At 39.1% G+C, this 230,686-nt stretch carries 233 protein-coding genes, 3 tRNA genes and 3 rRNA genes (2 of these 239 cut by a window edge); 135 read left to right on the top strand and 104 right to left on the bottom strand.

Annotated elements, in window-relative coordinates:
* The 3 genes from mnmG to HW120_RS03745 form a co-directional block, all read right to left on the bottom strand.
* Nucleotides 1–616 carry the start of a tRNA uridine-5-carboxymethylaminomethyl(34) synthesis enzyme MnmG gene (gene mnmG, locus HW120_RS03755; protein ID WP_177730960.1) on the bottom strand. It extends 1,262 nt beyond the left edge of the window, so 616 of the gene's 1,878 nt are visible here — the first part of the coding sequence; it begins with the start codon at nucleotides 614–616; the stop codon falls past the left edge of the window.
* A gap of 112 nt (nucleotides 617–728) precedes the next feature.
* Entirely contained in the window at nucleotides 729–1,148 is a 420-nt protein-coding gene (gene ybeY, locus HW120_RS03750) for an rRNA maturation RNase YbeY (RefSeq protein ID WP_177730958.1), read from the bottom strand.
* Nucleotides 1,141–4,464: a DUF4175 family protein gene (locus HW120_RS03745; RefSeq protein WP_177730948.1), complete on the bottom strand. Its 3,324-nt coding sequence runs from the start codon at nucleotides 4,462–4,464 to the stop codon at nucleotides 1,141–1,143. Before HW120_RS03745 ends, ybeY begins: the two co-directional genes overlap by 8 nt.
* Before the next feature lie 878 nt (nucleotides 4,465–5,342).
* Here HW120_RS03745 and gltX point away from each other — a divergent pair.
* Both gltX and HW120_RS03735 read left to right on the top strand, forming a co-directional pair.
* Entirely contained in the window at nucleotides 5,343–6,854 is a 1,512-nt protein-coding gene (gene gltX, locus HW120_RS03740; protein ID WP_177730946.1) for a glutamate--tRNA ligase, read from the top strand.
* A gap of 83 nt (nucleotides 6,855–6,937) precedes the next feature.
* Nucleotides 6,938–7,900, top strand: a complete 963-nt coding sequence (locus HW120_RS03735) for an SPFH domain-containing protein (RefSeq protein WP_177730944.1) — start codon at nucleotides 6,938–6,940, stop codon at nucleotides 7,898–7,900.
* A 37-nt stretch (nucleotides 7,901–7,937) separates the two neighbouring features.
* Here the strand turns inward: HW120_RS03735 and HW120_RS03730 are convergent, their stop codons facing one another.
* The 5 genes from HW120_RS03730 to HW120_RS03710 all read right to left on the bottom strand — a co-directional run bounded on the left by HW120_RS03730 (nucleotide 7,938) and on the right by HW120_RS03710 (nucleotide 11,745).
* On the bottom strand, nucleotides 7,938–8,174 hold the full coding sequence (locus HW120_RS03730; RefSeq protein ID WP_177730942.1) for a DUF6327 family protein: 237 nt from the start codon (nucleotides 8,172–8,174) through the stop codon (nucleotides 7,938–7,940).
* A gap of 2 nt (nucleotides 8,175–8,176) precedes the next feature.
* On the bottom strand, nucleotides 8,177–8,527 hold the full coding sequence (locus HW120_RS03725) for a phage holin family protein (protein WP_177730940.1): 351 nt from the start codon (nucleotides 8,525–8,527) through the stop codon (nucleotides 8,177–8,179).
* Nucleotides 8,528–8,533: 6 nt separating this feature from the next.
* A complete protein-coding gene (locus tag HW120_RS03720; protein ID WP_177730938.1) occupies nucleotides 8,534–8,863 on the bottom strand; it encodes a YtxH domain-containing protein in 330 nt (109 codons plus the stop codon).
* A gap of 280 nt (nucleotides 8,864–9,143) precedes the next feature.
* Nucleotides 9,144–10,055, bottom strand: a complete 912-nt coding sequence (locus HW120_RS03715; RefSeq protein ID WP_177730936.1) for a sterol desaturase family protein — start codon at nucleotides 10,053–10,055, stop codon at nucleotides 9,144–9,146.
* A gap of 4 nt (nucleotides 10,056–10,059) precedes the next feature.
* On the bottom strand, nucleotides 10,060–11,745 hold the full coding sequence (locus tag HW120_RS03710) for a glutamine--tRNA ligase/YqeY domain fusion protein (RefSeq protein ID WP_177730934.1): 1,686 nt from the start codon (nucleotides 11,743–11,745) through the stop codon (nucleotides 10,060–10,062).
* 138 nt (nucleotides 11,746–11,883) lie between these two features.
* On the opposite strand from HW120_RS03710, the gene folB reads away from it, so the two are divergent.
* Together folB and HW120_RS03700 are read left to right on the top strand one after the other, a co-directional pair.
* Complete coding sequence (gene folB, locus HW120_RS03705) at nucleotides 11,884–12,243, top strand: dihydroneopterin aldolase (protein WP_177730932.1); 360 nt, start codon at nucleotides 11,884–11,886, stop codon at nucleotides 12,241–12,243.
* 102 nt (nucleotides 12,244–12,345) lie between these two features.
* A tRNA-Cys gene (locus tag HW120_RS03700) sits at nucleotides 12,346–12,416 on the top strand.
* Between the two features lie 66 nt (nucleotides 12,417–12,482).
* Here HW120_RS03700 and HW120_RS03695 read toward each other — a convergent pair.
* Together HW120_RS03695 and HW120_RS03690 are read right to left on the bottom strand one after the other, a co-directional pair.
* A complete protein-coding gene (locus HW120_RS03695) occupies nucleotides 12,483–13,169 on the bottom strand; it encodes a LysE family translocator (protein WP_177730930.1) in 687 nt (228 codons plus the stop codon).
* Between the two features lie 175 nt (nucleotides 13,170–13,344).
* Nucleotides 13,345–14,169 (bottom strand): T9SS type A sorting domain-containing protein, encoded by an 825-nt coding sequence (locus HW120_RS03690; RefSeq protein WP_177730928.1) that lies wholly within the window; start codon nucleotides 14,167–14,169, stop codon nucleotides 13,345–13,347.
* A gap of 181 nt (nucleotides 14,170–14,350) precedes the next feature.
* Between HW120_RS03690 and HW120_RS03685 the strand changes: the two genes are divergently transcribed.
* The gene (locus HW120_RS03685; RefSeq protein WP_177730926.1) at nucleotides 14,351–16,096 is read left to right on the top strand and encodes a transcriptional regulator; all 1,746 of its coding nucleotides are present in this window, start codon (nucleotides 14,351–14,353) and stop codon (nucleotides 16,094–16,096) included.
* 16 nt (nucleotides 16,097–16,112) lie between these two features.
* Here the strand turns inward: HW120_RS03685 and HW120_RS03680 are convergent, their stop codons facing one another.
* Entirely contained in the window at nucleotides 16,113–16,802 is a 690-nt protein-coding gene (locus HW120_RS03680; RefSeq protein ID WP_246297028.1) for a head GIN domain-containing protein, read from the bottom strand.
* A 22-nt stretch (nucleotides 16,803–16,824) separates the two neighbouring features.
* On the bottom strand, nucleotides 16,825–19,002 hold the full coding sequence (gene rnr / locus HW120_RS03675) for a ribonuclease R (RefSeq protein WP_177730924.1): 2,178 nt from the start codon (nucleotides 19,000–19,002) through the stop codon (nucleotides 16,825–16,827).
* 111 nt (nucleotides 19,003–19,113) lie between these two features.
* Here rnr and HW120_RS03670 point away from each other — a divergent pair, with 111 nt between their 5' ends.
* Nucleotides 19,114–19,353: a DUF2007 domain-containing protein gene (locus tag HW120_RS03670; protein WP_177730922.1), complete on the top strand. Its 240-nt coding sequence runs from the start codon at nucleotides 19,114–19,116 to the stop codon at nucleotides 19,351–19,353.
* A gap of 48 nt (nucleotides 19,354–19,401) precedes the next feature.
* Nucleotides 19,402–19,836 carry a ribose 5-phosphate isomerase B gene (gene rpiB / locus HW120_RS03665; protein ID WP_177730920.1) on the top strand — a complete coding sequence of 145 codons (435 nt, stop codon included), beginning with the start codon at nucleotides 19,402–19,404 and terminating at the stop codon, nucleotides 19,834–19,836.
* Nucleotides 19,837–19,884: 48 nt separating this feature from the next.
* Here rpiB and HW120_RS03660 read toward each other — a convergent pair whose 3' ends face one another.
* From HW120_RS03660 to HW120_RS03645, 4 genes are all read right to left on the bottom strand, one after another.
* Nucleotides 19,885–20,664, bottom strand: a complete 780-nt coding sequence (locus HW120_RS03660) for a polysaccharide deacetylase family protein (RefSeq protein WP_177730918.1) — start codon at nucleotides 20,662–20,664, stop codon at nucleotides 19,885–19,887.
* Entirely contained in the window at nucleotides 20,661–21,596 is a 936-nt protein-coding gene (locus HW120_RS03655) for a glycosyltransferase family 2 protein (protein ID WP_177730916.1), read from the bottom strand. The genes HW120_RS03660 and HW120_RS03655 overlap by 4 nt, the downstream gene beginning before the upstream one ends.
* Nucleotides 21,584–22,726: a glycosyltransferase family 87 protein gene (locus HW120_RS03650; RefSeq protein WP_246297027.1), complete on the bottom strand. Its 1,143-nt coding sequence runs from the start codon at nucleotides 22,724–22,726 to the stop codon at nucleotides 21,584–21,586. Before HW120_RS03650 ends, HW120_RS03655 begins: the two co-directional genes overlap by 13 nt.
* A 115-nt stretch (nucleotides 22,727–22,841) precedes the next feature.
* The gene (locus HW120_RS03645) at nucleotides 22,842–23,135 is read right to left on the bottom strand and encodes a DUF1294 domain-containing protein (protein ID WP_177730914.1); all 294 of its coding nucleotides are present in this window, start codon (nucleotides 23,133–23,135) and stop codon (nucleotides 22,842–22,844) included.
* Between the two features lie 100 nt (nucleotides 23,136–23,235).
* On the opposite strand from HW120_RS03645, the gene HW120_RS03640 reads away from it, so the two are divergent.
* Complete coding sequence (locus tag HW120_RS03640) at nucleotides 23,236–25,362, top strand: Tex family protein (RefSeq protein WP_177730912.1); 2,127 nt, start codon at nucleotides 23,236–23,238, stop codon at nucleotides 25,360–25,362.
* A gap of 130 nt (nucleotides 25,363–25,492) precedes the next feature.
* Here the strand turns inward: HW120_RS03640 and tatA are convergent, their stop codons facing one another.
* Nucleotides 25,493–25,669: a twin-arginine translocase TatA/TatE family subunit gene (gene tatA, locus HW120_RS03635; RefSeq protein WP_177730910.1), complete on the bottom strand. Its 177-nt coding sequence runs from the start codon at nucleotides 25,667–25,669 to the stop codon at nucleotides 25,493–25,495.
* A 280-nt stretch (nucleotides 25,670–25,949) separates the two neighbouring features.
* On the opposite strand from tatA, the gene HW120_RS03630 reads away from it, so the two are divergent.
* From HW120_RS03630 to HW120_RS03585, 10 genes are all read left to right on the top strand, one after another.
* Complete coding sequence (locus HW120_RS03630) at nucleotides 25,950–26,747, top strand: murein hydrolase activator EnvC family protein (RefSeq protein ID WP_317168413.1); 798 nt, start codon at nucleotides 25,950–25,952, stop codon at nucleotides 26,745–26,747.
* Between the two features lie 6 nt (nucleotides 26,748–26,753).
* The gene (locus HW120_RS03625) at nucleotides 26,754–27,110 is read left to right on the top strand and encodes an SdpI family protein (protein WP_177730906.1); all 357 of its coding nucleotides are present in this window, start codon (nucleotides 26,754–26,756) and stop codon (nucleotides 27,108–27,110) included.
* A gap of 6 nt (nucleotides 27,111–27,116) precedes the next feature.
* Nucleotides 27,117–28,604 carry a GH3 auxin-responsive promoter family protein gene (locus tag HW120_RS03620; RefSeq protein ID WP_177730904.1) on the top strand — a complete coding sequence of 496 codons (1,488 nt, stop codon included), beginning with the start codon at nucleotides 27,117–27,119 and terminating at the stop codon, nucleotides 28,602–28,604.
* Between the two features lie 135 nt (nucleotides 28,605–28,739).
* Nucleotides 28,740–30,428, top strand: coding sequence for a DUF6909 family protein (locus tag HW120_RS03615; protein ID WP_177730902.1), 1,689 nt, complete (start codon nucleotides 28,740–28,742; stop codon nucleotides 30,426–30,428).
* 13 nt (nucleotides 30,429–30,441) lie between these two features.
* Nucleotides 30,442–31,425: a hypothetical protein gene (locus HW120_RS03610; RefSeq protein ID WP_177730899.1), complete on the top strand. Its 984-nt coding sequence runs from the start codon at nucleotides 30,442–30,444 to the stop codon at nucleotides 31,423–31,425.
* A gap of 3 nt (nucleotides 31,426–31,428) precedes the next feature.
* Nucleotides 31,429–32,445, top strand: coding sequence for a dTDP-glucose 4,6-dehydratase (gene rfbB, locus HW120_RS03605; protein WP_177730897.1), 1,017 nt, complete (start codon nucleotides 31,429–31,431; stop codon nucleotides 32,443–32,445).
* A gap of 33 nt (nucleotides 32,446–32,478) precedes the next feature.
* Nucleotides 32,479–33,339, top strand: a complete 861-nt coding sequence (gene rfbA, locus HW120_RS03600) for a glucose-1-phosphate thymidylyltransferase RfbA (protein ID WP_177730895.1) — start codon at nucleotides 32,479–32,481, stop codon at nucleotides 33,337–33,339.
* A 5-nt stretch (nucleotides 33,340–33,344) separates the two neighbouring features.
* A complete protein-coding gene (gene rfbC / locus HW120_RS03595) occupies nucleotides 33,345–33,896 on the top strand; it encodes a dTDP-4-dehydrorhamnose 3,5-epimerase (RefSeq protein WP_177730893.1) in 552 nt (183 codons plus the stop codon).
* Nucleotides 33,890–34,732 carry a dTDP-4-dehydrorhamnose reductase gene (gene rfbD, locus HW120_RS03590; protein WP_177730891.1) on the top strand — a complete coding sequence of 281 codons (843 nt, stop codon included), beginning with the start codon at nucleotides 33,890–33,892 and terminating at the stop codon, nucleotides 34,730–34,732. Before rfbC ends, rfbD begins: the two co-directional genes overlap by 7 nt.
* Nucleotides 34,733–34,947: 215 nt before the next feature.
* A complete protein-coding gene (locus HW120_RS03585) occupies nucleotides 34,948–36,051 on the top strand; it encodes a glycosyltransferase family 4 protein (RefSeq protein WP_177730889.1) in 1,104 nt (367 codons plus the stop codon).
* On the opposite strand, the gene HW120_RS03580 is transcribed toward HW120_RS03585, so the two are convergent.
* The 11 genes from HW120_RS03580 to HW120_RS03530 all read right to left on the bottom strand — a co-directional run bounded on the left by HW120_RS03580 (nucleotide 36,024) and on the right by HW120_RS03530 (nucleotide 49,116).
* Nucleotides 36,024–37,247 (bottom strand): O-antigen ligase family protein, encoded by a 1,224-nt coding sequence (locus tag HW120_RS03580; RefSeq protein WP_177730887.1) that lies wholly within the window; start codon nucleotides 37,245–37,247, stop codon nucleotides 36,024–36,026. The genes HW120_RS03585 and HW120_RS03580 overlap by 28 nt on opposite strands.
* Nucleotides 37,231–38,565 (bottom strand): O-antigen polymerase, encoded by a 1,335-nt coding sequence (locus HW120_RS03575; RefSeq protein WP_246297026.1) that lies wholly within the window; start codon nucleotides 38,563–38,565, stop codon nucleotides 37,231–37,233. The genes HW120_RS03580 and HW120_RS03575 overlap by 17 nt, the downstream gene beginning before the upstream one ends.
* Nucleotides 38,566–38,684: 119 nt before the next feature.
* Nucleotides 38,685–39,221, bottom strand: coding sequence for a hypothetical protein (locus HW120_RS03570; protein ID WP_177730883.1), 537 nt, complete (start codon nucleotides 39,219–39,221; stop codon nucleotides 38,685–38,687).
* Between the two features lie 108 nt (nucleotides 39,222–39,329).
* Nucleotides 39,330–41,249 (bottom strand): ArnT family glycosyltransferase, encoded by a 1,920-nt coding sequence (locus HW120_RS03565; RefSeq protein ID WP_177730881.1) that lies wholly within the window; start codon nucleotides 41,247–41,249, stop codon nucleotides 39,330–39,332.
* An 8-nt stretch (nucleotides 41,250–41,257) separates the two neighbouring features.
* Entirely contained in the window at nucleotides 41,258–41,983 is a 726-nt protein-coding gene (locus HW120_RS03560; RefSeq protein ID WP_177730879.1) for a glycosyltransferase family 2 protein, read from the bottom strand.
* 33 nt (nucleotides 41,984–42,016) lie between these two features.
* On the bottom strand, nucleotides 42,017–42,754 hold the full coding sequence (locus HW120_RS03555) for an FkbM family methyltransferase (RefSeq protein ID WP_177730878.1): 738 nt from the start codon (nucleotides 42,752–42,754) through the stop codon (nucleotides 42,017–42,019).
* Between the two features lie 405 nt (nucleotides 42,755–43,159).
* Nucleotides 43,160–44,968, bottom strand: coding sequence for a hypothetical protein (locus HW120_RS03550; RefSeq protein WP_177730876.1), 1,809 nt, complete (start codon nucleotides 44,966–44,968; stop codon nucleotides 43,160–43,162).
* A gap of 4 nt (nucleotides 44,969–44,972) precedes the next feature.
* On the bottom strand, nucleotides 44,973–45,419 hold the full coding sequence (locus HW120_RS03545) for a T9SS type A sorting domain-containing protein (protein WP_177730874.1): 447 nt from the start codon (nucleotides 45,417–45,419) through the stop codon (nucleotides 44,973–44,975).
* A 58-nt stretch (nucleotides 45,420–45,477) separates the two neighbouring features.
* Nucleotides 45,478–46,812, bottom strand: a complete 1,335-nt coding sequence (locus HW120_RS03540; RefSeq protein WP_177730872.1) for a lipopolysaccharide biosynthesis protein — start codon at nucleotides 46,810–46,812, stop codon at nucleotides 45,478–45,480.
* A 58-nt stretch (nucleotides 46,813–46,870) separates the two neighbouring features.
* On the bottom strand, nucleotides 46,871–47,884 hold the full coding sequence (locus HW120_RS03535; protein ID WP_177730870.1) for an NAD-dependent epimerase/dehydratase family protein: 1,014 nt from the start codon (nucleotides 47,882–47,884) through the stop codon (nucleotides 46,871–46,873).
* 2 nt (nucleotides 47,885–47,886) lie between these two features.
* Nucleotides 47,887–49,116 carry a WcaI family glycosyltransferase gene (locus HW120_RS03530; RefSeq protein WP_218618739.1) on the bottom strand — a complete coding sequence of 410 codons (1,230 nt, stop codon included), beginning with the start codon at nucleotides 49,114–49,116 and terminating at the stop codon, nucleotides 47,887–47,889.
* A gap of 429 nt (nucleotides 49,117–49,545) precedes the next feature.
* Here HW120_RS03530 and HW120_RS03525 point away from each other — a divergent pair, with 429 nt between their 5' ends.
* Genes HW120_RS03525 through HW120_RS03515 form a run of 3 tightly spaced genes read left to right on the top strand, consistent with a single transcriptional unit; the run spans nucleotide 49,546 to nucleotide 52,645 of the window.
* Nucleotides 49,546–50,529 (top strand): UDP-glucuronic acid decarboxylase family protein, encoded by a 984-nt coding sequence (locus HW120_RS03525; RefSeq protein WP_177730868.1) that lies wholly within the window; start codon nucleotides 49,546–49,548, stop codon nucleotides 50,527–50,529.
* Nucleotides 50,529–51,875 carry an undecaprenyl-phosphate glucose phosphotransferase gene (locus HW120_RS03520; RefSeq protein WP_177730866.1) on the top strand — a complete coding sequence of 449 codons (1,347 nt, stop codon included), beginning with the start codon at nucleotides 50,529–50,531 and terminating at the stop codon, nucleotides 51,873–51,875. The genes HW120_RS03525 and HW120_RS03520 overlap by 1 nt, the downstream gene beginning before the upstream one ends.
* Entirely contained in the window at nucleotides 51,875–52,645 is a 771-nt protein-coding gene (locus HW120_RS03515) for a glycosyltransferase family 2 protein (RefSeq protein WP_177730864.1), read from the top strand. The genes HW120_RS03520 and HW120_RS03515 overlap by 1 nt, the downstream gene beginning before the upstream one ends.
* Here the strand turns inward: HW120_RS03515 and HW120_RS03510 are convergent.
* Nucleotides 52,637–53,947 (bottom strand): phenylacetate--CoA ligase family protein, encoded by a 1,311-nt coding sequence (locus HW120_RS03510; protein WP_177730862.1) that lies wholly within the window; start codon nucleotides 53,945–53,947, stop codon nucleotides 52,637–52,639. The genes HW120_RS03515 and HW120_RS03510 overlap by 9 nt on opposite strands.
* A gap of 133 nt (nucleotides 53,948–54,080) precedes the next feature.
* Between HW120_RS03510 and purD the strand changes: the two genes are divergently transcribed.
* The gene (purD, locus tag HW120_RS03505; RefSeq protein ID WP_177730860.1) at nucleotides 54,081–55,352 is read left to right on the top strand and encodes a phosphoribosylamine--glycine ligase; all 1,272 of its coding nucleotides are present in this window, start codon (nucleotides 54,081–54,083) and stop codon (nucleotides 55,350–55,352) included.
* 1 nt (nucleotide 55,353) lies between these two features.
* Here purD and HW120_RS03500 read toward each other — a convergent pair whose 3' ends face one another.
* Nucleotides 55,354–55,584 (bottom strand): DUF6341 family protein, encoded by a 231-nt coding sequence (locus tag HW120_RS03500; protein ID WP_177730858.1) that lies wholly within the window; start codon nucleotides 55,582–55,584, stop codon nucleotides 55,354–55,356.
* A 153-nt stretch (nucleotides 55,585–55,737) separates the two neighbouring features.
* Here HW120_RS03500 and HW120_RS03495 point away from each other — a divergent pair, with 153 nt between their 5' ends.
* Nucleotides 55,738–56,565, top strand: coding sequence for a DUF6427 family protein (locus tag HW120_RS03495; protein WP_394353034.1), 828 nt, complete (start codon nucleotides 55,738–55,740; stop codon nucleotides 56,563–56,565).
* On the opposite strand, the gene upp is transcribed toward HW120_RS03495, so the two are convergent.
* Nucleotides 56,560–57,213 (bottom strand): uracil phosphoribosyltransferase, encoded by a 654-nt coding sequence (gene upp / locus HW120_RS03490; protein WP_177730854.1) that lies wholly within the window; start codon nucleotides 57,211–57,213, stop codon nucleotides 56,560–56,562. The two genes, HW120_RS03495 and upp, sit on opposite strands and share 6 nt — an antisense overlap.
* Nucleotides 57,214–57,279: 66 nt before the next feature.
* Here upp and HW120_RS03485 point away from each other — a divergent pair, with 66 nt between their 5' ends.
* Both HW120_RS03485 and HW120_RS03480 read left to right on the top strand, forming a co-directional pair.
* On the top strand, nucleotides 57,280–57,885 hold the full coding sequence (locus HW120_RS03485) for a DUF4254 domain-containing protein (protein ID WP_177730852.1): 606 nt from the start codon (nucleotides 57,280–57,282) through the stop codon (nucleotides 57,883–57,885).
* Nucleotides 57,886–57,896: 11 nt separating this feature from the next.
* Nucleotides 57,897–58,931 (top strand): glycosyltransferase family 9 protein, encoded by a 1,035-nt coding sequence (locus tag HW120_RS03480; protein WP_177730850.1) that lies wholly within the window; start codon nucleotides 57,897–57,899, stop codon nucleotides 58,929–58,931.
* 55 nt (nucleotides 58,932–58,986) lie between these two features.
* Here the strand turns inward: HW120_RS03480 and HW120_RS03475 are convergent, their stop codons facing one another.
* Nucleotides 58,987–60,039, bottom strand: a complete 1,053-nt coding sequence (locus tag HW120_RS03475) for a ferredoxin--NADP reductase (RefSeq protein ID WP_177730848.1) — start codon at nucleotides 60,037–60,039, stop codon at nucleotides 58,987–58,989.
* Nucleotides 60,040–60,169: 130 nt separating this feature from the next.
* Here HW120_RS03475 and HW120_RS03470 point away from each other — a divergent pair, with 130 nt between their 5' ends.
* From HW120_RS03470 to rrf, 19 genes are all read left to right on the top strand, one after another.
* Nucleotides 60,170–60,505, top strand: coding sequence for a PadR family transcriptional regulator (locus tag HW120_RS03470; RefSeq protein ID WP_177730846.1), 336 nt, complete (start codon nucleotides 60,170–60,172; stop codon nucleotides 60,503–60,505).
* 16 nt (nucleotides 60,506–60,521) lie between these two features.
* Complete coding sequence (locus HW120_RS03465) at nucleotides 60,522–61,247, top strand: hypothetical protein (protein WP_177730844.1); 726 nt, start codon at nucleotides 60,522–60,524, stop codon at nucleotides 61,245–61,247.
* 55 nt (nucleotides 61,248–61,302) lie between these two features.
* Nucleotides 61,303–62,772, top strand: coding sequence for a DUF5687 family protein (locus tag HW120_RS03460; RefSeq protein WP_177730842.1), 1,470 nt, complete (start codon nucleotides 61,303–61,305; stop codon nucleotides 62,770–62,772).
* Between the two features lie 26 nt (nucleotides 62,773–62,798).
* Nucleotides 62,799–63,494, top strand: a complete 696-nt coding sequence (locus tag HW120_RS03455; protein WP_177730840.1) for an ABC transporter ATP-binding protein — start codon at nucleotides 62,799–62,801, stop codon at nucleotides 63,492–63,494.
* Nucleotides 63,495–63,644: 150 nt separating this feature from the next.
* On the top strand, nucleotides 63,645–66,305 hold the full coding sequence (gene porW, locus HW120_RS03450; protein ID WP_177730838.1) for a type IX secretion system periplasmic lipoprotein PorW/SprE: 2,661 nt from the start codon (nucleotides 63,645–63,647) through the stop codon (nucleotides 66,303–66,305).
* An 86-nt stretch (nucleotides 66,306–66,391) separates the two neighbouring features.
* Nucleotides 66,392–66,796, top strand: a complete 405-nt coding sequence (locus HW120_RS03445; RefSeq protein WP_177730836.1) for a bactofilin family protein — start codon at nucleotides 66,392–66,394, stop codon at nucleotides 66,794–66,796.
* Nucleotides 66,765–66,986 carry an AtpZ/AtpI family protein gene (locus HW120_RS03440; RefSeq protein ID WP_177730834.1) on the top strand — a complete coding sequence of 74 codons (222 nt, stop codon included), beginning with the start codon at nucleotides 66,765–66,767 and terminating at the stop codon, nucleotides 66,984–66,986. The genes HW120_RS03445 and HW120_RS03440 overlap by 32 nt, the downstream gene beginning before the upstream one ends.
* 10 nt (nucleotides 66,987–66,996) lie before the next feature.
* Nucleotides 66,997–67,392 (top strand): hypothetical protein, encoded by a 396-nt coding sequence (locus tag HW120_RS03435; RefSeq protein ID WP_177730832.1) that lies wholly within the window; start codon nucleotides 66,997–66,999, stop codon nucleotides 67,390–67,392.
* Between the two features lie 121 nt (nucleotides 67,393–67,513).
* A complete protein-coding gene (gene atpB, locus HW120_RS03430; protein WP_177730830.1) occupies nucleotides 67,514–68,704 on the top strand; it encodes a F0F1 ATP synthase subunit A in 1,191 nt (396 codons plus the stop codon).
* Between the two features lie 31 nt (nucleotides 68,705–68,735).
* Nucleotides 68,736–68,930 (top strand): ATP synthase F0 subunit C, encoded by a 195-nt coding sequence (gene atpE / locus HW120_RS03425; RefSeq protein ID WP_136404294.1) that lies wholly within the window; start codon nucleotides 68,736–68,738, stop codon nucleotides 68,928–68,930.
* 93 nt (nucleotides 68,931–69,023) lie between these two features.
* Nucleotides 69,024–69,524, top strand: coding sequence for a F0F1 ATP synthase subunit B (locus HW120_RS03420; protein ID WP_177730828.1), 501 nt, complete (start codon nucleotides 69,024–69,026; stop codon nucleotides 69,522–69,524).
* A 6-nt stretch (nucleotides 69,525–69,530) separates the two neighbouring features.
* Nucleotides 69,531–70,058, top strand: coding sequence for an ATP synthase F1 subunit delta (atpH, locus tag HW120_RS03415; RefSeq protein WP_177730827.1), 528 nt, complete (start codon nucleotides 69,531–69,533; stop codon nucleotides 70,056–70,058).
* A gap of 39 nt (nucleotides 70,059–70,097) precedes the next feature.
* Nucleotides 70,098–71,672 (top strand): F0F1 ATP synthase subunit alpha, encoded by a 1,575-nt coding sequence (atpA, locus tag HW120_RS03410; RefSeq protein WP_177730825.1) that lies wholly within the window; start codon nucleotides 70,098–70,100, stop codon nucleotides 71,670–71,672.
* 76 nt (nucleotides 71,673–71,748) lie between these two features.
* Complete coding sequence (atpG, locus tag HW120_RS03405) at nucleotides 71,749–72,606, top strand: ATP synthase F1 subunit gamma (RefSeq protein ID WP_177730823.1); 858 nt, start codon at nucleotides 71,749–71,751, stop codon at nucleotides 72,604–72,606.
* A 1,115-nt stretch (nucleotides 72,607–73,721) separates the two neighbouring features.
* Nucleotides 73,722–75,237: ribosomal RNA gene (locus HW120_RS03400) — 16S ribosomal RNA — on the top strand.
* Nucleotides 75,238–75,322: 85 nt separating this feature from the next.
* Nucleotides 75,323–75,396: transfer RNA gene (locus tag HW120_RS03395), tRNA-Ile, on the top strand.
* A gap of 79 nt (nucleotides 75,397–75,475) precedes the next feature.
* A tRNA-Ala gene (locus HW120_RS03390) sits at nucleotides 75,476–75,549 on the top strand.
* 115 nt (nucleotides 75,550–75,664) lie between these two features.
* Nucleotides 75,665–78,546: ribosomal RNA gene (locus HW120_RS03385) — 23S ribosomal RNA — on the top strand.
* A gap of 142 nt (nucleotides 78,547–78,688) precedes the next feature.
* Nucleotides 78,689–78,798 (top strand): 5S ribosomal RNA (gene rrf / locus HW120_RS03380).
* The 16S, 23S and 5S rRNA genes sit together here with 2 tRNA genes alongside, the layout of an rRNA operon.
* Nucleotides 78,799–79,196: 398 nt before the next feature.
* On the opposite strand, the gene HW120_RS03375 is transcribed toward rrf, so the two are convergent.
* Nucleotides 79,197–81,284 carry a prolyl oligopeptidase family serine peptidase gene (locus tag HW120_RS03375; protein WP_177730820.1) on the bottom strand — a complete coding sequence of 696 codons (2,088 nt, stop codon included), beginning with the start codon at nucleotides 81,282–81,284 and terminating at the stop codon, nucleotides 79,197–79,199.
* Between the two features lie 163 nt (nucleotides 81,285–81,447).
* Here HW120_RS03375 and HW120_RS03370 point away from each other — a divergent pair, with 163 nt between their 5' ends.
* From HW120_RS03370 to HW120_RS03345, 6 genes are all read left to right on the top strand, one after another.
* Complete coding sequence (locus HW120_RS03370) at nucleotides 81,448–82,908, top strand: lipopolysaccharide biosynthesis protein (protein WP_177730818.1); 1,461 nt, start codon at nucleotides 81,448–81,450, stop codon at nucleotides 82,906–82,908.
* A 69-nt stretch (nucleotides 82,909–82,977) separates the two neighbouring features.
* A complete protein-coding gene (gene dut / locus HW120_RS03365) occupies nucleotides 82,978–83,412 on the top strand; it encodes a dUTP diphosphatase (protein ID WP_177730815.1) in 435 nt (144 codons plus the stop codon).
* A gap of 90 nt (nucleotides 83,413–83,502) precedes the next feature.
* Entirely contained in the window at nucleotides 83,503–84,513 is a 1,011-nt protein-coding gene (locus HW120_RS03360; RefSeq protein WP_177730814.1) for a sugar phosphate nucleotidyltransferase, read from the top strand.
* A gap of 1 nt (nucleotide 84,514) precedes the next feature.
* Entirely contained in the window at nucleotides 84,515–85,867 is a 1,353-nt protein-coding gene (locus HW120_RS03355) for a tetratricopeptide repeat protein (protein ID WP_177730811.1), read from the top strand.
* The gene (locus HW120_RS03350) at nucleotides 85,867–86,631 is read left to right on the top strand and encodes a DUF4292 domain-containing protein (protein WP_177730809.1); all 765 of its coding nucleotides are present in this window, start codon (nucleotides 85,867–85,869) and stop codon (nucleotides 86,629–86,631) included. The genes HW120_RS03355 and HW120_RS03350 overlap by 1 nt, the downstream gene beginning before the upstream one ends.
* Nucleotides 86,632–86,651: 20 nt before the next feature.
* Nucleotides 86,652–87,941, top strand: coding sequence for a murein hydrolase activator EnvC family protein (locus HW120_RS03345; RefSeq protein WP_177730807.1), 1,290 nt, complete (start codon nucleotides 86,652–86,654; stop codon nucleotides 87,939–87,941).
* A 54-nt stretch (nucleotides 87,942–87,995) separates the two neighbouring features.
* On the opposite strand, the gene HW120_RS03340 is transcribed toward HW120_RS03345, so the two are convergent.
* On the bottom strand, nucleotides 87,996–88,511 hold the full coding sequence (locus tag HW120_RS03340) for an acyl-CoA thioesterase (RefSeq protein WP_177730805.1): 516 nt from the start codon (nucleotides 88,509–88,511) through the stop codon (nucleotides 87,996–87,998).
* 67 nt (nucleotides 88,512–88,578) lie between these two features.
* The gene (locus HW120_RS03335; RefSeq protein WP_177730802.1) at nucleotides 88,579–89,526 is read right to left on the bottom strand and encodes an HU domain-containing protein; all 948 of its coding nucleotides are present in this window, start codon (nucleotides 89,524–89,526) and stop codon (nucleotides 88,579–88,581) included.
* A 247-nt stretch (nucleotides 89,527–89,773) separates the two neighbouring features.
* On the opposite strand from HW120_RS03335, the gene dprA reads away from it, so the two are divergent.
* Nucleotides 89,774–90,877: a DNA-processing protein DprA gene (gene dprA / locus HW120_RS03330; RefSeq protein ID WP_177730800.1), complete on the top strand. Its 1,104-nt coding sequence runs from the start codon at nucleotides 89,774–89,776 to the stop codon at nucleotides 90,875–90,877.
* Between the two features lie 48 nt (nucleotides 90,878–90,925).
* Here dprA and trpS read toward each other — a convergent pair whose 3' ends face one another.
* Nucleotides 90,926–91,897, bottom strand: coding sequence for a tryptophan--tRNA ligase (gene trpS, locus HW120_RS03325; protein ID WP_177730798.1), 972 nt, complete (start codon nucleotides 91,895–91,897; stop codon nucleotides 90,926–90,928).
* A 129-nt stretch (nucleotides 91,898–92,026) separates the two neighbouring features.
* On the opposite strand from trpS, the gene HW120_RS03320 reads away from it, so the two are divergent.
* Nucleotides 92,027–92,785 carry a lysophospholipid acyltransferase family protein gene (locus tag HW120_RS03320; RefSeq protein ID WP_177730796.1) on the top strand — a complete coding sequence of 253 codons (759 nt, stop codon included), beginning with the start codon at nucleotides 92,027–92,029 and terminating at the stop codon, nucleotides 92,783–92,785.
* 55 nt (nucleotides 92,786–92,840) lie between these two features.
* Here HW120_RS03320 and HW120_RS03315 read toward each other — a convergent pair whose 3' ends face one another.
* The 4 genes from HW120_RS03315 to recA form a co-directional block, all read right to left on the bottom strand.
* Nucleotides 92,841–94,337: a hypothetical protein gene (locus tag HW120_RS03315; protein ID WP_177730794.1), complete on the bottom strand. Its 1,497-nt coding sequence runs from the start codon at nucleotides 94,335–94,337 to the stop codon at nucleotides 92,841–92,843.
* Entirely contained in the window at nucleotides 94,334–94,882 is a 549-nt protein-coding gene (locus tag HW120_RS03310; RefSeq protein WP_177730792.1) for an RNA polymerase sigma factor, read from the bottom strand. The genes HW120_RS03315 and HW120_RS03310 overlap by 4 nt, the downstream gene beginning before the upstream one ends.
* A gap of 12 nt (nucleotides 94,883–94,894) precedes the next feature.
* Complete coding sequence (locus HW120_RS03305; RefSeq protein ID WP_177730791.1) at nucleotides 94,895–95,305, bottom strand: hypothetical protein; 411 nt, start codon at nucleotides 95,303–95,305, stop codon at nucleotides 94,895–94,897.
* Nucleotides 95,306–95,403: 98 nt separating this feature from the next.
* A complete protein-coding gene (gene recA, locus HW120_RS03300; RefSeq protein ID WP_177730789.1) occupies nucleotides 95,404–96,408 on the bottom strand; it encodes a recombinase RecA in 1,005 nt (334 codons plus the stop codon).
* A gap of 259 nt (nucleotides 96,409–96,667) precedes the next feature.
* Between recA and trhO the strand changes: the two genes are divergently transcribed.
* The 8 genes from trhO to HW120_RS03260 all read left to right on the top strand — a co-directional run bounded on the left by trhO (nucleotide 96,668) and on the right by HW120_RS03260 (nucleotide 105,079).
* Nucleotides 96,668–98,026 carry an oxygen-dependent tRNA uridine(34) hydroxylase TrhO gene (trhO, locus tag HW120_RS03295; protein WP_177730787.1) on the top strand — a complete coding sequence of 453 codons (1,359 nt, stop codon included), beginning with the start codon at nucleotides 96,668–96,670 and terminating at the stop codon, nucleotides 98,024–98,026.
* Nucleotides 98,027–98,031: 5 nt separating this feature from the next.
* A complete protein-coding gene (locus HW120_RS03290; protein ID WP_177730785.1) occupies nucleotides 98,032–99,273 on the top strand; it encodes a peptidase U32 family protein in 1,242 nt (413 codons plus the stop codon).
* Entirely contained in the window at nucleotides 99,273–99,503 is a 231-nt protein-coding gene (locus tag HW120_RS03285; protein ID WP_177730783.1) for a ferredoxin, read from the top strand. Before HW120_RS03290 ends, HW120_RS03285 begins: the two co-directional genes overlap by 1 nt.
* A 192-nt stretch (nucleotides 99,504–99,695) precedes the next feature.
* Entirely contained in the window at nucleotides 99,696–100,865 is a 1,170-nt protein-coding gene (locus tag HW120_RS03280; RefSeq protein WP_177730782.1) for a PSP1 domain-containing protein, read from the top strand.
* Nucleotides 100,849–101,340: a gliding motility lipoprotein GldH gene (locus HW120_RS03275; protein ID WP_177730780.1), complete on the top strand. Its 492-nt coding sequence runs from the start codon at nucleotides 100,849–100,851 to the stop codon at nucleotides 101,338–101,340. Before HW120_RS03280 ends, HW120_RS03275 begins: the two co-directional genes overlap by 17 nt.
* An 11-nt stretch (nucleotides 101,341–101,351) precedes the next feature.
* On the top strand, nucleotides 101,352–103,652 hold the full coding sequence (locus HW120_RS03270) for a penicillin-binding protein 1A (protein ID WP_177730778.1): 2,301 nt from the start codon (nucleotides 101,352–101,354) through the stop codon (nucleotides 103,650–103,652).
* Nucleotides 103,653–103,715: 63 nt separating this feature from the next.
* Nucleotides 103,716–104,417, top strand: a complete 702-nt coding sequence (locus HW120_RS03265; protein WP_177730776.1) for a CoA transferase subunit A — start codon at nucleotides 103,716–103,718, stop codon at nucleotides 104,415–104,417.
* Between the two features lie 2 nt (nucleotides 104,418–104,419).
* Nucleotides 104,420–105,079, top strand: coding sequence for a CoA transferase subunit B (locus tag HW120_RS03260; protein ID WP_177730774.1), 660 nt, complete (start codon nucleotides 104,420–104,422; stop codon nucleotides 105,077–105,079).
* 47 nt (nucleotides 105,080–105,126) lie between these two features.
* On the opposite strand, the gene HW120_RS03255 is transcribed toward HW120_RS03260, so the two are convergent.
* The 7 genes from HW120_RS03255 to HW120_RS03225 form a co-directional block, all read right to left on the bottom strand.
* A complete protein-coding gene (locus HW120_RS03255; protein ID WP_177730772.1) occupies nucleotides 105,127–106,815 on the bottom strand; it encodes an ABC transporter ATP-binding protein in 1,689 nt (562 codons plus the stop codon).
* Nucleotides 106,816–106,829: 14 nt separating this feature from the next.
* Complete coding sequence (locus HW120_RS03250; RefSeq protein ID WP_177730770.1) at nucleotides 106,830–107,543, bottom strand: 3'-5' exonuclease; 714 nt, start codon at nucleotides 107,541–107,543, stop codon at nucleotides 106,830–106,832.
* Nucleotides 107,544–107,565: 22 nt separating this feature from the next.
* On the bottom strand, nucleotides 107,566–108,723 hold the full coding sequence (locus HW120_RS03245) for a serine hydrolase domain-containing protein (protein WP_177730768.1): 1,158 nt from the start codon (nucleotides 108,721–108,723) through the stop codon (nucleotides 107,566–107,568).
* Between the two features lie 72 nt (nucleotides 108,724–108,795).
* Nucleotides 108,796–109,272 (bottom strand): methylated-DNA--[protein]-cysteine S-methyltransferase, encoded by a 477-nt coding sequence (locus HW120_RS03240; RefSeq protein ID WP_177730766.1) that lies wholly within the window; start codon nucleotides 109,270–109,272, stop codon nucleotides 108,796–108,798.
* 85 nt (nucleotides 109,273–109,357) lie between these two features.
* The gene (locus HW120_RS03235; protein WP_177730765.1) at nucleotides 109,358–109,747 is read right to left on the bottom strand and encodes a c-type cytochrome; all 390 of its coding nucleotides are present in this window, start codon (nucleotides 109,745–109,747) and stop codon (nucleotides 109,358–109,360) included.
* A 4-nt stretch (nucleotides 109,748–109,751) separates the two neighbouring features.
* Nucleotides 109,752–110,726: a porphobilinogen synthase gene (gene hemB, locus HW120_RS03230; RefSeq protein WP_177730763.1), complete on the bottom strand. Its 975-nt coding sequence runs from the start codon at nucleotides 110,724–110,726 to the stop codon at nucleotides 109,752–109,754.
* Between the two features lie 127 nt (nucleotides 110,727–110,853).
* Nucleotides 110,854–111,018: a hypothetical protein gene (locus tag HW120_RS03225; protein WP_177730761.1), complete on the bottom strand. Its 165-nt coding sequence runs from the start codon at nucleotides 111,016–111,018 to the stop codon at nucleotides 110,854–110,856.
* A gap of 198 nt (nucleotides 111,019–111,216) precedes the next feature.
* On the opposite strand from HW120_RS03225, the gene HW120_RS03220 reads away from it, so the two are divergent.
* The 39 genes from HW120_RS03220 to HW120_RS17830 all read left to right on the top strand — a co-directional run bounded on the left by HW120_RS03220 (nucleotide 111,217) and on the right by HW120_RS17830 (nucleotide 122,106).
* Nucleotides 111,217–113,046 carry a helix-turn-helix domain-containing protein gene (locus tag HW120_RS03220; RefSeq protein ID WP_177730759.1) on the top strand — a complete coding sequence of 610 codons (1,830 nt, stop codon included), beginning with the start codon at nucleotides 111,217–111,219 and terminating at the stop codon, nucleotides 113,044–113,046.
* Nucleotides 113,047–113,682: 636 nt separating this feature from the next.
* The gene (locus tag HW120_RS03215; protein WP_177730757.1) at nucleotides 113,683–113,844 is read left to right on the top strand and encodes a hypothetical protein; all 162 of its coding nucleotides are present in this window, start codon (nucleotides 113,683–113,685) and stop codon (nucleotides 113,842–113,844) included.
* Nucleotides 113,845–113,928: 84 nt separating this feature from the next.
* Nucleotides 113,929–114,120: a class I lanthipeptide gene (locus HW120_RS03210; RefSeq protein ID WP_177730755.1), complete on the top strand. Its 192-nt coding sequence runs from the start codon at nucleotides 113,929–113,931 to the stop codon at nucleotides 114,118–114,120.
* 79 nt (nucleotides 114,121–114,199) lie between these two features.
* Complete coding sequence (locus tag HW120_RS03205) at nucleotides 114,200–114,394, top strand: hypothetical protein (RefSeq protein WP_177730753.1); 195 nt, start codon at nucleotides 114,200–114,202, stop codon at nucleotides 114,392–114,394.
* Nucleotides 114,395–114,548: 154 nt separating this feature from the next.
* On the top strand, nucleotides 114,549–114,704 hold the full coding sequence (locus HW120_RS03200) for a class I lanthipeptide (protein ID WP_177730750.1): 156 nt from the start codon (nucleotides 114,549–114,551) through the stop codon (nucleotides 114,702–114,704).
* Between the two features lie 12 nt (nucleotides 114,705–114,716).
* A complete protein-coding gene (locus HW120_RS03195) occupies nucleotides 114,717–114,875 on the top strand; it encodes a class I lanthipeptide (RefSeq protein ID WP_177730748.1) in 159 nt (52 codons plus the stop codon).
* 12 nt (nucleotides 114,876–114,887) lie between these two features.
* Complete coding sequence (locus tag HW120_RS03190; protein WP_177730746.1) at nucleotides 114,888–115,058, top strand: hypothetical protein; 171 nt, start codon at nucleotides 114,888–114,890, stop codon at nucleotides 115,056–115,058.
* A gap of 311 nt (nucleotides 115,059–115,369) precedes the next feature.
* Nucleotides 115,370–115,546: a class I lanthipeptide gene (locus HW120_RS03185; RefSeq protein ID WP_177730744.1), complete on the top strand. Its 177-nt coding sequence runs from the start codon at nucleotides 115,370–115,372 to the stop codon at nucleotides 115,544–115,546.
* Between the two features lie 22 nt (nucleotides 115,547–115,568).
* Nucleotides 115,569–115,745, top strand: coding sequence for a class I lanthipeptide (locus HW120_RS03180; protein WP_177730742.1), 177 nt, complete (start codon nucleotides 115,569–115,571; stop codon nucleotides 115,743–115,745).
* Between the two features lie 240 nt (nucleotides 115,746–115,985).
* Complete coding sequence (locus HW120_RS03175) at nucleotides 115,986–116,156, top strand: class I lanthipeptide (protein ID WP_177730740.1); 171 nt, start codon at nucleotides 115,986–115,988, stop codon at nucleotides 116,154–116,156.
* 187 nt (nucleotides 116,157–116,343) lie between these two features.
* A complete protein-coding gene (locus tag HW120_RS03170; RefSeq protein WP_177730738.1) occupies nucleotides 116,344–116,505 on the top strand; it encodes a hypothetical protein in 162 nt (53 codons plus the stop codon).
* Between the two features lie 193 nt (nucleotides 116,506–116,698).
* A complete protein-coding gene (locus HW120_RS03165; protein ID WP_177730736.1) occupies nucleotides 116,699–116,884 on the top strand; it encodes a hypothetical protein in 186 nt (61 codons plus the stop codon).
* A gap of 37 nt (nucleotides 116,885–116,921) precedes the next feature.
* The gene (locus HW120_RS03160; RefSeq protein ID WP_177730734.1) at nucleotides 116,922–117,098 is read left to right on the top strand and encodes a class I lanthipeptide; all 177 of its coding nucleotides are present in this window, start codon (nucleotides 116,922–116,924) and stop codon (nucleotides 117,096–117,098) included.
* A gap of 156 nt (nucleotides 117,099–117,254) precedes the next feature.
* Entirely contained in the window at nucleotides 117,255–117,416 is a 162-nt protein-coding gene (locus tag HW120_RS03155; protein WP_177730732.1) for a class I lanthipeptide, read from the top strand.
* Between the two features lie 34 nt (nucleotides 117,417–117,450).
* A complete protein-coding gene (locus HW120_RS03150) occupies nucleotides 117,451–117,627 on the top strand; it encodes a class I lanthipeptide (protein WP_177730730.1) in 177 nt (58 codons plus the stop codon).
* A 155-nt stretch (nucleotides 117,628–117,782) separates the two neighbouring features.
* On the top strand, nucleotides 117,783–117,935 hold the full coding sequence (locus tag HW120_RS03145; RefSeq protein ID WP_177730728.1) for a class I lanthipeptide: 153 nt from the start codon (nucleotides 117,783–117,785) through the stop codon (nucleotides 117,933–117,935).
* An 11-nt stretch (nucleotides 117,936–117,946) separates the two neighbouring features.
* On the top strand, nucleotides 117,947–118,105 hold the full coding sequence (locus tag HW120_RS03140; protein WP_177730727.1) for a class I lanthipeptide: 159 nt from the start codon (nucleotides 117,947–117,949) through the stop codon (nucleotides 118,103–118,105).
* 22 nt (nucleotides 118,106–118,127) lie between these two features.
* Complete coding sequence (locus tag HW120_RS03135; RefSeq protein WP_177730724.1) at nucleotides 118,128–118,280, top strand: class I lanthipeptide; 153 nt, start codon at nucleotides 118,128–118,130, stop codon at nucleotides 118,278–118,280.
* Between the two features lie 24 nt (nucleotides 118,281–118,304).
* Nucleotides 118,305–118,457, top strand: coding sequence for a class I lanthipeptide (locus tag HW120_RS03130; RefSeq protein ID WP_177730722.1), 153 nt, complete (start codon nucleotides 118,305–118,307; stop codon nucleotides 118,455–118,457).
* Between the two features lie 24 nt (nucleotides 118,458–118,481).
* Complete coding sequence (locus tag HW120_RS03125) at nucleotides 118,482–118,634, top strand: class I lanthipeptide (protein ID WP_177730722.1); 153 nt, start codon at nucleotides 118,482–118,484, stop codon at nucleotides 118,632–118,634.
* Nucleotides 118,635–118,660: 26 nt separating this feature from the next.
* The gene (locus HW120_RS03120) at nucleotides 118,661–118,816 is read left to right on the top strand and encodes a class IIb bacteriocin, lactobin A/cerein 7B family (RefSeq protein WP_177730720.1); all 156 of its coding nucleotides are present in this window, start codon (nucleotides 118,661–118,663) and stop codon (nucleotides 118,814–118,816) included.
* Between the two features lie 22 nt (nucleotides 118,817–118,838).
* Nucleotides 118,839–118,991, top strand: a complete 153-nt coding sequence (locus HW120_RS03115; RefSeq protein WP_177730718.1) for a class I lanthipeptide — start codon at nucleotides 118,839–118,841, stop codon at nucleotides 118,989–118,991.
* A 25-nt stretch (nucleotides 118,992–119,016) separates the two neighbouring features.
* Nucleotides 119,017–119,172, top strand: a complete 156-nt coding sequence (locus tag HW120_RS03110; protein ID WP_177730716.1) for a class IIb bacteriocin, lactobin A/cerein 7B family — start codon at nucleotides 119,017–119,019, stop codon at nucleotides 119,170–119,172.
* A gap of 17 nt (nucleotides 119,173–119,189) precedes the next feature.
* Complete coding sequence (locus HW120_RS03105) at nucleotides 119,190–119,348, top strand: class I lanthipeptide (RefSeq protein ID WP_177730714.1); 159 nt, start codon at nucleotides 119,190–119,192, stop codon at nucleotides 119,346–119,348.
* 27 nt (nucleotides 119,349–119,375) lie between these two features.
* Nucleotides 119,376–119,531 (top strand): class IIb bacteriocin, lactobin A/cerein 7B family, encoded by a 156-nt coding sequence (locus HW120_RS03100; RefSeq protein WP_177730712.1) that lies wholly within the window; start codon nucleotides 119,376–119,378, stop codon nucleotides 119,529–119,531.
* A 17-nt stretch (nucleotides 119,532–119,548) separates the two neighbouring features.
* Nucleotides 119,549–119,707, top strand: coding sequence for a class I lanthipeptide (locus HW120_RS03095; protein ID WP_177730697.1), 159 nt, complete (start codon nucleotides 119,549–119,551; stop codon nucleotides 119,705–119,707).
* A 26-nt stretch (nucleotides 119,708–119,733) separates the two neighbouring features.
* Complete coding sequence (locus tag HW120_RS03090) at nucleotides 119,734–119,889, top strand: class I lanthipeptide (protein WP_177730710.1); 156 nt, start codon at nucleotides 119,734–119,736, stop codon at nucleotides 119,887–119,889.
* A gap of 27 nt (nucleotides 119,890–119,916) precedes the next feature.
* Nucleotides 119,917–120,075, top strand: coding sequence for a class I lanthipeptide (locus HW120_RS03085; protein ID WP_177730706.1), 159 nt, complete (start codon nucleotides 119,917–119,919; stop codon nucleotides 120,073–120,075).
* A gap of 26 nt (nucleotides 120,076–120,101) precedes the next feature.
* Complete coding sequence (locus HW120_RS03080) at nucleotides 120,102–120,257, top strand: class I lanthipeptide (protein WP_177730708.1); 156 nt, start codon at nucleotides 120,102–120,104, stop codon at nucleotides 120,255–120,257.
* Between the two features lie 28 nt (nucleotides 120,258–120,285).
* Nucleotides 120,286–120,444: a class I lanthipeptide gene (locus HW120_RS03075; RefSeq protein WP_177730706.1), complete on the top strand. Its 159-nt coding sequence runs from the start codon at nucleotides 120,286–120,288 to the stop codon at nucleotides 120,442–120,444.
* A 28-nt stretch (nucleotides 120,445–120,472) separates the two neighbouring features.
* Nucleotides 120,473–120,631, top strand: coding sequence for a class I lanthipeptide (locus tag HW120_RS03070; protein ID WP_177730697.1), 159 nt, complete (start codon nucleotides 120,473–120,475; stop codon nucleotides 120,629–120,631).
* 27 nt (nucleotides 120,632–120,658) lie between these two features.
* Entirely contained in the window at nucleotides 120,659–120,817 is a 159-nt protein-coding gene (locus HW120_RS03065; RefSeq protein WP_177730704.1) for a class I lanthipeptide, read from the top strand.
* Between the two features lie 27 nt (nucleotides 120,818–120,844).
* Nucleotides 120,845–121,003, top strand: a complete 159-nt coding sequence (locus HW120_RS03060; RefSeq protein WP_177730702.1) for a class I lanthipeptide — start codon at nucleotides 120,845–120,847, stop codon at nucleotides 121,001–121,003.
* 28 nt (nucleotides 121,004–121,031) lie between these two features.
* On the top strand, nucleotides 121,032–121,190 hold the full coding sequence (locus HW120_RS03055) for a class I lanthipeptide (protein ID WP_177730702.1): 159 nt from the start codon (nucleotides 121,032–121,034) through the stop codon (nucleotides 121,188–121,190).
* A gap of 28 nt (nucleotides 121,191–121,218) precedes the next feature.
* Nucleotides 121,219–121,377, top strand: coding sequence for a class I lanthipeptide (locus HW120_RS03050; protein WP_177730700.1), 159 nt, complete (start codon nucleotides 121,219–121,221; stop codon nucleotides 121,375–121,377).
* A gap of 25 nt (nucleotides 121,378–121,402) precedes the next feature.
* Nucleotides 121,403–121,561: a class I lanthipeptide gene (locus HW120_RS03045; protein ID WP_177730697.1), complete on the top strand. Its 159-nt coding sequence runs from the start codon at nucleotides 121,403–121,405 to the stop codon at nucleotides 121,559–121,561.
* A 28-nt stretch (nucleotides 121,562–121,589) separates the two neighbouring features.
* On the top strand, nucleotides 121,590–121,748 hold the full coding sequence (locus HW120_RS03040; RefSeq protein WP_177730695.1) for a class I lanthipeptide: 159 nt from the start codon (nucleotides 121,590–121,592) through the stop codon (nucleotides 121,746–121,748).
* Nucleotides 121,749–121,775: 27 nt separating this feature from the next.
* A complete protein-coding gene (locus HW120_RS03035) occupies nucleotides 121,776–121,934 on the top strand; it encodes a class I lanthipeptide (RefSeq protein WP_177730695.1) in 159 nt (52 codons plus the stop codon).
* 25 nt (nucleotides 121,935–121,959) lie between these two features.
* Nucleotides 121,960–122,106, top strand: a complete 147-nt coding sequence (locus tag HW120_RS17830; protein ID WP_218618738.1) for a class I lanthipeptide — start codon at nucleotides 121,960–121,962, stop codon at nucleotides 122,104–122,106.
* A gap of 342 nt (nucleotides 122,107–122,448) precedes the next feature.
* On the opposite strand, the gene HW120_RS03030 is transcribed toward HW120_RS17830, so the two are convergent.
* The 12 genes from HW120_RS03030 to hemA all read right to left on the bottom strand — a co-directional run bounded on the left by HW120_RS03030 (nucleotide 122,449) and on the right by hemA (nucleotide 137,421).
* On the bottom strand, nucleotides 122,449–123,537 hold the full coding sequence (locus tag HW120_RS03030) for a quinone oxidoreductase family protein (RefSeq protein ID WP_177730693.1): 1,089 nt from the start codon (nucleotides 123,535–123,537) through the stop codon (nucleotides 122,449–122,451).
* Nucleotides 123,538–123,539: 2 nt separating this feature from the next.
* Nucleotides 123,540–126,719, bottom strand: coding sequence for a lantibiotic dehydratase (locus tag HW120_RS03025; protein ID WP_177730691.1), 3,180 nt, complete (start codon nucleotides 126,717–126,719; stop codon nucleotides 123,540–123,542).
* Between the two features lie 21 nt (nucleotides 126,720–126,740).
* Nucleotides 126,741–128,900 (bottom strand): peptidase domain-containing ABC transporter, encoded by a 2,160-nt coding sequence (locus HW120_RS03020; RefSeq protein ID WP_177730689.1) that lies wholly within the window; start codon nucleotides 128,898–128,900, stop codon nucleotides 126,741–126,743.
* Nucleotides 128,897–130,051, bottom strand: a complete 1,155-nt coding sequence (locus tag HW120_RS03015; protein ID WP_177730687.1) for an HlyD family secretion protein — start codon at nucleotides 130,049–130,051, stop codon at nucleotides 128,897–128,899. Before HW120_RS03015 ends, HW120_RS03020 begins: the two co-directional genes overlap by 4 nt.
* Before the next feature lie 326 nt (nucleotides 130,052–130,377).
* Nucleotides 130,378–131,427, bottom strand: a complete 1,050-nt coding sequence (locus HW120_RS03010) for a DUF4421 family protein (RefSeq protein WP_177730685.1) — start codon at nucleotides 131,425–131,427, stop codon at nucleotides 130,378–130,380.
* Nucleotides 131,428–131,496: 69 nt separating this feature from the next.
* The gene (hemF, locus tag HW120_RS03005) at nucleotides 131,497–132,402 is read right to left on the bottom strand and encodes an oxygen-dependent coproporphyrinogen oxidase (RefSeq protein WP_177730682.1); all 906 of its coding nucleotides are present in this window, start codon (nucleotides 132,400–132,402) and stop codon (nucleotides 131,497–131,499) included.
* 14 nt (nucleotides 132,403–132,416) lie between these two features.
* Nucleotides 132,417–132,971, bottom strand: a complete 555-nt coding sequence (locus HW120_RS03000; RefSeq protein WP_177730680.1) for a DUF3575 domain-containing protein — start codon at nucleotides 132,969–132,971, stop codon at nucleotides 132,417–132,419.
* An 8-nt stretch (nucleotides 132,972–132,979) separates the two neighbouring features.
* The gene (gene hemE / locus HW120_RS02995) at nucleotides 132,980–134,008 is read right to left on the bottom strand and encodes a uroporphyrinogen decarboxylase (RefSeq protein WP_177730678.1); all 1,029 of its coding nucleotides are present in this window, start codon (nucleotides 134,006–134,008) and stop codon (nucleotides 132,980–132,982) included.
* A gap of 55 nt (nucleotides 134,009–134,063) precedes the next feature.
* The gene (locus HW120_RS02990; RefSeq protein ID WP_177730676.1) at nucleotides 134,064–134,579 is read right to left on the bottom strand and encodes a GNAT family N-acetyltransferase; all 516 of its coding nucleotides are present in this window, start codon (nucleotides 134,577–134,579) and stop codon (nucleotides 134,064–134,066) included.
* 4 nt (nucleotides 134,580–134,583) lie between these two features.
* A complete protein-coding gene (locus HW120_RS02985; RefSeq protein ID WP_177730674.1) occupies nucleotides 134,584–135,252 on the bottom strand; it encodes a uroporphyrinogen-III synthase in 669 nt (222 codons plus the stop codon).
* Nucleotides 135,252–136,169, bottom strand: coding sequence for a hydroxymethylbilane synthase (gene hemC, locus HW120_RS02980; protein WP_177730672.1), 918 nt, complete (start codon nucleotides 136,167–136,169; stop codon nucleotides 135,252–135,254). The genes HW120_RS02985 and hemC overlap by 1 nt, the downstream gene beginning before the upstream one ends.
* Nucleotides 136,162–137,421, bottom strand: a complete 1,260-nt coding sequence (gene hemA, locus HW120_RS02975) for a glutamyl-tRNA reductase (RefSeq protein ID WP_177730670.1) — start codon at nucleotides 137,419–137,421, stop codon at nucleotides 136,162–136,164. The genes hemC and hemA overlap by 8 nt, the downstream gene beginning before the upstream one ends.
* A gap of 229 nt (nucleotides 137,422–137,650) precedes the next feature.
* Here hemA and HW120_RS02970 point away from each other — a divergent pair, with 229 nt between their 5' ends.
* The 5 genes from HW120_RS02970 to HW120_RS02950 all read left to right on the top strand — a co-directional run bounded on the left by HW120_RS02970 (nucleotide 137,651) and on the right by HW120_RS02950 (nucleotide 142,473).
* Nucleotides 137,651–138,523, top strand: coding sequence for an AraC family transcriptional regulator (locus HW120_RS02970; RefSeq protein ID WP_177730669.1), 873 nt, complete (start codon nucleotides 137,651–137,653; stop codon nucleotides 138,521–138,523).
* A gap of 93 nt (nucleotides 138,524–138,616) precedes the next feature.
* The gene (gene hemH, locus HW120_RS02965; protein ID WP_177730667.1) at nucleotides 138,617–139,633 is read left to right on the top strand and encodes a ferrochelatase; all 1,017 of its coding nucleotides are present in this window, start codon (nucleotides 138,617–138,619) and stop codon (nucleotides 139,631–139,633) included.
* A 10-nt stretch (nucleotides 139,634–139,643) separates the two neighbouring features.
* Entirely contained in the window at nucleotides 139,644–140,201 is a 558-nt protein-coding gene (locus tag HW120_RS02960; protein ID WP_177730664.1) for a CopD family protein, read from the top strand.
* Nucleotides 140,202–141,677, top strand: a complete 1,476-nt coding sequence (locus HW120_RS02955; RefSeq protein WP_394353033.1) for a sensor histidine kinase — start codon at nucleotides 140,202–140,204, stop codon at nucleotides 141,675–141,677.
* Nucleotides 141,678–141,690: 13 nt separating this feature from the next.
* Nucleotides 141,691–142,473: an enoyl-CoA hydratase/isomerase family protein gene (locus HW120_RS02950; protein ID WP_177730662.1), complete on the top strand. Its 783-nt coding sequence runs from the start codon at nucleotides 141,691–141,693 to the stop codon at nucleotides 142,471–142,473.
* 52 nt (nucleotides 142,474–142,525) lie between these two features.
* Here the strand turns inward: HW120_RS02950 and HW120_RS02945 are convergent, their stop codons facing one another.
* From HW120_RS02945 to yiaA, 3 genes are all read right to left on the bottom strand, one after another.
* Nucleotides 142,526–143,083, bottom strand: a complete 558-nt coding sequence (locus HW120_RS02945; protein ID WP_177730660.1) for a GDYXXLXY domain-containing protein — start codon at nucleotides 143,081–143,083, stop codon at nucleotides 142,526–142,528.
* A 6-nt stretch (nucleotides 143,084–143,089) separates the two neighbouring features.
* The gene (locus HW120_RS02940) at nucleotides 143,090–144,355 is read right to left on the bottom strand and encodes a DUF2157 domain-containing protein (protein ID WP_177730658.1); all 1,266 of its coding nucleotides are present in this window, start codon (nucleotides 144,353–144,355) and stop codon (nucleotides 143,090–143,092) included.
* A 73-nt stretch (nucleotides 144,356–144,428) separates the two neighbouring features.
* Nucleotides 144,429–144,896, bottom strand: coding sequence for an inner membrane protein YiaA (yiaA, locus tag HW120_RS02935; RefSeq protein ID WP_177730656.1), 468 nt, complete (start codon nucleotides 144,894–144,896; stop codon nucleotides 144,429–144,431).
* 102 nt (nucleotides 144,897–144,998) lie between these two features.
* Here yiaA and HW120_RS02930 point away from each other — a divergent pair, with 102 nt between their 5' ends.
* The gene (locus tag HW120_RS02930; protein ID WP_177730655.1) at nucleotides 144,999–146,510 is read left to right on the top strand and encodes a hypothetical protein; all 1,512 of its coding nucleotides are present in this window, start codon (nucleotides 144,999–145,001) and stop codon (nucleotides 146,508–146,510) included.
* A gap of 1 nt (nucleotide 146,511) precedes the next feature.
* Here the strand turns inward: HW120_RS02930 and HW120_RS02925 are convergent, their stop codons facing one another.
* The 7 genes from HW120_RS02925 to HW120_RS02895 all read right to left on the bottom strand — a co-directional run bounded on the left by HW120_RS02925 (nucleotide 146,512) and on the right by HW120_RS02895 (nucleotide 155,119).
* A complete protein-coding gene (locus HW120_RS02925) occupies nucleotides 146,512–147,156 on the bottom strand; it encodes an HD domain-containing protein (protein WP_177730653.1) in 645 nt (214 codons plus the stop codon).
* 52 nt (nucleotides 147,157–147,208) lie between these two features.
* Complete coding sequence (locus HW120_RS02920) at nucleotides 147,209–148,198, bottom strand: acyl-ACP desaturase (protein WP_177730651.1); 990 nt, start codon at nucleotides 148,196–148,198, stop codon at nucleotides 147,209–147,211.
* Nucleotides 148,199–148,202: 4 nt separating this feature from the next.
* The gene (locus HW120_RS02915) at nucleotides 148,203–148,937 is read right to left on the bottom strand and encodes a lysophospholipid acyltransferase family protein (protein WP_177730649.1); all 735 of its coding nucleotides are present in this window, start codon (nucleotides 148,935–148,937) and stop codon (nucleotides 148,203–148,205) included.
* 84 nt (nucleotides 148,938–149,021) lie between these two features.
* Nucleotides 149,022–149,432, bottom strand: coding sequence for a BrxA/BrxB family bacilliredoxin (locus HW120_RS02910; protein WP_177730647.1), 411 nt, complete (start codon nucleotides 149,430–149,432; stop codon nucleotides 149,022–149,024).
* Between the two features lie 222 nt (nucleotides 149,433–149,654).
* Nucleotides 149,655–152,030: a TonB-dependent receptor gene (locus HW120_RS02905; protein WP_177730645.1), complete on the bottom strand. Its 2,376-nt coding sequence runs from the start codon at nucleotides 152,028–152,030 to the stop codon at nucleotides 149,655–149,657.
* A 360-nt stretch (nucleotides 152,031–152,390) separates the two neighbouring features.
* Nucleotides 152,391–152,861 carry a thioredoxin family protein gene (locus HW120_RS02900; RefSeq protein WP_177730643.1) on the bottom strand — a complete coding sequence of 157 codons (471 nt, stop codon included), beginning with the start codon at nucleotides 152,859–152,861 and terminating at the stop codon, nucleotides 152,391–152,393.
* The gene (locus tag HW120_RS02895; protein ID WP_177730642.1) at nucleotides 152,861–155,119 is read right to left on the bottom strand and encodes a TonB-dependent receptor; all 2,259 of its coding nucleotides are present in this window, start codon (nucleotides 155,117–155,119) and stop codon (nucleotides 152,861–152,863) included. Before HW120_RS02895 ends, HW120_RS02900 begins: the two co-directional genes overlap by 1 nt.
* A gap of 100 nt (nucleotides 155,120–155,219) precedes the next feature.
* On the opposite strand from HW120_RS02895, the gene HW120_RS02890 reads away from it, so the two are divergent.
* Both HW120_RS02890 and HW120_RS02885 read left to right on the top strand, forming a co-directional pair.
* Nucleotides 155,220–155,876, top strand: a complete 657-nt coding sequence (locus HW120_RS02890; protein WP_177730640.1) for a metal-dependent transcriptional regulator — start codon at nucleotides 155,220–155,222, stop codon at nucleotides 155,874–155,876.
* A 1-nt stretch (nucleotide 155,877) separates the two neighbouring features.
* Nucleotides 155,878–157,764, top strand: coding sequence for an Nramp family divalent metal transporter (locus tag HW120_RS02885; protein ID WP_177730638.1), 1,887 nt, complete (start codon nucleotides 155,878–155,880; stop codon nucleotides 157,762–157,764).
* On the opposite strand, the gene HW120_RS02880 is transcribed toward HW120_RS02885, so the two are convergent.
* The 5 genes from HW120_RS02880 to HW120_RS02860 form a co-directional block, all read right to left on the bottom strand.
* A complete protein-coding gene (locus HW120_RS02880) occupies nucleotides 157,761–157,886 on the bottom strand; it encodes a FeoB-associated Cys-rich membrane protein (protein ID WP_177730636.1) in 126 nt (41 codons plus the stop codon). The two genes, HW120_RS02885 and HW120_RS02880, sit on opposite strands and share 4 nt — an antisense overlap.
* A gap of 1 nt (nucleotide 157,887) precedes the next feature.
* On the bottom strand, nucleotides 157,888–159,990 hold the full coding sequence (feoB, locus tag HW120_RS02875) for a ferrous iron transport protein B (protein WP_177730634.1): 2,103 nt from the start codon (nucleotides 159,988–159,990) through the stop codon (nucleotides 157,888–157,890).
* A gap of 11 nt (nucleotides 159,991–160,001) precedes the next feature.
* Nucleotides 160,002–160,229 carry a FeoA family protein gene (locus tag HW120_RS02870; RefSeq protein ID WP_177730633.1) on the bottom strand — a complete coding sequence of 76 codons (228 nt, stop codon included), beginning with the start codon at nucleotides 160,227–160,229 and terminating at the stop codon, nucleotides 160,002–160,004.
* Nucleotides 160,230–160,396: 167 nt separating this feature from the next.
* Nucleotides 160,397–160,912: a MepB family protein gene (locus HW120_RS02865; RefSeq protein ID WP_246297025.1), complete on the bottom strand. Its 516-nt coding sequence runs from the start codon at nucleotides 160,910–160,912 to the stop codon at nucleotides 160,397–160,399.
* A gap of 23 nt (nucleotides 160,913–160,935) precedes the next feature.
* On the bottom strand, nucleotides 160,936–161,607 hold the full coding sequence (locus tag HW120_RS02860; RefSeq protein WP_177730631.1) for an SCO family protein: 672 nt from the start codon (nucleotides 161,605–161,607) through the stop codon (nucleotides 160,936–160,938).
* A gap of 152 nt (nucleotides 161,608–161,759) precedes the next feature.
* Here HW120_RS02860 and HW120_RS02855 point away from each other — a divergent pair, with 152 nt between their 5' ends.
* Nucleotides 161,760–163,835 carry a M13 family metallopeptidase gene (locus HW120_RS02855; RefSeq protein ID WP_177730629.1) on the top strand — a complete coding sequence of 692 codons (2,076 nt, stop codon included), beginning with the start codon at nucleotides 161,760–161,762 and terminating at the stop codon, nucleotides 163,833–163,835.
* Between the two features lie 75 nt (nucleotides 163,836–163,910).
* On the opposite strand, the gene HW120_RS02850 is transcribed toward HW120_RS02855, so the two are convergent.
* The 9 genes from HW120_RS02850 to HW120_RS02810 all read right to left on the bottom strand — a co-directional run bounded on the left by HW120_RS02850 (nucleotide 163,911) and on the right by HW120_RS02810 (nucleotide 173,038).
* Nucleotides 163,911–166,640, bottom strand: coding sequence for a M12 family metallo-peptidase (locus HW120_RS02850; protein WP_177730627.1), 2,730 nt, complete (start codon nucleotides 166,638–166,640; stop codon nucleotides 163,911–163,913).
* A 470-nt stretch (nucleotides 166,641–167,110) separates the two neighbouring features.
* Entirely contained in the window at nucleotides 167,111–167,521 is a 411-nt protein-coding gene (locus HW120_RS02845; RefSeq protein ID WP_246297024.1) for a DUF6157 family protein, read from the bottom strand.
* 47 nt (nucleotides 167,522–167,568) lie between these two features.
* Nucleotides 167,569–167,961 (bottom strand): VOC family protein, encoded by a 393-nt coding sequence (locus HW120_RS02840; protein WP_177730623.1) that lies wholly within the window; start codon nucleotides 167,959–167,961, stop codon nucleotides 167,569–167,571.
* 18 nt (nucleotides 167,962–167,979) lie between these two features.
* On the bottom strand, nucleotides 167,980–169,062 hold the full coding sequence (locus HW120_RS02835) for a winged helix DNA-binding domain-containing protein (RefSeq protein ID WP_177730620.1): 1,083 nt from the start codon (nucleotides 169,060–169,062) through the stop codon (nucleotides 167,980–167,982).
* Between the two features lie 9 nt (nucleotides 169,063–169,071).
* Nucleotides 169,072–169,671, bottom strand: coding sequence for a hypothetical protein (locus tag HW120_RS02830; protein ID WP_177730618.1), 600 nt, complete (start codon nucleotides 169,669–169,671; stop codon nucleotides 169,072–169,074).
* 80 nt (nucleotides 169,672–169,751) lie between these two features.
* The gene (locus HW120_RS02825) at nucleotides 169,752–170,558 is read right to left on the bottom strand and encodes an SDR family oxidoreductase (protein WP_177730616.1); all 807 of its coding nucleotides are present in this window, start codon (nucleotides 170,556–170,558) and stop codon (nucleotides 169,752–169,754) included.
* A 6-nt stretch (nucleotides 170,559–170,564) separates the two neighbouring features.
* On the bottom strand, nucleotides 170,565–170,912 hold the full coding sequence (locus HW120_RS02820; RefSeq protein ID WP_177730614.1) for a hypothetical protein: 348 nt from the start codon (nucleotides 170,910–170,912) through the stop codon (nucleotides 170,565–170,567).
* Nucleotides 170,913–170,960: 48 nt separating this feature from the next.
* The gene (locus HW120_RS02815; RefSeq protein ID WP_177730612.1) at nucleotides 170,961–171,500 is read right to left on the bottom strand and encodes a YfiT family bacillithiol transferase; all 540 of its coding nucleotides are present in this window, start codon (nucleotides 171,498–171,500) and stop codon (nucleotides 170,961–170,963) included.
* A gap of 5 nt (nucleotides 171,501–171,505) precedes the next feature.
* Nucleotides 171,506–173,038, bottom strand: a complete 1,533-nt coding sequence (locus HW120_RS02810; RefSeq protein WP_177730610.1) for a bifunctional GNAT family N-acetyltransferase/carbon-nitrogen hydrolase family protein — start codon at nucleotides 173,036–173,038, stop codon at nucleotides 171,506–171,508.
* A gap of 251 nt (nucleotides 173,039–173,289) precedes the next feature.
* Here HW120_RS02810 and HW120_RS02805 point away from each other — a divergent pair, with 251 nt between their 5' ends.
* Complete coding sequence (locus HW120_RS02805) at nucleotides 173,290–175,056, top strand: T9SS type A sorting domain-containing protein (RefSeq protein ID WP_177730608.1); 1,767 nt, start codon at nucleotides 173,290–173,292, stop codon at nucleotides 175,054–175,056.
* Nucleotides 175,057–175,142: 86 nt separating this feature from the next.
* Nucleotides 175,143–175,478 carry a single-stranded DNA-binding protein gene (locus HW120_RS02800; protein WP_177730606.1) on the top strand — a complete coding sequence of 112 codons (336 nt, stop codon included), beginning with the start codon at nucleotides 175,143–175,145 and terminating at the stop codon, nucleotides 175,476–175,478.
* Nucleotides 175,479–175,531: 53 nt separating this feature from the next.
* On the opposite strand, the gene HW120_RS02795 is transcribed toward HW120_RS02800, so the two are convergent.
* From HW120_RS02795 to metG, 5 genes are read right to left on the bottom strand one after another with little or no spacing between them, the layout of a single operon-like run.
* Nucleotides 175,532–176,434, bottom strand: a complete 903-nt coding sequence (locus HW120_RS02795) for a histone deacetylase family protein (protein ID WP_177730604.1) — start codon at nucleotides 176,432–176,434, stop codon at nucleotides 175,532–175,534.
* Complete coding sequence (locus tag HW120_RS02790) at nucleotides 176,435–176,893, bottom strand: NUDIX hydrolase (RefSeq protein WP_177730602.1); 459 nt, start codon at nucleotides 176,891–176,893, stop codon at nucleotides 176,435–176,437.
* Nucleotides 176,894–176,895: 2 nt separating this feature from the next.
* On the bottom strand, nucleotides 176,896–177,522 hold the full coding sequence (locus tag HW120_RS02785) for a chloramphenicol acetyltransferase (protein WP_177730600.1): 627 nt from the start codon (nucleotides 177,520–177,522) through the stop codon (nucleotides 176,896–176,898).
* Entirely contained in the window at nucleotides 177,522–178,208 is a 687-nt protein-coding gene (locus HW120_RS02780; RefSeq protein WP_177730598.1) for an HAD family hydrolase, read from the bottom strand. The genes HW120_RS02785 and HW120_RS02780 overlap by 1 nt, the downstream gene beginning before the upstream one ends.
* Before the next feature lie 28 nt (nucleotides 178,209–178,236).
* Nucleotides 178,237–180,297 (bottom strand): methionine--tRNA ligase, encoded by a 2,061-nt coding sequence (metG, locus tag HW120_RS02775; RefSeq protein ID WP_177730595.1) that lies wholly within the window; start codon nucleotides 180,295–180,297, stop codon nucleotides 178,237–178,239.
* A gap of 264 nt (nucleotides 180,298–180,561) precedes the next feature.
* On the opposite strand from metG, the gene HW120_RS02770 reads away from it, so the two are divergent.
* The 6 genes from HW120_RS02770 to HW120_RS02745 all read left to right on the top strand — a co-directional run bounded on the left by HW120_RS02770 (nucleotide 180,562) and on the right by HW120_RS02745 (nucleotide 185,924).
* Complete coding sequence (locus HW120_RS02770; protein WP_177730585.1) at nucleotides 180,562–181,461, top strand: S66 peptidase family protein; 900 nt, start codon at nucleotides 180,562–180,564, stop codon at nucleotides 181,459–181,461.
* 11 nt (nucleotides 181,462–181,472) lie between these two features.
* Nucleotides 181,473–181,832, top strand: coding sequence for a YraN family protein (locus tag HW120_RS02765; RefSeq protein ID WP_177730583.1), 360 nt, complete (start codon nucleotides 181,473–181,475; stop codon nucleotides 181,830–181,832).
* Nucleotides 181,833–181,905: 73 nt separating this feature from the next.
* Nucleotides 181,906–182,565, top strand: coding sequence for an aspartate kinase (locus HW120_RS02760; RefSeq protein WP_177730581.1), 660 nt, complete (start codon nucleotides 181,906–181,908; stop codon nucleotides 182,563–182,565).
* A gap of 101 nt (nucleotides 182,566–182,666) precedes the next feature.
* On the top strand, nucleotides 182,667–184,859 hold the full coding sequence (locus tag HW120_RS02755; protein WP_177730579.1) for a M12 family metallo-peptidase: 2,193 nt from the start codon (nucleotides 182,667–182,669) through the stop codon (nucleotides 184,857–184,859).
* Between the two features lie 103 nt (nucleotides 184,860–184,962).
* Nucleotides 184,963–185,385, top strand: coding sequence for a hypothetical protein (locus tag HW120_RS02750; RefSeq protein ID WP_177730577.1), 423 nt, complete (start codon nucleotides 184,963–184,965; stop codon nucleotides 185,383–185,385).
* A gap of 77 nt (nucleotides 185,386–185,462) precedes the next feature.
* Nucleotides 185,463–185,924, top strand: coding sequence for a septal ring lytic transglycosylase RlpA family protein (locus tag HW120_RS02745; protein WP_177730575.1), 462 nt, complete (start codon nucleotides 185,463–185,465; stop codon nucleotides 185,922–185,924).
* Here the strand turns inward: HW120_RS02745 and HW120_RS02740 are convergent, their stop codons facing one another.
* Together HW120_RS02740 and HW120_RS02735 are read right to left on the bottom strand one after the other, a co-directional pair.
* Nucleotides 185,925–186,365, bottom strand: a complete 441-nt coding sequence (locus HW120_RS02740) for a YciI family protein (protein WP_177730573.1) — start codon at nucleotides 186,363–186,365, stop codon at nucleotides 185,925–185,927.
* Between the two features lie 10 nt (nucleotides 186,366–186,375).
* Nucleotides 186,376–186,849, bottom strand: a complete 474-nt coding sequence (locus tag HW120_RS02735) for a CYTH domain-containing protein (protein WP_177730571.1) — start codon at nucleotides 186,847–186,849, stop codon at nucleotides 186,376–186,378.
* A 94-nt stretch (nucleotides 186,850–186,943) separates the two neighbouring features.
* Here HW120_RS02735 and HW120_RS02730 point away from each other — a divergent pair, with 94 nt between their 5' ends.
* Entirely contained in the window at nucleotides 186,944–188,983 is a 2,040-nt protein-coding gene (locus HW120_RS02730) for a site-specific recombinase (RefSeq protein WP_177730569.1), read from the top strand.
* Here the strand turns inward: HW120_RS02730 and HW120_RS02725 are convergent.
* Entirely contained in the window at nucleotides 188,971–189,945 is a 975-nt protein-coding gene (locus tag HW120_RS02725; RefSeq protein ID WP_177730567.1) for a helix-turn-helix domain-containing protein, read from the bottom strand. The genes HW120_RS02730 and HW120_RS02725 overlap by 13 nt on opposite strands.
* A 331-nt stretch (nucleotides 189,946–190,276) precedes the next feature.
* Here HW120_RS02725 and HW120_RS02720 point away from each other — a divergent pair, with 331 nt between their 5' ends.
* Nucleotides 190,277–191,125, top strand: coding sequence for a hypothetical protein (locus tag HW120_RS02720; RefSeq protein ID WP_177730565.1), 849 nt, complete (start codon nucleotides 190,277–190,279; stop codon nucleotides 191,123–191,125).
* Between the two features lie 279 nt (nucleotides 191,126–191,404).
* Nucleotides 191,405–192,487: a DNA polymerase IV gene (gene dinB / locus HW120_RS02715; RefSeq protein WP_177730563.1), complete on the top strand. Its 1,083-nt coding sequence runs from the start codon at nucleotides 191,405–191,407 to the stop codon at nucleotides 192,485–192,487.
* A 65-nt stretch (nucleotides 192,488–192,552) separates the two neighbouring features.
* On the opposite strand, the gene pyk is transcribed toward dinB, so the two are convergent.
* The 5 genes from pyk to HW120_RS02690 all read right to left on the bottom strand — a co-directional run bounded on the left by pyk (nucleotide 192,553) and on the right by HW120_RS02690 (nucleotide 197,005).
* Nucleotides 192,553–193,983: a pyruvate kinase gene (pyk, locus tag HW120_RS02710; protein WP_177730554.1), complete on the bottom strand. Its 1,431-nt coding sequence runs from the start codon at nucleotides 193,981–193,983 to the stop codon at nucleotides 192,553–192,555.
* 5 nt (nucleotides 193,984–193,988) lie between these two features.
* Complete coding sequence (locus tag HW120_RS02705; RefSeq protein WP_177730552.1) at nucleotides 193,989–194,474, bottom strand: IPExxxVDY family protein; 486 nt, start codon at nucleotides 194,472–194,474, stop codon at nucleotides 193,989–193,991.
* A 94-nt stretch (nucleotides 194,475–194,568) separates the two neighbouring features.
* Nucleotides 194,569–195,309: a ribonuclease III gene (gene rnc, locus HW120_RS02700; RefSeq protein WP_177730550.1), complete on the bottom strand. Its 741-nt coding sequence runs from the start codon at nucleotides 195,307–195,309 to the stop codon at nucleotides 194,569–194,571.
* Nucleotides 195,310–195,316: 7 nt separating this feature from the next.
* Complete coding sequence (gene fabF / locus HW120_RS02695; protein WP_177730548.1) at nucleotides 195,317–196,570, bottom strand: beta-ketoacyl-ACP synthase II; 1,254 nt, start codon at nucleotides 196,568–196,570, stop codon at nucleotides 195,317–195,319.
* 198 nt (nucleotides 196,571–196,768) lie between these two features.
* Nucleotides 196,769–197,005 (bottom strand): acyl carrier protein, encoded by a 237-nt coding sequence (locus tag HW120_RS02690; protein ID WP_007137004.1) that lies wholly within the window; start codon nucleotides 197,003–197,005, stop codon nucleotides 196,769–196,771.
* A 176-nt stretch (nucleotides 197,006–197,181) separates the two neighbouring features.
* Between HW120_RS02690 and purN the strand changes: the two genes are divergently transcribed.
* From purN to HW120_RS02670, 4 genes are all read left to right on the top strand, one after another.
* Entirely contained in the window at nucleotides 197,182–197,745 is a 564-nt protein-coding gene (gene purN, locus HW120_RS02685) for a phosphoribosylglycinamide formyltransferase (RefSeq protein WP_177730546.1), read from the top strand.
* Between the two features lies 1 nt (nucleotide 197,746).
* Nucleotides 197,747–198,220 carry a ribonuclease HI gene (rnhA, locus tag HW120_RS02680; RefSeq protein ID WP_177730544.1) on the top strand — a complete coding sequence of 158 codons (474 nt, stop codon included), beginning with the start codon at nucleotides 197,747–197,749 and terminating at the stop codon, nucleotides 198,218–198,220.
* Between the two features lie 99 nt (nucleotides 198,221–198,319).
* Nucleotides 198,320–199,249 (top strand): PfkB family carbohydrate kinase, encoded by a 930-nt coding sequence (locus HW120_RS02675; RefSeq protein ID WP_177730542.1) that lies wholly within the window; start codon nucleotides 198,320–198,322, stop codon nucleotides 199,247–199,249.
* A 71-nt stretch (nucleotides 199,250–199,320) separates the two neighbouring features.
* A complete protein-coding gene (locus tag HW120_RS02670; RefSeq protein WP_177730539.1) occupies nucleotides 199,321–201,219 on the top strand; it encodes an amidophosphoribosyltransferase in 1,899 nt (632 codons plus the stop codon).
* 233 nt (nucleotides 201,220–201,452) lie between these two features.
* On the opposite strand, the gene HW120_RS02665 is transcribed toward HW120_RS02670, so the two are convergent.
* Nucleotides 201,453–202,061, bottom strand: a complete 609-nt coding sequence (locus tag HW120_RS02665) for a superoxide dismutase (protein WP_177730537.1) — start codon at nucleotides 202,059–202,061, stop codon at nucleotides 201,453–201,455.
* Nucleotides 202,062–202,180: 119 nt separating this feature from the next.
* Between HW120_RS02665 and HW120_RS02660 the strand changes: the two genes are divergently transcribed.
* The 4 genes from HW120_RS02660 to HW120_RS02645 all read left to right on the top strand — a co-directional run bounded on the left by HW120_RS02660 (nucleotide 202,181) and on the right by HW120_RS02645 (nucleotide 211,054).
* Nucleotides 202,181–205,333, top strand: coding sequence for a UvrD-helicase domain-containing protein (locus HW120_RS02660; RefSeq protein WP_177730535.1), 3,153 nt, complete (start codon nucleotides 202,181–202,183; stop codon nucleotides 205,331–205,333).
* A 35-nt stretch (nucleotides 205,334–205,368) separates the two neighbouring features.
* Nucleotides 205,369–206,565, top strand: coding sequence for a glycine C-acetyltransferase (gene kbl, locus HW120_RS02655; protein ID WP_177730533.1), 1,197 nt, complete (start codon nucleotides 205,369–205,371; stop codon nucleotides 206,563–206,565).
* A gap of 109 nt (nucleotides 206,566–206,674) precedes the next feature.
* Complete coding sequence (locus HW120_RS02650; RefSeq protein ID WP_177730531.1) at nucleotides 206,675–208,078, top strand: OmpA family protein; 1,404 nt, start codon at nucleotides 206,675–206,677, stop codon at nucleotides 208,076–208,078.
* Between the two features lie 213 nt (nucleotides 208,079–208,291).
* A complete protein-coding gene (locus tag HW120_RS02645; protein ID WP_177730529.1) occupies nucleotides 208,292–211,054 on the top strand; it encodes a PD-(D/E)XK nuclease family protein in 2,763 nt (920 codons plus the stop codon).
* 1 nt (nucleotide 211,055) lies between these two features.
* On the opposite strand, the gene HW120_RS02640 is transcribed toward HW120_RS02645, so the two are convergent.
* Nucleotides 211,056–211,838, bottom strand: coding sequence for an alpha/beta fold hydrolase (locus HW120_RS02640; protein WP_177730527.1), 783 nt, complete (start codon nucleotides 211,836–211,838; stop codon nucleotides 211,056–211,058).
* 107 nt (nucleotides 211,839–211,945) lie between these two features.
* Complete coding sequence (locus HW120_RS02635) at nucleotides 211,946–213,238, bottom strand: aminopeptidase P family protein (RefSeq protein WP_177730525.1); 1,293 nt, start codon at nucleotides 213,236–213,238, stop codon at nucleotides 211,946–211,948.
* Nucleotides 213,239–213,351: 113 nt separating this feature from the next.
* Here HW120_RS02635 and HW120_RS02630 point away from each other — a divergent pair, with 113 nt between their 5' ends.
* From HW120_RS02630 to HW120_RS02605, 6 genes are all read left to right on the top strand, one after another.
* On the top strand, nucleotides 213,352–214,206 hold the full coding sequence (locus HW120_RS02630) for a ChaN family lipoprotein (RefSeq protein WP_177730523.1): 855 nt from the start codon (nucleotides 213,352–213,354) through the stop codon (nucleotides 214,204–214,206).
* A gap of 54 nt (nucleotides 214,207–214,260) precedes the next feature.
* The gene (locus HW120_RS02625; RefSeq protein WP_177730521.1) at nucleotides 214,261–215,127 is read left to right on the top strand and encodes a hypothetical protein; all 867 of its coding nucleotides are present in this window, start codon (nucleotides 214,261–214,263) and stop codon (nucleotides 215,125–215,127) included.
* Between the two features lie 182 nt (nucleotides 215,128–215,309).
* A complete protein-coding gene (locus HW120_RS02620; RefSeq protein ID WP_177730519.1) occupies nucleotides 215,310–216,146 on the top strand; it encodes a succinate dehydrogenase cytochrome b subunit in 837 nt (278 codons plus the stop codon).
* A 20-nt stretch (nucleotides 216,147–216,166) separates the two neighbouring features.
* Nucleotides 216,167–218,167, top strand: a complete 2,001-nt coding sequence (locus tag HW120_RS02615; RefSeq protein ID WP_177730517.1) for a fumarate reductase/succinate dehydrogenase flavoprotein subunit — start codon at nucleotides 216,167–216,169, stop codon at nucleotides 218,165–218,167.
* Between the two features lie 58 nt (nucleotides 218,168–218,225).
* Nucleotides 218,226–218,969, top strand: coding sequence for a succinate dehydrogenase/fumarate reductase iron-sulfur subunit (locus HW120_RS02610; protein WP_177730514.1), 744 nt, complete (start codon nucleotides 218,226–218,228; stop codon nucleotides 218,967–218,969).
* Between the two features lie 177 nt (nucleotides 218,970–219,146).
* A complete protein-coding gene (locus HW120_RS02605) occupies nucleotides 219,147–219,914 on the top strand; it encodes an amidohydrolase (RefSeq protein ID WP_177730512.1) in 768 nt (255 codons plus the stop codon).
* Here the strand turns inward: HW120_RS02605 and HW120_RS02600 are convergent.
* Nucleotides 219,901–221,502, bottom strand: coding sequence for an Ig-like domain-containing protein (locus HW120_RS02600; RefSeq protein WP_177730510.1), 1,602 nt, complete (start codon nucleotides 221,500–221,502; stop codon nucleotides 219,901–219,903). The two genes, HW120_RS02605 and HW120_RS02600, sit on opposite strands and share 14 nt — an antisense overlap.
* Nucleotides 221,503–221,579: 77 nt before the next feature.
* The gene (locus tag HW120_RS02595; protein ID WP_177730508.1) at nucleotides 221,580–222,263 is read right to left on the bottom strand and encodes a ComF family protein; all 684 of its coding nucleotides are present in this window, start codon (nucleotides 222,261–222,263) and stop codon (nucleotides 221,580–221,582) included.
* Between the two features lie 62 nt (nucleotides 222,264–222,325).
* Between HW120_RS02595 and HW120_RS02590 the strand changes: the two genes are divergently transcribed.
* Together HW120_RS02590 and HW120_RS02585 are read left to right on the top strand one after the other, a co-directional pair.
* Nucleotides 222,326–223,132, top strand: a complete 807-nt coding sequence (locus HW120_RS02590) for a hypothetical protein (RefSeq protein ID WP_177730506.1) — start codon at nucleotides 222,326–222,328, stop codon at nucleotides 223,130–223,132.
* A gap of 60 nt (nucleotides 223,133–223,192) precedes the next feature.
* Entirely contained in the window at nucleotides 223,193–224,734 is a 1,542-nt protein-coding gene (locus tag HW120_RS02585; RefSeq protein ID WP_177730504.1) for a glycine--tRNA ligase, read from the top strand.
* A gap of 407 nt (nucleotides 224,735–225,141) precedes the next feature.
* On the opposite strand, the gene thiL is transcribed toward HW120_RS02585, so the two are convergent.
* The 3 genes from thiL to lepA all read right to left on the bottom strand — a co-directional run.
* Nucleotides 225,142–226,191, bottom strand: a complete 1,050-nt coding sequence (gene thiL / locus HW120_RS02580; protein WP_177730502.1) for a thiamine-phosphate kinase — start codon at nucleotides 226,189–226,191, stop codon at nucleotides 225,142–225,144.
* 79 nt (nucleotides 226,192–226,270) lie between these two features.
* On the bottom strand, nucleotides 226,271–230,323 hold the full coding sequence (locus HW120_RS02575) for a T9SS type B sorting domain-containing protein (RefSeq protein ID WP_177730500.1): 4,053 nt from the start codon (nucleotides 230,321–230,323) through the stop codon (nucleotides 226,271–226,273).
* A gap of 223 nt (nucleotides 230,324–230,546) precedes the next feature.
* A protein-coding gene (gene lepA / locus HW120_RS02570) for a translation elongation factor 4 (RefSeq protein ID WP_177730497.1) crosses the window boundary here: on the bottom strand, nucleotides 230,547–230,686 show its 3' portion. 1,657 nt of this gene lie beyond the right edge of the window; 140 of the gene's 1,797 nt are visible here — the last part of the coding sequence; the start codon falls outside the window, past its right edge; the stop codon is at nucleotides 230,547–230,549.

The following is a 230,686-nucleotide window of genomic DNA, read 5'->3' as shown; positions in this document are numbered from 1 at the left end:
CACGTGGTGGTGTTCCTGTTTTCATTCTCCCGGAAGTGAATCCCATTTTAACCAGATCTTCCGTGATACCGTAGGCAGCACTCTCGCCTGCTCTACCACCACCAAACTGTTTTTCCCCGATGTGGATCAATCCATTTAGAAATGTTCCATTCGTAAGCACAACCGTTTTCGATTTGATTTCGATTCCCAACGAAGTGCGCACACCTACTATCTTATCATTTTCAACGATCAAACCGGAAATCATTTCCTGGTAAAAATCAAGGTTTGGGGTTTGTTCCAGCATCAGGCGCCATTCTTCAGCAAAACGCATACGGTCTGACTGTACTCTTGGCGACCACATTGCCGGTCCTTTTGATTTGTTCAGCATCTTGAACTGGATGGCTGTTTTATCGGAAACAATTCCCGAATAACCACCCAATGCATCGATCTCACGAACGATCTGTCCTTTTGCAATTCCACCCATGGCAGGATTGCAGGACATTTGTGCAATGTTTTGCAAACTCATTGTAACCAGCAGGGTTTTGGAACCCATGTTAGCAGCAGCAGCAGCAGCTTCAGAGCCGGCATGGCCGGCACCTACTACAATGACATCATATGTATCTTGAAATAAACTCATTGTTCCACGTGAAACACTTTACTGTTTCTTTTAAAATTTTCTATATATTCCAAATGCAAAATTACGCAGAAGGATAAAATCTCTTTTATATTTTATCAAAGAATTAAGATGTTTAACGTTCCACGTGGAACATCGCAACTTTCTCATCTTCTTTTGCACGCATTAAAAGCTCGTCTTTTTCAGACTTATCTTTATAACCGCAGTAGTGAAGTATACCATGAATGATTACTCTTTTGATTTCTTCATCAAAAGAAACGTTGAAATCTAAGGCATTATCTTTAACTCTTTCAATAGAAACGAATATATCACCGTGTAATTCGTTTCCTACACTGTAATCAAAGCTAATGATGTCCGTAAGGGTATCATGATCCAGGTATTCTACATTGATTTTATGCAGGTAATCATCGTTACAAAAGATATAATTGATCTCTCCTTCATGTTTTCCTTCGGATGCAATGACATTAGAAATCCAATTTTCATATTGGGATTCGTTTTCTAATTCAAAGTCGGTTTCGTAATTAAAACTAATCATCTTTTCTAAAATAGGTTTGCACCTTTTGATTAAAATTTGGGCGCAAAGGTAAGCTTTGTCTATTTAAAATCTCTACACTATTCAAATATTCTTTCAGTGCCGCAGGTAATTGGTTATTAGTACTGTTGAATTCCTTTTTATTGGTTTGCGACTGTCTTTTGTTTTCTTCTCCCTGCTGCTGTATCGCATTGTCTAATTTTAAAAGCTCGTGTTTTAAATTCAGCATCTTTTGCAAGGTTTCATTTTTAAAGCCTTTGTTCAGCAATTGCTTTTCGATGTCTTTCATTTGACGCAAAGCATTCTGACCGTTGCCACCCATTCCTTCTTTCTCCAATGCTTTTTGTAAAGCTTCCCGCAAACGCTGCTGCTCTTTGTAAATTTCTAAAACCTGACCGGCATCTCCTTCTCCATCCTGCCCGTTTTCTCCATCATTTCCTTTTTGTCCGTCTTTGCCACTTTTACCATCTTTACCGCTTTTATCCGGTTTACCGTCACCAGCCTTTTCACCTTTTTTCATCCCCTCTTTCATTTTTTCGCTTAAGCCTTCCTGTTTTTTAATGATATCCGGTAACTGCATTCCTTCTCCTTTTCCTGGTTTTGGTTTTCCTTTACCACCGCCAGACATCTGCATTTGCATTTCCATCTGCATCTGGTTCATGATGTCACTTAAAAAATCGGCCAGTTTGTTAGAAGCTGTGATCGTGTATTGCTGATGCGACACTCCTTTTCCAATGTTGTTATCGGTAAAGCTTGTGAGGGATTTGTCAACATTGTAATGTACGTTGCCCACTTCATTCGTGATAAGATCGGTGATCTTCGGGTTCCGTAATGACAATGCAAACAAACTGTCATCAACATGTTTGAACTGTAATTTTAAATCCTGCTGTTTTTTTAACAGCTTATTAAAGCCTAAACTTCTGTCGCCGGATGATTTGAAATTCTTCATCAGATCTTCCTGAGAAAAAGAAAATGCCAGAAGGTTATCTAAAATTTGTCGCAGCATTTTAGCATCTTCTTCCATTTGTTCCATTTCGCCGGATTCCATGGAAGACTGCATTTTTTTCGCCATCTTCTGCATTTTCTGTGCAGCTGATTTTTGTTTCGGTTTTGCCTTGGACTGGTTTTGCTTTTGCAATTCATCTGAAGCATTTTTCATATCTTCCTTGATGTCTTTCTCTTCCTGCTTGTCGGAAGGAATATCCATCGGAGCTTTTAAATCTTCATTTTGTTTTTCCAGTTCTCTTAATTCTTCCTGTAATTTATCAAACTCAGAATTGATCTTATTCTGATCTTTCTGGTTGTTGTCTTTACTATCGGATAGTTTGTTTTGTTCCTCACTGAGTTTATCCAGTTTACCGGCCAGCTGTTCGGCTTTCTTTTCTACATAAAATCTTTTGGTCAGCTCAACCAGCTGCTCCAGATTTTTAGATTGATTTTTAGAGTTCTGCTTGAACTTATCTATTTTTTCAAACAGTTCTTCTTCTTTTAATTTGTTTGTTAAGTCTTCTAATTCTTTTAAAAGTTTTTCATTTTTTTCGAGCTCTTTTTCATTTTTCTCCAGACGTTTCATAAGCTCGTCCTTGAATTCATCTTTTTTCTCCGGATTAAATTGCTGCAGGTTATCTTCCAATTTCTTAGAAAATTCTTTCATCATTTCATCCTGCTGTTTCTGACGGTTAATAAAATCCTGTACTTTTTTCTGGTCTTTAAAATCAAGATTTGTTTTTTCCTTTCCTAATTTTTGCAGCTTGTCTAACTCCGATAATTGTTTATCCTGATTTTTAATGGATTTTTCAAGGCTGTTAATATTACTGTTTTGTTCCTGCAAAATCATATCTTCTTTTTCATCAGCCGTTAATTCTCTATGGGAAAATACCGAAGATTTTGAACTTTTGAAATTATGCAATGCATCGTTATCAAAAATTTCAAAGTAATAATCATAGTCAACACCAGGCTGAATATTCAATCCGTTCGGAAAGGTGTAAACAAACTGATCGAACGTTTCTTTTTTAACCGGGATTGTTCCACGATAAACCTGAGCCGGATTATTTTTAGGGTAATACACAACAAGCAGCTTCGTTAATCCGTAATCATCTGATACCTGACCTAAAACAACATTCTTTTTCAGTTTTAAAGTATCCGGTGCCGATTGTACGGATATAGTAGGAAACTGATCTTTGATAGTTGTAATCTGGTATTGCAACTTTTCATGGTTTTTTACCTTTTTGTTTGAAGTAAGTATCTGGTATTCTGTATTTTGATTAATTCTTTTCGATAAACTAAAGGTATTGTCTGTAACATTGAGTTCATTTGCTTCGTTTGCACTTTTCCAGGCTACCGAATTTGTAGCCAGCGCATTAACTTTCCAGGTAACCGTTGTTCCTTCCGGTACCACTGCATTACCGGTACCCTGTACTCTTTCGGCTTTTTTGCCAAGGTAGGCAGGAAACGTAAGAATCATTTCAAAATTAGCAATGGTCGGAACAGCAACTACATTTAATTCATAGGTTTTTGAAGTTACTTCGTTGGCTATCAGCCGGAAGTCGATATTCTTATTGGTTTTCTCAAAACGATATTGAAAAACTCCGGGTTTTACACTTTCCAGATAATAGCTTTCATTACCCAGGGCAATCATGGCATTCTCCGGAATTTTAGTACCAACAGTTTTTACCTGTAAGATAAAATCCTGTCCCTGCTCTGATGTCAGCGAATTGTTTACAATCTGAAATTCAAAAGGAGCCGGTGGCAGGTATTCTTTTTTGTAGTGCACTACCCTGTCCAGACTTTCGGTGATCAGTTTTGTATTTCCGGAAACCAGAAAGAAAAGTAAAAACAATAACGGGACTATTGCATACGGCAGGTATTTGATATTCTTTTTAAAATTAATGGCATTACTAAACGGAATGGGCTGCAGGGTATTTGCTTTTTGCTCAATGGATGCAGCCAATAATTCCGATTGTTCCGATTGACCGGACAGCTGCAGGAAATTAGTAAGCTTATCGTTTACTTCCGTAAAATGATTTCCAATAATGGCAGAAGCCTGGGAATAGTCAATTCCTTTTTGCAGTTTGAAAAGTTTAAACAACGGAAACAAAATGAAACGCAGTAAAAAGAAGATTTCAACAGTAATGAACAGCCAGAACAATATTGTTCTTCCCACTGGGGAAAGCCATAAAAAATGTTCCACGAGCAACGTGAACAAAAAGTAAAGCAGTCCTAATCCAATGAAAAGAATAATTCCTTTCAGTAACTCATTCGTATAAAACTTTTTAATAAAGTCTTCAAGCTTTTGAAATATCAAATTTTTCGTTTCCAAATTCCGTAAATTGTTTATAACCGATAAAATTACAATTTTAATTGAAACGAAAAGGAACTATTTCATTGCATCAAACAACAGTACAATTGTTCCTTTTCCAAGAATATGAAAAAAGATTATCAAAGGATAGTTTTCAACAAACATTAAAATAATAAAAAAAAGAAATTTAAAATTTTAAAAAATTATTGTTGTTATTATAGCTTGTTAATTGTGGCAATAACTTTATTTTTTTTAGGATGATTTTGGAGTTATACAATTTTATACCGCTTTATCAACAATGTTATTTGAGGTTAATTCTTTTAAAATGAAGTGTTTTTAAAACGTTATTAACAATCGTTGAAAAACCAGTTTACTTTAAAATTATTAATAAGTTTACTTGTTAATTTCTGTTAATAACTACTCACTAACTTTTAATAACTCCAAAGCAAATTTTTAAAAATAGATTTGGTAGTTTCATCCGGGTTTTGGATTAGTCTTTTTTTCGATACAACCAAAAATCTTTTATAATTTTCTATCTAAAGTTATAAACAATATATGTTAACTTATAATTAACTGAAAATCAATACAATGTAAAGTTGTATTAACATTGTTCAATTTTAATGTTAAAATGATTAAAACTTAACTGGTTTTCAGCATATTATGCTTGTAATAATTTAATTTCTGCTTTTAGAATACTACACTTAATTCAACAGGATTATCTACTTGTTAGCAATATTGTAATACAAAGGTATTTTTAATGGGAATGCCTGCGGAAAATACTTTTAAAATAGGATGAACAGAAAATGAACGATACTATAAACATTATTAATTGCTCAATTTTTTAAATAGTTGGGTATTCAAATTGGCATAATTGTATCTTTGCGTAAAATTTTTAAAAAATGTCAAAGCCAGTTCGTGTGCGATTTGCACCCAGTCCTACGGGACCTTTACATATAGGTGGTGTAAGAACCGCTTTATTTAATTATTTATTTGCTAAAAAACATGGCGGTACCTTTTATTTAAGAATAGAGGATACCGATCAGAATCGTTTTGTTCCGGGAGCGGAAGTTTATATTATGGAAGCACTGGAATGGTTGGGTATTGCTCCGGATGAAACTATCGGTAAAAATGAAAAGTTCGGACCTTATCGTCAAAGTGAACGTAAGGCCTTATATAAGGAATATGCAGATCAGTTATTAAATTCCGGATGGGCATATTATGCTTTTGATACAGCCGAAAGCCTGGATCATTTGAGAAAGACTGCAGAAGAAACCGGTAAAACATTTATATACAATCATACTGTTCGGGAGCAATTGGATAATTCGCTTACCAATGCTGCAGAAAAAGTTGCCGAGCGTATTGCTAACGGTGAAGAGTATGTGATTCGTTTTAAAACGCCTGTTGATGAAACCTTGCATTTAAACGATATCATTCGTGGTGACATCAAGTTTGAAACGAATTTATTAGACGATAAAGTATTGTTTAAAAGTGATGGTATGCCAACGTATCATTTAGCGAATATAGTAGATGACCATTTGATGGAGACTTCACATGTGATTCGCGGTGAAGAATGGCTGCCTTCTCTCCCACTGCATGAATTGTTATACAAAGCTTTTGGCTGGGAAGCACCTAAGTTTGCACATTTACCGCTGATATTAAAACCGGTTGGTAATGGTAAGCTTTCGAAACGTGATGGCGATAAGTTAGGATTCCCGGTATTTCCGTTGGATTGGACAAATCCTGTTTCGGGAGAGAAATCGTCCGGTTATAGAGAAAAAGGTTTTTTCCCTGGAGCGGTTATTAACTTTTTAGCTTTATTAGGCTGGAATGACGGAACCGATCAGGAGTTATTTTCTTTAGAGGAACTGATAGCGAAATTCGATTTGAACCGTGTTCATAAAGCCGGTGCTAAATTTGATCCGGAAAAGAATAAATGGTTCAACCATCATTATCTTGTAAAAGAAAACAATGCATCACTGGCAGAAAAGTTTGATATGATTTTAAAAGAAAAAGGCATTACTGTTGAAAAAGCGTATGTTGAAAAAGCAGTGGCTTTGGTAAAAGAACGCGCTACGTTTGTAACCGACTTATATGATTTGTCCGATTTCTTTTTTGCAGCACCAATCGCTTATGATGAAAAAGCAGCTAAAAACTGGAAAGAAGATACTGGAGCTATTATGCAGGAATTAATCTCTGTTATTGAAAACATTGGTGATTTTACTTCCGTTACTATAGAAACGATTGTAAAGGACTGGATAACGAAAAACGAGATAGGAATGGGCAAAGTGATGCAACCGTTCCGTTTGAGCCTTGTAGGGGCTTTAAAAGGACCACACTTGTTTGATATCGTGGAAATGATAGGTAAAGAAGAAACCGTACAGCGAATACAAAAAGCAATAAGTACGTTATAAATATGATGAAACCTCCAATTTATTGGAGGTTTTTTTCTATTATTTTGTATCTTAACCGAATTAACCTTTTAAACTACATTCTTATGTTTAGTTATGCCATTATTATTATAGTTGTATTTCTTTTTTTAGCCTCCTTCTTTACGGTTAAGCAACAATCGTCTGCAATTGTGGAGCGTTTCGGGAAATTCAATAGTATTCGCCATTCCGGATTACAATTAAAAATTCCGGTTATTGACAGGATTGCAGGAAAAGTGAATTTAAGAATCCAGCAATTGGATGTTATTATTGAAACGAAAACAAAAGATAACGTGTTCGTTAAAATGAAAGTTTCCGTTCAGTTTAAAGTAATTCAGGAAAAAGTGTATGATGCTTTCTATAAATTAGAATATCCGCATGATCAGATCACTTCTTATGTATTTGACGTGGTTCGTGCCGAAGTTCCTAAATTAAAATTAGATGATGTTTTTGAAAGAAAAGATGATATTGCTGTAGCTGTAAAACGCGAATTAAATGAAGCGATGACTACTTACGGTTATGATATTATCAATACACTAATCACGGATATTGATCCGGATATTCAGGTTAAAAATGCGATGAACAGAATTAATGCTGCCGATCGTGAAAAAACTGCTGCCGAATATGAAGCAGAAGCAAGCCGTATCCGTATTGTAGCCAAAGCTAAAGCAGAAGCGGAAAGCAAGCGTTTACAAGGTCAGGGTATTGCCGATCAGCGTAGAGAAATTGCACGCGGATTAGTAGAAAGTGTGGATGTGTTGAATAAAGTAGGTATTAATTCACAGGAAGCCTCTGCCTTAATTGTGGTAACACAGCATTATGATACGTTGCAGGCAATTGGTTCCGATACCAATTCGAACCTGATCTTATTACCGAATTCGCCTCAGGCCGGTAGTGACATGCTTAACAACATGGTAGCTTCATTTACAGCTTCAAACCAGGTTGGTGAAGCTATGAAAAATGTTCAGAAAAAGAAAAAGGATGACGGCGCAAGGCCAAATCACGATACTCCGATTCAGGAAGAAGAATAAAAAATATCAAAAGAAAAGAGGCTGTAAAGCCTCTTTTTTATTTGAATAACCTGTTGAATATAAAGCTAAGAATAAGATTTTGTATCGTTCCCGACCTGGTGAAAAAAGAACCTACAGAACCCATAAATCCGGATGTAAGAATTCTGGGAGTAAGATTGTCCCTGGTTTTTTCAACAGCATATACCAGCCGTTGATAGTCCAACTCTTTTTGGATTTTTAATATTTCCAGTTCACGATTGATTTCATCGTATGATGAATATTTCTTTTTTTCCATAATTAGTCATTGAAAAAGAATTCAGAGAATTTTTCAAGAATCGGGCCTTCCACAATTTTATCTTTGATATAATATACAACGATACATAAGATTAAATATAAAATTCCAACGATTAAAAAACCAAGGGCATAACTGCCCAACAGGTTTCCTAAAGCAAAAGCTCCGGCAATGGACAAGAAAAGTACCATCAACATCAAAAATATACTCAAAAGGAATATTTTAAGTATCATTGTTGTTGATTTCATGGCTACTTTAAAAAACCATAGTTTATAGTAAGCCACGTTGCTTTCCAATAATGCTTTGGCATTATCCTGAATCTGCTCGGTATTTTCTTTTAATTTTTCGAAAGCCATAGCCTACTATTTTGTTGCTTTAGCGTGCTGTTTTTTTAAATCTTCCAGTTTTCTTTCCAGTGTGGCAATTACATCTTCTGTTTTATTATCCACATTGGCTACTAAATGATCAAATTCAGATTCTAAATCAAATTTAGCTTTCGAGAATTTATTTTTAAGGTTATGGGTAGCTTCATTAAATTTGTCTTTCAGATGATCTGTTTCTCTGTCGAAACCATCTTTAATTTTTCTTCTTGTTTTAGAACCTTTATCCGGGGCGAATAGTATTCCTGCTCCAGCACCGATAGCTGCTCCAGCCAAAAGTGCCAATAATGTGTTTCCTGCGTTGTTTGACATAATCTCACTTTTTAAAAATTAATAATTATAAACTTACGAAAATAAAAACGGCTAATACGTTAAAAAGGCGTTAATAAATTCTTGTTTATTTCAAAAATTCAATTAGAGGCTTTATTTTGAATCATATTTTTAAAGATAAGAAAATATATTAAGGAAAAATAATAATTGATTTTAAGCTTTTATTTAAAGTCGGTTTTAATAGTTTTTAAATATTAAAATTATATTAATCATAGATAATTTATATAATAAAAAAAGACTCCGTTTTAGGAGTCTTTCATAGTTATTTTCTATTTGCCTTTTCTTCGGCTCTTAATTTTGCAGAAGTTTTAAAATCTCCGGTATGGGACCAACCCGGCGGATAAAAAATATATTTTAAGCGGTCGGTAAATTTGATTCCCGGTTGGGAAGCATCTTTCCAGATATCTTTCCATTCGTGGAAAACAATATTCAACGGACCTTTGTCTTTTATTTCGGAAGTTAAACCAAAACGAACTTCTTCATAGTTGGGATCTTCTTTTTCAAATGTTCCGAAAATCCTGTCCCAGATAATTAAGCCCATTCCCATATTTCTGTCCAGGTATCTTGCATTGGAAGCATGGTGTACACGGTGATGAGAAGGTGTTACCAATATCCATTCCAATATTCCCATGCTTTTCACGGTTTTCGTATGCACCCAGGTTCCATAGATCTGGATAATTGCATAAGCGGCCATAATGTGCCACGGATCAAAACCTAAAAAGGCTATGGGTGAAAAGAATAAATAACGGTATAACGGCTGTAAAACCGGGGATCGGAATCCTGTTGTAATGTTAAAATACCCTGAATTGTGGTGTGTTACGTGAACAGCCCAGAACATTCTTGAATGGTGGTCTACGTAATGGTGCACATAATAGGCAAAGTCCTGCAGCAGGAATACGCCAATCCAGTACCAGATACTGTTAAATTCCAAATCAAAAATGCGGTGCTGATAGAAAAAAAACATCACCCCTATCGCAAAGGCTTTCATGATAATGTCCAAACCGTAGTTCAAACAAGCCATGTAAATATTCGTTAAGGTATCTTTTGTTTCATAGAATTTCTTTTTGTGAGAACGACTATAAAACATTTCAAACAATATGATAATAATGTGTAAAGGTGCTGAGTACAAATAAACGTTAGCAACACCTTGTTCACCTAAAAACTGATCCAACATGATTTTATTCTTTACTTTCTAATTTTGCCCATGTATCCCGCAGGCCTACGGTTTTGTTAAATACTAACTTTTCAGCAGTACTTTCTTTATCGACACAGAAATATCCTAAGCGTTGGAATTGGAAACGATCCCCGTCAACAGCTGTTTTCAGGCTTGGTTCCAAATATCCGGTAATCACCTCTAATGAATTAGGGTTTAAAAATTCTTTAAAATCAATCTCTTTGTTTCCATCCGGGTTTTCATGTGAAAACAAACGGTCATAGATTCTTATTTCTGCCGGAATAGCATGTGAAACGGACACCCAGTGAATAGTACCTTTTACTTTTCTTTTGCTGGCTTCTGTACCGCTGCCACTTCTACTCTCTTCATCATAAGTAGCGTGAATTTCTGTTATATTTCCTTCAGCGTCTTTTACTACGCTTTCGCCTTTAATAATGTAAGCATTTTTCAGACGAACCTCTTTTCCAAGAGTAAGACGGAAGAATTTACTGTTTGCTTCTTCCAGAAAGTCTTCTCTTTCAATATATAATTCTTTAGAAAAAGGAACCGTTCTATAGGTCATAACTTCTTCTTCCGGATTATTTTCTGCTTCCAGCCATTCTTCTTTTCCTTCCGGATAATTGGTAATTACCAGTTTAACCGGATCTAAAACAGCCATGACACGCGGAGTTGTTTTGTTTAAATCTTCACGAACACAGAATTCCAGTAAGGAAACGTCAATCAGGTTGTCGCGTTTGGCAATACCAATGGTATCGGCAAAATTGCGGATAGCAGCCGGTGTATAACCGCGTCTTCTCATTCCTGAAATGGTTGACATTCTCGGATCGTCCCATCCGGTAACATGCCCGTCCTGAACCAATTGTAATAACTTACGTTTACTAACAACAGTATGGGAAAGGTTCCGGCGTGCAAACTCACGTTGTTTAGGACGTGTTAAATTAGTATCGATAATCTGGTCTAAAAACCAATCGTATAATTCTCTGTGAGGTAAAAATTCCAGTGTACAGAAAGAATGGGAAATCTGCTCCAGATAATCACTTTCGCCGTGTGCCCAGTCATACATTGGATAAATACACCATTTATCACCGGTTCTGTGGTGGTGTTTGTGTAAGATTCGGTACATGATAGGATCACGCATCAGCATATTGGTCGCGGTCATATCTATTTTGGCTCTCAAAATATGTGTTCCTTCTTCAAACTCACCATTTTTCATACGTTCGAATAAATCCAGATTTTCTTCAATGGAACGATTTCGGTAAGGACTGTCCACACCAGGTTGTGTAGGTGTTCCTTTTTGTTTCGCCATTTCTTCAGAAGTCTGACTGTCAACGTAAGCTTTTCCTTTTTTAATTAGGGCAACTGTCCAGTCATACAACTGCTGGAAATAATCGGAAGCATAGCATTCATGCGCCCATTCATATCCTAACCATTGTACGTCTCTTTTAATAGCATCTACATATTCCTGCTCTTCCTTAGCCGGATTGGTATCATCAAAACGCAGGTTTACAGGCGCCTGATAATCTAATCCAAGTCCAAAGTTTAAACAAATTGAACTGGCATGCCCAATGTGTAAATAACCATTAGGTTCTGGCGGGAAACGGAAACGTAATTTATCTTGAGATAAACCATTTTTTAAATCTTCCTCAATGATTTGTTCGATAAAATTTAATGATTTTTCTTTTGTTGACATAAAATAAAATTAGAAAGGCAAAGTTACCAAAAATGTTCATTATAAACTCATTTCTTTGAATGCTTATTCAACGAATACGTTCCAAAAAGTTGTACTTTTATCCATTGAAGGAATAACCAATAATTGAATACATTTAAAATGGGAATTATTAAGCTGAAAAACATCAGAACATTTTCTTTTCACGGTTGTTTGGTAGAAGAAAGTAAAATAGGTTCTGATTATAGTGTTGATTTAGAAATAAAAACAGATTTAAGAAAATCATCGGAAACAGATGAGTTGGAAGACACCGTTGATTATGTTCATTTAAACCGTATCGTTCGTGAAGAAATGGCTATCCGTTCGAAATTATTAGAACATGTTACGAAGCGTATTATTGTAAGAATTTTTAAAGAAATTCCTGCTGTTTCCAGAATAATTGTAGCCGTTTCCAAGCTAAATCCGCCTATTGGTGGCGATGTGGAAGCCGTAACGATACAAATGGAAGAATACAGAAGTTAAAATATTATTGATAACGAGCGAATTACAAAATATACCGAATAAATTATCAATTTAGGATTTGGAATTAAAAATATTTTAGTAAGTTTGCCCACCAATAACACTGGCATCGTGGCCGAGTGGCTAGGCAGCGGTCTGCAAAACCGTCTACAGCGGTTCGAATCCGCTCGATGCCTCAGAATTAAAAAAGCTGTCTTCTGACAGCTTTTTTTGTTTTTATATCGTTTGGATGTATAAAAGACTTACTTTTTTTCTTCTATTTTTTCTAAGGTATTTTTTACAAACTCTTTTTCTTTAGGAAACCATCCCTGAATCATTAAAACCATCCCGAAGACCATTAATAAAACACTGCTGAATTTTTTAACCCGGATAATGTTCGTTGGTGTTAATTTTTTGCGCAATTGTTTTGCCAGCATGATTTTACCGATATCGGTAATAAAATAAGAACCGATTACAGCACTAAAAAAAGTAAGCATTCTGCCGGCTTCCATGTCCAGTTTTGGCCCGAAAGTAATAATGATAGCCAGCCAAAAACCAAGTACGCCAATATTAATAAAGTTTAATAAAAAGCCTTTTAGAAAGAGGCTCAGGTAATCTTTTTTAATCAATTCAACCACTTCCTCATCTTCATCTATGGTTTTACTTTTTCTTCGCAGTTTAAAGAAAGTAATCATACCATAAGTAAACATCAGGATGCCCCCGAAAAGAAATAATGCCGGATCATCTTTGATACTCTGGATTAAGCGGACACTACTAAAATATGCAATAGCAATAAAAACAATGTCTCCCAGAATTACCCCCACATCAAAAGACATAGCGGCACGAAACCCTTTAGTGATACTGGTTTCCAGAAGAACAAAGAATACGGGTCCAATCATGAAACTTAAAAAGAATCCTAACGGAATACCGGTAAGAATATCATCAATCATTGAAAGGGTTTTAAGGTGAATTATAAAAAAAAACCTATTAAGAAATAGGTATCTTACAAAGATAGATGAAAAAATGATTTTTCTCTTTAGTTATGCTATTTTGATGCTATTTAACGCCAAAAAACCCACAATCCTGTAGGATCTGTGGGTTAAAAAGAGTCAACAAGTAATAAATCTAGTTCTTAACCACTTTTTGAGTGAATACTTTCCCTTCGGATTGAACGCTTAAAAAATATATTCCAGAAGAAAGATTCGAGCAATCTACGATAACGGATTTATCTGTAATGGCAGTTTTAACCGTTTTCGTTTGCCCTAATGCGTTTGAAATGGAAACCATGTCAATAGCAGCGTTATCATTAGTGATTGTTAACAAGTCTGAAACCGGATTCGGAAAAACGGAAAGAGTATTTTTATCAAAAGATTCAGTACTCAAAGCATTGGATATTGTTACATTAAAATCTAATGTTTCCCCATTGGCATATTGCTGGCAAATAGTTACCGGCAATGCAGGATTTGAAAAAAACACATCGTCATCTTCCACTACTCTTACTCTCAATCTTGTTGTACCGTTTTGTGCACTTGCCGGTACTGTAAAAGAAAATGTTTTACTGGTCACATTCATGTTCATATTAGGATCGTTTATCCGGTCATAATAACCAATACTTTCTCCTGTATCAAATGCATTGTTTTTGTTGTAATCAATCCAGGCATCAATATAATGCATAGTTGATCCGTTAAAGTTGATAGTAATGTTTGCCTGGGAATTTTTAGGCAGATCCTGTGCGGCAACAGTATTGTAAAATTGATAGTTTGGAGCTGCACTTTGGACATTTTTAGTAATTAATGTTGCGTTTTTCAAAACAACTGATGTTATAAAATAATCGGGTAAAGCAAAAGGCTCATTGGAATAATTAGAAGCACAATAAGGACTTGGACTTGCTGTTTGCGCAAAAGAAAAAGTAAAGGAAGTTAACAGTAATAATAAAGTAATTTTCTTCATTCAATATAGGTTTTTAGTTTTTTACAAATCTATTTTTGAAAAGATTATAATCACCATATTTGCGGTGGACAAAAAAGAGGACATCCCATTTTTAGGAGCCTGGGATAATTATAAAAAGATTTATTTCGCATTTTGATTTAATTCAAAAACAGGAATACTTTTTAAAAACAAAACATTATACGTGAAACATTTAAAAGCCATGGGGCTACTTCTTATGGTAGTATTCATTTCTTGTGAAAAGAAAAATAATAGCACCACGCAATTGGAAATAAATAAAAGAACGACCAGTACGGATGAAAACCGGTATTATGATTCTTTGTTTTCATGGTATAAAAAAAAGGATTATGCCCGGCTTGGAAAAGAAATAAAAGAACCCGCTGAGGAGTCTAAAGAAAAAACAGCTGTTCTTAATTTGTACAAAGGATATGTTTACCTGCATCAATCCAGATTTGACTCGGCACAAGTGTTTTTCAATAAAGCGTTACAGGGTTTAAATACAAAGCTATTACAAAGGGAAATGTATTATGGACTAAAGGGCGCCGCGGAATCCTTTTCAAAAATGGGAAAATTTGATGCTGCCATAAACCTTCAGTATAAAGCGCTTGATTTTTTAGAAAAAAGCGATTTAACCGATAAAAACAGACTGTATTACAGTACTATTGGTAATTTGGGAATCAATTTTTTTCTAAATCAGGATTATAATAAATCGGAATTATATGGCGACAAGGCTCTTGCTTATTTTGCAAAGGTAAAAGACAGTTTGAATCTTGCTTATTTTGAATCTGCTAAAGCGGTAATGTTATTTCAGGATGATAAATTTGAAGCATCTGTCCAACTGGCAAAACATTCGCTGGAATTAAGGAAAAAATTAAAGGATATATCCGGACAGGCTGAATCCAACAATAATATCGCAATTGCCTATATGGGTCTGAAAAATTGGGATCTGGCTTTGGAATATCTCTATACTTCAGAAAAACTCTTTCTTTCGGGAGGCAATAACAAGGAAGTACCTATTACGATAATGCATAATATCGCACATTGTTTAAAGGAAAAGAATAATATTGATGGCGCCCTAGCAAAATATGAGTTGGCTTATAAAATTGCACAATCTAAAAAAATGCAGAATGAATCCAGAATCTCATTACAACAGTTGTCCAAACTAGAAAGAATTAAAGGGAATTATAAAGAAGCTTTGGTGTACTATATGAAGTATAGCAAAACAAAGGATACGCTGTTTAATATTCAAAAAGAAAAAGCAATTCAGGATGTTTCGACCAAATATGAAACCAAACAAAAAGAAGAAAAGATAAAACTGCTTCAAAAAGACAAACAGCTTGCCCAAAACCAACGCTGGATGTATGTGGTTACGATTTTATTTTTAATTATAACGGGATCGATTGCTGTTGCTTATTTCGTTTTTAGAAGCCGTAAGAATCAAGAACTGTTCCTTGTGGATAAGAAGCTTCACGAATCGGAAATCGAACGGCTTAAAATAGAAATGGAACTAAAACGAAAAGCGCTGGATAATTTCACAGATAAACTGCTTACAAAATCGGAAATTATTAATGAATTGGAACAGAAACTGAATAGTTTTAATGTAGACCATGACGATGCAATCCATTCCAGAAATATCGGAGAATTAAGCAAAATGAAAATCTTAACAGAGGAAGACTGGTTTTTGTTCAAGGAATACTTTGACAAGGTTTACCCGGGATTTATACCGCATATCCGAAAAAAGCACAATAACTTAACTCCTGGTGAATTGCGGATGCTATTGCTGATCAAACTGAATTTAGATTCTTTTGAAGTAGCGTCCATTCTTGGTATATCGGCAGAGAGCGTTAAAAAAGGACGTTACCGCTTAAAAAAGAAATTAGAACTCATTGATGAAGATCTAAACGCTCATATACAGAGCCTGTCTTTTTAAGCGGTAACGCGGTTTATTATTTTTTGATGATATCAATGCTTCCTCCGGCAAAAGTTTTTTGATTTACTTTTTTAGGATTTCCGTAAACGGTGATATCCCCGCCTGCTCTGGTTTTGGCATCCACCAGATCCGTTGCAAAAACATCTGCTTCACCACCGGCGTTTACCGCAACAGTAGTTTGAGATGTTTCAAAAGTTTTAGCATTTACAATACCTCCGGAATTAATCACAATATCCTGATTTTGTGCCTTACCGCTCAATTTTACAACACCACCTGTTGTAGCACGAACACCGGCTTTTTTAACATCAAGGATCACCTTTATCTGTCCGCCTTTGTTGGCATTTACGGTAAAGTCAACACCTTTCAGGGTTGCTTCACTGGAAACATAAGCACCTTCACTGGCTTCAATGCTTTCAATATTTTTGAAATGTATAATAACGGTTATATCTTCACCTTTCAGGAATTTATCCAGTGGCATACGGATTTTCAAATCCCCGTTTTTGTTCACCACTTCCACTTTTTCGGCGCCTTCCCCTTTAATCTCAATTTTGCTTTCTGATGAAGGAACCAATTGCGCTGAAATTTTATCGAATACTTTTACGGTTGTAAAATCACCAACATTTTTATTTACCTGGGCAAAACCCAATTGCGCGACAATAAGCAATGCTACCAGCATGAAATTGTTTTTCAGATTTGTTTTTATCATAAGAATTACATTTTAAATTAGACTACTCTCTCTTTTTAATAAAATGAAAATCCAATTGTTTTTTAACCAGATCGGCATTTTTCACTTTAACGATAACTTCGTCTCCTAATTGTAAAATATTATGAGAAATTTCTCCAACTAAAGCATATTGCTTCTCATCGAAAGTGTAATAATCATCCCGAATTTCTCTGATGCGAACCATTCCTTCGCATTTATTCTCAATGATTTCTACATAAATTCCCCATTCTGTCACACCGGAAATAACACCCAAAAACTCTTCGTCTTTGTGATCCTGCATGTATTTTACCTGCATGTATTTGATGCTGTCACGCTCTGCGTTTGCCGCAAGGCCTTCCATGGATGAAGAATGAACACATTTTTCTTCATACACTTCTGCATCTGCCGAAGCTCCGCCATCGAGATAATGCTGTAGCAAACGATGTGCCATAACATCGGGATAACGACGAATTGGTGAGGTAAAATGGGAATAATAATCGAATGCCAAACCGTAATGGCCTATGTTTTCAGTAGAATAAACCGCTTTACTCATACTGCGGATAGCAAGTGTATCGACCAGGTTTTGTTCTTTTTTACCCTGAACATCCTCCAGTAAAGTATTCAGTGATTTTGAAATACTGTCCTTGGATTTAAAATTGATGGAATAACCGAATTTTGAAATCACCGTTTGCAGGTTGATTAATTTATCTTCATCCGGTTCATCGTGGATACGGTACACAAATGTTTTCTTTTGTTTTCCGATGAATTCCGCCACTTTTCTGTTGGCAAGCAACATGAACTCCTCAATCAGGTGATTAGCGTCTTTAGCGACCTTAAAATAAACGCCTGTTGGCTCTGCATTTTCATTTAAATGGAATTTCACTTCCACTTTATCAAATGAAATCGCACCGTTATTCAGTCTTTTGCGTCTTAGAATTTTTGCCAGTTCATCCAGTTTTAACGTGGCTTCCACTATAGGGCTATCTACTATATATTCATTTCCGGTTAAGGAAATTTCGGCAGGAATAACATTTCCTTTTGTTTCAATGATCTGTTGTGCCTCTTCATAGGCAAATCGCTGATCGGAATAGGTTACCGTTCTTCCGAACCACTGGTTTACTAATTCTGCTTTTTCATTCAGTTCAAAAACGGCCGAGAAAGTGTACTTTTCTTCATGCGGACGCAAAGAACAGGCAAAATTAGACAATACTTCCGGAAGCATTGGCACTACCCTGTCCACTAAATAAACCGATGTGGCTCTTTTATAGGCCTCTTCGTCCAGGATTGTTCCTTCCTGTACATAATGGGAAACGTCGGCTATGTGGATTCCGATTTCGTAATTGCCGTTCGGAAGTTTTTTAAACGATAAAGCATCGTCAAAATCTTTCGCATCTTTCGGGTCAATCGTGAACGTAAGCGTATCGCGCATGTCACGGCGTTTCAGGATTTCACTTTCCTGAATGGAAGTATCCAGTTTTTGTGCATAGACTTCCACTTCTACCGGGAAATCATACGGCAGGCCGTATTCGGCCAGAATAGCGTGAATTTCAGTATTGTGCTCACCCGGTTTTCCTAAAACTTTGGTAACCGTTCCAAAAGGACTATCGGCTTTTGCCGGCCAGTCTTCAATGTGCACCAATACCACATCGCCATCCTGTGCCTCTCCTATTTTGTCTTTTGGGATAAAAATATCCGTGTACATTTTCGGATTGGCGGTAGCTACAAATGCAAAGTTTTTCTGAATGTCAATAACACCCACAAAATCCGTTTTCTTTCTTTCTACAATTTCAACAACTTCTCCTTCCGGTCTTCTGCCCTTTCTTCTGTTGTAGATATATACTTTTACCTTGTCGCCGTCAAGCGCATGGTTTAAATTGTTGGTCGGGATAAAAACATCATCTTCTAATTCGGCAGCCACAAAATAGGCTGTTTTACGACTGGTCATATCAATGATTCCTTCGAAATAATCGGCTTTGGAGATCACGCGGTACTTTCCGCGATCTATTTCTTCAATCTTTTCTTTGGAGGCCAGGTATTTTAATTCTTTGATGATTTCGTTGCGACTTTGGGTGTCATTCAATTCTAAAACAGAAGCTATTTGTTTATAGTTGAATGTTTTATTAGGATCTTTGGACAGGATTTTAAAAATTTTACCAGAAAAATCTTTCCCTGTCTTTCCTAACTTTTTGTGTTTCTTACTCATGTTTCATTTCTAATATACTGCTAAAATTACAAATAAGTATTAACAATTATGTACAATGAATTAAGATTTATAGAAATAATAACTTTTGTATCTTTATAAAAAGTCTGAGAAATGAACGAATTTATAACGATTGCCGTTTTTGATTATCCGCACGAGATTACCGTGCTGAAACACTTATTGGACCAAAGCCGGATCCAGTACTTTTTTGAAAATGAGACAATGATGAATATCGTACCGATGTATTCTCAGGCTTTGGGAGGAATCAAACTGAAGGTGCATCCGAATGATCTGGAAACAGTTCGGGAAATCCTGAAAAAATTAAATGATGATACAAATTTAAAAATTGTTTAACAGGATTCTTTTCTAACTTTGCAGGGCATAACAACAAACAACAACACAATGAATATTTCAATTGGAAATGACCATGCCGGTCCGGATTATAAACAAGCTATTGTAAAACACTTAGAAGCAAAAGGACACATCGTTACCAACCACGGTACAGATACTTTTGACAGTGTTGATTATCCCGATTTCGGACATGCGGTAGCAACGGATGTTACAGCAGGAAAAGCTGTTTTTGGTATTGTAATCTGCGGCAGCGGAAACGGAATTGCCATTACAGCAAACAAACACCAGGGTATCAGAGCCGCGTTGTGTTGGACTAAGGAAATTGCGGTTTTGGCACGTCAGCACAATGATGCAAACATTATCAGCATCCCGGCGCGTTTTACATCGATACCACAGGCCGTAGAAATGGTGGAAGCGTTTTTAACGACGGATTTTGAAGGCGGCAGACATGCCAACCGGGTGAATAAAATCCCGTTTTGTCAATAATAAACAAGATTAGAAATTATAGAAAAAGCATCCCAAAAGGATGCTTTTTTATTTTTGAATCGTACGGATAAACTCCTGAAAAGTACCGAACGGCAACTGGTTTTTTTTCATTTTTGCAATAAAGCGATCCAGCCTCTCTTCCATTTTGACACCGGTATTTTTGCGCACATAACCCGGAAAACCAAAACGCTCAAAATCATCCAGGTCGGTAAACTCCCAGGGATGGAAATAAATGTTGAGGTATTGGTCTTTCTGATAGGTTTTCTTTGCCATCCAGCTGTACAAATTCAAGGGCAGGTTATGAAATGACAGCCAAAACAGCGGAAAACGTACCAGCGGACTAACAGAAGCCGGTATTTGTAAAACATTGTCCTGCATATAATAGGTTCTGGAAATATGCAGGTTGTTATACCTTCCCGGTAAAAAGGTCGGATTGATGGAACTGTTGTAAGTATATCCGGCTTTTGCCACTTCTTTTTCATCAACGGGCATCATTCTGGGCATTCTGAAACCGGTTACTTTCATGCCGGATAAAGCTTCCAGTTTTTCCCGGGATTCCCGTAAATGCGGCACTTTAAAATCGGAATGATAATAAGTATGGGAAGCCAGCTCATGCCCTGCTCTTTTGATTCTTTCGATAATTTCCGGCGCGTGAATGGCAAAAGTTGCCGTACTGAAAAAAGTGGCTCTGACCTCATGTTTCTCCAGTAAATCCAGGATTTTATGAGAGCCTTCTATTGATATTTGCATTTGATCTTCAAAAGAAATGTCCTTTGAATACTCAAAAGGCATATCGAACTCTTCAATATCAAAACTTAATAAAATCATGACTGGTCTTTTAAATTGGTAGAACGGATAATATAATTCGGCCGGTTCTTAGTCTGCATAAACATTTTGCCCACATAAATCCCGATAATTCCCAGCATGATGAGCTGTAAACCGCCAAAGAAAACGATGGTCATAATGGTGGAAGCCCATCCGGATACTTCAATATGGCTGTAAAAAGCATAAATCACGTAAGGAATGTATAACAGGGACAGCAGGGACATGCTCAGTCCTAAATAAACCGCGGTATACAGTGGTTTTATACTAAAAGACGTTACGCCGTGTAACGCCAGATGAATCATTTTTTTTACGGAATATTTACTGCTTCCGGCAAAACGTTCGGCCGGCGAATAGTGAATACCGTGCTGCTTAAAGCCCAGCCATTTGATCAGCCCTCTTAAAAAAGGTTCTGTTTCGTGGAAATTGCGGAATACATTGACCACTTTACGGTCCAGCAAACGGAAATCGGCCGTACCGGCTTCCAGTTCAATATCCGATAGGGAATTAACCAGCTTGTAAAAAAGATTGGAAGTACTGCGCTTGGCTTTCGAAAGGCGTTTGTCTTCTTCCCGGATGGTATAAACAATATCATAGCCTTCCTCCCATTTTACCAGCATATCCGGAATGATTTCCGGCGGATGCTGTGCATCGCAGTCCAGAGAAACCACACAGTCCCCATAGGCATTGTCCAAACCGGCTTTAACCGCTAACTGATGCCCGAAATTTTTTGAAAACTCTAAAAAATAAACATTATTATTTTCTTTAGACAAAGCCATAACCGTATTTATCGTTTCGTCTTTACTCCCGTCATCAATAAAAATAGCCTCCCAGTTATAGGGTAACGTATCAAAAACAACCTTGATTTTATCAAAGATGTGCCGGACATTTTCGGCTTCATTATAAGCCGGGATGATTATGGAAACTAATTTTCGCATACGGTAACGGATTTAGGTTTGAAATCTTTCGTTAGCATTTCATAAATAATAGTAAACCAGATTATTACACAGGGAAGTGCTTTCAAGGCATGATTTCTGATGAAAACACGGGCCACTTTCGGGAATAAATCGGTTGGTGAAAATGAAGTCAGCAGGATTGCAAAAACCAGTAATGCAATATCCCATTTGGTATGTTTTGACTTGCTCATAAACCAGATGGCAACACCTGTAAAAGCAATAATATACGTTGGCGATTCGGATCCGCTGCTAAAGATCACCGTAAAAATTAACGTGGATGCCAAAAGCAATAAACGGTATTCCAGAAAGCGGTATTGACTGATGCGAAGGTAAGTAGACCCGAATAACAAAACACCGCCCAGTAAAAACGGGGAATTCGGGATTGTAGGATCACCTAACGTTCTGCGTACCAGTCCCATGATTGAAATATCCTGATACGAATCCAGTGAAATATTGGAAGAATTTTTATAAACCAAAGTGTTGAACCATTCTACATAGGTATCGATTATGAACTTAGGGGAAGACAATACCATGGGCAGTACAAAAAGCAATACCGTCCAGAAAACCAGCCCCAGGATAAACGAGATCTTTTTCTTGGTAAAGAAGAAAAATGCCAGTCCCACAACGCCGTAAAGTTTTATAAACGCACAACTGATTATCGGGAAAGTCGCAATCAGGTTTTTATTTTTTAACGTAAAGGAAAAAGCAATCAAGATGGCTCCTGTAAGGAAAATATTAAACTGAAAGCTAAGCAAAGCGGTGATCAGCTCATTCGCACAGATAAGCGTAATTATTGCCTTGATTTTATTGGAAAGCGGCAGGCTGTAAATACCGAATGCAAAAACCAGTACACTGCATACATTCCAGAAAAACATTCCCAGATAGTCCGGTAAAAGGGCAAAAGGGGCAATAAAGATGGCAAATACAGGACCGTAGTGATTGCGATCCCAATATTCGGCAGGATAGTGGTCGTAAAGTGATTTGGATTCGATGAGGTGCCAGAACGTGTATTTGAAAATCGAATAGTTGTTGTAACTACCGTTCGTAAATTGTTTTACCGCAATTAATCCGGCTAAAATGACAAGGATTCCAAAAATATATTTTGGATTCAAAAGAAATGAAAACTTTGAAAAATTAAATTTTGTAGGATTCTGAGTCAAAATAGTTTGAATTTAGTAAGATGTTTGACAAATATATTGATTTTGAACGAATTCTGTCGACACTTTTCTACCGGTCAGAAACCTGATCCGGACTGGAAAAATACGGTAGCAGCAGGTATAAAATGATGACCTGGATAGCAAATACCACTGCAAATTTCCATAAAAAGGAACCTTTTGCAATTTTGTGACGAAACAGCAGTATTCCGGATAAGGCACCCATCGTACCGCCAAAAAAGGCGAGTAGTAAAAGCGTTCTTTCAGCAATTCTGCTTTTGCGATTAACAGCCAGCCATTTGTCTAATCCGAAAGTAAATAACGTTATACCGTTAATTACCAGAAGAAAACATAATAATGGGGACATTGTTATAAAATTTCTGCCAAAGATAGTATTTTAGCCTACTATATATTAGCTTTTCGCGCTAAGGTTAATAAAATTTTAAACACCCATTTTTATTTTAAGGATGAACACGATTGAATACATTCTGAAGCACGTTCAGACCGCTCCAAAAAATATAGAAAATACGCTGCAGCTTCTATCGGAAGATTGTACGATTCCTTTTATTGCCCGTTACCGGAAAGACCGTACCGGGAATCTGGATGAGGTAGTCATTGAACAGATTGCCAAACTGAATCTGACTTTTGAAGCCATCAGCAAACGAAAAGAAGCGATCATCAAGGCAATTCAGGAACAAAATGCCTTAACGCCGGAACTGGAACAGAAGATCAACAGCAGTTTCGATCTGAACGATCTGGAAGATTTATACCTGCCGTATAAAAAGAAAAGAAAGACAAAGGCCGATGTTGCCCGTGAAAACGGATTGGAGCCTTTGGCAAAAATTATAATGGCACAAAATGCCGACGATCTGGATTTTATCGCTTCAAAATACCTGAACGGTAATGTTGCCAGCGAAGAGGAAGCTTTGCAGGGTGCCAGAGATATCGTGGCAGAATGGATTAATGAAAATATCTACATCCGGAAAAACCTGAGACGATTGTTTCAACGCAAAGCGGTTGTGGAAACCAAAGTGGTAAAAGCCAAGCGGGAAGAAGAAGGAGCTAAGAAATTTGAGCAGTATTTTGAGTGGTCGGAATCCATTACCAAAGCACCATCACACCGTTTATTAGCCATGCTTCGGGCAGAAAATGAAGGCTATGTAAAAATGAAGGTGGCTGTAGAACCGGAGGAAGCTTTAGATTTTATTGAAGAAAATGTCATTAAGAATCCTAAAAAAGAAACAGCGGGACATCTTAAAAAAGCGATTTCGGATAGTTATAAAAGACTGTTAGAACCGGCCATTTCGAATGAAACCTTACAGGAAGCAAAAGCGAAAGCAGATGCGAGTTCCATCCAGGTTTTTGCCGGAAACCTGGTACAGCTTTTATTGGCACCGCCTTTAGGAGAAAAACGAATTCTGGCAATAGATCCGGGATTTAGAACCGGCTGTAAAGTGGTTTGTCTGGATGAAAAGGGCGATTTGCTGTACAACGAAACGATTTTCCCGCATGCGCCGCAGAACGAATCGGCTATGGCGATGAAAAAGATCCGTTCGATGGTGAACTCTTATAAAATTGATGCGATTTCCATTGGAAACGGAACGGCTTCGAGAGAAACCGAGTTTTTTATTAAAAAAATAGTCTTTGATAAACTGCTGCAGGTATTTGTGGTGAGCGAAGCCGGAGCTTCGATTTATTCCGCATCTAAAATTGCCCGTGATGAATTCCCGAATTACGATATTACCGTTAGAGGTGCCGTTTCTATTGGTCGTCGTTTGTCGGATCCGTTAGCAGAACTGGTTAAGATCGACCCGAAATCAATCGGAGTGGGGCAATACCAGCATGATGTAGACCAGTCGTTGCTGAAAAATGAACTGGACACGGTGGTTACCCGTTGTGTAAACTCTGTGGGAATCAATATCAACACGGCGAGTAAATCGTTGTTGAGCTATGTGTCGGGAATCGGGGAGAAGATGGCGGAGAATATTGTTGCCTATCGTTCCGAAAACGGAGCTTTTGAAAGCAGAAGCCAGTTAAAGAAAGTACCGCGACTGGGCGAAAAAGCCTTTCAGCAGGCGGCGGCTTTTATCCGCATCAGCAATGCTAAAAATCCGCTGGACAATTCGGCCGTGCATCCGGAAGCCTATAAGATCGTGGAAAAAATGGCGAAGGATCTTAAAATATCGGTTAACGAACTGATTGCAAACAAGGAGAAGATCGGGCAGATCCAGCTGGAAAATTATATTACAGAGGAGATTGGTTTGCTGAGTTTGAAAGATATCGTAAAAGAATTGGAAAAACCGGGACTGGATCCGCGAAAATCGGCTAAAGTATTCGAATTTGATGCGAATGTAAAATCAATTAAAGATATAAGAACCGGAATGGTATTGCCGGGAATTGTGAATAACATTACCAATTTTGGCTGTTTTGTAGACATCGGAATTAAAGAAAGCGGACTGGTTCATATTTCACAGCTCAAAGAAGGTTTTGTGAGCGATGTGAATGAAGTGGTCAAGCTGCACCAGCATGTACAGGTAAAAGTGACCGAAGTGGATGAAGACCGTAAAAGAATACAATTGAGTATGATACTATAAACAAAAAGAGGCTGTAAAAAACAAACAGCCTCTTTTTATATTTCAGGATTTCTAAGGAATAAAAATATAGAAATCCAAGTTTAAAAAGTCGTTTACTTTTACAGCCTCTAAAAAAAAGTATTACAAAAAATTACTCTTTAGTTTCTTCTTTCTTAGTATTGGAAGGTTGATCGTCTTTAGCAGCATTTTTAAATTCCTTAATACCGGAACCTAAACCTTTCATCAATTCAGGAATTTTTTTACCACCGAATAGAAGAACAATTACTACTACGATTAATATTATTTCTGTTGCACCAAGCTTTCCCATTGTTAATGTGTTTATTATTTCAAAAAGTTTATTTCATCAAAGAGAGAACAAAGTTAGGTATAAATACGATTTGACGAATAAATATTTAGAGCTTTTTAGTATTGACGGCTAAAATTTAGGATTTCTTTAACCTAATTGCTAAAAACCAATATACATTAAGGATTAAGAAAGCGAATATTAAATTATTATATTTGTGAATTAAACCAATAAAATGTCTGCAAAGAGACTAAAGAGACAGCTTTTAAAAAAGAAGTTATTCAATAAAAACCGGTTGGTTATATTGAACGAAGATACATTTGAAGAGATTTTTTCATTGAAATTAAACCTGATGAATGTTTTCGTCAGCCTGACCATTTCGACTATTTTTTTAATTACCGGAACCACCTTTATTATTGCTTTTACACCGCTTCGGGAATACATTCCGGGATACTCTTCAACCAAACTGAAAAGGGAAGCAACGCAGCTGGCAATGAAATCGGATTCGCTGGAAAGAGCCATCAGGCAAAACAACCTGTATGTAGAATCGATCAAGAAAGTGCTCACCGGCGATCTGGAATATGCAAAACTAAATAAGGATTCCATTAAGGTAGAACAGAAAGACAAAGTGGAAACGGTCGCTTTAAATCCGTCTAAAACCGATTTAAAGCTACGGGAACAGGTGGCTTTGGAAGACAAATACAATGTTTTTGAAAAGGCAAAACCAAGAGTGAACCTGGTATTACTACCGCCGGTAAAAGGACATATTGCCGAAAAATATAATGCAAAGAACAAACACTTTTTTGTGAGTATTGCGTTAACTAAGAATACACCGATAAAGTCGATTGCCAACGGAACCGTTGTTTTTGCCGACTGGACACCTACAAACGGGCAGGTAATTATTATCCGTCATAATGACGGGATTATTTCCGTTTACAAACGAGCGGCATCTTTGACAAAGTCGGAAGGAGATGTTGTAAAATCGGGCGAAGTGGTTGCGCTGGCCGGAATGACCGGAATTCATCCGGATGTGCAGCTTTATTTTGAGCTCTGGAAGGATGGCTACCCGATTGACCCGACGCAGTTTATTGATTTTGAATAGTATATTATGGAGTGGATTCGTGCGTTATTACAGTTGCCGTTACTGGCCGGAGGGATATTTATTATAACCGGTATGGTTTTGTATTTGTTTCCGCCCGGGAAGATTAACGGTTTATACGGTTACCGGACTGCTGCTTCCATGCAGTCGACAGAGCGCTGGAATTTTGCCCAGAAATATTCGGCTAAAGAAATCATCAAAAGCGGTTTCTTTTTAGTGCTGATTTCGATGATTAACCTGGTAATCAACGTAAAAAGTGAAATAGAATTTGTAGTCAGTATTGCCATCGTACTGGTCTTTGTTTTTATACCCATTTACAGAACCGAAAAAGCAATACGTAAAAAGTTTGCGACTAATTATAATTAAGATCCAATGTCGATAAAATCGATTGTTGCTAAAATATTAGCGAAAAACATATACAATAAAACACAGCAGTGGGCGAAAAACCCTGTTGCCACACAGGAAAAAGTTTTTTCTGAGTTAATTCAAAATGCCAGACAGACCCATTTTGGCAAAGACCATAATTTTTCGGCGATTACCACTATTGCAGATTTCCAGAAACAGGTTCCTGTACGGGATTATGAGGAGTTAAAACCGTATATTGACCGTATGGTAAAAGGGGAAGAAGATGTTTTGTGGAAAGGGAAACCGATTTATCTTGCCAAAACTTCCGGAACCACTTCCGGTGCCAAATACATTCCGCTTACGAAAGAATCCATGCCTTTTCACATAGAAGCTGCCCGGAATGCGATCTTGCATTATATTCATGAAACCGGGAATGCCAAATTTGTGGATGGCAAGATGATTTTTTTGCAGGGAAGTCCGATACTGGAAGAAAAAAACGGCATAAAACTGGGACGTCTTTCCGGAATTGTGGCGCATTATGTGCCGAAATACCTGCAACGAAACAGAATGCCGAGCTGGGAAACCAATTGTATTGAAGACTGGGAAACCAAAGTGAATGCCATAGTGGAAGAAACCTATGACGAAAACATGATGGTTATTTCCGGGATTCCTTCCTGGGTTCAAATGTATTTTGAAAAGCTGAAAGAGAAAGGGCAAAAACCGGTTGGTGAAATTTTCAAGAATTTTAATTTGTTTATTTACGGCGGTGTGAACTACGAACCCTATCGTGCCAAGTTTGAAGACCTGATCGGGAGAAGGGTAGACAGTATTGAACTGTTTCCGGCTTCGGAAGGGTTTTTTGCATACCAGGATACGCAAAAAGAGAAAGGAATGCTGCTGCTGCTGAACTCCGGAATTTTCTATGAGTTCATTAAAAGTGAGGATTTTTTCAAGGACAGTCCTAAAAGGTATACGATTGGAGAAGTGGAATTGGGCGTGAATTATGTCCTGATTATTTCTACCAATGCCGGGCTTTGGTCTTATAATATCGGCGATACGGTTCAGTTTACCAGTTTAGCGCCCTACCGTGTTATTGTTTCCGGAAGAATTAAACATTATATTTCGGCTTTTGGAGAGCATGTTATCGGAAAAGAAGTGGAAGCGGCTTTACAGGAGGCAATGGCAGCTACCGCTATTCGTATAAATGAGTTTACGGTTGCGCCGCAAATCACGCCAGAAGAAGGATTACCGTATCATGAATGGTTTATTGAATTTGAACAGGAACCGGAAAAACTGTCGGAATTTGAATTAAAGATCGATCAGGCGATGCGAAAGCAGAATGTGTATTATGACGATTTAATTTCCGGTAATGTATTGCGGACAGTGGTGGTAACACCGGTTGTTAAAAACGCGTTTCACGATTATATGAAATCGGAAGGAAAATTGGGCGGACAGAATAAATTGCCGAGATTGTCGAATGACCGGAAGATTGCCGATAAGCTAACGAAAAAATAATATAAATCGATTTGTTTAAGTGCTATTTTTAATTGCGGCAAACCGTATCGTTTCCCGGGAATTTGCTTTAAAGGAAACGTTGACAAACTAAAAAATAAAAATCCTACATTTGTAGGTTAGTAAATAGAAAGAAATATGAAAGAGATTAAAAACATTTCGCGTTCACGCGCACAGGAATCATCGGCAGCAATTGAACGTTTGTATATTACCATGCGTCATTTGTTCAATAGAGGATTCTATAAACCAATGGGGGTTTCAGGAGAAACATTACGGGAAGCATTATTGTCTTTGCGTCCTGAAATATATGGTTCCATAGCAGAAGAAAAAGTAGAGTTAAACGGATTACTGTATGTAATTGAACGTTTACCGATAGGAATAGAAGAATGCCGTTATATCAATCTGACCTCAGATGAAGGATATTCCAAATCGCATTTCCAGGCAATAGTTCCTCCGAAAAGAAAGAGAAACTGTTACCGTATTGACGATGAGCAGATGAATATCGAAATCACGAGAGGACGTTCGGATATCTATGATATTTTAACGCATCTTACCTTTATCTTTATCGAGTCGCATAAAATCAAGGACAGGGTTTTGATTGATGAGGACGGAAGATTGACCCGTGACTGGGAAAAGCTGGAACAGGTGATCCTGCAGAACAAAAAACTGACACTGGTGGAAAGAGAAAAAGCAATTTCCCACGTGTCCAATATTTTGGGAAGAACATTTGCTGAGGTTCTGGATATCTATGATGATTTTGCCACACAACAGGCACCGGAACGTTTCCTGCACATTATTTACTGGTTAGGAAAACTGGCCATAGAAGAAGTGGTTGACAATAACAAAAGAACAATTACGTTCAGCCCGATTTTAAGAGAGCGTTTAGGACATCACATACACGGTGAGATCTGGGCAAACAACATCAAGAAAGTTCTGCAAAAGAACAAATTGATTGACAGACCTATTCACGTTATCAGTGCGAATATGCACAGTGTGATGAATTCCCTTTTTGCAACTCATGTATTAAAAGCAAAATTCAAAGACCAATCGGACTTTGTTATTTATGAAGAGCTGAGTAAATCCGGAAATAGCGATGTTCGCTCGAAAGTAGAAGAATTTGCTACAAAACACGGAATGATTTCATTACCGGATACATCCGGAACCAATATTGACGTTCAGATTTTTGATACGGCAAAAATTGACTGGAATAAATCGGCATTTCCAAAAGCAACGGTAGAAGGAGAGCATCCGGTTATCATTGTAATGGATTATGCTTTCGGTGAGCAGGCTTATGAGACTATTGATGAGCTTTTAAAACCGTATAAAAACGATGAAGGAAAATTATTCCTGAATGTTGCATCGGTTTCGATTATGGGTAAAGCCGGAATTTTAGAAGGCGGAAAAGGAGACATTATGATTCCTTCGGCACACATCAATGAGGGAACAGGAGATAATTATCCATTCGATAATGAACTGTCTGCCGAAATGTTTGTAGGCAATGATATACCTGTTTTTGCAGGACCAATGATAACGGTTTTAGGAACGTCTTTACAGAATAAGGATTTACTGAAATTTTTCCATGAATCCACCTGGGGAGTAATCGGACTGGAAATGGAAGGGGCTTATTATCAAAAAGCAATTCAGTCGGCTTCCAAAATCAGAAAGAGCATTCCGTCTAACGTAAAAGTCCGTTATGCTTATTATGCATCGGATAACCCGTTAGAAACAGGAAGTACATTGGCTTCCGGAGGATTGGGAACAACAGGAGTGAAACCAACCTATTTAATTACAATTAAGATTTTAGAACAAATTTTCAATATCAAATAACCATTACTTTCTCATGAATAACAATCCTAACACCAATCCACAAGATCAGGACATCGATTTATCACAAATTTCAAAGAAAATAAACAATGCTTTTCAATCGTTTTTAGATTGGATTTTTGAAGGAATCTTATTTCTGAAAAGAAATATAATTATAATAGCGGTTTTGTTTGTTGTAGGAGCCGGATTAGGATATTATTTAGACAAGTCAGATAAAGTATATGACAACCAGATTATTGTCATTCCAAATTTTGAAAGTATTGATTACCTGTACTCGAAAGTTGAATTACTGAATGCAAAAATCAAAGAAGGAGATACGGAGTTCTTAGGAAAGTTAGGAATCAAAAATTCTAAAAAATTAGGAGAGATCGAAGTAGAGCCGGTTGTTGATATTTACCGATTCATTGAAAATAGCGAACAAAATTTTCAAATGATCAAATTGATGGCTGAAGATGGTGATATGAAAAAAATACTGGAAGACAATGTAACCAGTAAAAACTATAAATACCATTCAATATCTTTTGTAACCGTTGGAATGACGGACAGAAGTAAAACGATTGACCCGATTTTAAAATATCTTAACGACAGTGAATATTTTAGAATTGTTCAGAAAGAGCGCATTAACAATCTTAATCTTAAGATTAAAACAAATGAAGAAACAATCAACCAGATTAATGGTATTTTAAACCAATTGTCAGGAAGTATTGGCGGGCAACAAAAAAGTGATAAACTGGTTTATTACAATGAGAATACACAGTTGAACGAGGTGCTTAAAACAAAAGACCAGTTAATCAGAGAGATGGGCTACCTGAACATTGAGTTGCAAAACTATAATTCGATTGTAAAAGAGAGCAGTTCTGTTATGAATATCAGAAATACAAAACTGATAAACGGTAAATTAAAACTTGTTTTACCCGTTCTTTTTATCGGTTTATTCATGGCTTCAGGAATGTTTATTGCCTTTTATAAAAGACAAATGAAAAAAAGAAATTTAGCATAAATAATGAAGCATATTTTAATTACAGGTGGTGCAGGATTTATTGGTGCTAACTTCGTAACCTATTTTATTGAGAATAATCCGGATATCCATGTAGTTAACCTGGATTTGCTTACCTATGCAGGAGATCTATCCAATCTGAAAGAGGTTGAAAATCACAAACAGTACACCTTTGTTAAAGGGGATATTTGTGATAAAGAATTGATTGAGCAGCTTTTTGAAAAATATAATTTTTCCGGAGTAATCCATTTTGCTGCCGAATCGCATGTGGACAATTCCATTTCCGGTCCGGAAGCATTTATCAAGACCAATGTGTTGGGGACATTCCATCTTTTGGACAGTGCCCGGAAGCATTGGATGGTTGGACCTGGCCAGTATAAAGAAGGTTATGAATCGGCACGATTTCACCATATTTCAACAGATGAGGTATATGGCACTTTAGGAGCTACAGGCCTGTTTACAGAACAAACGCCTTATGCACCAAATAGCCCATATTCTGCGTCTAAAGCTTCTTCCGACATGATTGTAAGAAGTTATTTCCATACGTATGGTATGAATGTGGTAACCACAAACTGTTCGAACAATTACGGTCCGAAACAGCATAATGAAAAATTAATACCAACAATTATACGCAAAGCTATTTCCGGGGAAAACATTCCGATTTACGGAGATGGTAAAAACGTTAGAGACTGGTTATATGTAACCGATCATTGCAAAGGGATTGCGCTTGTTTTTAAAAACGGGAAAGCAGGAGAGACCTATAATATAGGCGGAAGAAATGAACGGGACAATTTATATATTGCCCATACGATTTGTGATATTTTAAACGAAGTATCTCCAAAAAAGGAAGGCAATTACCAGGACCAGATTGTTTTTGTTAAGGACAGACCGGGACACGATTTGCGATATGCTATTGATGCCGGTAAAATTGAAACCGGATTGGGATGGAAAGCAGATGAAAATTTTGAAACCGGAATCCGTAAAACGATTTCGTGGTATCTGGATAAAATGAAGAAGCAATAATAAAGATTCATTTTCGAATTACAGCAATTATACATGAAAGGAATAATTTTAGCCGGAGGTTCCGGAACCCGATTGCACCCACTGACATTAGCCGTTAGCAAACAGCTGATGCCTATTTATGATAAACCGATGATTTATTATCCGTTATCAACATTAATGTGGGCAGGAATTCGTGAAATATTAATTATTTCAACGCCGCATGATTTACCTTTATTCCGACAATTGCTGGGAGACGGAAGCCGTTTGGGCTGCCGTTTTGAATATGCTGAACAGGAACATCCGAATGGATTGGCTGAGGCATTTATTATTGGAAAAGATTTTATTAAAGAGGATAAAGTAGCGTTAATCCTGGGCGATAATATTTTCTACGGTACCGGATTGGCCGAATTACTGCAGGCGAATAACAACCCGGACGGCGGAATTATTTATGCCTATCATGTGCATGATCCGGAACGTTATGGCGTTGTGGATTTTGACAAAGACGGAAAGGTACTTTCCATTGAAGAAAAACCGATCTATCCGAAATCGAATTATGCGGTTCCGGGGATTTACTTCTATGATAACAATGTTGTTGCTATTGCACAGCGCATCAAACCAAGCCATAGGGGAGAACTTGAAATTACGGATGTCAATAAAGCATATCTGGAGCAGGGAAAACTGCAGGTGAGTATTTTGGACAGAGGTACCGCCTGGCTGGATACCGGTACGTTCCAATCGTTAATGCAGGCCGGGCAGTTTGTCCAGGTTATTGAAGAGCGTCAGGGACTGAAAATAGGGGCAATTGAAGAAGCGGCCTATAAAATGGGATTCATCAATGCCGAACAATTAAACGAACTGGCACAACCGTTATTAAAAAGCGGATACGGAACACACTTATTAGGATTATTACAATAAACAGCATGAATTTTATTCCTACAAAACTATCAGGATGTTTTATTCTTGAGCCTAAAGTTATTCATGACTCAAGAGGCTATTTCATGGAGAGTTTTAACGAAAAAACATTTCAGGACGGTGTTGAACAATCCGTAAAATTTGTTCAGGACAATCAGTCTTTTTCCTCTAAAGGAGTGCTGCGGGGATTGCATTATCAATCGGGCGAATACGCTCAGGCGAAACTGGTCCGCGTACTGCAGGGTGAAGTACTGGATGTAGCGGTTGACATTCGTCCGGAGTCGGAAACATACGGACAGTATGTAGCCGAAGTACTGTCTGCCGAAAATCAGCGACAGTTGTTTATTCCGCGCGGTTTTGCTCACGGATTTTTGGTGTTGAGTGAAACAGCGACCTTTTTCTATAAATGTGATAATTTTTACAATAAAGAATCAGAAGGTGGCATAATCTACAATGATGCCCAACTGAATATCAATTGGCAATTAAAACAGGAAGAGTTGCTGATCTCCGAGAAAGACACACAGTTGCCGGAACTCAATAATGCTAAGAAAGTATGGTAGTTTTAGTTACCGGAGCAGCAGGGCAGCTGGGTCAGTCCATCCAGGCTATTGCGAAAAACTACCCAGAAATAACATTTTTCTTTGCAACATCGACAGAGATCGATATTACGAATAAAGAAAATATTACCGACTTTTTTTTAAAAGTAAAACCGGATTATTGCATTAATGCTGCAGCATATACTGCTGTGGATAAGGCAGAAAGCGAACCGGAAAAAGCCTATTCCATAAATGTTACCGGCGCACAGTATCTGGCGGAAGTGTGTAAAGATTTTGATACGGTTTTACTGCATATTTCAACCGATTTTGTCTTTGACGGAAATAAAGATACCCCTTATACAGAAGAAGACCAGCCCAATCCTACGGGCGTTTATGGACAAACAAAATTAGAAGGTGAGCAGGTAATACAACAAATCGCAGAAAAATATTATATTATCAGAACCTCATGGGTATATTCGGAATTTGGGAATAACTTTATGAAAACCATGTTGCGACTGGCTTCAGAAAGAGATACGCTGAATGTTGTTAATGATCAAATAGGTACGCCAACGTATGCGGTGGATCTGGCAAAAGCGTTATTACAAATCATCACAAGTGCTAAAGAAAATTACGGGATTTATAATTTTAGCAATGAAGGAGTTTGCAGCTGGTTTGATTTTGCCAAAAAAATATTTGAGGTTAATGGTGTCACGATTGAACTAAATCCGATTCCGACATCGGCTTATCCAACACCGGCGAAAAGACCGAAGTATAGTGTTCTGGATAAAAGTAAAATTACTACGGTTTTTAAAATAGAAGCAAATTCCTGGGAAAAGGCACTGCTTACTGTTAAAATTTAATTTGAAAGCGCTTTTCAAAGTAATTCCATTTTTGTTTTTCTATATTCGTTAAAGATTTCTCATTACAATAATGCGGAACCGCAGTTACGATGCAAATTGCTTTCCATATTTTAAATGTAACCATTGCTTTTGGTATTAAGTGTTCTGAGATTGTAATAACAGTGAGGCTTGTCCCGTGACTTTTTATATAATTTAAATCAGCATCATCTTCAGATATGAATATTTATTTAGATAATATCATTTATTCCAATGTTACAAACGGAGGAGTGTCCAATTACTGGTTTGAACTTACAAAATACATTCAGAATCGCAATACCGACAACGTTTACTTTCTGGAGGACGATAAGGCCAGGGAGAATTTTCATAGAAAAATGCTGACCATAGATGAGGAACAGTTAATACATTTGAAAAGCAGCCTTTTGTCCAGAATCCGGCCGATAAACCATGAAATAAAGGAAGACAAGGCTATTTACCATTCCAGTTACTACAGAGCGTTAAAAAGCACAAAAGAAATTATTGAGATCACCACAATTCATGACTTTATACACAATTTCTATTCCCCGTTACATAAAAAAATTATTCACAACAAAATCAAGTACGATTCGATAAAGCGATCGCAGGGAATTATCTGTGTTTCTGAAAATACCTATAGTGATCTGAAGAAGTTTTGTCCGATAACAAAAAAGCAAAAAGCGGAAGTAATTTATATTGGCGTAAGTGATGATTATTTTCCAATCAGTGAGCTTTCGGCGGATGAAAATCAGTTTCTGAGCAATTACAAGATTTTGGGCAGGAAGTACATTCTTTTTGTCGGAAACCGGACAAACTACAAAAACTTCAACTATGTAGCCAATCTTTTAAAACTGGATAAAGAGCTGATATTGGTTACAATTGGCGGCGGAAACTTCACACCAAAGGAATTAAAATCATTGCAGACGGTAGATTTTAATCAGATTGTTCATATAAAATCGATTGAGAATAAATACCTGAATGTTTTATACAACGGTGCCCAGGCATTATTATATCCTTCCGAATATGAAGGTTTTGGGATTCCGGTTATTGAAGCCATGCGTTCCGGATGTCCGGTTATAGGATACAATCAGCCGGTTATCAGGGAAGTGGGCGGAACGGCGGCGATACTTTTTGATACCCTTAATGAAGCGAATTTTAAAAAGGCAATGGAAAACTTGGCCAATGATGATTTTAAAACAGCCTTACTGGAGAAAGGTTTTGAACAATCCAAAAAATACAGCTGGGAAAAATGCAGCAGGGAAACCCATGAATTCTATAGTCAGCTATATGATTCCTCTTTTTTATAAAAGAAGAAACATAACAGCAAAGCATATAATAAGGCTCCGTTTTCACGTTCAATAAGATTTTCACTTAAAAAATTAAGAAGAAAAAAGGCTAAAATACTGATACCCAGGAATGATCTTTTTGAAATATAAACTTTGATTATCTGATACAGGGATGCTAAATAAAGCAAAAAGCCAAAGATACCAACGGTAAGTATTATTCCAAAATACTGATTATGACTGTTATAGGATTTTGTATTGTCTTCAAAAGTAATCTTTTTAGCTGTATAGCACTCATCAAGGTGGCTCTGAACCCCGCCAATACCGTAACCCAAAAACGGTTTTTCTGCTATTTTTTCAACAGCACAGTGGTAAATGTTAATCCGGGCATTGGTAGATGATTTACCGGTATTGTTCAGATTTACCAATTCTTCAAAACGGTTTATATTTTTATACTTGGGAAGGTATTGTATGGATAAAGCGATAATTAGAGTTAAAACACCCAAGGCTACGACCGCTTTTTTTATCTTAAAATAAAAGAACATTAACAAGAGTAAAGAGAGCATCAGGTAAATTATCGGACCTTTTCGCATCAGGATAGCCATTATGACCCCAAAAAAGGCAAACACCATGATATATCCGATCTTGTTAAGGATGTTCTTTTCCTGTTTAATAGTATGAACAAGCATTAGCATGGCCACGCCAACATATAAGGAAAAATAGATCGGATGCATTGAAAAAGCTCCGAATCGGAGACTAACCAGATTGGAATAATGGACGATTGTTTCGGAAAAATTAAATTCCTGATTCCAGAAATAGCAGAAACTAACGATTATAAAAAGAACATTCGAAAAAATGAATAATAGAAAAAAACGTTTTTCTATCGTTGTTTTTAACCGGTAATCAGAGGCATCGAGCAGCCCGAAAATTACAGGAAATACCAACAACGAAGACATTGTTGATAATTTGGTAAAAGCACTTTTTAAATCGCCCGTATAGGCTATGCTGACAATAAAAATAAGGAAAAGCAGGCTAAGAAGACCAACTTTTTTAAAAGGAAATTTTTGTTCCGTACGATTTTTTATATAGTAAAAAATGGCTGATACACCTAATAAAATAATAGGGTAGGCTTTAAATTTATTCGGGATTAATAATATAATGCTGCAAAGCAGTAATGAAAGGTTGACAAGTTTTGAAAAAAGATTAGTTTTTTCTTTCATAATATTTTAATAAAGCAAACATTGATTTGGGAACAAATATTATCGCTAACCAGAAAGCAACGAGATAGGCTATTCCATTGGTTAAATCCCCTCTTAAGAAGTACATTAAATAAATTGCGGTATAAAAAGCAAAAATCACTTTCAGATAATCCTGGCTTCGTACCCATAAAACCATTCTTGAGAAAAAGTAAGCCAGTGCAATCGGGAAAAGTAGTATGCCGATTAGACCGAAATTGATATAACCTTCGGAGATATACGGGTTCGATAAATTATCGAAATTAAACTTATACTTGTCGATTAAATAATTACCAACTTTAAAGCCGGTTGTTTCCGGTTTCTCTTTCCAAATACTTCGGGGAACAAAAAAGAATACACTGCCCAATAACTGTTTCCCAACAACTACCTCTTTTTTGTCATGAAAGTCAATTGTGGCTAAAAAATTAGGGTAAGCATCATAATGCAACGAATTGAAAGCATCTGTTACATGAAGGTACTCGATATTTTTTATAATCGTATGTGGCTTGGTAATCATCTGACTCAGCGAATATCTGGAGTGTGTAATGATCGTTAGTAAAGGGAATAATAGAATCATTGATAAAAACATAAAACGAACGGTCTTAAAGTTGGTATCAATATATTTTTTGAAAAAGATAAAAATCAGGGTTATGTAAATAGGCCCAAGTGCATTTCTTTTTTCGGTTAACGGGTTTTTTAACATCAAGGTAATGCCAAGAAAGAAAACCAGATAAAATACGACAAAATAAAAATTAGTATTTTTTTGCTTATTATTCTGAAGGTAGAAGTAGGACAGAATTATTCCGAACATCGGAATAAAGAATAAAAACTTCTGGACAATCAGGTAGCTTGAAGTACTGGTTGCTTCAACTTCCTTATAGAATTCATTCTGATACTGAAAGATGATGGTCTCTAAATTGATGAGTACAATCAGTATTGTCAGTACAAATAACCCGGTAAGAATTACCGGTGAATTTTTATAGGAATTATAATAGTGATTATCGGGCAGGGAATCCGTTTTTTCATTAAACTTCAAATAACTGATAAAGAATATAATGTGAAAAACAAGAAGGTACAGATTGGCACGAATACAGATGTTTTCTTCAAACGGAAATTTCTGTATGAATTTTCCGCTTTCCATATAGCCGGATACAATACTGTCAATCTGGACTATTGGAGCAACAATAAAGAAGAGCAGGTTAAAAACCAGATAAACGCTTAAAAACGGAGAGAACCTTTTTTCAATATAGATATTGTAATAGGTAAAGATCCATAGTACAATAAAGTTTACAAAAAAGCTCAACTTTACTAAAATGGGGCTACTAAAGAAAAGAAATAAACCCGCAAAGATTAATGTGAAAAAAACTAAAAATGCTGATTTAGACCCCATTTATGATAAGTTTGGAAGAAAATTCAGAAATATTACTTTCTGAATTTTCTTAATTTTTTCTCCAATTCAATGTTTGCGATAAATACAGGACCTTTTTTCCCGTTTACAGGAATTAAGTTGTAAACAAAATTTTGGTCATCATATTTAAGTGATTCGTTAGGAGACCATTGGTTCATAAACTCGCCATTGTCACCATCAATATGGATGTCTTTATAATCTAAAGAGATATTTTTAATGGTAATGTTATCAACACTTTGATTTTCTCCTACATCCAGTCTTAATTTATAAGGAAGTGCTCCAACCGGGAAAGTAAAGACAATTTTTTGCATATCATTGCTGCCGTAAGTATATTTTGTCATCATGTATTCACCGGTAATTTCAACATTGGGAACAACAGTGTAAAATACTTTAAAGCGGTCATTAACAGGACTTTTAAATTCAACGGTTAATTCTACTTGCTTGCTTTTTGTTTCAGAAACGGCATTTTCACTTTCTTTTTTTGTTTCAGAACCACAAGAAACTAAAAATAAAGTTGTTAGCAGAAAAAAATACTTGATTAATGATTTCATAAAAGATGAATTTGGTTTAAGGTGAATCAAAGTTAAGGTTCAAATGTATAAAATATATTAATATTTGTAACTTGAAAATTGTATTTATTTAATCAGAAAAGTTACTTTTTATTGCAATTTATATAGCCATATGAAGGTGTTATCCATTGTTTGGTTGACATATTTTTTACCCTGATATTGAATATATTCCTTTTTGTCTTTATCGGATACAATAATGGTAATATTGTCGGTGTCCTGAATAATCTTATTCGTGATATTGGTTACATTAATAGCTCTAAGTTCTTTTTTTACATTATAGGAGTCGGCAAATAATGGATATTCCCAATCACTTAATATTAATCCCACTTTTTTAGGATTATTTTCTTTGAGTAATGTTGCTATTTGTTGATATTCCGGATATACCTGTAGCCGGTTACTAAAGTACTTTTTATACCTGGTATCATTGAGATTGATTGCTTTTGTAAAATCTTCACTACTGATGATTGGTCTTAAACTGTTATTTATAAAATAAAACCAAAAACTAAATAAGATAACAGGAGTATATAGAATTACAATCCATTTAAAATATTTGCAAACGTTTATAGCTAAAAAGATAAGACAGGTTGAAAGCAGGAAAATAGGTATGTGTAATCGGGTATGCCAAGGTTGCCATTTTAAATATCCGATAAATAGGGCTATTTGTAATATAATCACGAGTAGCAATAATAAGATGGAACGATTTTTTCTGAACCGGAAAAAACCGAATAATAAAATTATTGCTGAGGCAAGGGCTATCAGAAGTATATGTGCAGTATTGGAAACTAAATCCTCATGTGTTGAATCTTCAGCGCCATGATATGGCATTGAGAAATAATTGGTTAACGGACTGTCTATAAAGATTTCAAAATCATAATGAACATCCTTAATATATTGATCTGCTTCTTCGGTGATGGGATAACCACAATGAAGCCCCACGTTTTTTAGAAAATTTGAAAAAAAGAGGTATCGGTCCATCTCATCATTAGAATACATCTTCCCTTCCGCTTTATCTATGTTAAGTATATTGTGATCTATAGCATAGTTTCTTGTAAAATGACCTACATTAAGTACAATAACCAGTACCATACAGAGAACGCTCTTTGGCAGTAATGTTACATTTTTTGTTTTATAGAGCTTATGGAGAATAAAAACAGCAAAAACCAGTAAGATGGGAGCTAAAAAAACATAGGATGTACCCTTTGTAAGCATTGCCAAACCAACACTAAGACCTAAAAAAATAAAGTTTTTATAATTGCTATTGTGAAATGTTTTTAAACAATAAAACAAAGCAGTTATCACAAAAAAAGCACAAACGATATCATTTTTTGTTGTTGAGGCCTGTAATTCTACAGATGGTATTGTAACAGCAAAAAGCAATGCAAGAATTTTGTAAAATCGGCCTACATTATAATAACTTAAGATACTATAAATACTAAAAAGTGTGAGAACTAAAAACTGAAGTTGTACGCTATTGGAGAAAAGGTCATTTCCGGATAACAGGTTTAGATTCAGAATAAAATATTCTGCAAAAGGCGGTTGGTATAAATGCCTCAGAATATGAGTTGGGAAATGACTGATAGATTCGTTTCCAATCCAAAACATTATTCTGGACATGTGATACGTTAGCGAATCCCAATTGTTGGGCGGATAAATAATGCCTTGATAAAATATGAGAAGTGTACAGACACTGATTAGCAGCAAGACTAATTTTTCGTAAAAATATAATACTCTGAAAGCCTTTATGATAGAATTGCCTTTCTGTATCAGGATACGCCACGTTTCTTTTCTGTTTTTGAATAATAAACAAAATAGAAGAAGAGTAAGGATACCCCAGCCGATTTTTAAGGAAATTAAATTCAAAGATTTAAAATAGCTTAAAAATTCTGTAATGAATACGATAAAAGTAGAAAATAGAAGGGCAGTTTTTAAGATGGACTCTCTTATATTATCAACGGTATTATATCGAATCAGGATTAATAATAATAAACCACATGCGGCGTAAATGAGCATAGCTTAGATTATTTTATTTTTAGCAATCCATATTTTAAAATACAGTAAATGGCTCTAAATCCATCTTTCCATCCAATCTTTTTACCTTCTTCATAAGTTCTTCCATAATAGGAGATACCTACTTCATAAATTCGAATCTTTGGAATCCTGGAGATTTTAGCGGTAACTTCCGGTTCAAAGCCGAAACGTTTTTCTCGAAGTGAAATGGATTGAATCATCTGGGTGTTAAAAAGTTTATAACAGGTCTCCATGTCCGTAAGATTCAAATTCGTAAACATATTGGAGAGAAACGTTAAAAATTTATTTCCAATGGTATGCCAGAAAAATAGAACACGATGCGGGTTTCCACCCATAAAACGGGAACCGTAAACAACATCTGCAAAACCGGTTAATACGGGTTTAAGAAGTAAATTATATTCTTCCGGGTCGTATTCCAGGTCAGCATCCTGAATGATAAGATACTCACCACTGGCTTTCAGTATACCGGTATGTAATGCAGCACCTTTACCTTTATTTATTTCGTGTTTGAAATACTGAATATTCAGTGTGGGGTTGTGGCTAATATAGTTATGAATCGCTTCTTCTGTATTATCTTTCGAACAATCGTTAATGATGATAATTTCTTTTTCGATATTACCATCAAGTGCCACAGTTTTTAATTTGTCAAGAATAAGATGAATAGTATTGCCTTCATTATAGGCAGGAATAACAATAGAGAGTTTTTTTATTTTCACAAAGGGGGGGTATGTTGATTAAGACTGTTTTAATTATCTGTAAAAAAGACCATCTACTTCAAGCTGCATTCCTGTTTTTTTATCATAAAAACCATTTTCTATCGCAACAAGCTGAAAACCTTTATCATTAAGGCGTTTTTTGATTTCTTCAAAAGTCAGCGTCCCTTTATAAGACGGAATGAAAGACATTTCAATTTGAATCCCTTTTACAGATTTAAGTGATTCTTCTGCTCCCAGCAAAACCATTTCTTCATATCCCTGAGTATCGATTTTCAGGTAAATATTTTTATGGGCAAGTCCCAGTTCCTCAAAAACACTATCCAGTTTTTTAATCTGAATGACTTCTTTTTCAACGAAAGCTGCCTCCGGAGCGCTTTCGGTAAGCTGCGGAAGATTTTCTAAAAGGGAACTGCTAACAGAATTTTTGGAAATGTTGATGGTTGTTTCGCCATCCCGTTCCCCAATGGAGTAATTACAGGTCTTCCATTTGGAATCGCCTGAAGCATTTTTAGATAATTTATGAAAGGCTTCTTTCATCGGTTCAAAGGAAATAATCTCTCCTTTATAGCCTAAGTTTCGGATCTCTCCGCCAAATTGCCCGATATTGGCACCAATATCAAGAATAACATCAATCTGATGGTGCTTGATTAAAGCGATTCTTCTGGCTAATTCATCTGTTGGATATTTCGTTATTTCTAATCCTGTAGTAGAATTAAAAAAACGTTTCACTTTTAATAAGAAGCTTTTATTTTTATATATAAAGTTATTCATTTAAATCTGATTGTTAGTGGCATTTTTCATTCATAAGGGTTGTAAATCAAAACATTATATTTTGCATGCTCATGAAGAAAAACAGGAAATGCTCAAGACTCCTGCGGATAAAAGTAATAAAATACTTTTTAAGTATTTATGAGTGTCAAAAATAATCTAAAAAAGAACAAAAAATGTAATACAAGTTAAAAAAGGAAGATTTCAGTGAAAATTTTCACGAAATGATAAAAAGTAAAAAACAAACATTTATAATGCATTGATTTATAGGATTATATTGTTTTTTATGAAGCTTTTTAGAATAATCGGATGAGGGGTAATAAATAAAAACCATCCTTTCTTTATCAATAAAGAAAGGATGGTTTTTAAATATGACAGAAAAACAGATTTAGGAGATAATAGAAGTAATTATGGACAGCTTTGTACGCATGATTTGTCTATAAGAAAAGGAATCGTTTCGTTAGTGGTTTTATTGTATGGAGTGAAACCATTTGCCCTGCTTAAAGCGTGAAAATAGGGAGCCACAAAAGTCACTTTCCAGTCACCGGAATTAGGAGCGTAGCTGTTTATATTGTATCGGGGTAAGCGATCAGTAGGATTGTAACCGTTGTTTCCGGGTACAAAAATTGGATTCATAAAAGTAAGACCACTGCATTTTTGTTCAGCCGGACTGGTACTGGTGTCGAGTACCAAATCATCATAAGTACCGTTGGCAGCCATGCTATTGCCAGTAAAAACTTCACCGTTAAGGATGCTTTCTGCACATCGAATCATTTCCAGACCAGAACTTCCGTTAAATTCATAGCGATTGTTTGAGAAACGGTTAAGTGTACAATCCATAAGAAAGGCCCCTTTATCTCCGTTTTCAAAAATATTGCCGCTAATAACTGAGCCGTGAAGTCTGTTTCCTAAAAAAGCAACGGCTTTTCTATTATTGTTTCTAAGATAACCATAATAGGGAGACATTCCGATTTCGTTATTAAGGATCCAACAGTCAACGATACCTGTGTTTGATCCCTGATTCCCATAAGAAAGGTGAAGTGCACCGATATGACCATTGTCAACAGAGTTATCTGTACCATACGGAAGAGAAGGAGGAGGGCCGGCAGGAGGCATATACAATCCTTGCAGCATATTGTTTTCAATTCTGGATACAATTAAACTATTGCTTAATATACAATGTTGTTTACAATACACAATATTGTTATTGTACAAACGGTTTGCACTACCGTTAAACAAAACGGCCGCAATTAAGCTTTGTCCTGTTGCCACATTAGCCTCACCATCGATATTCAGATTTTCTAGGCAAGCATTTTTGGTATCGTTATCAAACTTAAAAATGTACTGGGCGCCCAAGGCTGGTCTTATAATAATTGGTGTCATATAACTTAAATCATGGCTAACACCTTGTTCGCCCGAAAAAGTAAAACCTGTCGGTACCTTAATATTCTTTAAGCGATAGATTCCTTTTGGAAAAACAATTTTTATGCCGTAAGTGTCCTTAAATGTATTGATTAATGTTTCAAGCTGTGAGCTATAATCGCTGGTGCCATCACCCAGAATACCAAACCATTTCACATTAATAGTGGTCCCTTCAATATTGCGCACCCATCGTCCGTTAGCAGGGTTGGTAATTGTAGGTTTAATAATCGTACCACCATTATCATTCGAAGAAGTATAACCACTGGCGCGCCAAATAAAGTGGCCACCACCACCGTAATTATCACTGGCATAGCCTCTTACATAAACGATATCGCCTTCGGTAGTGCCAATCGTACTGCGTAAGGTTCCTACTTTGTCGATAGTCATAATACCATTACTGACACTACCGCTGTGTAAGGCATAGGGAACACTTAAAAACTGACTCGTTCCGGAGGCGGTATAATTCGTTCCGCCGGTAGGGTCCAGTTCTACCTTTAAATATTTATTGCCACTTCCCCATGGAATAGTTGTGAAAGTACCGGAAAGCACGGTACCACCGCCAATATTCAGGTCATAAAGTCCCTGAGCATTGGTGGTTCGGGTATGTCTTTCACTATAAAGGACCGTTCCGGTTGCACTGAGATTCAGAATGCTGATTTTAATACCGATAGGGCTATTTATAATCGGAGTATTACTGGAGTTATAAGCAATAGATTGATAACTGATAAGTTGTGGTGCCTGAGAAAACACCGTGAATGATACTAATGATAGTAATATAAGTAGGATTTTTTTCATAAGTTTAGTTTTTTATAATTTTAAAAGATTCGGTACCTTCAATTTTCGGGATAACGGTATACGTTCCTTTAATCAATTGGGATAAGTCAACAACGGTTTCTTTGTATATGAATCGCTGTATTACCAATTGACCGGAATCATTATAAATTTCGATTTCAAAACGAAGCTCCAGCTCTTTGTTATACCGTATAAAAAGTTTATTGGCCACAGGGTTAGGGTAATAAGAAAAAGCGGGACCGTTAATAACAGCATCCGGGATAGGGATTGCGATGGTTATCGAATCATTTTCTTTTAACTGGGTTGTGTAGGTAAGCGGTATATTAATAACGCCCGTGATGTAGTTAAGAGAATTGTTAGAAAAAGAAGCCGAATTTATCCGATAATTGTTTGGCTGTGTATAACCGGATAAGCCCGAAACACAGAGTAAAAACAAAATGTAGGGTTTCTTCATATGTATTTGATTTGGTGGCATTTTAAAACAGCCACCAAATCAAATACATATGAAGAGGCTATTTAGGAATACTACGCACAATACTGTAGCATTCCAAAGGGATAAGAATGATCCAGAAAATTAAAATAAACAATGTGGATAGGGCAACACTATTTATCCCATATCCTAAAGATATTAAAAAATACGTTAAAGGAATTTTTAAAAAGAAACTTAATACTATAATAACGGTGTACCGGTTTAGTTTTCCGATACCGTTAAGGAAATTAGTATAAAAGGTCGTAAAAATCCGTATAGCTGTTATAAAGGCAATTAAAAGTATAAGATAGTCCGGAATCGGTAACGGCTCTTTAATCCATATAGAGATAATGAACGGACAGATAAGAGCCAGAAATGTAATAGAAAGTGTAATCCCTATAAAAAACAGATTAAAACGTTTAAAGCTCAACAATAAATTATGCCGTTTTTTTTCAATATAATCTTTTGCAAACATCGACCACATTGGCGATAATGCCGCAAATAAAATCATAACGGGAAGTTGGAAAATTTTATTTACCGTATCATAGGGAACCACGTCTTTAGGGCTGAAATTATTGGAAATAATATAGTTATCAACCGTAAAAAACAAAATAATACCCAATTGGATCACCATAAATTTTATACCGATCTTCAGCGTTTCACTGATAAAGTCCTTAGGCGGTTTCAGTTTTGTATTCAGATTTAACCCTTCCATTTTAAAGAAACGGATTGTGTAGCCTATATTTACCAGTAAACAGAAAAAACCATTTAAAAAGGAAACCAGTAAAAGTTTATGTTCCGGGCGAATATCCGGGAAGATTAACATGGCGATAAAAAACAGGAAAAGAAAACCAAACTGATTTACGGCAAGGGATTCTTCGGCATATTTGCCTTTCAGATAGGCTACATATAACGACTTATGGATACCGGCAATTAAGTTGCAGCAGAAGAAAAAAATATTAATTGTAAAAAGCAGCCATACAAACGATTGGGTATGAAAAGAAATATTTAAGGCTGTTTTTATATCAAAGAAAGAAATATAAGCCGTAGCGAGTATAAAAATGGATAAGGCTATATAAGCACTATATTTATAGGTGCTTTTAATATAGCCTTTTATCAATTCGATTTCGTTATTGTGAAGCAGGATCGGAATTTTGGTTTTCAGCGCACTCTGGATTCCGAAATCCATAAGTAAAACCCATTGAAAAACAGTAAATACTAAAACCCAGATTCCGTAATCTTCCTTTCCAAGGTATTTAATCAATAGCGGAATTGAAATAAACAGTGCCAATCCGGAACCGCCTTTATAAAAACCGCTCATCAAAAGATGATTGTTTTTTAGTTTTTGGAATAAAGCCAGAGGACTTTTAGTATTCATATCGCGATCATACTCATTTCAAACTGTCGTTGAAATTTTAAATTTGCTTCAGCAGAAATTATATTTTGTAACTGTTTTCATGAACCATCTGATTGATCCAGGTAAACGTTTTGACCATACCATCACGTAATGGTTCTGAAACTTCCCAGCCGATTTTTTCTTTATACAATCGGTTGTCGGAATTTCGGCCACGAACACCGGTAGGGCATTTGAAACCGTATTTATCAATAAATTCCTGTCCGTCAATATTTTTGATCGTAATATCTTTTCCGGAAATGTCGATTGCCATTTGTGCCAGCTGATTAATAGTAACCATCTCTTCCGAACCGATATTTACAGGTCCTAAAAAGTCGGATTCCATCAATCTTAAAACGGCTTCCACACATTCGTCAACATATAAGAAAGATCTTGTTTGCTGACCATCGCCCCAAACTTCAATCTGAGATCCGGCTTCCGATTCGGCAACTTTTCTGCACATGGCAGCAGGTGCTTTTTCTTTACCGTCTTTCCAGGTTCCCTGAGGACCGAATATATTGTGAAAACGTGCAACACGCACATCCAGTTTGTAATTTCTGTTGAATGCTAAAAATAATCTTTCGGAGAATAGTTTTTCCCAACCGTATTCCGAATCCGGATTGGCCGGATAAGCCGAAGATTCTTCACAGTTTGGATTGGAAGGATCCAGCTGGTTGTATTCCGGATACATACAGGCAGAAGAAGAATAGAAAACCTTTTTCACTTTTTTTACGACAGACTCTTTTGCCACATTTAAATTAATCATGGCAGAATTGTGCATCACATTGGCATCATTTTCTCCGGTAAAAATATAACCGGCACCACCCATATCGGCAGCTAGCTGGTATACTTCATCAACACCTTCGTCAATTACCTGTGCTACCAGAACAGGATCGGTTAAATCTCCTTTTATAAATTCGTTACAAATCTCTTCATGTGAAAAGTATTCGTGGTTTTTGATGTCACAGATACGAACAAAATTACCCTCATTTTTTAATCTTTTGGCTAAATGACCACCGATGAAACCACCACCACCTAAAACTATTATTTTTTTCATAATTATAAAGTATCAATTTTTTCAATGAAAGAATTCAAAATCATATTTTTTGAAAAATTTTCTATCATGTAAGCTCGTGCTTTTTTACCTATTTCCGTTTGTAAATTTTTATCTTCTTTTAAGGTCAGAATAGCATTCAGTATTAATTCCGGATCCTCATTGGTATAATACCCCCAGCCCTGCGATGAATTAATATGTCGGGCAACTTCCGAGCTCAGATCTCCGGTAATAACCGAAGGACGTGCGCTGCTCATCATTCCCAGTATTTTAGACGGCATCACCGAATCGATAACATCCGATTTTTGAAACAGTACGTGTAAATCGGCACTGCATAACAAATCGGATAAATCCTCATAAGGAATCGGCTCATAATATTTAATAAAACCAAGAAGCCCTTCCTGTTCCAGGCGGGCTAACAATTCTGTTTTATAAGCCCCTTCACCCACTAGGATGAATTCAATATCCGGATGTGCAATTAACTTTTTCGCTAAAGTAATATAAACTTCCCAGTTTTGTTTCTGACCGATATTTCCGGAATATAAAATCGTGAACTTATCTTTAGAAATATAGCTGTGATGTTTATAATTCTCCGGATTGATAAAATCAACATCCACCCAATCCGGGAAAAAAACAGGATTTGTTCTGGGTGCTTTCTGTTTAATCCGGTCTACCATTTTAAAACTGATCGAACTGATAATATCGGACTTTGTAAACAGGTAAGCTTCAATTTTGTATAAAATTGTTTTGAATACCCTGGTTACCACATTCTGTTTTAGTAATCCGGACTCATAGGCCGCATCAAATTCAAAATCTTTAATGGAGGTCCATAATTTTGCTTTTAATCGCCATTTTAAAAACAATCCCAGTACAACATTGGTTGTAAAAGGAATATTACAAAAAACCAAATCGGCTTTTCGCACCTTTTTCAGGTTAAATAAATTTCCGAAATTAAAAGATAATATGTGTAAGGTACGATAAAAAAAGTTTCTGTTCTCCGGAACAAAGAATTTGTATCGGTAAATGGTAACCCCATTAATAACCTCGGTATAATACCGGGGTTTGTCCTGGTAGTTCTCAGGAATTTTCCACATGGGATAATAAGGGAATCCTGTAATTACAGATACATTATAACCTTTAGTAACTAAAAATTCCGCTAATTGGGATGTATATAAACCTATTGCTGTATCTTCAGGGGCATAGTTTACGGTAATAAAGGTAATGTCTTTAATCATAAATTTTGATAATTTCCGTCCGGTTAATTTTTTCAATTAACGGGATAATCCAAATCGTCAGCATAATAATGTCATTGTGATTCCCTTTATTTAATATTTAAGAATCGTCACTATGCTGAAGATTAACAAATCACTAATCTTCCTTTGTTCAAAAGCAAAGAATATTTGAAATCCCGAACAACATCAGGTTGTAAAACTGATTGAAAAATCAATATGATTAACTGTTTTGTGTGTCCGTAATATTAATAAAATAGAATCATTCTACAGTATTAAGTACTGCAAATATAAATTTTAGAACGAAACAAACAGGGTTTTCTTGATAAGAAATAAAAATTGAGCAGGCAATTAGTGTTAATTCTTAAAGTTTGTTAATTTTTAATGGAATCAAAACACGGGATTTTTATATCTTGCAACCGTAAAAAGGCAACAATGAAAAGAATTTTAATTACAGGGGCTGCAGGATTTTTAGGGTCTCATTTGTGTGATAGATTTATAAAAGAAGGATATTATGTTATCGGAATGGATAATTTAATTACCGGAGACTTAAAAAATATAGAGCATTTATTTAAAGACCAAAACTTTGAGTTTTATCATCACGATATCACAAAGTTTGTGCATGTTCCGGGTCAGCTGGATTATATACTTCATTTTGCTTCACCGGCAAGTCCTATTGACTATTTAAAAATTCCGATTCAAACCCTTAAAGTAGGTTCTTTGGGAACCCACAATCTTTTAGGATTGGCCCGTGTTAAGAAAGCCAGGATTTTAATTGCATCCACCTCGGAAGTATATGGAGATCCTTTGGTGCACCCGCAAACGGAAGAATACTATGGAAATGTAAATACCATTGGTCCGCGAGGCGTTTATGATGAAGCAAAACGTTTTCAGGAATCCATAACGATGGCTTACCACACTTTTCACGGTGTAGAAACCAGAATCGTACGAATCTTTAATACCTACGGACCGAGAATGCGATTAAACGACGGACGTGTAATCCCGGCTTTTATCGGACAGGCATTGCGAGGGGAAGATCTTACTATTTTCGGCGATGGTTCGCAAACCCGTTCTTTCTGTTATGTAGACGATCAGGTAGAGGGGATTTTCAGACTATTGCATTCGGATTATGCTTTACCGGTTAATATCGGAAACCCGGATGAGATCACGATCAAAGACTTTGCCGAAGAAATTATCAAACTAACCGGTACCGAACAAAAGGTGGTTTACCATCCGCTACCTGTAAATGACCCATTACAGCGTCAGCCGGACATTACAAAGGCAAGAGAAATATTGGGCTGGGAGCCAAAAGTTTCCAGAGAAGAAGGAATGAAGATAACCTATGATTATTTCAGGTCTTTATCAACAGAAGAGTTATTAAAAGAAGAGCATAAAGATTTCTCAAAATATATATTTTAGTGCGTAGAAATACAGGCCGATATTCCGGATATATTAGACCGTTTTCCTATTTGTTAGACTTGATTATTATCAATGTATTAACGGTATTCCTGTTGCCGCAAACAATAGGATGTTTCTATAATATCTTTATCAGTATCGCTTGGATCATCGTCTCTTTTAATATCGGTTTTTATGAAGTTTACCGCTACACCAAAGCAATAGAGATTTTAGGAAAAATTTTAAAACAATACCTGTTGTTTTTGGTGCTTAGTTTTGCCTATATCGGATATTTTTCAAAATATACGGAACCATCGGCGACCATTAAATACACCACTATTTCCATCGCATTAATAGCCTTGTTCAAGCTGGCAGTTTTTTACTTCCTGAAACGATTCCGGGTTGTTTTCGGAGGAAACTTCAGAAGAGTTGTTATTGTCGGCCATGGTAAAAATGTAGTCCAGTTAAAAGACTTTTTCAACGACAATCCCGACTACGGCTATAAACTGGAAAAGGTGTTCAATGTAAGCAACAAGGAAGAAAACATTGAAGCGTGTCTTCAATTTGTATTGGATAAAAATGTAGATGAGATTTATTGCTCCTTGTCCGATTTAACAAATAAAGAAGTCAATCAATTCGTTGATTTCACCGATAATAATCTGAAGATCCTGAAATTTCTACCGGACAGTAAAGAAATACTGTCCCGAAATCTGGTTTTCGACTATTACGGATATATCCCTATTATTTCCATGCGGAATATTCCGCTGGACAAATCCTTTAACAAAATAGTAAAAAGGATCTTCGATATTTTCTTTTCCCTGTTAATCATCTTAGGATTGTTATCATGGCTCACGCCATTACTGGCAATTTTTATTAAAATGGAATCCAAGGGACCGATCTTTTTTAAACAAAAAAGAAACGGATTGAATTACAAGGAATTCAACTGCTATAAATTCCGTTCGATGCGTCCTAATGAAATAGCCGATCTGGAACAGGTATCCAAAAACGATCCGCGGATCACCCGTATAGGACGGTTTATCCGTAAAACAAGTATTGACGAATTACCGCAATTCTTCAACGTATTGCTGGGGGATATGTCGGTGGTGGGACCAAGACCACACATGGTGAGCCATACCGAAATGTATGCCAGAAGTGTTGACAAATTTATGGTAAGACACTTTATCAAGCCGGGAATTACCGGATTAGCACAAACGAACGGGTACCGGGGTGAAGTAGAAAACAACTACGACATCATCAACAGGGTAAAATACGATATCTTTTACCTTGAAAACTGGTCGTTGCTGCTGGATCTTAAAATCATATTCCTTACCGTTTACAACGCTGTTAAAGGCGACGAAAAAGCCTATTAATGCCGGCTTTGGTATCCATAATAACCCCTGCATTTAATTCCGCACGCTACATTAGCGAAACCATACTTTCGGTTCAGAATCAGACCTGTGAAAATTGGGAAATGATCATTGTTGATGACCATTCTTCGGATGAAACAACCCGGATTGTCACATCATTTGCAGCACAGGACAACCGTATTAAATTATGCTCCCTTACGGAAAATTCAGGTGCCGGGAAAGCCAGAAACCATGCGGTGGAAAAAGCAACCGGAAAATACATTGCTTTTCTGGATGCCGACGATGTATGGAAACCCGAAAAACTGGAAAAGCAGCTCGCCTTCATGGAAAGCAACAAACTGCCGTTTACCTTTTCTTTTTACGATTGCATTGATGAGCATGGTGCCTCTTTAAACAGGAGAATCAAAGCTCCGGTAAAACTATCTTACCGGCAACTGTTCTTCTGCAACTTTATTGGGAACCTTACCGGAATTTACGACACGGACTATTTCGGAAAAATTCCGATCCCATCCTTTCGGAAACGACAGGACTGGATGTTATGGCTAACGGTTTTAGCAAAAATAAAAACAGCATATCCGGTTCCGGAAAGTCTTGCCTGCTACAGGATCCGGAAAGATTCTATCTCTGCTTCAAAATGGAAACTGCTCAAACATAATTTCTATGTATATCGCGATTTTCATAAACTAAATGCAATCAAAGCGCTGGCATGTATGGCAGGATTCCTGTTTGTACAGTTGCTGATCAAACCGCGATATACCGAAAAACTACAGTAACGACTGGAACTGCTTTAGTTTTCCTCTGCTGGTTCTCTCTAATGAAGCCTTTTGATTAAAAATAAACAGCAGACCGGGTTCTAAATAAAGCGCGATTGCCTGTTCAATTTTTTGAATTTGTGAAGCGGTTAATACATGATCGCTCACATAGTCAATTTCAAAGGTATCCGTTTTGAGCTGCCGGATAATAAACTCTTTTACATTTCCGTCATCTTCAATAACGCTTTTGGTAACGTAATAAAAGGTAAGTCCCGGCGACTTTTTACCACTGGGTAAAACCGCAATATCGTTGGTTCTGCCAACCAGTGTTTTTAAAAGCGTTTTTTTAGGAGTACTCTTTTCATCCAGTATGCCAATGTCGCCAATATCATAACGGATAAAGGGGTGCGCTTTATTGTAAAGAGAAGTAATCACAATGCGGCCTTCCTGTCCGTTAGGAACCGGACGATTATCAGCATCCAGTATTTCAACATATAAAGTTTCTGTATTGACCTGCCATTCTCCTTCCGGATTCTGAAAAGCAATTAAATCCAGCTCCGAAGCACCGTATTCATTTACAATGGGAATGCCGAATTGCTTTTCCAGTAAAACCTTATCCTCTTCAAAAAGCATCTCCGAAGTAACCATACAGACTTTTAAAGTAGGGCAGATAGTTTTTAGAATGATATTCTTTGACTTTAAGAATTTGGCAAACAATACGATCGAACTGGTATAACCGTCGATATAATCGAATTTTTTAGTCTTGAAGTGAAACAGTATTTTTTTGAGAAAAGCATCCGATAAATCAAATATCGGAAAGCGGAAACGACAGCTCAGGTAATCTTTGATCCGCTCTTTCCGGTAACCGATGGGATCCAATGGAATCCCGTAAAAACGGGCCTGGTAGGAATGATTAAAATCAATGCCAAACCAGCCAAACCGGTAAAAATAGGAAGACCAGGTAATGGCGTGCGAAAATTTATCCTTGGCAAAAATAAACGGATCACCGCTGGAACCGGAAGTTTTGTTCACAAACGTGTTTTTTAAGGTATATCCTTCCGCAAGGCGCTGCTGCAAAGGCTGCTGTAACTCTTTTTTTGTCAGTACCGGCAAATCTTCCCAGTTTTCAAACACCTTTTTCCCGTAAAGCTGTTGGTAAAATGGATTGTGCTTAAGGTGAAAATCAACAATTTCCTTCTGTTTCGAAAAAATGAAACCGGCATACTCGTGTTCCGGAACGGCAAGCGTCCTGTCAAATTCCAAATTGGCTTCTTTCATAGGGAAGCCGCTGAATTTCAAAGATAAATCGAATAGTTTAAGCACAATGACCAATAATTTTACCAAAGTTAAAAAAACAAACAACGCTACTTAAAGGGAAAGAAACTTTTTACAGCGAAAATTATATTTTCCATTCAAAACGGAGTATTTTTGACCTTTCAAATAACAACACAACAAAATGACAATTTTATTATTAGGTTCAGGAGGAAGAGAACATGCTTTAGCCTGGAAAATGCTGCAAAGTAAAGACTGTTCCAAACTATTTGTTGCACCCGGAAATGCCGGAACAGCATCAATAGCGGTCAATGTAAACATCAATCCGAACGATTTTGAAGCGGTTAAGCAACTTGTTTTAGCGGAAAACATCGAAATGGTAGTGGTAGGTCCGGAAGATCCGTTGGTAAAAGGGATTTACGATTATTTCCAGAATGATGAAGCTTTACAGAGCATTCCGGTAATCGGACCGTCAAAAATCGGGGCACAGCTGGAAGGAAGTAAAGAATTTGCCAAAGAATTTTTGGTAAAACACAATATCCCGACAGCGGCATACGACAGTTTTACCAAAGAAACCGTAGAACAGGGCTGTGCCTTTTTAACAACATTAAAACCGCCGTATGTTTTAAAAGCAGATGGTTTGGCAGCCGGAAAAGGAGTTCTGATTATCCAGGATCTGGCAGAAGCTCAGGAAGAACTGCGCAACATGCTGGTTAATGAAAAATTTGGAAGTGCCAGTGCAAAAGTTGTTATCGAAGAATTTCTGGACGGTATCGAACTGAGCTGTTTTGTTTTAACAGACGGTAAAAACTATAAAGTACTGCCAACAGCAAAGGACTACAAACGAATCGGAGAAGGCGATACCGGATTGAATACCGGAGGAATGGGAGCGGTTTCGCCAGTACCTTTTGCAGACGCTGTTTTAATGGAAAAAATTGAAAGCCGGATTGTAAAACCAACGATTGACGGATTGCAGAAAGACGGTATTCCGTATAAAGGATTTGTTTTCATCGGTCTGATCAATGTAGCAAACGAACCGTATGTAATTGAATATAACGTGCGTATGGGTGATCCGGAAACAGAAGTGGTTATGCCAAGACTGCAATCGGATCTGGTACAGCTATTCAAAGCGGTAGCAACACAAACACTGGATCAGGTGGATTTGGAAATAGATTCCCGAAGTGCTACAACCATCATGGTCGTTTCAGGCGGCTATCCGGAAGACTATGAAAAAGGAAAAGTAATTTCCGGTTTGGAAAATGTGGAAGGTTCTATCGTTTTCCATGCAGGAACAGCTTTAAAAGATAACCAGGTTGTCACGAACGGCGGAAGAGTAATTGCCGTAACATCCTATGGAGACAGCTTCCAGGAAGCCATAAAAAAATCTTATCAAAATATAGCAAAACTAAATTTTGATAAGATGTATTTTAGAAAAGATATCGGTTTCGACCTGTAAATTATTTCAAGAACGAATGGGCTGTAGTATCCTGAGCATCCTCACCCTTATCTTTGTGACTTTTTAATTCTTTAACCCAGTAATAAGTAGCACCACAACAGATGATGATGAAAATCCAGTTTAAAAGATTTGCAGCCCACCAGTTTGTTAATTCCAATTGTCTCATCCAATCCATCGGAGCGAATAATATGTCTACGAATAAGTACTGTATTCCTTCAAAAAATGCTTTCATTTTTGTTTAAGTATTATATTTACAGTCACAAAAATATAAAATATCTACATGATAGCAAGTCTTTTTAATAAATCTAGACCGTTAAATTATGCTTTAATTAGTTTATTGCTAGTTTTATTTTACTTTTTATACCAAACTAAGGACCTGAGCTGGATGGAACACTATACAACAGTGGTTCAAAAAGTAGGTTCATTCTTACTGCTATTAGGGTCGTTATTTTTAGTAAGATTCATCAGTAAAAGAAACGGATTGACAAAAGATAACAGTTATACACCCTTTCTGTTTCTGCTTTTTCTGATCCTGTTTCCGTCGGTTTTGATAAACACCAATATCATAATTGCGAACTTTTTTATACTGTTGTCGCTTCGACGCTTAATTTCGTTGCAGTCGTTAATAACCCCGAAAGAAAAAATCTTTGATGCGTCGTTATGGATATTTGTGGCGACACTATTCCATTTCTGGAGTATACTTTTTTTGATTTTAGTATTTGTGTCCATTATTTTCCACGTTTCGAGAGATTATCGCAACTGGATCATTCCGTTTATTGCCCTGTTTACAGTGCTGATAATTTTTGTTTTTGCGGTAATAGTATGGGACAAGAACCTGTTGCTTTTAGTAATGGAGAAAGCCTATATCAGTTTTGATTTTACCTATTTTGAAAACGTATATCAGAACATTGCCCTGGCACTTTTTTCGTCGATAGCGGTACTGTTTTTTGCCACGCAATTGCTGGCACTTTCCAACCGTCCGCTGAATATGCAGTCGTCGTACAAGAAAATTCTTTTTTCCTTTTTATTAGGAGTCGGGATTTATGTATTGTCGTCAAGTAAAAACAACAGTTTTCTGGCTTTTACCTTTTTCCCGTTAGCGGTTATGGGAACCAATTTTATAGAAAATATCGATAACAAATGGACAAGAGAAGGCGTATTGTATTCCCTTGTAGCCATTAGTTTCTTTATCTTTTTTGCCCAGGTATTATAATTTGCTGCCGTAAGCCAGGTCACCGGCGTCACCTAATCCCGGAACAATATAATTTTTTTCGTTCAGGCCTTCGTCCAGAGCCGCTACCCAAAGGTGGCAGTTATCCGGCAGGTTATTTTCCAGATAGGCAATTCCTTCCGGAGTGGCAATAACTACGGCGATGTGAATTTCTTTAGGCGTTTCGGCAGTCATTAATTTATTGAAAACAGCAACCAGCGACTGTCCGGTGGCTAACATTGGATCAATCAGAATCAGGTTTTTATTTTCAAAAGAAGGAGCGGCCTGATACTCTACTAAAATATCAAAATAATCGTCGTTATTCGGGTGATGGCGCATTGCCGACACAAAGCCGTTTTCGGCATCATCAAAGAAATTCATAAACCCGGTATGCAATGCCAGACCGGCTCTCAGAATGGAACACAAAACAACATTGTCTTCTAAAGCAGTTGTTTTTTTGATGCCCAGCGGCGTTTGGATATTAACCTCTTTATAAGTTAGTATCTTGCTTAGCTCATAGGCCATGACTTCACCAATACGTTCTATATTTTTACGAAAACGCATGCTGTCTTTCTGGACATTTACATCGCGGATTTGAGATAAAAAATGATTGAGAATACTGTTGTTTTCGGAAATATAATGAATGCGCATTTAGTGTAAAATTTGTATTAGTAGGATAAAAGTATAAAAACTATATTTGTAAATAAAATTTAAACTATGTTTTCACAATTTGCCTTTTCTATTTTTGAGGAAAGTATCACCGATTATCATAAGTTTGATAATGTCGATCAACCCATAAATAACCCTTATCCAAAAGATAAAATTGAACATTTATTATATCTGAAAAACTGGATTGATACGGTTCAATGGCATTTTGAAGACATTATCCGTGACCCGCAGATTAATCCGGAAGCAGCCTTGATTTTAAAAAGAAGAATCGATGCGTCCAACCAGGAAAGAACGGATATGGTAGAATATATCGACAGCTATTTTCTTCAGAAGTTTGCAGCAGTAAATGTAAAACCAACGGCAAAAATCAACTCCGAAAGTCCGGCTTGGGCACTGGATCGTTTGTCGATACTGGCATTGAAAATTTACCACATGAATGAAGAAGCAAATCGTAAAGAAGCCAGCGAAGAACATAGAGCAAAATGCCAGGAAAAACTAAACGTTTTATTGGAACAGAAAAAAGATCTGACCACTGCTATTGATGATTTGTTAACCGACATTGAAAACGGTGATAAGTACATGAAGGTGTACAAACAAATGAAGATGTACAATGACGATGAGTTGAACCCGGTTTTGTACCAGAATAAAAAGTAGCCTTAAGGCACATGTCTAAAATTAAACACATTTTAGTAATAAGACTTTCAGCAATGGGCGATGTTGCCATGATCGCACCGGTGCTGCGGGCTTTTGTTTCCCAATATCCCGATGTGAAAGTCACGGTGGTATCGAGGCCGTTTTTTAAACCCTTTTTTGAAGATATTCCCGGCGTTGCGTTTTTTAATGTTGATCTGCAGGGAAGACACGAAGGACCTACCGGTCTGTTGCGGTTGTTCTATGACCTGACAAAACTAAAAGCCGATGCTGTAGCCGATCTGCACAATGCAATCCGCTCGAAAGTTATCCGTAAGTTATTTGCCTTAACCGGAAAAAGAGTAACGTTTATGGACAAGGGAAGAAAAGAGAAAGAGGAACTGACAAGAGCCGGAAACAAAATTTTCAAACCCCTGCTGTCTACTTTCGAACGACATGCTTTGGCGTTTAAAAAACTCGGTTTCCCGATTGATCTGCAACACCCTGTTTTTCCGACAAAAAAAGAACTCAGCGCCATGAGCCTTGAGGTTGCGGGAACAAAAAACGGAAAATGGATTGGAATTGCCCCTTTTGCACAATATGAAACAAAAATGTACCCGCTGGATTTAATACAGCAGGTAATTGATAAACTGGCGCAAAACAAAGACTATACGATCTTTCTTTTTGGCGGCGGACAGGATGAAGTGGATAGCCTGAACAAATTAAGCAAAGGACAGGAAAATATAATCGTGGTTGCCGGAAAACTGAAATTACCACAGGAAATGGAAGTAATCAGTAATCTCGATGTTATGGTCAGTATGGATTCCGGAAACGGTCATATTGCTGCAATGTTAGGAATAAAGGTAATTACCCTTTGGGGAGCAACCCATCCTTATGCCGGATTCCTGCCGTTTAACCAGCCGATGGAAAATTCACTGATTCCGGACAGAACCCGTTATCCGTTGCTGCCAACGTCTGTTTACGGAAATAAAACGGTAGAAGGATATGAAGACGTGATGCACACCATTTCGCCGGAAAGCGTGATCGCTAAAATTGAATCGGTATTATAACGAATAAGCATAAAAAAACGCCCTTAGTTCTAAGGGCGTTTTTTTATGCTTTATATTATACATCGTCGTAATCGATATAGATTTCACTGGATGTTGGATGTGCCTGACAGGTTAAAATTAATCCTGAGGCAATTTCTTTGTCGGTTAAGATGGAATTTTTTCGCATTTCGGCGCTGCCACTTGTTATTTTTGCCAGACAGCTGCTGCAAATACCACCCTGACAGGAATATGGGGCATCAACACCTTGTTTTAAAGCTGCTTCAAGAATGGTTTGCTTTTGAGCCATTTCGAAAGTAACCTCTTCATCGTCAACCAAAACCGTGATTTTAGTATGCCCGCCTAAAGTATTTTCAATTTTAGTTTCTGTAGAGGATGTTGTGAAAAGCTCAAACTTAATATCTTTTTCAGGAACATTCTGCTCTTTTAAAACACCGCTTACGGTCGCAATCATTTCTTCCGGACCACACAAATAATATTTAGCGAATGTTAGCGAAGCATGTTTGTTCTTGATTACAAAATTAACGGTAGAACGCTCAATTCTTCCAAAAATGGAATCTTCGGCTTTAGCCTGGCTGAATACATAGTGTACAAAGAAACGACCTACGTATTGCAGTTGTAAATCATGCAGTTTTTTATAAAAAATAGTATCCTCTGGCGATTTGTTTCCGTAAACCAGAACAAAAGTACTGTTTGGTTCTCCTTCTAAAACAGCCTGTATGATAGACATAACCGGTGTGATACCGCTTCCGGCAGCAAATGCAGCATAATTGCGCTGATTGTCCGGTTTGGGTTCAAAAGTAAATTTTCCTTCCGGAACGCCAACTTCAATACGATCACCTTCTTTTAATTTTTCATTTGCTATTCTCGAAAAGTAACCGTCCGAAACCGCTTTAATCGCTACACGCAATTCACCGCTGGTGGGAGAGGAACAGATGGAATAGGCTCTGCGGATCTCTTTTCCGTCCTGGGAATATTTTATATTAATGTATTGACCGGCGATAAATTGGTATTCAGATTTTAAATTTTCCGGAACATCAAAAGAAACAGAAACAGCCTGTGCGGTTTCTCTTCTGACTTCTTTTATTAATAAAGAATGAAATGTTGACATGTTTACAATTGTTTATGCTGCAAATGTACTAAACCTATAGCCTTTGATAAATCCCTTTTGCAAAAAAATAATACTCAGGACTCTTATGCATAAGAAAATTATGTATATTGGAGTCGGAAAAAATCAAGAAATGAAGAATTCACAATTATATAAAGGCAGCCTGAATACAATTATCATGCGGTTGCTGGAAGAAAACGGCAGGATGTATGGTTATGAAATTACGCAAAAAGTAAAGGAAATCACGAAAGGCGACCTGAATGTTACCGAAGGAGCGCTGTATCCGGCGCTGCACAAACTGGAAGCAGAAGGTTTTCTGGATGTGGAAATGGAAAAAGTAGACAACAGGCTCCGGAAATATTATAGGCTGACAGCAAGCGGAGAACAGGAAACCGTTAACCGCCTGGTAGAATTAGAAACATTTATTAAGAACATGCAGGTGCTGGTAAAGCCCAAATTTCAAATATAATCGAATAGTATAAAAGATGAATACAGGCAAAACGGCAGACCGAAGGGTAAATGAAACAGAAATAGAAAAACTATATGCTTTTACCGGTCAGCATTATGTGGCATATTATGACGTACAAACGGAGCTGGTAGACCATTTGGCAAATGCAATTGAAGCACAGTGGGCTATTAATCCGGAAATCTCTTTTGATGAAGCCTTAAAAATCGAGTTCCGGAAATTTGGGGTTTTCGGCTTTACAACAATTCTGGAGGAAAGACAGGCAGCATTAACCGGAAAGTACAACCGCAGGATTTTAGCAGAATTCAGATGCTTTTTCAGATTGCCCAAAATTATCCTTGTCATAGCAACCGTTTATGTGGTATTCCAGTTACTGAATCGCAGCCATTATCCTGATTACAGTATTTTGGGACTGTTTGTCATAACCTTTTTTATAGAAGGAATAGCCGCGTTTTTATGGCTGAAGAAAAATAAAAAACAGCAGAAAATAACCGGTAAAAAATGGCTGCTGGAAAGTATCATGAAGAATATTTATTTCTCATTTCCGCTGCTCTTTCTGAGCAATGGTTTTAATATTATATACCAGATAATGAATAAGATCGAAATGGGATTCCGGACCATTTTACTATTCTCGATACTGCTGGTGTTGCTATACCTTTTCCTATATATTCGTATGAAAATACTGCCTAAAATATTTCAGGAAGAAATGAATGAAATTGTTAAAAAGCATCAGATTATAAAATAATATGTAACAAAAGATATAAAGCCGCATCTAACCTTAATAAAACAGTATAAATTTCATGTTAAAACATTTTATCACTTTAGAGTGGAAATCATTCCTGCGATCCGCCTCATTCACATCGAATCTGGTGCTCAAGATTTTCATGATTTTAGCAGGGTTATATTTTATCGCATTGTTTTTAATATTAGGGGCTGCCCTGTATTATATCCTTGAGGAAAGCCAGATGAAACCGTTTCCGGTAGTCAATACCTTTATTATTTACTATTTGTTTGGGGATTTGATGATGCGTTTTTTCCTGCAAAAAACGCCGGTAATGAATATTAAACCATTGCTTTTTATCAATATCAGGAAAAACAGCATTGTCAATTATACGTTAGGAAAAACAGCGATTTCATTTTTTAATGTATTGCACCTGTTCTTTCTGGTTCCTTTTTCGGTAGTATTGTTCATCGAAGGTTTTGATCCTTTGGGAGTTAGCTGCTGGTTTTTGGGAATGATCCTGTTGATCCTGGCAAACAACTACTTAAACATACTCATTAATAAAAAGGACCTGCTGCTTTATATCATAATTGGCCTTATCGTTGTAATTGCAGGATCACAATATTATAACCTGTTTGATATCACTCAGTATACCCGAAGCTTTTTTATGGGATTGTACGAGATGAAATGGCTGGTAATCGTTCCGGTAATCCTTTGTGGTATTTTGTATGAAATTACCTTTCGATATTTTAAAAAGAATCTGTATTTGGATGCCGGATTAGAGCTGAAACACGAAATTGCCAGAACAGAAAACCTGACCTGGTTAAACCAATTCGGAACCTTGGGGACCTTTCTTAAAAACGATATCAAACTTCTGAAAAGAAACAAGCGTTCCAAAATGACCATTATCATGAGTGTGGTATTCCTGTTTTACGGGCTGCTGTTTTTCTCAAATGGGATTGAAAGCTATAGTGCACCACACTGGAAAATTTTTGCGGGAATTTTTGTTACCGGTGGCTTCTTGCTAAACTTCGGACAGTTTGTGCCAAGCTGGGACAGTGCTTATTATCCTTTAATGATGAGCCAGAATATCAAATATAGGGATTATCTGAATTCGAAGTGGTGGCTAATGGTGATTGCCACGGTAATTTCAACAGTACTGGCTTCTTTCTACCTGTATTTTGGCTGGGAAGTTTATGCTGCTATTCTTGTGGGAGCTATCTACAATTTAGGGGTAAATGCCCATGTTGTACTTTGGGCCGGTGCTTATGTTAAAACACCGATTGACCTGTCAACAAGTAAAAACGCATTTGGCGACAAACAGGCTTTTAATGTCAAAAGCTTACTGCTGGCACTGCCAAAAATTGCATTGCCGTTATTGTTATATGCCATCGGGCATTATACCTTGGGATCCACTTTTGGATTTATACTGGTTGCTTCGGCCGGTGTTATCGGTTTTGCTTTTAGAAACAAAGTGTTTGCAATTATTGAACGCGTTTATAAAACGGAGAAGTACAAAACCCTTGCAGCCTACAAACAGAAAAATTAAGCTATTAATTAAATAAAGTATAGATAATGATACACGTAACGAATCTATCAAAAACATATAACGGTACTACCGTATTGAACATTGAAAACCTTGAAATTAAAAAAGGAGAGAGCTTTGGATTAGTTGGAAATAACGGTGCCGGAAAAACAACATTCTTCAGCCTGTTGCTGGACTTGATCCAACCGTCAACAGGACACATCATAAACAACTCGGTTCAGGTGAACAACAGTGAAGCCTGGAAACCATTTACGGCAGCTTTTCTCGATGAAAGCTTCCTGATCGGGTACTTAACACCGGAAGAATATTTCTATTTTATCGGGGAATTACGCGGACAAAATAAAGCCGATGTGGATGCGCTTTTGGCAAAGCACGAAGATTTCTTTAACGGAGAAATTCTGAATAATAAAAAATACCTGCGGGACTTGTCTAAAGGAAACCAGAAAAAAGTGGGTATTATCGCCACATTAATCGGAAGCCCGGAAGTTATTATTCTGGACGAACCGTTTGCGAATCTGGATCCGACAACGCAGATCCGTCTGAAAAAAATAATCAAGGAACTGGCCGCTAATCCAAATGTAACGGTTTTAGTATCAAGCCACGACCTGCTCCACACGATCGAGGTGAGCGACCGTATCGTTGCTCTTGAAAAAGGAAGGGTGGTAAAAGATATACATACCACGGCAGAAACCCTTCAGGAGCTTGAAGAATTCTTTGCAGTATAACACTTTATCCCCCGGTTATTCGGGGGATTTCTTTTTCTTTTAACCCTTTTTTAAGGTCAAATTTTCCACATATCAAAAAGAAACGTATTTTTACCTCTCTTTATACTAAAAAAAGAAATTGGAAGTTAAAGAACTAAAAACGTTTTTATATTGAAAACCAAGATATTCAGATACGCTTTTGGCGTTGGACTTTTTCTTTTTCTGTGGGCCTGTTCCACAAAGAAAAACTCACTTGTAAGAAGAAATTATCATGCCGTTACTGCCGAATATAATATTTTATATAACGGCGGGGTCGCTTTCGATAAAGGAGTAGAAGAATTAAAAGGAACCTATAAAGATAATTTTTGGGAAGTGCTGCCCGTTGAACGTATGCAGGATATTGAAGCCGGAGTATTACCCGGACAGGCAAAAAATGCAAATTTTGACAGAGCAGAAACGAAGGCTATCAAAGCCATTCAGAAACACTCCATGTATATAGACGGAGGTGAGAAAAACCCTCAGATGGATGAAGCCCACTTACTGCTTGGAAAAGCCCGGTATTATGACAATCGGTTCATTCCGGCTTTGGAAGCATTCAACTATATCCTGTATAAATATTCCAATAGTGATAAAATATATGAAGCGAAAGTTTGGAGAGAAAAAACCAATATTCGTCTGGAAAATGAAGCGTTAGCGATCAAAAACCTGAAAAAACTACTGGAAGACAACAAACTGAAAGGACAGGTTCAGGCAGATGCCAATGCGATATTGGCACAGGCATATATGAATCTGGGTTCCATTGACAGTGCTGTGGTTAACCTGAAAACAGCCCGGAATTTAACAAAACACAACGAAGAAAAAGCAAGATACCATTTTATCTTAGGACAGTTGTATGGCGATTTGAATTATCCTGACAGCGCGTTTGCCTCTTTTCAGTCGGTTATTGACATGCGAAGAAAATCGCCGCGCCGTTATGTTATTCAGGCACATGCCAAACAGGCCGCGCAATTTGATTACAAAGCCGGAGACACGCTGGCATTCCTTGAAAAGTTTGGCAAACTGGCAGAAGATCGTGAAAACCGACCGTATCTGGATGTGATCAATCACCAGGTTGCGCTGTTTTATGACAAACAGGATAAAAAAGTACAGGCAAAAAAATTCTACAATAAATCCCTGCGTTCCATATCGCAGGACAATTACCTGATTGCTTCCAATTACCGCAATTTGGCAGAAATCTATTTTGACGATGCAAAATACCTTGTAGCCGGACAATACTATGACAGTACAATGTCAAAACTAAACCCGAAAACAAGAGAGTTTATTGCCATTAAGAAAAAAAGAGAAAACCTTAATGATGTTATCAAATATGAAGGAATTGCCAGGGTAAATGACAGTATCTTATATGTAACGGGATTAAATGCTAACGACCAGCGAAACTATTATGAGGCTTATATTGAAAAGCTGAAAATAGAAGATGCCAAAAGAGCGCTGGAAGCAGAGAAAGCAAAAAACATTGCCGAAAACGGCGGTGCTATCGACGGACAGTCGGCAAGTATGGCTAATCCGGATGTTTCCTCGAAAAGTGAGGCAATGCAAATGATGTCCAAACAGCTGCCGCCATCTGATGAAGACACACAAAAAAAGAACGGCATTGTTAAAAGTGCTGCAAATCTCGGATCGGGAACCAATACCTTTTATTTCTATAACCCGTCAACCGTTGCTTACGGAAGAAGTGAATTTAAGAAAAAATGGGGGAACAGAGCTTTAAAAGACAACTGGCGTTGGTCTACCCAGGAAAGTATTGATAAAGAAGACAATAAAGACAATCAGGATGTCGCCGTTGTAGATGAAAATCCGAAAACAAAAATGGAGGACGAACGTTATACTCCGGATTTCTATATCAAACAATTGCCTACAGAGCAAAAAGTACTGGACAGCCTGGCGAAAGAACGCAACTTTGCCTATTTCCAGCTGGGAACGATTTACAAAGAGAAATTTAAAGAATACAAACTGGCGGCTGCCAAATTGGAGAAACTGCTGGTCAATAAACCGGAAGAACGTTTGGTCCTGCCGGCAAAATACAACTTGTTCAAAATATACGAGATCATCGATCCGGCAAAAGCCGAAATTATGAAACAGCAAATTCTGGCCGAATATCCGGATAGCCGCTATGCCCAGATATTATTGAACAATGCGTCTGATGCTGCTATTGCAGGTAGTCCGACAGAAGTGTACAACAACCTGTTCAAACAATATGAAAAAGGACAGCTGCAGGAAGTATTGAGTCAGCTGGATCCGGTTATCGAGAACTTTAACGGCGATGAAATGGTTCCGAAATTTGAACTTTTAAAAGCAAACACGTTAGGACGACTAAAAGGACTGGAAGAATATAAAAAAGCCCTGAACTTTGTTGCGCTGAACTATCCGAATTCCGAAGAAGGAAAACAGGCGGAAGTGCTGGTTAAAACCGATATCCCAAAACTGGAACAACTGGAACTGGGTAAAGGAACTCCGATGAGCTGGAAACTGGTCTTTGAAATTCCGTATCCGAATGATGCCAAAACAAAAGTGCTGACAGACAAGCTGCAAAAATACATCACAGACCGAAGCAGTGATAAAATCACCTTATCGAACGATGTGTACACAGCCGATAAAAGCTTTGTTATTGTTCACGGTTTCTCCAGTAAAGAAGCCGCACTGTCAACAATAAGTGTGCTGAAAGACTTTAAAGGTTATAAAGTAACAGAAACACCATTTGTTGTTTCCAATGAAGATTATAAAGTAATCCAGATCAAAAAAAATCTGGAAGCCTATAAGGCCACGCTGAAATAAGTAAAATCACAATGCTCCTGCTAATGCGGGAGCATTGCGGCTATTATAAAACTATTCCCTAACTTTGTTCTGTAAAGAAATAAGTCATGTTTGATAAACCACAAAAATCCTATACCGATTTACTCGGGAAAACCAATAGAATTGTTGAAGGAACTACAATAAAAGGGGATATTATTTCTCAGGCCGATTTTAGACTTGACGGACATCTGATTGGAAATTTCACGTCAAAAGGCCGGTTGGTTATTGGCCCTGCCGGTAGTGTTACAGGAGATATTTCCTGTAAAACAGCCGATATTGAAGGTAAATTCAATGGAAAAATCGAAGTGACCGATATTCTGAATATTAAATCCAAGGCCTCCATTAAAGGGGAAGCTATAGTGGGGAAACTTGCTGTAGAACCCGGTGCCGATTTCAGTGCGTCCTGTGTGATGCGCAATGTGGTAAAAACAATCGCTAAAGATGAATCAGGATCAGGAGAAAAAATCGCGTAATAAGTGGCTGGCACTAATTAATATCCCGTTCCAGATGGGGATAATAATTTTTGCGTTTGCATATTTAGGCGGCTGGCTTGATGACAAATACCCGAATCCCAATGATTTATATATAAAAATCCTGACGTTGTTAGGTGTTTTTGTGGCGCTTTATAATGTGATAAGGCAGGTAAATCAATTAAATAAATAAATTAAAATTCATGAGCAGGAAAAAATATGATGTAATACTTCGTTTGTTTCAGATTATGCCCGCAGTGGCGCTTTTACACATTCTGATATTTCAATTCGGTATTCCTTCTCAAACGTATCAGGTATTTCATTATCCGGTGTATACCGTGTACCTGTTCTTCTTTATCCTCTCTTTGGTATTACTTTTCATTTTAATAAAAATAAACGAAACAAAACCCGAACAGTTAGGTTTTGTTTTTCTGGTTCTAATCAGTATTAAGTTTGCGTTAAGTTATATTTTTCTGTTACCGGTGCTTCAGGACAATACCGAGAGTGCTTATATGGAGAAAATTAATTTTTTTATGATTTTTATTGCTTTTTTAGCGGTAGAAGTGGTTTTAGCTTCACGATTATTAAATAAGAAATAATAAACGAAGTAAAAATTCATAAATACACTAAAAAAGAGGGGCAATAATCTTGGAATATTAATTAAAAATGTACCTTTGCACCAAATTTAAGGACCGTAAAAATTAAGATATTTAATAAGGTATGGTGATTTCAAAAAAACCTGTCAGATTTATTCTAGCAACTTTTGTAGGGCTGCTTTCTTCTGTTGCTATAGCTAACCCTGTAGTAGACACTACTCAAGTAAAAACTGAAGTGGCGCATGAGGCTCATGTAACTGCTGATGCAGCACACAATGAAGCTTCTCATGGAGACGAGCACGAAGCTCAGGATCCAAAAGACAAAGTAACAGCTTACATTGAACACCACTTGCAGGATTCGCATGATTTTGTTTTCTTTTCAGATGAAAAAGAAGGTAAACATTATGGTTTCTCTTTGCCGGTTATCTTAATTGATAACGGCTTGAAGGTATTCTCTTCTTCAAAATTACACCACGGGGAAACTGTGGCGGAAGTTGATGGTAACTATTATAAATTATACCATGGTAAAATCTACAAAACAGATGCTGCCGGTACAATTACTTATGATGAGCACCACCACCCGGCTAACGTAAAACCGTTAGATTTTTCAATCACTAAAAATGTTGTGTCAATGTTGGTAGTATCGGCGTTATTATTGCTGATGTTTACCGGTTTGGCAAAATCATACAAAAAAGGACCAATCCCTACAGGTTTCGGAAGAGTTTTAGAGCCGCTGATTCTTTTTATCAGAGACGAAATCGCTATTCCTAACATCGGAGAGAAAAAGTACAGAAAATACATGGGTTACCTGTTAACGGTATTCTTCTTTATCTGGTTGTTGAACCTTTTAGGAATGACACCTCTTGGAATTAACGTTACCGGAAATATTGCTGTAACTGTTTGTTTGGCTTTGTTTACCTACTTTATTACACAATTCAGTGCGAATAAAGATTACTGGGGACACATTTTCTGGATGCCGGGTGTTCCGGTTCCAATGAAAATTATCTTAATGCCAATTGAGATTTTAGGAACATTAACAAAACCATTTGCATTATTAATTCGTTTATTTGCAAATATTACTGCAGGTCACGTTGTAATCATGAGTTTGATTGCTATGATCTTCGTAGGAAAGAATATCTATGCCGATATGCCAATCTCTTTAGGTTTGACACTATTTATTTCGGTTATTGAAATTTTAGTAGCATTCTTACAAGCGTTTATCTTTACAATGTTATCATCATTGTTTATCGGTATGGCGGTTCAGGATCATCACCATGATGATCATGGACACGAAGAAGAAAATGTAATTATTTAATTTAGAAGTTTAATTTTTTTAATATATACTTATGGGAAGTCTTAATTTAATCGGAGCTGGTTTAGTAGTAATCGGAGCAGGTTTAGGTTTAGGTAAAATCGGTGGATCTGCTATGGACGCTATTGCTCGTCAGCCAGAAGCTGCTGGAAAAATTCAAACAGCGATGATTATTATCGCTGCTTTATTAGAAGGTTTAGCATTCGCTGCTTTAATCTTAGGAAAATAATAAAGGAAAAAAGTTTAACAATACCTGTAACGGTTGGTTGCAGGTGTTGTTTTATTAGTAAGAAAAAAATTAAATCATAATATATTCATTATAATGGAGAAATTAATTAACGATTTTTCATTCGGTTTATTCTTTTGGCAAGCACTTATCTTATTAGTGTTAATCCTGCTTTTAGTTAAATTTGCCTGGAAGCCAATTATGGATTCTATCACGGCTCGTGAGGAAGGTATTAAAAATGCAATCGCTTCAGCTGAAAATGCGAAGAAAGAAATGCAAAACCTTAAAGCTGATAACGAAAAATTATTAGCAGAAGCAAGAGCAGAAAGAGATACAATGATTAAAGAAGCTCGTGAAATTAAAGAAAAAATGATTGCTGATGCGAAAGCAGAAGCTCAGGTTCAAGGTGATAAAATGATTGAGCAGGCAAAAGCTACAATCAACAGTGAGAAAAATGCAGCGATGGTTGAATTGAAAAACCATGTGTCTACACTTTCATTGGAAATTGCTGAGAAATTATTAAAAGAAGAACTAGCTAACAAGGATACTCAAACCAAATTGGTTGAGAAAATGTTAGATGACGTAAAATTAAATTAATCGTTTATGGCAAGAGCTGCGATTAGATATGCAAAAGCAATTTTAGATATTGCTAATGCAAACGGTCATGCCGCAACAGTAAATGAGGATATGAAAACCATCATTACTGCTGTAAATGAAAGTAAAGAGCTGGAAGATTTTTTAGGGAACCCGGTTGTAAAGGGTGATGTAAAAAATGCAGCACTATCTGAAATATTTGCTTCTGTTCAGTCAGAAACGAAAGGGTTATTCCAATTGCTTTTAGAAAACAAAAGATTTGAAATTCTTGCAGAAATTGCAACGCAATACAACGCTTTGTTTGACGAAATGAACGGAATTGAAAAAGTAAAAGTTACAACAGCTTTTCCTATCACCCCGGAATTAGAAGCTAAAGTTTTAGCGAAGATCAAAGAATTTTCAAACAAATCCGTTACAATTGAAAACATTGTAGACCCGGAAATTATCGGAGGATTTGTTTTAAGAATAGGAGATAAGCAATACAATGCTTCCATAGCAACAAGATTGCGCGAATTAAAAAGAGAATTAAGTAATTAATATTTACCACACTGAAAGGTGTTTAAATTATAAATCAAGATGGCAGAAATTAAGCCTGCTGAAATTTCAGCAATATTAAAGAAACAATTATCTGGTTTTGAATCAGGAGCTACTTTGGAAGAAGTGGGAACAGTTCTTCAAGTGGGTGACGGTATCGCTCGTGTTTATGGTTTATCTAACGCACAATACGGTGAGTTAGTGCAATTTGAAAACGGGTTAGAGGCAATTGTATTAAACCTTGAAGAAGATAATGTAGGTGTGGTATTATTAGGTCCGTCTACTGGAATCAGAGAAGGGTCAACAGTTAAGAGAACACAACGTATCGCTTCATTGAAAGTTGGTGAAGAAATGGTAGGACGTGTGGTTAACACGCTAGGTTTCCCTATCGATGGAAAAGGACCTATCGGTGGAGATCTTTACGAAATGCCATTAGAAAGAAAAGCTCCTGGAGTTATCTTCCGTCAACCGGTAACAGAACCGTTACAAACAGGTATTAAATCGGTAGATGCCATGATCCCTGTTGGACGTGGACAACGTGAGCTTGTAATCGGTGACCGTCAAACTGGTAAAACAACAGTTTGTATCGATACAATCTTAAACCAAAAAGAATTTTACGATGCAGGTAAACCTGTATTCTGTATATATGTTGCAGTAGGACAAAAAGCTTCTACAGTTGCTGGAATCGCTAAAACATTAGAAGAAAAAGGAGCAATGGCTTATACAGTTATTGTTGCTGCTAATGCTTCCGATCCTGCTCCAATGCAGGTTTATGCTCCTTTCGCAGGTGCAGCAGTAGGGGAGTACTTCCGTGATACAGGTCGTCCGGCTTTAATTGTTTATGATGATTTATCTAAACAAGCGGTGGCTTACCGTGAGGTGTCTTTATTATTACGTCGTCCACCAGGACGTGAGGCGTATCCTGGAGACGTTTTCTACCTTCACTCAAGATTATTAGAGCGTGCTGCAAAAGTTATTGCTGATGATAGCATCGCTAAAAATATGAATGACTTACCGGAATCTTTACGTCCAATCGTTAAAGGTGGTGGTTCATTAACAGCTTTACCAATTATCGAAACACAAGCGGGTGACGTTTCTGCGTATATCCCTACAAACGTAATTTCGATTACAGATGGTCAGATCTTCCTGGAGTCTGATTTATTCAACTCTGGTGTACGTCCGGCGATTAACGTTGGTATATCTGTATCACGTGTTGGAGGTAACGCTCAGATCAAATCAATGAAAAAAGTATCGGGTACATTAAAATTAGACCAGGCACAATTCCGTGAATTAGAAGCTTTCGCGAAATTCGGATCTGATTTGGATGCGGTTACTTTAAACGTAATTGAAAAAGGTAGACGTAACGTTGAAATCTTGAAACAAGCAGTAAACGATCCGTATACTGTAGAAGATCAGGTTGCAATTATCTATGCCGGAACGAAAAACTTATTAAGAAACGTTCCTGTTAATAAAGTAAAAGAATTTGAAAAAGATTATTTAGAATTCTTAAAAGCGAAACATAAAGATACTCTTGATGCTTTAAAAGCGGGTAAATTCACAGACGAAATTACAGACGTTTTAGAAAAAGTAGCTAAAGAAGTTTCTGCAAAATATTAATAATTTGATAGTTTGAAAATTTGAAGATGGCTGACATCTTCAAATTTTTCAGATTATTTCATTTTCAAATCGACAAATGGCAAATTTAAAGGAAATACGTAATAGGATTACTTCTGTTTCATCAACGATGCAAATTACATCTGCGATGAAAATGGTGTCTGCAGCTAAGCTGAAAAAAGCACAAGATGCAATTACAGCAATGCGCCCTTATGCCGAAAAATTAACAGAGCTAATACAAAATTTAAGTGCGTCACTAGAAGGAGATGCTGCTGGAAAATTTGCGGATCAACGTGATGTAAATAAAGTATTGATTGTTGCAATTACTTCGAACAGAGGACTTTGTGGAGCTTTCAATGCGAACGTTCTTAAACAGGTTAGAACACTTACGGAAGCCTATGCAGGAAAACAGATTGATGTGATTACTGTTGGTAAAAAAGGAAATGACGTACTTAGAAAAACCAATAATGTTATCGACAACCAAAGTGCTATCTATGATAACCTGGCATTTGAAGGAGTTGCTGCTATTGCAGAAACATTAATGGAAAAATTCGTTGCCGGAGAGTATGACAAAATTGAATTGGTATACAACCAGTTTAAAAATGCTGCTACGCAAATCGTGATGACCGAACAATTTTTACCGTTAGCTTCAATCGAAGGAACTCAGGTGGCAACATCAGATTATATCTTTGAACCTTCTAAAGAAGAAATTGTGTTGACTTTAATTCCAAAGTCGTTAAAAACACAATTATACAAAGCGATCAGAGATTCATTCGCGGCAGAACATGGTGCCCGTATGACAGCAATGCATAAAGCAACGGATAATGCTACCGAATTAAGAAACCAGTTGAAACTTACTTATAACAAAGCACGTCAGGCTGCCATTACAAACGAGATCCTTGAAATCGTAGGTGGTGCTGAAGCTTTAAAAAGCTAAGTAAACTTTTAAAAGTATTTAATAATTGTTTATCGGTTATTAAACAACAATAAAATTCAAAAAAGCGACAAGAGTAATCTTGTCGCTTTTTTGTTTTTATAAAATTCCGGAAAAGAAAGCGTGCCGCCCCTTTTGTATCGTGTATAAAAAGGAGCAGGAAAAAATTCATTTAAAAACTTCAAGAAAAGGAATTTTACAGATTTATGGCAATAATAACCTGCCATATTATAATGGTAACAAAAATGCTATTGAATTTAGCTCACTCCGGATTGAAAATTCGCCGGATAAATTGGTAAAGGAACTAACGACTGCATTTTTTTGGATATTTTTTATAAAGGAAACAGGCCAATTATTCCTTATATATATAGGAGCAGAAAATCAGCGAAGCAGTTTTTTGATATTTAATGGAACCTGGTATTTAAAAAAACAGCTTATTTGAAAAGATTGAAGACCGGATTTTAGCAGTGAAATAGCGATCAGGTATCGGTTCTGGTAAAAAAAGACAATATTTTTCAGGAATAATTTTATGCTTTATAAATAGGAAATAGTTGGAAGAGCCTGTAAAATCAGTATTTGAGAGCAAAAATGGGAAAATCCCCTAAAAATAATTTGTTATATTAAGGATTAGTAATCAGTTTGTTAAGTAATTGTTTTGTAGAAAGGCAAAAAATAGTTTAGAAATAGTTTGGAGAAGAGTAAAAAGGTGCTACTTTTGCACCCGCAATCAAGGCGAAGTTCATTAGATATTGAGGTTGAATCGGAGTGAAAAAGGGATTAAAAAATTTTTCAAAAAAGATTTGGCTAAATGGAATAAAGGTTTTACCTTTGCAGCCCGCAAAAACGGGAAGTTCATTGAGAGATTGCGTAGGATTTTTGAGTTAAGAAGCTTTTGAGAAGCTTGAAAAAAAAACTAAAAAAAATCTTGCGAGATTAAAAAAGGATTTCTACTTTTGCATCCGCTAACTGAAAGGCTAGCGGCTCAGAGCTTAGGCTTTGAGGGGAATAAAAAAGAAGACACGTTCATAGACATATTGGATTGACAGCATATAAAGAGAGAGTAAGATTTTTCGAGTAGAAGAATAAGCTAGATAATTTATCGACAATATTAAAAATATACGATGAAGAGTTTGATCCTGGCTCAGGATGAACGCTAGCGGCAGGCCTAACACATGCAAGTCGAGGGGTAGAGGAAGCTTGCTTCCTTGAGACCGGCGCACGGGTGCGTAACGCGTATGCAATCTACCTTGTACAGAGGGATAGCCCAGAGAAATTTGGATTAATACCTCATAGTGTTATCGAATCGCATGGTTTGATAACTAAAGTTCCAACGGTACAAGATGAGCATGCGTCCCATTAGCTAGTTGGTGTGGTAACGGCATACCAAGGCAATGATGGGTAGGGGTCCTGAGAGGGAGATCCCCCACACTGGTACTGAGACACGGACCAGACTCCTACGGGAGGCAGCAGTGAGGAATATTGGACAATGGGCGCAAGCCTGATCCAGCCATGCCGCGTGCAGGATGACGGTCCTATGGATTGTAAACTGCTTTTATACAGGAAGAAACCCTACCACGTGTGGTAGATTGACGGTACTGTAGGAATAAGGATCGGCTAACTCCGTGCCAGCAGCCGCGGTAATACGGAGGATCCAAGCGTTATCCGGAATCATTGGGTTTAAAGGGTCCGTAGGCGGTTTAATAAGTCAGTGGTGAAAGCCCATCGCTTAACGATGGAACGGCCATTGATACTGTTAGACTTGAATTATTAGGAAGTAACTAGAATATGTAGTGTAGCGGTGAAATGCTTAGATATTACATGGAATACCAATTGCGAAGGCAGGTTACTACTAATATATTGACGCTGATGGACGAAAGCGTGGGGAGCGAACAGGATTAGATACCCTGGTAGTCCACGCCGTAAACGATGGATACTAGCTGTTGGGCGCAAGCTCAGTGGCTAAGCGAAAGTGATAAGTATCCCACCTGGGGAGTACGTTCGCAAGAATGAAACTCAAAGGAATTGACGGGGGCCCGCACAAGCGGTGGAGCATGTGGTTTAATTCGATGATACGCGAGGAACCTTACCAGGGCTTAAATGTAGAGTGACAGGACTGGAAACAGTTTTTTCTTCGGACACTTTACAAGGTGCTGCATGGTTGTCGTCAGCTCGTGCCGTGAGGTGTCAGGTTAAGTCCTATAACGAGCGCAACCCCTGTTGTTAGTTGCCAGCGAGTCATGTCGGGAACTCTAACGAGACTGCCGGTGCAAACCGTGAGGAAGGTGGGGATGACGTCAAATCATCACGGCCCTTACGTCCTGGGCTACACACGTGCTACAATGGCCGGTACAGAGAGCAGCCACTTAGCGATAAGGAGCGAATCTATAAAACCGGTCACAGTTCGGATCGGAGTCTGCAACTCGACTCCGTGAAGCTGGAATCGCTAGTAATCGGATATCAGCCATGATCCGGTGAATACGTTCCCGGGCCTTGTACACACCGCCCGTCAAGCCATGGAAGCTGGGGGTACCTGAAGTCGGTGACCGCAAGGAGCTGCCTAGGGTAAAACTGGTAACTGGGGCTAAGTCGTAACAAGGTAGCCGTACCGGAAGGTGCGGCTGGAACACCTCCTTTCTAGAGAATGATAAATATTTAGTTTATCGAAAGGGAAATATTACTCTCGCTGTTAGTTCAAATAATACACTTAAGAAAGAAACAGAGTCTCGTAGCTCAGCTGGTTAGAGTACTACACTGATAATGTAGGGGTCGGCAGTTCGAGTCTGCCCGGGACTACTATTTTAGACTTAAGAGAAGGAAATTCTGGAAGTTGGGATTCACAATTTAATTCTGAATTCGAAATTCGGGACAAATTGGGGGATTAGCTCAGCTGGCTAGAGCGCCTGCCTTGCACGCAGGAGGTCATCGGTTCGACTCCGATATTCTCCACGATTCCGAGAGGAAAAACCGTTCATTGACATATTGAGATAAGAAAATATTTAAAAAATAGAAAGCACAGTAATTTTGGGTTCTGCTAGCAATAGTAGAATTTAAGATAAAAGTACAATAAGCAAAATAAGGGCGTATGGGGGATGCCTAGGCTCTCAGAGGCGATGAAGGACGTGATAAGCTGCGAAAAGCTGCGGGGATTGGCACATACGAGGTGATCCGCAGATATCCGAATGGGGCAACCCACTATGTTGAAGACATAGTACACCGATAGGTGAGTGAACCCGCTGAACTGAAACATCTAAGTAGGCGGAGGAGAAGAAAACAAAAGTGATTCCGTAAGTAGTGGCGAGCGAACGCGGATTAGCCCAAACCAATGTTGTTACGGCAATATTGGGGTTGTAGGACCACGACATTTCTTGCGGATTGAATTAGAATAACCTGGAAAGGTTAACCAAAGAGGGTGATAGTCCCGTATAAGTAAGAGAAGATAAGGATAGTGGTATCCTGAGTAGGGCGGGGCACGTGAAACCCTGTCTGAATTTGGCGGGACCATCCGCTAAGGCTAAATACTCCTGAGAGACCGATAGTGAACCAGTACCGTGAGGGAAAGGTGAAAAGAACCGTGAATAACGGAGTGAAAAAGATCCTGAAACCATACGCTTACAAGCGGTCGGAGCCCTTTCGTGGGGTGACGGCGTGCCTTTTGCATAATGAGCCTACGAGTTACCGTTGCTGGCAAGGATAAGCACTTCAGGTGTGGATCCGTAGCGAAAGCGAGTCTGAATAGGGCGCCATAGTCAGTAGTGGTAGACGCGAAACCGTGTGATCTACCCATGGGCAGGATGAAGCTGTGGTAACACACAGTGGAGGTCCGAACCGGTTGACGTTGAAAAGTCTTCGGATGACCTGTGGGTAGGGGTGAAAGGCCAATCAAACTCGGAAATAGCTCGTACTCCCCGAAATGCATTTAGGTGCAGCGCTGGCTTAAGTTATATAGAGGTAGAGCTACTGATTGGATGCGGGGGCTTCACCGCCTACCAATTCCTGACAAACTCCGAATGCTATATAATGTTTACCAGCAGTGAGGGCATGGGTGCTAAGGTCCATGTCCGAGAGGGAAAGAACCCAGACCATCAGCTAAGGTCCCCAAATGTATGCTAAGTTGAAAAAACGAGGTTTGTCTGCCCAGACAGCTAGGATGTTGGCTTGGAAGCAGCCATTCATTTAAAGAGTGCGTAACAGCTCACTAGTCGAGCGGACGAGCATGGATAATAATCGGGCATAAGTATACTACCGAAGCTATGGATTTGCGATTTATTCGCAAGTGGTAGGGGAGCATTCTAACAGGGTTGAAGGTGATATGTGAGTATTGCTGGACTGGTTAGAAAAGAAAATGTAGGCATAAGTAACGATAATGCGGGCGAGAAACCCGCACACCGAAAGACTAAGGTTTCCTCAGCTATGCTAATCAGCTGAGGGTTAGTCGGGTCCTAAGGCGAACCCGAAAGGGACAGTCGATGGCCAACGGGTTAATATTCCCGTACTACTTATAATTGTGATGGAGTGACGGAGTGATGAAAGTACCGCGAACTGACGGAATAGTTCGTTAAAGCACTTAGCTATAGGCCCTGTAGGCAAATCCGCAGGGACTGGTGAAATGCGATAGTACTCGGAGTCTTCGGACAAAGAGATAGTGTACCTAAGGGCTTCCAAGAAAACCTTCTAAACTTAGATTATAAGTACCCGTACCGTAAACCGACACAGGTAGTCGAGGAGAGAATCCTAAGGTGCTCGAGAGATTCATGGCTAAGGAATTAGGCAAAATAGACCTGTAACTTCGGGAGAAAGGTCGCCAGCAGCAATGCTGGCCGCAGTGAAAAGGTCCAGGCGACTGTTTATCAAAAACACAGGGCTCTGCAAAATCGTAAGATGAAGTATAGGGCCTGACACCTGCCCGGTGCTGGAAGGTTAAGAGGAGATGTTATCTTCGGAGAAGCATTGAATTGAAGCCCCAGTAAACGGCGGCCGTAACTATAACGGTCCTAAGGTAGCGAAATTCCTTGTCGGGTAAGTTCCGACCTGCACGAATGGTGTAACGATCTGGACACTGTCTCAGCCATGAGCTCGGTGAAATTGTAGTATCGGTGAAGATGCCGATTACCCGCAGTGGGACGAAAAGACCCTGTGCACCTTTACTATAGCTTAGTATTGCCCTTGGATAAGTGATGTGTAGGATAGGTGGGAGACTATGAAGCGGCTTCGCTAGGAGTTGTGGAGTCATTGTTGAAATACCACCCTTTGCTTATCTGAGGCCTAACCCCGCGTTGCGGGGGACATTGCTTGGTGGGTAGTTTGACTGGGGTGGTCGCCTCCAAAAGAGTAACGGAGGCTTCTAAAGGTTCCCTCAGCACGCTTGGTAACCGTGCGTAGAGTGCAATGGCATAAGGGAGCTTGACTGAGAGACATACAGGTCGATCAGGTACGAAAGTAGAGCATAGTGATCCGGTGGTTCCGCATGGAAGGGCCATCGCTCAAAGGATAAAAGGTACGCCGGGGATAACAGGCTGATCTCCCCCAAGAGCTCATATCGACGGGGGGGTTTGGCACCTCGATGTCGGCTCGTCACATCCTGGGGCTGGAGAAGGTCCCAAGGGTTGGGCTGTTCGCCCATTAAAGTGGCACGCGAGCTGGGTTCAGAACGTCGTGAGACAGTTCGGTCTCTATCTACTGTGGGCGTTAGAAATTTGAGTGGATCTGACTCTAGTACGAGAGGACCGAGTTGGACAAACCTCTGGTGTATCTGTTGTTCCGCCAGGAGCACCGCAGAGTAGCTACGTTTGGAAGGGATAAGCGCTGAAAGCATATAAGCGCGAAACCCACCACAAGATGAGATTTCTTTTAAGGGTCGTGGAAGATGACCACGTTGATAGGCTATAGATGTAAAGGCAGTAATGTCATAGTCGAGTAGTACTAATAACCCGTAAGCTTATGTACGCGGTTCCCCCGCTTCGGTGGGGGAAGCAACTTTCTTTTAAGATTAAATAATTTTTATCTCAGTATGTTAAGATATTGTTCATTCGAATTTGGTTTAAAAAATCAAACTCAATGAAACCTTGCTCAAAGCAATGGTACCTATTAAGGTGGTTATTGCGGCGGGGCTCACCTCTTCCCATTCCGAACAGAGAAGTTAAGCCCGCCTGCGCAGATGGTACTGCAATCCTGTGGGAGAGTATGTCGCCGCCTTTCTTTTGAAAACCCTATCCATAACGGATAGGGTTTTTTGTTTTGAGGAAGTGAGAGAAAAGAAGTAAGAGAAAAGAAATAAGAGAAAAGAAATAAGAGAAAAGAAATAAGAGAAAAGAAGTAAGAAATAAGAAGTACAGTGAACCGGTTAAATGATCGGGAAATCGTCCTTTAATAAAAGATATTGTCTATAATAACGCACATAAAAAAGCCGGATCAATCTAATGATCCGGCTTTTTATCCTTAAAAAGGATGGCTTAATGGTTCGGTTTTGCTGTAAATAAGTGTTTAGTTTGCTTTATTAAAGCAGCTGCATTTCGATAATAAAAGAATATATATCCCGGATTTGGTGCTTTAAAGAAGCTAAAAAAAGGCGGTTATTAAAATAAGAACCGCCTTTTTTATTTATTCAAATGGTATAAAAGGAAACTGTATAGCGCTGATTTTTCTTCAATCCGGTCATCATAGTTAAAGTTTTTACCGGCATGACCAGCCTTTTTAAGTGTTTTAATATACACAGGATTCTTTTGAGCAGCTCTGTTTTGTAATAATGCAGCAAATTTATAAGATTGAAACGGCGGAACCCTGTCGTCATTTTCAGATGTAATGATCAGGGTTGTAGGATAGTTTATATTTTCTTTAATATTATGATAAGGAGAATATACCATCATTGCTTTGTAATCACTCGAAACATTAGGATCTCCATATTCATCTAAATGGTATTTGCCAACAGTGTATTTGTTAAATTCATTCATGTCAAAAACGCCAACATTAGGTATGGCCACTTTAAATAATTCAGGTCTTTTGGTCATGGCAACACCTACCAATAAACCGCCTTGGGATCCGCCGGTTATGGCCAGTCTGTTTGGTGAAGTATATTTGTTATTAATCAGGTATTCGGCAGCATCAATAAAATCATTAAACGTATTTATCTTTTTCTGCCCTTTACCATCGGTATGCCATTTTAGCCCTTTTTCCCCGCCACCTCTGATTTCAGCATAGGCAAATACACCACCCTTTTCAAGAAAATACAGCAAACTGGTATCATAGGATGAAGGAGATATTGTTCCGAAACCACCATAGGCTTTTAATAAGGTCGGATTATTTCCGTCAAGCGGAATGCCTTTTTTAGCAACAATGGTAATGGGGATATCAACATTATCCCTGCTTTTATAGGTGGTTGTGATAATTTCAAAATGATTTAGGGGAAAAAGAGTCGGCTTAGGGCGGTTACTGGCGCTATAAAATGGCTCTTCAGTTCCTGTTTCTACATTTAGCTTTATATTCTGATACGGCTGGATATACGAGTATAAACCATAATATAGTTCCTTGGTTTTAGGGTTAAAATCAGTAACATCAATCTCCATACCTTTAGGTGCGTCTGTTTTTCGGATGAATTTCCCGGTATAATCATAGATGATAAAATAATTTTTCCCGGTGGTTTTGTATCTGCAAACGATGTAATCATTATAAAAATATGATTTAACCAGAAGGTTATTGAAAATTTGCGGTACAACAACCGTTTCTTCGTTTCTGTTCGCTATGGGGAATGAGCGGATCTCTCCCCAGTTATATTTTTTTGAAGAAAAATAAATTCTGTCATTTACAGAGGATAGCAGTTTAAAATCGGTTGAATCGTTTTCAATAAATTTTTTTGGTTGAAAAACATCATAATTTAATTCTGCATAATAATAGTTTTTTAAAGTTTCATCCTTACTTGTTTCGATAATAAACAGTTTGTCTTTTGACGTAAAAAAGTCAAAATCACTTTCCGATTTTGAACTGTCAAAAACCAGATCGTCATTTTCTTGCAGGGTTCCGATTTTGTGGTAAAAAAGCTGGTAGGTAGAATCTTTTGCAAATTGCTCCTTATTGCTGTTCTTTTTATAAAAAATACCATTATCCTTATTCCAGGAAACATTGGAGAATTTTACATTTTTTATATCGTCCGTAAGGGCTGTCCTTTTATCCAAATCTACAAACCGGATTTCGTGCCGGTCACTGCCGTCAATATTTATTTTGTAGGCGAGAAGTTTAGAGCTTTTGGAAGGATAATAGTTTGTTATCGCAACATTTTTATCTTCGTAAATAGTATTTGGATTGACAAGTTCAACAGATTTTTCATTCAGATCTTTCCGATAAAAAAGATAACCGGATTTATGAGCTTCTTTTCTGTAGAGCGAGAAAAAATATTTCCCTTTTCTCTCCGGGATTTTATATGTTGTTTTGGTGTCGTATTCTTTGATAACAGCAGCAATAGAATCGGTGTTATTTAGTGTTTTGAAATGATCGGATACAATTTTATTCTGAGCATCGACCCAGTTAGTCACTTCATCAGACCGCATTTTCTCAAGCCAGCTGTAATTGTCGGTAAAAGTAATGCCGTGTTTCGAAATTGTTGTTGGGATTTTTTTGGTTACCGGTTGTTGCTGTGAATAGGTAAGGCAAGTCATTAAAGAACAAAAAAGTAGCTGTAATTTTTCTTTCATTTCAAATCAGATATAGGACAAATATACTTAAAAGCTGATTTTTCTGTGTAGAAATAAATTCGGATCATAAATTGATGCAAATAGTGTTAGCAATGCAAAACGCTGCGATAAATAAACGAAAAGAATTAACTATTTTTGTTCGTCATTAGTCAAAGCAAATATTTTGGGTTTATATAAAAATCTTTTCAAACAAACTTTTATTTATGGAGTGGCTACCGTGCTGCCAAGAATGCTTAGCTTTTTATTGGTTAGGCTTCACACGGATTTAATGCCAAAGAGCGATTACGGGAATGTAACCATCGTTTTATCATGGATGGTTTTCTTTAACGTTATCCTTTCCTATGGAATGGAAACTGCTTTTTTCCGGTTCTATAACAAAGAGGAAGATAAGAAAAGTGTGATCGAAACAACCACGATTTCATTATTCTGGACCTCCATGCTGTTCCTGGCTATGGCACTGTTATTTCGAAGTACGCTGGCCGAATGGGCCGATGTGGAAACACAATATGTAACCTATGCCGTATGGATATTGGTTCTGGATGCTCTGGTGGTAATACCGTTTTCGAAACTCCGGGCTTTTCAAAGACCTATAAAATATGCCGTTATAAAAATCTGCAACGTTACGATTAACGTTGGATTAAATATCTTTTTCCTGGTATTCCTTCCCAAAATCGCAAAAGCAGACCCGGATGGATTCATAAGCAGTTTTTATGTTCACGACTACCAGGTGGGCTATATCTTTATTGCCAACCTGATTGCCAGTCTGGCAACACTGTTAGTATTCCTTCCGGACTATTTCCGCCTAAAATGGCATTTCAATGTACCGTTATGGAAAAACATGATGAACTACGGACTGCCGATACTTTTTGCCGGTCTGGCGTTCGGGATCAATGAACATTTTGACAAGATCCTTTTAGGGAAATTGCTGCCGCAGAATATTGCGAAAGCAGAAGTAGGCGCTTATTCGGCCTGTTATAAACTGGGATTGTTTATGGTACTTTTCCGGACGGCTTATACGCTGGGAATCGAACCGTTCTTCTTTAATCATGCCGATAAAAAAGATGCACCGCAAACCTATGCCGTGGTTACCAAATATTTTGTGATTTTCGGATCGATGATCCTGTTGTGTGTAGTCGTTTTTGCCGATATCTTAAAAGTAATACTGGTACCGAACAGTACCTATTGGGAAGCCATGAAAGTGGTACCGCTCATCATTTTAGCAAACTTCTTCCTGGGAATCTATACCAGCCTTTCTGTTTGGTATAAATTAATTGACCGGACAAAAGTGGGTGCTTATATTTCCATTGTCGGAGCGGTGGTAACACTGGTCTTGAATTACCTGTTAATTCCGGTGTACAGCTACATGGGATCGGCCATTGCAACACTGGCAGCCTATGGCACCATGATGGCGATTTCGTATTTTATGGGAAACAAATATTATCCGATTCCTTACGATAAGAAAAGAATTATAGGATACTTATCGGTATCCACACTATTAGCAGGACTATCTTTTTATGTACCAAGTCTCCATAATTATATTTTTGGTGTACTGGCGATCTTAATTTTCGGATACTTTATTTATCGAAATGAAAAACAGACGATACTCCGACTGATAAAGAGATAAATTGCATATTTTTTTTTATTTTTAAACATCGTTTCAAATACAATCCTGATTCAGGAAAATTACTATATAATGACAATAAAAATTATCAACAAATCAGCACACGCATTACCGGAATATGAAACTAATGCCTCTGCAGGAATGGACTTAAGAGCCAATATTGAAGCACCAATCACGTTACAGCCTTTGGAAAGAGCTCTGGTAAAAACCGGACTTTTTATAGAATTACCCATAGGATTTGAAGCACAGGTACGACCAAGAAGCGGACTGGCATTTAAAAAAGGGGTGACGGTTTTGAACAGCCCGGGTACTGTTGATGCCGATTACAGAGGAGAAATAGGAGTCATTTTAGTAAATTTATCAAACGAACCATTTGTTGTTGAAAACGGAGAGCGCATTGCACAGCTGGTAATTGCCAGACATGAAAGAGCAGAATGGCAGGAAGTGGTTGAACTTTCGGAAACAGCCCGTGGCGAAGGAGGTTTCGGAAGTACAGGAGTAAAATAGACTATAATTTAAAAAAAGCCGTTACTAATTATAAAGTAAAACGAATGTGCACTTTCAAGACACATTCATTGTTTAAACATTAATCAATCAATGAGAATAATTGTCCCAATGGCAGGACGCGGATCACGTCTTCGCCCACATACTTTAACCGTACCGAAACCGTTAATTCCAATTGCAGGAAAACCTATTGTTCACCGTCTTGTAGAAGATATTGCCGGAGTAATCAATCAGGAAATTGAAGAAATAGCATTTATCATTCACAAAGATTTTGGCGATAAAGTACCGGGCGAATTAATTGCTATTGCAGAAAAGTTAGGTGCAAAAGGAACAATATATTATCAGCACGAACCTTTGGGAACCGCTCACGCAATTATGTGTGCTAAAGAAAGTATGTCGGGACCGGTTGTCGTGGCTTATGCCGATACGCTTTTCAGAGCCGATTTTACATTAGACACTACAGCAGACAGCGTTATCTGGGTAAAACAGGTAGAAGATCCGAGCGCTTTTGGAGTGGTACAACTGGATGGTAACAACCAGATTGTAGACTTCGTTGAAAAGCCGAAGGAATTTGTTTCCGATTTGGCCATCATTGGTATCTACTACTTTAAAAGCGGGGAAACATTAAGATCCGAATTACAGTTCCTGCTAGATAACAACATTGTAAAAGGAGGCGAATACCAGCTTACTGACGGATTGGAAAACATGAAGCTGAAAGGAATGAAATTTGTTCCCGGTAAAGTGGAAGAGTGGATGGACTGCGGAAATAAAAATGTAACGGTTGAAACAAACTCCCGTATGCTGAATTTTTTACATCAGGATGGCGTACACCTGGTTTCCGAAAAAGTGAAATTAGAAAATGCAACAATCATCCCGCCTTGTTTTATTGGTGATGATGTTGTGATATGCAATGCTACGGTAGGACCAAACGTTTCTTTGGGCAACGGAACACATGTTACGGACAGCACCATCAAAAACAGCCTGGTACAAACCCATGCACATATTAAAAACGCAGTCTTAGACAATGCCATGATTGGAAATCATGCGGCATTCGACGGGAAGTTTACTGCGATCAGTATAGGCGATTATTCCGTTTTAGAATAAAATGAATATAAAAAGACAGCTCATAGCGTTCACCTTATTAGGCTTTTTGGCTGTGCCGCTCCCTGCAGTGGCACAACAGGAGCCTGATGCTATTGCTTTGGAAAACGATGAATTTCAGAATAATTTCTATGAATCGTTAAAGCAAAAAGGGATTGAAAATTATGATAAGGCGATCGAATCGCTTTTTAAATGTCTGAAAAACCAGCCGGACAATCCGGTTATTCATCATGAATTAGGGAAAAATTACCTGTTCCAAAAAAACTATCCGGAAGCGGAAAAAGAATTTCAGAGAGCCATAACCTTAAATCCGAAAGAACGTTGGTATTGGAACGGATTGTATGATGTGTACTATGAAACAAAAGACTTTAACCGCTCCATACCGGTTGTTGAAAAATTAATTGAATTCGACAAAAAGTTCCAGGACGATCTGGTGTCGCTGTACATGTACACACAGCAATTTGACAAAGCATTGGCACTCATTAACGAAATGGATGTGACTACAGGACTAACCCCGACGCTGGAAATGTACAAGCTGCAAATTTTAAGCGATTCGAAATTCAAAAAACCGGAAAAGGAAACATTAGAACAGGCGATTAAGAAAAATCCGAATGACGAAAACAACTATATACAGCTGATCTATCTGTATTCGGAAAGCAACCAGGAAGAGAAGGCGCTGGAAGTGGCTAAAAAACTGGAAAAAGCAATCCCTACTTCCGATTGGGCGCAGGTGAGTCTTTTTAAATTTAACCTGAACAATAAAGAACCGCAGAAAGCTGCCGATGCAATGTTCCAGGTGCTGAAAAGCAAAAAAATCGATGCGAAGATCAAACACCGCGTGCTGAACGAATTCCTGATTTTTTCAAACAACACAAATTCGTATAAAAAAGAATTACAGCAGGCTGTCGATTATTTTACAGGGGATCCGAATGTGGATGTGCCTAAAGAAATCGGAATCTTTTTCCTTGAGAAAAAGAAAAACGAAGATGCCATTGTCTTCTTCGAGAAAAGTCTGGAAAACAAAAAGGATGATATCAGTACGATAGAATTGTTATTGCAGGCTTACTCAGAAAGTGAGCAGTATGATATAGTCAGTAAAAAAGCATTAAACTATCTGGATTTGTTTCCCACGCATGCAAAATTGTACTTTTTTGCAGGGATGGCGCAAAATCAGCTAAAAAATTATAAAAAAGCCATCGATTTATTACAGTCAGGAATGGATTTTGTAGTAGAAGATAGGGCTTTGGAGATCAATATGAACATTCAGCTTGGAGAAGCCTACCACGGTTTAGGCGATGAAAAGAAAAAAGAAGCATATTTTATCAAAGCCAATCAATTGCTAAAACAAAAAAAATAATGAAAAAAATAATAATCCTCTTCGGACTGGTACTTTTAGTTTCCTGTAAGTCAAAACAAATTGCAGTAGCAGAGCAGGGCGCTTCCGAAAAAATTGAAGCCTCAAAAATCATTCAGGGACATTACAGTAACAAGTTCAACTTTGAAACGGCAAATATCAGAACAAGCGTAAGCTATAAGGATGATAAAACATCCCTTTCGGTTAATGGCGATATCCGTATCAAAAAAGATGAGATTATTTTAGTCAGTGCCCGTATTCTTGGTTTTCCATTGGCGAAAGCCCTGATTACGCCAACGCGCGTGAGCTATTACAGTAAAGACGGCCGTTTTTTTGACGGCGATTATACCATGTTGAGCAGATGGCTGGGAACCGATCTGGATTTTAAAAAAGTACAGAACATTCTTTTAGGCCAGGCAATGGACGACCTGACGAAAACAAACTATAACGTTTCTATTGAAAACGAAAAATATAAGCTGAAAAGCAAAGCGAATGCTAACATCACCAAAGAATTTTTGTTTGAAGGGGCCAACTTTTTATTAAAAGATCAGGTCATTTCACAAAAAGATCCGATGCGCTCTCTGGAAGTCAGTTATCCGGCCTATAAAGCCTATGATAAGGCAACGCTGCCTTTAAACATGATTATTGAGGCTTTTCAGAAAGGAAATGTCAGAATCGAAGTCGATTATAATTCCATCAGCTTCGATGAAAAGCTAAGCTTCCCATACAATATTCCGGAAGGATACGAACAAATATTTATTGATTAATTTTGTCAAAAAAAAGAACAATGTACAAAAAGCTCTTTAGCCTATTTTTTATTTTCCTGTCAATTGCTTCCTGGTCGCAAACTGAAGACAAACAACGTCAGCTTGAAGAAAGAAAAGCACAGATTCAAAAAGAAATAAGAGAAGTACAGCAACTCCTTCAATCTGAAAAGAAGAAGGAGAAATCAGTATTGGTGCAAATTTCCCAGCAAACAACAAAAATCAAGCTGAGTGAAAAACTGATCAATACCACTCAAAAACAAACCCGATTGCTGACGGATGATATTTATCTGAAACAATTAGAGATAAACAAACTGGGAAGAGAGCTAACGGTTCTGAAAGAAGACTATGCCAAGATGATTGTAAAATCATATAAAAGCCGTTCGGAGCAAAGCCGTATTATGTTTGTACTTTCTTCCGAAAATTTCCTGCAGGCATACAAACGCGTTCAGTATATGAAGCAATATGCCAGCTTTAGAAAAATGCAGGGCGTTGAGATTAAAAACAAATCGCTTCAATTGCAGGATGCGACCACTGTTTTGGAATCGAAGAAAAAAGTAAAACAAAAACTTCTGGTAGAAAGTGAAAAAGAGAAGAAAGCACTGGAAGAAGACAAATCCGAACAGGAAAAATTAATGAAAGTTATCCAGAAGGATAAGAAGAAATTAGCCGGTGATATTAAGAAAAAACAAGAAGAGTCCAGAGCAATCGACAGACAGATTCAGCGTTTAATCCGTGAAGCCATTGCCGAAGCCAACAGAAAAGCAAGAGAAGCTGCTGCGGCTTTAGCCGCCAGAAATAAAGCGGCCGGTAAGAAAGTGGAAAAAGCAGAACCGGCAACAACTGCCGCCGCAGAATCCACAACAAAATTCTATCTGACTCCGGAAGGAAAAGCATTGGCAGATAATTTCAGAGCCAACAAAGGAAGATTGCCATGGCCGGTAGAAAAAGGATTTGTTTCCTTAGGTTTTGGCGACCAGCCGCACCCAATCCATAAAAGCCTGATTGTTCACAACAGTGGTGTGGAAATCAGTACAGAACCGGGAACCAATGCCAGAGCGGTATTTGGCGGGGAAGTATTACAGGTACAGGTTATTTCGGCAAACAACCGTGCCGTGTTTATCCAGCATGGTGATTATGTGACCGTTTACCTGAATTTAAGTAAAGTCTTTGTTGGAAAAGGCGATAAAGTATCGATTAAGCAAAGTATCGGAGAGATACACACCAATTCCTCCGGAAGAGCAGTATTGAAATTCCTGATTTCACAAAATACAACTACGCTGAACCCGCAGAGCTGGTTAGCCAATATGTAATTACAATAAAAAAGCCACTAAATTATTAGTGGCTTTTTTATTTTCGGTGAAACCTTATTCCTGCATGAATAAAGCTTTTAATTCTGTTGCTTCGTGCGGTTTCATTTTGCCGGCAAGTACCAGGCTCAACTGCTTTCTTCTCAACGCTGCTTCAAAACGTTTTTTCTCTTCTTCCGTTTGCGGAACAATAGCCGGAACTTCCACCGGGCGTCCGGTTTCGTCTACCGCTACAAAAGTATAAATAGCTTCGTTTGCTTTGTTTTTAATTCCGGATTCACGGTCTTCAATCCATACGTCAATAAAAATTTCCATAGACGTTTTAAACGTACGGGACACCTTCGATTCAACCGTTACAACACTTCCCAAAGGAATAGCACGGTTAAAAGCTACGTGATTAACAGAAGCCGTAACGCATACCCTTCTGGAATGTCTTCTGGCTGTGATACTGGCAGCACGATCCATACGCGCTAATAACTCACCACCAAAGAGATTGTTTAGCGGATTTGTCTCACCCGGTAAAACAAGGTCGGTTAATATAGTAATAGAATCTGAAGGGAATTTCTCTTGCATCTTTTTTTCTTGCAAAGATAGCAATAGAAGCATAAAAAAATCCCGAATTTTTCGGGATTTGATAATTTTAAAGCTCCTTGATAAGTACCCAGGCCTCTTTATTGTGATTTTTATGAATTTCTTTCAGTTTGGTTTGTGCTTCGGCATAAGAAGTGAAACTGCCGTATAAAACCGGATACAATCCAAAAGTGTTTCTTTCCAGACGAACCGGTTCAAAACCTAACGATTGCAGCTCTTTGAAAATGCGTTCTGCATTGGCTTCACTTCGAAAAGCACCGGCCATGATATGGTAAGGCTTAACGACTTTTGTTTTGGTTTCCTTAATGTTTAACGTTACAGGAGGTAAAGGGCTTTCAATAAAAAAAGTAGCCTGTTGGATTTTATCCTGTACTTTTTCCTGAACCGCTTTTGCCACTAAAACATTCTTGCTGGTGATCTGCTGGTCATAATAAGATTTGTAAGCCGCTCCGCCAACACCCAGTGATACCACAAAAATAGCGGCATATTTAAGGAAGGAATAATCTCTTTTTCTTTCCGGTGTGAAAACAATCGGAGCTTTTTCTTCCAGTGCTTCAACCTGTGCTTTTAAAACTTCTCTTTTTACTGCCGGAGAAACTATTGAACTCAAACCGAAAGAATCGGCAAGATAGTTCACCGAAGTAATCGGTTCAAAAACCCAGTTCCATTCGGAATTCACAGAAATTTCACCAATATTCAGCAATTGTAAAGACTCTTTTCGCTGTAATTTTTCAATCCACAGGTTTACCTCATGCTGAACCGCGATTACGGCATCATCATAGGAAATTTTTTCCTGCAAAGCGATATGATTAGCAAGCAGTCCATCATTATTCTTTAAATGCGGATTAAAAGACACCAACTTTTTAGGAGGATAGAACGTATTTGTACTTCCATTCAGTTGTGCCGATTGAATTGCGGTTAAAAATGCACCGAACCCAGGAACGGTAACGCATTGATAACGATATAACAAAGCCGAGATGTAGTTTTCTATCTTCATATCTACAAATTTAATTATTCAAGACCGAATCCCAAATTTTATCAACAAATGTTATTAACAATTCCGGTTATAGTTGTAAACATCTGAAATTGAATCTGTTACTTTTTTTAAGGGTTTGAACCTCTTTTAAAGTTTTGCAGGAACCTTGTTTCCGTAACCGGAGAAAGGAGGATGCTTTTTAGTAGCGAATAAGTTGATAATTAGCAGGTAATCCTGTATCTTTTAGCTATTATTTAAACTATACGCCATGAACGAATCGGATTTATTTTACACATTAGCGCTTTTAAAAGTTGAAGGAGTCGGGGATATACTCGCTAAAAAACTGTTGCAGCATTGCTGCACCGCCCGGGAAATATTTACTGCGAAAAAACAGGAACTTCTGGCGATAGACGGAATCGGGGAAATCGTTTTCCGGAAATTGCAGGACAAAAAGATATTTGAACTGGCCGAAACGGAAATGAAGTTTATTCAAAAGAATGCCATCCGGGTGATGTATTATCAGGAAGAAACATATCCGCAGCGCCTGCAGCATTGCGTGGACGGTCCGGTATTGTTGTTTCAGTCCGGAAAGATCAACTGGCAGCAATCCAAAATTATCAGTATCGTCGGGACACGGCAAATTTCGGGTTACGGAGTGGAATGTTGCCGGAAACTGATTACGGACTTAGCACCATTATGCCCGGTTATTGTGAGCGGGTTTGCCTATGGCACGGATATCACGGCACAATTATCGGCCATTGAGAACAATCTCCAGACAGTGGCTGTTTTAGGCCATGGATTAAATCAGGTCTACCCGAAAGCACACCAGAAATATACGGCTTCAGTACTGGAAAATGGCGGTTTTGTCACGGAGTTCTGGAGTTCTTCAAATCCGGATCGGGAAAATTTTGTGAGAAGAAACCGCATTGTCGCCGGAATATCGGAAGCGACCATTGTAATTGAAAGTGCAGAAAAAGGCGGTTCTATGATTACGGCTATGATGGCAAACGATTATAACAGGGATGTTTTTGCAATTCCCGGACGAACAACAGACCGCTACAGCTCCGGATGCAACAGGCTCATTAAAACACAGCGGGCAAATTTGCTGACATCGGCCGCCGATTTGATTTACCTGCTCAACTGGGAAGTAACCGCAAAACCCAAAACACCCGTACAAAAACAGCTTTTTGTAAACCTGGAACCGGACGAACATTTGATATACAACTTTTTACAGCAAAACGGAAAGACACTTTTAGACAGTATTGCGCTGGAATGCGGTATGCCGGTTTATAAACTTTCAGGAATGCTGATCACGATGGAATTAAAAGGTGTTATACGGCCGTTACCCGGAAAACTGTTTGAAGCGATTTGAAATAAGGCTTAAAATAGAAAGAGAGGTGAATCACACCTCTCTTTTATATTATTCGTATCCTAATTTTTCACGGACTCTTTTCAAAACACCATCGGCAATAGTCCCGGCTTTTGCAGCGCCTTTTTTTAATAAAGCATCTACTTCCGGTAAATTGTTCATATAGTAATGGTAACGTTCTCTTTCGGTTTTGAATTTTTCTGTGATTAATTCAAATAAGGCCTGTTTGGCATGGCCATAGCCATAATTTCCGCCTAAATAATTAGCGCGCATTGCTTCCGTTTGTTCCGGAGTAGCCAATAATTTATAGATAGCAAAAGCATTACAGGTATCCGGATTTTTAGGAGCCTCCAGCGGAGTGCTGTCCGTTTCAATACTCATAACCTGTTTGCGAAGTGCTTTATCGTCTAAAAAGATATTGATGAAATTATTGCGGGACTTGCTCATTTTTTCGCCATCAGTTCCCGGAATGATCATAATGTGTTCTTCAATTTTTGCTTCCGGCAATACAAACGTTTCTCCCATCTGGTGGTTAAAACGGGAGGCAACATCACGTGTAATTTCAAGGTGCTGCAGTTGGTCTTTTCCAACCGGTACAAATTCGGCGTCATACAATAGAATGTCGGCAGCCATCAGCATCGGATAAGTGAACAACCCGGCATTCACATCGTCTAAACGATCGGCTTTATCTTTGAAAGAATGGGCCAGTGTTAAACGCTGAAAAGGGAAAAAACAGCTCAAATACCAGGATAGCTCCGTTGTTTGCGGAACATCGGACTGACGGTAGAACGTAATTTTAGTAATATCTAAACCACAGGCAAGCCAGGTTGCTGCAACACTATAGGTGTTATCACGTAACGTTTTACCATCTTTTATTTGTGTAGCCGAATGTAAATCGGCAATAAAAAGAAAAGATTCGTTCTCGGGCTTGTTGGCCATTTCGATAGCCGGTAAAATAGCACCGAGCAAGTTTCCTAAGTGTGGCGTTCCTGTACTTTGAACACCGGTTAAGATTTTTGCCATTGTTTAAAATTATTTTTTGCAAAGGTAACGGTTTTGGTAAAAAGTTTTGGACGAATTCTTACTTTTGATAACTTGAAGAAGAAGGAGCCGTTTGAAGCGGAATATAAATGCGTACAACAACTTAAAAGAATGAAAATTTTAAAAATCCTTTTTTGGACACTTTGGCGAATCTGGTTTTATGTTTTGGTCACTGTGCCGATCATCGTTTTATTTCCGCTTTTGTTCCTTTCCATTTTATCGGAAAAAACATATCCCCAGTTTTTTGTTCTGGCAAGACTGTGGGCTAAAATTATTTTCTACGGAATGGGCTTCTATTATAAGGTAGAAAGAGAAGATGTACTGGAAAAAGGAAAAAGTTATATGCTGGTTGCCAATCATACTTCGATGATTGACATCATGCTGATGCTGATGCTGGTTAAAGACAATCCGTTTGTGTTTGTGGGTAAAAAAGAACTGGCAAAACTGCCGATATTCGGATTTTTCTACAAACGCACCTGTATATTGGTAGACAGAAGCAGTTCTAAAAGCCGTTTTGAAGTTTTTAAACGGGCACAAAAACGATTGGAGCAGGGGCTTAGTATTTGTATTTTTCCTGAAGGAGGTGTTCCGGATAATGAAAGCATACTGCTGGATGAGTTTAAAGACGGTGCTTTCAGACTGGCTATCGAACATCAGATCCCGATTGTTCCAATGTCGTTTGGAGATGTAAAGGAGCGTTTTTCTTTTACGTTTTTTAGCGGAAGTCCGGGGAAAATGAGAATAAAAATTCACAAACCGGTTGCTACAGTCGGAAAAACACAGGACAATAAAAAGGAAGTGAAGGATGAAGTGAGAACCATAATCCTGAACCAATTACTGGAATTTGATAAAAACAAAAAAGCACTCTAACCCAAAAGAGTGCTTTTTCAACTTAACTAAAATTCAAGCTAACTAACTAAAAAGCTTAAAATCTATAACTAACTCCGGTGTACAAACCAAAAAGATAGGGTTTGAAATTTCCGGCGTCACTACTGAACATGTTCAGTTGATATTTAAAGGTAGGTTCAAAATTGGCTTCAAAAGATTTCAGGAAGCGGTATTTAACACCTACACCTATGTTGCTGCTAAGATGTACATCATTTAAATTGTTTGCCTCTCCAATAGTCGTGTTTAACTCAGAAGACACCAGATCAATTTTATTCTGATTTAAAAATAGGGTACTGAAACCACCGATTAATTCGATACCGAATCGATTGTCGATCAGTTTGTATGATAATTCCATCGGAACTTCGATATAACCCATTTTCTGATTTAACGTTCCGGAATTCATTTTTTCTACAATTCCGCTGTTTGGATCTGTTGTCAGACCACCGTTTTTATTTTGTATCTGGATATTAGCGCCGCTGTTATTGCGGGATACATTTTGTAATCCGTTTGCATTAGCGCTTTCATAATACACAATATTATTCGTGTTGTATTCAAATGCCAGGCGGTTAATACCGGTGCGCAAGGTCAGTTTGTCGTTCAGTTCATAACGAAGTCCAAGACCGTAACTCATGGTGTTTTCATAATCTTTGGTATTCGATGCAAACTGGTTGTCTATAGGAGAACCGTTTGATGTGGAACGAAAGAATATTGGTGTAACCGTAGAGCTGATTGCCCATTTGGATTTTTTAACTTCTTTTTCTTTAATTTTTTTAGTCTCAGCCAGCAATTTCTCCTTTTGAACCTTGTCTAAAACATTTTCGGTTTCAGCAGCGATTTCTGTCTGGGTACTATCCTTTTCAGGGATAATGATATAGTTTGCAATATTGTTTTTCTTATGAAAATTAAAAGGTCTTGTTTTGCCGGAATTTTTAGAACTGCCGTCGTTGTCATTCTCTTTATCGGTCAGACGCTTGTCAAAATCCGTTGCATAAAAGCCATTCTTGTTGTTTCCTGCAATATAATTCCCGGATTGTTTTTTAGTGCGGTTTTTTCGGTTGGCAATAACGCGGTTACTGCTTCCTTTTTTCGCAGAATAATTATTGTTCTCTGTATGGGAACGGTTTACGATTGTATTCGTATTGTTTTTATTTACAATGCTGTTTTTTGCAGCATTTTCTTCAACTAAAGCCTCTTCTGCTGTTGTGTTGATTTGATGATCGCGGTCAATCAGGCTGTTTTGTTTATTTCCGGTTTCGGAACCGTTAGCATTCTTATTGCTTTCGTCCGAATTAACCACGGGGCTGTTTTGCGGCTTGCCGGGATTAGACAGGAAATAGGTTGCCGTTAAAAAACCTAAAAGGAAAACAGCAGCAATTCCGGAAAGTCTCAGCCAGAAAGGAGCAATAAACTTTCGTTTTTTCTTTTCCCCGTCCAGTTCGGCCTGAATATTTCCCCACATGTTTTTAGGAGGAACTGCTTCAAAGTCCTTAAACTTTTCCTGGAAAAGGCGATCTATGTTTTTTCTTTCACTCATTGTGTTGAGGATACTTTTCTGTTGTGTTGTTGTATTTCAATTTTTTCTTTTAAAATCATTCGGGCTCTTGCCAGATTTGATTTTGATGTTCCTATTGTAATGTTCAGCATTTCGGCGATTTCCTTATGCGAATAATCATCCATTACATACAGGTTGAACACCAGTCGGTACCGATCCGGTAATTCCTGGATAATGCTGATGAGATAATCGAGGGATACATCTTCATCGTCAAAATCCACCGTTGGATTGTTATCAATAATATTGTCATTCACTAATTCATAAACACCCTGATTGCGGTATTTCTGAAGAATATTATTAATCATCAATCGTTTCGCCCAACCTTCAAAAGAACCTCTAAATTGATATTGTTCAATTTTTTTAAACAGTAAAATAAAACCATCCTGTAAGTTGTCTTCTGCTTCGGCATAATTACGAGAATACTTCAAACAGACGGCAAAAAGCTTTGGAGATAATAGCTTGTAGAGCTGCTCCTGTGCTTTGCGGTCGTTGTTTTTACAATCGTATATGATTTGCTCGACACTCAAACGAATTATTTTTTATTCTTGTACATCTATCTCCCGGACTAAAAATTGATCTTCACCCTGGGCATTTTTTCCTTGCCAAAATCGTAAAACATGCGCTCCGGAAGTTTTGATAAATAATGGATAACTAACTTCAAACGGATTCTCATTTACAGCTTCGCAATTACTAAGGTGCTGGTATAGGGCATCTATCGCCATAGTAATTGTGTTGCCGTTTTTTTCATAATAAATACCATTAAATGAATGGCAGTTAGTAGGTCGTTTATATTTTAGATATATTACTGTTTGCACACCTGCTTTAAACGTGTCCGGTAACTGTACATCCTGTATAGGCAATAACTCAAAAGAGGTGTTTTCTATATCAGAATCGGAAGAACACGCATTCAAAAATGTAATAAAAAAAAACAGGGCAAATATTTTTTTCATTTCAGATTACTTTCAGTCGTTTTATAGTTAGATATACGAAAATAAAAAAGGTTGCGTCATAAAATAAAAAAACCCGAAAATTTTCGGGTTTTTTTATTTTATGATTCTTTTTGTTTGATCAGTTCTTTAATTTTTGCCTCTAATTCATCCATTAATTCCGGATTGTCTTTAATTAATGATTTAACGGCATCACGTCCCTGTCCTAATTTGGTATCGCCATAGCTAAACCAGGAACCGCTTTTTTTGATGATTTCAAAGTCTACGGCTAAATCCAGGATTTCACCCACTTTGGAAACACCTTCACCATACATAATGTCAAACTCGGCAGTACGGAAAGGCGGTGCTACTTTATTTTTAACAACCTTCACTTTTGTTCTGTTTCCGATAACGTTCTCACCGTCTTTAATCTGTGACGATTTACGGATGTCCAGACGAACGGAAGCATAGAACTTCAGAGCGTTACCACCGGTAGTTGTTTCCGGGTTACCAAACATAACCCCAATTTTTTCACGCAGCTGGTTGATGAAGAAAACGGTACAGTTGGTTTTGCTGATTGTAGCTGTTAATTTACGCAAAGCCTGTGACATTAAACGGGCATGTAATCCCATTTTAGAATCACCCATTTCTCCTTCAATCTCGCTTTTCGGCGTTAAAGCAGCAACAGAGTCAATAACTACAATATCAATAGCTCCGGAACGGATAAGGTTTTCGGCAATTTCCAAAGCCTGTTCCCCGTTATCCGGTTGTGAAATAATAAGATTGTCAATATCAATACCCAGTTTTTGAGCATAAAAACGATCAAAAGCATGCTCCGCATCAATAAAAGCAGCGATTCCGCCCGCTTTTTGAGCTTCTGCAATTGCATGCAGGGTTAAAGTGGTCTTACCAGACGATTCCGGTCCGTAAATTTCTATGATTCTGCCACGAGGATATCCGTTTACACCCAAAGCCAAGTCAACACCTAAAGATCCGGAAGGAATGGCTTCCACTTCTTCTACTGCGCTGTCTCCAAGTTTCATTACGGTTCCTTTTCCGTAGGTTTTATCTAATTTGTCCAGCGTTAATTGTAACGCCTTTAATTTCGCTTCTTTGTCTGCACTCATCTTTCTTTGTCTTAAAATTTGGCTCTTATTTTCTGTAAAAATAGCGCTTTTTTTTAAGTTTCAAATAACATCTTATCAACACTTGGAAATACTAATGGCAACACGGTGTTTTTCCTAATAAAACCGTGATACTGAAAACAAAACAGCATAAAAATATTGCAGCAGCCTGTTTTTGAATAGCAAATGATTTTTTATATCTTTGCACCCGAATTCTTCCATTTAGAGTTCCTAACATATTGCTCACTTAAACGTTTATAGCATGCAACTGTATAACACCTTAAGCGCAGAAGAAAGAGCCCAGCTGATTGATGAAGCGGGCAAGCAAAGACTTACTTTGTCTTTCTATGCGTATGCCAACATTGAAGATCCCAAAAAATTCAGAGACGATTTATTCTTAGCGTGGAACCCGTTAGAGGTTTTAGGCCGTATTTATGTAGCCCACGAAGGAATCAACGCACAATTGTCTGTTCCGGCAGATTTTTTCTACGCATTTAAAGACACTATCGAAGCCTATGACTTTATGAAAGGCATTCGTTTGAATGTTGCCGTAGAACACGATGATCACTCCTTTTTGAAGCTGACCGTTAAAGTGCGTCATAAAATTGTAGCCGATGGTTTGGACGATAATACCTTTGATGTTACCAATAAGGGAATTCACTTAAAAGCAAAAGAGTTTAATGATTTACTGGAAGATCCGAATACCATCGTGGTAGATTTCAGAAATCACTATGAAAGTGAAATCGGGCATTTTAAAGGAGCCGTTACACCCGATGTGGATACGTTTAGAGAATCACTACCTGTTATAGAGGAGCAGCTGTCGCAATATAAAGAAGAAAAAAACCTGTTGATGTATTGTACCGGAGGCATCCGTTGCGAAAAAGCAAGTGCCTTTTTCCGTCACAAAGGATTTAAAAACGTGTACCAGCTGGAAGGCGGGATTATCGAATATACCCGTCAGGTAAAAGCCGAAGGACTGGAAAGCAAATTCATTGGTAAAAACTTTGTTTTTGACCACCGTTTGGGAGAAAGAATCACCGACGATATCGTTTCACAATGTCACCAATGCGGTAAGCCTTGTGATAATCATACAAATTGCGCGAACGAAGGCTGTCATTTATTGTTTATTCAATGTGACGAATGTAAAAACGCAATGGAAAACTGCTGTTCTTCCGAATGTCAGGAAATTATACACATGACTTTAGCGGAGCAGGTAAAATTGCGTCGCGGGGTTAAAAACGGCAACAAAATATTTAAAAAAGGAAAATCGGAAGCACTGAAATTTAAAAATTCAGGACTTTTATCCGATCAGCCGTTAGCGGTTGCCGAAAAACCAAAAACCATCCGGCAACGAATAGCGGTTAAAAAAGTACTTATCGGTAAAGGAGAACATTATTATCCGAAAGCACAGGTAGGGCAGTTTCTGCTTGAAAACGATGTACTGAAAGTAGGGGATAAGATCATTATTTCCGGACCAACAACCGGAGAACAAAAGATCACCGTAACCGAAATGATGGTAAACGGAACAGTGTCCGATACGGCAGCAAAAGGAGATAAAGTAACGTTTAACCTGCCGTTCCGAATCCGCTTGTCTGATAAGTTGTTTAAAATCATAAACTAAGTAGTATGACAACATCTGGAAAGATTGAACTCATGGCTCCCGCCGGGAACTTTGAGTCGCTTCAGGCTGCTTTGGATAATGGTGCTGATTCGGTTTATTTCGGTGTAGAGCAATTGAACATGAGAGCCCGGGCTTCCATTAACTTTACAATGGACGACCTGCCTGAAATAGCAAAACGCTGTGAAGAAAAAAAAGTAAGAACCTATCTTACCCTGAATACAATTATTTACGACCATGACCTGTCGGTTATGAAAACCTTGCTAACCAAAGCAAAAGCGGCCAATATAACCGCGGTAATTGCCTCCGATCAGGCCGTGATTGCTTCCGCCAGAGCATTGGGAATAGAAGTGCACATCTCGACACAATTAAATGTGACCAATATTGAAACGGTAAAATTTTACAGCCTTTTTGCCGATACAATGGTTTTGTCAAGAGAACTGAGCCTGCGTCAGGTTAAAAAAATTACCGATCAAATCGTAAAAGAAGAGATAAAAGGACCTTCCGGGAATCTTGTTGAAATCGAGATATTCGGGCATGGTGCTTTGTGTATGGCAGTGTCCGGGAAATGCTACCTGAGCCTGCATTCGCACAACTCCTCGGCAAACAGAGGTGCCTGTAAGCAAAACTGCCGGAAAAAATATACGGTTATCGACCAGGAATCGGGATTTGAAATTGAAATCGATAACGAATACATGATGTCTCCAAAAGATTTGTGTACGATTGATTTTCTGGATCAGGTAATTGATTCCGGAATTCAGGTATTGAAAATTGAAGGAAGAGGCAGAGCGCCCGAATATGTGGCAACGGTAATCAAAACGTACCGCGAAGCGATAGATGCTTATTACGACCAGTCGTATTCGAAAGAAAAGGTTTCGGAATGGATGGAGGCGCTGAATACCGTTTACAACAGAGGCTTCTGGTCCGGCTATTATTTAGGACAAAAATTAGGAGAATGGAGTGATAACCCGGGATCCAATGCCACACAGAAAAAAGTATATATCGGTAAAGGAACGCGTTTTTATCAGAAAGCTGGCATCGGAGAATTCAAAATAGAAGCATACGATATTAAAAAAGGAGATACGATATTGATAACGGGACCAACAACAGGAGCGCAGGAAATGACCATTGAAGAAATGTTTGTCAATGAAGCTGCTTCCGAAAAAGCCACCCGCGGCGATAATTGCACGATTAAATTGCCATTCCGCATCCGTTTATCAGACAAACTGTATAAAATTGTTGAAGCATAATGGTTATTGTAACCTTACAGCGAAATAAATGCATCGGTTGTAATTACTGTGTGGAAATGGCTCCGGCACAATTTCAGATGTCTAAAAAAGACGGGAAAACCGTGCTGTTAAAGGCGGTCGACTCCAAAGGGTTCCATACCTTAAAATCGACGGACCATACCATAGCCGAGCATTGTGAACTGGCAGCAAAAGCCTGTCCGGTAAATATAATTTCGATAAAAGAAATCTGATTATACCGATTTAACATACTTAAAAAAAGCCTGTTGCGTTGTAATAAATGTAACAGGCTTTTAAATTTTTCACAATTTAAAAGTCAGGCACTTTTGACATTGTGAGATTGATTCTAAAAAATAGTATCTTTACACACAAAACATTTTACGAACAAGTAGTGACTGGGTCACGATCTATATATATTCAAACATATGGCATGTACAAACTGTTCCACCGGGAGTAAAGACGGAACTCCTAGGGGATGTAAAAATAATGGGACCTGCGGTACGGACAGTTGTAATAAACTGACTGTTTTTGACTGGCTGTCCAACATGAGCCTACCCGGAGGGCAGGAACCGTTCAACTGTGTTGAGGTTCGATTTAAAAACGGGAGAAAAGAATTTTACCGAAATGCGGAAAAACTAACGTTAAGCATTGGCGATATCGTCGCTACAGACGCTTCACCGGGACACGATGTCGGAATTGTAACCCTAACCGGGGAACTGGTTAAGATACAAATGAAGAAAAAAGGAGTTAATCCGGATGGCGAAGTAGGTAAAATTTATAGAAAAGCAACACAAAAAGATATTGATATCTGGATCGAGGCCCGGGATAAGGAAGAACCGATGAAGGTTCGTGCCCGTGAAATTGCTATTGAACTGAAACTGGAAATGAAAATTTCCGATATTGAATTTCAGGGAGACGGCTCGAAAGCGACCTTTTATTATACGGCAAATGACCGTGTTGACTTCAGGCAGCTGATCAAAGACTTTGCAAAAGAATTCAGTACCCGTATTGAAATGAAACAGGTTGGTTTCCGCCAGGAAGCAGCGCGTTTGGGCGGTGTGGGATCCTGCGGAAGGGAATTGTGCTGTTCTACCTGGTTAACCGATTTCAGAAGTGTAAATACTTCGGCAGCGCGTTACCAGCAGTTGTCACTGAATCCGCAGAAACTGGCAGGACAGTGCGGAAAACTGAAATGCTGTCTGAACTATGAACTGGATACCTATCTGGACGCCTTAAAAGACTTTCCGGAAATGGAAACCAGGCTTTATGCCGATAAAGGAGAAGCCATCTGCCAGAAACTGGATATCTTCAAAGGACTGATGTGGTTTGCTTATACGAATGATTTCGCGCATTGGCATGTTTTAAAAATAGAACAGGTAAAAGAAATTATAGCGATAAACAAACAAAAGAAAAAGGTGGCGGCAATTGAAGATTTTGCCATCGAAATCGCTCAGGAAGAAGTAGAGAAAAACTTCCAGAATGTGGTAGGACAAGACAGCTTAACCCGTTTTGACCAGCCTAAGAAAAAGAAAAGACCAGCTAAAAAACGTAAACCAAATAATTCTTCGAACGATAAAAATGCTCCAAAAAAATAATTTTTTAATTATAGGAATAGCACTTTCATTAGTACTTTTTTCTTGTGATAAGAAAAGGGTTTTTGATGAATATCAGGAAATAGACGGTTCATGGCATAAGAACCAGAAAGTGACTTTTTCTTTTGAACAGAACGATACCATTACGGATTATAGTATGTTTGTTAACATAAGAAATAACAACAGTTATCCGTTTAATAACTTATTCCTGATTGTGTCCATGTTGCAGCCCGATGGCGTTACTAAAGTGGATACCCTGGAATACCTGATGGCAAAAGAAGACGGATCCCTTTTGGGCGACGGATTTTCGGATGTAAAGGAAAGCAAACTCTGGTATAAGGAAAAAGCGAAATTTCCTAAAATCGGGAAATACACCATTGATATCCAACAGGCTGTCCGCGAAACGGGGAAAGTTAGCGGTATGGAGCAATTAGGCGGTATTTCGGAAGTTGGATTTAGAATTGAAAAAGCAGAATAAGTACTATAAAAATGGCACAAAACAATAAAAATCAAAAAGAAGACTTTTCACCTTATGTAAAGAAGTTCTGGAAATTCTTTTTATATGCATTCGGAGGGATTATCCTATTTTTCCTTTTTGCTTCCTGGGGTTTATTCGGGGCAATGCCGTCATTTGACGAGCTGGAAAATCCAAACTCCAATGTGGCAACAGAAATTATTTCATCTGATGGGGAAACCATTGGTAAATTTTACCTTGAAAACAGAACACCTATCAAATATGCCGATTTACCGGACCATTTGGTAAAAGCTTTAATTGCAACGGAAGACGAACGTTTTTACGAACATTCCGGAATTGATTCCAGAGGAACGCTTCGTGCCGTTTTAAGTCTGGGTAGTAACGGTGGAGCGAGTACGCTTACCCAACAGCTGGCAAAATTATTATTCCACGGAGAAGGATCGAAATTCCTTCCTTTCCGTATTGTTCAGAAAGCCAAAGAGTGGATCATTGCCACCAAACTGGAACGCCAGTATACCAAACAGGAAATCATTGCGATGTACCTGAACAAGGCCGATTTCGTAAATACGGCAGTAGGAATACGTTCGGCAGCAAAAGTATATTTTGGAAAAGAACCGAAAGACCTTACTGTTGATGAAGCAGCAATGTTTGTAGGAATGCTTAAAAATCCATCGCTTTTTAATCCGATCAAACGATTGGAAAAAGTGACGAACAGAAGAAATGTGGTGTTGAGCCAGATGGAAAAAAATGACTTCCTGACAAAAGAGAAAAAGGAATTCTACCAAAAACAACCAATCGTGTTGAAATTTACACCGGAAAGCCATGTGGAAGGAACGGCAACTTATTTTAGAGAGTACCTTCGTGATTTCATGAAAAAATGGGTAAAAGAAAATCCTAAAAAAGACGGTGGCGGAGAATATGATATTTACCGTGACGGATTAAAAATATATACAACTATCGATTCCCGTATGCAGGTATATGCAGAAGAAGCGGTAGACGAGCACTTGGCAAACTTACAGGAGGAATTCTTTATTCAGCAAAAGAAAAATGAAAATGCTCCTTTTGTCAATATTACACCGGTAGAAACAGAAAAAATCATTGAACGTTCAATGAAAAACTCGGAACGCTGGAGAATAATGACCGATAAAGGGATAGCCGAAAATCAGATTAAGAAATCCTTCGATATCAAAACGAAAATGTCTGTTTTTACCTGGAAAGGAGAAAAAGATACGATCATGACGCCAAGAGATTCCATTATCTATTACAAACACTTTTTACAAACAGGTGTTATGGCTATGGAACCGCAAACAGGTTATGTTAAAGCCTGGGTTGGCGGAATCAACTACAAACATTTCCAGTACGATCACGTAGCTCAGGGTGCAAGACAGGTAGGTTCGACATTCAAACCGTTTGTTTATGCCACGGCAATCGAACAGTTAAAAATGTCGCCTTGTGATTCTATTTACGATTCACCGTTTACAATGCCAAAAGGAAGATATGGTATTGATGCCGACTGGACACCAAAAAACTCCAGTGGTAACTACAGAGGTCTGGTAACTTTAAAGTCGGCTTTAGCGAATTCCATCAATACGGTTTCGGCGAAACTGATGGATAAAGTAGGACCGCATGCCGTGGTGGATCTGACCAAGAAACTGGGGGTAAGCTCTAATATTCCGGAAAGACCGGCCATCGCATTAGGAGCTGTTGAAATCACGGTTAGTGATATGGTGGCAGCCTACAGTACGTTTGCCAACCAGGGAGTGTATATGAAACCGCAGGTAATTACCAAAATTGAAGATAAAAACGGTGTGGTGCTTTACGAATCCATCCCGGAATCGAAAGATGTATTGAGTAAAGACGTTGCCTATACCATTATAAAATTACTGGAAGGGGTTACAGAATCCGGATCGGGAGCGCGTTTGCGTTATGGTTCCGGCGGACCTACTTACAAGCGTGTTACAGGACTTCCGTATGCCTTTAATAACCCTATAGCCGGTAAAACCGGAACCAGTCAGAACAATAGTGACGGATGGTTTATTGGTATGGTACCCAATTTAGCGATGGGTGTCTGGGTAGGAAACGAAGACCGTTCGGCACATTTTAAAAGTACACAGATGGGACAGGGGGCAACAATGGCCTTACCGATCTGGGGATTATTCATGAAAAAATGTTATGCAGATGATAAGCTTAACGTTTCCCAGAAACCTTTTGAACGACCGGCAAATCTCTCTATTAAAGTAGATTGCTGGACACCGAAAAAAGTAGTAGACAGCACCGCTGTGGAAGAACCAACAACCGAAGAATTTGATTTCTAAATACAAAACGCCTTTTTATAAAGGCGTTTTTTTTATATTTTTACAAAAATAAACAACCATAATATGATTAATAAAAGAGTAAGTAATGTGAAGGAAGCATTACACGATATAAAAGACGGACAGACTATTATGCTGGGCGGTTTCGGACTTTGCGGTATTCCTGAAAACAGTATCGCAGCGCTTGTAAAAATGGATGTGAAAGAACTTACCTGTATTTCCAACAATGCAGGAGTAGACGATTTTGGTCTGGGATTATTATTGCAAAAGCGCCAGATTAAAAAAATGATCTCTTCTTATGTAGGTGAAAATGCAGAATTCGAACGCCAGATGCTGAGCGGAGAATTGGAAGTAGAATTAACACCACAGGGAACATTAGCCGAAAAATGCCGTGCAGCACAGGCTGGAATACCGGCTTTCTTTACTCCGGCAGGTTATGGTACAGAAGTGGCAGAAGGAAAAGAAGTGCGTGAATTTAACGGAAAAATGCACATCATGGAAGAAGCCTACAAAGCAGATTTCGCGATTGTAAAAGCCTGGAAAGGTGACGAAGCCGGAAATTTGATTTTCAAAGGAACAGCAAGAAATTTTAATTCTTGTATGGCCGGAGCAGCAAAAATTACTATTGCTGAGGTGGAAGAACTGGTTCCGGCAGGTACTTTAGATCCGAATCAGATTCATATTCCCGGAATATTCGTAAAAAGAATTTTCCAGGGTGAACACTATGAAAAGAGAATTGAACAACGTACGGTAAGACAAAGAAATTAATCATGGCATTAGATAAAATAGGAATTGCAAAAAGAATTGCGCAGGAACTAAGAGACAGATATTTTGTGAATTTGGGAATTGGAATACCCACATTGGTAGCCAACTATATTCCGCAGGGAATCAGCGTGGAATTCCAGAGTGAGAACGGTGTATTGGGAATGGGACCGTTCCCTTTTGAAGGAGAAGAGGATGCGGATATTATCAATGCCGGAAAACAAACAATCACTACTTTGCCGGGTGCTTCCTTTTTTGATTCGGCTACCAGTTTTGGAATGATCAGAGGACAGCATGTTGATCTGACGATTTTAGGCGCTATGGAAGTTTCTGAAAACGGCGATATTGCCAACTGGAAAATTCCCGGGAAAATGGTAAAAGGAATGGGAGGCGCTATGGATTTGGTGGCTTCTGCAGAAAATATCATTGTTGCGATGATGCACGTAAACAAAGCGGGCGAATCGAAAATATTAAAACAATGCACGCTGCCGTTAACCGGTGTGGGCTGCGTTAAAAAAGTAGTAACGGAACTGGCGGTTATGGAAATTACGCCAAACGGATTTAAACTTCTGGAAAGAGCGCCGGGTGTTACTGTTGAAGAAATTGTAAAAGCAACGGAAGCCAATCTGATTATTGAAGGAGACATTCCGGAAATGAAGATTGACTAAACAGATGATAAATAAAAAAAGCAGCTCCCTCGAGCTGCTTTTTTTATTTAACTCCCTTTCGGGATTGCTGTAATAAGCTTTTTGGTATAGTCTTTTTGCGGATCTGCATATAAAATATCGGCATCAGCCATTTCTTCGATTTTTCCTTTGTTCATCACCAAAACCTGGTCGGACATATATTTAACAACTGCCAGATCGTGGGAAATAAAAATATAGGTAAAGCCAAAATTCTCTTTTAACTCGTTCAGTAAATTCAATACCTGTGCCTGTACCGAAATATCAAGTGCCGAAACCGATTCGTCACAAACGATTATTTTGGGTTGCAGTGCAATGGTACGCGCGATTCCGATACGCTGCCGTTGTCCGCCGGAAAATTCATGCGGGTAGCGGTTAAAATATTCTTCTCCCAGGCCAACCCGTTCCAGTATTTCGATTGTTTTTTGTTTGCGTTCGGTATCATTTTCATACAAACCGTGTACCTGCATCGGTTCCATGATGGCTTTTCCAACCGGAATTCTCGGATTCAGGGAAGAATACGGATCCTGAAAAATAATCTGTATCTCTTTTCGAAGGGAGCGGATTTCGGAAGTGGTCAGGTTGGTAATATCTTTTCCTTTGTATAGAATACGTCCGGCTGTTGCTTTGTCCAGCTGTAATATCGTATTTCCCAAAGTCGATTTTCCACAGCCGCTTTCTCCTACCAGTCCGAGCGTTTCGCCTTCATATATGGCAAAACTGACATTGTTGACCGCTTTAAACGCGGTTTTTTTGCCAAATAAACCGGCCGTTGAAAAGTACTCTTTTTCAACGTTTTGCACTTCTAATAATGGCGTTTGTGCGTATAGTTTTTTATGATTTTCGGCTCGCTCTTCCGGAGTAATGATCGTATTGTCAATGGTGTTATCCAGGAAATTCTGAATTGTTGGCAAACGTTTTACGCGGACTTCCAGTGACGGACGGGAAGCGATTAATGCCCCGGTATAATTGTGCTGCGGATTTTTAAAAATCTGATGGGCGGCGCCCTGTTCTACAATTTCGCCTTTGTACATCACCAAAACGCGGTTGGCAATTTCGGAAACCAAAGACAAATCATGGGAAATGAACAAAATGCTCATTTTGGTTTGCTGCTGTAATTCTTTCAGCAATAGAATAATTTCCTTCTGAACGGTAACATCCAGAGCGGTCGTGGGTTCATCGGCAATTAAAATCTTGGGTTTACAGGCAATAGCCATGGCTATCATGACCCGTTGTTTCTGTCCGCCCGAAATCTGATGCGGGTATTTGTCAAAAATAACTTCCGGATCGGGAAGTTTTACTTTTTCAAAAAGGGCAATGACTTCCTGTTTGATCTCTTTTTTCGAAAGTGAAGTGTGCTGCTGTAATATTTCGGCAACCTGATAACCACACTTTAAAGAAGGATTTAACGAACTCATCGGTTCCTGGAAAATCATGGCAACATCATTTCCCCTGAATTTTTGCAGTTCTTTTGGTGTCAGGTCGGCAATATTTTTCCCTTCAAAAAGGATTGCGCCTTCCGAAATTTTCGAAATCGCTTTCGGAAGCAGGCCCATAATAGCCAGAGAGGTCACCGATTTACCAGATCCGGATTCGCCTACAATTCCCAGGATCTCATTTTCATGCAGCTGAAAGGAACTGTTTTTAACGATAGGTGTCCAGTTTCCTTCTTTTTTGAAAGCAACTGTTACATGGTCTATTTGTAAAAGTGGGGTTTTCATTACTGCAAATGTAATTAAACGAAGATGATTTCTTCTTCAATTAGTAAATCTTCCCTTCGCAGGCGCAATAAAATCTGGGCTACGGCGATAACGTCTTTTTCGCAATACCGGATGATGCGGTCAATATCTTTTTCAACATAAAAAACATGGGCGACCTCACTTCCGTCAATATCGTCTTTAGGAGAGGGAATACCCAGTATGTTTGCCAGTAATTTTAAGGAAGTATAATGTTTGAAATCCCCGAATTTCCATAATTCCATAGTGTCCAGATGCGGAATTTCCCATGGCTTTTTGCCAAACAAATTCAGTTTTTGGGGAATGCTAAGCCCGTTGATAATCATTCGCCGGGCAATAAACGGAAAGTCAAACTCTTTGGCATTATGACCGCACAGGATGTGCTGCGGTTTGTTAAAATGGTTACTGAGCAGATTGCTGAAATCTTTCAGGATGGTTATTTCGTCTCCGAAAAAAGAGGTCACGCGAAAATGGCGTATGTCGCCCCGGAAAGTAAAATAACCGACAGAGATACAGATAATCTTTCCAAATTCGGCCCAGATACCGGCTCTGTCATAAAATTCTTCCGGCGTAAAGTCGTCTTTGCGCTGGTATTGTGTTTTGGAACTGAACAGTTCCTGTTTGGTTTCGTCTAAGGCTTTGAAATTTTCTGCTTCCGGTACGGTTTCGATGTCCAGAAAAAGAATATTTTCGAAATGGATTTTTTCTAACATGGCTTGTATGGGGTAAATCGTTTTATTTTCTTTTTTCAAGCATTTTATAGGCTTCTCCTACATACACATAGAAATCATTACTATGCGGATCCGTTTCGGTCTGTAATCCTTTTAAATGCCCTAAACGGACAATGATCAGGTTGTCTTCCGGAGCGACAATTACAAACTGGCCTAAGTGACCGCGCATATAATACATTTTTTTTCCAAGATAGGTATGCAGCCACCATCCGTAACCATATTCCGGAGCATCGGCAAAACGCGGTGTAATGGATTTCGCGACAAAGGTACTGTCCAGTATTTGTTTTCCGTTCCATTTTCCGTGTTGTTTGTACAGTTTCCCGAAACGGGCAAAATCACGGGCATTGCTGGCAATACAGCAGAAGGCTTTTTCAATACCGTCCGGTTCGTGATCCAGTTGCCATAAGGCATCGTTTTCGGCACCCATCGGCTGCCAGAAATTTTTGGAAACATAATCGGAAAGGTATTCGCCGGTTGCTTTTTCAATAACCATGGCCAGTAATTCGGTAGCACCGCTCAGATATACGAATTTTTTCCCCGGCTGTTCCGTTACTTTCAGTCCCAGGATTACTTTTTTCAAATCGCTGTCGAAATAGGCACGGGTCACAATCGAGAAAGGGCTGTAATAATGTTCGTCCCAGTTTAAGCCGGAGGCCATGGACGACAAATCGCCAACGGTGACGTCTTTGGCATATTTACCCTGCATTTCCGGAAAGAAATCGGATACTTTCTGGTCAAGGCTTTTTATTTTTCCATCCATAATGGCTTTTCCCAGGCTGGCCGAAACGATACTTTTAGCCATCGAAAAGGAATTGGATTTAGAATCTTTTCCGTAGCCGTCGAAATAGCTTTCATGCCAGATACTGTCGTTTTTAATGATCAGGTAGGCTACCGTTTGCAGTTCCTTGTGTGTTTTGGCAAGTTCCGGAGTGGCCGGGACAGCATTATAGTCTTTGGCAATAGCCCAGGGCTGTGCGGTTCCTTTTTTTATTTCTCTGTTTGGAAAATCTTTATAATCCTCTAAAAAGGCAGTGGTATATCCTTTAAAATAAATGGTTCTGACGGCGCGTAATAAATAATCAACATCAAAAATATACATGATGATAATAATACTTGCCAGAACGACAGTAAACCAGATCAGGAATTTTTTAAGGAATTTCATAAGTACAGCATTAACGACGTGTCTTACGAATTTAAGGAAATTATTGATAGTTTTTGAAATTCGGCCGGGATATTAAAAAAGAGTTTGCTGCTTGATGGGATTTTCATGATCCAGCAGCCATTTTTTGCGCCACAAACCGCCGGCATAACCGGTCAAGGAACCGTCGGAGCCGATAACCCGGTGACAGGGAACGACTATCCACAACGGATTTTTTCCGTTAGCCGCCGCCACGGCACGGATGGCTTTTACATCGCCCAATATTTTGGACAGTTCCAGATAGGACATTGTTTTTCCGAACGGAATGTCCAGCAGCGCTTTCCATACTTTCTGCTGAAATTCGGTACCAGCCGGATTTAGCTTAAACGTAAATTCCGTTCTTTTTCCCTCGAAATATTCTTCCAGTTGTACTGCAGCTTCCCGAAGGTGTACCGGATATTGGTCTGGTGCTGAAATATTTCCGTCATTGCCGGCGGTTATTGCCGAAATGCCGTTTTCATCACCGTCAATTTTTGTGATTCCAAGGGGTGTTTTTATAAAAATAGTGTCCATCGGATAAAGATACTTTTTTGATTTGTTTCCTGCAATTCAAAATGTTAGCTAAAAAAAAGCCATCGAAAGATGGCTTTTTTAAATTTTATTTGGAATGGCTTAATATATAAGCTTCTAAAGCTTTTAATTCTTCTTCCGGCAGGTTTTTGGTAATGGCAAAATTTGCTTTCATTAACTGGTATTGTGTAGGGTCTACAATCGGATCACCTTTTTCTTTCAGGAATTCGACTATGCTGGCACCTTCTTCTTTGTATATCCGGGCAATTTCTTTAATGCTTGGCCCGATTATTTTCTGATCCGGTTTGTGGCAGGAATAACACATGCCTTTACCGTCAAAGATTTCCTGGCCTAATTCCAGTTGTAACTGGGCTTCCGTTTTTTTAGTTTCGGGATATAGGGAAGGTTTTTTTTCTTCTTTTTTATTGCAGGAAGCAAGCAGTGCAATACTGCTGATGATCAATACTACTTTTTTCATACGGTTACTGCATTAGTTTTGCCGCTTCTTTTGCAAAATAGGTGGAGATAATACTGGCTCCGGCTCTTTTAATACAATACAGTTGTTCCATCATGATCTTATCGTGGTCTAACCAGCCTTTTTCTGCAGCGGCTTTAACCATGGCATATTCTCCGGAAACCTGATATACTGCTACGGGAACGTGTACGGTGTCTTTTATTTCCCTAACGATATCCAGATAGGCAATACCCGGTTTTACCATGACAATATCTGCTCCTTCTTCTACATCGTCCAAGGCTTCTTTTATGGCTTCAATACGGTTGGCATAATCCATCTGGTAGGTTTTCTTATCGCCAAATCCCGGAGCACTGTCTAAGGCATCGCGGAAAGGTCCGTAAAAAGAGGAGGCATATTTAGCACTGTAGCTCATGATTCCGACATCGTGGAAACCGCTTTGTTCCAACGCTTTCCGGATAGCAAGGATTCTTCCGTCCATCATATCGCTGGGAGCAACAAAATCGGCTCCGGCTTCGGCATGGCTCACACTCATCCGGGTAAGGGCGTCTACCGTTGCGTCGTTGATGATTTGTCCGTTTTCAACGATTCCGTCATGTCCGTAAATAGAATACGGATCCAGAGCCACATCCGGCATTACAATCATTCCCGGTACAGCGTCTTTAATCGCTTTAATGGTTTGCTGCATCAGGCCGTCTTTGTTCCAGGCTTCTTTTCCGGTATTGTCCTTTAACGAATCGCTGACCTTTACATAGATATTGACGGCTTTGATTCCCAAATCCCATAATTCTTTTACTTCTTTTACCGTTTGATCTAACGAACGACGGTATATGCCCGGCATGGAAGGAATTTCGATTTTTATGTCTTTTCCTTCTGCAACAAACATTGGAAACATGAAATCATTTGGACTTAGCGAAGTTTCTCGAACTAATGAGCGAATGGCATCATTTGTTCTCAGCCGTCTATTTCTGTGTAATGGAAACATAATAACTTGTTTTTAGTGTGTTGCAAATTTAGGTATTTAAAATGTCTTGGTAACAGGGATTATTTTCATTAAAATAAGTTTAACATATAGCCAAAAAAAAGAGCCTCAACGGAGGCTCTTTTTCTTGTTATGGTCTTGTGGGGTGCGTGGTAGGACACAGTAAGGAAAATATTCCGCTTCTGTCCGGATCCGTTATATCGTTACCTCCTTTTATCTTAGAACAATCTTTTTTTGAAAGTTCAATGATTGCTGTTTTTTTGAACGAAAGTAAATTGTTTTTTGTAGTTTTCATAATGTGTGGGTTTTTGTGGGTTTTTATTGATTACCCAAAACTAGGTCTAAATGCCTGACAATCAAAGGGTAGTAAGCCGAAATTTATAAAAAAACACACCGTTTTTCGACTTTGTAATTTGTTATAAATCAATGCGTTAACCGGGTATTGCCGTTAATAAAAAAACATTATTTTTGTATTATAAAAACCTGTTAAAATATGTTGTTATCCTCAGTAAAAAGAATTCTTTTTTGTTTAATTGTATTGTCTTTTCAAACGATTTCAGCATCAGATTTAAAAAATCAGTTAAAAGATTCTATCCAGAAGTACATTTATAATAACCCGGCACTTGCTAAAAAATACATCCACAGCTACCTTTCTTTAAGTGAAAAAAGAAAAGAAGAGGAGGAGGCGATTATTGCCTACAATTATCTGGGATATGTATGCATGACGCTATCAGAGACTGATAGCGCTTTTTATTTTTGTGATAAAGCAATTATAAAAGCCTATGGATTGAACAATCAGGGTCTGGTGTTGCGGGCAAAAATGAATAAGGCCAGTATGCTGTATCAGGCCTATAATTTTGAACAGTCTTTACTGCTTTATAATGAAGCATTGCAGTTAGCCAACAAATTAAAAGACAATTACAGCGTTCGAAGCATCAGTATCAGTATTGCGAATATTAAATATGAGATCGGGAAACACAGTGAGGCGCTGGCTGTTTTTAAAAAATATCATGCTGAGGAGTTGTCCAAACCGGAATTGGCTTTGCTGGAACTGAAAATCGCAAAGACTTATTTAAAAATGAATTTACCGGATTCGTCTTTAATTTATATCGATAAAGGGCTTAACTATTGTAAAAAGTTCAATGATAAAGAGCTGGAAGCCTATTTTTTAAATGTAAAAGGGCAGAGTTATATCAAGAAAAACGATTTTCCAAAAGCGGAATTGATTTTAAACGAAGCGTTAAACAAATCGGTAAAAATAAAAAGCAGCCGGATAGAAGCTTCTATTATGCTGAGTTTAGCCGGTTTGCTGACAGAACGAAAAGAGTTCAACAAATCGAATGTGATTTTAAAGCAGGGACTTTTAAAACAAAAGAAATCTGATTTTTCTCCTGAAGAGCTGGCAGATTATTACAAGCTGCTGGCGGAAAACTATAAGGCAGTGGACAGTATCAGTCAGTCCAATTTCTATTATCAGAAGTTTATTGATGAGAATACTAAAAAATCGGCTAAAAAAATCGGTACGCTGGAAGATCTGCACAAACTGGATATTGAAAAAATTGACAAGGAAAAAACCGATGAGGTAAAACAAAAGAATATTTTAATCATTGCCGTGGTGCTGTTAATCGCTTCTTTGGGCTTTTTCTACTATAGAAACAGGAGAAATGAAAGAATGAACCAGGAGAAATTTGATATTCTGATCGGGAAGATCAATGATTTTGAAGCCAAAAAGATATTAGAAGCCCAGGAAGAAAAAGTAACAACCAAGGAAGAGATCCTGGAAAGCCAGCTTATTCCGAATATAACCGTCAGTAAAGAAGAGGATATACTGGAACCGGAAGAAGAAGTGACAGCCGGATCGGTGGAATCGTTTGAAGAGGCACTGCAGGAAGAAGAAGATAGTGAATCGCATGATATTGTTCCTTCGGATGCTACCTTTATTATTAAAGACGAAAGAGTTAACGATATCCTTGAAAAGCTGGAGAAGCTGCAGGAAAAGAAGTATTTCCTGCGTCAGGACTGTACGTTACACAATGTAGCCAAGAAATTGAAGACCAATACGGCTTATCTTTCCAAGATTGTAAACAATGAATTGGGAAAAAGTTTCAGTACCTATATTAATGAACTGAGAATTAACTACGTTATTTTAGAGCTAAAGAACAATTCTAAGCTGCGTGCATACTCTGTAAATTCCATTGCAGACGAGATCGGATATAAAAGTTCGGACTCTTTTACGAAATATTTTAAGGCTGCAACAGGCATTACACCTTCGGTTTACATCAAAAAAATAGAAGAAATGAAGCATAAATCAGAAGCTGCATAAAAATAAAATATATTTTATAAAATACTGTAAATCAGTATTTTAAAACCTTTAAAGATGCCTGTTTTTTTATAAAAATAGGCATTCTTTGTTTGTGGGAGAAAAAAAATAGAATTTACTTTGTCCTGTTGATGAATGAGAAATGAGAGAATTTATTCTTAACGTTTTAAAAACATTAACAGATGGGTTTTTAGGTAGCGAAAGTATCTCTGATATGAGTAGCTACTAAAAAAACACAAAAAAATAAAACAGAGCGTGGAAGGCCCTGTTTTATAGAATGAATTACAAAACGAAATCCAACAAATTTAGGTTGGAGTATCTTTACAAAGATAATCTTTTATTTATCAAAGTCAAGCTTTGCATAAAAGATCCCTCCTTAAAAAGTACTACTCACTTCCTTTCGTTGGTAAATTTTACACCCTTAATTAAAAGGATAATCAGAACCGCTTGTTAGCATTTTAAACAGGCGATTTAATGAAATGATTTTATTCCGGCATTGTTGTACCCTCTGTTGTCAGATGTACCCGTCAGATCGACGTTATGCGAATAAAAGGATTGTTGTGTGCTGTTCATACGGTATAGAAGCATTTTTATTGCCTTTGGTGAGCAACAACATGAAAAAGTAAATAATAAAAAGCCATGAAAACGAAAAAAATTATTAATCCGTCACGATTTAAAAGAAACACGATTGTCGAGTTGAACGATGAGACAGAAAAAGAATCCGGATTTTACGCTTCTGTTAAGCGTTTTGTAAAAGCAATTGCCCGAATTTTTGTATCAAAGCAAAAAAAGCAGCAATAAGTTAAAGCAATCTGATTCCCGTGTGATTAGTTATTCAAAAGTATTTTGAACAAAGTATCTATTAACTAAATACAAACACAAATCATGAAAAAGCAAGAAACAAACAAGTTGTTTTTCTCTAAAAATTCATTAGTGGAATTGAACAGAGAGGAGTTAAAAGGAATTAAAGGCGGTACCGGTGTACTGGTTGGAAACACATTAAGCTGCACACTCTGCGTTAATTCCAGCAAAGGGCATTATATGGATGAAATGTACAGCATGGCAATGCCTGAGTAAGTAAAAAAAGCAGGATTACAACGCGTAATTCTTTAAAAACAAATGTTAACTATTTTATAATCACTAAATTTTTTAAATCATGAAAAAAGCAAACAAAGGAATGCTTCATTTTAAGAAGAATTCAATTATGGAATTAGATTTAGCTTCAATGAGAAGTGTAGTAGGAGGCGGAACCACAGTTATTGACGCTGGTGAGCAAACAACCATTATTTGTGGTGATTGTATCCCGTTACCGGGACCAATAAGAAATATTACGAAGTTACAACAGCTGTAAGGTTTCTATAGAAGGAAAAATCATTGCCATAATATTTATGAATACATGATTTTTCCTTTACAAAACCCTTTTCCGGTGAGCCTTTTCACGAAAATGCTTATTGGGGAGCGAATACCTTAAAAACAAAACTGTATTAATTCAAATCAATATCATTATGAAAACAACAACCAACAACAAGTTAGCTTTTGCTAAAAAAGCGGTAGCAGAATTAAACGACCGTCAATTAGAGAATATCCACGGAGGATCTATGGGAGCCATCATCGATTATATCGGGGATAAAATTAAAGATATGATCAAACCTCAGGTTTAAAAAATAACGGGTATGAAAACAACTAAAAACAGCGATAAACTGGCATTTGCCAAGAACGCAGTAGTGGAATTAAATGACCGTCAACTGGATAGTATTAACGGAGGATCCTGGAATAGCATTGTCAACTATATTGGCGATAAGCTAAAAGAAATGATGCAGCCACAGGTTTAAAAATCGAACAGTATGAAGACACAAAGTACAGGCAGCGGACTGGAGTTCACCAAGAGTGATGCCATCGAATTAAACAATCTGGAAACTTTACATGAAAATGGAAGAAATACAATTGTAGTTGAAACCTGTACGGGATGTGTCTGTATATCGGTCACCCGGATAGTACTCTTTGAAGGACTATAACAAACAGTTTCCAGTTTTCGTTTTGAGACAACGAAAGTATTCCCTCATATTTTAACGGACAAATAGGTGTAAGTAGCATGGTAATGCTGTACTGCAGGGGGATTACTATGGATTTTAATTAACAACAAAAAAAACAAAAATATTATGAAAACACAGCAAACAAACAAGTTAGTATTCCAATCAAATTCAGTAGTAGAATTAGATGTAGTGTCCATGGGACAGGTTATAGGCGGAGCCACCACATTTATCTGTGGAGACTGTGTGGTAATCACAAGCCGTATTGAGAATGTCATCGACTAAAAAGTAGGGTCATGAAAAGACAAACAGCGAATAAACTGGATTTCCACAAAAACACATTAGTGGAACTAAATGAAGGAACCATGTCGGCAATTGCCGGCGGAACATCGCTACTGTCTGTCATTGTGGTAACCGGGACATCCCTGATCGCGACGATTGGCCTCGACATGATTGAGCATACAGCGGAATAATAACAAACAAAACTTTTACATCATGAAAACACAAGAAACAAACAAACTGGCCTTTAAAAGAAATGCTATTGTAGAATTGGATATGACTGCAATGAGAAAGATTGCAGGAGGTGCCGATACCAATGACGGACCAACAACATTTATCTGTGGGGACTGTGTGGTGGTTACCCGTCAGCTTGGACACCTGAACCAGTTTTAGGAATAGCCGTATGCCAGAATAATGTAACAATGTGGCGGTAAGTGCAAACAGCCGAATAAATAGTGGCTGCAAGAGCAATGTTTGTAACCGGAACTGTTGTTTTGGAAATAAGAGGATAGATCCAAATAGGACGTTCGCCTTACCTCGCTGTTACACATTTACAATTTGAAAGGCAAGTAGCATAATGTGCTATACTGCAATGGGATTACTATGATTATTAATCAACTAAAAACGTATATCATGAAAAAACAGACAACAAATAAGCTGGAGTTCACCAAAAGTGCTTTAGTGGAATTAAACGATGGAAAAATGGCTGCTATTGCAGGAGGAACGTCAACAATATTCATTGGGACAACCTCGCTGATCAATTTAACCGTAGGACATCCGGATCAGGATATTACACTGTTATAAGACAACCGCATGAAAAAGCAAACGGTTAGCAAACCGGAGTTTACCAGGTAGTCACTGGTTGAGTTAAACGAGCAGAAAATGACAGCAATTGTCGGAGGAACCATAACGCCCAGTGGGACTTTTGTAATCACACTGACATTACAAACCATAACGGAAAGAGTAGATTCATAAAATAAAAAGCAGACAGATGAAAACACAAAGAACAACGAAACTGGAGTTTACCAAGCAATCATTGGTTGAGTTAAACGAACAGAAAATGGCTTCCATTATTGGAGGGACGGTAACAATAGTTGGGGGAACTTCCCTGGTTATGATGACAATGCTGACCATGGTCAACAAAGTAGAATAGTGTCAAATTTTTAAACAAATCGTATGAAAACATCAGAAACAAATAAACTGTCTTTCAAGAGACATGCAGTAGTAGAGCTAAGCAGAAATACGCTTGCATCCATTAATGGCGGGGGTAATTCAATACTGGACGGAATGCCGATATCGACCTGTTTATGTCCTATAATCACAAAAATCACGAAACAACTTCAATAATGAAAAAAGCAAACAAAGAAACGCTTCTTTTTAAAAAGAGCGTGATTACAGAACTGGACCTGATCTTTATGAATGAGATTGTAGGTGGCGGAGATACTAATAACGGACAGACAACACTGATCTGCGGAGATTGTGTATTGGTTCCCGGACCGATAAGAAACTTAACAAAGTTCCAGGCGAATTAAACAAAAAATAAAGCAACAACTATTAAACACCAAACACATGAAAACATCAAACAGTAATAAACTGGCTTTTGCTAAAAGCTCAGTAGCAGAATTGAATCAAATGGAAATGATGGGAATCAATGGAGGCTCCACAATACTTGGTGGTGAAACCTGTTCCGGATGCGTATGTATCCCTGTAAAAACAATTATCCAGAATCAATTTTTAGCGGCATAGTTCCGGCAGAACAAGCAATACTTTTCGTAGCCTTCCACCTGGTGAAGGAGTAAAACAACATTCGACATCACGTAAAACAGTATGTAATGAAAACAGCGTTTTTCACTTGCACCGGGATAGGTATGGCTTTTTTTAACCAATTAAAAATTTAAAAACATGAAAACACAGCAAATCAACAAATTGGCATTCACAAAGAATGCACTGGTAGCACTTAACAATGCACAATTGTCTGAAATTAATGGTGGTACAGCAACGGTATTTTTCCCGTCATCAATTATTGTAATCACGCTTTTGGACAAAGAACTGGCGAGTAATTAAAAAAATAAAGGAATAACTATTAAACACCAAACACATGAAAACATCAAACAGTAATAAACTGGCTTTTGCTAAAAGTTCAGTAGCAGAATTGAATCAAATGGAAATGATGGGAATCAATGGAGGATCCACAATACTTGGTGGTGAAACCTGCTCAGGATGCGTATGTATCTCTGTAAAAACGATTGTCCAGGATCAATTTTTAGCGGCATAGTTCCGGCAGAACAAGCAATACTTTTCGTAGCCTTCCGCCTGGTGAAGGAATAAAACAGCATTCGGCATCACGTAAAACAGTATGTAATGAAAACAGCGTTTTTCACTTGCACCGGGATAGGTATGGCTTTTTTTAACCAATAAAAAATTAAAAATATGAAAACAGTAAACACATTGAATCGGTTGGCATTCATTAAAAACTCATTAACAGAGCTGAATGTTGTTCAATTGAACGAAATCAACGGAGGAACTTCGACATTCTTACCATTATCAATTTTTACAAAGCTAATCATAGAAGCAAGTTCTTAAATCCAGGACACATGAAAACAGCAAACACCGGCAGCAAATTAGCCTTTGCTAAAAATGCCATAGTAGAATTAAACGACGATCAGTTGCAGGATGTAAACGGAGGCTCAATAATATCCGTATCCGTTACCGTAGCGGTAACCACAGCAATGATCGCATATTTAACAGCATAATTTAACCTTAAAACTAAAAAACATGAAAACAGTAAACACCAACAACAAGTTAGCTTTCGCTAAAAACTCCTTAGTAGAATTAAACGACGATCAGTTACAGGATGTCAACGGAGGATCCGTAGTTGCCCTATCAATAGCCGTTTCCGTAGCCGTGGTAACCTATTTAGCTTCTTAATTAATAACCTTAAAACTAAAAAACATGAAAACAGTAAACACCAACAGCAAGTTAGCTTTCGCTAAAAACTCCTTAGTAGAATTAAACGACGATCAGTTACAGGATGTCAACGGAGGATCGGTAGTTGCCCTATCAATAGCCGTTTCCGTAGCCGTAGTAACCTATTTAGCTTCTTAATTAATAATCTTAAAACTAAAAAACATGAAAACAGTAAACACCAACAGCAAGTTAGCATTCGCTAAAAATTCCTTAGTAGAATTAAATGACGATCAGTTACAGGATGTCAACGGAGGATCCGTAGTTGCCCTATCAATAGCCGTTTCCGTAGCCGTAGTAACCTATTTAGCTTCTTAAATCATAATCTTAAAACTAAAAAACACATGAAAACAGTAAACACCAACAACAAGTTAGCATTCGCTAAAAACTCTTTAGTAGAATTAAACGACAACCAGTTAAACGACGTAAACGGAGGAGGAACTCCGGTGATCATTGTATCGATCATTATTACAGTATTAATTCCAAGTGAGGCACATTAATTAATCTTAAAACGAAACACAGATGAAAACAGTAAACACCAACAGCAGGTTAGCTTTCGCTAAAAACTCCTTAGTAGAATTAAACGACGATCAGTTACAGGATGTCAACGGAGGATCCGTAGTTGCCCTATCAATAGCCGTTTCCGTAGCCGTAGTAACCTATTTAGCTTCTTAATTAATTAACCATAAAACTAAAAAACATGAAAACACAAAATGTAAACAAATTAGCCTTTGCTAAAAACTCCTTAGTGGAACTAAATGACAACCAGTTAAACGACGTAAACGGAGGAGGAACTCCGGTAATCATTGTATCGATCATTATTGTTACAGTATTAATTCCAAGTGACGCACATTAATCTTAAAACTAAAACAGATGAAAACAGTAAACACCAACAGCAGGTTAGCTTTCGCTAAACATTCATTAGTAGAACTAAACGACAACCAGTTAAACGACGTAAACGGAGGAAGTACACCTTTTTGTACCGGAGTGATCGTAGGCTTGACAATCGCTATGCTAATCGACCAAATCTAATCAAACCAACCAATTAAAACGAAAATTATGAAAACACAAAACGCAAACAAGTTAGCCTTTGCTAAAAACTCCTTAGTGGAACTAAATGACAACCAGTTAAACGACGTAAACGGAGGAGGAACTCCGGTAATCATTGTATCGATCATTATTGTTACAGTATTAATTCCAAGTGACGCACATTAATCTTAAAACTAAAACAGATGAAAACAGTAAACGCAAACAGCAAATTAGCTTTCGCTAAACATTCTTTAGTAGAACTAAACGACAACCAGTTAAACGACGTAAACGGAGGAAGCACACCTTTTTGTACCGGAGTAATCGTAGGCTTAACGATCGCTATGCTAATTGACCAAATCTAATCAAACAACCTTTAAAACTAAAAAACATGAAAACACCAAACGTAAACAAGTTAGCCTTTGCTAAAAACTCCTTAGTAGAATTAAACGATAATCAGTTAAACGATGTAAACGGAGGAAGTACACCTTTCTGTACCGGAGTAATCGTAGGCTTAACGATCGCCATGCTAATCGACCAAATCTAATCAAACTAACCAATAAAAACGAAAATTATGAAAACAGTAAACACCAACAGCAAATTAGCTTTCGCTAAAAACTCCTTAGTAGAATTAAACGATAATCAGTTAAACGACGTAAACGGAGGAAGTACGCCTTTTTGTACCGGAGTGATCGTAGGCTTGACAATCGCGATGCTAATCGACCAAATCTAATCAAACAACCTTTAAAACTAAAAAACATGAAAACACCAAACGTAAACAAGTTAGCCTTTGCTAAAAACTCCTTAGTGGAATTAAACGACAATCAGTTAAACGACGTAAACGGAGGAAGCACACCTTTTTGTACCGGAGTAATCGTAGGCTTAACAATCGCTATGCTAATCGACAAAATCTAATCAAACAACCTTTAAAACTAAAAAACACATGAAAACAGTAAATACCAACAGCAAATTAGCTTTCGCTAAAAACTCATTAGTAGAATTAAACGACAACCAGTTAAACGATGTAAACGGAGGAAGCACGCCTTTTTGTACCGGAGTAATCGTAGGCTTAACGATTGCTATGCTAATCGACCAAATCTAATCTAACAACCTTTAAAACTAAAAAACACATGAAAACAGTAAACGCAAACAGCAAGTTAGCTTTCGCTAAACATTCTTTAGTAGAATTAAACGACAACCAGTTAAACGATGTAAACGGAGGAAGCACGCCTTTTTGTACCGGAGTAATTGTAGGCTTAACGATCGCTATGCTAATCGACCAGATCTAATCAAACCAACCAATAAAAACAAAAATTATGAAAACAGTAAACGCAAACAGCAAACTAGCTTTCGCTAAAAACTCATTAGTAGAACTAAATGACAATCAGTTAAACGATGTAAACGGAGGAAGTACGCCTTTTTGTACCGGAGTAATCGTAGGCTTGACAATCGCTATGCTAATCGACCAAATCTAATCAAACTAACCAATTAAAACGAAAATTATGAAAACAGTAAATACCAACAGCAAATTAGCTTTCGCTAAACATTCATTAGTAGAACTAAACGACAACCAGTTAAACGACGTAAACGGAGGAAGCACACCTTTTTGTACCGGAGTAATCGTAGGCTTAACGATCGCTATGCTAATCGACCAAATCTAATCAAACAACTTTTAAAACTAAAAAACACATGAAAACAGTAAACACCAACAGCAAATTAGCTTTCGCTAAACATTCCTTAGTAGAACTAAACGACAACCAGTTAAACGATGTAAACGGAGGAAGCACGCCTTTTTGTACCGGAGTAATCGTAGGCTTGACAATCGCGATGCTAATCGACCAAATCTAATCAAACAACCTTTAAAACTAAAAAACACATGAAAACAGTAAATACCAACAGCAAATTAGCCTTCGCTAAACATTCATTAGTAGAATTAAACGACAATCAGTTAAACGATGTAAACGGAGGAAGCACACCTTTTTGTACCGGAGTGATCGTAGGCTTAACAATCGCTATGCTAATTGACAAAATCTAATCAAACCAACCAATAAAAAAAAATTATGAAAACAGTAAACGCAAACAGCAAATTAGCTTTCGCTAAACATTCTTTAGTAGAATTAAACGACAACCAGTTAAACGATGTAAACGGAGGAAGCACGCCTTTTTGTACCGGAGTAATCGTAGGCTTAACGATCGCTATGCTAATCGACCAAATCTAATCGACCAACCTTTAAAACTAAAAAACACATGAAAACAGTAAACGCAAACAGCAAGTTAGCTTTCGCTAAACATTCTTTAGTAGAATTAAACGACAATCAGTTAAACGATGTAAACGGAGGAAGCACGCCTTTTTGTACCGGAGTAATCGTAGGCTTGACAATCGCTATGCTAATCGACAAAATCTAATCAAACCAACCAATTAAAACAAAAATTATGAAAACAGTAAACGCAAACAGCAAATTAGCTTTCGCTAAACATTCTTTAGTAGAATTAAACGACAATCAGTTAAACGACGTAAACGGAGGAAGTACACCTTTCTGTACCGGAGTGATCGTAGGCTTAACAATCGCTATGCTAATTGACAAAATCTAATTAACAGCCATAAATCATTATAACCATGAAAAAAATAAACACAAACGGAACGTTATCCTTTGCTAAGAGTTCGTTAGTCGAACTAAATGATGGACAGTTATATGAAGTAAATGGTGGAACTACGGCGGTATGTTTAAGCATTACCCTAATAGTAGTATATAATATGGTTTAAGGTTATACACAGCCTGTAATAACAAAAAAGACTATCTAATTATTAGATAGTCTTTTTTGTTATTACGATATCCGGATACCAAATGATTCAGGACAAAATGCTTTATAACAATGGTAGCATCTGGCCGGGAGCAATACCAGGTATGACACAGCATGGGGCTATGCTGCTTTTCCTGTACGGACAAACAAGGCCGGGGGAAAGCATAAAGCTATAGTGTATAACAATAATCGGCGTAACCGTTTGGCAATAAAGAAAACAGGGAGGGTATATTGGCCGGTTAAGGCATAAAAAAACTCCATTAGCATTAACTAATGGAGCTGTGGATATTTTAGAGTGGTTTTTTTAAGTATACATAAAAGCGACTTTCCCAAATTTATCGCCCTCTACATTGTATGTTTTGTCTAAAAAATCCTGGATGGATTCTTCTTTGGTAAATGTCTGGTCAATAACTAAAGTATTGTCTGTAAAACCATTTACGCCGTTTTTAAGGTCTTCTCCGCTTCCCAGGCAGTTTCCGATAAGCTGTACGTTTCGGGTCATTAAATCGGCAATTAACAACGTAAGATTGATCTTTTCAACGGCTTTTATTTTTTCGGAAGACTGGTTGTATACGCCGCAGGTCAGGTAACGGGCATTTACATTCAGATGTGACGTAAGCGGCACTAAATAAGTATCGGAAAAAGCATCCAGTACAACATCAAAATACAGATTATCCGACAGCTGGTTTTCTTTAAAATTAAAGATCTCTTTTACAAAAGGAAAATGGTTTTTAACAGCGTCCGTATTTTTTCCGGAATAGGACAGGCCGTAAACATTACATTTCTTTTCTCTTAAAAGGCTTAAAAAGAAAAAAGAAGTATTGGAAGTAATGGAAGTAACCAAAACATTCTCGCCCTCTTTTATATTCGCTTTTCGAATCATGGACATTGCGGTTTGTACACCAATGCTCATGCTTCCGGCCTGTTCTGCAGGAATACCGTCCGGGATTTTCATCAGCTTTCCGGAATGATAGATCTCAAATTCCCTGCTGGAATGATTGGAAGGAATACCCGGCATCGAATTGTTTTCCAGGAAAGGATAAAAGTTGTTCCCGATAACTTTATCGCCCTTGGATAATGTGGTCACGTTTTTGCCGACTTTTTCCACGATACCGCAGAAATCGGAACCAATAGGATAATAGGTTTCCCGATCGGCTTCTTTTATTTTTCGCCACGCATTTTCAATAATACCCAAATCACGGTAATTCAGCGAGAAACTAATCTTTCTGACAAATACATAATTGGCAAAATTATCGGCGTTTTCATCAAATTCCGGCATGCTGGCGGTAACAAAGCCAAGAGGGATCTGATGACTGTCAATAGAAAACAGATGCCTTTTCCGGGCATCTGTTTTTTCATATAAAGAAGGACTTAATACTGCTAAAGCTCTCATAGTTATACGGTTTCAACTTGTTGGTTATCTTTATTTTTTGAGGATGAGGTATGCAATTGTTTGCTGTAATAGCGGTATAGGTAATCGTAAACCACCATTTCGTGTACACGTTGTTTGGCGATAAACACGCGGTTACAGATCATGTGTAAATAACTCAGGGCAACGGCACCAAAGGAAGTTGGCAGCTTCTGCTGTTGTGCAAGCGCCTGTAAATGTTGTGCGACAGCCTGATTTTTCTCCGAACGGTCTTTTAAAATATCCCAGATAGGCGCAAACATCTCATCGGTTAGCGACTCATCCATAAAAAGCTCAATGTCCCGTTCGTTTTTGGCAAACATTTCATTGATCTGCTTATTCAGCTCTCCGGATCCGGAACGGTTAAACTCGTTACCAAAACTGGTCTTGGCCACTTTTAACATTTCCACCCTGTCTTTTAAGCTGAAGCCCAAATCTTCCAGCAGGAAGTGCATCGATAGCAAACAGAATTTCCAACGGATTTTTTCGCCGGAATCGCCTTCGATCATATCGGAAAAACGCATGGAGCATTCACTGTCGAAATGGAAAAGACTTTCCGTTTCCTGAATGGCAAGCTGTCCGTAGCGTTGTAATTCTCTCAGATAAGTATCGGTTTGTGTTTTCCAGATGATGTTACTGTCTTCAAACGGTTTGATATGTGTTTTAATGATGTTGATACATTCTGTAAAATGCTGCTTGTCATGTAATAAAACCCTGAAACGCAGGTGATGTCCTAAAGCATCGTGATAGCGGATGAAAAACCATTTCTGAATCAGGTTCTTCTCTTCCAGTTCGGCAACAATAGGGTTTATTGCTCTGTTTAACAATTCTTCACCGGCTCTTTCACCGCAATAAAATTTGTAATACAACCATTCTTCACCAATGGAGAAAGAAGGGATTACAGCGTCAGAAAGCGAATCTTTAGTACCATCGCTCAAGGCTTTTTCTTTATATGAGGCCACAACTTCGGTATGCTTGTTGTTGTTGGTTTTCTTTTCTTCAGCATTTCGGTAGGCCGAAACAATAAACTCATTACAGTAGTTTTGAGTAACGGTATCTTCTTTAAACAAGAACTCTTTTAACTGGATGAATTTTTCACCTTTCAGCATTAAATAAAATACTTTACAGCTCAAATCGTTGGTGAAGTTCACAACAACCTCGTTATCGCCCTGAACAAAAGAAATGATATCCGGGATATTTCTTTCTGCCTGGAAAGCTTTAACCGTTGCAATCGCATTTTCCTCTTTTGCACCGGTAATGGCTTTAATGTCTTTTTCAGAGATATTCCAGGTTGCTCTCGACAATACCGTATCGTTATATGTTAATCTCGGCAGGAACTCGAAATCGTTTTGCAATTCGCCCCATGAAAAGCCCATTCCGGAAGTTTCCTGGTTTTGAAGATCACATAAAAAATGGTAAATCGGTAAAGCATTTGCACTGTAATTGTGCGCATTTCCTAATCTCGGAATGATTTCTTTCCCCAATCTTTTAGAGCGAAGAATGATTCTGTTGTTTTTTACCGAAATATATAAATCATCCACTAAAATCTGATGGCCCATATCCAGGGAAGAACCGCCTAAATAAGGAATTTCATAATCTCTCTGGAAGCCTCTGTACAGGATGTTTCCGGTTCTGGCCTGTGGTAAATGGATGATTTCCGCGATGATTTTATCCGCATGCAAGGCTTTTTCTCTTTCGGAAATTTCATTGCAAAGATCCATGATCTGGTTGTTCAAATGACCGAATCGCCCGATAAGGCCGTTTGCAGACGGACCGGACACATAGGATAAGGCAATTTTTTCTTCTGCATTTTCATGGAAAATATTGAAAAATACAGAGAAGCTGTCCGAGTATAGTTTTTCTTTTTCGTCAAACTGATTGATTTCCTCATCCGTTAGCGCGATACTGGTGGCATTGGTTTGTGTTGCCTGGATCAGCTTTTTAAATAAAAAGGCTCTTTCCGGACTTAAAACCACCTGGCGCTGGTTCGAATAATTCGGAACGATATTCAATTCATCCACTAAAGGTGTTTTGGCCCCGGATTGTTTCCCGTATCCGATTCCTACATCCGGATCCAGAACTTTAATTAACGGCTGCTCATATTCTTCATAACGCTCCGAGAATTTGCGTTTAAATTCTTTCAGGTTGCTTTTTTCACTTAATGGCTGTAGTTTGTTTAAGGCAGTAACACTGCTTCTTAGCTTTTTAAGGGTTTTGTTGCTCAAAGTTGCATTGGGCAGGTTTCGGTAACTGTCCACCTGGAAAAGCTTGGTTTCATCCACTTCGTCCAGCTCCTGATTTAGCAGGGTATAAATTTCCTGATATTTGGAAGGATCGTTAAAAACATCCGCATCCAGGCTACTGATCTTTTCTTTCAGGTTCAGGATAAGCTCTTTGATAACCTGGGCTTCGTGGAACGCAAAACGGTCTTCGTTGAATTTAGCGATCAGTTTTTCAAAATAATCCTGACCGGTTAACGTGAATTCCAATTCGCTTACTAAAAACTGGCTGTCAATAATTGTATTGATAAAGTCTTTGGCATCCTTTTCGTTGATCTCGTCAGAAATCAGGTGCTGTGCCATTTCGGCAATAGTGGCACCATTTTTAGCTTTTTCCAGTAAAAGCTCTAAATATTCATTGGCCACAACTTCCGATATTTTATGAAGACGGGCATTCTTTTTGAAATAGTATTCCACAAAACGGTATTTGTCAAAAACCGTATAGATGGAGTTATTCGGGAAGTATTTTAAAACTTCTCTGATGGCATTTTCTTTCGTGATAATCGGCATAAAACTACCCAGGAAATACATATCGTATTTTGTATAACGGCTGATGGAGGCTTCGTCAAAATTAATGACTGTTTCCGGTCCCATGTCAATAGCCGATACGCTGGCGAATAAACCGAAAGGCGTACATCTGTTTGACATTCTGGACGTATATTTATACAGCGATCCTTTTAAGCTTTTAAGCTCATCCTCCGTTTGGAATGCTTCTCCTTTTTCCCATAATTCCAGTGCCTTGTAGATATTCGGTGAACCGATAAACAAAGCTTCGCGATTCTTTTTATCTTTAAAGATCTCCTGGATTTCTTCCCATGTTATATCATCTTTTTTAGGCTCTAACGGCGTTCTAACGATTGCTTTATTGGCAAATGAGTAATTTTTCATAATATAATAGTTTTCGGGTTTTTAGTTTTGATTGTTTTGCCACATCTTGTAGTAGTAGCCTTTCTGATTTAATAATTCTTCATGAGTACCATTTTCGATAAGTTCACCTTTTTTAAACGCCATGATAATATCGGCATTTTTTATGGAATGTAACTTATGTGCAATGACAATAATTGTTTTTCCTTCACGGGAAAGATCATCAATTAATTTTTTGATTACCAGCTCGGACTCAGAGTCTAAAGCCGAAGTAGCCTCGTCTAAAATGATTACTTCCGGATCTTTGTATAAGGCTCTGGCAAACGCAATTCGCTGGCGTTCCCCACCGGATAAATTCGCTCCGAATTCGCCTAAATAGGTGTCAAAACCATTCGGTAAAGACTCAATAAAATCGTAAGCACCAACTTTTTTACTCACATCAATGATGCGTTCCATATCCGGATTTTGCTCTCCAATGGCAATGTTGGAAATAATAGAACCGTCAAACAACTCTACATTTTGCGGAACAGTAGTGATCAGCTTGTTTATACTGTCTTTGGTGATATATTTTAAGTCATAATTACCAACAGATATCTTACCGTCTGTAGGATAATAAATACTCTGGATCAACGAGGCAATGGTACTTTTACCGCTTCCGCTTTCTCCTACAATCGCCGTGAACTTCCCTTTCGGAATCTTAAGGTTCAATTCTTTGAAGGTGTTTCTTCCAATTTCGTAAGAGAAATCAACATTCTTAAATTCGATATCACCAAAATTGTTTTTGTTCAGGTTTACATTTGCATCGGTTTTCTCCGTATCCAGATCCATGATGCCAAACAAACGGTCGGCGGCAATCATTGCATTCTGAATGGCAACGTTGGTTCCGATCAGCTGGGAAGCCGGACCGGTAAAATAACCGATTACCGAATAGAAGGAGAACAATTCCCCCGGAGTGATCTGCCCGTCAATAGCATAATGTGTACCGGCCCAAAGCAGGATTACCGTAAATATTCGGGAAACGAATTCGGTAGAAACCCTGGAGAAAATGTTGTTGATCCCGGAAGCATAGATACTTTTCAATAAATCAATGAAGCGTAATTCGGTTTTGTTTTTCGAGAAATCTTCAAGAGATAAACGTTTAACGGTTCCGATGTTTTTAATGGATTCTACCAACTGCGATTCAAGCATCGCATTTTTTTCCATTACCTGGCGTTCCACTTTTTTATTCAGGTTGTTGACAATAAAATAGATAATGATATATACCGGAATAATTAAAGAAACAATCAACGCCAGCTTCCAGTAATAGGTATACATGAAAATGAACGAAAAGATCACGATCAGGATATTTACCGAAATACTTAAAGCCGTTTCATTGATCAATAATCGGATTTTTACCGCATCGCCGATTCTGGACATAATTTCCCCGATTCGCATCGTATCAAAGAACTTTTGCGGCATGGTAAACAAATGCTTGTAATACCCCAGGATTAACCGGGAATCGATTTGCTGACTTGTTTTGAGCAGGAAGAAATCTTTTAAGGCACCAAAGGCAAACTGTAAAACCAGACAGCCCAATACAATAACACTCATCAGGTTTAACAGGCTCTTGTTACCGCTAACCAATACAAAGTCGGTGATCTTTTCAACATAAATCGACATGGAGAAACCGAGCAGCGTATAGATCACGGCACCTATAAAGGCCTGGATCAGGATGTATTTGTGCGGTTTTAACAGGAACATGATTCTTTTCATGTTCGAAATCTTCTCATTTCTTTCTTTGAAGATATCTTCATCCGGAATCAAGATCAGAAAATACTCTGTTGAGATTTGTTTGAACTCTTCGTATGATTTTTTCTCAATTTTCCCGGAAGCAGGATCCATCACCTGGATGTATTTATCCGTTACTTTATAGATAACCACATAGTGCGGGAATTCATGCTCTTCATGCTTTACAATCACGTGCGCAATGGCAGGAAGCGGAATATCTTTAATGCTCTCAAAGGAAGCTTTTACGCCTTTTGCCAGAAACCCTAATTTAATGGCCGCTTCACGCAATCCCAGAAGAGTAGTTCCTTTTTGACTGGTACTGGCATATTGTCTTATTCTGGAGATTGGTAAACTCAGATTGTAATGTTCGGCAATTGAAGCCAGGCAAGTGGCACCGCAATCACTGAAGTCATGTTGTTTTATTGCTATTTTACTCATTTTTTGATACTGTTATAAGGGTTTAACCAATCTTCTATTTCGTCAAATAATAACTGGAACATACTTCTCTTTGTTAAGAAAAAGCGACTTGTTAGTGTCATTCCTTTTTTCAATCTGCCTTCCGAACCGTTTCTCAGGTAAAGGCTTTTCTTTGCGATCGAGCTTCTGATTTTGTAAACCGGAGTGTCGCCAATGAAAACAACATCTTTTCCGACATCAATGATCTTTCCGGTTGCAAAACCCCATTGGTTCGAGTTATAGGCATCAATCTGGTATTTTACATGTTCTCCCTCTTTTATAAATCCGATATCGGAAGGCGATACATACGTTTCCACAACAATATCCTTATCGGGAGAAATTTCAGCAATAACAGTTCCCGGAGAAACAATACTTCCTTTGTTGATTCCCTGTACATTTAACAGCTCACCGCTGATGGGAGCAATCAAAACATAGGTTTTCTCTTCTTCACGAAGCTGGTTGGAATTGGAGTTAATATTGTTAACCGACTGGTTGTAATCCGTTAGCTGTTTTTGCCAGCCCAATTCGGCCTGCTTGATGATGTTGACTCTGTCGTTTTTTAGTTTATTCAGTTCCAAAAGCGTTTTTTCATATTCTGCTTTGGCGATGATTTGCTTGTTGTAAAGACGGTCGGCACGGTCAAATTCGGCCTGAGAGGTTTTGATCACCACGTCAATATTAAAAAGCTCCTGCTCGTGTTTTAAATACTCCTTTTTATATTGCTCTGTTTTTAGCGAACCGTAATTTCTTTTCAGCAGGTTTTTTAAATCGGTAATATAATCCTGGTACTCGTTTGTCTGAACATTATTCAAACGGCCTTTCTCCTGGATGATCTTATGATCGATGATAAGAAGGGTGTCACCGGCATTTATTTTTCGGTTTTCTTCAAGGCTGGAAAAAAGAACTTTTCCATTTGCCGGAGCATAAAGAGATGCTTTTTTCTCCTGCGGGATAATCTGGCCTCTGCTGGTTGTATACAAATCAACATAAATAAAAGGCAGCGCAATGATCAATCCGAACAGGGAAATGAAAATAGCCCAAAAAATAACATTCGTTTTTTTACTGTGTTTTGCAATGTGATATTCTACAGTACTCTTTAGAATATCTTCTGGAAAAATGTTTTGGTCGTTCATGGCGATATTAAGTTTTAAGAGTTTGACTTAACTGACCTTTTCGCTTAAAAAATTCAGTATACATAATCGTGTGGGTTTTGATTCAAAACAACGAAGAATGTATAACGTGTACAACTTAAGTAACCCGAATTTTATAAAAAATGAGTGGTTTTTAAGGGTTTAATATATTGTAAATGAAGCGTTTGTGTTTTAAATGCTTTTGAAAAAGGCGGGAGCAGGCATTGCACAGAAAATAGCCTGAAATGACGTGAAAAATGAAAATTCTGCCATAGAGGAAGCGGCTAAAAAAGAAAGATTTTAGCGCAGAAAAGTGGTCTTTTGAAAAATTAAATGGGAAGTTTGTTCAATTGTTCTTCGATTTTTTCGAAGACTTTTTTGATGGGTTTGGATTCTTTAAAGCGGTAACCGATAAAAAAATCAAAGCCAATACGGGTATTAATGAACTCGGTATTTAAGTCATTTATATAATTGAAATTTCTGTAATTGGCTTTAATGCCGGAAAAGAAATTACTGTTGTTAAAGCCAAGGGCAAGATTGGCATCGATATTAAAATTAAGTCCCCGCGACTTTTGTTCCAGTTCCTGGTTGTTTTGGTTGTTTAAATAAAAATTGTTGGAATAGTTATATCCCAAACCGGGATGAAATCCTGCTGTTGCAAACCATTTTTTATCCAAAACCACATTGTACATATAACCGGCCTGAATGATAAGATCATAAGAGTAGATTTTATCAATAAACAGTTTGGTCGTATTTTCGGCATTGGTTTCTAACGTATTGTAGGCATAGTATAAACTCGGAATAAAAGTTCCCACGCTTTTCATCTGCCGTTCCGTTTGGGATTCATAAGCGCGGTACGAAAAGTTACGGTTGACAATAAAGAACGTCTTGCCGCCATAGGTGTTGACCTTCATTCGGGGGTAAGCCTCGATCAGCTCGTCATTATCAGGGGAAACGAGGTAGTAACCCTGTACATTCTTATAAATGATTTCCTGCCGCAACCGGTCGGAATAGAAAAACTTAAAGCCCAGGTCCAGGATCAGCGTATTGCCTTTAATGGAATTGTCATTATTGCCGGGGAAAAAACTGGGCGAAAACGACACGGTAATCCCTAAAAACTTATAATCAAATGAAAAACGGAGTTTGAAAATCTCGTTCGGAATAAATTTATTCTCCGATTTTTCTTTTACTTTACGAATATAGATATTGCTGATATCGGAGTCGATATTCAGCCTGCAAATCATTTTATTAGAGTAATCAACGCGATAAGTTGTATCATATTTTTGCTTAACTTCCTGATAGATAGAATCGTTTTGGGAAAAAGCAAAAGTTGATAGCAGTATTAAAATTCCGATGAAAAAAAACTTTTTCGGACTCATCGGTCGGGGACTGAGTTTTTTATAGTGAAAAATGGCATTAATTACTAAAGCGCTGCAAGTTACGAAAAACTAATTTAGCCAGTCAACAGGTTTTTCCAAAACAGTCAGTAACCTGGCTTCTTCACTTCCTTCTTCCGGATGATGGTCGTAAACCCATTGCACATGCGGCGGCAAACTCATTAAAATACTTTCGATTCTGCCGTTGGTTTTCAATCCGAATAAGGTGCCTTTGTCGTGAACCAGATTAAATTCTACATAACGGCCACGGCGTATTTCCTGCCAGGTTCTGTTTTCGGCAGTATATTCCAGGTCTTTTCGCTTTTCCACTATAGGCACATAGGCCGATATAAAACTATTACCTACTTCGGTTACAAAATCGTACCAGTTTTCCATAGACATGGATTCGGTTGCTTTGCAATGGTCAAAGAAAAGACCGCCGATACCTCTGGCTTCATTTCGGTGTGCGTTCCAGAAATAGGTGTCACACTGTTGTTTGTATTTTGGGTAGAACTCAGGATTGTGTTTGTCGCAGGCCGTTTTACAGGTCTGGTGAAAATGGATCGCATCTTCTTCAAACAAATAATAAGGCGTCAAGTCCTGTCCGCCACCAAACCATTGGTTGATAACGTTTCCGTCTTTATCATACATTTCAAAGTAGCGCCAGTTCGCATGCACTGTCGGAACCATAGGATTCTTAGGATGGATAACCAGACTTAATCCGCAGGCAAAAAAATCAACATCGCCTACATTAAAGTAAGCCTGCATTGCTTGTGGTAACGGACCATGAACGGCAGAAATATTAACACCACCTTTTTCAAATACATTTCCATTCTCGATTACGCGTGTTCTTCCGCCGCCGCCTTCCGGGCGTTCCCAGATATCCTGGTGAAAAACGGCTTTCCCGTCGGCTTTTTCAAGAGCTGCGGTTATGGTATCCTGAAGATTTTGTATGTAGGTGTAAAATTTCTCTTTCATTTTGTGTATAGGAATTAGAGCTTATAGACGAGCATCAAACCGCCTCTATAAGGAATTAATTCTCCGCTTTTATTGTATTTTTCGGCACCGTCAAGGCGCTCATGTGTTGTCATGGTATAGCCTTTGTAAAAACCTAAATGAGAACCGCCGCCCAGAAATAGCTCCAGGTTAAAACGGTCGCTTAATTTGTACTGGTAACCAACGGTCGCCCCGAACATTACACCAAGACCTTCCTGGTAATAATCGGTATGCCAGTACTCCCATTTCTGGATTTTATACATACTGCCGCCAATGTGGGCACCCACAAAAAAACCGTCATTGATCGCTTTGGTATAATAACGGACTTCCGGAAAAACCAGTACAAATTCCATAGGGCCACCCTTAACCGATTTCCAGAACGATGCCGTAACATCAAACTGAAAGGTCATTTTCGGACCTATTTTTGTTTCGATACCAAAATTAGGAATGGCCGCAAAGGCGGTCACTACATTTCCTTTGATGCTTGTTTGACTGTAAGCAAAGAAGCTTACAAACAGGAATACGAAACAGAGTCTGGTTTTAATGCCCATGGAGGGTTTTATTTTTGGTTATATTCTTTTACGGCTTCGATAAATGCTTTGGCATGATCGACAGGAATATTCGGTAAAATTCCATGCCCTAAATTTACAATATATTTGTCTTTTCCAAACTCATCGATCATTTCGTGTACCATCTTTTTGATCGTTGGAATAGGCGATAACAAACGGGAAGGATCAAAGTTTCCTTGTAACGTAATGTTGCCACCCGTTAAATAACGGGCATTTTTCGGAGAACAGGTCCAGTCTACTCCCAGGGCGGAAGCCTTACTTTTTGACATTTCATTCAGGGCAAACCAGCAACCTTTTCCAAAAACAATCACTTCCGTATGCGGTGCCAGGGCTTCTACAATCTGGTTGATATAGCGCCATGAAAATTCCTGATAATCTGCCGGAGATAACATTCCGCCCCAGCTGTCAAAAACCTGAACGGCATTTACACCGGTTTTTACTTTTTCAATTAAATAAGCAATAGTAGTATCGGTAATTTTCTGCAATAGGGCGTGAGCGGCTTCCGGCTGTGAAAAACAGAATCCTTTAGCAGTATCAAAGCTCTTAGAGCCTTTTCCTTCCACAGCATAGCAGAAAATAGTCCATGGTGAACCGGCAAAACCAATAAGCGGTACTTCGTCATTCAGCATTTCTTTGGTTAACGTAATGGCGTCCATTACATAACCTAAGCTTTCCTGGATATTCGGGATGAATACTTTTTCCACATCGGCAGCGGTACGAATAGGATTCGGAAGGATAGGACCTAAATTATCTTTTAGTTCCACATCAATTCCCATAGCTTGCGGAATAACCAGAATATCGGAAAATAAAATGGCAGCATCCGGTTTTACAATACGAATGGGTTGAACGGTTATTTCAGCAGCTAATTCCGGAGTTTTACAACGGGTGAAAAAATCATATTTGTCCCGTAAAGCTCTGAATTCCGGTAAATATCTCCCGGCCTGACGCATCATCCATACCGGTGGTCTTTCTACAGTTTCTCCTTTTAAGGCTCTTAAAAATAAATCGTTCTTTATCATATTGCTACGTTATTTTGCGGACTTGCTTTTGCGGTGCGAAAAGCAAAATTCCGTTTTATTTTTTTAATCTGAATATATTGACAATTTTGTCGTTGTAAATATTGGTGTCTTCCCATTCCATGCCAATAGCGGTAGCCACTTGTTCGGAAAGCATGTCGGAAGGACTTATTAACGCAATCAGGGAACCGGCTTTAAGGGTTTTGAAAGCATATTCCTTACATTTTAGTGCGGCTTCTTCGGCATATCCTTTATGCTGAAATTTGGGCAATAAGGAAAAAGCCAGCGCAATCTCTGTACTATTATTATAATCGAGAACCAATAAACCACATTGTCCTACAAATGCCTTGGTTTTCTTATCGGTTAAAACATGCATACCGCCCGATTTATTGTCATAGCGGGAAAACTGTTCTTCAAACCACTGTTTGCAGGCTTCTTCCGGTGATAAAGCGGCGTTCCAAAGCTCGCTGCTTTCCGGATCTTTGTAAAAAGCCAGCCAGGTATCAAAATCGGAAGGATTCAGTTTCCGAAAAAGCAAGCGTTCCGTTTCCAGATTTTCTAACAGATAGTCCATGGCGTTATTGCTTATAATGATTAATACATTGAATTATGGTGTTTTCAATTGTGGGCTGATTGGCAATGACAATGTTTTTGGTAATAGTATCAAGTGCTTCTGCAGTAGTGGTACCAATGCAAAAGCAGGTTTCGGCAGTAATGGTATGGTCCTTTAAATAGCTTTCCACACCGGACGGACTGAAAAAAAGGATTCCGTCTGCTTTACTGTTTACTTTATTAGGAGTCAGTATTGTATTGTAAACATTAACTTCTTTTAGCGGAATATTGGCTTCTTTTAAGGCATCCGGTAAAGTGTCTTTACGCAGGTTGCCGCTAAAAAAGGAATAACTGCCTTTGGGATAAACCAGGGTAATGATCTCCGCCAGATCGGAAGCATATCCGGTATAGGCAATTACTTTAAAACCGTTTTCTTCCAATAATGCTTTGGTTTTCAAACCAACGCAAAAAACATCTTTCTGTTTTAGCTCAGCTACTTTAGGGTGTTGTAACACACTGTGAACAGCATTCTGACTGGTGAAAATCAGGTATTCCTGAAGCTGGTTCAGATCAAAAGCAATGGTTTCTGTTTTGATGAAATCGGATTCCACAACCGTGAAACCGGCATTCAGTAAAAATTGCTTCTGATTGGGAAGTAGTTTTTTGGTGGAAAGTATACGTGTCGTATCCGGCATTATTGCTGTAATGTTTTTTTAATGGCAGCCATTAATTCGTTACCGCCATTGTTAAGTATTTCCTGAGCACTGTTTTTCCCAAGATCGTGGTATTCTTTTACAGGAACAGTCGTTTTAATGTCCCGTTTCTCTTTTCCGTCAAGGGAAAATAAAACCCCTTCAAAAGAAATGATATCGTTGGCTATCGTTGCCAATGCGCCGATAGGTGCGGTACAGCCGCCTTCCAGTTCCCGTAGAAACTGGCGTTCAATATGGGTACAGATTTCTGTTTCGCTATGATTTAATTTGGCTACGGCTTCTTGGCAGAAAGTATCATTTTCCATCGCCACAACCACCATGGCGCCCTGTGCAGGTGCAGGAACCATCCAGTCTAAATCGATATAGGTTTCGGGTTTTAAATTGATGCGTTCCAGTCCGGCAGCGGCAAAAACAGCTCCGTTCCAATTGTTGTCCTGGAGTTTTTGCATCCGGGTGTTCACGTTGCCGCGTAAATCGACAACTTCGTGTGACGGGTATTTGTGTAGCCATTGCGCTTTTCGGCGAAGGCTTCCGGTTGCAATGGTTCCGGTACCGTTAAGGAAATCCTGATTTCCTTTGTGTACCAATATATCTAAAGTGTTTGCTCTTTCTAAAACGGCTGCCTGTACAATGCCCTGAGGCAAAGCTGTCGGCACGTCTTTCATGGAGTGAACGGCAATGTCCACTTCCCCTTTAATCATGGCAATGTCCAGTGTTTTGGTGAAAATACCGGTAATGCCCAATTCATATAAAGGTTTGTCAAGAATAATATCGCCGGTCGATTTTACTGCGATGATTGCGGTTGTATATCCTAAATCGTTTAGTCTTTTTTCAACGGTGTGAGCCTGCCATAAAGCGAGTTCGCTGTCACGCGTTCCAATGCGTATTGTTTTATTCATCTTTTGCAGTTTCTATCTGAAAAATTTTCTCAATCCACTCGATACTTTCATCAACCATGGTATTGTTGTCTTTCAGGTGATTGGCAAAATGAGTAGTTATTTTTTGAATGATGCGGGTACTGATGATCTCAGCCTGCTCTTCATCAAAATTGTTTATTTTTTTACGTTGAAAATTCAGTTCACTTTCTTTAATCGTGTTGAGTTTTTCTTTTAACGCATGAATAGTTGGTGCAAATTTCCGGGCTTTTGTCCAGCTGATGTATTCTTCTTTGATCTCTTCAATGATCGCTTCGGCAGCCGGGATGTGTTTTTTTCTGTTTTCCAGTGTTTCATCCGTCATTTGCGAAAGATGATCCATGTGAACCAGACTGATACCTTCCAGCTCTTTTACATTTTCATTTACATTTTTAGGAATAGACAAATCTAAAATCAGCAAAGGCTTTTTAAGATTCAGGATTGCTTTGTCAATGGTTGGATTCTGAGCACCTGTGGCAACGACCAAAACATCGGCTTTTTGAATTTCAAGCTGCAAATCGGCATAATCCTTTACAATCAGGTTAAACTTGCCGGCAATTCTCTCTGCTTTATCTTTGGTCCGGTTAATCAGCGTAATGTGATCGTTTTTAGTGTGCTTTACTAAATTCTCGCAAGTGTTGCGGCCTATTTTCCCGGTTCCGAACAATAAGATATTCTTGTTGCTGATCTCGGGAACATTGTTCATAATATATTGTACCGCTGCAAAAGAAACGGAAGTAGCACCGGAACTGATCTCGGTTTCGTTTTTAATACGCTTGCTGGCCTGAATAACGGCATTTACCAAACGCTCTAAAAAATTATTAACTAGGTTCTGTGCTTTGGAATCAATAAAAGAATTTTTAATCTGACTGATAATTTCGAAATCACCTAAAATCTGGCTGTCCAATCCGGTTCCCACGCGAAACATGTGGTTGATCGCCTCGCTGTTTTTGTAAACATAAGCTACTTTTTGAAAATCTTCAATAGTACCCTGACTGTTTTCACAAAGTAACTTTATTAATTGGAAAGGATGCTGGGCAAAACCGTAAATTTCAGTTCTGTTACAGGTAGAAGTAACGATTAAGGTTTCCAGACCTTCGTTTTTTGCTTGTATCAATAAGTCATTTTTTGCCTGAGTGTCAAGGCTAAACTTTCCTCTTATCTCGGCATCCGCTTTCTTGTAACTCAATCCAACTGCATAAAATGTTGGATGCTTCGATATCGTATTATTTCCCATTCTTTACACTTTAATCTAAAGTTAAACAAAAGTATTACTATCTATACTATAAAAATAACGCTCAAAGGACTTTTTGTATCGCTCCAAGATATTTTAAACTAAAATATGTTTGTCAACATAAATTCTTTTAAATTTGCACTGAAATCAACACCTTACAATTTATTTATTTGGAATTATTCTAAATAAACAAAATAAAAGGCTTTGAAGATACTTACGAAAAAATACCGCTATGGGTTCTCAAGAAGAAATAAAAATTGAAGAAGATTTTTTTTTAATTCGTTTTCAGAATGATACGAATGACGTCGTTAAATTCGAACGTCATGTAGGTATGGGGCTTATTCAGTTTCATTTTGGATTGAAAGGAAAAGCAAAGTTTTTGTTTAATCAGGGAAACTATGCGCTGGATCTGGTAGAAGAAAAATCCTTACTGTTGTACAATCCCCAAAAAGAACTGCCGTTACATTTAACGATTGAACCCCATTCCTGGGTGGTTTCGGTGCTGATTTCCATTAAAAAATTTCATGCCTTGTTTTCTTCCGAAGCAGAATATATCCCGTTTCTGAGTGATGAAAACAGGGATAAAAAATATTATAAGGAAGAAAATATCAGCCCTTCGATGGCTATCGTATTGAATCAGGTTTTCAATTACAACTTAAACGCTTCCATTAAAAACCTGTATTATAAAGGAAAAGGATATGAACTGTTAAGCTTGTTTTTTAACCGTAGTGAAGACCCGGATGCCGAACAATGCCCGTTTTTAATAGACGAAGAAAATGTCTTGAAAATCCGGAAAGCAAAAGATATCGTACTTGCTAATATGGCAGAACCGCCCGGATTGCAGGAATTGGCCGATCAGGTGGGATTAAACCTGAAAAAGCTGAAAATGGGATTCAAGCAGATTTATGGCGATTCGGTATACAGTTTTCTGTTCGACTATAAAATGGAATATGCCCGGAAACTGCTGGACAGCGGTTCCTATAATGTAAATGAAGTAGGTCTGAAAATCGGCTACAGCACAGCAAGCCATTTTATTGCTGCTTTTAAAAAGAAATTCGGTACCACACCAAAAAAATATCTGATGTCTATTAATATAAACTCTTAAAGAGTATCTATTTTAGCTATTGAAGTATTCAAAAAAGAAATTAATATCAACCTGGAAACAAAAAGCAAGTAAATAAATTTGCGAAAAAAATTTATGAAAGGAGTATTGTTAGTAAACTTAGGTTCGCCCGAAAGTCCTGAACCAAAAGATGTAAAGCCATATTTGGATGAGTTCTTAATGGATAAATATGTTATTGATGTCCCTTTTTTATTAAGAGCCTTACTGGTGAGAGGGATTATCTTAAGAAAACGCCCGGAGCGTTCTGCCGAAGCCTATAAAAAAATATGGTGGGAAGAAGGATCTCCTTTAGTGGTAATTTCCAAAAGAGCCCATAAAAAAGTACAGGATAAAGTAGCTGTTCCGGTTGCTTTGGCAATGCGATACGGCAATCCGTCGATCCTGAAAGGATTACAGGAGTTGGCAGACAAAGGGGTTACGGAAGTCATGCTGTTCCCGCTTTATCCGCAGCATGCCATGGCTTCGACCACTACAATTCTGGTCCTGGCGGAAGAACTGCGTCAGAAACATTTCCCACAAATGACGTTTACCATAGTTCCGGCATTTTACAATAAAAAAGACTATATCCAGAACTTGGCCGATTCGATAAAGAAACATCTGGAAGGATTTGAATACGATCATTTGTTATTCTCCTATCACGGTATTCCGGAGCGCCATGTCCGTAAAACAGATGTAACCAAATCACACTGTAAAATAGACGGATCCTGCTGCAATACACCATCACCGGCACATGAATTCTGTTACCGGCACCAGTGTTATGAAACCACGCGTCAGGTAGTGGAACTTTTAAACCTGCCGAAAGAAAAATACAGCCAGACATTTCAGTCCCGTCTTGCAGGGGACAAATGGCTGGAGCCATATACCGATGTTGAAATCAACAAAATGCCGGAAAAAGGCATAAAAAACCTGGCAGTAGTTACGCCGGCATTCGTTTCCGACTGTCTGGAAACATTGGAAGAAATCGCCATGGAAGCCAACCACCAGTTTAAAGAACACGGCGGGGAAAACTTCTTAGCCATCCCGTGTTTGAATGACGATGATAACTGGATTGAAACGATGAGTAACTGGATTAAAGACTGGTCTAAAAACTAATACCTTCTAAATGGAAGAATATTATAATTATATAAAATCCCTGCATCTCATCTTTGTTATAACATGGTTTGCAGGGCTTTTTTATATTGTCCGCCTGTTTGTTTATCATGCGGAAGCAAAAGACAAACCTTCGCCGGAAAAAGAAATTCTGATCAAGCAATACCAGCTGATGTCCTACCGGTTGTGGTATATCATTACCTGGCCGTCGGCAATTTTAGCCAGTATCTTTGCCTTCTGGATGCTGTTTTTTACCACCCTGGGCAATGCATGGCTCAAAATGCCCTGGATGCATGTAAAACTGGGATTCGTTTTCCTGCTTTACCTGTATCATTTAAAATGCCATCAGATTTTTAAGCAATTACAGCGAAATGAAATCCGGCACACCTCCGCTTTTTTCAGAATATGGAACGAAGGAGCCACGATTATACTTTTTGCAGTGGTTTTTTTAGTAATTTTAAAAGATGCCCTGAATTGGATTTACGGCGTAATCGGAATTTTCTTATTTTCGATTCTGCTAATGTTAGGCTACAGGCTTTACAAACGAATCCGGGAAAGAAACCAGTCATAGATGTTTAAAGATTTTAAAATAACCCAATTATCGTTACAGGTCAGGATTTTTTTCTCCATGATTTTCCTTACGCTGATTGCGTCTGTTTTGATCGCTACGGTTTCCATTTACCAGTTCCGTAAAGAAGCCCGTATTTACCATCAGGACCGTCTGGAACGAAAAGAAGATGCCATTACGCAGCACATCAATTATATTCTTTCTACCACGACCTATCCGCTAACCACGGAAAATTTACCGCTTATCTTTAAAGACAAGATCCAGGAATTGGCCAATATTCATGCGCTGGAAATCAATATCCATGATTTGAAAGGAAACCTGCTGATTTCTTCCAAAGGGAATTTTTCAATTGACAGCCTGGCAAGACCCATTTCGCCGATTATCTTAAAAATTATACAGTCGTCTGCAAGCAAACGATTTGTCGACTTGCGCCAGATAGACGGACAGCGCTACCGCTCGTCCTATAGCTATTTAAAAGACACCAAATTCAAGCCGCTCGGGATCTTGAATCTTCCGTATGCCGAAGAAACCAGCTTTTATGAAAATGAAGTAAAAAACTTCCTGATCCGTTTCGGGCAGGTCTATTTTTTTATGTTGCTCACGTCTATCATGCTGGCTTATTTCCTGTCCAGTTATATTACCAAATCACTACAGGCCATCAGTGAACGAATCTACGATACCCGCTTTAATAAAAAGAACGAGAAGATTCCGCTGGAAGCATCCAGCAGCAAAGAGATCAATTCCCTGATTATCGCCTATAACGGAATGGTGGACAAACTGGAAGAAAGTGCCGAGAAGTTGGCGCAAAGCGAAAGAGAACAGGCCTGGCGGGAAATGGCAAAACAGGTGGCGCATGAAATCAAAAATCCGCTAACGCCGATGCGTTTGACCGTACAGAGCTTTCAGCGAAAATTTGACCCGAACGACCCGAATGTAAAACAAAAAGTAGAAGATTATTCCAAGACCCTGATTCAGCAGATTGATACGATGAGTTCGGTAGCCTCTGCTTTTTCCAATTTTGCATCAATGCCGGCACAGCAAAACGAAACGATAAACCTGGTTGCGATCGTACAGCTGGCTTTGGAAATCTTTAATGAATACTATATCTATTTTGAAGCGGATGAAGCGGAGATCATCACAAAAATAGACCGGACACAACTGATCCGGATCATCACCAACCTGGTTAAAAATGCCATTCAGGCAATACCGGAAAATGAGCCGGAACCTAAAATTGAAGTAAAAGTTTACAGGGAAAACAACAATGCTAAAATTATTGTTAAAGACAATGGGGTGGGGATCAGTATGGAAAATAAAAATCGTATTTTCGAACCGAAATTTACCACCAAAACCAGCGGTATGGGATTGGGATTGGGAATCATTAAAAATATTGTAGAAAATTATCACGGCACCATTACGTTTCAGAGCGAGAAAGGAAATGGAACAACATTTTTGGTGACGCTGCCTATAATCAACACATAAACATTACAACATCATGAACTACGAAAACATTTTAATTGAAAAAGAAAATGGGATAGCGGTTATTACCATTAACCGTCCTACCAAACTGAATGCCCTTAACAAAGCTACAATTGAAGAGCTGCACAAAGCTTTCAGAACAGAAAACGACGACAAATCGGTAAAAGTGATTATCATTACAGGAAGCGGGGAAAAAGCATTTGTAGCCGGAGCGGATATTTCAGAGTTTGCAAACTTTTCAATTAAAGAAGGAGGAAGACTGGCAGCACAGGGACAGGAAATGCTTTTCGATTTTGTTCAGAATTTAGAGACTCCGGTTATTGCAGCCGTTAACGGATTTGCTTTAGGCGGCGGATTGGAACTGGCTATGGCCGCACATTTCAGAGTAGCTTCAGAGAATGCCAAAATGGGATTGCCGGAAGTTTCCTTAGGAGTAATTCCGGGTTATGGCGGAACACAGCGTTTGCCGCAATTAATCGGAAAAGGACGTGCGATGGAAATGATCATGACCGCCGGAATGATTGATGCACAAACAGCATTAAACTACGGATTGGTAAACCATGTGGTAACGCAGGAAGAATTACTGGATTTTGTAAAAGGAATTGCCGGTAAGATCACCAAAAATTCGAGTGTTGCTATCGGAAAAGCGATCCAGTCTGTTAATGCCAATTATGAAGAAGGCGTAAACGGGTATCATACAGAGATCCGTTCTTTCGGAGAATGTTTCGGAACAGAAGATTTTAAAGAAGGAACAACAGCATTTCTTGAAAAAAGAAAAGCCGTATTTCCGGGAAAATAAAAAGGAAATACCAGAAAGCAAAAGTCCTTATCCAAATCGATAAGGACTTTTTTTATTTTTTAGAGACATAATCTTTTATCGGAATATCTTTAATGATCACATCCGATAAAACCGCCTGGCCGTCTTTTATATGTACCAGTGCATACGTGGGATAGGTAATCGTGTCGTTTTGCTGTTCCCGGTAAGCGACTTCCGCATCATAGGCCTTGCCTTCTTCCATATAATAGGTGTTGAACGGTAAATTAAAATAAACCTTTCCTCCAAAGGCATAGTTCACTTTGGCAACCACAAAGTCGTCTTTGGTATCGTTCCGTTTTACTTTGGAAACGCTTTTAATGGCCGCAAATCCCTTTTGATCCCGGGTCAGATACAGGTATATTTTATCGGAACCTTCCCAGATGCTGTCCGTCGAAGGAAATGAATTCAGGTTGTAATTCAGGGAAATATACTTGCCAACAAAAGGATTGTTAGGGTCAACGGGAGCCGTTTTGAATTTGTAGACCGTTCCGTTTTTAAGGATTTCCTGATTCTTAAAAATCATAGACGCCGGGACAATGATTTGTACCAAAGCCACCAGACCAAAAAGCAGTAATAAATGTTTGGTTTTCATAAGAGCCTATTTTTTGGTTTTCTGTAATAAGAGATAATTTGCCGAGAAAAAACCGGCACCTATGAGTATAAACAGCAGGCCTCTGATAATAAAAGACATATTGGTGTCGAAGAAGCGGCAGATAATCAGTGTGGTAATAATTAATAAACCGTAATTCAGGATGGTGAAATTGAATCGGGTTGCCCCTATTTTTACCATATAGGCGCCCATTAGCAGCACTAAAAGATTGGTCAGCACAATTCCTGCAATTGAGTGGGCCAGTCCTAAAAGGAAAATGCCGCTAAAAACCAGGAAAATAAGTTGGAATCCGTTGACCTCTTTATAAGATTTTTGTTGTTTTACGGTTAGCCAGAGTACGCCGGCAGCGGCACATTGCAGCATTACTAACAGTCCGAAATCCTTATAGTTAAAATCTTTTTCAAAATAATAATTTGTCCAAAACCATTTCGAACTCAAAACGATAGCCAGTATAGTCGTTCCGATGGTTCCGATCAGCAGGTAGCCGTTTTTAATAAAGCTGTGCGCTTTGAGAAAGGACAGTTTGCCGGTATTGTAAAACAAACCGAATAAAGTTATGTACATTAAAAAGCCCAGCTGGGAAGAACTGCTGAAAAAAGTTCCTAATGTTATCGTAAAACTGAATGGCAGGAGCCAATGAAATACAGCGGTGATATTTCCTCCGGCATGCTCTTTACACAGCTGATAATAATGCGGAAGGAACAAAAGGATAAAAACCAGATAAAACCACGGATACGATCCGTCACTATAGCCGGCCACCGCGCCGTAGTAGGTGGTGAAAACCAGATGCAGCAAGGCTAAAGCATTGGATTTTAAAAGATAAATCAGCGGCAGGCAAAGCAATGTCCAGGTGAAGAGATAGTTGCCCAAATCCCCCGGAATATGATAGATCTGGCTAATCAGCGCAATGGCGGTGCCGACTGAAAAGAAAAGAAAGGTTCCGGTTATTTCTTTCCAGACAGCACTTTTCTTTTGCAGGATCGCATAGCCGGTAAAAAACTGGCTGATCAGTAATGGCAAAAAGGCTAGGAATACTTTGACTCCTTTGGGAAAATTATCCCAGTTGTGCGCAAAAATCAGGATGATGCCTAAGCCAACCAGAATAGCACCCAGAACGCCAAAAATGGTCAAAAGGCTATTGGTTTTAGTATCCGGTCTGGATTGATAATAGTGTTCAATGGCTTGGGCGGTTTCGGGAGTGATAACCTGTTCCCGCACTAATTTCGGAAGCTCTTTCAGGATTTTGGAACTCATAACAGCTTGGATTTACTACTAAAATACGTTTTTAATCGGAATGTTATTGCTTTACAGGCCGGAATGAATACCATTAGTTTTCGCTTTCGGCTAATTTTAAATCACGGGTATTTTTCTGAACCGTAATTGCTGCGAACAAACTCAGTACAAATGCCATTCCAAAAAAGCCTTTTTCGCTTAATAGTAAATCGGCATTCCACAAACCGATGATTAAGAGGGTGATGGAAGCGATCATCGAAAACCAGCTGATGCCATAATAAATTTCGGTAACCGGGATGCCTTCCATTTTATCACGGACACTTTTCTGAACGGAGATAACCGAGAACAAACCGAAAAGCAGTATCGTAAAATAATATCCTTTTTCGTTCAATTGCATTGTAGCGTTAAAAAGTCCGATGCAGAATGAAACGATGCCGGTCAATAAAACGATCCACGAAGCGCCAACGAACGCATTACTGGGTTTTTGCAGCGAAGGTTTCGTTTCCTTGTTGTGTTGTTTTGTTGCGGTTTCCACTGTTGCTGATGTTTTGAAATTTTCCATAATTATTTTGTTTTTGATAAGGCAAAATTCAGGCAAAAAAGAAAATGTAAAAAATCAATATTTATAAAAAACTGACGATATAAATTCTATTTAATATCTTTAGTGTCTAAAAAAAGTAAAGCGATGAATGCGGTTTCCGGAATTATAAATATTCTTTCAAATACTGAAAAGGAAGAATTTATTGGCTATCTGAAAAAGAAAAACAAACGACATGATACTAAAAATATACAGCTTTTCAGTTTGTTAAAAACTGACGATATAAAAAAGGAAATAGTTGCAAAAGAAAACAAACAGGCGTTGTATGCATTGCGCAAACGGTTGTATCAGAACCTGATTGAATTTATTGGCAACAAGCGTTTTGAAAGCGATACTTCAGAAGAAAGGGTTATTGTTAGGCTTATTATTGTTTGCCGGGTATTTTTTGAGCACAAACAATATAAGGCGGCTTTTAAGACCTTGCGGATGGCAGAAGAAAAAGCGTTGCAGCTGGAGCGTTTTAACCTACTGAACGAGATCTATCATACGCATATTGAATATGCCCATCTGGATGAAAAAATAACCTTTCCGGAACTGACGGAAAAATACCGGATCAACCAGCAAAAGTTTTTGCAGGAAGAACAGCTCAATCTGGGATATGCCTTGCTGCGTCATGAGTTGGCTAAAATCAGGGAAGGAGCAGCGGGCTTCGATTTTCAGCAAACGATTTTAAAAACCATTGAGCAGTACAATATTTCACTCAAAGAAATACTGACGTTTAAATCGCTCTACCAGATTTTGTTCATTGCTAATGAATATGCGGCATTGCATAACAATTACCATCAGATTGAACGTTTTGTCGACAAGAGTTATCGTTTTATTTTAACCAAAAAGGAACTGGCAGACAAGCATCTTTTTTACCACATTCACATCCTGTATTTTATGGCAAATGTGCTTTTCAGGAACAAAAAGTTTGAAACATCCAAAGCCTATCTCGACAGAATGGAAACAGAAATGGGTAAGCAGGACAAGGCATACTACCAGCGATTTTACCTTCGGTTAATGCTGCTGCGGTGTCTTAATGAGAACTATTCCGGTAAAGCGGCTGTGGCCATATCGCTGGCAGAACTGGTGTTAAAGGAAACCCGGCATGCGGAAGTTTCGGAAATACTTGATCTGGAGTTAAGCCTGGCGGTGTTTTATTTTCAGCAGCACGATTTAAAAAAAGTACAGCAGCTGTTAAAAGGATTCGGGCATACGGATGCCTGGTATGAGAAAAAACAGGGTGTGGAATGGGCCATTAAAAAGAACCTGATCGAGATCCTGCTTCACATCGAACTGAAAAATATTGATTATGTGTTCTCCCGGTTGAGCAGTTTTAAAAGACGGTATAAAAAATACCTGACGGATGTAAAAGAAGAGCGCGTCCTGATTTTTCTGTCATTAGTAGAAAAATACCTGAACGCGCCCGAATATTTTGTTTCAGCAGCATTTAAAAAGCTGGTGGAGGAATCGTTTCAATGGAAGACCTACCAGGAAGAAGACCTTTTTGTTATGAGCTTCTATGCCTGGCTAAAGGCTAAGATTGAAAAAAGGAACATTTATGACGTTACGTTACAACTGGTCCAAACGGTTTAGCTTATTTTTCACCATCCCATTCCGCATAAAACTGGGAAAGGAAATTTTCCATATAATGATGGCGTTCTGTGGCAATTTTCTTTCCGGTTTCGGTATTCATGCGGTCTTTTAAAAGCAACAGTTTTTCATAGAAATGATTAATTGTAGGCGCTTCGGTTTTTTTGTATTCTTCTTTAGACATGTTGAGGTTCACCGGAATATTCGGATTGTGAAGGGCTCTGTTTTTAAAGCCGCCGTAGTTAAAAGCGCGGGCAATACCAATAGCGCCAATAGCATCCAGCCTGTCGGCATCCTGAACGATATCCAGTTCTCTGGAATGGAATTTCTTTTCGAAATTACCGCCTTTAAAAGAAATATTCTCAATGATCCCGATCACATGCTGTATGATGTCTTCAGGGGCATTCTCGCCTTCCAGGAAAGCTCTGGCTACTTTAGGGCCTACCGTTTCATCGCCATTGTGGAACTTGCTGTCGGCTACATCATGCAGTAAAGCACCCAGTTTAACAACGGTAAGGTCGCAGGTTTCGCCCTGTGCGATCAGTAAGGCATTTTTATATACCCGCTCGATATGAAACCAGTCGTGTCCGCCTTCGGCATCTTCCAGTTGTTTTTTTACAAAAAGAATAGTATTGTCAATTAAACTCATAAAGGAATAAAAGTTAAAAATCCTTTCGGTGAGGAAAGGATTTTAGATTACATTATTTTATTAAAGCCGGCTGAACCCATTTGAATACATGAGATTCCGGTGATACCACCATTCGCTCTGCTATTCGGGTCATTCTTCCCGGTAGTTTTGTCAGATAATCACGGGCTTTTTCAGCCTCATCGGTCAAGCCGGTAATTTTTTCCAGTTCCCATTTGTCAATCAGTTTCTGCAGGATATCAACATAATCCATAGCGGTATAAACACCGATACGTTGTGCCGATTCGGAGAATTGCTCGAAAGCAGTTCCGATACGCTCGCCCGATTCACGGATCAAATGCGCCGGCATGGTGATTTTTTGTTTCATCATGTATTGGAATGCCAGCATCATTTCGCTTGGATCAACCTTGAAAATACGGTTTACGAATTCACTGTAGGCATGGTGGTGACGCATTTCGTCTCCGGCAATCATTTTACAGATTTTCGATAATTTATGATCTCCGAATTTTTTAGCAATCTGCGCTACGCGATTGTGGGAAACATAGGTCGCCAATTCCTGAAAACTGGTAAAAACAAAGTTCTTATAAGGATCTCTGTCGGTTCCCGGATCAAAACCGTCTGTTATTAAATGCTGCGTGGTAATTTCTACTTCGCGCATGTTAACACGGCCGGATAAATACAGGTATTTGTTTAATAAGTCACCGTGGCGGTTCTCTTCTCCTGTCCAGTGGCGCAACCATTTTGACCATCCGTTGTCCGGATGCTGTGAAACGCCTTCCACATCCATTAACCACGATTCATAAGTGGGTAACGCTTCTTCGGTAATTGTATCGCCTACTAAAACTACCCAGAAATCATACGGTAATTCTTTTGCGATTTCTCTCAACTCTTTTACTTCTTCGAAGAAATTCTCTTCTTCCGAATTGGGCAGCATATCCGAAGGCTGCCATATCTTTTCAATCGGAATCAGATATTGCTCGACGAAATGATCGATGTTTTTTTCCAGAAATTGCATCACTTCCAGACGCACATTTTTTATTGACATAATCTTAATTTTTTATTCCCTGAACCACTGCATTTTCTGTCTTTTCCATTATCTCTTGGAAGGAATGGTCTTTCACGGCTATGGGTTCGTGAATGGTGAATTTTAATTTATTTCCTAATCCCATTGGAAAGGCTCCGAACCGGACCATTTTCCAGGAGTTGTTTATCGATATCGGAACAATATATGCCGATGGGGCATATTTGCATAGAATTTTTAATCCGTTTTCCGAGAACCGTTTCGGTACACCGGTTTTGCTTCTGGTTCCTTCCGGAAAAATAACCGCAGCGCGCTGGTGTTTTTGTATATAATCTGCCAGGCTTTTAATAGTCGGCAGGGCTTGTTTCGGGTCTTTTCTATCTATTAAAACGGAACCGCCGTGTCTTAAATTGTATGAAACACTGGGAATTCCTTTTCCTAATTCTTTTTTACTCACAAATTTGGGATGCGAACGGCGAAGATACCATATAATTCCTACGATATCATACATACTTTGGTGGTTGGCAACAAAAATAACCGGAACATTGGCCGGAATACGCTCTTTATGCTCAAACGTATAGGTGGTTCCCAGCAGATTTGTACACTTGACCAATAAAAAATTCAAATAATCCACACTCTTTTTATGTGCCTGATAACCAAAAAGATTAAGACAGATCCACTGTATAGGGTGGAAAATCACTAAGCACAATCCAAAAAACAGATAGTAAATAACGGATAATGGATATGAAATAATTTTTTGCATTACTGGAGTTATTTCGGGCAAAGATAATTCAATAAATAAAAAAACCACGCTTTAACGTGGTTTCTATTATTTTGTCTAACAAAATTAACAGTATTCGTTATAAGCGTCTTTCAGGTTTTCTGCGATTAATTCCGCAGGACGACCTTCAATATGATGGCGCTCTAACATGTGAACCAATTCTCCGTTTTTAAACAAAGCCATACTTGGCGATGATGGCGGGAATGGGAACATGTGCTGGCGTGCAGCATCAACAGCATCTTTATCAACACCTGCAAAAACCGTGATTAACTGATCTGGTTTTTTACCGTTGTCAAGGCTCATTTTTGCTCCCGGACGTGCATTTCTTGCCGCACAACCGCAAACCGAATTTACAACCACTAAAGTTGTTCCTTCTTTTGATAAAGCATTATCAACAGCTTCTGCACTATATAATTCCTGAAAACCAACGTCGGATAATTCGGCACGCATTGGTTTTACCATTTCTTCTGGATACATAACAATTTATTTGATAGTTAGACCACAAAGTTACAAAGTTTTACTATTTTTTAAATCGTTGGAATCATAAAGATTTGTTATTGTATAATAACGGTTTTCTTTTCTTCGCTGTAAACGGGATGGTTTTTCGCAACCGGCACAGTGTGCGCAAGGAAGAAAGGTGCTGGAATAAAATAAAGAAGGTCTTCATAAATGAAAACCTTCTTCTTGACGTATTGCATTTTAAAAACGATAGGTAAGCATACCTGAAAAGTTTCTCGGATCGGTTTGGTTAATGAATGAGGTTCGGTAAGCATTATAACCAATTTCATTAAAGACATTGTTGATGAACAAACGAACACCCCAATGCTGGTCGAATTTGTAGGCTGCCTGGATGTTTACATTCATATACGAATCAATGTCAAACGGTTTCTGGTTTGGAACAATTCCTTCGTGGGTTACAGCTCCGGCAGACCAGTCGTTCATAGGTCTTTTTCCGGTATAATAAGCTCCGGCACCTAAAGAGAATCCTTTTAAAGCACCTGTGAAAGTATAATTTGCCCAGGCATTAAAAGTGTGTTTCGGCGTGTTTAACGGCGAAGAATTATAAACATAAGCCGTGTGTTCTTTGTATTTGGCATCAATATACGAGTAACCGGTAATGACTTCCAGGTTTTCTAAAATTCTACCGGAAAGTTCTACCTCAATACCTTTACGTTCGTCATTTCCGCCTTTTTGATAGTAGCCTGTAGCTACCCAGTTCTCGTCATAAACCGGAAGGTTCATGTCTTTATTGTTGATTTTAAATAAAGTCAGGTTAAAACGCAGACGGTCGTTAATCCAGGTTGTTTTAAACCCGGTTTCGAACTGATCCCATCTTTCATTTCCTAATTCTTCTCCGCTATGGCTTAATAAAGCGGCACTTCTCGGATTGGAACTGTTCGTGTAGGACGCAAACAGGTTAATGTTGCTCATCGGCGTGAAGATAACACCTGCCAATGGATTCCAGGCATCGTTTCGCTGTGTTCCCACAGTATTCGATTTGGTAATTTCAACGCTGCTGTAACGCAATCCTACAAAAGTTTTTAACCATTTGTTCCAGGTAATCATGTCCTGAACCAATAAACCTAACGCTCTTGATTTGGTGTTTTCCGAACTTCCGAAAGCCAACGGACTGTTTGGAGTAGGGTATATATTCGGGATGTTTCCAAAAACATTTATCGTATCGATAACAACCGATTTGGAGTTTGTCGTTTCAGTATTGTTGCTGGAATAATCCATACCCGCCTGAAACGTGTGTTTTAGAAAACCGGTTTGGATGTCCTGACCAACAAGGTCTAACTGTAATACATCGTTTATGTCTTTTCGGGTGTTATTGCTTATCGAACGTTTGCGCTCGTTAAAGCTGGATGCCAGTTGCGACAGGCTGGCTCCGGTATCGTCTATATCCAGATCCGATTTGAAATAAGCGGCACGAAGCGAGAATTTATCGTTTAATTTTCGGTCCACACGAATAGTGTAGGTAGCATTTTTTGTGGCAACACGGTCGGATTTGAATCCCAGGAATTTATCGTGCGGCAGGTCATAAATGGCATTGATGTCATTACCGGCAAGATTTACCGTTCCCAAATCGGGTGTTCTGCTGTCGTCCAGGTAATCCATCTCTACCGTAACCGTTGTTTTATCATTGGCTTTCCATTGCAGGGAAGGATTGAAATACAAACGCTCGTTAGAGATCATGCTTCTGTAGCTGTCGCTTCTTTCGTAGGCACCGTTTACACGGAACGCAATTTTTTCGTTATCGTCAATCGGACCATACACGTCAAACGTCGGACGGAATAATCCCCAGCTTCCGCCACGAAGGGCTACTTCACCACCGGATTGAAATTTCGGGGTTTTGGTAACAATATTGATCACACCGCCCGGGCTTCCCAAATCGGTTGCAACACCCTGAGTGATGGCTGCTGTTCCTTTTAACACCTGAATATTGTCAATACCAATGGCATCCGTTAAAATCCCGACACCTCTGAAATCGGAATTAACACGTACCCCGTTTTTCAAAATCGGAATACCGCGGAATCCACGGGAAGACATACTTTCTCTTTTGTTTCCATAAGTAGCAAAGGTGTAAACACCCGGAACGTTTTTAGTTGCGTCCGAAATGGTTAGATTTCCCTGCTGCTCGATTAATTTTGAGGAAATAATTGAAATACTCTGTATCTGCTCACTTGGTTTTAACGGTAACCGCGTTAAAGCCTGTAGTTTTTCCGGCTGTTTGTTTCTTTTTCCGAATACTTCCACTTCATCCAGCAACTGTTCGTTTACTTTTAGTTTAAAGTTGACAATGGTATTCGGTTTGTCGATTGTTACCACAAGCAGTTCTGCTTTGTAGGTCATGCTGCTCACTTTAAGGTTGTATTTTCCATACGGTAAATCGGAAAAAACATAATTACCGGAAGCATCGGTAGTTGTGGTCAGATTATTTTCGATTAAAATAACACTGGCATGGGTAACCAGATTGTTGTTTTCGTCGGTGACTGTTCCTTTTAAGGATCCGTTTTGGGCTAATGTGGTAAGGCTGAAAAAGATACTTAGGAGTAGAAAAGATATAGACTTCATATTTATATTATTTAGACTTAATAAAAACAATACAAATTTAAAGGTTCCAAATCGGATAAAAAAAGATATCCGTTTAATATTTTTTTTATTTTTAAAACGTTGTAATATAGTATTTTATGTTTTTGTTAGGCGCTTTTTTTGAATGAATTTTCCGATGTTAAGAAGATGGTTTTTTGGCAATATTTTAACGTATATTTTTGCTGTATCGGGATAATTGTGAAGTATAATAACCGTTACTAAAAAAAAGGGTCGTAAAAGTTAATGAAAATTTAATTTCAGTTATTTTGAAGATGAAGAATAATTTTATCTGACATTTTGTGAAAAAACGTCAGATCGGGGCGTTCCGGCCGTTTTGGAAAATTATTTTTTAAGGCTTTTTTCGAGAATGGTTTTCAGCTCTTTAGCCTTTAAGAATTGATTGTGCTGAAACAGGATCCGGTAATCGGTATCGAGCAGACAAACGGCAGGAAAGGAAAGCTGTTTTTCCATATTCCCTAATTCGTAGGCTAATTCATGATGCCCGGTATTGTTTCCGGTGGGTTTGAAATGATAGACCTGATGGTAGAAGGAAATATCGGTTTTGCTTTCGGCATCAAAGGGTATATAGTAAAAGGACTCGTTTAGCAAGGCGATGATCTCCGGATTCTGAAACGTTGTTTTTTCCATCATTTTGCAGTATTTGCACCATGATGTATGGACAAAAACAAAATACGGTTTCGGATTTTGTTTCGCCAAACTTTCGGCTTCCTCAAAAGTATGCGTTTTCAATTGGGCAAAACCAGAAGGAATCACCCAAAAGAGAACGCATATATAGTAGAACTTTTTGCTCATTATTTTAAAGTATAGCGCACTCCTAAGAACCCTCTGATACCCTGATTCGGTCCGTAAACATAGCTCGGATCAAAAGTCAGGGCATAAGGATTGTCTGCTGTAGGGATAACGTTGCCGCTGTTGTCATATTGTACATTCTGGTCGAAAGGATCGTTTGCCCGGGCAATGATAAACGGATTCCCTTTGTTCGGAGTCCAGTTCAGCAGGTTTTTTACCCCGCCGTAAATTTCAAAGTTTTTGATTTTGTTATAGGTCAGCTGGATGTTTTGAATGCTCCAGGTCGGGGAAAACTCACTGCGGGGATCCAGTGGTCCCAATACAGGAAGACGCATCGGTCCGTAGAGGTTTCCGGTATAGTCAATGTCAAGATGTAATTTATTGATGCGGTAGGAAATAGCCCAGGTTCCGGAAAAACGCTCCGTCAGCATCTGGCGTGTAGTCACGCCGTTTTCGGTTTTGTTGACATCCATATAGGTTGCACCCAAAATCACTTTTAAACCGTTGTTAAAAACCATATCAATATTGGTACTGATCCCTTTTGTAATGGCATGGCCGTCTAAGTTTTTATAAATAATCTGGTTCGGATTGGTGTCATAATCCGGGATAATCGAATTGGTAAAATAAGTATACCAGGCACTGGCTTCCAGGCCGATGAAATTGCCGTTTTCGGTATATATTTTCTTCAGATAGTTCAGGTTGACATTATAAGAACGTTCCGGTTTCAGCTCTTCCTGAACGATTACTTCGCGGGAACCGGTTAATGCGGCGTGTTCTTCTGTAAACAGGTTAACGATTCTAAATCCGGTTCCGGCATTTAACCGGATAATATCCGTGTCGGAAGCTTTCCATTTATAAGCAAAGCGAGGCGTGAATATGGAACCGTGATTGCTGTTGTAATCATAACGCGCTCCCAGTAAAAGGCTGTGTTTGGAAGCCAGTCGGATCTCGTCCTGAACAAAAAGACTCGGAATCCAGGTTTCATCGGCTGTTTTTGTCGCCGGCGTATTGTCGTTGTAATACTGATAGCGTATGGCCGTACCAAACAACAAATCATGACTGCCGGCTTTTTTATCCCAGGTTAATTGCCCGAAACCAATGCGCTGCTGGGCCAGGTAAGGGATGTTTCCATATACGGAATTCTGGTCGTGATCGGTATAGGAGAAATTAAACAGCATCTTTTCGCTGACCGGCAATTCGTAAGCTCCTAATAATTCCCAGCGTTTGGTGTAGATGCTCTCGCCGTATACTTCACTGCCGCCACGGTATTTTTTCTCCCATTGCATTTCTCCTCCCCAGCGATCTTCATAAAAATAACGTCCGGCAACGGAAAATAATTTATTGCTTTTCCGGTTAAAGTTCCATTTCTGAAAAACGGAAATCCTGTCCTGCAGGGTAACATCGGTAAAATTATCATGATTGTTGTCAATCGGATTGCTGTAATTGAAATAGTTGATTCCGGTTAAAAGGGAAGCAGCTTTCCCTACATTCGCTTTAAAACCCAGATCGGCATTTACTTCACCCCAACTGGTTCCGAAAGCATCCGCAGATACAACCGGGGCATTTGTAGGGCTTTTGGTAATAATATTGATCAGTCCGCCAACGGCTTCACTGCCGTAAAGAGAAGAAGCAGGACCTTTAACCACTTCTACGCGTTCCAGTAAAGAATTCGGAATTCCGGACAAGCCGTAAACGGTCGACAAACCGCTCACGATAGGCATACCGTCAATTAAAACCAGCGTGTAAGGACCTTCCAGTCCGTTGATGTGAATATCACCGGTATTGCAGACATTGCAATTTAACTGCGGACGAACGCCGTTTACGTTTTGCAGTGCCTCAAAAATATTGGAAGTGGGATTCTTTTTAAAAAAAGTAGGCTTGTACACTTCAACGGGAACAGGGCTTTCGATTCTGTTCACCGCTTTCAGTGTACCGGTGACCACAACTTCATCCAGTGAATTGTTTTCTTTCAGATCAAAATTCAGTATAACGGTTGTCGTGTCACTAATCGTAATATTTTTTCGTTGTGCCTTAAATCCGGTAAAAGAAACCTGGATCTCATAATTCCCGCGGGCTACTTTTTCGAGCGTGTAATTCCCGTCTGCATCTGCCGATGCACCCTTTTTTAATTTGTCAATAACAACATTGGCATATTGTAACGGTATTCCGTCGGAAGTTACTTTCCCTTTAATTACGGTTTGAGCAGCAGCGAAATAACCGGAAAGTAAGCAAATGGCGAGCAATGGGATTAGATTTTTCACAATTTTATTTTAGATTATGTTTAAATTAATTTTTAGGCAAAGCTAAAAATATTTTTTGAATCAAAAAAAATTGTATTTTTGAATTCGTAAAATTTAACAAATGACGCATTCAGAAGAAAACTATCTAAAAGTAATCTATCACTTGTCTGTTGTATCGCCAAGAGGAGTAAATACAAATGCCATTGCCGGAATGATTGAAAGTAAAGCTTCATCGGTAACAGACATGGTAAAGAAACTGGCAGAGAAAGATTTGATCCTTTATCAGAAATACCAGGGGGTTACGCTGACAGAAAAAGGCGCTTTGGCGGCAAAAATGATTGTGCGCAAGCATCGTTTATGGGAAGTTTTCTTAGTGGAAAAGCTTGATTTTTCCTGGGATGAGGTTCATGATGTGGCAGAAGAACTGGAACATATCAAATCGGAAAAGCTGATTAATAAACTGGATGCCTATCTGGGATTTCCAACGGAAGATCCGCATGGCGACCCGATTCCGAATGCGAAAGGAGAAATTAAAAAAATAGACAAACAATTATTGTCCGATCTGGAAGTGCAGCAAAAAGGAATTTGTGTGGGTGTTAAGGACTCATCGGCCAATTTTTTGCAATACCTGGACAAACAGCAAATCGCGTTAGGATCAAAAATTGAAGTGCTCAGTAAAGAAACGTTCGATATGTCGCTGACGATAAAAGTGGAAGGAAAAGAAATGATTATCTCCAATAAGATTGCCAATAATCTTTTTGTAAAAATAGAGCATTAATATGGCAAAGAAAACCACCAATTCACTGGAAGAAGTTCATGAATCTGTTGCAATAGTCCAGAACACGACCGTCTGGAAAAAGATCCTTGCTTTTTTTGGTCCGGCTTACATGGTGAGCGTGGGCTATATGGATCCCGGAAACTGGGCGACGGATATTGCGGGAGGAAGTCAGTTTGGCTACCAGCTGATTTGGGTTTTGCTGATGTCCAATATCATGGCGCTGCTGTTGCAGAGCCTCAGTGCCCGTCTGGGCATTGTCCGCCAGCGGGATTTGGCGCAAGCCTCGCGAGACACCTATTCCCGTCCGGTGAATTTTGTGCTGTATTTTTTAGCCGAAATAGCCATTGCTGCCTGCGACCTGGCGGAAGTACTGGGAATGGCGATCGGGTTACAGCTGCTTTTTGACATTCCGCTGCTTTGGGGTGTGAGTATCACCATGCTGGATACTTTTTTATTGCTGTTCCTGCTCAATAAAGGCATCCGGAAAATGGAAGCGTTTATCATTGCCCTTATCGCCATAATAGGGATGTCGTTTTTAATAGAAATGTTTTTAGCCAAACCGGATGTGACCGAAATTGCCAAAGGACTGATTCCTTCCATTCCGGATAGCACTGCTTTATATATCGCAATAGGGATTATCGGGGCAACGGTAATGCCGCATAATTTATACCTGCATTCTTCTTTGGTACAGACCCGGAAGTTCGACCGTTCGCCAAAAGGGATTAAACAGGCAATACGCTACAATTTCTTTGACTCTTTAATTGCATTGAACCTGGCCTTTTTTGTAAATGCCGCGATATTGATTTTAGCGGCGGCAGCCTTTTATAAAAACGGCATGTTTGAAGTAGCGGAAATCCAGGACGCACACCGTTTGCTGGAGCCGTTGCTGGGAACACACTGGGCTTCGGTGCTATTTGCCTTAGCGCTCATTGCCGCCGGGCAAAGTTCCACAATTACCGGCACACTCGCCGGGCAGATCGTGATGGAAGGCTATCTGAATTTGAGGATACAGCCGTGGGTGCGCCGTATTATTACACGGTTAATCGCTATTATTCCGGCATTTGTGGCAATTGTTTATTTTGGAGAAGAAGCCACTGGAAAACTGCTGCTGCTGAGCCAGGTAGTCCTGAGTCTGCAATTGGGATTTGCGATTATTCCGCTGATACATTTTGTGAGTGATAATAAAAAAATGCAGGGTTTTGCAATCGGAAAATGGACAAAGATCTCTTCCTGGTTGGTGGCTTTGATTATTGTTGCCCTGAATGCAAAACTGGTTTTTGATGAAATTGTAACCTGGCTGCAGGAATCGGAACATCCGGTGTATATCTGGGCTTTTGTTGTTCCTTTTGCCGTAGGTGCGGCAGCCCTTTTAGTGTATATTATCATCAAACCGATAGTCGATAAAAAATGGTCAAATCCGAAATTAGTACCGCATATTAACGAGATTGTCGTAAGTGAGGCAGATGCACCCATGATCTATGCCAATATTGCCATTGCGCTGGATTTTTCCAAAACAGACCAGAAGAGTATTTCGAGGGCGTTACAACTGGGCGGCAAAGAAGCGCATTATACCATTATTCACGTGGTAGAAACGGTTGGAGCTATGATATACGGAGAAGAAATCCACGATTTCGAAACGTCAAGCGACCATTTGTATCTGGAAGCCTATAAGAAAACACTGGAAGCCAAAGGCTACAAAGTGGCAATCAAACTGGATTTTGGCAGTCCGAAAAAGAGTATTGCCAAAGTGGTCAATGAAAATAATTTTGACATACTGATTCTTGGAGCACACGGACACAACTGGTTTAAGGACCTGCTATTCGGAACCACAGTAGATGCCGTTCGTCACAGTATCACGATTCCTTTACTGATCGTTAAAGATCATTAACTGCAGCCGCAATCGGGTCCGCCGCAGTTCTTCTTTTTCTTTTTCCAAAGGTATTTCCGGATCAGGAAAAGTACGGCAGCTGCGAGGATAACATAAACGGCTATTTGCTGATAGTCTACCATATTAACTAAGTATTTGATAAGCAACCAGGGAAACAACATAGGCAAATCCGCTCATGAATACAAGCTGGATTGCCGGCCATTTCCAGGAGTTGGTTTCTTTTTTAGTAATGGCCAGCGTGGAAATACACTGCATGGCAAAAGCATAGAACAGCAGTAAAGAAACACCTGTGGCCAGGTTGAAGATTTTTACCCCGGTTACCGGATTTATTTCGGCATTCATACGGTTTTTAATGGTGGTTTCCTCTTCAGAATGACTTCCCACACTATATATTGTAGCCAGTGTTCCTACAAACACTTCACGGGCAGCAAAAGAGCTGACCACGGCAATCCCGATTTTCCAGTCGTAACCTAACGGACGGATAACCGGTTCAATGCTTTTTCCGATGATTCCGATATAGGAGTTTTCCAGTTTGAATGAAGCAACCAGATCTTCTTTTTCACCGCTGATGGTTTTCTGAGCTAATTCCTGTTCGATGATCTGTTCGGCATTTTTAAAGTTTTTATCCGGTCCGTGAGAACCTAAAAACCATAAAATAACAGACAACGCCAGAATGATTTTACCGGCTCCAAAAACGAAAGCTTTTGTTTTTTCGATAACATTCAACGCGACATTTTTAAATAAAGGAACTTTATAACCCGGCATTTCCACTACAAAATAGGATTTGCTTTTTACTTTTAAAATCTTGTTCAGGATATAAGCCGATAAGATAGCCATTCCGAAACCTAAAAGGTAAAGCGTCATTAGCGTCAATCCCTGCAGGTTGAATATTCCGAAAATATATTTGTGCGGAATAATCAGCGAGATTAAAATGGCATATACCGGTAAACGTGCGGAACAGGTGGTAAAAGGCGTAACCAATATCGTGATCAGTCGTTCTTTCCAGTTTTCAATATTCCGTGCCGCCATAATTGCCGGAATAGCACAGGCCGTTCCCGAAATTAAAGGCACCACGCTTTTTCCGCTCAAACCGAAACGGCGCATGATCTTGTCCATTAAGAATACCACACGGCTCATATAGCCGCTTTCTTCCAATAGGGAAATAAAGAGGAACAGGAAGGCGATCTGCGGAATGAAAATGATGATTCCGCCCAATCCCGGAATGATTCCCTGCGAAATCAGGTCGGTAAGTACGCCCGGCTGCATGTTTTCGGCTGCATAGGCACTTAAGGACGCAAAACTTTCGTCTATAAAATCCATCGGGATGCTGGACCAGCTGAAAATGGACTGGAATATCAGCATCAGGATTCCGAAGAAAATGATATAACCGAAAATCTTATGGGTTAATATTCTGTCCAGCTTACTGCGGATATCTCTGGCATTAGCCGTATCTACTTTGTAAGTCAGTTTAAGCGTATCGTTGATAAACTGGTATCGTTTGATGGTTTCTTTTTGCTGCAGTCGTTTTAATTCGGTATCCGATTTTACAAAAGATTTAATCGAAACTTCATTACGGTGCAGGCCGCCAAAATTAACGTCCTGTGTTATAACCAGCCATAGTTTGTACAAAAGCTGGTTCGGGAAAGCATTGCGCAGGCTGTTAAAATATTCCGGATCAATACTGGTGGCATTCAAACAAGGTTCGGTAGACAACTCTTTATAATTGATCAGTAAATTTTTCAGTGTTTCAATTCCTGTTTTTTTTCGGGAACTGACCAATGCAATTTTTGTTTTAAGTTCTTTTTCAAGAAGCGGGATATCAAGCGTAATTCCTTTGTATTCCATTCGGTCGGACATGTTGATCACGAGAATGGTTGGAATTTCCAGATCTTTGATCTGAGTGAACAGTAATAAATTACGTTTTAAGTTTTCCACTTCGCTAACCACTACGGCAACATCCGGAAAGTCTTTGTCGTTTTTGTTCATCAACAATTCGATAACGACATTTTCATCAAGTGAACTGGCATTTAAACTGTAAGTTCCGGGTAGGTCAAGGATATTCGCTTTAACGGTTGGGGACAGTTTGCTGATTCCTTGTTTTTTTTCTACCGTGATGCCGGGATAGTTCCCTACTTGTTGGTTTAAACCGGTAAGTTGATTAAAGACGGATGTTTTTCCGGTATTCGGGTTACCTATTAAGGCTACTTTTAACGTATTTGTACTCATGAATTTTTTCCTTATATAATCTCAACCTCAATTTGGCTGGCGGTTTCGATACGAATGGCCACGTGACTATCGTTTACATTAATGTATAACGGATCACCCAGCGGAGCAATTTGTAACAGCTCTACAGTATTGCCGGGTAGACAGCCCATTTCTAAAAGTTTTAGTGGAATTACATCAACATTAAAATCCTTGATCACGGCTTTTTGTCCTTTTTTTATTTGTGCTAGCGTGGTTTTCACCTTATTTAGATTGAATTAAAATAGATATGCAAAAATAAGCATTTAAAACTGATAAGCCATGATAAAACACACTTTCACATTTTTTTATGAAATGATTAGGATATCGATTTCAGTTGAAAAATTCTTACAAATGTTAAATACGGACGCATGCTGAGGTGTGTAATGATTTACGGCAGGAGCAGCGTTAACGCCCGGTTCCGGCTGCTGGTGCAGTTGGCGGAGCCTTCTAAAAAGTAGGGTAATTGCCAGGCCTGCGTTTGCTGTGCCTGTTTGCTGCCGGGTATATCCCAGGGCGGATAAACCCTGAAACCGCGTTTGCCTTCTTTTTGAGCAGTGGAAATAATACCGCGGGCGGCCAAAACAGCTTTCGGGAAAATAAACTGCCCCGATTGTTCGTCTTTTCGTGTGTTGATAATCACGAGATCAATCGTGTCCGTAACCGAAAAGGGCTCGATAGGACCTGCTTCGCTTCTTTTCCAGAGGGTTACAAACTGCCCGGTTTTTGCAGGGGTAATTTTTGCCTGCCGGTAGCAGACAAATTGTCCGTTCAGGCGGAAGGTAAGGGCGTCATATTTCGCACTTTCGGCTGCAGCCCGTAAATCGGAACATTCCAGACCGCATGGGTCATAAACAGATTCTTTGGCTGTTAAAAGGTCCTGAGGTATGGCGAAAATGGATTTCAAAATTATTCCGGTTGTATAAACGACTATTTTTCGTTTTGGGACAACCAGTTAATATCTTCCAGTAAGCGTTTTACATCTTCCATTTTGGTACCGTCATAAAAACCGCGGACACGGCGTTTGGCATCTACTAAAACAAAGTTTTCGGTATGCACCATATCGTATAATTCTTCCGGTTTTCCGGTTTTTACCGCTAAATAAGATTTTCGGGCAATATAATAGATGTCTTTTTTATCGCCGGTAACCAGGTTCCATTTGCTGTCAATTACTCCTTTGTCCAGCGCATATTTTTTCAAGACCGGTACGCTGTCAATATCCGGAGTTACCGAATGGGAAAGCAGCATCACTTTCGGGTTGTTCTTAATTTGATCCTGTAACCATACCATATTGGTTGTCATGATCGGGCAAATTGTCGGACAGGTGGTGAAGAAAAAGTCGGCTACATAAATTTTCCCCTCATAATCTTTTTGGGTAATGGTTTTTCCGTTCTGATTGGTAAAGGCAAAATCGGCAATAGTATGTTTATTGGCAATATGCTGAATCGTGGTATCCACCAATTCCGGGTTAACCATGGACGGGGTATAGATAGCAAGCTTTTTTTTAGGGGTAAGGGCGTTATAGAAAAGGGTTACGATAATGGCAGAAAGCACAAAAAGGACAATAAAAAACAGTCGGTATTTCTTGAAAAAAGATAGCATGATTTATTTTTTTGCAAAAGTAAAAAGAAGTTCGCTATTAGCGGGTTAAATATTCTCTAAATCGGGACGGATTCAATTTTAACAAATAAAAAAATCAATTCGGTTACTAATTGTTATTTTTGTTATCCGAACACCAATCAAAAAATAAGAATATGGAATTAAAAGTGAATAAGGGAGTTCTTCTTTGTGCTACGGCTTCGTTAGTACTGTTCTCCTGTAAAACAAATCAGACCGCCACGGCAGAAAAGACGGCTACACATCCGGGGATTAACCTTGGATTTATGGATAAGTCGGTTAAACCGGGGGATGATTTTTTCCGTTATGTAAACGGAACCTGGTATGACAAAACGGAAATTCCGAGTGATAAAACCCGTTGGGGAAGTTTTGACGAATTACGCCAGAATACCGATAAAGACGCTTTAGCCATTTTAAAAGAGGCTGCTGCAAATAAAAATCTGGATCCGAAATCGGATCAGGCAAAAGCTGTAAATGTGTACAGAACATTTATGGATACAATTTCCAGAAACAAACTGGGAATTACCCCAATCAAAGAACAGCTGGCAAAAATCAATGCGGTTAAGAATGCACAGGATGTAAATGCCCTGTTATTAGAAATGGAACCGCAGGGAGGTTTAGGTTTTTATGGTATGGGAATTGGTGCCGATGCTAAAAACAGTAACCGTAATGTGGTATATGTCGGATTGGGAAGCTTAGGATTGCCGGATCGTGACTATTATATTTCGGATGATGCCGATTCTAAAGAGAAAAGAGAGAAATATGTGGCACACGTGGCCCGTATGCTGCAATTTTTAGGAGAAGGACCAAGTCAGGCAAAAGAAGATGCGGTTAGAGTACTGGCATTGGAAACGGCTATGGCAAAACCAAGACTGGACAGAGTGGAGCGCCGCGACCGTAGAAAAACCTACAACCCGATGCGTGTAGCCGACCTGCAAAAACTGACGCCAACAGTAAACTGGAAAAACTATTTTGACGGTTTGGGTGTTAAAAATCTGGATTCTTTAGTGGTATCACAACCGCGCTATATGACCGCTCTGGAAGATATTTTTAAAGCAAACGATGCGGATAGCTGGAAAGCCTATTTGCGTTGGACGCTGATTAACAAATCAACCGGTGTGTTAACAACCGATATTGAAAATGCCAACTGGGATTTTTACAGCAAAACTTTACAGGGAGCTATCAAGCAGCGTCCGAGAGAAGAGCGTGCGTTACAGGTGGTAAACGGAACGGTGGGAGAAGCTTTAGGGAAATTATATGTAGAGAAAAAATTCCCGGCTGAAGCAAAAGCAAAAGCGAAAGCAATGATTGAAAATGTATTCCTTGCTTTTGAAAACCGTATCAATAAACTGCCTTGGATGACGCCTGCAACCAGACAGGGAGCTATCGAAAAATTAAGAAAATCGACGGTTAAGATCGGTTATCCGGACAAATGGAAAGACTATTCCAAATTAGAGATCAAGAGTATCGCCGATGGCGGATCGTACTATGACAACATGAAAAATGTTGCCAAATGGGGCTTTGATGAAAACATCGAAGACCTGAAAAAACCGGTAGATAAAACCCGTTGGGGAATGTCGCCGCAAACAGTAAATGCATATTTCAACCCGTCGTATAACGAAATCGTTTTCCCGGCGGCTATTTTACAACCGCCTTTCTATGATTATAAAGCAGACGAAGCGGTAAACTACGGTGGTATCGGAGCGGTTATCGGACATGAAATTTCACATGGTTTTGATGATTCCGGTGCCCGTTATAATGCAGACGGAAATTTAGTAAACTGGTGGACAGATGAAGATTTAAAACAATTTACCGGTTTAGGAGGTGCTTTAGCGGCACAATATAGTGCGCTGGAACCATTACCGGGAACGTTTGTAGACGGTAAATTTACATTAGGGGAAAACATTGGTGACCTTGGTGGTGTGAATGCTGCTTATGACGGTTTACAGTTGTATTTAAAGAAAAACGGTAATCCGGGCTTGATTGACGGTTATACACCGGAACAACGTTTCTTTATTTCCTGGGCGACTATCTGGCGTTCTAAAATGAGAGATGAAGCGATTAAAAATCAGGTAAAAACCGATCCGCATTCACCGGGAATGTACCGTGCTTATGTGCCGTTACAAAATGTTGAAGCTTTCTATCAGGCTTTCGATATCCAACCGGGTGATAAACTATATGTTAAACCGGAAGACAGAGTTAAAATCTGGTAATCAATACAAAAGCCTCCCAAACGGGAGGCTTTTTTTATGAAAGGCAGACAACTTTTTTGATGCCGGTTGCTGTTTTTATTTGCCTTTGTTTACAATGATCTTGGTTGTAAACACCGGCTGATTTTCGGAATGAATCTGTACAATATACAGTCCGCCCGCTAAATGCTGTAAGGATAAGGTATTGTTTGACCCGGTTAAAGGTTGCTGCAGGACGGTTTTTCCCATAATATCAATAAGGCTGATGTTTGCCTGCTTGATCTCGATATTGTTAAAATCAATATTCAGGACATCATGGGTTGGATTCGGATAGATCAGCATATTGTCGTTAACCGCAATTACCGTTGATTTTTCGATTTCCATTTCCGGACCGGCCTGTTTCATGTTCTGGTTAGGCAATTCCCCGCGGTACATTGAAGCCAGTGATGCTTCATACCATTCTTTATACCAGAACCACCATCCGGAACTTCTTTTAATATACTGGATGTTAAAGATCTGGTCAGGTGCTGTTGGTGCTGCCTTTACTAAAAACTGTCGGGAACGCTGGTTCAGATACCAGTCGTTATAATAGGAACTTCCGCCATTACTCCAGTTAAAGGACATACCGGGACCGCCATTGCTATAGTCATAACTGCCAATCCAGGTATTGCTGATGGCCAGGTATTCGCTGTAACCGTCGTTGTCCAGATTTCCGGTCATCATTTTGTAGCTGCTGTGTGCCGGCGTCACGTTAGTTGTTGTAAAGCTGGTACCCAATCCCTGTCCGCCGGTTAACGTCCAGGTGCTTCCGGTAAAGCGCATAATAGCAGAGAAATTACTGGAAGAATTGCTCACGAAAGCATAAAGTTCATCACGGGTAGTGGTGCGCATTTTTCCTTTCAGGTAGCGTTGTATCTGCGAGATCTGCAATCCGCCAATCCATCCGGAACCGTTATTGCTCCAGATCGTCTGCGGGGAATACCAACCGCCGCCGCTGGAATTGAACTTTACCAGATGTGCCCAGCCATTCGGGTTAACACACAATAGTTCGTCCTTACCGTCGCCGTCAAAATCGCCAATGGTAAAAGTGTCCTGTGGTCCCATATACCAATAGGCTATAGGAGTATTACCGCCGTTGTTGCTCCATCGCTCTTTCCACGACCAGCTGCCGGGCAGGTATTCTTTAATCTGAGCCCAGCTGCCATTATCGGTACGGGATAAAATTTCATCTTTGCCATCGCCGTCAAAATCACCGGCATAGTACCGGTCGCCGTAATTACGGTACCAGCATCCGAAGCTTCTGTTTCCGCCATTGCCCCAAAGGTGGTACCAATCGGTTCCCTGGTCGCAGGAGAAATCCATAATACCAACCCAGTTTCGATCCGGATTTGCAAAGAAAATTTCCTCATCGTTGTTTTCACCGTCAAAATTTCCGGCTAACATATAATCGCCTTCCTGCATGTACCAGGTAGCCACCCATTTCAGGTTGCGGTTGTTTGTCCATGATTTTACAATTTCACTGGAATTATTCACATTCGCATAATCATTCAGGCAATAGGCATGGCTGTTTATCGAGTTTAGAATAATATTTCGCGTATGCGGACTGAAATATAAAGGGGAATATGAGGATGTGTACATACACATGATCGGTACGTCGCTGCCGCTGCAGGAAGAAGAGCCGTAATGCTCGTCGTCATGAAGGGAACCGAAAATATGTCCCATTTCATGAGTGATGATACGAATTCTGGTCGGGTCTTTTCCAATGACACCGTAAGCGGAATATGTGGAACATAAAGAATTGGTAAAAGCAATACCTACCGTACCGCCATCTGGCCGTCTTCCGGTAAACAGTAAGGCTAAATCGCGATCCTTGTTTGTGTGGTTGGCATTCCAGTTGTCCCGGAATTTATAGAGTATGTCTGTGGCATTGTTGGTATTGTATAGCGAACCGTTCGTAGGTAAAAGGTTGACATGTTTTACGATGAACGAGATGTTGAAGTAGTGCGTATACACACATTCGGCCAAAAAGAGGCTGTTCAGGATGTTGGATGCCGAGTTGCTTCCGTTCTGGTCGCACCAGGGTTTATCGCCTTCTGCGGCTATTGTGACAAAGCGCGGCGTACAATCTTTAAAATAACCCTTTTGTACCACAGGAGGTTCCTGGATTAATTCCTGGATTTGCTGGCATCTTGAGTTTTGGGTGCTGATGATGTTTCCGAGATTAAAAACCAATAATGGGTTTTCGTCGGTAACAAAATCATCGCCGTTTAATTTGATAAAATCCTGCAGGGACGTGTAATACAATACCTGATTGCTTTCGGTATCCCATTTCAATCCTACCAGGTTGTCTTTAAAGATGGCCAGACGAACCAGTGTTCCGGGATTATTATCGGCGGTTCCTTTTAAAGTAGGGACATTATAGTTAAGATCGGTTTCGGCGGTACGCTGAAAAGTGATCTGATTTTCTCCTCCTTCATGGGTAATCCCTTCGGTATAATCCAACGCTCTCATGTCGTGGCGCTGAAGGGTAAATTTGGTGTTACCGGAATTGTCCTTTAGGATAAACTCTATCGCATAAGGATTTTTAAGCAGGTAATCGTTTAGTGCAGCATAGTTAAAATGGTAGGCAGCATAACCTTCAACTCTGGAGCTGAGGTAGTCCTGTACTTCTCCGCCTATCTGTGCCGGATGCAATTCATAAACGGGCAGCTGAGGCTGTTGGGGTTGGGTGTAGCTGGGCGGATCGTCCGGGCCGCTGGTTTCGGGAACCTGTGCCATTGCCGCCAGGGAGGTCAGCAATGCCGAAAATAAGAGTAAGCATTTTTTCATAATTAATTGTTTTTGGTGTTAAAGTTGTACGCAATGAAAATATCATTTGGTGTATGGAGTACCGTTGAAACAAAAAAGGTAATTATGAGGCTTGTATGAGATTAACAGCTTATATGTTAAAAATGGTATTTTTTATCAATAAAATAACAGTTGTAAAATTAAAAATGGTAAATTTTGTACCAAATATAATAAATAATAAACAGGGTGTTATATTTTATCTGAATAATTAATAAAAAAAAGTTTTTGTGAAATAAAGAGTGTTTTAAGGGTGGTTATTTGTAGAATACTGCCGTTTTATGCTGATAGGACGAACAAAAAACCGGCTTTGACCTTGATCAAAGCCGGTTTTTTTAGAGGTTCGAAATCCTGAAATCAGGAATGAATTATAACCGTAATGCCGGTTATAATATTTTGGAGCACTGCTCAAAAGCAGGAAACTATTTTTAATAAAGCAGATAAAATATAAGGGATTATTTTTTACCGGAACACATTGCTTTGGTATGGTGCAGACTATCGTCGGCAGCCAGTTTTTGATAGGCTTCGGTTTCTATTCCGTAAATAGCCATCTTTCCTTCTTCATTGCAATGAACGCCCCAACCGTATCTTTTGGGAAGCGGAGAGCAGCGAAAACAAGCCTGTCCTTTTGAAAAATAATGCTCTCTTTCCTGTTCTGAATCTTCTTTTTGAATATTGTTTTTAGCGGCATAAATGTTGAATAAAACGGTATCGGAAGTAAACCGGTACGGATTTTCAATAAGGGTTTCAAACTGGATAACCGCTATTGATTTGCCCGTTTTTTTTAAAGGCGGGATTTCGGCGGTTTTTGCCGGACAATCTGCTGCAACAGCAATAAAAGTATTGTAATAATTAGTCGATTTCATTGGCAATAAATTTAAGGTTGAACAAAAGCGACAGCTGACGGTGCCGATTAAGATGCCGGTTCTATCAAATCCCAGAGATTACCGTACAGATCGGCAAAAATGGCAACTTTACCCCAAGGCTCTTCCACGATACCTCTTATGATCGTTACCTTATTGTTGGTGAAATTTTCGAAATCGCGCGCGATATCATCTGTTTTTAAAAAGAAGGCAACTTTTCCTCCGGTCTGGTTGCCAACGCTTCTTTTTTCTTCCGGATTTTCGGCTTTCATCAAAACAAAAGCACTGCCAGCGGATCCTTTCGGAGCCAGCGTTACCCAGCGTCTTCCGTCTTCGCCATGAATGTTTTCCAAAAGGGAAAAGTTTAATTGTCCGGTATAGAAAGCGATGGTTTCTTCATAGTCGTTTACCATTAAGGTAATATGAGCAATATGCTGTTTCATAAAATAGATTCGTAGGGTTTAGGAATGGTAAATTGTTTCCGGGGCTTTGTCCAGAAAAGTACCCAGTTTCCCGATTTCATGTTCGATAATTTTTTTGAAATCGGCAGAAAAAGGTTCAAACGGATGAATATCGATTGTTACGGCATTCTTTTTTAAAGACCGTTTCCATATTCCGACAGCTTTTCCATTACTAACGATTACCGGGTGAAAAATACCGTTTCGGGTAATTGCTTTTTTGTGATGATCCATCGTCAGGGTTGCTGTCCGGTCCTTGTAGCTGATCAGAAATTCATCAAATGCCGGTAGCAGCTGAACGGAATTGTTTTCTTTTTCCGGAAAAACAAGAGCCGGGGAAAACCAGTAGGTTTCCGTACCGATCGTTTCTGAAATAAAATCGGATTGGACCAATTCCAGTGCTTTTTTGGTTTCGGTTAAAGACAGGCCGCACCACCAGTGGAAATCCAGAATTGTTGCCGGACCATGGCTGGTAAAATATTTTCGGGCCAGTTTTGCCAGAGCTTCTTCCCGGGGCAGGATGTTTTTTTGAGGAACCCATTCCGGAAGAAATGCATAGGTGGATTTTTTATTTTTTGTTTTTCCGCTGCCAAGGATACCGCTCAATTCGGCATGCATCAGTATGTAAGACGAACGGCTGTCATTGGTGGCGATGTTATGCTTTTCCAGTTCAGAAACCAGTTCTTCCCGGGTCAGATGATTGTGATCTCTTAAGGCCTTTTCCATAACGGAATAACACCTGGAAAGGACGGTTTGATCAAGTTCCAGTTCTTTCAAACCGCTGGTCATAGACGACTTTATCCGGTTTGCCGAAAGTTCAAGGATCCAGTAAATATCGGACGCCGCAACGGTATGCCAGGTCGGGCGCATTACATGCGTACGGATAATTTCGCCATTATCCATGGCTGCTTCAACAAGCGATTCGGTAGCATTTGCATGCCGGATTCCCAATGCCCATTTTGACATCGCATAGTCCTGTGCCTGAAGTGCTCCCATATAGGTGGCGATTTCGGAAATACTACCGGCTTTGTTCCGGATTAAAAGCTGATTGGCCAGGCGGATGTTGGCAATGTCCGTTAAGGTCATACACGTATCTTATTTATACAAAATGATAAACCAGTCGGCATGTTGTGGCTGAAAAACACCTAATCCCGGCGTGTAGAGCATAAAGCCGACTTTTGCATTTTCGGCAGTGAACTGATGGACAATTTCCAGGTTGCTGACCGCATTCCAGATGGTTTCATAGTTGAAACTGGTATAACCTTCCGATGCAATAATATCGGCTGTTGGAGTAAAATACTGGGCAGTGGCAAAATCGGCAGCGCTATTTGTTGGTAAAACAGGATACGTTTCCGGTGCGCTATAATCGGGTGTTGCTATTTCTGAAGAAGTTCCCATCCAGGTAACAGGCCCGTTAAAGATAACTTCACCGGTTGGCGTGAATGCTAATTTATAATTACCAAAATCACTTGGCGGAAGATAGGTTTCCGTTAGCGGAATTGTTGGAGTCATTGGAACACCTTCAAAATGGAATAGTTTTCCGCCTTTAAACTGGTTCGTTTCAAAATCCACCCGTAACATCAACAGTTCACGGGATGCATTGGGTGTTTCCTGTATTGGCGCATAATCGTCAAAATCTTTTGTACAGGATACAATTAAAAAGAGTAAAGGAAGATAAAGCAATAGTTTTTTCATAATACTGGGTAGCGTAAGATTTTTGTGTGTTGGTTCTGATATTCCGGTTTTGTAAAGTATAAAGTTAGAATTAATTATGATTAAAAATCCAAAACTTTAAAAGTATACTGCAAAACGGTGGTGAGTTTATCGGTATTGATTCGCTTTCCAACGGAAGGTTTCTGATGGTTGAATTTCGGAACTGCCAGGGCTAATGCCGCTGCTTTTTGCGTATAATAGGCTTCCCGGCCTGGATGTACCGGTGCCACGGCATTAAAAGTGGTGCCCCATTGACGCTGTTCGATTATTGTTAAAATGATTCCGATGCAGTCCGTTTGATGAATAAAATTAATCGGACTTTCCGGATTTCCGATATTTTCCCTGCCGGCTAAAAATTTAACGGGATGCCTGTCGCTGCCGATCAATCCTCCAAAGCGGAGAACCGTTGTCTGGAAATGACTGTTTTGCTGTAAAAGCCGTTCTGCTTCCAGAAGCTGCCTGCCGCTTTCGGTATCCGGCTGCGGAATGGTGGCTTCGGAAACTTCCGAATTATCATCGGCATATACGGAAGTAGAACTGATAAACAGGACCTGCTTTACTGTTGCCGTTTCGATATGAGGAATAAGATTCCGGATTTTTGCGGTGAAATTTTCCGGATTATCCCCTCTCAATTTTGGCGGGATATCAATAATCAGTATTTCAGGACCGTTAAGAAAAGCGGTTATGTCGCCCTTTGTTGCTTCTTCATGCAGACTGACTAAAAAAGGATGAATCCGGTTTTCGGCTAAAAGGGAAAGCTTGTTTTCGGATGTTGTAGAGCCGTTAACAGGGTAATGCTGATTGATTAATGCTTTCGCTAACGGAAGGCCGAGCCATCCGCATCCTAAAATTGCTATTGGTGTTGTCATACTGAATCAGAGGTCTTTTTTTACCAATACAAAGTAATCGTTTTCTAAAGCCATATAACCCTGATTGTATAAAAAATAATAGGTATTTCCTGTTTTAGTGTTTAAAATGCCGGTAAAAAATTCAAAATCAAATCCTTTGCTTAAAAGTTTGGTTCGGGTGGTTTTTGATTTTCCGTCGGTATTTAAAGCCGCCAAAATCCGGTAATTCCTGCGCAGTTTGTTGTTAATATTGCGCATCAGGTTGGTAACATCTTTATTCTTTTTGTTATTGTAGGCATTGCGGCATCCGTCACTGCAGAATTTTTTGTCTTCCCGGCCTACAATTCTCTCTTCACATTCAAGGCATTTTTTCATGATAACTGATTTTGGTTGGCGTATACGGTTTTTAAGAGTGCAGGTATTTTATTCGAAATTTCCTTTATGATGCAGGGCTTGTTTAATGTGTGCCAGGTGATGTCTGGAATGCCAGTCGTAAATCCCGATCGCTTCTTTCAGCGAATAAAGGCGCTGGTGCTGCGGATGGAAATACAACAAAGCCAGATCTTCTTCGGTTAAGGTATCCAACAGATAAACCCAGCGGTTGTGTACGCCGGTTATAATCTGCAAGGAAGCACTGATGTCGTCATCCTGCCCGTCTGCAGTAAGAGCCCATTTGTGTTCTTCATAAGGACGGATTTCCGGTACGTTTTCGGTTAGGGTTAATTTAAAGCGGATAAAGCTGTTCATGTGGCTGTCGGCAAGGTGATGGATAACCTGTTTGATGCTCCAGCCATCGGGTCTGTAAATCCAGTTCCGTTCGGTAACGCTGAGGTCTTTTACCAAGGCGTTTAGTTCCTGTGGAAGCGATTGGATTGTTGTTTTCCACGATTGGATGTGCTGCCGGTCTATTTCTGTCGGGACAATAAATTTTCCGACAGGATATCTTAATTGTTCTAATTCCATAAACCTTAGTTTGTTTTTAGTCTTTTAATCTGGTATAAATCTTTTCTACGGTCTTTCATGGTTCGGACACTTCCGTGTTCGTGCAGTTCTTTCAGCAAATCGACATCCACATCCACAATCAGCGTCATTTCGGTATTGGGTGTGGCTTCTGCTTTGATCCCGTTAGTCGGAAAAGCAAAGTCGGAAGGGGTAAATACAGCTGCCTGTGCAAACTGAATGTCCATATTGTTTACTTTCGGCAGGTTGCCTACGCAACCGGCAATAGCCACATAGCATTCGTTTTCAATAGCCCGTGCCTGCGCACAGTTCCGTACCCGGGTATAACCGTTTTGGGTATCGGTAAGAAACGGGACAAACAGGATATCCATCCCTTCATCGGCCAGCAGTCGGGACAATTCCGGGAATTCCACATCATAGCAGATCATGATGCCTATTTTACCGCAATCGGTATCAAAGGTCTTGATCTGGGAACCGCCTTTCATTCCCCAGTAAAACACTTCGTTTGGTGTGATGTGTATCTTGGAATACATTTCGGACGTTCCGTCTCTTTTGCAAAGGAAACCAACATTGTACAGGTTTCCGTTTTCTAACAGCGGCATGCTTCCGGTAATGATGTTGATGTTGTAGGAAATGGCAAATTCCTGGAATTTTTTACGGATCGGTTCGCTGTAACGGGCGAGTTCCCGAATGGCATCGGCTTCCGAAAGATGGTTGTAGTCGGCCATTAGCGGAGCGATGAAAAGTTCCGGAAACATCGCGAAATCGCTGGCATAACCGGAAACCGCATCAATAAAAAATTCGGCTTGTTCAAATAAAGCTTCCAGGTTGTTTAACGGACGCATCTGCCATTGAATCAATCCTAGCCGGATCACACTTTTACGGGTGTTGATAAGCTGCTGGTTTTTTTCATAATAGATGTTGTTCCATTCCAGTAACACGGCATATTCCTGTGAGCTGACATCGCCTTCCAGGTAATTTTTCATCACCTTGATCACGTGGAAATCATTGCTGAGCTGAAAAGATAAAACCGGGTCGTGCAGTTCTTTTACCCTTACCTTTTCGATATATTGTTTTGGGGTCAATGCTTTGGAATGTTCGGCATATTTGGGAATACGGCCGGCAAAAATAATGGACTGTAAATTCAGCTGTTCGCAGATCTCTTTACGGGCATCGTATAGTCTTCTGCCCAACCGGAGTCCGCGGTAATCGGGATGGATAAACACATCAATACCATAAAGAACATCGCCAAAGGGATCGTGAGTGGAAAAAGTATAGTTTCCGGTGATTTTTTCATAGGTATGATTGGCACTGGCTTTCCGGTAATCCATAATTAAGGATAAGGCAGAGCCCACAACCTTGCCGTCTGCCAGTATGACCAGCTGACCGTCGGGAAATATCTCCAGCAAACGTTCTATCTGGTGTTCTTCCCAGTAAGCTTCTTCGAGCTCACTATAGGCTTCCATCATGGAATTCCGGAGTTCTTTATAGTCTTCAATCTTTAAATTTCGTAATTCGACTTTATTGATTGCCTTTTGCATGGGGTTTGTTTTTTCAGAAAGTTACAAAAAATACCAACTGCTTACAAACGCTTACAATTATTTATAATCGAAAGTAAACGGTTAAATGTCGGATAAAGATCCGGCTGCAGTGCAATTTTGCAGTATAACCTTTTGCGGTTCTTTTGAAGTTTGGATTCGAAAACTAATTGGTTTGCGTATAATTCTAATTTACCTTGTATTATTTATTGTAATTTTATTATTTTAGGCAAAATAATGATAAAAACACAGATATGAGATTAAAATTACTTTTTGCAATGGTTTGCATTAGTGCTCTTGACATGTACGGTCAGGCACTGAATCAGAGTGAATGGCTTTGGAATATCAAGGTCGAAAACACATCGATAATTGACAGTAAACCGTTGAGTTTTGTTGATAAAGACAACAACTATTTTATGGTGGGTAGCTTTAATGGCGCTACCACTTCTATACAGGGAACCACTTTGCAAAACACGAGTTTGCCGGCTGGTACTGCTACTGTTGGTGATGCATTTATTGCAAAATTTGATGAAAACGGAACATTCCTGAATGTAAAGCATTTCGGGGGATCCCGCCTTGAGATCATTACGTCTGTTGATTATGATGGTGATGCCCATTATTATATTGCCGGTGTTTTTAACGGAACCATGGATTTAGGCAGTGGTACCGTTTTAGAAAATCTGGATCCGTATGCAACAAAAACCTTTATTGCAAAATATACATTATCGGGAACATTGGTCTGGTCCAAAGTATTTGATCAGTATGTAGGAAACGGTTATGTAAAGTATAAAAACGATAAATTGTATTTTGCCGCAAATTATGGCTATGATCAGTTGTCTTTTGATGGGGTAACCTTACCGGTAGCTAATTATTCGCCAACAATAGCAGGCATGGATAAAAACCTGGTAGCGAGATTTGATGCGAGTAACGGAGCGCTTCAATGGGTTTCTTCCTCCCGTTATACAGGACCATACACCAGTATTTCGGCCGACAGGATAGGAGCGCAGATCAGAACAATGACTGTTGATAATAACGGGAATGTTTATATTGCCGGAGAGTTCTTTTCCAGATCGGTAACTTTTGGCAGTATCACCTTAAACAGAACAAGCAGTTCAAATTCCAATTTGTTTTTTGTACGATATGACAATACCGGAGCGGTAGCCTGGGCAAAAACTGCTGCTACAAGCGGCGGTGCCGATTCCAAGGTGGAGGATCTTGCTGTAGATGCTGCCAATGATGTTTATTTGGCTGGAAGGGTGTATAATTCTTCCGCAAATTTTGATGGTACTATTTTGCAATTCCCTGGTAATTACGGTGGTTTTCTGGTAAAATATAATACTGCCGGAAGTTTGGTTTGGGCCCGAAGAGCAGGGATATCCTCCGATCAGGCTCCAACTACAGGACTGAGCCTTTCAAGGTTATCAAAATTACATATCGATGCCCAGGATAATGTATATGTGGGCGGAAGCTTCTATAAATATTTGAATCTGGCTCCGAACTTTGTTTACAATCTTAGCAATCAGTTCTATCTTTTGCTGGCAAAATACAGTAAACAGGGAGTGGTACAATCCTGTGAAATTTATCCTTGTGAGTCAAATGGCGTGCGCGATCTGAAAGTACTGAATTCGACGGCTGATAATTTTTCTGTTGTTTCCGACCTGTCTATAGATTTTCAGTTAAACAACCTCCCGATAGCTGCCGAGCAGAAAAACCGACTTTATATTGCGAAAAGAGATGTGGTTACAGCAGGTAGCGAGGATTTTGATAAAACCGCTTTTTCGGTATATCCCAACCCGGCGACGGAATCCCTGTTTGTAAAAGGTATTGAAACATTGGACGACCAGATGCAATTCTCCATATTTGATTTTAACGGCAGAAAAATCAGCAAAACGGAAAAACAAACAGTAATGGAAAAAGGAATAGACGTTTCAAAATTAGCCGGAGGAGTTTATTTCCTGCGTATAGAGGATGCTAAAGGAAATGTAAAACAGCATTCAAAATTCATCAAAAATAACCAATAATAACTGCCCGCTTCTTTATAAGTGGTGCAGCAGTGTTAATGCAAAAAAGAGATCAGATTTAAGTCGAACCATTAATTTTATAAGCCATGAATGCATTAAGAAACAAAGTACAGTTAATCGGTAATGTAGGGAGTGATCCCGAAATTAGAAACTTAGGCGAAGGAAAAAAACTGGCAAAATTAGCCATTGCCACGAATGAAGTTTATTATAACGACAAAGGGGATAAGATCACCGATACCCAGTGGCATACCGTGGTAGCCTGGGGGAAAGCGGCAGAAATTATCGAGAAATTTGTTGAAAAAGGAAAGGAAATTGCCGTTGAAGGAAAGCTGGTTCATAAAGTCTGGGAAGACAAAGAAGGTAACAAACGCTATACTACGGAAGTCGTTGCCAATGAACTGCTGCTTTTAGGAGGCAGGTAACTTACCAACACAAAAGCTTGTCTTCGGATAAGCTTTTGTTTTTTTTGAATAGTTTATGAGTAAAGATTGGCAGCAACCCTGTAGGTATTGGCATGCGCCTCGATGATGGTCTTAATGTCGGGAGAATAGCCTCCACCCATACTGCATTGTACCGGAATACCGTGTGTCCGGCATAGTTGCAAGACCAATTCATCCCGTCTTTTGCAGGCAGCTACAGAGCAGCCCAGCTTGCCTAGCTTGTCTGATGCTAAAATATCAACACCGCTGAGGTAGAAAATAAAATCCGGTTTTTGTTCGTGGATCAATTGCGGTAAGGTCCGGGTAAGAATGGCTAAATAAGCCTCGTCATCCGTGTGGTCCGGAAGGGCAATGTCCAGATCGGAAATTTCTTTTTTAAACGGATAATTGGATTTTCCATGCATGGAAAAAGTAAAAACAGCATTGTCGTTCTGAAAGATCTCGGCAGTTCCGTTTCCCTGATGTACATCCAGGTCGACAATAAGGATTTTTTCAGCCAGTTTTTTACGAATCAGGTACCGGGCACCGATAGCCTGGTCGTTTAACAAACAAAAGGCTTCCCCTCTGTCAGAATACGCATGATGTGTGCCGCCGGCAATATTGAAGGCAATACCGGTCTGTAAGGCTTTTTCGGCGCCTAAAATGGTTCCCTGTGCCAAACGCAATTCTCTTTCAACCAATTCGGCAGTTAACGGAAAACCGATTTTGCGGACAGCTCTCGGATCCAGCGTTAGTGCGGTTAAGGCATCAACATATTCCTTTTTATGTACGGCGGTAATGTGCTCCATGTCGGGTAAACCGGGTTCAAAAAAAGCGGCTGCCGTTACCGTTCCTTCATGGAGTAACTGTTGCGGCAATAACTCATATTTGAGCATTGGAAAGCGGTGTCCTTCAGGAAGCGGATGCCTGTAAATGGGATGGAAAGCAATGGGAAACATCTATAGCGGATTAAGCTCGTCTGTAAGGCTTAACAGTACAAGGTTTTCATCATATTTAGCACTATAGGCAAAGTTTTTACCCTCGAAAATTTTCTGGTATATATGCGCGTCTGTTTCCGGAGTTTTTAGGGTGCCTAAATTGTCTTTAGGAATCCATTCCAGAATTCCTTCATTGGAAACCGGAGCAGGCTGATACGGAATATCGGCAACGTAAACAAAGCTGATCCAGTTATAATCTACCGGAGAAACTTCAAACAGGGTTCCCATAAAGGTGATGGTACTTAATTGTATTCCGGTTTCTTCAAATGTTTCCCTGATGGCGGTTTCATGCGGAATCTCATAAGGTTCCAGTTTTCCGCCCACGGGAGTATAATGATCCTTAAAAGGTTCTTTAAATCTTTTGAGCAGGAGCAATTCGTCATTGTGTTTCAGAATAACAAAAACAGCTATCTTTTTCATCTTTATTCGTTTAATAATTGCTGCAATTTTTCAAGGAATAAGCCAACGTGATAACCGTCTGCCAGCCCGTGGTGAACGTGAACGGAAATGGCCATTTCCATTACACCGTTTGTGGTGGTCATTTTGCCATAGGATATTTTCGGACAGCTATCGGCTAAAGTAAAACTCCTGGCATGGGATAATGAGGTGAAATTGACCCATGGCACAGAGGAGAAATGAATTAGATTGTCGCTGTTGAATTCCCGGGTAAAAAGACCGGAAGTATTGCGAACGCGTTCGATTTCGTTTTGTGCTATGACGGCAAAAGTATTAATGTCTTCGTGGTACTCAATATAAGAGAAACCAAAACTGCTGTCCTCTCTGAAAATCGTAGAAGAAGCATCGATGCGGTCGTAAACAACCACATGGTCACCGTCTATCCGGTAGCGAAAAGCTTCGACAGCATTTACCGCTGCCAGTGTTTTGTGTAAATAATAGGTAAAGAAAGAAATACCCAGGTTTTTTGCCGTGCTGTAGGCTTTGGTACAGTCAACCGTTGCGGTAAGTCCGAAAAAAGGCTCTTCAAATTTTCTAAAAAACTCAAAGTGCTCTTTTCGGTTCCAGTTAGCGATATCCAATTGTTTCTTCACTATAATAGTATCGGCAGTATATCCGTTAATTTTTCGATTGTTCTGAAATTCGGATGTTCTATTTTGTGATCAATCCGTTCGTGTGCCCAGGTGGTATGAAAAGGAACGTGAACGGCATGGCCGCCAATTCCTAAAACCGGCAGTACATCAGATTTCAGGGAATTTCCGATCATAAAGAATTCTTCCGGTTTCAAATCCAGACGGGTTACCAGTTTCTGGTAATCGATTTCCTGTTTATCCGACATAACTTCAATATGGTGGAAATAATGCCCGAGGCCGGAATCGTGAAGCTTTCGGTGCTGGTCTTTTAAATCACCTTTGGTTGCTACTACCAAACGGTATTTTCCTTTTAAAGATTCCAGCGTTTCTTCAACGCCGTCCAGTAATTCAATCGGTTTTTCTAAAAGTTCTTTTCCCAGTTGGATTATTCTTTCAATAATGGCAACGTTAATCGTATTGTTCGATATTTTTAGAGCCGCTTCAATCATGGAAAGGATATATCCTTTAATGCCATAACCGTATAACGGCAGGTTTTCAATTTCGATTTTAAATAATTCCTGCGATAAGCCCTGGTGTGACAAATAATCCTGCATTAACTCGCAGAATTTTTTTTCGGTCTCTTCAAAATAAGGTTCGTTTACCCAAAGTGTATCATCGGCATCAAAGGCAATAACTTTTAAAGACATAAGGAATGGCGTTTAAAAAGGTTAATAATTAGTTGATCGTTTCGCCGTTCTTAACGCCTTCTGCATCCGGATTGACAAAAACCAGTTTTCCTTCGGCATTTTCAGTCATTAAAATCATCCCTTCACTTTCTACACTTCTTAAAGCTCTTGGCGCTAAATTAGCCAGAACGGTAACTTGTTTTCCAATAACTTCTTCCGGTGTAAAATGTTCTGCAATGCCGGAAACAATAGTACGAACGTCTATTCCGGTATCTACTTTAAGTACTAAAAGCTTGTTGGCTTTCGGCATTTTTTCGGCGGCAACGATTGTCCCGACTCTAAGGTCAAGTTTTGCGAAATCGTCGAAAGTAGCGACTTCTTTTTGAGGCGTAACGATTTTATTTTCGGCTTTATTGGCCACTTTGGTCGCTTCCAGCTTGTCTATTTGTTTCTGAATTTCTTCGTCTTCAATTTTAGCGAATAATAATGCTGCCTGTCCGATCTGATGTCCGGCAGGAAGTAAGTCGGATGTAGTACTGATGTCATTCCAACCGAAAGTATTGTCAATATTCAGGATACCTTTTAATTTTGGTGCTGTAAACGGAAGGAAAGGTTCTGCCAGAACACTTAATGCTGCGGCAATCTGCAGGGCAACATACATTTGTGTCTGTACTCTTTCCGGGTTTTCTTTTACAATTTTCCAGGGTTCTTCATCGGCTAAATATTTATTACCCAAACGGGCTACATTCATCAATTCGCCTAAAGCTTCTCTGAAACGGTAACGTTCTATTGAACTTGCAATAACCGCCGGATAGGCTTTCAGTTCTGTTAAAACAGCTTCGTCTACGGCTGTTAAGGCATTTGGCTGCGGGATGATTCCCTCATAATATTTGTTGCTCAGAACTACCACACGGTTGATGAAGTTTCCGAAAATAGCAACCAGTTCGTTGTTGTTTCTCGCCTGGAAATCTTTCCAGGTAAAATCGTTATCTTTTGTTTCCGGAGCGTTAGCGGTTAGTGCATAACGCAATACATCCTGTTTTTCCGGGAAGTCTGTTAAATATTCATGTAACCAGACCGCCCAGTTTTTGGAGGTGGAAAGTTTGTTTCCTTCTAAATTTAAAAATTCGTTTGCCGGAACATTATCCGGTAAAATATAGCTTCCTTCTGCTTTTAGCATCGCCGGGAAGATCACACAATGGAATACAATATTATCTTTTCCGATAAAATGTACCAGTTTTGTATCCTGGTCTTTCCAGTACGGTTCCCAGTCTTTTCCTTCACGGGCAGCCCATTCTTTTGTAGAAGAGATATAACCGATAGGCGCATCAAACCATACATATAATACTTTGCCTTCGGCACCTTCAACAGGAACCGGGATTCCCCAATCCAGGTCACGGGTTACGGCACGCGGTTTTAAACCATCGTCCAGCCATGATTTTACCTGTCCGAAAACATTTGGTTTCCAGTCGTTTTTATGTCCGGTCAGGATCCATTCGCGTAAAAAAGCATCGTATTGATCCAAAGGCAGGAACCAGTGTTTTGTGGACTTTAAAACCGGTTTAGTTCCGGTAATCGTCGATTTCGGATTGATTAAATCGGTTGCATTTAAAGATGTTCCGCATTTTTCACATTGGTCACCGTATGCTTCTTCATTGCCGCATTTTGGGCAGGTTCCGATAACAAAACGGTCGGCAAGGAACTGCTGTGCCTTTTCGTCAAATAACTGCTCGGTAACTTCTTCGATGAACTTCCCGTCCTGATACAGCTTTTTGAAAAATTCCGAAGCGGTATCGTGATGGATCTGTGCAGAGGTTCTGGAATAATTGTCAAAAGAAATACCAAAATCTTCAAACGATTTTTTAATAATTCCGTTGTATTTATCGATAACTTCCTGCGGTGTAATGCCTTCTTTCTTTGCTTTCATAGAAATAGCCACACCGTGTTCGTCGCTTCCGCAAATGAAAGCAACATCTTTACCCTGCTGGCGTAAATAGCGGGCATAAATGTCGGATGGGACATAAACTCCGGCTAAATGGCCAATGTGTATCGGACCGTTAGTATAAGGTAAAGCGGCAGTGATCGTATATCTTTTTGGATTTTGTATCATAAAAACGTAAAATTAGATTTTGATAGTATTTTCAAAATGAAATGCAAAAATAGTTTATTAGACACTAATTAGTATGTTTTTTTCGCTCAAATTGCATAAAAACCTTTGTAAAAGGAATGAAAACATTGCCATAAAAAATAGTAAATTTGTTAGAAACGATTTCAAATGAAAATTATCAAACTATTCTCAAAAGCGGTATTTTTGAAGTCCTTTTTGATTTTAATATTATTAAATACAACGACTGATATATACTCGCAGAAAAGAATGAAAATACCATCCTATCTTAAAAAAGGCGACACGGTTGCCATTGTTTGTACCGCAAGAAAGTTTTTCCCGGAAGAGGCACAGCCTGCCATTGATTTGTTAAAGTCCTGGGGACTTGAAGTAAAATTAGGCAGAACCATCGGACTTGACAGCTGCCAGTTGGGCGGAACGGATAAGGAACGGATCCTGGATTTTCAGGAAATGATGGACGACGACGATGTTAAGGCAATCTGGTGTGCCAGAGGCGGATATGGAACAGTGCGTATTGTAGACAGCCTGGATTTTACCAAATTTAAAAAACACCCGAAATGGGTTATCGGATTTAGCGATGTAACGGTTTTGCATAGCCATATTCACAATATGAAAGTGGCAACACTACACGGTATCATGCCGTTTACAGTTCCCAGAACAGAAGAAATTTCGAAGGAAACGCTTCGGAAAGCACTTTTTGGAGAAAAACTAAAATATGAAGTACCGGCAAAGGGATATGAAATTGAAGGCAAGGCTAGCGGACAGTTAGTGGGAGGTAACCTCTCTATTCTGTACAGTTTGTTAGGTTCGAAGTCGTCTATTGATACCAAAGACAAGATCTTGTTTATTGAAGATCTGGACGAATACCTGTATCATGTGGACAGAATGATGTATAATCTGAAGCGGAACGGCTATTTTGAAGGATTGAAAGGACTGGTTGTGGGCGGCATGACCGATATGCATGATAATGAGATACCGTTCGGACAAAATGAGGTTGGAATTATTTTAGCCATTGCCAAAGAGTACAAAATTCCGGTTTGTTTTTATTTTCCGGCAGGCCATGTGAAGGATAACAGGGCACTTATTTTGGGAAGTAGCGTAGATCTGGAAGTTACGAAAGATAAAATTACGCTGGAGTTCAAACCGTAATTGTTTTTAAGATGGCATCGCATAATGATTTGGGAAAACAGGGAGAAGAGATGGCGGTTGCCTTTTTAAAGCAAAAAGGGTATGAAATAGTGGAACAAAACTGGAAGTTTCAAAAGGCAGAAATAGATATAATTGCGAAAAAAGATGCAATTTTAGTAGTAGTTGAAGTTAAGACCCGTTCTAAATTAGATTTCGGTCTTCCTCAGGAATTTGTAAAATCGAGAAAAATTCAGCTTTTACTGAAAGCGGTTAACGAATATGTAATCCTAGAGGATATCGAATGTGACGTCCGTTTTGATATTATTGCTATCCATAAAGAGGAGGGTTGTTTTAATATTGAACATTATGAGGATGCTTTTTATTATTTCTAATTTATTTTTGTTAAAGTTTTAACAGATTGTTTTTTTTGTAATTTTACAAGATTTTTAAAAACCCACTATATTTATGAAAACTATTTCCTCTGTAGTTGAACATTACATTAAAACAAAGCCATTTTTGCTCAATGGTTTGTCGCAAGGCATTATTAATTTAACTTCACTGGCACGGGTAATGATGCCGGAACTAGAGCAAGAATTAGGTAAAAACATTAAACAGGGTGCTGTAGTAATGGCCCTTAAAAGACTTTCCGAAGAGCTCGGATTTCGAATGAACCATAAATTAGATAAGGTTCTGAAGAATCTCGGAGAAATTACCGTTCGCTCTTCACTGACGGATTATAATTTCGCAATTACACCAAAGGTGCTGAGCTGTCAATCAGACCTTATTGCTGAAATTAATAACTATACCGATATCTTTTATACCTCTTCAAGAGGAGTTAACGAAACCAATATTATTGTAAGTGATTCGCTTAATCATCTGGTAGAAAAACATTTCGCAGAAGAGAAGTGGGCACATAAAACAGAAAATCTGGCTTCGATTACCGTTAAACTTCCAAAAGACAATCTTTCTGTTCCCGGATTGTTCTACTATGTTTTCCAGCGTTTGGCCTGGGAAGGAGTAAACATCTGTGAAGTAGTTTCAACAAATTACGAGTTTACTATAATCGTGAGCGACGATCAGGTTGATATTGCCTTTAAAGCAATAAAAGACCTTAAGAGTATGTAGTTAAAAGGTTAAAATCATACGGTTATACCGTTAGTATTGATTAGTAGTTGATTATTTTTTTATATTTGGACTGACTAAAAATACTAACTAGACTAGCTAAAATGAAAAAAATTACCCTTTTTCTGACCCTAATGGTAGGGTTAACTGTCTTTTCTCAGAATAAAGTCGCCCAGAAAGTGGGTGAATTGCAGTCGAGAAAGGCAGACTTCAAGAAATTTTCGGTATTAGCAGCGTCACAAAAACCGCAGGGTAAAGAAATTGCCCGGGTGGTAAGTGATGCTTCTTTTGCAGAGATTAAGACGGAAGCGGTTAATGAAATTGTATCCCAGAAAAACGGAACAATTGAATTGGAAATACCTTATCACGATGAAATCATAACGCTTCAGCTTTATAAAGTGGATTTATTAGCTGAAGGGTTTCATATTGATACGGATAAGAAGAAAAATATTGCCTACCAGCCGGGTGTTTATTATCGCGGAATCATTAAAGGAGATGACAAATCGTTAGTGTCCTTTAACTTTTTCAGGAATGAATTGAACGGAATTGTTTCCAGTGCAAAACTGAGTAATCTAACCATCGGTAAACTGGATAAAAAGAACAACCAGAAAGATTACATTATCTATGAAGATCAGAAATTAAAAATTGCCAACGATGCAGAATGTGCTACTGATGATAAAGTAGGGGAATTCAAAAATGAACCTGCTACATCATTGAACCCAACTAGTACAAAATGTGTGACGGTTTATTTTGAAATGGATTACAACCTGTATCAGTCCAACGGAAGTAATACAACAACAACTTCAAACTGGATGACCTCAGTTTTTAATAATGTACAGACATTATATAATAACGATGGTATTACAACAGCGTTGAAATCGGTTTATATCTGGACAACACAGGATCCTTATGAAGGAGTAGGAACCAGTTCAGGGGATTATCTTGGTAAATTTAATGCTGTAAGACCGGTATTTGATGGCGATGTAGGACAGCTTGTAGGTATTGATCCGGGAGGATTAGGCGGTGTAGCAGTAACCATTGGCGGAATATGTACAGCTAACAATTACAGTTATTCTGATGTGAACTTCAGCTACAGTACAGTGCCTACTTATTCCTGGACCGTTCAGGTGGTAACACACGAATTGGGTCACTTGCTTGGATCAAGACATACGCATGCCTGTGTGTGGAATGGCAATAACACGGCGATTGATAACTGTGCACCAAGTGCATTGGGATCTACAGCAGAAGGATACAGCTGTATGACAAACCCTCCAACAATCCCTTCTTCTTCCGTTAAAGGAACCATTATGAGCTACTGCCATTTGGTGAATGGAGTAGGAATAAGCTTTACAAACGGATTTGGTCCGCAGCCAACAGCGGCCATTTTAAATCACGTAAACTCCAGAGCCTGTTTAAGTACAGACTGTATCAATACCTGTATCAATACGGTTACCGGAATAGAATCGACTATGGGAGCTGGCAATACATCAGCCATCATCACATGGACAGATTCCGGAACGGCTACCTCATGGGAAATTGTGGTATTCCCGTTTTCAGGAACGCCGGGAACGTGGACTACGGTTACTACCAATTCGTTTGATGCTCAGGGCTTAAGTCCGAATACCTATTATAAAGTTAGAATCAGACCGGTTTGTACTGCCGGAGCAACCTCATTATCCCGTGATTATATATTGTTAACAGGTGCAGATTACTGTAACAATATTCAGTTAACAGATACCGGAGGTGTATTTGGACAATATGCTAACAACCAGACTTTTGTTAGATCGTTAGTGCCGAATCTGGCTAATAATAAAGTGAAAATCACTTTTACAAGCTTCAGACTGGAAGACGGTTATGACTTCCTGTATGTTTATAACGGTTCTACTACTGCAGCACCATTGGTGGGCGGTGCAGGATTAACCGGAACAACAATTCCTGCACCAATTGAATCGACAGCTGCAGACGGAGCATTAACACTTAAATTCGTTTCCGATCCGGGTGTAACCGATTCCGGCTGGGTAGCAACAACATCTTGTGTACCGTCATTGGGATTAGATGAAGCAACCTATCTGGATTTCTCTTACTATCCGAATCCGGCAAACGGTTTGGTAACTATAGTTTCCAAAGATGCGATAACCGCTTTAGAGGTGTTTAACGTACAGGGACAATTATTGTACTCGAACAAGCTGAATGATATGACTACAAAAGTTGACATGTCAAATTATGCAACAGGTACTTATTTCTTTAAAATGACTATCAATAATCAGACAGTGAATTTTAAAATTGTGAAATTTTAATTAAAATAAAATCACCAATGTTTAAAAACCGTTTACACTCACAGGTAAACGGTTTTTTTAATTTTCAAATCCTTATCTTTGTTTGTAAAACAAAAACAAAACTATGTACGAAATTATTCAAAAGGCCCATTCCGGTTTGGCTTACCTGGCTTTATTGGCATTATTTATTGCAGTGATTAATGCTTTTATGGGGATTAATTCTAAAAGAAATTTTGAACCAAAAGACCGAAGAATCTCATTATTCGGATTAATTTTTTCCCACATCCAATTACTTTTTGGTTTTATTCTTTACTTCGTTTCCCCGTTAGGTAAAGAAGCATTTGGACAAATGAGTAACAGTGCCCTTCGATTAACATCCTTGGAACATCCGCTAATCAATATTATTGCGATTGCTTTAATCACTGTAGGATGGTCAAAACATAAAAGAGAAGAAAGCGAAAATGGAAAATTCAAAAAAATCGCCGTTTTTTATGCAATAGGATTACTTCTTATATTAAGCAGAATACCATGGAGTCTATGGTTTTAATAATTGAAAGCCCGTAAGGGCTTTTTTTATCAATGGCATGTTTCTTGCTGACTTAAGTATCTTTAAAATTGAATAGAATGAAAAAAATAATTGTATATATAGTATTCGTTTCGCTTTCTGTTTTGCTAATTAGCAGTGTTACCGGTAAGGTTTTTGCCGTACAGGCTGACCCTAAAACAAAAGCAAATGATACCATTAAAAAAGATTCAATCGCTATTCAGGGCGGACTTAAACTTAAGGGTTTCAAGAAAAATGTTCACGCATCCTATTATGCCGATCGGTTTAATGGCAGACGAACAGCCAGCGGTAAAAAATTTGACAATTCAAAATATACGGCAGCACACCGGAACTTACCGTTCGGATCTAAAATTAAAGTGACAAATGTTGCCAATAAAAAAGCGGTTATCGTTGAGGTAATCGACAGAGGACCATTTACCAGAGGACGTGAAATCGATTTGTCCAAAAAAGCGTTTATGGAAATCACTCATGGTAAAGGAAGAGGATTTGTCAATGTAAATATTGAAATAATCCAGGATTAATTACTTCAGCTTGCTTCCTTTAGCAGCCCACCATCCGATGGTTTCCACTTCCAGCCGGCCGGCTTTTACCGCCGGATCCAGTTTGGCAAGACTGTCAGCCTCTTTTAAAGTAGCGGTGTTAAAAATGACAATACCGGAAATATTGTCGTGTTTGTCAATAGGACCGGCAAGGCTTATTTTACCGGTTTCATGCAGCCAGGAAAGATGGGCCATGTGATTTTTCTGGATCACTTCCGTTTCTTCTTTCGGCTGATTTCTGTTTTTCCCCTTTTTTAATAAAACCAGGAAATACTTCTGCATGGTGTAGGTAGTATCACCGTCTTTATAACGAAACGTCTCCGGGGCAATTCCGGAAACCACTGCTTTCTTTTCCGTTTGGTTTTTTGGAGTACCGCATGAAAAAAGAAAGAATAATGCCGATAAGGAGGTAAAATATTTCATAAACAAGGGGTTAAAGTGACCAGCTTTGATACGGATGATGACTTAAAAAAGCATTGTAATACCTTTTGTCACCCGTGACTTCTTTGCCAATCCAGTCCGGTTTTTCGAAATGCTCCGATTCCGAATCCAGTTCAATCTCGGCAATAATCAATCCTTCGTTTTCTCCGGAAAACACATCCACTTCATAAACGTGATTACCCTGCGGTATCTCGTAACGGATTTTATCGATAACACCCTTTTCACATAAAAGAAGAAGGTTTTCGGCTTCTGCCAGTGGAATCTCCGTTTCCCATTCAAACCGGGTCGTTCCCGACGCATTGCCTTTGCCCTTGATCGTGATATAACCCTTTTTGCCTTTGATCCGTACCCTTACCGTTCTTTCCGGATTAGAATTCAGATAACCCTGAACAATCCTGTTTTCGGTATGTGCAGCGGCTTTAAAAGCATCGGATGTAACTAAAAACTTTCGTTCTATTTCCTGCATTTTTAGAGAAATTAACCTAATTTAGGAGCAAGTTAAGAAAATAATACCGCTCAAATTGTAATTTTGCGGGAGAATAATTGCCAAAAACAACAGTATGAATTTAAGACATAAACTACAATCAGCCTTGACCATTGAAGCGTTATTTAACAAACACTTTGAAAATCAACAATATGTCTCTGAAGATAATCTGCATTTTTTGGTGGATTTAGTTCATCTTTTCCGACCGAAAAAACCAAAAAAAGAAACCGTTGTTTCCATTGCGAAATTACTGCTCTACCTGCAGGAGAATCCCGAAAAAAGAGCCTTACTGATAACCTATCTGACGCATGTTTTTAAAGAAAGAAAATTCAGCCGGATGCTTTCGGATGCAGCGATACTACAGGATTCCGATTTTGTTTTTGAAGTAAAAAAACGATTGTTAGCCAAGGTTTTACCCTATCAGCCGCAAAAAGACACACTGCAATACATCTTGAATCAGGTGTTTTACCTGAACTCGGATGCTGTCTGGATTAACAAAGTCCCGATAGAAGAGCTGTACCAGCTTTATGATTTATTGTCTTTTAACGATATGTATGTTTCGGCTAAAGAAAAATCACCACTATCCGAAATGTTGCAGGTAATGAGCATTATCCCGCAGCGTATGAGCGGTAGAGCGATGGAGAATGATGTGATCAAGATGGTGCCGGAATACAGCCAGTTTGAAAGTCCGTTTACCGCTTTTGAAAAAGAATTGCTGCTGATAATAGAACGGGTAAGAACCGATGAAGCGCATTCCATTACATCCGATGATCATTTTTACAAGCAATTGCTGATCTTACACAAGCAATGTGAAGAATATGTCGACAAGGCATTTAGCAACAGCTCCAAATACGGAATATCGATAAAAGTTAACCAGAGTTTGCTGCGAATCCGCCAGCAGCTGTACCGGATGAAAATCCTGATTCCGTTATTGGTGGTCAATAAAGAAGAAGACAAAAGAAACAATACCATTCAGTTAGCATTAAAACTCATCAAGTTTAATTGCTATAAAAATAATGTTGGCCAGTTGTTCAACGAAAGTACACAGCTGCTTTCGTATGAAATCACGCAGCATACGGCCAAAACCGGCGAGCATTATATTACGGAAAGTGCCGGCGAATATTTTGGCATGCTGAAGGCGGCGCTTGGCGGCGGCTTTATTGTTGGGGTGCTTTGCGTGATCAAACTATTGTTTTCGAAGATTGAAACCAGTGCTTTCGGGCATGCCTTTTTATACAGTTTGAACTATTCACTGGGTTTTATCGCCATTTACCTTTGCGGATTTACGCTGGCAACCAAACAGCCGGCAATGACGGCAGCAACCATTATCCAGTCGTTAGAAAAAGGAATGAAGAAACAGTCCAGAAACGAAGACAAGCACAGCTCGTTTGCCCGGCTTTTTGCCCGTTTATTCCGTTCGCAGTTTATCGCTTTTGTGGGTAACGTAGTCATGGCTTTCCCCGTTTCGTTATTGGGAATATGGCTTATCGACCTTGTTTTCGATTACAATATTGCAGCGACAAAATGGCCTAAACTGTTGGGGGATTTAAACCCCATATATTCTGCGGCCATCTTCCACGCTTCGATAGCCGGTGTGTTTTTATTCCTTTCCGGGATTATTTCGGGAAGTATTTCCAATCGAAACAAACACAATCAGGTGTATTATAGAATCCAGGAGCACCCGTTGTTAAAACTGAGCCTGGGTGTGGAAAAAACAAAAAAAATAGCCACCTGGTTTGAAAATAACTGGGCGGGAATTGTTTCAAACGGATGGTTTGGCGTCTTTTTGGGAAGTACCGCTTCAATAGGAATCTTTTTAGGACTAAACCTGGATATCCGCCACATTACTTTTGCCAGCGGAAACTTTGCCTTAGGACTATACGGAACCGATTTTAAAGTGGATTTCTGGATGATTTTCTGGAGCATCCTCGGAATCGGAATAATTGGTTTTATGAACTTTATTGTGAGCTTTGCGCTGTCGTTAGGACTTGCATTCCGTTCCCGGAATATTCCAATCTCGGAATTCCGGTTGCTGAATAAAGCCATCTGGGCACATTTTAAAAAACATCCGGGTGCCTTTTTCTTCCCGCTAAAGGAAAGAAATCACGAAGAATAATCGTTATTCAGCTGCCGGATCATATCGGAAGGCGTAATCTTTTCAAGCTGCTTAAACACACGGTTAAAAGTAGATTGATTCGAGAATCCTGCTTCGGTATAAATAGACATCAGCGTTACTTTTTCCAGATCGTTTTCGACCAATAGTTTTTTTACACAATTAACCCTGTACCGGTTGAGATAGCTGTTAAAATTGGGATAACCATTATGGCGTATTGCTTTTGAGATATAGCTGTTGTTTACACCCAATGCTGCCGACAGTTTGGAGATGTTGAAAGTAACATCCTTATAAAACTGCTGGTCTTGCATGGCACTTTCAATCTTTTCAAACAGTTCATCTGCAAACGGCGGATCTTTTTCGGCAACGTTGCCCGTTCGGGTTTCCGTATTCGGCACATTTTCAATTTGATGGTAAATCTCTTCCCGCCGTATTTTATCCTTGTAATAGATGAGAAGGGCAATCACAGCTACATTAGAGATAACAAGAAAAGTATCCGTCAGCTTTACATCTTCCCGGCTGTGTTCTTTAAAGTCAAAATCAAAATTTACGGAAATCAAATAGCCTGCAGCAATATTTAAAAGAACAAACAGACTGTAGAGAATAACATATTTTCTGGAGAAAAACACATAAGCGGCTAATGGAATTGGCATAAGCCATACAAAACTTGCTACAGAGTTGTGCCAGAAAGCGAGCATGATGTAAAAATTGTAAAAGGAAGCAATGATCATATACGAGTGAACCAGTATGTTAACAGAGTACCGTTTGCCAATAATGAAATAAGAATATAGCAGGAAAAAAAGCCCGCCATAGAGATACCAGGACATTGTTTTGTCTACAATGAAAAAGGTAAAAATGCCGGCAAATATAAAAAGCACAATGGCCATTAAAATGATATAGGAACGAACCAGTGCTTTTTTATATTTTTCGATCTTCTGAAGTTTTGTAAGGCCTGAGGATGTCATTACTGTTCTATTATTACCGGGTTATTACTTCAACTATTTTTCAATCAGTCATATTCGGTAAATGACTGTATTAAGGCGTTGACTAGAAGTGCTTTATAGAGTATAAGCCGTTTTCCGGTTTTCATTGATAGGACCTGAAAATGATTTGTCTGGCGGGATAACTTTGCACTTCAATAAAGCGGGATAACTCTTTGTACTATTAAAGCGGGGTAACTTTATTTTGGGGTAAAGTGTTTATTAGTGTAAAGATAAAGAAGACAGGGTAAAAATAAAATGATTTCCAGGTCGTATCCCGCTTTTTTAATAAAATATTTAAAAAGCACGTAAAAAGATGAAGGAAGTTAAGTTATTGGGATGCAGTTTGATTTTAAGTTTTTTTTCTATTGGAATTTTTGCACAGGTAGGCATCAATACAGCGGCTCCGAAAGCCACTCTGGATGTTGTGGGAAAACCGGATGCCGCAACATCGGCCGATGGCGTAATTGCTCCGAGAATGACCGGTGATCAGCTAAAAGCCAAAGATGCGGTCTATCTTGCTGAGCAGACCGGAGCACTGGTATATGTAACGGAAGCGGTAAACACACCATCGGTAAAAACGGCGAGAGTAGATAAACCGGGATATTATCTCTTTAACGGGGTAACCTGGAAATTTGCTTTTGGCGGAAATGATGAGGACATTGCCATCGGCGAATTGGTCTATTATCACGGTAGTATTCCGGCAAGTACGGCCGGCGCGAATATCCTGGCAAGCACCTATCTTGCTGACCTTCCCGTATTGGGCGGTGTGCTGAGGCTGGATGCCCAGTTTAACGCCAATTCCTCGGGAACAGGTGCCGCAACTACATTTAATCCCCGTTTGTACAACGTGAGTACCGGCAATATTAAAATTTGGGTTTCGGAAGTGTCTACCCATACCGGAGATTCCGATAATGGAAACATAAAATTAGTGCCGGGTGATTACCGGCAGTTTGACGATGGCGTTTACCTAACCCAGACCCATAATGAAACGGTAACTTTTGATATTACAATGCAGGAGCCGGAACCACGATGGTACAGGGTATATTATGCCATTCGCGTAGACAATAAATCCTATACAGGAAGCAGTAATGCGACCACTACAGATACAAATACGGCAGACAATACCCGGGAATTGTTTTTATCGGTACAGAAGCTGTATTGATTTCCGGAACTATTTAAAAAAAATCCATTTCTACAAACATAAAACAGAACCTATGTGATTTGAGAGGCTTAACGGCCTCTTTTTTTATTTGCGGATTTTGTTCTTTCGCGGCTGTAGCAAACAACCTGAGGGCGAAAAACGGAAGCCTCTTTTTCGCATCATTATCGCTTCATATCAGGGTTGATAATAAATTTCCTGTTAAACCGGAAGTGTCTGAAAGTATCGCCGTTTTTTTTAGGAATGCTTATTTTTTTATGGAATATACAATAAATTTACTCCATGGAATCGACTCCCTATTTCCGCAAAATTATCCATGTCGATATGGATGCTTTTTATGCTTCTGTTGAGCAAATGGACAACCCTATGCTTAAAGGGAAACCCGTTGCTGTTGGTGGTAGTGAAGTGCGGGGAGTGGTTTCGGCAGCGAGTTATGAAGCCCGGAAATTTGGTGTTCGGAGTGCAATGAGCGGCTATCTTGCCAAGAAAAATTGCCCGGAACTCATTTTTGTCCGGCCCCGTTTTGACCGTTATAAAGAGATCTCTAAAAAAATCCGTGCTATTTTTCATGATTATACGGATCTGGTGGAACCGCTTTCGCTGGATGAAGCCTATCTGGATGTTACCGAGAATAAAAAAGGAAACCCCAGTGCGACATTAATTGCCAAAGAAATCCGGAAACGGATTTTTGATGAAGTGGGCCTGACCGCTTCGGCTGGAATTTCCATTAATAAATTTGTGGCAAAAGTAGCCAGCGACATTAATAAACCAAACGGACAAAAAACCATCAACCCGGAAGAAGTGGAGCAATTTCTGGAAGAACTGGATATTAAAAAATTCTACGGAATTGGTAAGGTCACGGCGGAAAAAATGTATCAGAGCGGAATCTTTACCGGCAAGGATTTAAAAGCAAAATCGGTTGAATATTTAGAAGAACATTTTGGAAAAAGCGGCGTGCATTATTACAGCATTGTCAGGGGTATTCACAACAGTTCGGTAAAACCCAACCGGACGTTGAAATCAGTTGGCGCCGAAAGAACCTTTAACATCAATCTCTCTTCGGAAATCTTTATGGAAGAGAAGCTGGAAAACATTGCAAAAGAACTGGATAAGCGAATGAAGCCTCAAAAAATAGCCGGCAAAACCGTTACGCTTAAAATCAAATATTCCGATTTTACGTTGCAGACAAGAAGCAAGACGCTGCCGTATTTTATTTCGGATAAAAGCCTGATTTTTGAAACAGCCAAAGAATTGCTCTACCAGGAAAAAATGAAAGATTCGGTGCGTTTGCTCGGAATTTCTTTAGGAAACCTGAATACGGAAATAAAGAAAGCCGTTGTAGTACAGTTAAAATTTGATTTCTAAGTATAATCCGGAAACCGGTATCAAACAAAAAAGCTACCCGTTTGGATAGCTTTTTTAGTAGTATATTAGTTGATCTGCGAGATTCGTAAGGTATTAACCATCCCTTTGTCAATCACCGGCATGGCGGCAAGATTGATAAGCATGTCGCCTTCTTCGACAAATCCTTTTTCTTTCGAAATTTTATTGATATCCTCTACGGTATCGTCAGTGCTGACCAATTTATCGTATAGGAATGTATGTACCCCCCAAAGCAGGCTCAATTGTGTTACAATTCGTTTGTTTGAAGTAAATACCAGAATATGGGAATGAGGTCTCCATGCCGAAATCTGGAAAGCCGTATAACCGCTATTTGTTAAAGTTGAAATGGCTTTGGCATCAATATCATTAGCCATTAAAGCGGCGTGGTAACAAATCGATTTTGTAATGTAGCGTTTGGTTCTTACCAATGGCGGATTTTGAGGTACTTTAATTAAAGGAGAGTTTTCAACGCTCTCAATAATCTGTGTCATTTTCTCAATTACCTGAACCGGGTAACTACCCACAGACGTTTCTCCGGAAAGCATTACGGCATCGGCACCATCCATTACGGAGTTTGCCACGTCGTTTACTTCTGCACGGGTAGGTGTTAGGCTGGTGATCATTGTTTCCATCATTTGTGTGGCAATGATTACCGGTATACGAGCTGTTTTAGCTCGGTGTACCAGTTTTTTCTGGATCAGCGGTACTTCCTGAGCCGGCATTTCCACACCCAGGTCACCACGGGCAACCATTAAACCATCGGCAAAAGCAACGATTTTATCAATGTTTTCAACAGCTTCCGGTTTTTCAATTTTAGCAATAATCGGAATTTTATGGTCGGAATTTGCAGCGATCAGATCCTGTAAATCTTCCAGGTCTTTCGGTGTTCTAACGAATGAAAGCGCAATCCAGTCCACATTGTTTTTAATGGCAAAAAGCGCATCACGGATATCTTTTTCGGTTAAAGCCGGAAGTGATACTTTGGTATTCGGAAGGTTTACCCCTTTTTTAGATTTTAAAGGACCACCCTGAATCACAACCGCTTTTACTTCGGTGTTTTTATCGGTTTCCAGAACTTCGAAAATAAGCTTTCCGTCGTCCAGAAGGATGCGTTCTCCGGGATTCACATCTCTCGGGAACTCTTTATAGTTCATGTATACTTTTTGGGCAGTACCTAAAATGTCTTCGGCAGTGGTGAAAGTGATTTCATCGCCTTTGCTGACTACGACATCTTCTTTCATAACGCCTACGCGCAGTTTTGGTCCCTGTAAATCGGCCAGTATGGATGTTGCATAGCCAAATTCTTCGTTTAGCCCTCTAATAATGTCAATACGTTCTTTAACATCGGTATAATCTGCATGAGAAAAATTAATTCTAAACACATTTACTCCTGCATCGATCATATCTTTAATGATCTCTCTTGTACTGCATGCAGGACCAAGTGTTGCTACAATTTTTGTCTTTTTTCTTGTCGGCATTTGTATTAGAAAATTAAATTATTTTTTGATTTTAGTTTGTTCTGATCGATTTTGTAGGCCATGGTGATCTGTTTAATCGTTAGTAATTGGTCGATTAAACTGTCCAGGTCAAAAAAATCGTCGGTATTTTCGATTTTTATAATGTAATCCACTTTTTTTAATTCCGGAAGCAGGAAGATGTTGGTAGTAATATCAAATTCTGTTTCCTCAAAAAGGGTTGTTGCTTTCGTTTGGCGGGTTATTATTTTGGTCTTGTTCGGAATTAAATTCCAGAACAATTCATTAGCTTCGTCATCAAAAATAAAGCGGGTAAAATGACTTTTTCCCTCCTCGATCTGGATGCCGATGTCTTTACTGCTTTTTTCGAAGGTAACCGGTAATTTCTGATTGATAAAATAGGCTAATCGATAATCTTCCAAGGTAGCATGAATTGCAATCAATTCATAATCTTCGGAAATGAAATCGTCAATCAGTAGTTTGTGAATAGCCATATTTTCTTAAAAAATCAAATGTAAAGATAGTACATTAAAGATTTAAAAAACAGCAAAGCCGTGTTGTTAACGATAATTTAGCAAAGGCAGGTTGTTACTTTTTGTTCATCTTTTCCTGAAAAGCAAAATAGGCTCTTTGTGAGGCTTTCTCTTCTGCTTTTTTCTTAGACGTTGCTCTTGCTCTTGCAACGATCTTGTTGTCAATCTTTAATTTAACGCCAAAATATTTAATGCCTTCGTTTCCGTTGTCTTCAAAAACATCATAATGGAATGACAGCTTTTCTTTCTGGCACCATTCAATGACAAGACTTTTATAGCTGATTACTTTTCCTTCCAGTTTCGGGATATCGACATAAGGAGTGATTACCTTTTTATGGATAAATTTCTCACAATAGGTAAACCCTCTGTCCAGGTAAATGGCGCCGATTAAGGCTTCGAATAAATTTCCGTGTATATTCTCACCAAAATGCTGGGTAGACACTTTGCTTTCCACGTGTTTGATCAGGTTCAGGTCCTTGCCCAATTCGTTAAGGTGTTCCCGGCTCACGATTTTGGAGCGCATCTTGGTCAGATAGCCTTCATCGCCGGTGGGAACCATATTGAAAAGGTGGGCTGCAATAACAGAGCCCAGCATGGCATCGCCTAAAAACTCCAAACGTTCGTAGTTAAGCGGGTTTCCATCCTCGTCCGTTTTGTTCATCGAACGGTGGGTGAAAGCCTTGCGGTAATGGTTTAAATTTGCGGGTTTGAATCCTAATATTTTTTGGATTTCATCAAAAAAAATCCCGTCTTCATTAGAGCGGGAATTTGAAAATATTTTTTTGATAATACTCATTAGAATACTATAGCTCTATTTTTTTAACTAATACGCAAGCATTGTGTCCGCCAAAACCAAAGGTATTACTCATCACAACTTTCATGTCTCTTTTCTGAGCCTGATTGAAGGTGAAGTTTAATTTGTTATCGATGTTTTCATCATCGGTAAAATGGTTGATCGTTGGAGGAACAATTCCGTGTACGATAGAAAGAATAGAAGCAATTGCTTCAATGGCTCCGGCAGCACCCAGTAAGTGTCCGGTCATTGATTTTGTTGAATTCAGGTTTAACGTATAAGCGTGTTCGCCAAATACGTGCTGAATAGCTTTGCTTTCGGCAATATCGCCTAATGGTGTAGAAGTTCCGTGCATGTTCACACCGTCTACATCCGTTGGTTGTAAACCGGCATCTCTCAAACAGTTCAACATTACATTTTTAGCACCAAATCCTTCCGGATGCGGAGCTGTAATGTGGTGTGCATCTGCTGACATTCCGCCACCGCCAATTTCGCAATAGATTCTGGCACCACGAGCCACAGCGTGTTCGTATTCTTCCAGAATTAAAGCACCGGCTCCTTCTCCTAGTACAAAACCTTCACGGTCTTTGTCCATAGGGCGGGAAGCTGTTTTGGGATCGTTGTTTCTTGTAGAAAGGGCATGCATCGCATTAAAACCACCCATACCTGCAATGGTAACTGCTGCTTCAGAACCACCCGTAACCATAACATCAGCATGGCCTAAACGGATATAGTTAAAAGCATCAATTAATGCATTTGTAGAGGAAGCACAAGCCGAAACTGTAGTGAAGTTCGGACCTCTGAATCCGTATTTTATTGAAATGTGACCTCCGGCGATATCCGCAATCATTTTTGGTATAAAGAACGGATTGAACTTAGGAATACCACTTCCTTTTGCAAAATCCATAACTTCCTGCTGGAAAGTTTCCAAACCGCCAATACCGGATCCCCAGATAACACCAACTCTGTCTTTATCTAATTTGTCAAAATTGAAATTAGCATCGTTAACCGCCTCTTCAGATGAAACCATTGCATATTGCGCATAACGGTCCATTTTACGAGCCTCTTTACGATCTATGAAATTTTCAACATTAAAACCTTTTAGCTCACAAGCAAATTGTGTTTTGAAGTTGGTTGCATCAAAATAAGTAATTGGAGCCGCTCCGCTTACACCATTAATAAGACCATTCCAGTATTCTTGAATATTGTTACCAATAGGAGTAAGTGCACCTAATCCCGTTACTACAACTCGTCTTAATTTCATACGTTCAATTTTATAGTTTCAATTTAAACAAAAATACCCATGTTGTTTTCTTTTATGAATCAAAGGAAACATGGGTAATTTGATATATATTTTAATAGATTGTTTCCAATCAGTAGTATTTCTCTTAACCAAATACCTGTTGAAAAATAATAACACCCATGTATTCAGGAAAATGAACACATGGGATGCATGAGGTTATTATTTCTTAGCTTCTTCTATGTAAGAGATAGCTTGGCCAACAGTAGCAATGTTTTCAGCTTGGTCATCTGGAATTTGAATATCGAATTCTTTTTCGAACTCCATAATAAGCTCAACAGTGTCTAATGAATCAGCTCCTAAATCGTTAGTGAAGCTTGCTTCCGTTACAACTTCGTTTTCGTCAACACCTAATTTGTCTACGATAATCGCTTTTACTCTTGATGCAATGTCTGACATAATCTTTAATTTTAAAATTTAATTTGTTGGCAAAAATAAAAAACTTTATTTTAATACAACATTTTAGTTAATAAATGTGGCTACGAAAATAAAAAATTAATTTTACAAAGGCCTCTAAAAACTGTTTAATATCATTTATTATTCTTTTTTTTGCGGAATAAAAAAACACGGGATCGATGAGAAAGATTGTGATATTTGCTTCTGGTTCGGGCTCTAACGCCGAAAAAATTATTTTACACTTCAGGGATAATAGCCAAATACAGGTGGCGGCAGTTTTTTCGAATAATGCCACTGCAAAAGTTTTGGAAAAATCGGAAAAATTGGGTGTTTCGACCGTAATTTTTGACAAAAACGAGCTTTTTGACGGAACTGTTCTGGAAAAAATCGACACAATTCGGCCGGATCTGATCGTTTTGGCAGGATTTCTTTGGAAGTTTCCGGACAGTATTATTGCGCATTATCCCGATAAAATCATCAATATTCATCCGGCATTATTACCGAAATATGGCGGTAAAGGAATGTATGGCATGCATGTTCACCGTGCCGTTCTGGAAAATAAAGAAGCGGAAACGGGGATTACAATACATTATGTAAACGAACATTATGACGAAGGCGGTATTGTATTTCAGGCACGGACAGCTGTTGCAGATTGTCTGACGCCCGAAGAAATTGCGCATAAAGTGCAGCTTCTGGAACACGACCATTTCCCGGTGGTGATTGAAAACCTGTTAAAAGAATAACGTGAGTCACGAAGTACATATATATACAGACGGTGCTGCCAAAGGCAATCCCGGTCCCGGCGGTTACGGTGTAATCCTGCAATGGGTGGGCAAACCGTATAAAAAAGAATTCTTTGAAGGTTTCCGTCTCACGACCAATAACAGGATGGAATTGCTGGCGGTAATCGTAGGACTTGAAAAGCTCAAAATACAGGGCACAAAAGTGCTGGTTATCTCCGATTCCAGATATGTGATTGATTCCGTAGTGAAAGGCTGGGTTTTCGGCTGGGAAAAGAAAAACTTTGACGGGAAGAAAAATCCGGATCTCTGGATGCGGTTTTTAAAGATTTACCGCAAACACCAGGTGGACTTCAAATGGGTAAAAGGACACAATAACCACCCTCAGAATGAACGATGTGACGAGCTGGCCGTAATGGCTTCACAGCTGGAAAAGCTTTCTGTGGATACCTTTTATGAAAGAGAGCAGCATAATTAGGGAATGTTGTTGTAAACTTTACAATTACTTTGTGATGCTGAATCGTTGCAACTCTGAAACTTATGAAGTATATTTGCACCCTAATTTTCAACTCGTTTTATGAATAAATTATTAATTGTAGGAACTGTTGCTTTTGATGCAATTGAAACACCGTTTGGAAAGACTGATAAAATTTTAGGTGGTGCTGCTACATATATTGGACTTTCGGCTTCTTTTTTTAATTTAAAGTCGGCTATAGTTTCTGTAGTTGGTGAAGATTTTCCACAAGAATATTTAGACTCACTTAAAAATAGAAATATTGATATCTCTGGACTTGAAGTTGTAAAAGGAGGAAAGACCTTCTTTTGGAGCGGACGTTATCACAACGATTTAAATTCAAGAGATACCTTAGATACACAATTGAATGTATTGGCAGATTTCCAGCCAAAAGTACCGGCAGATTTTAAAGATGCCGATGTAGTAATGTTAGGAAACTTGCATCCTATTGTACAAAGCAGTGTTTTGGATCAAATGGAATCACGTCCTAAATTAGTAGTATTGGATACCATGAACTTCTGGATGGATTGCGCTTTACCGGAATTACTGGATGTCATTAAAAGAGTAGATGTAATTACAATTAATGATGAAGAAGCACGCCAGTTATCCGGAGAATACTCTTTGGTGAAAGCGGCTGCTAAAATTCAGGAAATGGGACCTAAGTTTGTGGTAATCAAAAAAGGAGAGCACGGAGCATTATTGTTCCACAATAAAGAAGTTTTCTTTGCACCGGCTTTACCATTGGAAGAGGTTTTCGATCCAACAGGAGCCGGAGATACTTTTGCAGGAGGTTTTTCAGGATATATCGCGCAGAGCGAAAATGTTTCTTTTGAAAACCTTAAAAACGCCATTGTTTACGGATCCAATTTAGCATCGTTCTGTGTTGAAGAATTCGGAACGCAGCGAATGGAACGTTTGCAAAAACCGGAAGTACTGTCCCGCTTGAAACAATTTAAAGCATTAACGCAATTTGAAATTGCATTACAAGAATAACGGATACATCCGAAGCCTCGAAACGGGGCTTTTTTTATTAATATACAAAAACACACAACAACACAACAACTATGAGTGACGCAATAAAACATGAGTGTGGCATTGCCCTTTTGAGATTAAAAAAACCATTGGAATTCTATAAAGAAAAATATGGTTCTGCTTTTTACGGGATACAGAAAATGTACCTGCTAATGGAAAAGCAGCACAACAGAGGGCAGGATGGAGCAGGTTTGGCAAGTATTAAATTAGATGTGGAACCGGGAGAGCGCTATATCAGCAGAATCAGATCCAATCAGGCGCAACCGATTCAGGACATTTTTGCACAAGTCAATCAAAGGATTAATGAAGAATTAGCGTTACATCCGGAGTATAACGACAATGTAGAACTACAGAAAAAAGAAATCCCTTATATCGGTGAACTGTTTTTAGGACACGTTCGTTACGGGACTTTTGGAAAAAACAGCATTGAAAGTGTACATCCGTTTTTACGTCAGAACAACTGGATGCACCGCAACCTGATTGTTGCCGGAAACTTTAATATGACGAATGTTAAAGAACTTTTCGACGATTTGGTACGATTAGGGCAGCATCCGAAAGAAATGGCTGATACCGTTACGGTAATGGAAAAAATCGGACATTTTCTGGATGATGAAATTACAGACCTGTATCAGGAATGTAAAAACGAAGGACTAAGCAAAAGAGATGCTTCTCCGGTAATTGCCGAAAGGCTGGATATTGCCCGTATTTTAAGACGTGCTTCCAAAAACTGGGATGGCGGATATGCAATGGCAGGACTTTTAGGTCATGGTGATGCATTCGTAACAAGAGATCCGGCAGGAATCCGTCCGGCATTTTATTACCAGGATGATGAAATCGTGGTGGTAGCATCCGAAAGACCGGTTATTCAGACCGTTTTTAATGTTCCGTTTGAAGCCATTCAGGAAATTACTCCGGGACATGCCATTATCGTAAAAAAAGACGGCCGCGTACTGGACAAACAAATCAGAGAGGCATTACCTTTAAAAGCCTGTTCTTTTGAAAGAATCTATTTTTCAAGAGGAAGCGATGCCGAAATTTACCAGGAACGTAAAGATTTGGGTAAACTGATCATGCCGGCTGTTTTAGAGGCTATTGATAATGATACGGACAATACGGTATTCTCATATATTCCCAATACTGCAGAAACCTCCTTTTACGGAATGGTGGAAGCGGCTCAGGATTTCTTAAACCAGCGTAAAATATCCGATATCTTAGCGAATAAAGAAGTTTTAACGGCTGAGAAGTTACAGGATATCCTTTCTGTAAAACTGAGAACCGAAAAAGTGGCGATTAAAGATGCGAAGCTGCGTACGTTTATTACAGAAGACAGCAGCCGTGATGATCTGGTAGCACACGTTTATGATGTGACCTACGGGGTTATTAAACCGACCGACAATCTGGTTATCATTGATGACAGTATTGTTCGCGGTACAACTTTAAAGAAAAGTATCATCAAAATGATGGACAGGCTGCATCCTAAAAAGATAGTGATTGTTTCTTCGGCGCCGCAGATCCGTTATCCGGATTGTTACGGTATCGATATGGCAAAACTGGAAGGACTGGTTGCTTTTCAGGCCGCTTTGGAATTGCTGAAAGAGCGTAACCTGTACCATATAGTGGAAGAAGTCTATCAAAAATCGAAAGCACAGGAAAATTTACCGGATAGTGAAGTGGTTAACTATGTAAAAGAAATGTATGCTCCTTTTACAGATCAGGAAATTTCCGATAAAATTGCTGCAATGCTGACTACTTCCTGTGTGGGAGCAGAGGTAAAAATCATCTTCCAGACCGTTGAAAATTTACACAAAGCATGTCCTAAAAATTTAGGAGATTGGTACTTTACAGGCGACTATCCGACAAATGGTGGTAATCGTGTTGTGAACCGGGCTTTTATGAATTTTTATGAAGGTAAGGATGCCCGTGCTTATTAAAGAGTTAAAAACGCGCTTTTTATCGAATTTATTAGTAGATAATCTGATTTATTTGATGACGGAAAGCGTTGACAATACATTTGTATCACCATAGCATTAGTAGGTTAAGTTTATGGTAGATTTGGGGCAAAAAGGGTGGAATTCTATTCCACCTTTTTCATTTTATAAAAAGGCATAAAAAAACCCGAAAGAATCAGGGATGATTCTTTCGGTTTTTTTTGTAAAAGATATCTTTATTTCGCAGCTGCAAAACGTTTTGCTACTTCAGCCCAGTTAATTACATTAAAGAAAGCTTCAATATAATCTGGTCTTCTGTTTTGATAGTTCAGGTAGTAAGCATGTTCCCATACGTCCATTCCTAAAATAGGCGTACCGCCGCATCCGATTCCCGGCATTAACGGGTTGTCCTGGTTAGGCGTTCCGCAAACATCCAGTTTTCCGCCTTTCTGAACACAAAGCCAGGCCCATCCGGAACCGAATTGTGTTGCTCCAGCTTTTGAAAACTGTGCTTTAAATTCTTCAAAAGAACCAAAAGCCGCTGTGATCGCCTCAGCTAATTCTCCTGTTGGTTGTCCGCCGCCGTTTGGTGACATTACTTCCCAGAATAAATTGTGATTGTAAAAACCACCACCATTATTACGTACAGCAGCTTTGGATAAATCCAGATTGTGAAGAATTTCTTCAATAGATTTTCCTTCCAGGTCTGTTCCTGCAATAGCAGCGTTCAGATTTGTAGTGTATGCATTGTGATGTTTGGAATGGTGTATTTCCATTGTACGGGCATCAATATGAGGCTCTAAGGCGTCATAAGTATATGGGAGTTGTGGTAATTCGAAAGCCATAGTATGATTTTTTATAGATTAGTATTATTTTTATTCAAATTTATAAATTAAACTTTGGAATAAAAAATAGTAATTCTCTATTCCGTTATTGGTAATTTCAATATAAACTTTTCTTAACTGTGAATAAAACTGCATTCTCCATATATGATGCTTCGGCAGGTTCCGGAAAAACCTATACGCTTGTAAAAGAGTATTTAAAGATACTGTTGCAATCGGATACCAACGATGCCTATAAAAAAATCCTGGCCATTACTTTTACCAATAAAGCGGTTGAGGAAATGAAAACCAGGATTGTTTCCAGCTTGTCGGAGTTTTCAAAAGAAGCGCCAAATGACAAAGCAATGGACCTGATGCAGGATATTGCTGCCGAAATACGGCTCAGTCTGGTTACGATTAAAGATAAATCGAAAGCTATTATTAAAAATATCATTCACAATTATGCCTCGTTTGATATTTCGACCATTGATAAATTCACCCATAAGGTTATTCGTGCGTTTGCACATGATCTGAATCTTCCGGTCACGTTTGACGTTTCTCTGGAAACCGATTCGTTATTGCAGGAAGCGGTTGATGCTATAGTCGCCAAAGCCGGGGAAGACCATGAACTGACCAATATCCTGGTAGACTTTTCAGTTGATAAAACGGATAATGATAAAAGCTGGGACGTTACCGGGGAATTACTGGATGTGGGCAGGCTGCTGATGAATGAAAACAACCGGAATGAGATCGTTAATTTCCAGGATAAAACAATTGAGGAATTCCAGGTCATCAAACAGCAGTTAACAGCTGCTATTGCAAAACTGGAAGCCGATTGTGTGGCGAAAGCCGATGAGGCAATGGCGTTGATTGAAAGCAAAGGCATCGATTTAAAATCGTTTTCCCGCGGAACTTTTCCGAATCATTTGGGATACATTCAGAAAGGAGAACTGAAAAGCAGCCATAAAAAATTCCGGGAAGCCGAAGATATAGCCGTTAATAAAACGGCAAAAGACAAAGAAATTATAGAAAGCATATCCGGAACGTTAATAACGTTGCTGGAGGAAGTCTATAAAAACTATGAAAAGAAAAGTTTTTATGAGGCCTTTCTAAAAAATATTACACCCTTATCGCTGCTGAACTCCATTAGTAAAGAACTGGAGCGGATTCAGAAAGAACAGAATATCCTGTCTATTTCCGAGTTCAATGCGATTATTTATAAAGAAATTCAGAACCAGCCGGCTCCTTTTATCTATGAGCGTCTGGGGGAACGGTACAAACATTTTTTTATAGACGAATTTCAGGATACTTCCGAAATGCAGTGGCACAACCTGATTCCGTTAATCGATAATGCGCTGTCGAGCGAAGATCTGAGCGGAACAAGAGGCTCGCTGATGATCGTGGGCGATCCGAAACAATCCATTTACAGATGGCGGGGCGGTAAAGCAGAGCAGTTTATTGCTTTGAGCAAATGCCGGAACCCTTTTTCAAATCCGGACAAGCAATTGGTGCGTCTGGAGAAAAATTTCCGGAGCTATTCGGAAGTCATCGAATTCAACAACGCCTTTTTTGCCATGCTGTCTGATGAGTTTTCCAATGCGGATTATCAGGATCTGTACAGGAACCACAGCCATCAGCAGGTAAATGCTAAAACCGGCGGCTATGTGAATATTTCGTTTATTCCGGATGTAGTGGAGGCCGACGAAAACAACGAGGAAGAAGCGGATGGAAAAGAGCAGTTGTACCTGAAAGCGACATTGCAGACCATTAAAGAAGTAGTGGCTAAAGGTTTTGCCTATAAAGATATCGTGTTGCTTACCCGTAAGCGCTCTTCGGGTGTGGCGCTGGCAAATTTTCTAACCGAAAATTCGGTTAAGATACTCTCGTCGGAAACCCTGTTAATTGAAAATGCCACAGAGGTGCGTTTGATCCTGAATGTACTGCGATACCTGAAAAACAATAACGATAAAGAAGCGAAAGCTGCCTTTTTGTATTTCGTTGCGCAATACAGGCAAACGCAGCTGCCGGTTCACGATTGTATCGAAAAAGGTATGCAGCAGGAAACGGAAGAAGGATTGGAACAATGGCTGCACGAACTGGGGATTATCATCTCGTTTAAAGACTGCCGTAAAAAATCCCTGTATGAAGCGGTGGAAATTATTGTGGCCGTTTTTATAAAAGAAAAAAGTACGATTTCCTACGTACAGTATTTCCTGGATCTGGTATTGGAAAGAGATGTGAGAACACAATCCGGAATTGCCGACTTTTTGGAATACTGGGATAAAAACGGATCGAAATTCAGTATTCCGTCACCGGAAGGTAATGATGCTGTCCGGATCATGACGATCCACAAATCGAAAGGACTTGAATTTCCGGTGGTTATTTTCCCGTTTGCGGAAGAAGACTATGCGCGCGCGCCGCGAAGTAAAATGTGGCTGGAAATGGATGAAGCCGATTTTGCTATTTCGAAAGCATTGGTGGATGTCAGGAAAGAAGTGTCGGAATATGGCGAAAAAGCCGCTTTGGTCTATGAAGAAAAAAGCCAGCAGGATTTACTGGACAATATCAACGTTTTGTATGTGGCACTTACGAGGGCGGAAGAACAGCTGTATATTATCTCCGGTAAAAATGTGAGCAGTAAAGGCGAGCTGAAAAACAATATGTCCTCCTATTTTATTAAATATCTGGATTATAAAGGCGTATATCAGGAGGAAAAAAGAATCTTCGAATTTGGAACACCGGAACGAAAATCTGTAGCCAGACCGCAGGGAGAGCAACAGCAGCTGATTACGGTAGTTCAGGAGAAATTAGATCCTAAGGCCGTGAAAATCGCCCAAAGAGAAGCTTTGATGTGGGGAACGGCTCAGGAAAGAGCTATTGAATTTGGAAATGTACTCCATGAGATCCTGTCTTTTGTAAAAACCGGCAACGATATCCCGCTGGCGATAATCAAGGCGCAGGAAAGCGGACTGATAACGCATACGCAAAAGGAAGAAGTAGAAAAAACCCTGTGGGAAATTGTGGAGCATCCCGAACTGCAATTGTTTTTTGAAGAAGGCAATGTGGTTTACAAAGAACAGAGTATTATTAAAAAAGGGAACAGAACCATTAAACCGGACAGAGTGGTTTTAAAAGAACGGAAAGCCTATTTGCTGGATTATAAAACCGGGATGCATCAGGCGAAGTATGAAAAACAGCTGGAAGAGTACAAAATGGCATTGGAAGAGATGGGATTTGAAGTGATGAAAAAGACCCTGGTGTATATAGGGGAAACTTTAAATGTGATACATTTGTAACCGAATAAATAGCATAACCGAATAAACAGCATATCATGTACGGAAAAATCAAAGATTATTTGCAAAACGAATTAAATACAATTCAGGAAAACGGATTGTTTAAAAAAGAAAGAATCATTACTTCTCCGCAGGGAGCCGAAATTAAAATTGCTTCCGGCGAAACCGTTTTAAATTTTTGTGCCAATAACTACTTAGGCTTGTCTTCTCATCCGGAAGTGGTTCAGGCAGCGAAAGATGCTTTGGATACACACGGTTTCGGAATGTCGTCTGTACGTTTTATCTGCGGAACTCAGGATATTCATAAAACATTAGAACAAAAAATAGCCAACTTTTACGGAACGGAAGATACGATCCTTTATGCAGCAGCTTTTGATGCTAACGGAGGTGTTTTTGAACCGTTATTGGGTGAGGAGGATGCAATTATTTCCGATAGCTTAAACCACGCGTCTATTATTGACGGAGTGCGTTTGTGTAAAGCGGCACGTTACCGTTATGAAAACAATAATATGGCCGATTTGGAGCAGCAGCTTATCAAGGCAAATGAAGAAGGAAGACGCTTCAAACTGATCGTTACCGATGGGGTCTTTTCAATGGACGGACTGGTAGCGCCTTTGGATAAAATCTGTGATCTGGCAGACAAATATGATGCAATGGTTATGGTAGACGAGTGCCATGCGGCAGGATTTATCGGAGCAACCGGAAAAGGAACATTGGAAGCTAAAAACGTTATGGGTCGTGTGGATATCATCACCGGAACATTAGGAAAAGCTTTGGGTGGAGCAATGGGAGGTTATACCACCGCTAAAAAAGAAATTATCGAAATTTTAAGACAGCGTTCCCGTCCGTATTTGTTTTCAAACTCTTTGGCGCCTTCAATTGTGGGAGCTTCAATAAAAGTGTTTGAATTGTTGGAAAAAGACACTGCTTTAAGAGATAAACTGGAGTGGAATACCAATTATTTTAAAACCGGAATGAAAGAAGCCGGATTTGATATTATTGACGGCGATTCGGCAATTGTACCGGTAATGCTGTATGATGCGAAACTTTCTCAGGTAATGGCAGATGAATTGCTGAAAAAAGGAATCTATGTAATCGGATTCTTCTTCCCGGTGGTTCCTAAGGATAAAGCAAGAATAAGAGTACAACTGTCTGCGGCTCATTCAAAAGAGCATCTGGATAAGGCAATAAATGCATTTAAAGAGGTTGGAAAAGCATTGGGAGTAATTCAATAAGAAGTTTTTAGTAAGAAAAAGCGAATTTTTTAACAAATTGCTTTGTAGTTAATATTTTACATCTTACTTTTGCTGTAATTATAACGTATTGTAATTAAATAAAAAAAGTATGAGACATCTAAACAAATTATTCGTAGCAGCATTGATGTTTGCGGGTCTTAGTTCGCAGGCTCAGGATAGCAATAACCCTTGGGCTATTACTATTGGTGCGAACGCTGTAGACACAAGATTCAGTGCCAGCAAGAAATTAGAAGAACAATTTTCACAGTATTTTAACGTAAGAGATAATTGGAATATTATCCCTTCTGTTTCTTTCGTTAATGTTTCTAGACACGTAGGAGATAACTTCTCTTTCGGAGTGACTGGATCGGTAAATAAAATTACAAGATTCGTAGAGCCAAGAGTTACGATTCCTGGAGATTACACTGTTGTAAATCCTGGTGATCTTTCTTACTACGGTATCGATGGGGTTATCAACTATAGCTTCATGAATTTAATCGGATCTAAAGTTATTGATCCTTCTGCTCACATTGGTGGAGGTTATACTTTCTTTGGAGATGCTAGTACAGGAACTGTAAACGGAGGTTTAGGTTTAACTTTCTGGTTCTCTGAAAACGTAGGTTTATCTTTCCGTTCAACTTACAAGCATTCATTTGATGAGACAAGAAATCCTTCTGTTGATGTTCCTTCTCATATGCAGCATTTCGCTGGTATTACTTTCAAATTTGGAGGTAAAGATACAGACGGAGACGGAATCTATGATAAAGATGACGCTTGTCCAGATGTAGCTGGTTTAAAAGAATTCCAAGGTTGTCCTGATACAGACGGTGACGGTATTCCAGATAAAGATGATGCTTGTCCGGATGTAGCTGGTCTTAAAGAATTCCAGGGATGTCCTGATACAGACGGTGATGGTATCGCTGATAAAGATGATGCTTGTCCTGAAGTAGCTGGTTTAAAACAATTCAACGGATGTCCTGATACAGACGGTGACGGTGTGCCAGATAACTTAGACAAATGTCCTTCTGTAAAAGGTCCTAAAGAAAATGCAGGTTGTCCTTGGCCAGATAGAGATGGTGACGGTGTAGCTGATAAAGATGATAAATGTCCAGACGTTAAAGGAACTGTTGCTAACAACGGATGTCCTGAAGTTTCTGACGAGACTATCAAAAAATTAAATGCTTACGCTAAAACAATCTTATTCAACTCTGGTAAAGCTACTTTCCAAAAACAAACTTTCCCAGTATTACAGTCAATCACTGCAATCTTGAAAGAATATCCTCATGCTAGATTCAGCATTGAAGGTCACACGGATAGCGATGGTAAAGATGCATTCAACCAAAAATTATCTGAAGAAAGAGCTAAAGCTGTTAAAGATTATTTAATCGAAAACGGAATCGATTTCGAAAGATTATCTTCAATCGGATATGGTGAATCTAAACCAATCGATACTAACAAAACAGCTAAAGGTAAAGCTAACAACAGACGTGTTGAGGTTAAATTAATCAAATAATTTAATTCACATACCTAAATAAATGAAACGTCCCGATTTATCGGGACGTTTTTTTTTATTCATAATTGTGGCTGATTGCTTTTTTTGAAGGTCAATTTTCCTAACTTTATGGAGGCATAATTTTTATTCTGCATGGAAATAAAATCAGCCATAACCAGTTTGGCTTTCAATACAGTTAAAAATTTCCAAGGCAGTTATCTGCAAAAAAAATAAATGGTGAATTATTCCTTTTTAGATAAATTAAGCAGCGAAATCGTATCGCAATACCAGGAAAACCTGTCCGGGATTACAATTGTTTTACCCAACAAAAGGGCGAAAATATTTTTAATAGAAGCGCTGAAAAAACAATTGAACGGAACGGTATTCGCTCCCGAAATCATCAGTATCGAAGACTTTATTCAAAATGTTGCCGGCATTCGCACCTGCGATAGTATTGAATTGCTGTTTGAATTCTATGATGTTTATCTGGAATTAACGCCCAAAGAGAAACAACAGCCTTTTGAGCTTTTTGCTAACTGGGCAAAAACATTGCTGCAGGATTTTAATGAAATTGACCGCTACCTGCTAAAACCAGGCCATGTGTTTTCCTATCTGAAAGATATTGAAGACATCAAGCACTGGTCGTTAGACCTGGAACAAAGAACCACGCTGATTGAAAACTATCTGGAATTCTGGAATTTATTACCCTCCTATTATCAGGGATTATACGAACACCTACTTCGGAAAGGAATAGGCTATCAGGGACTGATCTACCGGGAAGCTGTTGAAAACCTGAACCATTTCTCGGAAGCCATAGGTGATAAAAAACTGCTGTTTGCAGGCTTTAATGCGCTGAATCAGGCAGAAGAAAAGATAATGCAGCAACTGCTGTTTAACGAACAGGCAAAAGTGTATTGGGACATCGATGAGGTTTTCCTGAACGATACCTTTCACGATGCCGGACTATTTGTCAGAAGGTTTAAAAAAGAGTGGAAACAATATACTACGCAGCCGTTTGAATGGATCGTAAACGAATTCAGCCAGGAAAAAAACATCCGGATTATCGGAACGCCGAAAACCGTAGGCCAGGCAAAAATTGCCGGAAAACTGATTGAAGAAGTGCAGCTCAAAACAGAAAGTCTGGACAAGGTCGCGCTTGTTTTAGGGGAAGAAAACCTGCTCATTCCGGTGCTGTATGCGCTGCCCAATACGATTGAAAGCCTGAATATTACAATGGGTTACAGCAGTAAAAATAACCCGGCTCAGATATTGATACACAAATTGTTCAAACTTCACACAAACGCCATACAGCGGGATGAAAAGAATTATGTGTTCTACTATAAAGAAATACTGGATATCCTGACGCATCCGTTAGTCGAACCGTATGCGAAGGCTTCCTATGCTGTTCAGATTGTGAATAAAAACAATATTACGTTCCTGACGCAAAAAAAACTGCTCGAAATCAACAATTATCCTACCGGATTATTCTCTTTATTATTCGAGAAATGGAGTGATGATGTCATTAGTGTGCTGAACAGGCTTTCGGAAATTATCCTTACAATCAAGTCCTTCCTGAGTAATGATAATGAAGAAGATAAAATATCCAAAGCCTTCCTGTATTCGGTTTTCAAAGTAATTAACAAGCTTATTAATTATTATGAGGCACATCCAAAAATTGATAACCTGAATACGCTTTTCACGGTTTACAAGCAGATTATCGACCTGGCGGAAGTTTCATTTGAAGGAGAGCCGCTAACCGGATTGCAGATAATGGGTGTTTTGGAAAGTCGTGTGCTGGATTTCGAAACGGTAATCATTACCTCGATGAATGAAGGTAAATTTCCGGCCGGAAAAACCACGAATTCATTCATCCCTTATGATGTTAAAAGAGAATTGGGATTGCCTACCTATAAGGAAAAAGATGCTATTTACAGCTATCACTTTTACCACTTATTGCTAAGGGCTAAAAATATTTACCTGCTGTACAATACCGAAAGTGAAGGATTGGATGCCGGGGAACGCAGCCGTTTTATTACGCAGCTGGAAATTGAAAAAAGACCGAAGCATGTCCTGACACATCAAATTTACAATGCTTTTTTACCGGATAAAGCCTACGAGCCGGTCGTGATCCCGAAATCTGACGGAGTACTGGCGCGTTTAAAGGAAATCGCTACAGTAAAAGGATTTTCGCCATCCGGACTGACCACCTATATGCGGAATCCGATTCAGTTTTATAACCAGCGAATACTGCGGATATCCGAAGTGGAAGAAGTTGAGGAAAACATTGCTCTGAATACTCTGGGAACCATTATCCATGGTGTGCTGGAAGAACTGTATCGTCCATATCTGGGGAAATTTTTGACATTACCTGATGTGGACCAGATGTTTGGTGCATCAAATGCGGAAGTTGAAAAACAATTCCGGATGATTTATAAGGAAGGAGAGATTGCCAAAGGTAAAAACCTGCTCGCTTTTGAAGTGGCGAAACGGAACGTACACAACTTCCTCAGAGAGGAGAAAAAACAATTGGAAAACAATGATGCGGTTAAGATCTTAGGTCTGGAAATCCCGTTGGAAAGAGTGCTGGAAGACAGCCGGTTGCCGTTTCCGGTCAAAATTGCCGGTAATGTGGATCGGATTGAACAGCGCAACGGAAAAATAAGGATAGTGGATTATAAAACCGGAAGAGTCGAAAAGAACAGTGTGCTCTTAAAAGACTGGACTGGTTTAACCGCGGACATAAAAAATGATAAGATCATACAGCTGCTCTGCTATGCTTTTATGTATGAACAGCACTGTAACGGTATGGAACTGGAAGTGGGGATTATATCCTTTAAAAATATGCGGAACGGCTTTATGCCTTTTGGATTTAAAGAGGAAAAAGAATTCAATATGATGATAACGGCGGAGACGCTGGCCAGTTTCCGGACGGAAATTATTATCCTGATCAATGAAATCCTGAACGCCGGAATTCCTTTTGAAGAGCGGATACAATAAGTTAGATGTTCTTAAAGAAATCCGATAAGATCCCTTTCAGCTCATATTTGTTTTCAATGTGGCTCATGTGGCCGTCGTTGAACGTGACGAGTTTTACAGCGGTACCTTCAAGCTGTTCAAGGCTGTCGTTATAGTTTAGTACCGGATCTTTTTTGCCCAGAATAAGCATAATGGGATACGGCGCAAAGTGTAAAATAACTTCCCGGTCATTGCGGGCTTTCATACCTTCCAAAGCGGCAATAATGCCCTGTAAGGGTGTTTTTAAAGCTTCCAGTTTTACCTTCTCAATGGTTTCGGTCAGTCTTTCGCGATTGTCTTCACTGAATAAATTGGCAATCGACATTCTGATAAAATTCGAATAGCTTTGCTTTACGGCAATAATGGCACGATCCCGGTTGCGCTTGCGCTCGTCGCTGTCGGCTCTGGAAGTAGAGTTAAGCAGCACCATTCCTTTAACATTGTCCGGATACAATTCGGCGAAAGCCAGAGCAACATAACCACCCATAGAATGTCCGGTAAAAACCGCTTTCCGGATACGAAGCTCACTCAAAACGGCATGAACGGCATCGGCCATATCTTCCATACTGTGAATGTAGCCGATAGATTCCGATTGTCCGTGACCCAGTAAATCGATCGTGATAACGCGGTATTTTTTAGAAAAAGCTTTGGTGTAAAAATCCCACATACCGGAATTCTCTAAAAAACCATGCAGAAAAACCAAGGCGGTTCCTTTTCCGGTTTCGGAATAAGCAATTTTAGTATTTTTAAAAAGAATGTGTTTCAACGGTGGGGATTTATCGTGTTGCAAAAGTAAACCTATTCGGCAAACTGAAAAAATAAAACGGTTTACAACTTTAGTCATAAACCGTTTTTATATAAAATAAGCGTTTTTTAGCGATTCATTAAGCTTTCGATTTCGTCAGCCTCAATAGGAATATTGCGCATCAGGTTGAAAGGCTCTCCGCTTGCCTGGATAACCACATCGTCTTCAATACGGATTCCGAATCCTTCAGCAGGAATGTAAATTCCCGGTTCGATCGTGAAAACCATATTTGCCTGCATCGGCTCATACAGCAAACCGTAATCGTGCGTGTCCAATCCCATGTGGTGGGAAGTACCGTGCATGAAGTATTTTTTATAAGCCGGCCAGTCCGGATTTTCGTTCTGAACGTCAGCTTTGTCCAGTAATCCTAAACCTAGCAATTCGGAAGTCATTATTTTTCCTACTTCAACATGGTATTGTTTCCAGAAATTACCCGGTACCAGCATTTTACCGGCTTCGTTTTTTACGCGCAATACCGCATCGTAAACTTCTCTTTGTCTTTTGGTGAATTTCCCGGAAACCGGAATGGTTCGGGTCATATCGCTCGAATAGTTGGCATACTCGGCACCAACATCCAATAATAATAAATCACCGGCATTACACTGCTGGTTGTTCTCGATATAGTGCAATACATTTGCGTTGTTACCGGAAGCAATAATAGGAGTATAGGCAAAACCTTTGGAACGGTTTCTCAGGAACTCGTGTGCAAATTCGGCTTCTACTTCATATTCCATAACGCCCGGTTTTACAAACGATAAAATACGACGGAAACCTTTTTCGGTAATATTACAGGCCTGTTGGATTAAATCCAGTTCTTCGCTTTCTTTTACCGAACGCAAACGCTGTAAAATCGGATTGCTTTTTTCTACTTTATGCGCAGGATAGTTTTCTTTCCACCATTTTACAAAACGGGCTTCACGTGTTTCGGTTTCCACCTTGGCACGGTAATGCTCATTCGTGTTGATATACATCGTATCGGCATAAGTCATCAGTTCATACAATACCTTTTCGAAATCCTGTAACCAGTGTACGGTTTTAACACCGGAAACCTCAAATGCGCGTTCTTTGGTTAGTTTTTCACCTTCCCATATCGCAATGTGTTCATTGGTTTCTCTTAAGAATAACATTTCCTTTTGAGATTCATAAGGAGCATCGGGGAAAATAACCAGGATGCTTTCTTCCTGATCTACGCCGGACAGATAGAAAATGTCACGGTGCTGTGCAAATGGCAACGTACTGTCTGCACTAACAGGATAAATATCATTGGAGTTAAAAACAGCGATACTGTTTGGCTTCATTGCCGCAGCGAATTTTTTGCGGTTTTTAATGAATAAGTCCCGGTCTATTTGATGGTATTTCATAACGAAATAATTTTTAAGTATATATGAACCCAAATTTAAAAACTTTAGAAACAAATGCTGTTAATACGACTATAAAATTTTGAAGAATTCATAATTATGGGTAATTTTCTGCCATGAAAAAAACAATATCACTTCTTGTAACACTATTTTTAGTGACAATTTTGCAGGCTCAGCATAAAATGCCATACCAGTTATTTGATAAAAACGGTAAAAAAACAAATTATGAAAAATTAGTAAAGGCCTGTGAAAAAAAAGAAGTAGTGTTGTTTGGAGAGTTTCATGACAACTCTGTGGTGCACTGGCTGCAATTGGAATTAACAAAAGACCTGGCTGCAAAAAGAAAACTGGTTTTGGGAGCCGAAATGATCGAAGCCGATAATCAGCCGCAATTAAATCAGTATCTGAGTGGCGCGATAGACCAGAAAGCTTTCGATACTTTGGCGCGATTGTGGAAAAATCATAAAACAGATTACAAACCATTAGTGGATTTTGCCAAAGCAACCAAAACAGAATTTATTGCCACGAATATCCCGAGACGATATGCCAGTCTGGTATTTAAAAAAGGCTTTGAAGCACTGGAAACCCTTACTGATGAAGAGAAAACCTGGATAGCACCGCTTCCGGTTCCGTATGATGCCAAACTGCCGGGCTATGTTAAAATAGTAGAAATGATGGGCGGCCATGGCGGTGAAACCCTTCCGAAAGCGCAGGCAATCAAAGATGCGACCATGGGATATTTTATTGTGAAAAATAAAAAAGACAATACGGTATTTGTGCATTATAACGGAAGTTATCACAGTGATTACCATGAAGGAATCTATTGGTATCTGAAACAATATCAGCCTGAAATTAAAATTATTACCATTGCAACGGTAAGCCAGGAAAATATTTTGAAATTAGAGGAAGAACACCACAATAAAGCGGACTATATTATCGTTGTAGATGAAGATGTCACGAAGACATATTGATTTAACAAAATCTTGGCAAGATTTTTGTTTATTATATTTTGTTAAACGAAGGTTATGAATTTTAGAAACATTCTATACATATTATTAATTGCCATCACATTATTTGCATGTGATGACAATGACGATGTGAGGAATTCAGAGCCGCAGTTGATTGTTAAATTTAAATTTGACAACAACCAGATCCGTTTAAACAATACCGGTCAGCCGGCACCAATTGCCAGTGGCAATGCGGCACAATCCCCTTCTTTTAATGCAATCAGTTCTCATTATCTGGAGCTGGCACCAAATGCCAATACTGCTTTAGGAATGGGTACCGTTTTATACCATGCGCCTGAAACAATGGCAGGTGGTGAAAATGCGATAGATTTTAGTCAGTCGAAAATTGTGGGTGAAAATGAAGTTTTCCTTTCCATACCGTTGAGTCAGGTGGCTACCGGAAGCTACGAATGGGTAAGGGTTTCGTTGTCGTACCAGAATTATGACATCAATATTTTAAATCAGGGAACGGACTATACCGGAACGCTGGCTAGTTTTGTCGGATTTAAAACCTATTTAACGACACATCACATCGGGAACAGCAGTTTCCCGGTAAACGGTAACAGAGAGCAGGGATACTGGGCTTTAAATGTTAACGGAATGCCTTTTTCCGGACAGGCTCCGGAAGGTGCCACAACGGTTCCGAACCCGCTTTTTGCAACCTCTCCGATACCTCCTAAATCCTGTGTGGTAACCGGTAAATTTGCCAATGCATTTGTGATTACCGGAAACGAAACAAAAAATGTTGAAGTTACCCTGTCGCTTTCTGTAAACAACAGTTTTGAGTGGAAAGAGGTTAATTTTGATGGGAAATATGAGCCTTCAGCAGGTGAAAATGTTGTTGATATGGGGCTTAGAGGATTAATACCTTCTTATCTGAAATAATATTTCCGGAATAGCTACTCTTCTATTTTTAAAGTATATACCAAATTCAGGTAGTGCATTTTTCGCAAGACATTGCATTTCTCACTTTAAATTCATTATAAATAAGGGTTAAAGGGTTGCGGTTAATTTGAAATAGCGTTACTTTTGTTTGATTTTTTTAAAAACTATTACAATCAAACACTATGGCAAAATCTGCACTTTTAAAGTCATCTATCGGGAAAAAATACTGGATGGCTCTTACGGGTTTATTTTTATGCTTGTTTTTGGTGGGTCACTTAGCAGGTAACCTACAGTTATTATTCGGAACACAATTGCAATTCAACGAATATGCATTGTTTATGACTACCAATCCAGCTGTAAAAATTCTATCTTATTTAACGTACATTTCGATTTTATTCCACGCGATCGATGGTATTCTTCTGACAATCCAAAACAAGAAAGCAAGGCCTGTTGGGTATGCTAAAAACAACGCTGCTGCAAACAGCGCGTGGGCTTCAAGAAACATGGCGGTTTTAGGAACCTTAATCCTGATTTTTATCGCTACTCACATGGTGAATTTTTGGGCAAAAATGCATTTCTCAAATATGCCTTTGCAAAAAATTACAGTAGAAGCACAGCCAGGAAACTCTCAGGAATTTTACCTTACTTCCGGTTGGGGACAGGATAAATTTATCCCGGTACAAAGTGTGGACGGTGAAAATATTGTTGTTGAAGGACGTGATTTTTACTACGTTAAACCGGCGAAAATTAAATTTGCAGAAGGATATAAAGATTTACATACAATTACAATTGCGTTCTTTAAAGATCCGAAACTGGGATTGGCATTTACCATTTTCTACGTGTTTTCAATGGCTGTTTTAGCATTCCACTTACTACACGGATTTAATAGTGCTTTCCAGTCGTTAGGAGCTAATAATCCTAAATATTCTCCGGCGATTCGAATTTTCGGAAAAGGATTTGCAATTATTGTACCGCTTTTATTTGCTATTATTCCTTTATATATTCACTTTGTTAAATAATCCTATAATAGATAAAGATTATGGCATTAGATTCTAAAATACCTCAAGGTCCTATTTCAACGAAATGGACAGACTATAAAGATCACATCAACCTGGTTAACCCGGCGAACAAACGTAACATCGATGTAATCATCGTTGGAACAGGTTTGGCTGGAGGTTCGGCTGCCGCTACTTTGGCAGAATTAGGTTATAACGTAAAAGCTTTTTGTTTTCAGGATTCTCCACGTCGTGCGCACTCGATTGCAGCACAGGGAGGTATCAATGCAGCAAAAAACTACCAGGGTGATGGTGACTCCACTTTCCGTTTGTTTTACGATACGGTTAAAGGAGGCGATTACCGCGCCCGTGAAGCTAACGTTCACCGTTTAGCAGAAGTATCGGCTAATATTATTGACCAATGTGTGGCTCAGGGTGTGCCTTTGGCACGTGAGTACGGAGGTTTATTAGATAACCGTTCTTTCGGTGGAACATTGGTTTCCAGAACATTCTATGCAAAAGGACAAACAGGACAACAGTTGTTATTAGGCGCTTATTCTGCAATGAACCGTCAAATCGGACGTGGAAAAATCCAGATGTACAACCGTCATGAAATGTTAGACCTTGTTATCGTTGATGGAAAAGCAAGAGGAATCATTGCCCGTGACCTGGTTACCGGAGCAATCGAAAGACATTCAGCTCACGCTGTTGTTATCGCTTCAGGAGGTTACGGAAACGTATTCTTCCTTTCTACCAATGCTATGGGAAGTAACGTAACCGCTGCATGGAAAATACACAAAAAAGGAGCTTACTTCGCTAATCCTTGTTATACGCAAATTCACCCAACTTGTATTCCGGTATCAGGAGACCACCAGTCTAAATTAACCCTGATGTCTGAATCATTAAGAAATGACGGTAGAATCTGGGTTCCTAAAAACATGGATGATGCTATTGCTATTCGTGAAGGCCGTTTGAAACCAACACAAATCGCAGAAGAAAACAGAGATTATTATTTGGAAAGACGTTATCCATCTTTTGGTAACCTGGTACCGCGTGACGTAGCTTCACGTGCAGCAAAAGAAAGATGTGATGCGGGATATGGTGTTAACAAAACTGGAGAAGCCGTTTATTTGGATTTTGCTTCTGCAATTCAGCGTTATGGAAAAGAGCAGGCAAAAATCAAACACCTGGATCAGAATGACGCGGCTTTAGTGAAAAAATTAGGAACAGAAGTAGTTGCTAACAAATATGGTAACCTGTTCCAGATGTATGAGAAAATCGTTGACGATAATCCATACGAAACACCAATGATGATTTATCCGGCAGTTCACTACACAATGGGTGGAATCTGGGTAGATTATAACTTAATGACCACAATTGAAGGTTGTTATTCTATTGGTGAAGCAAACTTCTCCGATCACGGTGCGAACCGTTTGGGAGCTTCTGCTTTGATGCAGGGTCTTGCTGACGGATACTTCGTATTACCGTACACTATTGGTGATTATTTATCAAAAGATATCCGTACAGGTAAAATCTCAACAGATTTACCGGAATTTGCGGAAGCGGAGAAAAACGTTAGAGACTTGATTGAAAAATTCAGTAACAATAACGGTACACATTCTGTTGACCATTTCCATAGAAAATTAGGAAAAGTAATGTGGGATAAAGTAGGTATGGCGCGTAATGCCCAGGGACTTACGGAAGCTATGGATGAGATTAAAGCCATCCGTGAGGAATTCTACAGAGACGTTCGTGTTCCCGGAGATATTAACGGATTTAACCAGGAATTGGAAAAAGCATTGCGTGTTGCCGATTTCTTGGAATTAGGAGAGTTATTCGCTAAAGATGCTTTACACAGAAATGAATCTTGTGGAGGTCACTTTAGAGAAGAATATCAAACAGAAGAAGGAGAAGCACAACGTGATGACGTTAACTTTGCATACGTAGCCGCTTGGGAATACAAAGGAAACCCGAGAGAAGCCGTATTACACAAAGAAGAGCTGAAATTCGAAAATGTGAAACTGGTTCAAAGAAGTTACAAATAATTTTAATGTGTTAAGGCAAATTAGAATACCTTGCACTTAATACTTAATACAAAAAGTTATGAATTTAACGTTAAAAATATGGCGTCAGAAAAACGCTCAAGATAAAGGACAATTAGTTGATTATAAAATCAGCGATGTGTCGCCTGATATGTCTTTCTTGGAAATGTTAGACGTATTGAATGACGGATTAGTAGAAAAAGGAGACGAACCGGTAGCTTTCGATCACGATTGTCGTGAGGGAATCTGCGGAATGTGTTCTTTGTATATTAACGGTGAAGCTCACGGACCAGACAGAGGAGTAACGACTTGTCAGTTACACATGCGTATGTTTAAAGATGGCGATACTATTTATATTGAACCATTCCGTGCGAAAGCTTTCCCGGTAATTAAAGATTTAGTTGTAGACAGAAGTGCTTTCGACAGAATTCAGCACGCAGGAGGATTTATTTCGGTAAATACTTCCGGAAATACACAGGATGCTAACGCAATTCCAATTCCTAAACATGATGCAGACAGAGCTTTCGATGCGGCTACCTGTATCGGTTGTGGTGCTTGTGTGGCTACTTGTAAAAACTCTTCGGCTATGTTGTTTGTTTCGGCTAAAGTATCGCAATTTGCTTTATTGCCTCAGGGTAAAGTGGAAGCAGCAGAGCGTGTACTGAACATGGTAGAGCAAATGGACCACGAAGGTTTTGGTAACTGTACCAATACCGGTGCTTGTGAGGTAGAATGTCCAAAAGGAATTTCTCTTGAGAATATTGCCCGTATGAACAGAGAATATCTTAAAGCAAGTATCAAATAGTTTTATAAAAATCACGATAAAAACGCATTCGGCCACAAGCTGAATGCGTTTTTTGTTTTTAGCAATAAAACCTGCAGTATTTTTGTGGGATGAAACCCTTTTGTTTACAATATCTTTTCTATTTTTATTGAAGAAATACATTTCGAATCCATAAACCGTAAAAACGAAGCACAGGAAATGAAAATTAGCATTATTCAGGCCCCTCTTTTCTGGGAAAACCCGGAAGTAAACAGAAATTATTTTGCTGCAAAAATTCAGAATATTCCCGAAGATTCGCTGCTGGTTGTATTGCCGGAAATGTTCAGCTCCGGTTTTACGATGAATCCCGATGAAGTAGCCGAATCCATGGATGGTGTAACGGTAACGTGGATGAAACACACGGCCGTTGAAAAAAACTGTGCCATAACAGGCAGTCTGGTCATCCGCGAAAATGATAATTTCTATAACCGCCTGCTTTTTGTTTTTCCTAACGGTGATGTGGAATACTACGATAAACGACACCTGTTTTCCCTGGCTGGCGAAAACAAGGTTTATACTTCCGGCGGAACCGAAAGACTGATTGTGAATTATCTGGGATGGAGAATCTGTCCGTTAATTTGCTACGACCTGCGTTTTCCGGTTTTTTCCCGTAACAATGACGATTATGATTTGCTGATCTATGTAGCGAACTGGCCTCAGGTTAGAATTTTAGCCTGGGATACATTATTGAAAGCAAGAGCCATAGAAAATATGTCCTATGTGATAGGGGTGAACCGGATTGGTGACGATGTGAATCATAACTTTTATTCCGGACATTCGCAGGTACTGGACTATCTGGGTAATGCTTTGGTGGAACCGGTGGAAAAAGAAGTGGTGTTCTCCGTTCAGCTGGACAAAGAATTAATGCTGGCGAACAGAAATAAACTGGGCTTCCTGAGAGACAGGGATAAGTTTAATCTAATTTAAAAACCTGATCCACATCCCAGTTTGCGCGAACGTCGACATCATTAATAAAATAAATAACCTCTTCCGGTTGTAACTTTTCCAGGTAATTACCGGTGTCCCATTTGCGGTTCTTATTGTCGTCGTAAATCAGGCGCAGCGTGTATAAATTCGGTTCGAGCGTGTTGAAGTCCAGAACCGTTTCTTTTTCGCTGTACGCGGTTGCAATCACTTTGGCATTTTTATCAAGAATTTCCAGAATTACAGGAAAACGTTTTACGTTTTCAAGCTGTACCCGTAAATTACCATACTCCGTAATGCTTTTTGTGGCTAATGAATATTTAAGGGTATCGTTGGCCTTTTCGTAAAAATCGGTTAAAGCGCCCGGAAATAAGGTCAGGGAATATTTCTGATTGGGTTCTTTTTTAAAGTCGAATTCCAGCGCATTATCAAAATCGTTATATTTTGTTTTAAAGGGAACCGCTACGGAATCTTTATTGATCAGCTTCATTTTAGCCTCGTCAATTTTGGTTAAAGGCATCGAAGGCAATACTGTAAAAAGATCTCTCAGGCCGATGGAACCCTTTGGTTTGGCATCAAAAGACAAGGAATCTTTAACTTTCTGCTCCTTGATTTTCGTTTTAAACTCTTTTGAATAATTGCCGTTACTAACCAGGATCTGCAGGGAATCGGGCGTGATTTTAGGCAGCCAGATGTGTAGGGAATCTTTGGCCGGGAATTTGGTAATTATGGTATTCAGCGTTTCGCCGCCCCGTTTCACAATCACTTTGGTGTTTTTCGGATCTTTCCCTTCGTAACCTAAAATCAGTTTGTTGGGAGTTTCCTGTGTAGGCTTTTCTGCTTTAAACGGAAGCTCTTCCTTGAATAAACTCAGGCTGAAAAGGGTATCGTTAGGAATCGTAATCGGATCCTTAAAAAAAGCGATTTTATCGGTTTTCGGATCAAACTTATAGTCGTTATTAACGTCTTTTATGGCAACAACATGGTATTTGCCCTCTTTTAAATTTTCCAGGGTAAACACTTTTAAACTGTCCAGCGTATTGGTAACATAACGCGGCTGCTGTTTAAAAACGGTGGAATCGGTAAATTTTTCGGCTTCATACAGCATTACCGATACAAAATTATCGGCCTTTCGGGAATAGGCATCTTTGATGACACCGCCCACTTTTAAAGAATCAATATACGGACCGGTTGAAAACACATATTTAAACTGGGAATACGGATTGAACTCATTGTTGTCCGTTATACTCTGTCCGAAATTAAAACTGTAAGTAGTGTTGGGTTGTAAAGTATCTTTGATTTTAATGGTGATGTATTTGCTGGCATAGCCCATCGGAACGATATCCGGAGCCTTCTTCATTGGAGGCGAAATAATCAGTTGTTTATTGATGTCTTTTACCTTAATATATTCATCGAAATTGATCTTGATGAAATTCCCGTTAAAATTAGTACTGAAATTCTCAGGATTACTATAGGTGATTGTAGGAGGAATGGTGTCTTTCGGACCACCCGAAACCATACCTCTTTTGGCACAACCGGTTAATAAAAGAGAAAAGACAATAATAAAGAAAGCAATACGGTTCTTCAACATGTTACCAATGATTTTACAGCACAAAATAACAATTATATTCAGTGGAATGAAAATGTTTTTAGAAAATCTTTGTAAAATTAAGAGTGTGTATAACCAATGGCAAGGATGCTCAGGCTGGCATTGGGAATTTTCAGCAGCATTTTGCCGCAGGCTTCCAGTGTGGCACCGCTGGTAATAACATCGTCGATCAGTAAAAAATGTTTGCCGTGGTCTTTTTCGGTAAAATGAACCTCGAATAATTCGGTGCCAATCTCGGTCCGGCTGAAAATAGTCTTCTTTGTCTGGGTTTTGGAATAATATTTACGGAGCAGGATGGTTTCGTTGTACGGAATTTCAAAACCGGCCGCCAGCGCTTTCCCGAATGTGGTGAGCTGGTTGTAACCGCGTTCCTGTAACCGTTTTTTGTGAAGCGGAACCGGGATGATCTCGGTAACGGTTTTGAGAATGGTAAGGTCTTTAATTTCTGAAAAATACCAATTGCCGAGCAATTCGCCTATTTCCTGCCGGCCTTTGTATTTGAGATGATGAATGAGCTGCTGTACAATACCTTCTTTATGGTAATAAAAAAAGGAGGAAGCATATTCCAGAGGCAGTCTTCCGTAGAACTTTTTAAGGGTTTCATTTTCCGGTATCAGATGATGATTCGTAATCGGGATCTCATGCCGGCATTTGATGCAAATTGCCCCTTCATTTTGTAACAAAATGCTGTTACAGCCGCTACATAATCTCGGAAAGAGTAAGTTTATCAAGTTTTTTATCATTTCATCGATTATTTTTTTAGTATTACAACAGGCGGAATACTTTTATTGATTAATAAATAGAAATGACAAGTAATAATTCTTCAATTTTAGGTCAGGTGAGTGTCGGTGTGCTCGTTATCGGAGTACTCACCCTGTCTTTTAATTTATATCGGTTATCTAGTGAAAACAAATCACTTAAAGATAAGATATCTTTAGAGAATTCCATACATAAAAATGAACTTTCGGAAATTTTAAAACGATATGATTCTGTTAGCAATGTTCTGGGGACAAATACGAAAAGAAGTTCCCTGCTTTTTAAAACAGTCATACATCCCGAAGGAGCCGTAAAACAACCCCAAGCTGTTACGGCAGATTTGAAAAAGACGGAAAAGGTAAAACAGAAGATTGCCAGCACGAAAACGAAAGAAAGAAAAAAAACGGCGAAAGCAGCCAGTAACGAGTTAAGCAGCCTGGAAAATGATGATGCCGGTCTGAAATCGAAACAACTCAAAGCGATGAATGTAAGCGTTAGAGGTGTTAAAATTATCTACAGCGATTTTTTGGAAACCAACCGGTCCAATAAAATAGACCAGATCAGGATTTGCTACACTTTAGCATATAACGAAAACATCGGCCGCGGCAATCAGGAAATTTTCTATCAGATTGTAAACCCGGAACATACCGTGTTGAGCAACGGCCTTCATCCTAATGAAAAATACAACAGCGATCTGGACTGTACCGCCAGAGGGATCGTGTTTTATGATAATAAAGCGACCGACGTTTGCGCCTTTGTTGACGTCGATAAAAAAAAACTGATTAAAGGCGATTATGAAGTTAACATAATCCATCAGGACCGAATAATCGGAACGGCTAATTTCCAATTTCGATAATACTTCAAAAAGTTAAAATTTCCCCTATTTTTTACAATCTCTTTTTCCTATTTTTGCATTATGGCAAAACAAGAAGACTTATTTAAGAATGTAGTTTCGCATGCAAAAGAATACGGATTTATTTTCCCTTCTAGCGAAATTTATGATGGTTTGAGCGCAGTATACGATTATGCTCAAAACGGTGTAGAATTAAAGAAAAATATACGTGAATACTGGTGGAAATCCATGGTTCAGATGCACGAAAACATTGTAGGTATTGATGCTGCTATTTTTATGCATCCTACTACATGGAAAGCTTCCGGCCACGTGGATGCGTTTAACGATCCGCTAATTGACAATAAAGATTCAAAAAGAAGATATCGTGCGGATGTTTTAATTGAGGATTATGCCGAAAAATTAAACCAGAAAGCACAAAAAGAAATTGATAAAGCAAAAGACCGTTTTGGCGATGCTTTTGATGAAGCACAGTTTGTAGCGACCAATGCCCGTGTTATTGAATACCGAAGCAGACAGCGCGAAATTCTGGAAAGAATGGCACGTTCCCTGGAAACGGAAAATCTTGCCGATGTTAAGGCTTTGATTGAAGAGCTGGAAATTGCCTGCCCGGAATCAGGATCCAGAAACTGGACCGAAGTACGCCAGTTTAACCTGATGTTCGGAACAAAATTAGGCGCTTCTGCCGATTCTGCTATGGACCTGTACCTGCGTCCGGAAACGGCACAGGGTATCTTTGTAAACTTCCTGAACGTACAGAAAACAGGACGTATGAAGATTCCTTTTGGAATTGCACAAACCGGAAAAGCGTTCCGTAACGAAATCGTTGCCCGTCAGTTTATCTTCCGTATGCGGGAGTTCGAACAAATGGAAATGCAGTTTTTTGTTCGTCCGGGGGAAGAAATGAAATATTACGAATACTGGAAAGAAACAAGATTAAAATGGCACCTTTCATTAGGATTAGGAAAAGAAAACTATCGTTTCCACGACCATGAAAAATTAGCCCATTATGCTAATGCTGCTGCCGATATCGAATTTAACTTCCCATTCGGATTTAAAGAACTGGAAGGAATTCACTCCAGAACCGATTTCGATTTAAAAGCACACGAACAGCATTCCGGTAAGAAATTACAATATTTCGATAACGAAACAAACTCCAGCTATGTCCCGTATGTAGTGGAAACCTCTGTTGGACTGGACAGAATGTTCTTGTCAGTTTTCTCGAAATCATTGCAGGAAGAAGTATTGGAAGACGGCTCAACCCGTACGGTTTTAAGACTGCCTTCCGTTTTAGCGCCAACAAAGGCTGCGATACTGCCATTAATTAAAAGAGATGGTCTGCCGGAAGTTGCCAGAAAAATTATAGAAGATCTAAAATGGGATTTCAATGTTGCCTATGATGAGAAAGATGCCGTAGGGCGTCGTTACCGTCGTCAGGATGCATTAGGAACACCGTTCTGTGTTACGGTCGATCATCAGACATTAGAAGATGAAACAGTAACGATTCGTCACAGAGATACCATGCAGCAGGATCGTGTGAAAATTTCAGAATTGAGAGGAATTATCAATGAAGAAGTTTCTATGCGTAACTGGCTGATGAAAATGTAAATTATAAAAAAGGCTTTCTCTTTTCGGGAAAGCCTTTTTACTATACCGTAATCCGGTTTATAAATGGTACGGTTTTTTGAGATGCTGAAGCCCTTTCAGAACGATTTTAAGCCCTTTTAAACCCTTTGAAAGTGTTAAAAACAAAGAAAAACTCAAAAAAAAACGAAACCGTAAAAAATACTTGAAAAAACCGTAAAATCTGTGTTGTCGAAAGAAGTACTTTTACAGTGTCATTAAATACTTAATTAAGTTAGTTTATACAGTATAAGGTAAAAATAGTGGATTACCTTCTTTAGCCCAGCCTGTAAAAGGTCTTGCTTCAGCCCAGCCAAATAGAGGATTTGGTTTAGCTCATTAAAAATCAAGCGTTAGTAATGTACTAACGCTTTTTTTTTGGAATTATTTTATTACTCAGCATTTAAAGCGTTCCAGCCTCTTGCCTTCAAAGGAATTTTAGTGTTTGCTCTTGTAATTAAATGGATGCCTTCGCTTTCCGGTGTCATATGACCGATTACCGTAAAATTAGGGTTTCCTTTAATCTTGTCGAAATCGTCCATCTTGATCGTGAAAAGCAATTCATAATCTTCACCGCCGTTAATGGCAATCGTCGTGCTGTCTACATTAAACTCTTCACAGGTATTGATCAATTGCGGATCAAGCGGCAATTTGTCTTCATATAGGTTACAGCCAGTTCCGGAATTCTTACACAGGTGGATAATCTCGGATGACAAGCCGTCAGAAATATCAATCATAGCCGTAGGTTTTAGATCCAAAGCCTGTAATAGCTCTTTAACGTCTTTACGGGCTTCCGGTTTTAACTGGCGTTCTATTAAATAGGTATAATTGTCAAGATCCGGCTGGTTGTTCGGGTTCACCTGGAATACCTGCTTTTCGCGTTCCAGTACCTGCAATCCCATATAGGCCGCACCAACATCGCCGGTAACCACCAATAAATCATTATCGTTAGCGCCGGTTCTGTACACCAGTTCCTCTTCAGTCGCTTCTCCAATAGCCGTAATGCTGATTAATAAACCTTTTTGAGAAGAAGTCGTGTCGCCGCCAATAACATCCACATCGTAAATTTTGGCAGCCAGTGCAATTCCATCATAAAGTTCTTCCAGTGCTTCCAGCGGAAAACGGTTTGAAACGGCAATCGAAACTGTTATCTGGGTCGGTTTGGCATTCATCGCGCAGATGTCGGAAAGATTCACCACCACAGCTTTATAACCCAAATGCTTTAACGGCATGTAAGCCAGATCGAAATGAACACCTTCTACTAATAAATCGGTAGAAATAACGGCTTTTTTATCTTTAAAATCCAGAACGGCAGCGTCATCACCAATTCCTTTCAGGGTAGAAGGCTGGCTGATCTGGATGTTTTTGGTTAAATGATCTATTAATCCAAATTCCCCCAGTTGGGACAAACTTGTTCTTTGAGGCGTTTTATCTTCTATCATTTGAATAAATTATAAGAGTGCAAAGTTAAATAAAAAAAACGCACAGGATAAGAATGTTAAAAGGACTGAAAAACGGCGCTTATCGTTTCAGTGAAAAGTGGGCTTTGAATTCTTTTTGATCTCCGTTATCTTTAAAAAGAACCTTAAACCAATAGTCGGTTGAAGGTAGCGGATAACCGTTAAGAGTTCCGTTCCATCCGCTTCCGTTAGGGCTGATTTCTTTTAAGAATTTTCCGTAACGGTCAAAAATATAGATCCGGGCATCTTTCTGATTGCGCAAATCCGGGATGTTCCAGGTGTCGTTATAACCGTCACCGTTCGGAGTGAAATATTTAGGATATTTCAGGATATAGGTTTTTAAGCGGATAAGGCCGCAATTAGTCTTGGTATCAATAATGCTGACCCAGTGTTCTCCTCCCGATACATTGTTGAAAACATTCGACGTTTGTTCGCCACCGTCGTCAAGCTGAAAAACGTAATTCCCGTAACCTCCGGTAACGTTTACGGTAATCGTGCTGGAATCGGCAAAAGGCTCGCTGATGGACAGCGTGGCTATGGCAACACTGGATTGATCGACAATAACGGTTTCCGGACTGTAATTGCAGTCATTACCCGATTCCGGGGTTAGTTTTATAGTGCTGACGGTATAGGTACCGGTTTGTGTGGCGGTATAATCGGGTCCGGTATGCACGACCTGGTTGTTTAAGGACCATTCCACCGTGAACAGCGAAGGGCTTAATCCGGTGTTTATGGTATAAGGCGTGATGACGGCCTGTGTTACCGGATCGACACAGATGGTGCCGTCTGCAAGAGCTAAATCCAGTAAAGGATGAATGGTAATTTGAAACGGTTTTTCATCAAAACAGTTACTGTTATCCGCGGCGGCGGCATAAACATACATGGTCTGCGAACCGGAAATAACGTCACCGGCATTGTAAGCAGTACCCGTTCCTCCGGAAGCACTAAAATAATTTCCAAGCGGTATCGCCGGCAGGGTATAGCTTCCGCAGCGCTCTACATCGTTAAATATAGGTAAAACAGGAGTTACGGAAACGGTAACCAGAAAATCATCTTCATCGGTACAGGTAAACCGGTTTCCGGAAACGGCATACACATAAATAGTCTGGGTAGTGGTTAAAACTGTTCCGGCAGGAAGTAGGCTGCCCTGTCCGTTAGGCTGTGTATAATAATTTCCGATGGTTAAATTGGGCAGGGTGTAACTGTCGCAGGCGCGGATATCGTCAAACGTGCCGACATCAATGCCCAGAGCATGTACGGTAAACATCGTTTCGTTAGTACATTGCGGGAAATCACTCCAGTTGTTAAAGATATAAATGGTCTGGGTGGTCGTAATATCGGTTCCGGCGTTTAATTGGGTTCCGGTTCCTCCGGTTCCGGTATAATAATTACCGTTGGTTAACTGCGGCAGGGTAAAAGAAGTACAGGTATATACGTCTGTAAAACTATCTATTGGCGGTAAGGGTCTTATGGTAACAGTAAAAGGATGCTCGTTCGTACAGCCATTGCTGGAAGACGCATAAATATAAAGGGTCTGCGTACTTGTAATAACAGCACCGGCATTTAATGGTGTTCCGGTTCCTCCGGTTCCGGTAAAATAAGCGCCGTTGTTTAATGGCGGAAGCAGGTACTGGGCACATTCCAACCGGTCAGCCGGAGTGTCCACTACCGGTTTTTGCAGTATCGTTAGCTGGTAGTTCAGATTGTCCGTACAATTGGGTGTGGTGGTGGTATTGGCATAATAGTAAACCGTCTGTGACGTGGTGATGCTTGTTCCGGCCGGAATAACGGTACCGTTGCCTCCCGGCTGGGTATAATAATTGCCAATCGGAATGGCCGGCAGTATAAACTCTCCGCAGGCGGTTATTGGCTGGAAAACAGCAGTGTCAATAATATTGATGCGAAAAGGATGCTGGTTAGGACAGGTTCCGTTAAACGCATATACATATAACGTCTGGCTGGCGGTAATGGTGGCTCCGGCGCTTAACTGGGTTCCGGTTCCTCCGGTTCCGGTATAATAATTACCATTCGTGAGCGCCGGCAATACATAGGAGTTGCAGGTTACCACATCGGCCGGAGTATCTACCGGTGGTAACGGGAAAATGGTAATGTTGTAGGTTTTTTCCTGGCAGGGAACACCATTAACAAGCGCATAAAAATAAATGGTCTGATTGGTTGTCAATACGGTTCCCGGTGGTAGCAGTGTTCCGGTTCCAGCCGGTCCGGTGTAGAAATTCCCTGCCGGCGCACTTCGGATGATATATTGTCCGCAACCGGTATCCGGAAAACTCAACTGATCGATTAACGTTACCATAAAAGAATTCTGATCCGTACAGCCTAAAGGGCCTATCGGGCCGTTAAAAATAAAATAGGTACCCTGTTGTGTAATCACGTCACCCGGATTGAGTGGAACGCCCGTGCCGTTCGGACCGGAAAAATAATGCCCGTTTACCAAAGGCGGCAGCGTATAGCTGCTGCATTCAATTACGTTGGGATGGGTATCTACCGGAGGAAGCGGTTCGATAACCACATCAAAGCTAACCAGAGCATAACATCCCGGATTGTTACTATCGGACATTCTGACCCAGATGGTCATTGGCGATTGCCCGGCAGTCATCGTGAAAGCACCCGGATTGCTTATCGCAGCAGTATTGTTTTGAGCATTGCTCTGTGAAGTGAAATACTGTATGCTGAAAGCGTTGGCATTCTGTCCGTTTAAAATTATGGGAGTCTGAACCGTTAAGTTAATGCTTAAATTTCCGGAACGGGTGCTGCATCTGGACAGATTGGGTGGTTGTGTAGCGGTAATCATGGCATTGACCAGCAGGTTAAAGGAAATAAGATTGTTGCAAATTGTATTGTTGCTCAGTCTTCTCACTTTAATGTATATGGTTTGGTTGCCGGCACTGGAATAAGCTGCCAGATCCGATTGCGGAATGGGATTGTTCGCATTGGCATCGGCTAAAGAAGCATAATACAGCAATTCAAAGCTGGCGTTATTCAGGCCTAAAGCAGCCGCATTGTTTTGTGTCAGGTTAAATACAAAAGTACTCTGTCCGTTGTTGCAGACTCTCAGGTCATTTGGCATCGTGATAGCCAGATCGGTAATCACAATGTCGTCGGTTATCTGGCAGCTGCCATTGCCGGTTGTGGCAATCACGCCATAGGTTCCGGCCTGGGTAACGGTTAATGTGGCTGCGGTTGCTCCGGGAATTATCGAGCCGTTAAAAGTCCAGACATGATTGAACTGCGGTCCTAATCCCGATTGCAACAGTATGGTTTCTCCCTGGCAGATCGTGGTGTCCGGTCCTAAATCGGTATTGGTTACAAAACTTTTCCCGGCGATAAATACAGCCGAATCAAAATTAGCATCGTTATAATCGCCTATGGCAAGTTTAATACGGTAGGCCCTGTTGGGCGTTACGGCAGAAGCAGCGGTCAGCAGGACGGTTTCTCCGCGCATGTTAATGGCAGAATTGGCAACATCGGTAACATTATAACGGCCGAATAGATTCGGATTCGATGACGTACAGCCGGAATTGTAGAGATTGTCGCGTATGGTTTTTACCGAAATCGGAATGGTTGTATTCGGTACGACCGCCAGGTTAGTGGTCACACCGGTGGTCAGATCGGTAAGCAAAAACGCGAAAATATCACTAAACCCGCATTGGTACTGACCGTATTCGTTGGATGCAAAAAGAAAATCAAAACTAAAACTGCTGGATAAGGGCGTGAAATCAAATTGTATATACGCCACATCGTTTATAGATGACGGCTGTCCGCTGGCATTGCTGATGTTTTGTAAATCCGGATCACCGGCTGCGGTGAGCACACTGCTTTCGTTTAATCCGGTATATTGCCCTTCCGTATATTTCGCGATACCGTTACGAATAATGATACCGCTTTGAATCGGGAAATTCGGATTGGTGCTCGTAAACTGCCCGATACCGCGATGGGAAGAATATTGAAAGTTGGTTTCGTTAAAACAGGAATTCTGTAAAAGGGAGTTGCTGATCAGCTGCGGAACGCTCTGTGAAGTCGTGTCAATAGTGATCCCTTGTGCATATAAAGAGAGATTAAAGAGAAATATTAAAATGGGGATAAATTTTCTCATAACTAAAATGATTTTTAGCCATGTAAAGTTAACGAAAAAACGCTTTTCGATATTGTGAAAATGCAATTAAATTGTAGTTATGATTAATTAAAAAGCTGTTTAAAGTTAAAATATTGTAAATATTGTTTTAAAATTAAATTTACTTTAAACTTTCAGTATAATTGATTTGGAGGAGGGTTACAGCAGCATAAAAAAAAGACCTGATTATATCAGGTCTTCTATGTTAATCATTCAGCTTTAATACAGCCATAAATGCTTCCTGCGGGATTTCTACGTTACCCACCTGACGCATACGTTTTTTACCTTTTTTCTGTTTTTCAAGTAGCTTACGCTTACGGGAAATATCACCACCATAACATTTTG

The organism is Flavobacterium inviolabile, from assembly GCF_013389455.1.
GTDB lineage: Bacteria > Bacteroidota > Bacteroidia > Flavobacteriales > Flavobacteriaceae > Flavobacterium > Flavobacterium inviolabile.
The sequence above is the reverse complement of the archived record's forward strand: the minus strand, read 5'-3'. Positions and strand labels throughout refer to the sequence as shown.

Excerpts from the sequence above, each read along its gene's own strand:
- HW120_RS03040 (WP_177730695.1), top strand. The coding sequence starts at position 121,590 with ATGAAAACAGTAAACGCAAACAGCAAGTTAGCTTTCGCTAAACATTCT.
- upp (WP_177730854.1), bottom strand. The coding sequence starts at position 57,213 with ATGCGCATTCATTATATTTCCGAAAACAACAGTATTCTCAATCATTTT.
- HW120_RS03115 (WP_177730718.1), top strand. The coding sequence starts at position 118,839 with ATGAAAACAGTAAACACCAACAGCAGGTTAGCTTTCGCTAAAAACTCC.
- HW120_RS02610 (WP_177730514.1), top strand. The coding sequence starts at position 218,226 with ATGAATTTAACGTTAAAAATATGGCGTCAGAAAAACGCTCAAGATAAA.
- recA (WP_177730789.1), bottom strand. The coding sequence starts at position 96,408 with ATGAGTGCAGACAAAGAAGCGAAATTAAAGGCGTTACAATTAACGCTG.
- HW120_RS03025 (WP_177730691.1), bottom strand. The coding sequence starts at position 126,719 with ATGAAAAATTACTCATTTGCCAATAAAGCAATCGTTAGAACGCCGTTA.
- HW120_RS02885 (WP_177730638.1), top strand. The coding sequence starts at position 155,878 with ATGGCAAAGAAAACCACCAATTCACTGGAAGAAGTTCATGAATCTGTT.
- HW120_RS02635 (WP_177730525.1), bottom strand. The coding sequence starts at position 213,238 with ATGAAATACCATCAAATAGACCGGGACTTATTCATTAAAAACCGCAAA.
- HW120_RS03130 (WP_177730722.1), top strand. The coding sequence starts at position 118,305 with ATGAAAACAGTAAACACCAACAGCAAGTTAGCTTTCGCTAAAAACTCC.
- HW120_RS03455 (WP_177730840.1), top strand. The coding sequence starts at position 62,799 with ATGATACACGTAACGAATCTATCAAAAACATATAACGGTACTACCGTA.
- HW120_RS02690 (WP_007137004.1), bottom strand. The coding sequence starts at position 197,005 with ATGTCAGACATTGCATCAAGAGTAAAAGCGATTATCGTAGACAAATTA.
- HW120_RS02915 (WP_177730649.1), bottom strand. The coding sequence starts at position 148,937 with ATGCAAAAAATTATTTCATATCCATTATCCGTTATTTACTATCTGTTT.
- HW120_RS03270 (WP_177730778.1), top strand. The coding sequence starts at position 101,352 with ATGGCACAAAACAATAAAAATCAAAAAGAAGACTTTTCACCTTATGTA.
- HW120_RS03170 (WP_177730738.1), top strand. The coding sequence starts at position 116,344 with ATGAAAACACAAAGAACAACGAAACTGGAGTTTACCAAGCAATCATTG.
- HW120_RS03460 (WP_177730842.1), top strand. The coding sequence starts at position 61,303 with ATGTTAAAACATTTTATCACTTTAGAGTGGAAATCATTCCTGCGATCC.
- pyk (WP_177730554.1), bottom strand. The coding sequence starts at position 193,983 with ATGCCGACAAGAAAAAAGACAAAAATTGTAGCAACACTTGGTCCTGCA.
- HW120_RS03565 (WP_177730881.1), bottom strand. The coding sequence starts at position 41,249 with ATGCTCATTTACGCCGCATGTGGTTTATTATTATTAATCCTGATTCGA.
- HW120_RS03125 (WP_177730722.1), top strand. The coding sequence starts at position 118,482 with ATGAAAACAGTAAACACCAACAGCAAGTTAGCATTCGCTAAAAATTCC.
- HW120_RS02575 (WP_177730500.1), bottom strand. The coding sequence starts at position 230,323 with ATGAGAAAATTTATCCCCATTTTAATATTTCTCTTTAATCTCTCTTTA.
- HW120_RS02805 (WP_177730608.1), top strand. The coding sequence starts at position 173,290 with ATGAGATTAAAATTACTTTTTGCAATGGTTTGCATTAGTGCTCTTGAC.
- HW120_RS03065 (WP_177730704.1), top strand. The coding sequence starts at position 120,659 with ATGAAAACAGTAAACGCAAACAGCAAACTAGCTTTCGCTAAAAACTCA.
- HW120_RS02795 (WP_177730604.1), bottom strand. The coding sequence starts at position 176,434 with ATGTTTCCCATTGCTTTCCATCCCATTTACAGGCATCCGCTTCCTGAA.
- HW120_RS03420 (WP_177730828.1), top strand. The coding sequence starts at position 69,024 with ATGGAGAAATTAATTAACGATTTTTCATTCGGTTTATTCTTTTGGCAA.
- HW120_RS02910 (WP_177730647.1), bottom strand. The coding sequence starts at position 149,432 with ATGTATCCAGAAGAAATGGTAAAACCAATGCGTGCCGAATTATCCGAC.
- HW120_RS02625 (WP_177730521.1), top strand. The coding sequence starts at position 214,261 with ATGAATTTTAGAAACATTCTATACATATTATTAATTGCCATCACATTA.
- HW120_RS03190 (WP_177730746.1), top strand. The coding sequence starts at position 114,888 with ATGAAGACACAAAGTACAGGCAGCGGACTGGAGTTCACCAAGAGTGAT.
- HW120_RS03435 (WP_177730832.1), top strand. The coding sequence starts at position 66,997 with ATGAGCAGGAAAAAATATGATGTAATACTTCGTTTGTTTCAGATTATG.
- HW120_RS03500 (WP_177730858.1), bottom strand. The coding sequence starts at position 55,584 with ATGAAAGCATTTTTTGAAGGAATACAGTACTTATTCGTAGACATATTA.
- HW120_RS02880 (WP_177730636.1), bottom strand. The coding sequence starts at position 157,886 with ATGGTAGACTATCAGCAAATAGCCGTTTATGTTATCCTCGCAGCTGCC.
- HW120_RS03485 (WP_177730852.1), top strand. The coding sequence starts at position 57,280 with ATGTTTTCACAATTTGCCTTTTCTATTTTTGAGGAAAGTATCACCGAT.
- HW120_RS03345 (WP_177730807.1), top strand. The coding sequence starts at position 86,652 with ATGTACAAAAAGCTCTTTAGCCTATTTTTTATTTTCCTGTCAATTGCT.
- HW120_RS02945 (WP_177730660.1), bottom strand. The coding sequence starts at position 143,083 with ATGAAAACCAAACATTTATTACTGCTTTTTGGTCTGGTGGCTTTGGTA.
- HW120_RS02590 (WP_177730506.1), top strand. The coding sequence starts at position 222,326 with ATGACAAGTAATAATTCTTCAATTTTAGGTCAGGTGAGTGTCGGTGTG.
- HW120_RS02810 (WP_177730610.1), bottom strand. The coding sequence starts at position 173,038 with ATGCAAAAGGCAATCAATAAAGTCGAATTACGAAATTTAAAGATTGAA.
- feoB (WP_177730634.1), bottom strand. The coding sequence starts at position 159,990 with ATGAGTACAAATACGTTAAAAGTAGCCTTAATAGGTAACCCGAATACC.
- HW120_RS03725 (WP_177730940.1), bottom strand. The coding sequence starts at position 8,527 with ATGGCTTTCGAAAAATTAAAAGAAAATACCGAGCAGATTCAGGATAAT.
- HW120_RS03570 (WP_177730883.1), bottom strand. The coding sequence starts at position 39,221 with ATGAAATCATTAATCAAGTATTTTTTTCTGCTAACAACTTTATTTTTA.
- HW120_RS02750 (WP_177730577.1), top strand. The coding sequence starts at position 184,963 with ATGTACGAAATTATTCAAAAGGCCCATTCCGGTTTGGCTTACCTGGCT.
- HW120_RS03660 (WP_177730918.1), bottom strand. The coding sequence starts at position 20,664 with ATGATTTTATTAAGTTTTGATATTGAAGAGTTCGATATGCCTTTTGAG.
- HW120_RS03730 (WP_177730942.1), bottom strand. The coding sequence starts at position 8,174 with ATGGAAAAAAAGAAATATTCATCATACGATGAAATCAATCGTGAACTG.
- rfbD (WP_177730891.1), top strand. The coding sequence starts at position 33,890 with ATGGTAGTTTTAGTTACCGGAGCAGCAGGGCAGCTGGGTCAGTCCATC.
- HW120_RS03180 (WP_177730742.1), top strand. The coding sequence starts at position 115,569 with ATGAAAACACAAGAAACAAACAAACTGGCCTTTAAAAGAAATGCTATT.
- dprA (WP_177730800.1), top strand. The coding sequence starts at position 89,774 with ATGAACGAATCGGATTTATTTTACACATTAGCGCTTTTAAAAGTTGAA.
- HW120_RS03245 (WP_177730768.1), bottom strand. The coding sequence starts at position 108,723 with ATGAAATTCCTTAAAAAATTCCTGATCTGGTTTACTGTCGTTCTGGCA.
- HW120_RS02990 (WP_177730676.1), bottom strand. The coding sequence starts at position 134,579 with ATGGACTATCTGTTAGAAAATCTGGAAACGGAACGCTTGCTTTTTCGG.
- HW120_RS03145 (WP_177730728.1), top strand. The coding sequence starts at position 117,783 with ATGAAAACAGTAAACACATTGAATCGGTTGGCATTCATTAAAAACTCA.
- kbl (WP_177730533.1), top strand. The coding sequence starts at position 205,369 with ATGTACGGAAAAATCAAAGATTATTTGCAAAACGAATTAAATACAATT.
- HW120_RS03035 (WP_177730695.1), top strand. The coding sequence starts at position 121,776 with ATGAAAACAGTAAACGCAAACAGCAAATTAGCTTTCGCTAAACATTCT.
- gltX (WP_177730946.1), top strand. The coding sequence starts at position 5,343 with ATGTCAAAGCCAGTTCGTGTGCGATTTGCACCCAGTCCTACGGGACCT.
- HW120_RS03135 (WP_177730724.1), top strand. The coding sequence starts at position 118,128 with ATGAAAACAGTAAACACCAACAACAAGTTAGCTTTCGCTAAAAACTCC.
- HW120_RS03075 (WP_177730706.1), top strand. The coding sequence starts at position 120,286 with ATGAAAACAGTAAATACCAACAGCAAATTAGCTTTCGCTAAAAACTCA.
- HW120_RS03540 (WP_177730872.1), bottom strand. The coding sequence starts at position 46,812 with ATGAATACTAAAAGTCCTCTGGCTTTATTCCAAAAACTAAAAAACAAT.
- HW120_RS03235 (WP_177730765.1), bottom strand. The coding sequence starts at position 109,747 with ATGAAAAAAGTAGTATTGATCATCAGCAGTATTGCACTGCTTGCTTCC.
- HW120_RS02860 (WP_177730631.1), bottom strand. The coding sequence starts at position 161,607 with ATGCTATCTTTTTTCAAGAAATACCGACTGTTTTTTATTGTCCTTTTT.
- HW120_RS03440 (WP_177730834.1), top strand. The coding sequence starts at position 66,765 with ATGAATCAGGATCAGGAGAAAAAATCGCGTAATAAGTGGCTGGCACTA.
- HW120_RS03240 (WP_177730766.1), bottom strand. The coding sequence starts at position 109,272 with ATGGACACTATTTTTATAAAAACACCCCTTGGAATCACAAAAATTGAC.
- HW120_RS03340 (WP_177730805.1), bottom strand. The coding sequence starts at position 88,511 with ATGCAAGAGAAATTCCCTTCAGATTCTATTACTATATTAACCGACCTT.
- HW120_RS17830 (WP_218618738.1), top strand. The coding sequence starts at position 121,960 with ATGAAAAAAATAAACACAAACGGAACGTTATCCTTTGCTAAGAGTTCG.
- HW120_RS03465 (WP_177730844.1), top strand. The coding sequence starts at position 60,522 with ATGAATACAGGCAAAACGGCAGACCGAAGGGTAAATGAAACAGAAATA.
- HW120_RS02745 (WP_177730575.1), top strand. The coding sequence starts at position 185,463 with ATGAAAAAAATAATTGTATATATAGTATTCGTTTCGCTTTCTGTTTTG.
- HW120_RS02620 (WP_177730519.1), top strand. The coding sequence starts at position 215,310 with ATGGCAAAATCTGCACTTTTAAAGTCATCTATCGGGAAAAAATACTGG.
- HW120_RS03275 (WP_177730780.1), top strand. The coding sequence starts at position 100,849 with ATGCTCCAAAAAAATAATTTTTTAATTATAGGAATAGCACTTTCATTA.
- HW120_RS03185 (WP_177730744.1), top strand. The coding sequence starts at position 115,370 with ATGAAAAGACAAACAGCGAATAAACTGGATTTCCACAAAAACACATTA.
- HW120_RS03625 (WP_177730906.1), top strand. The coding sequence starts at position 26,754 with ATGGAGTGGATTCGTGCGTTATTACAGTTGCCGTTACTGGCCGGAGGG.
- HW120_RS03350 (WP_177730809.1), top strand. The coding sequence starts at position 85,867 with ATGAAAAAAATAATAATCCTCTTCGGACTGGTACTTTTAGTTTCCTGT.
- atpB (WP_177730830.1), top strand. The coding sequence starts at position 67,514 with ATGGTGATTTCAAAAAAACCTGTCAGATTTATTCTAGCAACTTTTGTA.
- HW120_RS03585 (WP_177730889.1), top strand. The coding sequence starts at position 34,948 with ATGAATATTTATTTAGATAATATCATTTATTCCAATGTTACAAACGGA.
- HW120_RS02830 (WP_177730618.1), bottom strand. The coding sequence starts at position 169,671 with ATGAAAAAACTATTGCTTTATCTTCCTTTACTCTTTTTAATTGTATCC.
- HW120_RS02670 (WP_177730539.1), top strand. The coding sequence starts at position 199,321 with ATGAGTGACGCAATAAAACATGAGTGTGGCATTGCCCTTTTGAGATTA.
- HW120_RS03205 (WP_177730753.1), top strand. The coding sequence starts at position 114,200 with ATGAAAAAAGCAAACAAAGGAATGCTTCATTTTAAGAAGAATTCAATT.
- HW120_RS03255 (WP_177730772.1), bottom strand. The coding sequence starts at position 106,815 with ATGAAAACCCCACTTTTACAAATAGACCATGTAACAGTTGCTTTCAAA.
- rpiB (WP_177730920.1), top strand. The coding sequence starts at position 19,402 with ATGAATATTTCAATTGGAAATGACCATGCCGGTCCGGATTATAAACAA.
- HW120_RS03695 (WP_177730930.1), bottom strand. The coding sequence starts at position 13,169 with ATGATTGATGATATTCTTACCGGTATTCCGTTAGGATTCTTTTTAAGT.
- HW120_RS02790 (WP_177730602.1), bottom strand. The coding sequence starts at position 176,893 with ATGAAAAAGATAGCTGTTTTTGTTATTCTGAAACACAATGACGAATTG.
- HW120_RS02955 (WP_394353033.1), top strand. The coding sequence starts at position 140,202 with ATGTTTAAAGATTTTAAAATAACCCAATTATCGTTACAGGTCAGGATT.
- HW120_RS02800 (WP_177730606.1), top strand. The coding sequence starts at position 175,143 with ATGAATGCATTAAGAAACAAAGTACAGTTAATCGGTAATGTAGGGAGT.
- HW120_RS02820 (WP_177730614.1), bottom strand. The coding sequence starts at position 170,912 with ATGAAAAAATGCCTTGAATGTGAAGAGAGAATTGTAGGCCGGGAAGAC.
- HW120_RS02650 (WP_177730531.1), top strand. The coding sequence starts at position 206,675 with ATGAGACATCTAAACAAATTATTCGTAGCAGCATTGATGTTTGCGGGT.
- HW120_RS02855 (WP_177730629.1), top strand. The coding sequence starts at position 161,760 with ATGGAATTAAAAGTGAATAAGGGAGTTCTTCTTTGTGCTACGGCTTCG.
- folB (WP_177730932.1), top strand. The coding sequence starts at position 11,884 with ATGGGAATTATTAAGCTGAAAAACATCAGAACATTTTCTTTTCACGGT.
- HW120_RS03060 (WP_177730702.1), top strand. The coding sequence starts at position 120,845 with ATGAAAACAGTAAATACCAACAGCAAATTAGCTTTCGCTAAACATTCA.
- HW120_RS03655 (WP_177730916.1), bottom strand. The coding sequence starts at position 21,596 with ATGCGAAAATTAGTTTCCATAATCATCCCGGCTTATAATGAAGCCGAA.
- HW120_RS02960 (WP_177730664.1), top strand. The coding sequence starts at position 139,644 with ATGGAAGAATATTATAATTATATAAAATCCCTGCATCTCATCTTTGTT.
- trpS (WP_177730798.1), bottom strand. The coding sequence starts at position 91,897 with ATGGCAAAAATCTTAACCGGTGTTCAAAGTACAGGAACGCCACACTTA.
- atpE (WP_136404294.1), top strand. The coding sequence starts at position 68,736 with ATGGGAAGTCTTAATTTAATCGGAGCTGGTTTAGTAGTAATCGGAGCA.
- HW120_RS03155 (WP_177730732.1), top strand. The coding sequence starts at position 117,255 with ATGAAAACACAGCAAATCAACAAATTGGCATTCACAAAGAATGCACTG.
- HW120_RS03215 (WP_177730757.1), top strand. The coding sequence starts at position 113,683 with ATGAAAACGAAAAAAATTATTAATCCGTCACGATTTAAAAGAAACACG.
- HW120_RS03210 (WP_177730755.1), top strand. The coding sequence starts at position 113,929 with ATGAAAAAGCAAGAAACAAACAAGTTGTTTTTCTCTAAAAATTCATTA.
- HW120_RS03285 (WP_177730783.1), top strand. The coding sequence starts at position 99,273 with ATGGTTATTGTAACCTTACAGCGAAATAAATGCATCGGTTGTAATTAC.
- HW120_RS03645 (WP_177730914.1), bottom strand. The coding sequence starts at position 23,135 with ATGTCCCCATTATTATGTTTTCTTCTGGTAATTAACGGTATAACGTTA.
- HW120_RS03200 (WP_177730750.1), top strand. The coding sequence starts at position 114,549 with ATGAAAACAACAACCAACAACAAGTTAGCTTTTGCTAAAAAAGCGGTA.
- yiaA (WP_177730656.1), bottom strand. The coding sequence starts at position 144,896 with ATGGAAAATTTCAAAACATCAGCAACAGTGGAAACCGCAACAAAACAA.
- HW120_RS03320 (WP_177730796.1), top strand. The coding sequence starts at position 92,027 with ATGAAAATTTTAAAAATCCTTTTTTGGACACTTTGGCGAATCTGGTTT.
- HW120_RS03140 (WP_177730727.1), top strand. The coding sequence starts at position 117,947 with ATGAAAACAGCAAACACCGGCAGCAAATTAGCCTTTGCTAAAAATGCC.
- HW120_RS03100 (WP_177730712.1), top strand. The coding sequence starts at position 119,376 with ATGAAAACACAAAACGCAAACAAGTTAGCCTTTGCTAAAAACTCCTTA.
- HW120_RS03225 (WP_177730761.1), bottom strand. The coding sequence starts at position 111,018 with ATGAAAACTACAAAAAACAATTTACTTTCGTTCAAAAAAACAGCAATC.
- HW120_RS02985 (WP_177730674.1), bottom strand. The coding sequence starts at position 135,252 with ATGCCGGATACGACACGTATACTTTCCACCAAAAAACTACTTCCCAAT.
- HW120_RS02780 (WP_177730598.1), bottom strand. The coding sequence starts at position 178,208 with ATGTCTTTAAAAGTTATTGCCTTTGATGCCGATGATACACTTTGGGTA.
- HW120_RS02645 (WP_177730529.1), top strand. The coding sequence starts at position 208,292 with ATGGTGAATTATTCCTTTTTAGATAAATTAAGCAGCGAAATCGTATCG.
- HW120_RS03305 (WP_177730791.1), bottom strand. The coding sequence starts at position 95,305 with ATGAAAAAAATATTTGCCCTGTTTTTTTTTATTACATTTTTGAATGCG.
- HW120_RS02770 (WP_177730585.1), top strand. The coding sequence starts at position 180,562 with ATGAAAATACCATCCTATCTTAAAAAAGGCGACACGGTTGCCATTGTT.
- hemB (WP_177730763.1), bottom strand. The coding sequence starts at position 110,726 with ATGTTTCCATTACACAGAAATAGACGGCTGAGAACAAATGATGCCATT.
- HW120_RS03690 (WP_177730928.1), bottom strand. The coding sequence starts at position 14,169 with ATGAAGAAAATTACTTTATTATTACTGTTAACTTCCTTTACTTTTTCT.
- HW120_RS03280 (WP_177730782.1), top strand. The coding sequence starts at position 99,696 with ATGGCATGTACAAACTGTTCCACCGGGAGTAAAGACGGAACTCCTAGG.
- HW120_RS03335 (WP_177730802.1), bottom strand. The coding sequence starts at position 89,526 with ATGAAGATAGAAAACTACATCTCGGCTTTGTTATATCGTTATCAATGC.
- HW120_RS03160 (WP_177730734.1), top strand. The coding sequence starts at position 116,922 with ATGAAAACATCAAACAGTAATAAACTGGCTTTTGCTAAAAGCTCAGTA.
- HW120_RS02840 (WP_177730623.1), bottom strand. The coding sequence starts at position 167,961 with ATGAAACAGCATATTGCTCATATTACCTTAATGGTAAACGACTATGAA.
- HW120_RS02890 (WP_177730640.1), top strand. The coding sequence starts at position 155,220 with ATGACGCATTCAGAAGAAAACTATCTAAAAGTAATCTATCACTTGTCT.
- HW120_RS02600 (WP_177730510.1), bottom strand. The coding sequence starts at position 221,502 with ATGTTGAAGAACCGTATTGCTTTCTTTATTATTGTCTTTTCTCTTTTA.
- HW120_RS03150 (WP_177730730.1), top strand. The coding sequence starts at position 117,451 with ATGAAAACATCAAACAGTAATAAACTGGCTTTTGCTAAAAGTTCAGTA.
- HW120_RS03495 (WP_394353034.1), top strand. The coding sequence starts at position 55,738 with ATGGAACACTATACAACAGTGGTTCAAAAAGTAGGTTCATTCTTACTG.
- HW120_RS03735 (WP_177730944.1), top strand. The coding sequence starts at position 6,938 with ATGTTTAGTTATGCCATTATTATTATAGTTGTATTTCTTTTTTTAGCC.
- HW120_RS02755 (WP_177730579.1), top strand. The coding sequence starts at position 182,667 with ATGAAAAAAATTACCCTTTTTCTGACCCTAATGGTAGGGTTAACTGTC.
- dut (WP_177730815.1), top strand. The coding sequence starts at position 82,978 with ATGACAATAAAAATTATCAACAAATCAGCACACGCATTACCGGAATAT.
- HW120_RS03195 (WP_177730748.1), top strand. The coding sequence starts at position 114,717 with ATGAAAACAACTAAAAACAGCGATAAACTGGCATTTGCCAAGAACGCA.
- HW120_RS03000 (WP_177730680.1), bottom strand. The coding sequence starts at position 132,971 with ATGGGCATTAAAACCAGACTCTGTTTCGTATTCCTGTTTGTAAGCTTC.
- tatA (WP_177730910.1), bottom strand. The coding sequence starts at position 25,669 with ATGGGAAAGCTTGGTGCAACAGAAATAATATTAATCGTAGTAGTAATT.
- HW120_RS03525 (WP_177730868.1), top strand. The coding sequence starts at position 49,546 with ATGAAAAGAATTTTAATTACAGGGGCTGCAGGATTTTTAGGGTCTCAT.
- HW120_RS02970 (WP_177730669.1), top strand. The coding sequence starts at position 137,651 with ATGGGTTCTCAAGAAGAAATAAAAATTGAAGAAGATTTTTTTTTAATT.
- HW120_RS03680 (WP_246297028.1), bottom strand. The coding sequence starts at position 16,802 with ATGATAAAAACAAATCTGAAAAACAATTTCATGCTGGTAGCATTGCTT.
- atpA (WP_177730825.1), top strand. The coding sequence starts at position 70,098 with ATGGCAGAAATTAAGCCTGCTGAAATTTCAGCAATATTAAAGAAACAA.
- HW120_RS03020 (WP_177730689.1), bottom strand. The coding sequence starts at position 128,900 with ATGAGTAAAATAGCAATAAAACAACATGACTTCAGTGATTGCGGTGCC.
- HW120_RS02720 (WP_177730565.1), top strand. The coding sequence starts at position 190,277 with ATGAAGGAAGTTAAGTTATTGGGATGCAGTTTGATTTTAAGTTTTTTT.
- rfbB (WP_177730897.1), top strand. The coding sequence starts at position 31,429 with ATGAAGCATATTTTAATTACAGGTGGTGCAGGATTTATTGGTGCTAAC.
- HW120_RS02835 (WP_177730620.1), bottom strand. The coding sequence starts at position 169,062 with ATGACCTTAACGGACATTGCCAACATCCGCCTGGCCAATCAGCTTTTA.
- HW120_RS02850 (WP_177730627.1), bottom strand. The coding sequence starts at position 166,640 with ATGAAAAAATGCTTACTCTTATTTTCGGCATTGCTGACCTCCCTGGCG.
- HW120_RS03045 (WP_177730697.1), top strand. The coding sequence starts at position 121,403 with ATGAAAACAGTAAACGCAAACAGCAAATTAGCTTTCGCTAAACATTCT.
- purN (WP_177730546.1), top strand. The coding sequence starts at position 197,182 with ATGAGAAAGATTGTGATATTTGCTTCTGGTTCGGGCTCTAACGCCGAA.
- HW120_RS03620 (WP_177730904.1), top strand. The coding sequence starts at position 27,117 with ATGTCGATAAAATCGATTGTTGCTAAAATATTAGCGAAAAACATATAC.
- hemF (WP_177730682.1), bottom strand. The coding sequence starts at position 132,402 with ATGAAAGAGAAATTTTACACCTACATACAAAATCTTCAGGATACCATA.
- trhO (WP_177730787.1), top strand. The coding sequence starts at position 96,668 with ATGCAACTGTATAACACCTTAAGCGCAGAAGAAAGAGCCCAGCTGATT.
- hemC (WP_177730672.1), bottom strand. The coding sequence starts at position 136,169 with ATGAATAAAACAATACGCATTGGAACGCGTGACAGCGAACTCGCTTTA.
- HW120_RS03640 (WP_177730912.1), top strand. The coding sequence starts at position 23,236 with ATGAACACGATTGAATACATTCTGAAGCACGTTCAGACCGCTCCAAAA.
- dinB (WP_177730563.1), top strand. The coding sequence starts at position 191,405 with ATGGAATCGACTCCCTATTTCCGCAAAATTATCCATGTCGATATGGAT.
- HW120_RS03110 (WP_177730716.1), top strand. The coding sequence starts at position 119,017 with ATGAAAACACAAAATGTAAACAAATTAGCCTTTGCTAAAAACTCCTTA.
- HW120_RS03375 (WP_177730820.1), bottom strand. The coding sequence starts at position 81,284 with ATGAAAGAAAAATTACAGCTACTTTTTTGTTCTTTAATGACTTGCCTT.
- HW120_RS02675 (WP_177730542.1), top strand. The coding sequence starts at position 198,320 with ATGAATAAATTATTAATTGTAGGAACTGTTGCTTTTGATGCAATTGAA.
- HW120_RS03120 (WP_177730720.1), top strand. The coding sequence starts at position 118,661 with ATGAAAACAGTAAACACCAACAACAAGTTAGCATTCGCTAAAAACTCT.
- HW120_RS02665 (WP_177730537.1), bottom strand. The coding sequence starts at position 202,061 with ATGGCTTTCGAATTACCACAACTCCCATATACTTATGACGCCTTAGAG.
- HW120_RS02705 (WP_177730552.1), bottom strand. The coding sequence starts at position 194,474 with ATGGCTATTCACAAACTACTGATTGACGATTTCATTTCCGAAGATTAT.
- HW120_RS03470 (WP_177730846.1), top strand. The coding sequence starts at position 60,170 with ATGAAGAATTCACAATTATATAAAGGCAGCCTGAATACAATTATCATG.
- HW120_RS02925 (WP_177730653.1), bottom strand. The coding sequence starts at position 147,156 with ATGAGTTTAATTGACAATACTATTCTTTTTGTAAAAAAACAACTGGAA.
- HW120_RS03290 (WP_177730785.1), top strand. The coding sequence starts at position 98,032 with ATGACAACATCTGGAAAGATTGAACTCATGGCTCCCGCCGGGAACTTT.
- HW120_RS03475 (WP_177730848.1), bottom strand. The coding sequence starts at position 60,039 with ATGTCAACATTTCATTCTTTATTAATAAAAGAAGTCAGAAGAGAAACC.
- rnr (WP_177730924.1), bottom strand. The coding sequence starts at position 19,002 with ATGAGTAAGAAACACAAAAAGTTAGGAAAGACAGGGAAAGATTTTTCT.
- rfbC (WP_177730893.1), top strand. The coding sequence starts at position 33,345 with ATGAATTTTATTCCTACAAAACTATCAGGATGTTTTATTCTTGAGCCT.
- HW120_RS03315 (WP_177730794.1), bottom strand. The coding sequence starts at position 94,337 with ATGAGTGAAAGAAAAAACATAGATCGCCTTTTCCAGGAAAAGTTTAAG.
- HW120_RS02615 (WP_177730517.1), top strand. The coding sequence starts at position 216,167 with ATGGCATTAGATTCTAAAATACCTCAAGGTCCTATTTCAACGAAATGG.
- HW120_RS03615 (WP_177730902.1), top strand. The coding sequence starts at position 28,740 with ATGAAAGAGATTAAAAACATTTCGCGTTCACGCGCACAGGAATCATCG.
- rnc (WP_177730550.1), bottom strand. The coding sequence starts at position 195,309 with ATGAGTATTATCAAAAAAATATTTTCAAATTCCCGCTCTAATGAAGAC.
- HW120_RS03610 (WP_177730899.1), top strand. The coding sequence starts at position 30,442 with ATGAATAACAATCCTAACACCAATCCACAAGATCAGGACATCGATTTA.
- HW120_RS03355 (WP_177730811.1), top strand. The coding sequence starts at position 84,515 with ATGAATATAAAAAGACAGCTCATAGCGTTCACCTTATTAGGCTTTTTG.
- HW120_RS02825 (WP_177730616.1), bottom strand. The coding sequence starts at position 170,558 with ATGACAACACCAATAGCAATTTTAGGATGCGGATGGCTCGGCCTTCCG.
- atpG (WP_177730823.1), top strand. The coding sequence starts at position 71,749 with ATGGCAAATTTAAAGGAAATACGTAATAGGATTACTTCTGTTTCATCA.
- HW120_RS03050 (WP_177730700.1), top strand. The coding sequence starts at position 121,219 with ATGAAAACAGTAAATACCAACAGCAAATTAGCCTTCGCTAAACATTCA.
- purD (WP_177730860.1), top strand. The coding sequence starts at position 54,081 with ATGACAATTTTATTATTAGGTTCAGGAGGAAGAGAACATGCTTTAGCC.
- HW120_RS03710 (WP_177730934.1), bottom strand. The coding sequence starts at position 11,745 with ATGTCAACAAAAGAAAAATCATTAAATTTTATCGAACAAATCATTGAG.
- HW120_RS03550 (WP_177730876.1), bottom strand. The coding sequence starts at position 44,968 with ATGAAAAAAATCCTACTTATATTACTATCATTAGTATCATTCACGGTG.
- HW120_RS03055 (WP_177730702.1), top strand. The coding sequence starts at position 121,032 with ATGAAAACAGTAAACACCAACAGCAAATTAGCTTTCGCTAAACATTCC.
- HW120_RS02940 (WP_177730658.1), bottom strand. The coding sequence starts at position 144,355 with ATGAGTTCCAAAATCCTGAAAGAGCTTCCGAAATTAGTGCGGGAACAG.
- thiL (WP_177730502.1), bottom strand. The coding sequence starts at position 226,191 with ATGATAGAAGATAAAACGCCTCAAAGAACAAGTTTGTCCCAACTGGGG.
- HW120_RS03085 (WP_177730706.1), top strand. The coding sequence starts at position 119,917 with ATGAAAACAGTAAACACCAACAGCAAATTAGCTTTCGCTAAAAACTCC.
- HW120_RS03545 (WP_177730874.1), bottom strand. The coding sequence starts at position 45,419 with ATGAAGAAACCCTACATTTTGTTTTTACTCTGTGTTTCGGGCTTATCC.
- HW120_RS02630 (WP_177730523.1), top strand. The coding sequence starts at position 213,352 with ATGAAAAAAACAATATCACTTCTTGTAACACTATTTTTAGTGACAATT.
- rfbA (WP_177730895.1), top strand. The coding sequence starts at position 32,479 with ATGAAAGGAATAATTTTAGCCGGAGGTTCCGGAACCCGATTGCACCCA.
- HW120_RS03480 (WP_177730850.1), top strand. The coding sequence starts at position 57,897 with ATGTCTAAAATTAAACACATTTTAGTAATAAGACTTTCAGCAATGGGC.
- HW120_RS03080 (WP_177730708.1), top strand. The coding sequence starts at position 120,102 with ATGAAAACACCAAACGTAAACAAGTTAGCCTTTGCTAAAAACTCCTTA.
- HW120_RS03250 (WP_177730770.1), bottom strand. The coding sequence starts at position 107,543 with ATGTTAGAAAAAATCCATTTCGAAAATATTCTTTTTCTGGACATCGAA.
- HW120_RS03670 (WP_177730922.1), top strand. The coding sequence starts at position 19,114 with ATGAACGAATTTATAACGATTGCCGTTTTTGATTATCCGCACGAGATT.
- HW120_RS03720 (WP_177730938.1), bottom strand. The coding sequence starts at position 8,863 with ATGTCAAACAACGCAGGAAACACATTATTGGCACTTTTGGCTGGAGCA.
- HW120_RS02595 (WP_177730508.1), bottom strand. The coding sequence starts at position 222,263 with ATGATAAAAAACTTGATAAACTTACTCTTTCCGAGATTATGTAGCGGC.
- HW120_RS03090 (WP_177730710.1), top strand. The coding sequence starts at position 119,734 with ATGAAAACACCAAACGTAAACAAGTTAGCCTTTGCTAAAAACTCCTTA.
- HW120_RS03010 (WP_177730685.1), bottom strand. The coding sequence starts at position 131,427 with ATGAGTCCGAAAAAGTTTTTTTTCATCGGAATTTTAATACTGCTATCA.
- HW120_RS02765 (WP_177730583.1), top strand. The coding sequence starts at position 181,473 with ATGGCATCGCATAATGATTTGGGAAAACAGGGAGAAGAGATGGCGGTT.
- HW120_RS03030 (WP_177730693.1), bottom strand. The coding sequence starts at position 123,537 with ATGAGAGCTTTAGCAGTATTAAGTCCTTCTTTATATGAAAAAACAGAT.
- ybeY (WP_177730958.1), bottom strand. The coding sequence starts at position 1,148 with ATGATTAGTTTTAATTACGAAACCGACTTTGAATTAGAAAACGAATCC.
- HW120_RS02815 (WP_177730612.1), bottom strand. The coding sequence starts at position 171,500 with ATGGAATTAGAACAATTAAGATATCCTGTCGGAAAATTTATTGTCCCG.
- HW120_RS03260 (WP_177730774.1), top strand. The coding sequence starts at position 104,420 with ATGGCATTAGATAAAATAGGAATTGCAAAAAGAATTGCGCAGGAACTA.
- HW120_RS03515 (WP_177730864.1), top strand. The coding sequence starts at position 51,875 with ATGCCGGCTTTGGTATCCATAATAACCCCTGCATTTAATTCCGCACGC.
- HW120_RS02845 (WP_246297024.1), bottom strand. The coding sequence starts at position 167,521 with ATGAAATCGACTAATTATTACAATACTTTTATTGCTGTTGCAGCAGAT.
- HW120_RS02905 (WP_177730645.1), bottom strand. The coding sequence starts at position 152,030 with ATGAAGTCTATATCTTTTCTACTCCTAAGTATCTTTTTCAGCCTTACC.
- HW120_RS02735 (WP_177730571.1), bottom strand. The coding sequence starts at position 186,849 with ATGCAGGAAATAGAACGAAAGTTTTTAGTTACATCCGATGCTTTTAAA.
- HW120_RS03580 (WP_177730887.1), bottom strand. The coding sequence starts at position 37,247 with ATGAAAGAAAAAACTAATCTTTTTTCAAAACTTGTCAACCTTTCATTA.
- HW120_RS03165 (WP_177730736.1), top strand. The coding sequence starts at position 116,699 with ATGAAAAAAGCAAACAAAGAAACGCTTCTTTTTAAAAAGAGCGTGATT.
- HW120_RS03015 (WP_177730687.1), bottom strand. The coding sequence starts at position 130,051 with ATGAACGACCAAAACATTTTTCCAGAAGATATTCTAAAGAGTACTGTA.
- HW120_RS02950 (WP_177730662.1), top strand. The coding sequence starts at position 141,691 with ATGAACTACGAAAACATTTTAATTGAAAAAGAAAATGGGATAGCGGTT.
- HW120_RS02725 (WP_177730567.1), bottom strand. The coding sequence starts at position 189,945 with ATGACATCCTCAGGCCTTACAAAACTTCAGAAGATCGAAAAATATAAA.
- HW120_RS03095 (WP_177730697.1), top strand. The coding sequence starts at position 119,549 with ATGAAAACAGTAAACGCAAACAGCAAATTAGCTTTCGCTAAACATTCT.
- HW120_RS03175 (WP_177730740.1), top strand. The coding sequence starts at position 115,986 with ATGAAAAAACAGACAACAAATAAGCTGGAGTTCACCAAAAGTGCTTTA.
- HW120_RS03530 (WP_218618739.1), bottom strand. The coding sequence starts at position 49,116 with ATGATTAAAGACATTACCTTTATTACCGTAAACTATGCCCCTGAAGAT.
- HW120_RS02760 (WP_177730581.1), top strand. The coding sequence starts at position 181,906 with ATGAAAACTATTTCCTCTGTAGTTGAACATTACATTAAAACAAAGCCA.
- HW120_RS03105 (WP_177730714.1), top strand. The coding sequence starts at position 119,190 with ATGAAAACAGTAAACACCAACAGCAGGTTAGCTTTCGCTAAACATTCA.
- HW120_RS02920 (WP_177730651.1), bottom strand. The coding sequence starts at position 148,198 with ATGTCAATAAAAAATGTGCGTCTGGAAGTGATGCAATTTCTGGAAAAA.
- metG (WP_177730595.1), bottom strand. The coding sequence starts at position 180,297 with ATGATACAAAATCCAAAAAGATATACGATCACTGCCGCTTTACCTTAT.
- HW120_RS02740 (WP_177730573.1), bottom strand. The coding sequence starts at position 186,365 with ATGAAATATTTTACCTCCTTATCGGCATTATTCTTTCTTTTTTCATGC.
- HW120_RS03360 (WP_177730814.1), top strand. The coding sequence starts at position 83,503 with ATGAGAATAATTGTCCCAATGGCAGGACGCGGATCACGTCTTCGCCCA.
- HW120_RS02730 (WP_177730569.1), top strand. The coding sequence starts at position 186,944 with ATGAATTTAAGACATAAACTACAATCAGCCTTGACCATTGAAGCGTTA.
- HW120_RS03070 (WP_177730697.1), top strand. The coding sequence starts at position 120,473 with ATGAAAACAGTAAACGCAAACAGCAAGTTAGCTTTCGCTAAACATTCT.
- HW120_RS03555 (WP_177730878.1), bottom strand. The coding sequence starts at position 42,754 with ATGAATAACTTTATATATAAAAATAAAAGCTTCTTATTAAAAGTGAAA.
- hemH (WP_177730667.1), top strand. The coding sequence starts at position 138,617 with ATGAAAGGAGTATTGTTAGTAAACTTAGGTTCGCCCGAAAGTCCTGAA.
- HW120_RS02900 (WP_177730643.1), bottom strand. The coding sequence starts at position 152,861 with ATGAGCAAAAAGTTCTACTATATATGCGTTCTCTTTTGGGTGATTCCT.
- hemA (WP_177730670.1), bottom strand. The coding sequence starts at position 137,421 with ATGGGAAATAATACGATATCGAAGCATCCAACATTTTATGCAGTTGGA.
- HW120_RS03220 (WP_177730759.1), top strand. The coding sequence starts at position 111,217 with ATGTTGTTATCCTCAGTAAAAAGAATTCTTTTTTGTTTAATTGTATTG.
- HW120_RS03265 (WP_177730776.1), top strand. The coding sequence starts at position 103,716 with ATGATTAATAAAAGAGTAAGTAATGTGAAGGAAGCATTACACGATATA.
- HW120_RS03445 (WP_177730836.1), top strand. The coding sequence starts at position 66,392 with ATGTTTGATAAACCACAAAAATCCTATACCGATTTACTCGGGAAAACC.
- HW120_RS03715 (WP_177730936.1), bottom strand. The coding sequence starts at position 10,055 with ATGTTGGATCAGTTTTTAGGTGAACAAGGTGTTGCTAACGTTTATTTG.
- HW120_RS02605 (WP_177730512.1), top strand. The coding sequence starts at position 219,147 with ATGAAAATTAGCATTATTCAGGCCCCTCTTTTCTGGGAAAACCCGGAA.
- HW120_RS02585 (WP_177730504.1), top strand. The coding sequence starts at position 223,193 with ATGGCAAAACAAGAAGACTTATTTAAGAATGTAGTTTCGCATGCAAAA.
- fabF (WP_177730548.1), bottom strand. The coding sequence starts at position 196,570 with ATGAAATTAAGACGAGTTGTAGTAACGGGATTAGGTGCACTTACTCCT.
- hemE (WP_177730678.1), bottom strand. The coding sequence starts at position 134,008 with ATGATAAAGAACGATTTATTTTTAAGAGCCTTAAAAGGAGAAACTGTA.
- HW120_RS03535 (WP_177730870.1), bottom strand. The coding sequence starts at position 47,884 with ATGAAAAAAATAATAGTTTTAGGTGGTGGTGGTTTCATCGGTGGTCAT.
- atpH (WP_177730827.1), top strand. The coding sequence starts at position 69,531 with ATGGCAAGAGCTGCGATTAGATATGCAAAAGCAATTTTAGATATTGCT.